The sequence below is a fragment of the Kitasatospora sp. NPDC058444 genome (genome assembly GCF_042721415.1).
GTDB lineage: Bacteria > Actinomycetota > Actinomycetes > Streptomycetales > Streptomycetaceae > Kitasatospora.
Genome location: NZ_JBHXLL010000003.1, coordinates 172,229 through 391,324, shown reverse-complemented (window position 1 = coordinate 391,324; position 219,096 = coordinate 172,229). Strand labels below are relative to the sequence as shown.

The 219,096-nt window shown below is 73.4% G+C and carries 183 protein-coding genes, 1 tRNA gene, 1 pseudogene and 1 riboswitch (1 of these 186 running past the window's edge); of the genes and pseudogenes, 112 read left to right on the top strand and 73 right to left on the bottom strand.

The genetic code is table 11. The annotated features are described in order from the left end of the window. Positions 1 to 502 precede the first annotated feature (502 nt). The 6 genes from ACFWP2_RS06240 to ACFWP2_RS06215 all read left to right on the top strand — a co-directional run bounded on the left by ACFWP2_RS06240 (position 503) and on the right by ACFWP2_RS06215 (position 9,712). A complete protein-coding gene (locus ACFWP2_RS06240; RefSeq protein WP_380448846.1) occupies positions 503 to 2,434 on the top strand; it encodes an FtsX-like permease family protein in 1,932 nt (643 codons plus the stop codon). Next, positions 2,431 to 3,702 carry an MFS transporter gene (locus ACFWP2_RS06235; protein ID WP_380448843.1) on the top strand — a complete coding sequence of 424 codons (1,272 nt, stop codon included), beginning with the start codon at positions 2,431 to 2,433 and terminating at the stop codon, positions 3,700 to 3,702. The genes ACFWP2_RS06240 and ACFWP2_RS06235 overlap by 4 nt, the downstream gene beginning before the upstream one ends. Continuing rightward, positions 3,695 to 5,821 (top strand): prolyl oligopeptidase family serine peptidase, encoded by a 2,127-nt coding sequence (locus ACFWP2_RS06230; protein WP_380448841.1) that lies wholly within the window; start codon positions 3,695 to 3,697, stop codon positions 5,819 to 5,821. Before ACFWP2_RS06235 ends, ACFWP2_RS06230 begins: the two co-directional genes overlap by 8 nt. Beyond that, positions 5,818 to 6,648: an ABC transporter ATP-binding protein gene (locus tag ACFWP2_RS06225; RefSeq protein WP_380448838.1), complete on the top strand. Its 831-nt coding sequence runs from the start codon at positions 5,818 to 5,820 to the stop codon at positions 6,646 to 6,648. Before ACFWP2_RS06230 ends, ACFWP2_RS06225 begins: the two co-directional genes overlap by 4 nt. A gap of 40 nt (positions 6,649 to 6,688) precedes the next feature. Next, a complete protein-coding gene (locus ACFWP2_RS06220) occupies positions 6,689 to 8,731 on the top strand; it encodes a thioredoxin domain-containing protein (RefSeq protein WP_380448836.1) in 2,043 nt (680 codons plus the stop codon). Between the two features lie 120 nt (positions 8,732 to 8,851). Next, positions 8,852 to 9,712, top strand: coding sequence for a GNAT family N-acetyltransferase (locus tag ACFWP2_RS06215; RefSeq protein WP_380448833.1), 861 nt, complete (start codon positions 8,852 to 8,854; stop codon positions 9,710 to 9,712). Positions 9,713 to 9,796: 84 nt separating this feature from the next. Here the strand turns inward: ACFWP2_RS06215 and ACFWP2_RS06210 are convergent, their stop codons facing one another. Beyond that, entirely contained in the window at positions 9,797 to 10,729 is a 933-nt protein-coding gene (locus ACFWP2_RS06210) for a hypothetical protein (RefSeq protein ID WP_380448960.1), read from the bottom strand. A gap of 280 nt (positions 10,730 to 11,009) precedes the next feature. On the opposite strand from ACFWP2_RS06210, the gene ACFWP2_RS06205 reads away from it, so the two are divergent. The 3 genes from ACFWP2_RS06205 to ACFWP2_RS06195 all read left to right on the top strand — a co-directional run bounded on the left by ACFWP2_RS06205 (position 11,010) and on the right by ACFWP2_RS06195 (position 13,781). Then, positions 11,010 to 11,708, top strand: a complete 699-nt coding sequence (locus tag ACFWP2_RS06205; protein ID WP_380448831.1) for a papain-like cysteine protease family protein — start codon at positions 11,010 to 11,012, stop codon at positions 11,706 to 11,708. An 8-nt stretch (positions 11,709 to 11,716) separates the two neighbouring features. Then, positions 11,717 to 12,643 (top strand): hypothetical protein, encoded by a 927-nt coding sequence (locus ACFWP2_RS06200; RefSeq protein ID WP_380448829.1) that lies wholly within the window; start codon positions 11,717 to 11,719, stop codon positions 12,641 to 12,643. Between the two features lie 436 nt (positions 12,644 to 13,079). Beyond that, on the top strand, positions 13,080 to 13,781 hold the full coding sequence (locus ACFWP2_RS06195; RefSeq protein WP_380448826.1) for a hypothetical protein: 702 nt from the start codon (positions 13,080 to 13,082) through the stop codon (positions 13,779 to 13,781). Here the strand turns inward: ACFWP2_RS06195 and ACFWP2_RS06190 are convergent. Beyond that, positions 13,752 to 14,426 (bottom strand): hemolysin III family protein, encoded by a 675-nt coding sequence (locus tag ACFWP2_RS06190; RefSeq protein WP_380448824.1) that lies wholly within the window; start codon positions 14,424 to 14,426, stop codon positions 13,752 to 13,754. The two genes, ACFWP2_RS06195 and ACFWP2_RS06190, sit on opposite strands and share 30 nt — an antisense overlap. Before the next feature lie 284 nt (positions 14,427 to 14,710). Between ACFWP2_RS06190 and ACFWP2_RS06185 the strand changes: the two genes are divergently transcribed. Continuing rightward, on the top strand, positions 14,711 to 16,537 hold the full coding sequence (locus ACFWP2_RS06185) for a phosphoenolpyruvate carboxykinase (GTP) (protein ID WP_380448822.1): 1,827 nt from the start codon (positions 14,711 to 14,713) through the stop codon (positions 16,535 to 16,537). 152 nt (positions 16,538 to 16,689) lie between these two features. Here the strand turns inward: ACFWP2_RS06185 and ACFWP2_RS06180 are convergent, their stop codons facing one another. Next, positions 16,690 to 17,904, bottom strand: coding sequence for a pyridoxal phosphate-dependent aminotransferase (locus ACFWP2_RS06180; RefSeq protein WP_380448820.1), 1,215 nt, complete (start codon positions 17,902 to 17,904; stop codon positions 16,690 to 16,692). 314 nt (positions 17,905 to 18,218) lie between these two features. Here ACFWP2_RS06180 and ACFWP2_RS06175 point away from each other — a divergent pair, with 314 nt between their 5' ends. Further along, entirely contained in the window at positions 18,219 to 18,935 is a 717-nt protein-coding gene (locus tag ACFWP2_RS06175) for a prepilin peptidase (protein ID WP_380448818.1), read from the top strand. A gap of 197 nt (positions 18,936 to 19,132) precedes the next feature. On the opposite strand, the gene ACFWP2_RS06170 is transcribed toward ACFWP2_RS06175, so the two are convergent. Further along, positions 19,133 to 20,752, bottom strand: coding sequence for a chitinase (locus ACFWP2_RS06170; RefSeq protein ID WP_380448816.1), 1,620 nt, complete (start codon positions 20,750 to 20,752; stop codon positions 19,133 to 19,135). A gap of 399 nt (positions 20,753 to 21,151) precedes the next feature. Between ACFWP2_RS06170 and ACFWP2_RS06165 the strand changes: the two genes are divergently transcribed. From ACFWP2_RS06165 to ACFWP2_RS06150, 4 genes are all read left to right on the top strand, one after another. After that, a complete protein-coding gene (locus tag ACFWP2_RS06165; RefSeq protein WP_380448814.1) occupies positions 21,152 to 21,946 on the top strand; it encodes an isoprenyl transferase in 795 nt (264 codons plus the stop codon). Positions 21,947 to 22,267: 321 nt separating this feature from the next. Next, positions 22,268 to 23,602, top strand: coding sequence for a PhoH family protein (locus tag ACFWP2_RS06160; RefSeq protein ID WP_380448811.1), 1,335 nt, complete (start codon positions 22,268 to 22,270; stop codon positions 23,600 to 23,602). Between the two features lie 433 nt (positions 23,603 to 24,035). Further along, positions 24,036 to 24,791 (top strand): transglycosylase SLT domain-containing protein, encoded by a 756-nt coding sequence (locus tag ACFWP2_RS06155; RefSeq protein ID WP_380448809.1) that lies wholly within the window; start codon positions 24,036 to 24,038, stop codon positions 24,789 to 24,791. A gap of 529 nt (positions 24,792 to 25,320) precedes the next feature. Further along, positions 25,321 to 26,883, top strand: a complete 1,563-nt coding sequence (locus ACFWP2_RS06150; RefSeq protein ID WP_380448806.1) for an AI-2E family transporter — start codon at positions 25,321 to 25,323, stop codon at positions 26,881 to 26,883. A 107-nt stretch (positions 26,884 to 26,990) separates the two neighbouring features. Here the strand turns inward: ACFWP2_RS06150 and ACFWP2_RS06145 are convergent, their stop codons facing one another. Both ACFWP2_RS06145 and ACFWP2_RS06140 read right to left on the bottom strand, forming a co-directional pair. After that, positions 26,991 to 27,533: an alkyl hydroperoxide reductase gene (locus ACFWP2_RS06145; protein ID WP_380448804.1), complete on the bottom strand. Its 543-nt coding sequence runs from the start codon at positions 27,531 to 27,533 to the stop codon at positions 26,991 to 26,993. A 3-nt stretch (positions 27,534 to 27,536) separates the two neighbouring features. Then, positions 27,537 to 28,088 (bottom strand): peroxiredoxin, encoded by a 552-nt coding sequence (locus tag ACFWP2_RS06140; RefSeq protein ID WP_030286645.1) that lies wholly within the window; start codon positions 28,086 to 28,088, stop codon positions 27,537 to 27,539. Positions 28,089 to 28,278: 190 nt separating this feature from the next. Between ACFWP2_RS06140 and ACFWP2_RS06135 the strand changes: the two genes are divergently transcribed. Continuing rightward, complete coding sequence (locus ACFWP2_RS06135) at positions 28,279 to 29,229, top strand: LysR substrate-binding domain-containing protein (protein ID WP_380448800.1); 951 nt, start codon at positions 28,279 to 28,281, stop codon at positions 29,227 to 29,229. A gap of 7 nt (positions 29,230 to 29,236) precedes the next feature. Here the strand turns inward: ACFWP2_RS06135 and ACFWP2_RS06130 are convergent, their stop codons facing one another. After that, positions 29,237 to 29,872, bottom strand: coding sequence for a TetR/AcrR family transcriptional regulator (locus ACFWP2_RS06130; protein WP_380448798.1), 636 nt, complete (start codon positions 29,870 to 29,872; stop codon positions 29,237 to 29,239). A 124-nt stretch (positions 29,873 to 29,996) separates the two neighbouring features. Between ACFWP2_RS06130 and ACFWP2_RS06125 the strand changes: the two genes are divergently transcribed. Beyond that, positions 29,997 to 32,183 (top strand): MMPL family transporter, encoded by a 2,187-nt coding sequence (locus tag ACFWP2_RS06125; protein ID WP_380448796.1) that lies wholly within the window; start codon positions 29,997 to 29,999, stop codon positions 32,181 to 32,183. Positions 32,184 to 32,231: 48 nt separating this feature from the next. Here the strand turns inward: ACFWP2_RS06125 and ACFWP2_RS06120 are convergent, their stop codons facing one another. The 3 genes from ACFWP2_RS06120 to ACFWP2_RS06110 form a co-directional block, all read right to left on the bottom strand. Then, entirely contained in the window at positions 32,232 to 34,115 is a 1,884-nt protein-coding gene (locus ACFWP2_RS06120; protein ID WP_380448793.1) for a SpoIIE family protein phosphatase, read from the bottom strand. Between the two features lie 83 nt (positions 34,116 to 34,198). After that, the gene (locus ACFWP2_RS06115) at positions 34,199 to 34,963 is read right to left on the bottom strand and encodes a methyltransferase domain-containing protein (RefSeq protein WP_380448791.1); all 765 of its coding nucleotides are present in this window, start codon (positions 34,961 to 34,963) and stop codon (positions 34,199 to 34,201) included. A gap of 480 nt (positions 34,964 to 35,443) precedes the next feature. Further along, positions 35,444 to 38,398 carry a BTAD domain-containing putative transcriptional regulator gene (locus tag ACFWP2_RS06110; protein ID WP_380448789.1) on the bottom strand — a complete coding sequence of 985 codons (2,955 nt, stop codon included), beginning with the start codon at positions 38,396 to 38,398 and terminating at the stop codon, positions 35,444 to 35,446. Positions 38,399 to 38,612: 214 nt separating this feature from the next. Here ACFWP2_RS06110 and ACFWP2_RS06105 point away from each other — a divergent pair, with 214 nt between their 5' ends. Continuing rightward, a complete protein-coding gene (locus ACFWP2_RS06105) occupies positions 38,613 to 38,891 on the top strand; it encodes a hypothetical protein (protein ID WP_380448787.1) in 279 nt (92 codons plus the stop codon). A 183-nt stretch (positions 38,892 to 39,074) separates the two neighbouring features. Here ACFWP2_RS06105 and ACFWP2_RS06100 read toward each other — a convergent pair whose 3' ends face one another. Further along, a complete protein-coding gene (locus ACFWP2_RS06100) occupies positions 39,075 to 39,350 on the bottom strand; it encodes a hypothetical protein (RefSeq protein ID WP_380448785.1) in 276 nt (91 codons plus the stop codon). 140 nt (positions 39,351 to 39,490) lie between these two features. Between ACFWP2_RS06100 and ACFWP2_RS06095 the strand changes: the two genes are divergently transcribed. After that, a complete protein-coding gene (locus ACFWP2_RS06095; RefSeq protein ID WP_380448782.1) occupies positions 39,491 to 40,249 on the top strand; it encodes a GntR family transcriptional regulator in 759 nt (252 codons plus the stop codon). A 127-nt stretch (positions 40,250 to 40,376) separates the two neighbouring features. On the opposite strand, the gene ACFWP2_RS06090 is transcribed toward ACFWP2_RS06095, so the two are convergent. Beyond that, the gene (locus ACFWP2_RS06090) at positions 40,377 to 42,044 is read right to left on the bottom strand and encodes a fumarate hydratase (RefSeq protein WP_380448780.1); all 1,668 of its coding nucleotides are present in this window, start codon (positions 42,042 to 42,044) and stop codon (positions 40,377 to 40,379) included. 207 nt (positions 42,045 to 42,251) lie between these two features. Here ACFWP2_RS06090 and ACFWP2_RS06085 point away from each other — a divergent pair, with 207 nt between their 5' ends. Together ACFWP2_RS06085 and ACFWP2_RS06080 are read left to right on the top strand one after the other, a co-directional pair. Continuing rightward, a complete protein-coding gene (locus tag ACFWP2_RS06085) occupies positions 42,252 to 42,962 on the top strand; it encodes a DUF1707 domain-containing protein (protein WP_380448958.1) in 711 nt (236 codons plus the stop codon). A 316-nt stretch (positions 42,963 to 43,278) separates the two neighbouring features. Continuing rightward, a complete protein-coding gene (locus ACFWP2_RS06080; protein ID WP_380448956.1) occupies positions 43,279 to 43,656 on the top strand; it encodes a WhiB family transcriptional regulator in 378 nt (125 codons plus the stop codon). 87 nt (positions 43,657 to 43,743) lie between these two features. Here the strand turns inward: ACFWP2_RS06080 and glpX are convergent, their stop codons facing one another. Beyond that, complete coding sequence (glpX, locus tag ACFWP2_RS06075; RefSeq protein WP_350631566.1) at positions 43,744 to 44,784, bottom strand: class II fructose-bisphosphatase; 1,041 nt, start codon at positions 44,782 to 44,784, stop codon at positions 43,744 to 43,746. 215 nt (positions 44,785 to 44,999) lie between these two features. Here glpX and ACFWP2_RS06070 point away from each other — a divergent pair, with 215 nt between their 5' ends. Beyond that, a complete protein-coding gene (locus ACFWP2_RS06070) occupies positions 45,000 to 45,536 on the top strand; it encodes a DUF4245 domain-containing protein (protein WP_380448777.1) in 537 nt (178 codons plus the stop codon). Positions 45,537 to 45,683: 147 nt separating this feature from the next. Here ACFWP2_RS06070 and ACFWP2_RS06065 read toward each other — a convergent pair whose 3' ends face one another. The 4 genes from ACFWP2_RS06065 to ACFWP2_RS06050 form a co-directional block, all read right to left on the bottom strand. Then, the gene (locus tag ACFWP2_RS06065) at positions 45,684 to 46,286 is read right to left on the bottom strand and encodes a malonic semialdehyde reductase (RefSeq protein ID WP_380448775.1); all 603 of its coding nucleotides are present in this window, start codon (positions 46,284 to 46,286) and stop codon (positions 45,684 to 45,686) included. A gap of 111 nt (positions 46,287 to 46,397) precedes the next feature. Next, positions 46,398 to 46,658, bottom strand: a complete 261-nt coding sequence (locus tag ACFWP2_RS06060; protein WP_380448772.1) for an exodeoxyribonuclease VII small subunit — start codon at positions 46,656 to 46,658, stop codon at positions 46,398 to 46,400. An 84-nt stretch (positions 46,659 to 46,742) separates the two neighbouring features. Further along, positions 46,743 to 47,954 carry an exodeoxyribonuclease VII large subunit gene (gene xseA / locus ACFWP2_RS06055; protein ID WP_380448770.1) on the bottom strand — a complete coding sequence of 404 codons (1,212 nt, stop codon included), beginning with the start codon at positions 47,952 to 47,954 and terminating at the stop codon, positions 46,743 to 46,745. Positions 47,955 to 48,103: 149 nt separating this feature from the next. Next, entirely contained in the window at positions 48,104 to 49,465 is a 1,362-nt protein-coding gene (locus ACFWP2_RS06050; RefSeq protein ID WP_380448768.1) for an APC family permease, read from the bottom strand. A gap of 143 nt (positions 49,466 to 49,608) precedes the next feature. Between ACFWP2_RS06050 and ACFWP2_RS06045 the strand changes: the two genes are divergently transcribed. Together ACFWP2_RS06045 and ppgK are read left to right on the top strand one after the other, a co-directional pair. Further along, complete coding sequence (locus ACFWP2_RS06045) at positions 49,609 to 50,583, top strand: 4-hydroxy-3-methylbut-2-enyl diphosphate reductase (protein ID WP_380448766.1); 975 nt, start codon at positions 49,609 to 49,611, stop codon at positions 50,581 to 50,583. 222 nt (positions 50,584 to 50,805) lie between these two features. Next, complete coding sequence (gene ppgK / locus ACFWP2_RS06040) at positions 50,806 to 51,552, top strand: polyphosphate--glucose phosphotransferase (RefSeq protein WP_380448764.1); 747 nt, start codon at positions 50,806 to 50,808, stop codon at positions 51,550 to 51,552. A 121-nt stretch (positions 51,553 to 51,673) separates the two neighbouring features. On the opposite strand, the gene ACFWP2_RS06035 is transcribed toward ppgK, so the two are convergent. Further along, positions 51,674 to 52,312 (bottom strand): DUF6542 domain-containing protein, encoded by a 639-nt coding sequence (locus ACFWP2_RS06035; RefSeq protein ID WP_380448762.1) that lies wholly within the window; start codon positions 52,310 to 52,312, stop codon positions 51,674 to 51,676. A gap of 176 nt (positions 52,313 to 52,488) precedes the next feature. Between ACFWP2_RS06035 and ACFWP2_RS06030 the strand changes: the two genes are divergently transcribed. The 4 genes from ACFWP2_RS06030 (at position 52,489) to ACFWP2_RS06015 (ending at position 54,746) form a co-directional block, all read left to right on the top strand. Beyond that, positions 52,489 to 52,878, top strand: coding sequence for a glyoxalase (locus tag ACFWP2_RS06030; protein WP_380448760.1), 390 nt, complete (start codon positions 52,489 to 52,491; stop codon positions 52,876 to 52,878). 84 nt (positions 52,879 to 52,962) lie between these two features. Next, entirely contained in the window at positions 52,963 to 54,036 is a 1,074-nt protein-coding gene (gene ychF, locus ACFWP2_RS06025) for a redox-regulated ATPase YchF (RefSeq protein ID WP_380448758.1), read from the top strand. Positions 54,037 to 54,213: 177 nt separating this feature from the next. Continuing rightward, entirely contained in the window at positions 54,214 to 54,495 is a 282-nt protein-coding gene (locus ACFWP2_RS06020) for a type II toxin-antitoxin system Phd/YefM family antitoxin (protein ID WP_380448755.1), read from the top strand. Next, positions 54,492 to 54,746: a Txe/YoeB family addiction module toxin gene (locus tag ACFWP2_RS06015; protein WP_380448752.1), complete on the top strand. Its 255-nt coding sequence runs from the start codon at positions 54,492 to 54,494 to the stop codon at positions 54,744 to 54,746. Before ACFWP2_RS06020 ends, ACFWP2_RS06015 begins: the two co-directional genes overlap by 4 nt. A gap of 290 nt (positions 54,747 to 55,036) precedes the next feature. Here the strand turns inward: ACFWP2_RS06015 and ACFWP2_RS06010 are convergent, their stop codons facing one another. After that, on the bottom strand, positions 55,037 to 55,699 hold the full coding sequence (locus ACFWP2_RS06010) for an HAD-IA family hydrolase (RefSeq protein WP_380448750.1): 663 nt from the start codon (positions 55,697 to 55,699) through the stop codon (positions 55,037 to 55,039). 57 nt (positions 55,700 to 55,756) lie between these two features. Further along, positions 55,757 to 56,904 (bottom strand): annotated as a pseudogene (locus ACFWP2_RS06005) (dihydrofolate reductase family protein). 176 nt (positions 56,905 to 57,080) lie between these two features. Here ACFWP2_RS06005 and ACFWP2_RS06000 point away from each other — a divergent pair. From ACFWP2_RS06000 to ACFWP2_RS05910, 19 genes are all read left to right on the top strand, one after another. Beyond that, positions 57,081 to 57,899: a methyltransferase domain-containing protein gene (locus tag ACFWP2_RS06000; protein ID WP_380448748.1), complete on the top strand. Its 819-nt coding sequence runs from the start codon at positions 57,081 to 57,083 to the stop codon at positions 57,897 to 57,899. A 186-nt stretch (positions 57,900 to 58,085) separates the two neighbouring features. Beyond that, positions 58,086 to 59,648 (top strand): DUF4190 domain-containing protein, encoded by a 1,563-nt coding sequence (locus ACFWP2_RS05995; RefSeq protein WP_380448746.1) that lies wholly within the window; start codon positions 58,086 to 58,088, stop codon positions 59,646 to 59,648. A gap of 204 nt (positions 59,649 to 59,852) precedes the next feature. Then, positions 59,853 to 60,044: an SPOR domain-containing protein gene (locus ACFWP2_RS05990; RefSeq protein WP_380448743.1), complete on the top strand. Its 192-nt coding sequence runs from the start codon at positions 59,853 to 59,855 to the stop codon at positions 60,042 to 60,044. An 18-nt stretch (positions 60,045 to 60,062) separates the two neighbouring features. Beyond that, on the top strand, positions 60,063 to 60,650 hold the full coding sequence (locus ACFWP2_RS05985) for an NUDIX domain-containing protein (RefSeq protein WP_380448740.1): 588 nt from the start codon (positions 60,063 to 60,065) through the stop codon (positions 60,648 to 60,650). A 139-nt stretch (positions 60,651 to 60,789) separates the two neighbouring features. Continuing rightward, entirely contained in the window at positions 60,790 to 63,609 is a 2,820-nt protein-coding gene (locus ACFWP2_RS05980; protein ID WP_380448738.1) for a SpoIIE family protein phosphatase, read from the top strand. 228 nt (positions 63,610 to 63,837) lie between these two features. Beyond that, entirely contained in the window at positions 63,838 to 66,438 is a 2,601-nt protein-coding gene (locus tag ACFWP2_RS05975; RefSeq protein ID WP_380448736.1) for a SpoIIE family protein phosphatase, read from the top strand. Between the two features lie 93 nt (positions 66,439 to 66,531). After that, positions 66,532 to 68,424, top strand: coding sequence for an ABC transporter family substrate-binding protein (locus tag ACFWP2_RS05970; RefSeq protein WP_380448733.1), 1,893 nt, complete (start codon positions 66,532 to 66,534; stop codon positions 68,422 to 68,424). A gap of 249 nt (positions 68,425 to 68,673) precedes the next feature. Beyond that, positions 68,674 to 70,578, top strand: a complete 1,905-nt coding sequence (gene typA / locus ACFWP2_RS05965; RefSeq protein ID WP_380448731.1) for a translational GTPase TypA — start codon at positions 68,674 to 68,676, stop codon at positions 70,576 to 70,578. Between the two features lie 432 nt (positions 70,579 to 71,010). Next, on the top strand, positions 71,011 to 72,651 hold the full coding sequence (locus ACFWP2_RS05960; RefSeq protein ID WP_380448728.1) for an ABC transporter substrate-binding protein: 1,641 nt from the start codon (positions 71,011 to 71,013) through the stop codon (positions 72,649 to 72,651). Between the two features lie 140 nt (positions 72,652 to 72,791). Beyond that, entirely contained in the window at positions 72,792 to 73,718 is a 927-nt protein-coding gene (locus ACFWP2_RS05955) for an ABC transporter permease (RefSeq protein WP_380448726.1), read from the top strand. Further along, on the top strand, positions 73,711 to 74,652 hold the full coding sequence (locus tag ACFWP2_RS05950; protein ID WP_380448724.1) for an ABC transporter permease: 942 nt from the start codon (positions 73,711 to 73,713) through the stop codon (positions 74,650 to 74,652). Before ACFWP2_RS05955 ends, ACFWP2_RS05950 begins: the two co-directional genes overlap by 8 nt. Positions 74,653 to 74,671: 19 nt before the next feature. Then, positions 74,672 to 75,721: an ABC transporter ATP-binding protein gene (locus tag ACFWP2_RS05945; protein WP_380448721.1), complete on the top strand. Its 1,050-nt coding sequence runs from the start codon at positions 74,672 to 74,674 to the stop codon at positions 75,719 to 75,721. After that, complete coding sequence (locus ACFWP2_RS05940) at positions 75,714 to 76,730, top strand: ABC transporter ATP-binding protein (protein ID WP_380448718.1); 1,017 nt, start codon at positions 75,714 to 75,716, stop codon at positions 76,728 to 76,730. The genes ACFWP2_RS05945 and ACFWP2_RS05940 overlap by 8 nt, the downstream gene beginning before the upstream one ends. A 237-nt stretch (positions 76,731 to 76,967) precedes the next feature. Then, a complete protein-coding gene (locus ACFWP2_RS05935) occupies positions 76,968 to 78,593 on the top strand; it encodes an ABC transporter substrate-binding protein (protein ID WP_380448716.1) in 1,626 nt (541 codons plus the stop codon). A gap of 111 nt (positions 78,594 to 78,704) precedes the next feature. Continuing rightward, a complete protein-coding gene (locus ACFWP2_RS05930; protein WP_360354337.1) occupies positions 78,705 to 79,631 on the top strand; it encodes an ABC transporter permease in 927 nt (308 codons plus the stop codon). Positions 79,632 to 79,707: 76 nt separating this feature from the next. After that, entirely contained in the window at positions 79,708 to 80,622 is a 915-nt protein-coding gene (locus ACFWP2_RS05925; RefSeq protein WP_380448954.1) for an ABC transporter permease, read from the top strand. A gap of 15 nt (positions 80,623 to 80,637) precedes the next feature. Then, complete coding sequence (locus ACFWP2_RS05920) at positions 80,638 to 81,690, top strand: ABC transporter ATP-binding protein (RefSeq protein WP_380448712.1); 1,053 nt, start codon at positions 80,638 to 80,640, stop codon at positions 81,688 to 81,690. A gap of 25 nt (positions 81,691 to 81,715) precedes the next feature. Next, on the top strand, positions 81,716 to 82,855 hold the full coding sequence (locus ACFWP2_RS05915; RefSeq protein WP_380448952.1) for an ABC transporter ATP-binding protein: 1,140 nt from the start codon (positions 81,716 to 81,718) through the stop codon (positions 82,853 to 82,855). Positions 82,856 to 83,012: 157 nt separating this feature from the next. Further along, positions 83,013 to 84,062 carry an ABC transporter ATP-binding protein gene (locus tag ACFWP2_RS05910; protein WP_380448710.1) on the top strand — a complete coding sequence of 350 codons (1,050 nt, stop codon included), beginning with the start codon at positions 83,013 to 83,015 and terminating at the stop codon, positions 84,060 to 84,062. 55 nt (positions 84,063 to 84,117) lie between these two features. Here the strand turns inward: ACFWP2_RS05910 and ACFWP2_RS05905 are convergent, their stop codons facing one another. The 5 genes from ACFWP2_RS05905 to ACFWP2_RS05885 form a co-directional block, all read right to left on the bottom strand. Then, positions 84,118 to 85,830 (bottom strand): ABC transporter family substrate-binding protein, encoded by a 1,713-nt coding sequence (locus tag ACFWP2_RS05905; RefSeq protein ID WP_380448708.1) that lies wholly within the window; start codon positions 85,828 to 85,830, stop codon positions 84,118 to 84,120. 147 nt (positions 85,831 to 85,977) lie between these two features. Continuing rightward, positions 85,978 to 88,401: a peptidoglycan binding domain-containing protein gene (locus ACFWP2_RS05900; protein WP_380448706.1), complete on the bottom strand. Its 2,424-nt coding sequence runs from the start codon at positions 88,399 to 88,401 to the stop codon at positions 85,978 to 85,980. A gap of 244 nt (positions 88,402 to 88,645) precedes the next feature. Beyond that, positions 88,646 to 89,104 (bottom strand): DUF6113 family protein, encoded by a 459-nt coding sequence (locus tag ACFWP2_RS05895; RefSeq protein WP_380448704.1) that lies wholly within the window; start codon positions 89,102 to 89,104, stop codon positions 88,646 to 88,648. Beyond that, entirely contained in the window at positions 89,101 to 90,009 is a 909-nt protein-coding gene (mshB, locus tag ACFWP2_RS05890) for an N-acetyl-1-D-myo-inositol-2-amino-2-deoxy-alpha-D-glucopyranoside deacetylase (RefSeq protein ID WP_380448701.1), read from the bottom strand. The genes ACFWP2_RS05895 and mshB overlap by 4 nt, the downstream gene beginning before the upstream one ends. Before the next feature lie 31 nt (positions 90,010 to 90,040). Further along, on the bottom strand, positions 90,041 to 90,235 hold the full coding sequence (locus ACFWP2_RS05885) for a DUF2304 family protein (RefSeq protein WP_049658010.1): 195 nt from the start codon (positions 90,233 to 90,235) through the stop codon (positions 90,041 to 90,043). A 312-nt stretch (positions 90,236 to 90,547) separates the two neighbouring features. On the opposite strand from ACFWP2_RS05885, the gene ACFWP2_RS05880 reads away from it, so the two are divergent. The 4 genes from ACFWP2_RS05880 (at position 90,548) to ACFWP2_RS05865 (ending at position 95,936) form a co-directional block, all read left to right on the top strand. After that, positions 90,548 to 92,746 (top strand): prolyl oligopeptidase family serine peptidase, encoded by a 2,199-nt coding sequence (locus tag ACFWP2_RS05880; RefSeq protein ID WP_380448699.1) that lies wholly within the window; start codon positions 90,548 to 90,550, stop codon positions 92,744 to 92,746. A gap of 195 nt (positions 92,747 to 92,941) precedes the next feature. Continuing rightward, on the top strand, positions 92,942 to 93,958 hold the full coding sequence (locus ACFWP2_RS05875) for an ABC transporter ATP-binding protein (protein WP_380448697.1): 1,017 nt from the start codon (positions 92,942 to 92,944) through the stop codon (positions 93,956 to 93,958). Continuing rightward, positions 93,955 to 94,677, top strand: coding sequence for an ABC transporter permease (locus tag ACFWP2_RS05870; RefSeq protein ID WP_380448695.1), 723 nt, complete (start codon positions 93,955 to 93,957; stop codon positions 94,675 to 94,677). Before ACFWP2_RS05875 ends, ACFWP2_RS05870 begins: the two co-directional genes overlap by 4 nt. 8 nt (positions 94,678 to 94,685) lie before the next feature. Beyond that, complete coding sequence (locus ACFWP2_RS05865) at positions 94,686 to 95,936, top strand: sensor histidine kinase (protein WP_380448691.1); 1,251 nt, start codon at positions 94,686 to 94,688, stop codon at positions 95,934 to 95,936. Positions 95,937 to 96,072: 136 nt separating this feature from the next. On the opposite strand, the gene ACFWP2_RS05860 is transcribed toward ACFWP2_RS05865, so the two are convergent. Continuing rightward, complete coding sequence (locus ACFWP2_RS05860) at positions 96,073 to 96,564, bottom strand: GNAT family N-acetyltransferase (protein ID WP_380448688.1); 492 nt, start codon at positions 96,562 to 96,564, stop codon at positions 96,073 to 96,075. Further along, positions 96,561 to 97,502 (bottom strand): MerR family transcriptional regulator, encoded by a 942-nt coding sequence (locus tag ACFWP2_RS05855; RefSeq protein ID WP_380448685.1) that lies wholly within the window; start codon positions 97,500 to 97,502, stop codon positions 96,561 to 96,563. The genes ACFWP2_RS05860 and ACFWP2_RS05855 overlap by 4 nt, the downstream gene beginning before the upstream one ends. A 60-nt stretch (positions 97,503 to 97,562) precedes the next feature. Between ACFWP2_RS05855 and ACFWP2_RS05850 the strand changes: the two genes are divergently transcribed. Continuing rightward, positions 97,563 to 98,192 (top strand): response regulator, encoded by a 630-nt coding sequence (locus ACFWP2_RS05850; RefSeq protein ID WP_380448683.1) that lies wholly within the window; start codon positions 97,563 to 97,565, stop codon positions 98,190 to 98,192. A 9-nt stretch (positions 98,193 to 98,201) separates the two neighbouring features. Here ACFWP2_RS05850 and ACFWP2_RS05845 read toward each other — a convergent pair whose 3' ends face one another. Together ACFWP2_RS05845 and ACFWP2_RS05840 are read right to left on the bottom strand one after the other, a co-directional pair. After that, the gene (locus ACFWP2_RS05845) at positions 98,202 to 99,110 is read right to left on the bottom strand and encodes a transglutaminase family protein (protein WP_380448681.1); all 909 of its coding nucleotides are present in this window, start codon (positions 99,108 to 99,110) and stop codon (positions 98,202 to 98,204) included. A gap of 100 nt (positions 99,111 to 99,210) precedes the next feature. Then, a complete protein-coding gene (locus ACFWP2_RS05840; protein WP_380448678.1) occupies positions 99,211 to 100,065 on the bottom strand; it encodes a GNAT family N-acetyltransferase in 855 nt (284 codons plus the stop codon). 291 nt (positions 100,066 to 100,356) lie between these two features. Between ACFWP2_RS05840 and fdxA the strand changes: the two genes are divergently transcribed. Both fdxA and dapC read left to right on the top strand, forming a co-directional pair. Continuing rightward, positions 100,357 to 100,683, top strand: a complete 327-nt coding sequence (gene fdxA, locus ACFWP2_RS05835) for a ferredoxin (protein ID WP_030061559.1) — start codon at positions 100,357 to 100,359, stop codon at positions 100,681 to 100,683. Positions 100,684 to 100,703: 20 nt separating this feature from the next. Next, on the top strand, positions 100,704 to 101,852 hold the full coding sequence (dapC, locus tag ACFWP2_RS05830) for a succinyldiaminopimelate transaminase (protein WP_380448675.1): 1,149 nt from the start codon (positions 100,704 to 100,706) through the stop codon (positions 101,850 to 101,852). An 81-nt stretch (positions 101,853 to 101,933) separates the two neighbouring features. Here the strand turns inward: dapC and ACFWP2_RS05825 are convergent, their stop codons facing one another. Both ACFWP2_RS05825 and ACFWP2_RS05820 read right to left on the bottom strand, forming a co-directional pair. After that, positions 101,934 to 102,737 (bottom strand): hypothetical protein, encoded by an 804-nt coding sequence (locus ACFWP2_RS05825; RefSeq protein ID WP_380448673.1) that lies wholly within the window; start codon positions 102,735 to 102,737, stop codon positions 101,934 to 101,936. Between the two features lie 302 nt (positions 102,738 to 103,039). Next, positions 103,040 to 104,104 carry a hypothetical protein gene (locus ACFWP2_RS05820; RefSeq protein WP_380448671.1) on the bottom strand — a complete coding sequence of 355 codons (1,065 nt, stop codon included), beginning with the start codon at positions 104,102 to 104,104 and terminating at the stop codon, positions 103,040 to 103,042. 180 nt (positions 104,105 to 104,284) lie between these two features. Between ACFWP2_RS05820 and dapE the strand changes: the two genes are divergently transcribed. Both dapE and ACFWP2_RS05810 read left to right on the top strand, forming a co-directional pair. Continuing rightward, positions 104,285 to 105,361: a succinyl-diaminopimelate desuccinylase gene (gene dapE, locus ACFWP2_RS05815; RefSeq protein WP_380448668.1), complete on the top strand. Its 1,077-nt coding sequence runs from the start codon at positions 104,285 to 104,287 to the stop codon at positions 105,359 to 105,361. Positions 105,362 to 105,472: 111 nt separating this feature from the next. Then, complete coding sequence (locus ACFWP2_RS05810; RefSeq protein ID WP_380448664.1) at positions 105,473 to 106,282, top strand: TIGR00730 family Rossman fold protein; 810 nt, start codon at positions 105,473 to 105,475, stop codon at positions 106,280 to 106,282. 22 nt (positions 106,283 to 106,304) lie between these two features. On the opposite strand, the gene folP is transcribed toward ACFWP2_RS05810, so the two are convergent. Further along, complete coding sequence (folP, locus tag ACFWP2_RS05805) at positions 106,305 to 107,117, bottom strand: dihydropteroate synthase (protein ID WP_360353529.1); 813 nt, start codon at positions 107,115 to 107,117, stop codon at positions 106,305 to 106,307. Positions 107,118 to 107,298: 181 nt separating this feature from the next. Between folP and ACFWP2_RS05800 the strand changes: the two genes are divergently transcribed. Both ACFWP2_RS05800 and ACFWP2_RS05795 read left to right on the top strand, forming a co-directional pair. Beyond that, positions 107,299 to 107,742, top strand: a complete 444-nt coding sequence (locus tag ACFWP2_RS05800) for a DivIVA domain-containing protein (RefSeq protein ID WP_380448662.1) — start codon at positions 107,299 to 107,301, stop codon at positions 107,740 to 107,742. Continuing rightward, complete coding sequence (locus ACFWP2_RS05795; RefSeq protein ID WP_380448660.1) at positions 107,739 to 108,332, top strand: DNA-3-methyladenine glycosylase I; 594 nt, start codon at positions 107,739 to 107,741, stop codon at positions 108,330 to 108,332. Before ACFWP2_RS05800 ends, ACFWP2_RS05795 begins: the two co-directional genes overlap by 4 nt. Before the next feature lie 73 nt (positions 108,333 to 108,405). On the opposite strand, the gene ACFWP2_RS05790 is transcribed toward ACFWP2_RS05795, so the two are convergent. Further along, positions 108,406 to 109,206: an enoyl-CoA hydratase-related protein gene (locus ACFWP2_RS05790; RefSeq protein WP_380448658.1), complete on the bottom strand. Its 801-nt coding sequence runs from the start codon at positions 109,204 to 109,206 to the stop codon at positions 108,406 to 108,408. Between the two features lie 297 nt (positions 109,207 to 109,503). Between ACFWP2_RS05790 and ACFWP2_RS05785 the strand changes: the two genes are divergently transcribed. Next, the gene (locus tag ACFWP2_RS05785) at positions 109,504 to 109,671 is read left to right on the top strand and encodes a DUF3117 domain-containing protein (protein ID WP_014137929.1); all 168 of its coding nucleotides are present in this window, start codon (positions 109,504 to 109,506) and stop codon (positions 109,669 to 109,671) included. Positions 109,672 to 109,788: 117 nt separating this feature from the next. Here the strand turns inward: ACFWP2_RS05785 and ACFWP2_RS05780 are convergent, their stop codons facing one another. Beyond that, positions 109,789 to 110,421 (bottom strand): O-methyltransferase, encoded by a 633-nt coding sequence (locus ACFWP2_RS05780; RefSeq protein WP_380448949.1) that lies wholly within the window; start codon positions 110,419 to 110,421, stop codon positions 109,789 to 109,791. Positions 110,422 to 110,709: 288 nt separating this feature from the next. On the opposite strand from ACFWP2_RS05780, the gene sigE reads away from it, so the two are divergent. The 4 genes from sigE (at position 110,710) to ACFWP2_RS05760 (ending at position 113,997) form a co-directional block, all read left to right on the top strand. Further along, positions 110,710 to 111,441 carry an RNA polymerase sigma factor SigE gene (gene sigE / locus ACFWP2_RS05775; protein ID WP_380448947.1) on the top strand — a complete coding sequence of 244 codons (732 nt, stop codon included), beginning with the start codon at positions 110,710 to 110,712 and terminating at the stop codon, positions 111,439 to 111,441. Positions 111,442 to 111,563: 122 nt separating this feature from the next. Further along, positions 111,564 to 112,448, top strand: a complete 885-nt coding sequence (locus ACFWP2_RS05770; RefSeq protein ID WP_380448655.1) for a zf-HC2 domain-containing protein — start codon at positions 111,564 to 111,566, stop codon at positions 112,446 to 112,448. Positions 112,449 to 112,606: 158 nt separating this feature from the next. After that, a complete protein-coding gene (locus tag ACFWP2_RS05765; RefSeq protein ID WP_380448653.1) occupies positions 112,607 to 113,041 on the top strand; it encodes a sec-independent translocase in 435 nt (144 codons plus the stop codon). Between the two features lie 287 nt (positions 113,042 to 113,328). Then, the gene (locus ACFWP2_RS05760; RefSeq protein ID WP_380448650.1) at positions 113,329 to 113,997 is read left to right on the top strand and encodes a hypothetical protein; all 669 of its coding nucleotides are present in this window, start codon (positions 113,329 to 113,331) and stop codon (positions 113,995 to 113,997) included. A gap of 75 nt (positions 113,998 to 114,072) precedes the next feature. On the opposite strand, the gene ACFWP2_RS05755 is transcribed toward ACFWP2_RS05760, so the two are convergent. From ACFWP2_RS05755 to ACFWP2_RS05740, 4 genes are all read right to left on the bottom strand, one after another. Then, on the bottom strand, positions 114,073 to 115,233 hold the full coding sequence (locus ACFWP2_RS05755; RefSeq protein WP_380448647.1) for an Mrp/NBP35 family ATP-binding protein: 1,161 nt from the start codon (positions 115,231 to 115,233) through the stop codon (positions 114,073 to 114,075). A 56-nt stretch (positions 115,234 to 115,289) separates the two neighbouring features. After that, positions 115,290 to 115,838 (bottom strand): DUF1003 domain-containing protein, encoded by a 549-nt coding sequence (locus tag ACFWP2_RS05750; RefSeq protein ID WP_380448945.1) that lies wholly within the window; start codon positions 115,836 to 115,838, stop codon positions 115,290 to 115,292. Positions 115,839 to 115,914: 76 nt separating this feature from the next. Beyond that, complete coding sequence (locus ACFWP2_RS05745) at positions 115,915 to 117,213, bottom strand: magnesium transporter MgtE N-terminal domain-containing protein (protein ID WP_380448644.1); 1,299 nt, start codon at positions 117,211 to 117,213, stop codon at positions 115,915 to 115,917. Between the two features lie 139 nt (positions 117,214 to 117,352). After that, on the bottom strand, positions 117,353 to 117,892 hold the full coding sequence (locus ACFWP2_RS05740) for a hypothetical protein (RefSeq protein WP_380448641.1): 540 nt from the start codon (positions 117,890 to 117,892) through the stop codon (positions 117,353 to 117,355). Between the two features lie 122 nt (positions 117,893 to 118,014). Here ACFWP2_RS05740 and ACFWP2_RS05735 point away from each other — a divergent pair, with 122 nt between their 5' ends. Next, positions 118,015 to 118,983, top strand: a complete 969-nt coding sequence (locus ACFWP2_RS05735; RefSeq protein ID WP_380448639.1) for a DMT family transporter — start codon at positions 118,015 to 118,017, stop codon at positions 118,981 to 118,983. 62 nt (positions 118,984 to 119,045) lie between these two features. Here ACFWP2_RS05735 and corA read toward each other — a convergent pair whose 3' ends face one another. Then, the gene (gene corA, locus ACFWP2_RS05730) at positions 119,046 to 120,167 is read right to left on the bottom strand and encodes a magnesium/cobalt transporter CorA (RefSeq protein ID WP_380448636.1); all 1,122 of its coding nucleotides are present in this window, start codon (positions 120,165 to 120,167) and stop codon (positions 119,046 to 119,048) included. Between the two features lie 479 nt (positions 120,168 to 120,646). Here corA and ACFWP2_RS05725 point away from each other — a divergent pair, with 479 nt between their 5' ends. Continuing rightward, a complete protein-coding gene (locus ACFWP2_RS05725) occupies positions 120,647 to 121,288 on the top strand; it encodes a suppressor of fused domain protein (protein ID WP_380448633.1) in 642 nt (213 codons plus the stop codon). Positions 121,289 to 121,411: 123 nt separating this feature from the next. Here the strand turns inward: ACFWP2_RS05725 and ACFWP2_RS05720 are convergent, their stop codons facing one another. The 5 genes from ACFWP2_RS05720 to ACFWP2_RS05700 all read right to left on the bottom strand — a co-directional run bounded on the left by ACFWP2_RS05720 (position 121,412) and on the right by ACFWP2_RS05700 (position 127,021). After that, positions 121,412 to 122,272 carry a PHP domain-containing protein gene (locus ACFWP2_RS05720; protein WP_380448630.1) on the bottom strand — a complete coding sequence of 287 codons (861 nt, stop codon included), beginning with the start codon at positions 122,270 to 122,272 and terminating at the stop codon, positions 121,412 to 121,414. Between the two features lie 49 nt (positions 122,273 to 122,321). Continuing rightward, on the bottom strand, positions 122,322 to 122,960 hold the full coding sequence (locus ACFWP2_RS05715; RefSeq protein ID WP_380448628.1) for a DUF6758 family protein: 639 nt from the start codon (positions 122,958 to 122,960) through the stop codon (positions 122,322 to 122,324). 308 nt (positions 122,961 to 123,268) lie between these two features. Then, positions 123,269 to 123,427, bottom strand: a complete 159-nt coding sequence (locus tag ACFWP2_RS05710) for a hypothetical protein (RefSeq protein WP_359903649.1) — start codon at positions 123,425 to 123,427, stop codon at positions 123,269 to 123,271. A 409-nt stretch (positions 123,428 to 123,836) separates the two neighbouring features. Then, positions 123,837 to 124,712, bottom strand: coding sequence for an alpha/beta fold hydrolase (locus ACFWP2_RS05705; protein WP_380448625.1), 876 nt, complete (start codon positions 124,710 to 124,712; stop codon positions 123,837 to 123,839). 200 nt (positions 124,713 to 124,912) lie between these two features. Beyond that, the gene (locus tag ACFWP2_RS05700) at positions 124,913 to 127,021 is read right to left on the bottom strand and encodes a DEAD/DEAH box helicase (RefSeq protein WP_380448622.1); all 2,109 of its coding nucleotides are present in this window, start codon (positions 127,019 to 127,021) and stop codon (positions 124,913 to 124,915) included. A 689-nt stretch (positions 127,022 to 127,710) separates the two neighbouring features. Here ACFWP2_RS05700 and ACFWP2_RS05695 point away from each other — a divergent pair. Further along, positions 127,711 to 128,439 (top strand): ferritin-like fold-containing protein, encoded by a 729-nt coding sequence (locus ACFWP2_RS05695; RefSeq protein ID WP_360357000.1) that lies wholly within the window; start codon positions 127,711 to 127,713, stop codon positions 128,437 to 128,439. Between the two features lie 40 nt (positions 128,440 to 128,479). Here the strand turns inward: ACFWP2_RS05695 and ACFWP2_RS05690 are convergent, their stop codons facing one another. From ACFWP2_RS05690 to ACFWP2_RS05680, 3 genes are all read right to left on the bottom strand, one after another. Next, positions 128,480 to 128,806 (bottom strand): hypothetical protein, encoded by a 327-nt coding sequence (locus tag ACFWP2_RS05690; protein ID WP_380448618.1) that lies wholly within the window; start codon positions 128,804 to 128,806, stop codon positions 128,480 to 128,482. A gap of 136 nt (positions 128,807 to 128,942) precedes the next feature. Then, complete coding sequence (locus tag ACFWP2_RS05685) at positions 128,943 to 129,170, bottom strand: DUF3107 domain-containing protein (protein WP_380448615.1); 228 nt, start codon at positions 129,168 to 129,170, stop codon at positions 128,943 to 128,945. Positions 129,171 to 129,301: 131 nt separating this feature from the next. After that, a complete protein-coding gene (locus tag ACFWP2_RS05680; protein ID WP_380448612.1) occupies positions 129,302 to 129,964 on the bottom strand; it encodes a TetR/AcrR family transcriptional regulator in 663 nt (220 codons plus the stop codon). Between the two features lie 129 nt (positions 129,965 to 130,093). Between ACFWP2_RS05680 and ACFWP2_RS05675 the strand changes: the two genes are divergently transcribed. The 5 genes from ACFWP2_RS05675 to moeZ all read left to right on the top strand — a co-directional run bounded on the left by ACFWP2_RS05675 (position 130,094) and on the right by moeZ (position 137,070). Beyond that, complete coding sequence (locus ACFWP2_RS05675; RefSeq protein ID WP_380448943.1) at positions 130,094 to 131,089, top strand: alpha/beta fold hydrolase; 996 nt, start codon at positions 130,094 to 130,096, stop codon at positions 131,087 to 131,089. 622 nt (positions 131,090 to 131,711) lie between these two features. Continuing rightward, positions 131,712 to 133,343 (top strand): DUF3492 domain-containing protein, encoded by a 1,632-nt coding sequence (locus tag ACFWP2_RS05670; RefSeq protein WP_380448609.1) that lies wholly within the window; start codon positions 131,712 to 131,714, stop codon positions 133,341 to 133,343. Beyond that, complete coding sequence (locus tag ACFWP2_RS05665; RefSeq protein WP_380448607.1) at positions 133,343 to 134,485, top strand: hypothetical protein; 1,143 nt, start codon at positions 133,343 to 133,345, stop codon at positions 134,483 to 134,485. Before ACFWP2_RS05670 ends, ACFWP2_RS05665 begins: the two co-directional genes overlap by 1 nt. A gap of 156 nt (positions 134,486 to 134,641) precedes the next feature. After that, complete coding sequence (locus ACFWP2_RS05660; RefSeq protein ID WP_380448605.1) at positions 134,642 to 135,661, top strand: NAD-dependent epimerase/dehydratase family protein; 1,020 nt, start codon at positions 134,642 to 134,644, stop codon at positions 135,659 to 135,661. A 230-nt stretch (positions 135,662 to 135,891) separates the two neighbouring features. Continuing rightward, positions 135,892 to 137,070, top strand: coding sequence for an adenylyltransferase/sulfurtransferase MoeZ (moeZ, locus tag ACFWP2_RS05655; protein WP_380448603.1), 1,179 nt, complete (start codon positions 135,892 to 135,894; stop codon positions 137,068 to 137,070). A 120-nt stretch (positions 137,071 to 137,190) separates the two neighbouring features. Here moeZ and ACFWP2_RS05650 read toward each other — a convergent pair whose 3' ends face one another. Continuing rightward, a complete protein-coding gene (locus ACFWP2_RS05650; RefSeq protein WP_380448601.1) occupies positions 137,191 to 139,998 on the bottom strand; it encodes a flippase-like domain-containing protein in 2,808 nt (935 codons plus the stop codon). Positions 139,999 to 140,132: 134 nt separating this feature from the next. Between ACFWP2_RS05650 and ACFWP2_RS05645 the strand changes: the two genes are divergently transcribed. From ACFWP2_RS05645 to ACFWP2_RS05630, 4 genes are all read left to right on the top strand, one after another. Next, entirely contained in the window at positions 140,133 to 140,483 is a 351-nt protein-coding gene (locus tag ACFWP2_RS05645) for an MGMT family protein (RefSeq protein WP_380448599.1), read from the top strand. Positions 140,484 to 140,605: 122 nt separating this feature from the next. After that, entirely contained in the window at positions 140,606 to 143,938 is a 3,333-nt protein-coding gene (locus ACFWP2_RS05640; RefSeq protein WP_380448597.1) for an ATP-dependent helicase, read from the top strand. Positions 143,939 to 144,031: 93 nt separating this feature from the next. Then, positions 144,032 to 147,307: a UvrD-helicase domain-containing protein gene (locus ACFWP2_RS05635; protein WP_380448595.1), complete on the top strand. Its 3,276-nt coding sequence runs from the start codon at positions 144,032 to 144,034 to the stop codon at positions 147,305 to 147,307. Between the two features lie 191 nt (positions 147,308 to 147,498). Next, complete coding sequence (locus ACFWP2_RS05630) at positions 147,499 to 148,710, top strand: PP2C family protein-serine/threonine phosphatase (RefSeq protein WP_380448593.1); 1,212 nt, start codon at positions 147,499 to 147,501, stop codon at positions 148,708 to 148,710. 23 nt (positions 148,711 to 148,733) lie between these two features. Here the strand turns inward: ACFWP2_RS05630 and ACFWP2_RS05625 are convergent, their stop codons facing one another. Continuing rightward, a complete protein-coding gene (locus ACFWP2_RS05625; RefSeq protein ID WP_380448591.1) occupies positions 148,734 to 149,705 on the bottom strand; it encodes an endonuclease/exonuclease/phosphatase family protein in 972 nt (323 codons plus the stop codon). Positions 149,706 to 149,784: 79 nt separating this feature from the next. Here ACFWP2_RS05625 and ACFWP2_RS05620 point away from each other — a divergent pair, with 79 nt between their 5' ends. From ACFWP2_RS05620 to ACFWP2_RS05595, 6 genes are all read left to right on the top strand, one after another. After that, entirely contained in the window at positions 149,785 to 150,429 is a 645-nt protein-coding gene (locus tag ACFWP2_RS05620; RefSeq protein ID WP_380448589.1) for a PadR family transcriptional regulator, read from the top strand. Positions 150,430 to 150,500: 71 nt separating this feature from the next. Continuing rightward, positions 150,501 to 151,265 carry an ABC transporter ATP-binding protein gene (locus ACFWP2_RS05615; protein WP_380448587.1) on the top strand — a complete coding sequence of 255 codons (765 nt, stop codon included), beginning with the start codon at positions 150,501 to 150,503 and terminating at the stop codon, positions 151,263 to 151,265. Then, complete coding sequence (locus tag ACFWP2_RS05610) at positions 151,262 to 154,129, top strand: FtsX-like permease family protein (protein WP_380448585.1); 2,868 nt, start codon at positions 151,262 to 151,264, stop codon at positions 154,127 to 154,129. The genes ACFWP2_RS05615 and ACFWP2_RS05610 overlap by 4 nt, the downstream gene beginning before the upstream one ends. Positions 154,130 to 154,299: 170 nt before the next feature. After that, positions 154,300 to 155,703 (top strand): dipeptidase, encoded by a 1,404-nt coding sequence (locus ACFWP2_RS05605; RefSeq protein WP_380448583.1) that lies wholly within the window; start codon positions 154,300 to 154,302, stop codon positions 155,701 to 155,703. A gap of 70 nt (positions 155,704 to 155,773) precedes the next feature. Continuing rightward, positions 155,774 to 156,715 (top strand): NAD(+) diphosphatase, encoded by a 942-nt coding sequence (gene nudC / locus ACFWP2_RS05600; protein WP_380448581.1) that lies wholly within the window; start codon positions 155,774 to 155,776, stop codon positions 156,713 to 156,715. Positions 156,716 to 157,072: 357 nt separating this feature from the next. After that, positions 157,073 to 157,912 (top strand): GntR family transcriptional regulator, encoded by an 840-nt coding sequence (locus ACFWP2_RS05595; protein ID WP_380448579.1) that lies wholly within the window; start codon positions 157,073 to 157,075, stop codon positions 157,910 to 157,912. A 57-nt stretch (positions 157,913 to 157,969) separates the two neighbouring features. Here ACFWP2_RS05595 and ACFWP2_RS05590 read toward each other — a convergent pair whose 3' ends face one another. After that, positions 157,970 to 158,227 (bottom strand): mycoredoxin, encoded by a 258-nt coding sequence (locus tag ACFWP2_RS05590; protein ID WP_224285395.1) that lies wholly within the window; start codon positions 158,225 to 158,227, stop codon positions 157,970 to 157,972. A gap of 164 nt (positions 158,228 to 158,391) precedes the next feature. Here ACFWP2_RS05590 and ACFWP2_RS05585 point away from each other — a divergent pair, with 164 nt between their 5' ends. The 4 genes from ACFWP2_RS05585 to ACFWP2_RS05570 all read left to right on the top strand — a co-directional run bounded on the left by ACFWP2_RS05585 (position 158,392) and on the right by ACFWP2_RS05570 (position 162,319). Then, positions 158,392 to 160,659, top strand: coding sequence for an ATP-dependent DNA helicase UvrD2 (locus tag ACFWP2_RS05585; RefSeq protein ID WP_380448576.1), 2,268 nt, complete (start codon positions 158,392 to 158,394; stop codon positions 160,657 to 160,659). Between the two features lie 269 nt (positions 160,660 to 160,928). Continuing rightward, positions 160,929 to 161,387 (top strand): hypothetical protein, encoded by a 459-nt coding sequence (locus tag ACFWP2_RS05580; RefSeq protein ID WP_380448574.1) that lies wholly within the window; start codon positions 160,929 to 160,931, stop codon positions 161,385 to 161,387. Positions 161,388 to 161,555: 168 nt separating this feature from the next. Continuing rightward, the gene (locus tag ACFWP2_RS05575) at positions 161,556 to 161,924 is read left to right on the top strand and encodes a WhiB family transcriptional regulator (RefSeq protein ID WP_380448572.1); all 369 of its coding nucleotides are present in this window, start codon (positions 161,556 to 161,558) and stop codon (positions 161,922 to 161,924) included. After that, the gene (locus ACFWP2_RS05570) at positions 161,921 to 162,319 is read left to right on the top strand and encodes a hypothetical protein (protein WP_380448570.1); all 399 of its coding nucleotides are present in this window, start codon (positions 161,921 to 161,923) and stop codon (positions 162,317 to 162,319) included. The genes ACFWP2_RS05575 and ACFWP2_RS05570 overlap by 4 nt, the downstream gene beginning before the upstream one ends. A 148-nt stretch (positions 162,320 to 162,467) precedes the next feature. Here ACFWP2_RS05570 and ACFWP2_RS05565 read toward each other — a convergent pair whose 3' ends face one another. Further along, a complete protein-coding gene (locus ACFWP2_RS05565; RefSeq protein ID WP_380448568.1) occupies positions 162,468 to 163,850 on the bottom strand; it encodes an ABC1 kinase family protein in 1,383 nt (460 codons plus the stop codon). Between the two features lie 616 nt (positions 163,851 to 164,466). Further along, on the bottom strand, positions 164,467 to 165,555 hold the full coding sequence (locus tag ACFWP2_RS05560) for a TOMM precursor leader peptide-binding protein (protein WP_380448566.1): 1,089 nt from the start codon (positions 165,553 to 165,555) through the stop codon (positions 164,467 to 164,469). 255 nt (positions 165,556 to 165,810) lie between these two features. On the opposite strand from ACFWP2_RS05560, the gene ACFWP2_RS05555 reads away from it, so the two are divergent. After that, positions 165,811 to 166,548 carry a M48 family metallopeptidase gene (locus tag ACFWP2_RS05555; RefSeq protein WP_380448564.1) on the top strand — a complete coding sequence of 246 codons (738 nt, stop codon included), beginning with the start codon at positions 165,811 to 165,813 and terminating at the stop codon, positions 166,546 to 166,548. 207 nt (positions 166,549 to 166,755) lie between these two features. On the opposite strand, the gene ACFWP2_RS05550 is transcribed toward ACFWP2_RS05555, so the two are convergent. Together ACFWP2_RS05550 and ACFWP2_RS05545 are read right to left on the bottom strand one after the other, a co-directional pair. Next, complete coding sequence (locus ACFWP2_RS05550) at positions 166,756 to 167,388, bottom strand: NUDIX hydrolase (protein WP_380448562.1); 633 nt, start codon at positions 167,386 to 167,388, stop codon at positions 166,756 to 166,758. Then, positions 167,385 to 168,908, bottom strand: a complete 1,524-nt coding sequence (locus ACFWP2_RS05545) for a zinc-dependent metalloprotease (protein ID WP_380448560.1) — start codon at positions 168,906 to 168,908, stop codon at positions 167,385 to 167,387. Before ACFWP2_RS05545 ends, ACFWP2_RS05550 begins: the two co-directional genes overlap by 4 nt. Positions 168,909 to 169,107: 199 nt before the next feature. Here ACFWP2_RS05545 and ACFWP2_RS05540 point away from each other — a divergent pair, with 199 nt between their 5' ends. The 4 genes from ACFWP2_RS05540 (at position 169,108) to ACFWP2_RS05525 (ending at position 172,435) form a co-directional block, all read left to right on the top strand. Then, positions 169,108 to 170,256, top strand: coding sequence for an NAD-dependent epimerase/dehydratase family protein (locus ACFWP2_RS05540; RefSeq protein ID WP_359825151.1), 1,149 nt, complete (start codon positions 169,108 to 169,110; stop codon positions 170,254 to 170,256). Between the two features lie 184 nt (positions 170,257 to 170,440). Continuing rightward, the gene (locus ACFWP2_RS05535; RefSeq protein ID WP_380448558.1) at positions 170,441 to 170,881 is read left to right on the top strand and encodes a molybdenum cofactor biosynthesis protein MoaE; all 441 of its coding nucleotides are present in this window, start codon (positions 170,441 to 170,443) and stop codon (positions 170,879 to 170,881) included. Between the two features lie 228 nt (positions 170,882 to 171,109). After that, complete coding sequence (locus tag ACFWP2_RS05530; protein ID WP_380448555.1) at positions 171,110 to 171,283, top strand: hypothetical protein; 174 nt, start codon at positions 171,110 to 171,112, stop codon at positions 171,281 to 171,283. 42 nt (positions 171,284 to 171,325) lie between these two features. After that, entirely contained in the window at positions 171,326 to 172,435 is a 1,110-nt protein-coding gene (locus ACFWP2_RS05525; RefSeq protein ID WP_380448553.1) for a PDZ domain-containing protein, read from the top strand. Positions 172,436 to 172,565: 130 nt separating this feature from the next. Here ACFWP2_RS05525 and ACFWP2_RS05520 read toward each other — a convergent pair whose 3' ends face one another. Further along, positions 172,566 to 173,138 carry a PPA1309 family protein gene (locus ACFWP2_RS05520; RefSeq protein WP_380448551.1) on the bottom strand — a complete coding sequence of 191 codons (573 nt, stop codon included), beginning with the start codon at positions 173,136 to 173,138 and terminating at the stop codon, positions 172,566 to 172,568. Between the two features lie 157 nt (positions 173,139 to 173,295). On the opposite strand from ACFWP2_RS05520, the gene ACFWP2_RS05515 reads away from it, so the two are divergent. The 3 genes from ACFWP2_RS05515 (at position 173,296) to ACFWP2_RS05505 (ending at position 178,820) form a co-directional block, all read left to right on the top strand. Next, positions 173,296 to 176,253, top strand: coding sequence for a UPF0182 family protein (locus ACFWP2_RS05515; protein ID WP_380448941.1), 2,958 nt, complete (start codon positions 173,296 to 173,298; stop codon positions 176,251 to 176,253). Positions 176,254 to 176,383: 130 nt separating this feature from the next. After that, positions 176,384 to 176,457 (top strand) — tRNA-Met (locus ACFWP2_RS05510). Positions 176,458 to 176,843: 386 nt separating this feature from the next. Further along, complete coding sequence (locus tag ACFWP2_RS05505) at positions 176,844 to 178,820, top strand: tetratricopeptide repeat protein (RefSeq protein WP_380448549.1); 1,977 nt, start codon at positions 176,844 to 176,846, stop codon at positions 178,818 to 178,820. Positions 178,821 to 178,860: 40 nt separating this feature from the next. On the opposite strand, the gene ACFWP2_RS05500 is transcribed toward ACFWP2_RS05505, so the two are convergent. Then, a complete protein-coding gene (locus tag ACFWP2_RS05500; RefSeq protein ID WP_380448547.1) occupies positions 178,861 to 179,274 on the bottom strand; it encodes a Fur family transcriptional regulator in 414 nt (137 codons plus the stop codon). A 104-nt stretch (positions 179,275 to 179,378) separates the two neighbouring features. On the opposite strand from ACFWP2_RS05500, the gene ACFWP2_RS05495 reads away from it, so the two are divergent. Continuing rightward, the gene (locus tag ACFWP2_RS05495) at positions 179,379 to 180,854 is read left to right on the top strand and encodes a catalase (protein ID WP_380448545.1); all 1,476 of its coding nucleotides are present in this window, start codon (positions 179,379 to 179,381) and stop codon (positions 180,852 to 180,854) included. 116 nt (positions 180,855 to 180,970) lie between these two features. Here ACFWP2_RS05495 and hisN read toward each other — a convergent pair whose 3' ends face one another. From hisN to ACFWP2_RS05470, 5 genes are all read right to left on the bottom strand, one after another. Continuing rightward, positions 180,971 to 181,768, bottom strand: a complete 798-nt coding sequence (hisN, locus tag ACFWP2_RS05490; RefSeq protein ID WP_380448543.1) for a histidinol-phosphatase — start codon at positions 181,766 to 181,768, stop codon at positions 180,971 to 180,973. Positions 181,769 to 181,894: 126 nt separating this feature from the next. Beyond that, a complete protein-coding gene (locus ACFWP2_RS05485; RefSeq protein ID WP_380448541.1) occupies positions 181,895 to 182,218 on the bottom strand; it encodes a DMT family transporter in 324 nt (107 codons plus the stop codon). A gap of 127 nt (positions 182,219 to 182,345) precedes the next feature. Further along, positions 182,346 to 183,398, bottom strand: coding sequence for a ribosome small subunit-dependent GTPase A (gene rsgA, locus ACFWP2_RS05480; RefSeq protein ID WP_380448539.1), 1,053 nt, complete (start codon positions 183,396 to 183,398; stop codon positions 182,346 to 182,348). A 15-nt stretch (positions 183,399 to 183,413) separates the two neighbouring features. Beyond that, positions 183,414 to 184,745 (bottom strand): 3-phosphoshikimate 1-carboxyvinyltransferase, encoded by a 1,332-nt coding sequence (gene aroA / locus ACFWP2_RS05475; protein WP_380448537.1) that lies wholly within the window; start codon positions 184,743 to 184,745, stop codon positions 183,414 to 183,416. A 79-nt stretch (positions 184,746 to 184,824) separates the two neighbouring features. After that, positions 184,825 to 185,550: a M50 family metallopeptidase gene (locus tag ACFWP2_RS05470; protein WP_380448535.1), complete on the bottom strand. Its 726-nt coding sequence runs from the start codon at positions 185,548 to 185,550 to the stop codon at positions 184,825 to 184,827. Between the two features lie 215 nt (positions 185,551 to 185,765). Here ACFWP2_RS05470 and ACFWP2_RS05465 point away from each other — a divergent pair, with 215 nt between their 5' ends. From ACFWP2_RS05465 to def, 8 genes are all read left to right on the top strand, one after another. Then, positions 185,766 to 186,518: an SOS response-associated peptidase gene (locus ACFWP2_RS05465; RefSeq protein WP_380448533.1), complete on the top strand. Its 753-nt coding sequence runs from the start codon at positions 185,766 to 185,768 to the stop codon at positions 186,516 to 186,518. Positions 186,519 to 186,538: 20 nt separating this feature from the next. After that, positions 186,539 to 187,213, top strand: a complete 675-nt coding sequence (locus tag ACFWP2_RS05460; protein ID WP_380448531.1) for an alpha/beta family hydrolase — start codon at positions 186,539 to 186,541, stop codon at positions 187,211 to 187,213. 467 nt (positions 187,214 to 187,680) lie between these two features. Further along, positions 187,681 to 188,331, top strand: a complete 651-nt coding sequence (locus tag ACFWP2_RS05455; RefSeq protein ID WP_380448939.1) for a sigma-70 family RNA polymerase sigma factor — start codon at positions 187,681 to 187,683, stop codon at positions 188,329 to 188,331. Then, complete coding sequence (gene rsrA, locus ACFWP2_RS05450; protein ID WP_380448529.1) at positions 188,328 to 188,738, top strand: mycothiol system anti-sigma-R factor; 411 nt, start codon at positions 188,328 to 188,330, stop codon at positions 188,736 to 188,738. Before ACFWP2_RS05455 ends, rsrA begins: the two co-directional genes overlap by 4 nt. Positions 188,739 to 189,106: 368 nt before the next feature. After that, a complete protein-coding gene (locus tag ACFWP2_RS05445; protein WP_380448527.1) occupies positions 189,107 to 190,540 on the top strand; it encodes an HD-GYP domain-containing protein in 1,434 nt (477 codons plus the stop codon). Between the two features lie 161 nt (positions 190,541 to 190,701). Beyond that, positions 190,702 to 192,051: an HD-GYP domain-containing protein gene (locus ACFWP2_RS05440; RefSeq protein WP_380448525.1), complete on the top strand. Its 1,350-nt coding sequence runs from the start codon at positions 190,702 to 190,704 to the stop codon at positions 192,049 to 192,051. Positions 192,052 to 192,460: 409 nt separating this feature from the next. Continuing rightward, positions 192,461 to 193,453, top strand: a complete 993-nt coding sequence (locus tag ACFWP2_RS05435; RefSeq protein ID WP_380448523.1) for a tetratricopeptide repeat protein — start codon at positions 192,461 to 192,463, stop codon at positions 193,451 to 193,453. A 43-nt stretch (positions 193,454 to 193,496) separates the two neighbouring features. Next, the gene (gene def, locus ACFWP2_RS05430; RefSeq protein ID WP_380448521.1) at positions 193,497 to 194,138 is read left to right on the top strand and encodes a peptide deformylase; all 642 of its coding nucleotides are present in this window, start codon (positions 193,497 to 193,499) and stop codon (positions 194,136 to 194,138) included. A 96-nt stretch (positions 194,139 to 194,234) separates the two neighbouring features. Here the strand turns inward: def and ACFWP2_RS05425 are convergent, their stop codons facing one another. The 4 genes from ACFWP2_RS05425 to ACFWP2_RS05410 all read right to left on the bottom strand — a co-directional run bounded on the left by ACFWP2_RS05425 (position 194,235) and on the right by ACFWP2_RS05410 (position 197,283). Next, positions 194,235 to 195,218 (bottom strand): NAD-dependent epimerase/dehydratase family protein, encoded by a 984-nt coding sequence (locus ACFWP2_RS05425; RefSeq protein ID WP_380448519.1) that lies wholly within the window; start codon positions 195,216 to 195,218, stop codon positions 194,235 to 194,237. Between the two features lie 139 nt (positions 195,219 to 195,357). Beyond that, entirely contained in the window at positions 195,358 to 196,416 is a 1,059-nt protein-coding gene (locus tag ACFWP2_RS05420) for a ferritin-like protein (protein ID WP_380448517.1), read from the bottom strand. 157 nt (positions 196,417 to 196,573) lie between these two features. Then, entirely contained in the window at positions 196,574 to 196,849 is a 276-nt protein-coding gene (locus tag ACFWP2_RS05415; RefSeq protein WP_380448515.1) for a hypothetical protein, read from the bottom strand. Next, positions 196,846 to 197,283, bottom strand: coding sequence for an ATP-binding protein (locus ACFWP2_RS05410; RefSeq protein ID WP_380448513.1), 438 nt, complete (start codon positions 197,281 to 197,283; stop codon positions 196,846 to 196,848). Before ACFWP2_RS05410 ends, ACFWP2_RS05415 begins: the two co-directional genes overlap by 4 nt. A gap of 233 nt (positions 197,284 to 197,516) precedes the next feature. On the opposite strand from ACFWP2_RS05410, the gene ACFWP2_RS05405 reads away from it, so the two are divergent. Continuing rightward, positions 197,517 to 198,371, top strand: a complete 855-nt coding sequence (locus ACFWP2_RS05405) for a helix-turn-helix domain-containing protein (RefSeq protein ID WP_380448511.1) — start codon at positions 197,517 to 197,519, stop codon at positions 198,369 to 198,371. Between the two features lie 27 nt (positions 198,372 to 198,398). Beyond that, the gene (locus ACFWP2_RS05400) at positions 198,399 to 198,608 is read left to right on the top strand and encodes a DUF397 domain-containing protein (protein ID WP_380448509.1); all 210 of its coding nucleotides are present in this window, start codon (positions 198,399 to 198,401) and stop codon (positions 198,606 to 198,608) included. A gap of 62 nt (positions 198,609 to 198,670) precedes the next feature. On the opposite strand, the gene ACFWP2_RS05395 is transcribed toward ACFWP2_RS05400, so the two are convergent. Both ACFWP2_RS05395 and ACFWP2_RS05390 read right to left on the bottom strand, forming a co-directional pair. After that, positions 198,671 to 199,687, bottom strand: a complete 1,017-nt coding sequence (locus ACFWP2_RS05395) for a ribonucleotide-diphosphate reductase subunit beta (protein WP_380448507.1) — start codon at positions 199,685 to 199,687, stop codon at positions 198,671 to 198,673. Continuing rightward, positions 199,687 to 202,098, bottom strand: a complete 2,412-nt coding sequence (locus tag ACFWP2_RS05390) for a ribonucleoside-diphosphate reductase subunit alpha (RefSeq protein ID WP_380448937.1) — start codon at positions 202,096 to 202,098, stop codon at positions 199,687 to 199,689. Before ACFWP2_RS05390 ends, ACFWP2_RS05395 begins: the two co-directional genes overlap by 1 nt. A 192-nt stretch (positions 202,099 to 202,290) precedes the next feature. Then, positions 202,291 to 202,423: riboswitch (cobalamin riboswitch) on the bottom strand. Positions 202,424 to 202,765: 342 nt separating this feature from the next. Between ACFWP2_RS05390 and ACFWP2_RS05385 the strand changes: the two genes are divergently transcribed. From ACFWP2_RS05385 to ACFWP2_RS05365, 5 genes are all read left to right on the top strand, one after another. Next, a complete protein-coding gene (locus tag ACFWP2_RS05385) occupies positions 202,766 to 203,716 on the top strand; it encodes a hypothetical protein (protein ID WP_380448505.1) in 951 nt (316 codons plus the stop codon). A gap of 181 nt (positions 203,717 to 203,897) precedes the next feature. Continuing rightward, entirely contained in the window at positions 203,898 to 205,352 is a 1,455-nt protein-coding gene (locus ACFWP2_RS05380; protein ID WP_380448503.1) for a glycoside hydrolase family 26 protein, read from the top strand. A gap of 168 nt (positions 205,353 to 205,520) precedes the next feature. Further along, positions 205,521 to 206,369 carry a hypothetical protein gene (locus ACFWP2_RS05375; protein ID WP_380448501.1) on the top strand — a complete coding sequence of 283 codons (849 nt, stop codon included), beginning with the start codon at positions 205,521 to 205,523 and terminating at the stop codon, positions 206,367 to 206,369. A gap of 77 nt (positions 206,370 to 206,446) precedes the next feature. Next, a complete protein-coding gene (locus tag ACFWP2_RS05370; RefSeq protein WP_380448499.1) occupies positions 206,447 to 207,898 on the top strand; it encodes a glycosyltransferase family 2 protein in 1,452 nt (483 codons plus the stop codon). 15 nt (positions 207,899 to 207,913) lie between these two features. Further along, positions 207,914 to 209,110 (top strand): glycoside hydrolase family 113, encoded by a 1,197-nt coding sequence (locus ACFWP2_RS05365; RefSeq protein ID WP_380448497.1) that lies wholly within the window; start codon positions 207,914 to 207,916, stop codon positions 209,108 to 209,110. Between the two features lie 76 nt (positions 209,111 to 209,186). On the opposite strand, the gene ACFWP2_RS05360 is transcribed toward ACFWP2_RS05365, so the two are convergent. The 6 genes from ACFWP2_RS05360 to ACFWP2_RS05335 form a co-directional block, all read right to left on the bottom strand. Beyond that, a complete protein-coding gene (locus ACFWP2_RS05360) occupies positions 209,187 to 211,421 on the bottom strand; it encodes an acyltransferase family protein (protein ID WP_380448494.1) in 2,235 nt (744 codons plus the stop codon). A gap of 96 nt (positions 211,422 to 211,517) precedes the next feature. Beyond that, positions 211,518 to 212,024 carry a GNAT family N-acetyltransferase gene (locus ACFWP2_RS05355; RefSeq protein WP_380448492.1) on the bottom strand — a complete coding sequence of 169 codons (507 nt, stop codon included), beginning with the start codon at positions 212,022 to 212,024 and terminating at the stop codon, positions 211,518 to 211,520. Between the two features lie 186 nt (positions 212,025 to 212,210). Continuing rightward, positions 212,211 to 213,110 (bottom strand): histidine phosphatase family protein, encoded by a 900-nt coding sequence (locus ACFWP2_RS05350; protein ID WP_380448490.1) that lies wholly within the window; start codon positions 213,108 to 213,110, stop codon positions 212,211 to 212,213. A gap of 154 nt (positions 213,111 to 213,264) precedes the next feature. Continuing rightward, entirely contained in the window at positions 213,265 to 214,875 is a 1,611-nt protein-coding gene (gene mctP, locus ACFWP2_RS05345; protein ID WP_380448488.1) for a monocarboxylate uptake permease MctP, read from the bottom strand. Continuing rightward, the gene (locus ACFWP2_RS05340) at positions 214,872 to 215,135 is read right to left on the bottom strand and encodes a DUF3311 domain-containing protein (protein ID WP_380448486.1); all 264 of its coding nucleotides are present in this window, start codon (positions 215,133 to 215,135) and stop codon (positions 214,872 to 214,874) included. The genes mctP and ACFWP2_RS05340 overlap by 4 nt, the downstream gene beginning before the upstream one ends. Positions 215,136 to 215,534: 399 nt before the next feature. Beyond that, a complete protein-coding gene (locus tag ACFWP2_RS05335; protein WP_380448484.1) occupies positions 215,535 to 216,326 on the bottom strand; it encodes a GntR family transcriptional regulator in 792 nt (263 codons plus the stop codon). Between the two features lie 337 nt (positions 216,327 to 216,663). Here ACFWP2_RS05335 and ACFWP2_RS05330 point away from each other — a divergent pair, with 337 nt between their 5' ends. The 3 genes from ACFWP2_RS05330 to ACFWP2_RS05320 form a co-directional block, all read left to right on the top strand. Beyond that, positions 216,664 to 217,938: an extracellular solute-binding protein gene (locus tag ACFWP2_RS05330; RefSeq protein ID WP_380448482.1), complete on the top strand. Its 1,275-nt coding sequence runs from the start codon at positions 216,664 to 216,666 to the stop codon at positions 217,936 to 217,938. A 91-nt stretch (positions 217,939 to 218,029) separates the two neighbouring features. Continuing rightward, positions 218,030 to 219,055, top strand: coding sequence for a carbohydrate ABC transporter permease (locus tag ACFWP2_RS05325; RefSeq protein ID WP_380448480.1), 1,026 nt, complete (start codon positions 218,030 to 218,032; stop codon positions 219,053 to 219,055). Continuing rightward, positions 219,052 to 219,096: the start of a carbohydrate ABC transporter permease gene (locus ACFWP2_RS05320; RefSeq protein WP_360345193.1), read on the top strand. 786 nt of this gene lie beyond the right edge of the window; the window shows 45 of its 831 coding nt (coding positions 1-45); the start codon lies at positions 219,052 to 219,054; its stop codon lies off the right edge, out of view. The genes ACFWP2_RS05325 and ACFWP2_RS05320 overlap by 4 nt, the downstream gene beginning before the upstream one ends.

The following is a 219,096-nucleotide window of genomic DNA, read 5'->3' as shown; positions in this document are numbered from 1 at the left end:
AGGTGATTGTGATGGCCGACATTCTGGCGCTGCAGGAGCTCGACGAGGAGATCGTCGTCGATGCCCCGTTCAGCTCGTACAGCCTGTTCAACTGCTGATCTCGGTGCTTCGGTGCCGTGTTCGGGCGGGAAGGCGGGGGGGAGGTGATTGTGATGGCCGACATTCTGGCGCTGCAGGAGCTCGACGAGGAGATCGTCGTCGATGCCCCGTTCAGCTCGTACAGCCTGTTCAACTGCTGATTCCGGTGCTTCGGTGCCGTGTTCTGGTGGGAAGGCCGGGGGAGGTGATTGTGATGGCCGACATTCTGGCGCTGCAGGAGCTCGACGAGGAGATCGTCGTCGACGCCCCGTTCAGCTCGTACAGCCTGTTCAGCTGCTGACCTTCGGGGTCCGGCAGTACCGGGTGACAGAGGGGGAAGGCCGCGGCACATGCGGCCTTCCCCAACTCTGCATCCTATTTACCGTTTTGGGGTGAGATAACCGTGACCGTGGCATCGGAACCGATGACCGTCCCCCGTGGACCGCTCGGCGGGCTGCGACTGTGCCTCGCCGAGGTGCGGGCGTACCCGGGGCGGGTCATAGGTGTCGCGGTCGCCTGCGCGCTCACCGCCACCGGGGTGGGCGCCTGCCTGGTGCTGCTCGCGGCGGTCAGCGGCCCGTCCTACCCGGAGGGTTCGGCGGCCCGAGCGGCGGCCATCGACGCGCAGAGCCTGCTCGGCCTGCTGCTGACGCTGCTGCTGATGTCGGCGGTGCTGGTGACGGGGTCGACGGTCGCACTCTGGACCAACCAGCGACTCGGGCAGTTCGCCGTGCTGCGCGCCCTCGGGGTGACGGCCGGCCGGCTGCGCGCCCTGGTCGCGACGGACGTCGCGCTGGTCGCGCTCGTCCCCTCCTTCGCCGCCGCGGTGGCCGGGACGGTCCCGGCGGCCGGCTTCGGCCGCCGGATGCTGATCGAGCGCGAGCTGTTCCCCGCCGCGGTCGGCCTGCCCCCCGCCGGGCAGTCCTGGGCGATCGCGATCGGCGCCTGCCTCGGCACCTGCGCGGTCGCGGTGCTGGCCGCGCTGGCCGGCGTGCTGGCGGCCGGCCGGGTCCAGCCGATCGACCTGCTCAAGGACGAGTCCCTGGCCCTGGCCCCACCCCGCCGCAACGCCGGCCGGCTGGTGGCGGGCATCGCCATGGCCCTCCTGCTCTGCGGGCCGGTCCTGGTCCTGATGCTCGTGCTGGACCTGCCGCCGGTGCTCCAGGGCGCGCTGGTACTGGCCCTGGCCATGTCCGTCATCCCCACGCTCGCGGTGCTCGCGCCCTGGTTCGTGCCGCTGCTCATCGGCCCCTGCTGCGTCCTGCTGCGGCTGCTGGACCGGAAGGCCGGCCGGATCGCCGCCGCCGGGCTGCGGGCCGCGCCCGCCCGGACGGCCGCGATCGCGGTGCCCGTCCTGCTGGCCGTCGGCACCGTGGTCTGCCTGCTCGGTTCGGGGGCGACCATCGGGGCCGCCGTGCAGCGGCAGACCGAACAGGCGCTGCGGGCCGACGCGGTGGTGACGGCCGAGCCGGGCAGCCGGCTGCCCGCCCGCCCCGCCGGCCTGCCCGGCGGCACCGCCGTCGCGCCGATCGCCACCGAGGTGACCGCGCCGCCCAGCTTCTTCGACGACAAGCCCAAGCCCACCCGCGCCTGGGGCGCCGACGGAGCGGCCCTGCGCAGCGTCCTGGACCTCGGCGAACAGCAGGGCCGGCTGGACGAGTTGGTGCCCGGCACGTTCGCCGCCGGCAGCACCGAGACCACCTCGCACCACTGGAGGCTCGGCCAGGACGTCACCTTCACGCTCGCCGACGGCCGGCAGGCGCAGCTGCGGCTCGTCGCCGTCTACCAGCGCGACCTGGCCTTCCCCTCGTACGTCCTCCCCGCGGAGCTCGCCCTCGCCCACACCCCGGCCCCGTACGCCGACCGGGTGCTGCTCAGCGGCGACCCGGGCGGCTGGGAGCTCCGGCCCGGCCAGCGGCTGGCCACGCGGGCCGACCACCTGGCCCACCTGCGGCCGCGCAGCGTGCAGGACGACATGGCTTCCCGGCTGATCGTCGCCGTGGTGGGCGGCTACGCCCTGCTCGCCGTCGCCAACACCTGCGCCATCGCCCAGCGGGACCGCCGGTCCCAGCGCGCCCACCTGCGGGCCCTCGGCCTGGGCCGCGGGCAGCTGCTGCGCTGCGTGGTGTACGAGGTGCTGGCCTCGGCGCTGGTCGGGACGGCCCTGGCGGTGGTGACGGCCGGGATCTGCCTGGTGCCGCTGGCCCAGGCGGTCGGCCAGGGGCTGCCCGCCCTGGACGTGCCGTGGACGGTCGGCGTCCTGTTCGGGGTGCTGGTCGCCACGGCCCTCCCGGCGGCGCTGGCGGCCCGTCCGCTGCGCGGCATCCGGCGCCAGTTCGCGACGGGGGCGGCGTGAGCGCGGCGGTCGGCGGGCGGCTGGGGCGGTCGTTCTGGCTGCTCTACTGCGGCGAGTCCGCCTCGGCCCTGGGGACGGCGGCCTCGGTGATCGCCCTCCCGGTGGTCGCGCTGCGGGCCGGAGGTGACATCCGGCAGGCCGGACTGGCCGGCACGGCGCTCTCGGTCGGGGTGCTGCTCGCCCGGCTGCCCGCCGGCGTCCTCGCCGACCGCCGCGAGCGGCGGACGATGCTGCTGCTCGGCAACGCGGCCGGCGCGGTCGTGCTGGCCGCGCTGGCCCTGTCGGCCTCCGGCGGCGCGCCACCGCTGTGGGCGGTGCTGGTCGCGGCCCTGCTGCTCGGCGCGGTCGGCAGCACCCTGGCGCCGGTCGAGAGCGTCGTGGTGCGCTCCTTCGTGCGGCCCGAGCAACTCCCGCGCGCGGTCGGCCTGTTGCAGAGCCGGGCGGCCGTCGCGGCGACCGCCGGCCCGCTGACCGGCGGTGCACTGCTGGCCGTCCACCCGTCCTGGGTGTTCGCCGTCGACGCCGGCAGCTACCTGGCGGCCGTCTGCTGCGTGGCGCTGCTGCCGAAGGGGCTGCGGCAGCACCCCGAGGGCGGTCCGGCCGGGCCCGGCGTCCGGGCCGCGCTGGCCGAAGGCGTCCGGTTCATCTGGCGGGTGCCCTTCCTGCGGTACGCGGTGGTCAACGCGGCCGTGCTCAACCTGGTGTTCAACGGCCTGCTGATCGTGGTGGTCGCCTCGGGCGGGGACGCCGTGGACATCGGGGTGCTGACGGCGGCCCTGGGCACCGGCGCGCTGGCCGGATCGCTGCTCGCCCCGGCCCTGGCCCGGCGGCTGCCGCCGTCCCGGGGCATCGCCCTCGGCACCGTCGTGGTCGCGCTCGCCCTGCCCGGCTACACCGCGGCCCAGGGCCACTGGGCGGCGGTCCTGCCGCTCGCCCTCGCCGCGGCCGCCGGGCCGGTGGTCACCGTGCTGATCGCGGTCACCCAGATGGAGGTGACCCCGCCGGACCTGCAGGGCCGGGTGCACAGCGGAATCGGCTTCCTCGCCCAGCTGGTCGCGCCGGCCGGGCCGACCCTGGCGGGCCTGTGCGCCCACGCCTTCGGACTGACCGGCACGGTGGCCGGCGCGTCGGTGCTCGTGGCGCTCCTCGCCGCCGTCGGGGTCGCCGCCACCGCGGGCCGCCCCGGCGGCGGTCCCCCCGGCCCGACCGGGGCCGGGGGCGCCCCGGAACGACGCGAAGACAACCCTGCGGAGGCCGTCCGTGGCTGACGTCGACCACCGGGCGGCTTACCTCGCACCGGCGGACCCGTACCGCTGGCTCGAGGACGTGGACGCCCCGCGCACCCGGGCCTGGCTCGCCGAGCAGCGGCGCCGGCTGTCCGTCCGCCCGCAGCGCTCCGACGAGCCCGCCTGGGCCGCCCTGCTCGACCAGGTGGAACGGGAGGCCCCCGACCGGACGCCCACCCCGCCGGCCGAGGCCGGCGGCCTGCTCTTCCGCCACGAACGCGGCCCGGACGGCGACCGCCTGACCGTCCGGCACCCAGACGGCACCCGCCGGACGCAGACCGAGGGCGTCCTCGGCCGCGGCGACCGGATCGCCGGCTGGCAGCCCGAGCCGCAGGGCAGGTTCGTCGCCGTCCAACTGCACCGGGACGGCGCGGAGAACGGCGGTCTGCACCTGCTCCCGACCGGTCCGGGCGAGCGGCCCCGCCACCTGCCCGACGCGGCCCCGTACGCGACCCTCGCCTTCACCGGCGAGGCGCTGGTGTACACCGCCGGCACCCGCACCGAGCACACCCTGGTGGCCCGTCACCCGGTCGACGGGCCCGCCCGTCGGCTCGCCCTGCCGGTGTCCGGCCCGGTCCGGCTCACCCTCCACGGCGGGCCCGGCGGGAACCTGCTGCTGCGCACCCGCCCGCAGCCGTCCGGCCCGGTGCGCTGGTGGGTCACCCGGTGGACGGGCGCGACGGTGCCCGACTGGCAGCCGCTCGACCTCGACGGCCGGCGGGTCACCGCCCTGGACCTGAACGAGACCGCCTGCTTCCTCGCCGCCGACGAACTGCTCGCGTTGGACCTGGACGGGCTCGCCCGGGGCACCGCCGTCCGTCCCGCCGTCGTCGCGCCGCCCGCCGCCGGCGGACCGTCAGGGGGCCCGGTCACCGTCCTGCGGGTGCTCGGCCCCGGCCGGACGCCCGCCCTGGCGCTGCTCCGCCGGCTCGGCACCACCCACCGGCTCGACGTGCACCGGCTCGACGTGCACCGGCCCGACGTGCACCGGCCCGACGGGGCACCGCACCGGGCGGCGGGCGCGGTGCCGGACGGCGTACCGGGCGAGGTGCCGGGCGGCGGCGCCACCGCACTGCACTGGTCCGCCCGGCTGCGCCTCGGCGCCACCCCGTACGACCGGCACGGACGGGTCGGCGGTTCGGTCTGGCTGCTCGCCGACGACCCTCGCTACGGCACCTGGACCAGGAGCCTGGACGGCTCCGGCCCGGTCGAGCCGCCCGAGCGCCGGGCCGCGCTGCGCACCCTCACCGCCGTCGGCCAGGACGGCACGCCCGTCCCGGTGACGGTCTGCGACCCCGGGCCGCAGGCCGACGGCCGCCCCGCACCCACCCTGCTCACCGTCTACGGGGGCTTCGGCATCCCGCTGGAGCCCAGCTGGGACCCGGCCCTGGAGGCCTGGCTGCGGGCCGGCGGCCGGATCGCCTGGGTGCACGCCCGCGGCGGCGGCGAACTCGGTCCCGCCTGGGCGGCCGCCGGCCGGGGCCCCGGCAAGAGCACCACCGTGGACGACTTCCGGGCCGCCGCCGCGATGCTGGTCGGACACGGCGAGGCCCCGGCCGGCGGGCTGGGCGCGCTGGCCGCCAGCAACGGAGCGTTGGTGGTCGCCGCCGCGCTCACCCGGGAGCCCGGTCTGCTGTCCGCCGCGGTGTGCGCGGCCCCGCTCACCGATCTGGCCCGCTACCAGGTCGGCGGCCTCGGCCGGCTCTGGACCGAGGAGTACGGCGACCCGGCCGACCCGGAGGCGCTGCGGGCGCTGCTCGACTACTCCCCGTACCACCGGGTGGTGCCCGGGACGGCGTACCCGGCGGTGCTGTTCGCCACCGGGGCGAACGACGCGCGGGTGCCGCCCTGGCACGCCTGGAAGCTCTGCGCGGCGCTCGCCGGGGCCGGCGCCGGGGCCGCGCCGGTCCTGCTCGACCACCACGACAGCGGCGGCCACCAGGGGCGCCCGGCCGCGGCCGGGCGCGAGCTCGCGGTCCGGTCCCTCGCCCTGCTGGGCGCCGCCACCGGCCTGGTGCCGCCCGCCGGTCCGCCCGCCGACCCACCCGGTCCCCAGTCCCGACCTTCGCCCGTGCCCAGCCGAGGAGAGCACCACCGATGACCGAACCCCACTCCCTCCCCGGAGGCCCGACCCACCCAGGAGGCCCGCCCCGCTTCGCCGCGCACCACGCCCCGGCCGCCGCGGCGGCCGTCGACCTGACCAAGGTGCACGGGTCGGGCGACGCCCGGGTGGTGGCGCTGGAGCGGGTCTCGGTGTCCTTCCGGGAGGGGGAGTTCGCGGCGATCATGGGCCCGTCCGGTTCCGGCAAGTCCACCCTGCTCCAGTGCCTCGCCGGGCTGGAGTCCTGCACCTCGGGCTCGGCCCGGATCGGCGACGCGGACCTCACCCGGATGAGCGACGGCCAGCTGACCAGGCTCCGCCGCGACCACGTGGGCTTCGTCTTCCAGGCCTTCCATCTGATCCCCACCCTGACGGTGTCGGAGAACATCACCCTGCCGCTGACCCTGGCCGGCCGCGCCCCCGACCGGCAGTGGCTGCGCACCCTGGTCGAGGCGGCCGGCCTCGGCGCCCGGCTCGGCCACCGCCCGGCCCAGCTCTCCGGCGGCCAGCAGCAGCGCGTCGCCTGCGTCCGGGCGCTGGCCGGCCGGCCGCGGATCGTCTTCGCCGACGAACCGACCGGAAACCTGGACTCCCGCTCCGCCGCCGAGATCCTCGCCCTGCTGCGCCGGTGCGTCCGGGAACTCGGCCAGACCGTCGTGATGGTCACCCACGACCCGGTGGCGGCCTCGTACGCCGACCGGGTCGTCTTCCTCGCCGACGGCCGTATCGTCGACGAGCTGCTGGGCCCGACCCCCGACCAGGTGCTCGGGCGGATGCGCACCTTCGACACCAATCTCGGGATCAGTTACTGGTCCGGACCGGCCTGACCTGCCGCGCACCGGCCGCCGGATGCGCGAGGATGGGGGCATGCCGAACCGTCTCGCGGACGCGACCTCGCCGTACCTGCTCCAGCACGCCGACAACCCGGTCGACTGGTGGCCCTGGGGGCCCGAGGCCTTCGCGGAGGCGCAGCGGCGCGGCGTCCCCGTCCTGCTGTCGGTCGGCTACGCCGCCTGCCACTGGTGCCACGTCATGGCGCACGAGAGCTTCGAGGACGCCGGGCTCGCCGAGTACCTCAACGAGCGGTTCGTCGCGGTCAAGGTGGACCGGGAGGAGCGGCCGGACGTCGACGCCGTGTACATGGAGGCCGTGCAGGCGGCGACCGGGCAGGGCGGGTGGCCGATGACGGTGTTCCTCACGCCCGACAAGGAGCCGTTCTACTTCGGCACCTACTTCCCGCCGCAGCCCCGGCACGGCATGCCGTCCTTCCGGCAGGTGCTGGAGGGTGTGGAGGCCGCCTGGCGGGACCGGCGGGAGGAGGTCGGGGAGGTCGCCGGGCGGATCCGGGCCGATCTGGCCGAGCGGGCCGCCGTCTACTCCGCCGGCGCCCACAACCCGCCCGGTGAGGCGGACCTGCACCAGGCGCTGGTGACCCTCAGCCGGGGCTTCGACCAGAACCGCGGCGGCTTCGGCGGCGCGCCCAAGTTCCCGCCGGCCATGGTGCTGGAGTTCCTGCTGCGACACCACGCCAGGACCGGTTCGGAGGCGGCGCTGGAGATGGCCGTCCGCACCGGTGAGGCGATGGCCCGCGGCGGCATCCACGACCAGCTCGGCGGCGGCTTCGCCCGGTACGCGGTGGACGCCGGCTGGGTGGTGCCGCACTTCGAGAAGATGCTGTACGACAACGCCCTGCTGCTGCGTGCCTACCTGCACCTGTGGCGGGCCACCGGTTCGGCCCTCGCCTGCCGGGTCGCGCTGTCCACCGCGGACTTCCTGCTGCGCGAACTCCGCACCCCCGAAGGCGCGTTCGCCTCCGCGCTGGACGCCGACAGCCTCGACGAGGAGACCGGTCAGTCCGCCGAGGGCGCCTACTACGTGTGGGAGCCCGGCCAGTTGGTCGACCTGCTCGGCCCCGCCGACGCGGCCACCGCCGCCCGGCTGTTCACCGTCACCGCCGAGGGCACCTTCGAACACGGCACCTCGGTGCTCCAATTCCTCGCCGACCCCGAGGACTTCGCCGAGTACGAGGCGATCCGGGCGCGGATGGCCGAGGCCCGGTCGTCCCGGCCCGCCCCGGCCCGGGACGACAAGGTGGTCGCCGCCTGGAACGGCCTGGCCGTCGCCGCGCTCGCCGAGACCGGCGCGCTGCTGGACCGCCCCGACCTGGTCGAGGCCGCCGAACGGGCCGCCGACCTGCTGCTCGCCGTCCACCTCACCCCGGACGGCCGGCTGCTGCGCACCTCCCGGGACGGCCGGGCCGGTGCCAACGCGGGCGTGCTGGAGGACTACGCGGACACCGCCGAGGGCTTCCTCGCGCTGTACGCCGTCACCGGCGAGTCCTCCTGGCTCCAGCTGGCGGGCGGCCTGCTCGACACCGTGCTCAAGCACTTCACCGACGAGACCTCCGGCGCGCTCTACGACACCGCCGACGACGCCGAGGAACTGATCCGCCGCCCCCAGGACCCGACCGACAACGCCACCCCGTCCGGTTGGACGGCCGCCGCCGGTGCCCTGCTCACCTACGCCGCGTACACCGGCTCCGACCGGCACCGTACGGCCGCCGAGCGGGCCCTCGGCGTGGTCGGCGCGCTGGCCGGGCGGGCGCCGCGGTTCATCGGCTGGGGGCTGGCCGTCGCGGAGGCGCTGCTCGACGGGCCGCGCGAGGTCGCCGTGATCGGCCCGGAGGGCGATCCGGCCACCGCGGCGCTGCGACGGACCGCGCTGCTGGGGACGGCGCCGGGCGCGGTGGTCGCGGTCGGCGCGCCCGGGGAGACCGAGGTGCCGCTGCTGGCCGACCGGCCGCTGGTCGGCGGGGCGCCCGCGGCGTACGTCTGCCGGCACTTCGCCTGTGACGCCCCGACCACCGATCCGGCGGCGCTGGCCGGGAAGCTGGGCGCGACGGTCGCGTAGCGGGCGCTCCGGCAGTCGGTGGACGCCCCCGGAGGCCGGGGGCGTCCTCGCGGTGGCCGGGCGCCCCGGCGGCCGGACACCTGGTTGGCGAAGGAGGCCGGGCCGGGTCCACCATGGGCCATGACCTGGACCCTCAGTACCTCCCTCGACGAGTTCCGCGACCAGGCCGGCGCCTTCCTGGCCGCCCGCCCCGCCGAGAACACCGTCCTGCTCACCATCACCCACCGGCTGGCCGAGTCCGGCCTGACGGTGTTCGGCGAGCCGCCGGTCTTCGGCTGGTGGCGGGCCGAGGAGGGCGGCCCGGTCGCGGGCGCCTTCCTCCAGACACCGCCGTTCGAGCCCCGGCTCTCCTTCATGCCGCCGGTCGCGGCCGCCGAGCTGGCGGGCGCCCTGGCCGCCGCCGGAGCCGGGTTCACCACGGTGACCGGGGTCGGCGGGGGAACGGAGGAGGTCCGCGCCTTCGCCGGGGCCTGGACGGCGGCGACCGGCACCGAGCAGTCCGTCCGCTTCGACGAACGGCTCTACCGGCTCGGCGAGTTGACCGACCCGCCGCGCCCGCCCGCGGGCCGCCACCGGCTGGCCGAACCGGCCGACCGCGAACTGGCGATCCGCTGGTACGGGGAGTTCCTGGTCGAGGCGGCGGTCGAGATCCCCGACGTCCCGCGGGCGGTGGACGAGCGGACGGCGGCCGGCTGCCTGCACCTGTGGGAGGACGACGGCCGCCCGGTCGCCCTGGCCGGCAGCAGCCCGGTCCTCGCCGGCATGTCCCGCATCGGCCCGGTCTACACCCCCGCCGAGAGCCGCGGCCGCGGCTACGGCACCGCCGTCACCGCCGCTGTCTCCGCCCACCTCCTGGCCCGGGGCGCCACCGAGGTCCTGCTCTACACCGACCTCGCCAACCCGACCAGCAACTCCATCTACCAGCAGATTGGCTACCTCCCGGTGGCGGACTGCCTGATCGTGGACTTCCGGCCGCGGTAGCGGAGTCGCCCGTCGCTGCCCGGGCGACCCGGCCACCCAGGCACCCGGCCACCCAGGCACCCGGGCACCCGGCCACCCGGGCCGTCACTCCCAGTCCCAGCGGATCCCCAGCAGGCACGGCCGCAGCGCCGTGGCGACCAGGTGGACGCAGTGGTGGCCGTCGAGGGTGAGTTCCTCGGTCTCGTACGGGGCGGCGCCGGGGGAGTGGAGGGCGAAGCGGTGGCAGCGGACGGGGAGGGCCGCGGGGTGGAAGGTGATCTGGAGGACGTACTGGCCGGCGCCGGAGTTGAAGCCGCGGACGTATTCGCAGCTGGGCTCGGGGGAGGGGGCTTCGTCGAAGCCGTAGCCGAGCAGGTGGGTGTCGCCGGTGCGCAGGCGGCGGTCGAGGAGGAGTTCGGCGGCGAGGAGGTGGTGGGCCTGGTCGCGGCGGATGCGGCCGGGGCGGCAGTTCTCCTCGGCGCGGACGCCGACGCGGCTGATGTCGCTGCCCGGGTCGCCCTGGTAGAGGGCGAGGTAGCGGTCGATGCCGTCGCGGTGGGCGCGCAGGGCGTGCTGGGAGTCGCGGCGGGCGAGCCGGCGGTCGGGGCCGACCCGGATGCGTTCGATGTGGGTGATGGTGTGCAGCCCGGTGTCGCGCGGGCCGGCGAGGGTGGCGAGCAGTCCGTCGACGGCCCCGGCCGGTGAGATGAGGTCGCGGTAGGGCCGCACGGGCGGGCCGGCCGGGGCGGGGTCGGCGGTGCGGCGGGGGCCGAGCAGCCGGGTCAGGGAGTGCTCGGGCAGGTCGAGGACCTCCTCCAGGGCGGCGACGGCGCGCAGTGACTCGGCGCGTTCCGGGCGGCGGCGGCCCTGCTGCCAGTAACTGAGGCTGGTCAGGCCGACGTTGACGCCGCGCAGGGCGAGGTGGCGGCGGACGCGGTGGAGGGCGAGGCCCCGGGCGGAGATCGCGGTGCGCAGGGCGAGGTGGAAGGGGCCGGTGCGCAGGGCGGCGGCGAGGTCGGCTGGGTCGCTCCTGTGGATGGCGGCCTCCTGGGGCGGGCGGTCCGGCGCGGGCGGGTCCGGGGGACCGCCGTTTGACCGTGAATATTCACATCGATGCGGCGGTTTGTCACCGGTCCGGGCCTGCTGCGCGGGGGTTTCCGGGGTGTCGTTCACATCCGCGTCCGCCCGTTCACACCTCGGTCCGGGCCCCGTCGAGGCCCGTTGACCGGTACCTGGCGAGGCGCGATGCTCGGGGCGCGATCCGGACCGCGCCCCCACACAGCACCTCGCTCCACTCGCGCAAGGAGGCACCTCCCCCATGCCAGTTCCACGGATACGGCTGCGCCGCGCGGTCTCGCTGCTCGCCCTCGGCGTGCTCGGCCCGGCGCTCACCGCCGCGGCGGCCGCGCCCGCGATCGCCGCCCCGGCCGGTCAGCCGGCCCGGTACGGCGCGCAGGCCCAGGGCCCGGCCCAGGACCGGGCCGCGCACCAGGTCCGCCAGGCCGCCGCGCCCGGCAGCACGGCCGATCTGGCCGGCACGTACAAGAAGCTCAACATCACCATGCAGCAGCAACAGCAGACCAACTGGTGCTGGGCGGCGAGCGGGAACACCATCGCCACCTGGTTCGGCTACACCTACAGCCAGAACGAGTTCTGCAACGCCGCGTTCGGTCGCGCCGCCAACTCCAGCTGCCCCAACAGCCAGGCCACGCTGGGCGATGTGCAGAACGGGCTGAACCGGGTCGGCATCAACCCGGGCTCGTACGTCAACGGGTACCTGAACTACGGCACCGTGCAGTCCGAGGTGAACGCCAACCGCCCGATCGAGACGCGCATCCAGTGGAGCTCGGGCGGCGGCCACATGCACGTCCTGTACGGCTACGACACCGGCAACAACTGGGTCTACTGGGGCGACCCGTGGCCCTCCAACTACCGCTACAACTGGGCGGATTACTGGTACTACGTGAACAACGACACGTTCTCGTGGACCCACTCCCTGTACCGGATCGGCGCGTGAGGACGACCATGACCGAGACCACGAGCCGCCGTCGGGCCGCCTCCGCCGCCCGCACGTCCGCCACCTCCGCCGTCACCGTCCTGCTCACCGCGGGCCTCGCGCTGGCGCTCGCCCCGGCCGCGCACGCGGACTCCCCGTCCGCCCCGGCCCCGGTGCCCGCCGCCGAACTGGCGCGGGCCCGCAGCGCGGTCCAGGACCCGGCCGTCCTCGACAAGGTCGGCCACTTCTTCGCCCGCAAGGGCGTCCCGCCGACGCAGCAGCTGACCATCGGCGCCGCCGAGGAGGCCCGGGCGGCGAGCGCGGCCGAGCCGCGACTGGCCGGCGACACCGTGCCGGTGTACCTGCTGGACCCCGGCTTCGTGGCCGGCACCCCGGGCGCACCGGTGGCGAAGGCCGAGTTCACCGCCAGCAAGGTGGTCGCGGCGGACGGGCAGAGCGCCTCGGTCTGGACCGTGCGGCAGGACGGGGCCTGGAAGGTGGTCAACATCGCCTCGGGCGGCGACGAGAGCGACTACGCGGCGAAGGCGGCGGGCAGCGGCGGCGGCACCGCCTTCCGTGAACCGCAGGTCAACGCCTGGTACGTGCTGCGCGACGGCCGGGTGCTGCCGCTGGACGACGAGGCCCGGCGCTCGGTGGGTGCGGGCGGGGTCACCCTGGCCGCGTACCAGCAGCTGGTGCACCAGCGGTACGGGGACAAGCTGCCCGGCTCGGCGTACGACCGGGTGGGCCGGGGCGGCGGCTACCAGGTGGACGCCGCGCCGCAGCTCGCGGCCGCGCCGGTCGCCGCGCCGGACACCGCGGCCGTGGCCGTGGCGCAAGCCCCGGGCGACGGTTCGGTGCTGCCGGCCGTGACGGCCGCGGCCGCCCTGGGGGCCACCGCGCTGGTGGGCGCGGGTGCCGTGCTGCGGCGGAGGGCGGGCGTCCGCCGCGGCTGACGGCGGGCGGGGCCCGGTCGGACCGGGCCCCGCCGCCTCCGTGCCTGGGGAACCCGCCCCCGGAACAGAACAGAGGGGAGCACGGCACCAACCGCAGCAACCGCACCAACCGCAGTAACCGCACCAACAGCAGCAGAGGGAATCACCCGAAGGGGCGCCGATCCGGCGCCCCTTCGTGCTGCCCCGGGCGATCCGGGACGCCGATCCGGGAGGCCGAGCGCCGGCTACGCTCCGTGATGTGTCCTGGAAGTGCTGCTTCCGCACGAGGAATTGACGCAACGTTGATCTGTCGTTCGCCGCCCCGGGGCAGTTGGCCATGACTGTCGGTAGATACCATGTGGCAATCGGTCAGTGCTGGCCGACGCGTGCCGAGAGCGGAGAAGAGGTGGGGCGGCGGGAGCCGACCACGAGCCCGGCACCGGGAAAGGGGACCGAAGTGGCCGACGCGGACGACAAGCAGATGAGCACCCAGGTGTGGGGTTCGGCGGTGGTGGTGGGCTCTGCGCTGGCCGTGGTCGCGGCCTATCTGATCAAGGGCGCCCCGCTGGTCCTGGCGGTCGCCGGGGCCGAGACCCTGCTGCTCATGGTCTACGTCGCCCGCCGCTGGCGCGCGCTGCACGGCGATCAGTCCCCGGTCCGGCACCGCCCGCGGCGCGGCATCCCGGACGCCGCGCACTGCGAGCGCTGCCGACGGGCCCGTGAGGCGCTCGACGCCCGGCAGGCGCGGGCCCGCTCGGCCGGTGCGTCGCGGTGGTCCGGGTCCGCGGCGTTCCCGACGACGCCCGACGCGTCGCGCGAGCCGTACCGGGAGTCGCGCGAGCCCCGCCGGGAGTCGCACGGGGGGCAGCACCACGCGCACGGGGGGCAGCACCACACGCAGGGGGAGCAGTACCTCGTGCACGGGTCCGAGCACCACGCCTACGGCGAGCACCACCACGCGTACGGGCCGCTGCAGGACCCGGGCCCGCAGTCGGAGTCCGGCGGGGCCGACCACCCGTCCTCTCCGCGCCGCCCCCAGCTGAGGGCCCCGTACGAGCGGCCCTGGACAGCGGAACGGGCGGCCGGCCGGTCCGTGGACCGTTCGACCGCCCGTCGGGGTGCGCCGGGATCAGCCGGTCGTGCTGTACGCCACCAGTGAGACGCCGACGTACTGGACGATGAACGCCCCCAGGGTGAAGGCGTGGAACACCTCGTGGAACCCGAACCAGCGCGGTGAGGGGTTGGGCTTCTTGAGCCCGTACACCACGCCGCCGACGCTGTAGAGCACTCCGCCGACGATCATCAGCACCAGGACGGCGACCCCGCCGGTGTGCAGGAAGTCCGGCAGGAAGAAGGCGGCGGCCCAGCCCAGCGCGAGGTACACCGGCGTGTACAGCCAGCGCGGCGCGCCGACCCAGAACACCCGGAACGCGATCCCGGCCAGCGCGCCGCCCCAGACCGCCCAGAGCAGCAGCTGCTGGTCGGCGCCCTTGAGCAGCAGCATCGTGAACGGCGTGTAGGTGCCCGCGATGATCAGGAAGATGTTCGCGTGGTCCAGCCGGCGCAGCACGGCGTCCCCGCGCGGGCCCCAGTCGAAGCGGTGGTACACCGCGCTGACCCCGAACAGCAGCCAGGCGCTGACCGAGTAGATCGCGCAGGCGATCCTGGCGGGCGTGGAGTCGGCCAGGCAGATCAGCACGATCCCGGCGGCCACCGTGGCGGGGAACATCCCGGCGTGCAGCCAGCCGCGCCACTTCGGCTTGCTCTCCGTGAGTGCACTCTCCGCGAGCGCAGCAGCAGTCATGCGCAGCATGCTACCCAATACCTACGGCTCCGTAGGTTACTGGCGCGTAGGAAGTGGCGATCGTCACTGTTGGACGTTTTGGAGTAATAGGAGTGTGGCGCCGCGCACTCCGTCGCGGGTTCTCCCGGCTTGTTACTGGTGGGTAATCATACTGGCTGGAGTAAAGGGTGCGTCAATTTCGACGCTTCGCCGCGTTCCGGCCTTGAGTCCGGAGCTACGCTGCAAGCACCCTCAGACCCCCGCGACGCCATCTCCTCGCCGAGATGGCGTGAAACGGAGCGATCGTGTCGTACGAGATCTCTGCTCTCAGCGCATCCGCGCCCACCCGCCACAAGCAGCTGCTCGCTTGGGTGAGCGAGATCGCCGAGCTCACCCAGCCGGACCGCATCGAGTGGTGCGACGGTTCCGACGAGGAGTACCAGCGCCTCGCGGACCTGCTGGTGGCGCAGGGCACCTTCAAGAAGCTCAACGAGGAGAAGCGCCCCAACTCCTACTACGCCGCCTCGGACCCCACGGACGTGGCGCGCGTGGAGGACCGCACCTTCATCTGCTCCGAGCAGGAGAAGGACGCCGGACCGACCAACAACTGGAAGGCCCCCGCCGAGATGCGGGAGCTCTTCCAGGGCGAGCAGGGTCTCTTCCGCGGCGCGATGAAGGGCCGCACGATGTACGTCGTGCCCTTCTCGATGGGCCCGGTCGGCTCCCCGCTGGCCGCGTACGGCGTCGAGATCACCGACTCCGCCTACGTCGCCGTCTCCATGCGCGTGATGACCCGCATGGGCCAGGCCGTGCTGGACCAGCTCGGCGAGGACGGCGACTTCGTCAAGGCCGTGCACACCGTCGGCGCCCCGCTCGCCGAGGGCCAGGCGGACGTGCCGTGGCCGTGCAACAGCACCAAGTACATCTCGCACTTCCCGGAGACCAAGGAGATCTGGTCCTTCGGTTCGGGCTACGGCGGCAACGCCCTGCTCGGCAAGAAGTGCTACGCGCTGCGCATCGCCTCGACCATGGCCCGCGACGAGGGCTGGCTGGCCGAGCACATGCTCATCCTGAAGCTCACCCCGCCGAACGGCGAGGCCAAGTACGTCGCGGCCGCCTTCCCCTCGGCCTGCGGCAAGACCAACCTGGCCATGCTCCAGCCGACGGTCCCGGGCTGGAAGGTCGAGACGATCGGCGACGACATCGCCTGGATGCGCTTCGGCGCCGACGGCCGCCTGTACGCCATCAACCCCGAGGCCGGCTTCTTCGGCGTCGCCCCCGGCACCGGCGTGGACACCAACGCCAACGCCATCGACACCCTCTGGGGCAACACCGTCTTCACCAACGTCGCCCTCACCGACGACGGCGACGTGTGGTGGGAGGGCCTCACCGAGGAGCCCCCGGCGCACCTGACCGACTGGCGCGGCAACGACTGGACCCCCGAGTCCGGCACCCCCGCCGCCCACCCGAACGCCCGCTTCGCCGTCCCGGCCGCGCAGTGCCCGACCATCGCCCCGGAGTGGGAGGACCAGGCGGGCGTGCCGATCTCGGCGATCCTGTTCGGCGGCCGCCGCGCCACCGCCGTCCCGCTGGTGACGGAGTCCTTCGACTGGCAGCACGGTGTCTTCCTCGGCGCCAACATCGCCTCCGAGAAGACCGCCGCCGCCGAGGGCACCGTCGGCGAGCTGCGCCGCGACCCGTTCGCGATGCTGCCGTTCTGCGGCTACAACATGGGCGACTACTTCGCCCACTGGCTGAAGGTCGGCGCCCAGGCGGACACCGCCAAGCTGCCGAAGATCTACTACGTCAACTGGTTCCGCAAGGACGCCGAGGGCAAGTTCGTCTGGCCCGGCTACGGCGAGAACAGCCGCGTGCTCAAGTGGATCGTCGAGCGCCTGGAGGGCACCGGCGAGGGCGTCGAGACCCCGATCGGCGTGCTGCCGACCGTCGAGGGCTTCGACCTCGGCGACCTGGACCTGTCCAAGGAGGACCTCGACCTGCTCTTCACCGTGGACGCCGACATCTGGCGCCAGGAGGCCGCCCTCGTGCCGGCCCACCTGGAGACCTTCGGCGACCACACCCCGAAGGAGCTGTGGGACGAGTACCGGAACCTCGTCGCGCGCCTCGGCTGAGCCTGAGCCTCAGCCGGGAGAGAGGCGGGCGCGCGGCACGAACCGCGCGCCCCGCCGAGCGGCAGGACGGCCGGAGTTCCGCCGGGCGATTTTCCCCCGACCAAGGAGATCGCCCGGGCCGGGACTCCGGCCGTAGTGTTTTCCCGCGGCGGCTACGGCTGGACGTAACCGCCGAGGAAGTCCCCGATCCGGGTCACCGCGTCGGTGATCTCCTCCGCCCGGGGCAGCGTGACCAGCCGGAAGTGGTCCGGCTCCGGCCAGTTGAAGCCGGTGCCCTGGACCAGCAGGATGCGCTGGGAGCGCAGCAGGTCCAGCACCATCCGGGCGTCGTCCTTGATCTTGTGGACCTTGGGGTCCAGCCGGGGGAAGGCGTACAGCGCGCCCTTGGGCTTGACGCAGCTGACCCCCGGGATCCGGTTCAGCAGCTCGTACGCGGCGTCCCGCGAGGCGTGCAGCCGGCCGCCGGGCAGCACCAGGTCGCGGATCGACTGCCGCCCGCCGAGCGCGGCGGCCACCGCGTGCTGCGCGGGCATGTTGGCGCACAGCCGCATCGAGGCGAGCACGGTCAGGCCCTCGATGTAGCTGCGGGCCCGGCGCCGGTCGCCGGAGAGCACCATCCAGCCGGAGCGGAAGCCGGCGACCCGGTACGCCTTGGACAGTCCGTTGAAGGTGACGCAGAAGAGGTCCGGGGCCAGGGTGGCCAGCGGGACGTGCTCGGCGTCGTCGTAGAGGATCTTGTCGTAGATCTCGTCCGCGTAGACCACCAGGTCGTGCCGGCGGGCGATCTCCGCGATGCCCTCCAGCACCTCGCGCGGGTAGACCGCGCCGGTCGGGTTGTTCGGGTTGATCACCACGATGGCCCTGGTCCGGTCGGTGACCTTGGCCTCGATGTCGGCGAGGTCCGGGTACCACTCGGACTGCTCGTCGCAGCGGTAGTGCACCGCGGTGCCGCCGGCCAGTGAGACCGAGGCGGTCCACAGCGGGTAGTCGGGGGCCGGGACGAGCACCTCGTCGCCGTCGTCCAGCAGCGCGGTCATGGCCAGCTGGATCAGCTCGGAGACGCCGTTGCCGAGGAAGACGTCGTCGACGGAGAGGCCGTGCAGCCCGCGCTCCTCGTAGTGCATGACCACCGCGCGGCGGGCGGAGAGCAGGCCCTTGGAGTCGCCGTAGCCGTGCGCGTCGGCGAGGTTGCGCAGGATGTCCTGGAGGATCTCCGGGGGCGCCTCGAAACCGAAGACGGCCGGGTTGCCGGTGTTGAGCTTGAGGATGCGGTGGCCCTGCGCCTCCAGCCGCATCGCCTCGTCGAGCACCGGGCCGCGGATGTCGTAGCAGACGTTGGCGAGCTTGCTGGACTGGATGACCTGCATGTCCGCCTACTTTAGGGGTACGGAGGGGCGGTGCGGCGGGTCTCCGTGGGGGTGCATGTCGGGTGCTCCCGCGCACCCTTGGATCGGCAGGCGGGGGTGGCGGGCGGCCTTCCGAACCGGTCGTCGAATGTCCGGAATGCCCGCGTACGCGAGGAGCGCCGCCGTGCTGCCGTACGGAACGAGACGGACGGCACACCGCCCGGCGCGGGAGGATGGGGCCGGTCGCGTCGGTTGCGCCGGATCGGTCGCGTCGACCGCGCCGGACCGGTCGCGCCGAACGCGTCGGTCTCGTCGGTCGAAGAGGGGGTGCGCCGGTGGTCCCGGTCGTGGTGGCGGCGGTGCTGGTCGGTCTCCTGGCGGCTGCGCCGCTGCGCGGGCTGATCGCCCGGTTCGCGGTGCCGGAGGGCGAGTCCTGGTGCGAGGCCTGCCCGTCCTGCGGGCGCCGGGTGCGCCTGCTGCCGCCGACCGGGCGCTGCCCGGGCTGCCGGGAGCGGCTGGGCGCCGGCCCCTGGGCGGTGGAGGCGGTCGCGGCGGCGGTCGCCGTCGCGGTGGCGTACGCGGCGGACCGGCTCGTGGTGGTGACCCTGGCGATGGGCTGGGCGGCGGCGCTCGGCGTGGCGCTCGGCTTCGTCGACGCGCGGGTGCGCCGGCTGCCGTACCGGCTGACCGTGCCCCTGCTCGGCGGGGTGGCGGCGCTGCTGCTGGCGGCGGTGCCGACCGCCGGGCCCGGGGTGGCGCTGCGCTGCCTGCTGGTCGCGCTCGCCGTCGGGGGACTGCTCGAACTGGCCGTCTGGCTGGGCGCGTTGGGCCCCGGGGACTCCCCGCTCGGGCTCGCCCTGGGCGGGCTGCTCGGCTGGTACGGCTGGTCGGTGGCGCTCGGCGGGGTGTTCGCCGCGATGGTGCTCGCCGGGCTGTGGGGCACCCTGCGGGCCGCCGCCGCGCTGGCCCGCCGCCGCCCGGTGCGCGGGCTGGACCTCCCGGTCGGCCCGTTCCTGCTGCTCGGCACGCTCACCGCGGTCCTGGCGCGGTGAGTCGGGGCAGCAGGTGACGGGCAGCCGGCGCCAGGCAGCAGGTAAGAGCGGCGGGTAGTAAGGGGACAGCCGACCAGGGGCGGGGAAGCGGAAGGGCCCGCCGCACCGGTCGGTGCGACGGGCCCCGCCGCCGGCGCGCGGGCTCCACCCTCAAGGAGCGGCGCGCCGGGGGAGTGACGTGCTGGTTCCCGGTGCCGTTACGGCATCTTGTGGACGAACGGGCCGACCGCGTTGGAGAACGCGTTGCCGTTGTTGACGTCCCAGTTGGTCGACCAGGTCATCGCGCCGCGGATGGTCGGCCACTTGGCCGGCGGCACGAAGCTGCCGCAGTTGTTGCCCGTGGCCAGGCAGTCCAGCGCGTTGTTCACCACGGTCGGCGAGACGTAGCCGCCGCCCGCCGCCCTGCTGGAGGCCGGGACGCCGATGCCCACCTGGTCCGGCCGCAGGCCGCCCTGGATGTGGGTGCAGACCTGCGAGGTGATGAAGTCGATGGTGCCCTGGTTGTAGACCTTGCCGTCGCAGCCGTTCATGCCGCCCGAGTTGTAGAACTGGGTGTTGACGACGGTGAGGATGTCCTTGGTCTTCAGCGCCAGCTGGAAGTAGGCGCCGGCGGTGCTGTACATCCCGATGGTCTCGGGGGCCATGGTCAGGACGAAGCCGCGGCCGACCTTGGCCTGCAGGGCGTGCAGCGCGTCGCCGAGCGGGCCGGCCTGGACGCCGTTCTCCAGGTCGACGTCGATGCCGTCGAAGCCGTAGTCCTTGATGATCGCGTAGGCGCTGTCGACGAAGTTGGCGCCGGCGGTGGCGTCCCCGACGGTGATCGCGCCGTTCTGGCCGCCGATGGAGAGGATGACCTTCTTGCCGGCCGCCTGCTTGGCCTTGATGTCGGCGCGGAACTGGGCGTCGGTGTAGCCGCCGAGCGCCTTGGACAGACCCGGGTCCAGGGTGAAGCTGATCGCGCCGGTCCTGGTCGGCACGGCGTCGGCGAAGGACACCGCGATGATGTCGTACGCGTTCTGGACGTCGCTCAGCCGCTGCACGGTCGAGTTGTTGTCGAAGTTCTGCCAGTAGCCGGTGACCACGTGGGCGGGCAGACCGGTGGCCGGCGGGGTGGTGCTGGTCGGCGTGGCGGTGGGGGTCGCCGTCGCGGTCTGGGTGGGCGTCGGGGTCTGGGTGGGCGTCGGGGTCGCCGTCCGGGTGGGCGTCGCGGTGGCCGTGGGGGAGGCGGTGGCCGTCGGCGTCGCGGTGGGGGTCGGCGTCGCGGTCGGCGACGGGGTGCCGGTGCCGCCGGGGCCGATCAGCGCGACGTCGTCGGCCAGGTAGGCGCTCTGGCCGTACCAGCCGTGCAGGTACACGGTGACGCTGGTGGAGTTCGCCCCGGTGGTGAAGGTGGTGGACAGCTGGTTCCAGCTGTTCTGGTTCGACCAGGCGGACGGGTCGGTGCCGCCGGTGCCGCGCGCACCGAGGTAGACGTACGGGCCCTGGACCCAGGCGCTCAGCGTGTAGCTGGTGTTGGGCAGCACGCTGATGGTCTGGGTGCACTCGGCGGTGTCACCGGCGCCCGGGGTCGCCTGGAGCGCGCCGGTGCCGGAGTGGACCGGGGCGGAGACCGCGGTCGCGGCGCCGGTGCAGGTCCAGCCCCCGAGCCCGCCGTCGAAGCCGCCGTTGTCGACCAGGTTGCCGACCGCCGCGCTGGCGCCGCCCGCGAAGAGGGCGAGGCCGCCGCCGGCCAGGGCGAGGGCGGTGGCACCGGCCGCGACGGCCGGGAGGGGGCTGCGCCGGCGCTTGTGCGTGGGCTGGTTCAGCGTACGGGCCATGGGGTGACGCTCCTGGGGGAGGAGCGGCCGCCGCGGTGGGGGGCGCGGCGGCCGCGTGTGGGGGAGGGGAGGTCCGAAGTGAGCCTGCGGGGCGGAGCAGGAGGATCGTTCCGTCCCGGATCAAAAGCTGGACTAGACCATTACCGGTCGTCAAGCATCGGACGGACGGCTTACGGTTCCGTTAAGGATTCGGAGACCGTTCCGTGTCCGCGTCCCAGGAGCCCCGCGAGGGGCCCGCGGCCCGTCCGGACGACCCCCGACACGCCCGTCGCGACAGACTTCGTACAGGACCGTGACCAGACCGCTACCTGCGGCTTTACCGCGCACCTGTGCGCCGGAGTAGGCTGCGCCGGGGGCGGAGACGCACCAGTTGCAACGAGCACGGAGGGGCCGGGAAACATGGGTCTGCGCGATGTCGCCGAACGGACGCCGGGGCTGCGCACCCTGCTCGGCGGGATGTACGGGCTCTACGGTCGACGGGTCGAGGTCCACCTCGCGAGCACCCCGCGGCACATCGGCGTGATCCTGGACGGCAACCGCCGCTGGGCCAAGGCGGCCGGCGGCTCCACCGCGTACGGTCACCGGCGCGGCGCCGACAAGATCAGCGAGTTCCTCGGCTGGTGCGACGAGACCCACGTCAAGGTCGTCACCCTCTGGATGCTCTCCACCGACAACCTGGACCGCCCGGCCGACGAGCTCGTCCCGCTGCTCGGCATCATCGAGGACGCCGTCACCGGCCTGGCCGCCGCCCGCCGCTGGCGGGTCAACCCGGTCGGCGCGCTGGACCTGCTGCCGCAGCACACCGCCGACGTGCTCAAGCGGGCCGCCGACCAGACCGCCGACATCGACGGCATAACGGTCAACGTCGCGGTCGGCTACGGCGGCCGGCACGAGATCGCCGACGCCGTCCGCTCGCTGCTCCAGGAGCAGGCCGGGCGCGGCACCTCGATCGAGGAACTGGCCGAGATCCTGACCGTCGAGCACATCGCCGAGCACCTGTACACCCGCAACCAGCCCGACCCGGACCTGATCATCCGCACCTCGGGCGAGCAGCGGCTGTCCGGCTTCCTGCTCTGGCAGAGCGCCCACAGCGAGTTCTACTTCTGCGAGGCGTACTGGCCGGCCTTCCGCAAGGTCGACTTCCTGCGCGCACTGCGCGCGTACGAGCAGCGCAACCGGCGGATGGGGCTGTAGCCCCGGCGGCTCCCGGCGGTTCCCACCGTTCCCGCAGTCCTGACGGGGCCGTGGTCCCGGCCGTTCCCACAGTCCTGTCCCACAGTCCTGGGCCGGTCGTCCCGGGCCCGAGCGTCCGGACGAAATGACCGCCGTAGGCCTGGCCTACCCGGCGCCCGCGCGAGGCCAAACGTTCACCGGCAATGATCCGTCAGTTCTCCGGGGGCGCGAATGCACCGCTCCCCGCCTGGGAATACTCCAGTCAGTCCGGGCCCGAGGCCATCGGGGCAGCGGGGGCCGGCTTGCCGCGGATGACGCAGGGTCATCCGCTCTGGAGGCCTAGTGGTCAGTTCCAAGAGCCGCCGGACACCAGACCGGCGCACGTACGTTCTCGACACCAGCGTGCTCCTGGCGGACCCGCTCGCCATGACCCGCTTCGAGGAGCACGAGGTCGTCCTCCCGGTGGTGGTCGTCACCGAGCTGGAGGCCAAGCGGCACCACCCGGAGCTGGGCTACTTCGCCCGCCAGGCGCTGCGGCTGCTCGACGACTACCGCATCCGGCACGGCCGGCTCGACGAGCCGATCCCGGTCGGCGAGCTCGGCGGCACCATCCGGGTCGAGCTCAACCACTCCGACGTGTCGATACTGCCGATCGGCTACCGGGCCGGCGGCGGTGAGGCGGACACCCGGATCCTCGCGGTCGCCCGCAACCTCCAGGCCGAGGGCTACGACGTGACAGTCGTGTCCAAGGACCTGCCGCTGCGGATCAAGGCCAGTTCGGTGGGCCTGCTCGCCGAGGAGTACCGGGCCGAGCTGGCGATCACCTCGGGCTGGACGGGCATGTCCGAGCTGCACGTCCCGGCCGACCAGGTGGACGCGCTGTTCTCGGCCGGCCACGACATTGGGGTGGACGTCGACGGGGCCACCGAGCTGCCCGTCCACACCGGACTGGTGCTGACCTCGGAGCGCGGCCGGGCGCTCGGCCGGGTCACCGGCGACGGCCGGGTGCGGCTGGTGCGCGGGGAGCGCGAGGCGTTCGGGCTGCGCGGGCGCAGCGCCGAACAGCGGGTGGCGCTGGACCTGCTGCTCGACCCGGAGATCGGGATCGTCTCGATGGGCGGCCGGGCCGGCACCGGGAAGTCGGCGCTGGCGCTGTGCGCGGGGCTGGAAGCGGTGCTGGAGCGGAGGCAGCACCGCAAGGTGATGGTCTTCCGGCCGCTGTACGCGGTCGGCGGCCAGGAGCTGGGCTACCTGCCCGGCTCCGAGGCGGAGAAGATGGGCCCCTGGGCGCAGGCGGTCTTCGACACCCTCTCCGCCGTCACCACCCCGGACGTGATCGAGGAGGTCATCTCCCGCGGGATGCTGGAGGTGCTGCCGCTGACCCACATCCGGGGGCGCTCGCTGCACGACGCCTTCGTGATCGTGGACGAGGCGCAGTCGCTGGAGCGGAACGTCCTGCTGACGGTGCTGTCCCGGATCGGCCAGGGCTCGCGGGTGGTGCTCACCCACGACGTGGCGCAGCGGGACAACCTCCGGGTGGGCCGCTACGACGGTGTGGTGGCGGTGGTGGAGAAGCTGAAGGGTCATCCACTCTTCGCCCACATCACGCTCACCCGCTCGGAGCGTTCGCCGATCGCGGCGCTGGTCACGGAGATGCTGGAGGACATCCACCCGTGATCCGCCCCTGATCGGGGCATAGTGGGACAATATGGTCAACTCATGACCTGGAGCCCGTTCCTGAGGGAGCGGGCTCCGCCCGTTTCATCACATCGAGTGCTTTCCGTCCGGGGAACTGCCGTACGGTGGATGTGACATGCGCCACGCGAACGGGAATTGCGTCGACAGTGCCCGGTGCGGCATGGTGAGGGTTCTGTCAGGCCCCGCGTACGGCGCGGCAGGGCTTCCGGGCTCCGGAAGTCAGGCCCCGGATGGTCCGCCAACTCCGGTCGGTGGACACACAATTGAAGACCGTTGAGCCGTACGCCGCCCGATCTCAACGCCTGGTCGCCTCACCTCGGCCGGACGCCGGGCCAGCACCTCCCGTGACCAGAGCACCATGCGGAGGTCCGTGCCAAGGGGCATGTTGCGCCCGCACGGTCACGCGTGGGCGATGCTGGAAGGAATCCATGTGACTCGGATCTCGGTCCGGGGAGTCGCTGTGGCCTCCGCCACCGCCGTCACCGCTGTCGGTGCCGTCGTGGGCATGGCCTCGGGCAGCGAGGGCAAGACGACGCAGACGGTCGACGTCGCCGGCGCGACCCTGCTTGCCGAAGTCCCCTCTGGCGCCCAGGCGCAGACCATCAGTGACAACATCGGCCAGCAGGCATCCGCCCAGCAGGCCTCCGCCGACGCCGCCGCCAAGGCCGCCGCGGAGCAGAAGGCCGCCGAGGAGGCCGCGCGCCAGCAGGCCGCCGCGGACGCCCAGGCGAAGGCCGATGCCCAGGCCAAGGCCGACGCGGAGAAGGCCGCCAAGGCCGCGGACGACAAGCGGAAGGCCGACGAGGCCGCCGCGAACCGGTCCAAGTCCCGTTCCGCGATGACCGCGGTCGACGACGCTCCGCCGGTCTCGGTCAGCCCCGGCTCGGTCCAGGACCTGGCCCGGCAGATCGTCGGCAACGACGCGCAGTTCCAGTGCTTCAGCCAGATCGTGAAGCGCGAGAGCGGCTGGGACTACACCGCGACCAACAAGAGCTCCGGTGCCTACGGTCTGGTCCAGGCGCTGCCCGGTACCAAGATGGCCTCGGCCGGTGCCGACTGGCGGACCAACCCGGCCACCCAGATCAAGTGGGGCGTCGGCTACATGAACTCCCGCTACGGCAGCCCCTGCGGTGCGTGGTCGTTCTGGCAGTCCCACAACTGGTACTAGGAACGGCTGCCGCCCCGGCGGCGCGGTTCCGCACGGCCCCCGGCCGCTCGCCCTCCTCGGGCGCGCGGCCGGGGGCCGTGGTGTTCCCGGGGTCGGGCGCAGTGCGGGGCGCGAGGGTGAGAGGCGCGGCGCGAGGGGCGCGGACGACAGGCGGACCGCGCCGCCCGGGCTGCGCTGACCATGGCGCCCTCGGGCGGTGCGGTCCCGGGTGCGGACGCGGGGCGCGGGAAGGGGTCCTGGTTGCTCCCCGCACCGGCCGGTCCGCCGACAGTTGGCCGCGGGGGACCTCGGTGGCTCGACTCCGGGGTCTCGTCCCGACTCCTCCCCAGCGAACCGCGTCCGAAACCGGATGGAACCTGGCGTTTTGTCCGATTCGTTGGGATGGGAGCTTCGAGTCGAACGCGGCTGCGACCGGACTGGCCGCACCCTCGCCGGGTAGCGTCATCCCTGACGGCCGCGGCGGGACCCGCGGCGTACCGCCGGGCACGGCGGGTTCGGCGGGTTCGGCAGTGGAGCGGTGGTAGCGAGGATGGCGCGGGGCGGAAAGGCCTTCAAGGCCGTGGCCAAGGGCGTGGCCGTGGTGGCGAGCGCGGCCGCCGTGATCGAACGGCGCCGGCGGGCCGCGATGGCGGCCGACCCGCACGAACCGGCCCTCCCGTCGTCGGCGGCCGGGCACGTTCCGGCGCTCGTGGACGCGCACGTCCCCGCGCTCGCCGAGGCGGCCGGACCGGTCCCCGTCCCGCGGGCCGACCCGGCCCCGGCGGCCGGGGCCGTCCCGGCGGTCGAGGCGGTCCCGCCGACCGCCGCGCCGGCCACCGCGCCCGCGCCGGTCGCGCACGCCCCGCACACCGGGCTCGGGCGGGAGTACCACCCGGGCCGCCCGGCCACCCCGGCCGAGGCGGTGCCGTGGGGGCTGCGGGTGGCAGCCGAGTCGACCTGGCGGCTGCTGCTGCTCGGGGCCGCGCTCTACGTCGTCTTCTACGTGGTCGACATGCTGCGGCTGGTCGCCTTCTCGGTGCTGGCCTCGCTGCTGATCACCGCGCTGCTGGAGCCGTCGGTCTCCTGGCTGCGCCGACGCGGGGTGCCGCGCTCGCTGGCGGCGGGCGGGGTGTTCCTCAGCGGCCTGGCCGGGATCGGACTGGTCGGCTGGTTCGTGGTCTGGCAGGTGTCGACCAACCTCTCGGACGTCACCACCCAGGTGAAGACCGGCGTCAACCAGATGCGGGACTGGCTGGTCACCGGGCCGCTGCACCTGACCCAGCAGCAGATCACCGACTTCGCCAACCAGATCACCAAGGCCATCACCACCAACACCGATCAGCTCACCTCGGCCTCGATCACCGGCGCGCAGATCGCCGTCGAGGTGCTGACCGCCCTGCTGATGACCTTCTTCACCACCTTCTTCTTCCTCTACGACGGCGCGAAGATCTGGAACTGGGCGCTGCGCGGACTGCCCCGGCACTCCCGCTTCGCGATGGCCGGGGCCGGCCCGAAGGCCTGGGCGACGCTCACCGCCTATGTGCGCGGCACGGTCTGCGTGGCCTTCATCGACGCGCTCTGCATCGGCATCGGCGTCGACCTGCTGGGCGTGCCGCTGGCCCTGCCGCTGGCCGTGATCATCTTCCTGGGCGCCTTCGTCCCGCTGGTCGGCGCACTGATCACCGGGACCGTCGCGGTGCTGATCGCGCTGGTCACCCAGGGGCCGTGGACGGCGCTGATGGTGCTGGTGGTGCTGGTGGCGGTGATGCAGGTGGAGAGCCACATCCTCCAGCCGCTGATCCTCGGCCGGGCCGTCCGGGTCCACCCGCTCGGCGTCGTGCTCGGCGTCGCGGCCGGCGGCATCATCGGGGGCATCGGCGGCGCGGTGGTCGCCGTCCCGCTGATCGCCGTCACCAACACCGTGGTCACCCACCTGCGCCGCCGCAACGAGGCGGGCCAGGCCGTCTTCACCGCGCTCGAAGCCGCCCGCGAGGCCGCCGAACGGACGGCCGGACGGTCGGCCGGACAGGCGACCGGCCAGGCCGCCGAGCGCACCGCCGAGCGCACCGCGGCCGTGCAGCCCGCCGCCCCGGCCGCGCCCGCCACCGACTGACCCGCGCCGGGCCGGGCCACCGGTTCGGCGGGAGGGACGACGACGGGCCCCTCTCCTCGCGGACGTGATGTCCGCGAGGAGAGGGGCCCGTCGGGGTGCCGGGTGCGTCAGGCGTTGACGTCGGCCAGGGCGGCCTCGGCGTCGAGGACGCCGGCCACGGCCTGGAGGACGGCGGCGATCTTCATCGAGGCCTGGACGACCTCGCGCTCCACGCCGGCCTTGCGCAGCACGGCCTCGTGCGAGTCGAGGCACTGGCCGCAGCCGTTGATGGCGGAGACCGCGAAGCACCAGAGCTCGAAGTCGACCTTCTCGACGCCCGGGGTGCCGATGATGTTCATCCGCAGACCGGCCCGCATCGTGCTGTACTCCTTGTCGGAGAGCAGGTGCAGCGTCCGGTAGTAGACGTTGTTCATCCCCATGATCGCGGCCGCGCCCTTGGCGGCGGTGTACGCCTCCGGGGACAGGTTGGCCTTGGCCTCGGGCTCCAGCTCGCGCAGCAGGCCGGGGCTGCGGGTGGCCATCGCGCAGGACAGCACGGTGCCCCAGAGCTGCTGGGCGGGGAGGTCGGAGTTGCCGATGACCGAGCCCAGGTTGAGCTTGAGGTCCTTGGCGTAGTCCGGGAGGGCGGCCTTCAGGTCGTCGAGAGCCATGGGTCAGCCCGCCAGCAGGGCCTGGGCGTCGAGGGTGTCCTCGCCCTTGTTCCAGTTGCACGGGCACAGCTCGTCGGTCTGCAGGGCGTCCAGCACCCGCAGGACCTCCTTGGGGTTACGGCCGACGGAGCCGGCGGTCACCATGACGAACTGGATCTCGTTGTTCGGGTCGACGATGAAGACGGCGCGCTGGGCGGTGCCGTCCTCGCCCTCGACGCCGCAGGCGCGCATCAGGTCGTGCTTGATGTCGGCCAGCATCGGGAAGGGCAGGTCGCGCAGGTCCTTGTGGTCCTTGCGCCAGGCGTGGTGCACGAACTCGGAGTCGCCGGAGACGCCGAGGATCTGGGCGTCACGGTCGGCGAACTCGTCGTTCAGCTTGCCGAACGCGGCGATCTCGGTCGGGCAGACGAAGGTGAAGTCCATCGGCCAGAAGAAGACGATCTTCCACTTGCCCTCGTAGGTCTTGTGGTCGATGTCGGCGAAGGCGCTCGCGGCGTCCAGGTCGACACAGGCCTTGAGGTCGAACTCGGGGAACTTGTCACCGATCGTGAGCACGTTCGCTTCTCCTGAAGTGTTTGAGGGGAGCTTTGTCCGGAATCCGGACGCCACTCACAGTTCCACATCGTGGACTGATCAGGGAAATAGCTACACTGGATGTGTCTGATCGGAGATTGTTATCAGTACTGAATCCCCCACGTCGCGGCCGGGCTCTCGCAGGAAGGGCGGCGCCAAGGGCGACCCGACTGTGGCGAGTGCCACAGTCCGTGCCCCGCGCACCCCGACCGTCGCCCAGCTGCGCGCCTTCGTCGCGGTGGCCGAGCACCGGCACTTCCGGGAGGCCGCCGCGGCCACCGGGACCAGCCAGCCCGCGCTCTCCGGTGCGGTCGCGGCGCTGGAGGAGTCGCTGGGCGCGCAGCTGGTCGAGCGTACGACGCGCAAGGTGATCGTGACTCCACTGGGGGAGCGGGTGCACGCGCACGCCCGGCGGGTGCTCGCCTCGCTCCAGGCCCTCACCGAGGAGGTCGAGGCCGCCCGCCGCCCGTTCACCGGGCCACTGCACCTGGGTGTCATCCCGACCGTCGCGCCCTACCTGCTGCCCACCGTGCTGAGGCTGGTCCGCGACCGCTTCCCGGACCTGGAGCTGCACGTCCATGAGGAGCGCACCCCCTCGCTGCTGGAGGGCCTGGCCGCCGGGCGGCTGGACGTCCTGCTGCTCGCGCTGCCGGCCGGCGGGGCCTCGCCGACCAGGGACATCCCGCTGTTCGACGAGGACTTCGTCCTGCTCACCCCGCCCGGCCACCCGCTCGCCGGGCGGATCGACGTGCCGCGCGACGTGCTGCTCGACCTGGACGTGCTGCTGCTGGAGGAGGGCCACTGCCTGCGCGACCAGGCGCTGGACATCTGCCGCGAGGTCGGCGCCGACCCGACCGGCTCGACCACCCGCGCGGCCGGCCTGTCCACCCTGGTCCAGCTGGTCGCCGGCGGCCTCGGGGTGACCCTGCTGCCCGCCACCGCGCTGGACGTCGAGGCCGGGCGCACCGACCGGCTGGCCGCCGTCCGCTTCGCCGCCCCGCCCCCCGGCCGCCGGATCGGGCTGGCCTTCCGGCCGGGCTCGGCCCGCAGCGCCGAGTACGAGCGCTTCGCGGCCGCGCTGCGCGAGGTGCTGGTCGAGCTGCCGGTCCGGATCGTCTCCTGAAGCGGCCCTAGAGCGCGTCCCGGATCTCCGCCGGGGTGCCCAGGCAGAGCCCGACCGTCGTGGCGACCAGGAGGTCCAGTGCGGCCAGGGTCTCCCGGTCGGGCCGGTCGCCGGGCCGGTGCAGGGTGAGGTGGCGGGCCGTCAGGCCGTCGAAGCCGTTGAGGAAGTGGACGGCGATCCGGCGGGCGGGCAGCGCCAGGGTCAGCCCGTGGGCGGCCGCGAGGGCGCCGAGCATCTCGGTGGCGGTGCCCTCGACGTCGTGCTGGAGCCCGAGCATGATCTCCCGCATGTCCGGGTCGCGCATGGCCAGCGCCCCGAACTCGCTCAGCAGCACGCAGCGCCCGTGCTCGCCGGTGGCCGCCTCCCAGAGCGCGTGCACCAGGGTGCCGACCTGTTCGCCGAACGCGCCGTCGCCGGGGGAGGCGGCGCGCACCTCGCCGACGAAGTCGGACTTCAGCTGCTCGACGACCGCCCGGTAGAGGTCCTTCTTGGTGCCGAAGGTGTAGTGCACCGTCGCCTGCGCCACGCCCAGCTCGGCCGCGATCGCGCGGGTGCTGCCGGCGGCGATTCCCTCCCTGGTCATCAGGTCGATGGCGGCCTGGACCAGTTGCGGTCGGCGTTCGGAGGCGGGGACGTGGGCCATCCAGTCAGGGTAGCGCCACGAGCGGGCAACTGTGTCGCTCGATCTTGTCGGCCAACTTTGTCACCCGACAAAGTTCGGTCTACGGTGGGACGCGACCTGCCCTGACCGAACCGAGGGACCGCCGATGGCCACGTACCTGTACCGACTGGGCCGATACTGCTTCCGGAGACGCCGGGCCGTCCTCGCCGTCTGGATCGCCGTGCTCATCGCCATCGGCGGGGCCGCGGGCGCCTTCGCCGGCAAGACCACCGACGAGTTCAAGGTCCCGGGCACCGAGGCGCAGGCCACCCTGGACCGGATCAAGGACACCTTCCCGGCGCAGGGCCACGGCTCCGCGCAGGTCGTCTTCGCCGCGGGTGCGCCCGGCGGCATCGGGACGCCCGAGGCGAACAAGGCGGTCGGCGAGGCCGTCGCCCGGATCGCCCAGGTGCCGGGCGTGGCCGCGGTGCCGGACCCGTACGCCACCGGCGCGCTCTCCCCGGACGGGAAGGTCGCGCTCGCGCTGGTCTCCTTCGACCACAAGCTCGCCGACGTCACCGACCGGCAGCGCGACGCCGTGAAGGCCGCCGCCGAGCCGGCCCGCGCGGCCGGTCTCGACGTGGCCTACGGCGGCGACGCGTACAACACCATGGCCCAGATCGAAGGCGGCAGCGAGGCGGTCGGCCTGGTGGTGGCCGGGCTGGTCCTGGTGGTCACCCTCGGCACGCTGGTCGCCGCCGGGCTGCCGCTGCTGACCGCGCTGGCCGGCGTCGGCGTGACGATGGCCGGCCTGCTGGCGCTCACCGGCTCCTTCGAGATCATCACCACCGCGCCGGTGCTGGCCCTGATGGTCGGCCTCGCGGTCGGCATCGACTACGCGCTGTTCATCCTCTTCCGGCACCGCCGCCACCTGGACGAGGGCCTGGAGCCGGAGGAGGCCGCCGCCCGGGCCACCGCCACCGCCGGCAGCGCCGTCGTCTTCGCCGGCCTGACCGTGGTCGTCGCGCTCGCCGGACTCGCCGTCGCGGGCGTCCCCTTCCTCACCGTGATGGGCCTGGCCGCCTCCGGGGCCGTCGTGGTGGCCGTCCTGGTCGCGATCACGCTGCTGCCCGCCGTCCTGGGCTTCACCGGGCGGGCCATCGACCGGCTGCCGATCTGGAAGCGGGCCCTGACCGCCAACGGCCGCACCACCATGGGCGAGCGCTGGGGCCGCTTCGTGGTCCGCCGCCCGCTGCCCGTCCTGCTGGTCGGACTGGCCGCTCTGGGCGCCCTGGCGGTGCCCGCCGCGAGCCTGAACCTCGGCCTGCCGAGCGCCGGTTCGCAGGCCGCCGGGACGGACGCGCGCAAGGCGTACGACCTGGTCGGCGAGAGCTTCGGGCCGGGCTTCAACGCTCCGCTGGTGGTCGTGGTGGACGCCCACGACGCGCCGCGGCCCGAGCAGGCGGTGCAGGGCGTGGCCGCCAGGCTCCAGACCCTCGACGGCGTCGGGACGCTGCTGCCGCCGACCGTCGACCAGGCGAGCCGCACCGCGCTGGTGACCGTCATCCCGCGGACCGGCCCGGACCACGCGGACACCAAGGCGCTGGTCAACGAGATCCGCGACCGGAAGGCGGAGTTGAAGGCGGCGACCGGCGCGGACATCGCCGTCACCGGCACCACGGCCGCCAACATCGACGTCTCCACCAAGCTCGGCCAGGCGCTGCCGCCCTTCCTCGCGGTGATCGTCGGGATCGCGGTGGTGCTGCTGGCCCTGGCGTTCCGCTCGGTGCTCGTCCCGCTCAAGGCGGTGGCCGGGTTCCTGCTCAGTGTCACCGCCTCGCTCGGCGCGGTGGTCGCGGTCTACCAGTGGGGCTGGCTGGACGGGCTGATCGACGTGCCCAAGGTCGGGCCGGTGGTGAGCTTCGTGCCGATCCTGCTGATCGGCGTGCTGTTCGGGCTGGCGATGGACTACGAGCTCTTCCTGGTCTCCGGGATGAAGGAGCAGCACGTCCACGGCGCGGCGCCGCGCGAGGCCGTGGTGGCCGGGGTGCGCAACGGGGCCCGGGTGGTCACGGCGGCCGCGCTGATCATGGTGGCGGTGTTCGGCTCGTTCGTCTTCGGCCACGACCCGATCGTCCAGCCGATCGGCTTCGCCCTCGCGGTGGGCGTGCTGGTGGACGCCTTCGTGGTGCGGATGGCGCTGGTGCCGGCCGCGATGGCGCTGTTCGGCAAGGCCGCCTGGTGGTTCCCGAAGCGGCTGGAGAAGGTCGTGCCGCGGGTGGACATGGAGGGCGAGCAGCTGATCGCCGAGCTGGAGGAGCGGTCGGCCCGGAAGGATCCGGTCGGGGTCTGACGGTCCGTACCGGGTGCCCGGCGGGATCCGCTCCCGCCGGGCACCCGCTCACATCCCGGCGGGCAGCCGCTGCTCGAACCAGACCACCTTGCCGGTGCCCAGCCTGGTCGCGCCCCAGCGGTCCGCGCACCGGGCCACTATCTGCAGCCCGCGCCCGCGTTCGTCCTCCGGCCCGGTACGGCGCGGGCGCGGCAGCAGCGGACTGTCGTCGCCGACCTCGCAGCGCAGCCGGGTGGTGCGCACCAGGCTCAGGGTGACCGGCCGGGTCGCGTGCTGGACGGCGTTGGTGACCAGCTCGCTGACCATCAGCTCGGTCGCCTCGCTGAGCTCGTCCAGCCCCCAGCGGCGCAGCGTGTGCGCGGCCAGCCGGCGGGCCCGGCCCGGAGTCTCGTTGCGCGGCTGGAGGTACCAGTGCGCGACGTCCCCGGCCGGGATGCCGTCGAAGCAGGCGCCGAGCAGGGCGATGTCGTCGCCGCGGTCGCCGGGCGGCAGGATCCGCAGCGCCTCCTGGCACAGCTGCTCGGGGGACTGCCAGCGGGCGGCGGCGATCCGGGCGCGCAGCAGCTCCAGGCCGTCGCTGATCGGGCGGGTGCGGGTCTCCACCAGACCGTCGGTGAACAGCAGCAGGGCCGAGCCGGGCGGCGCGGGCAGTTCGACGGAGTTGAAGTCCACCCCGCCGACGCCGATCGGCGCCCCGGAGTCCAGTTCGACCAGCTCGGCGGTGCCGTCCGGGCGGACCAGCACCGGTGGGACGTGCCCGGCGTTGGCCATCACCACCCGGTTGGCGATCGGGTCGTACACCGCGTAGACGCAGGTGGCCAGGTGCTGTTCCCGGCCGAGCCGTTGGGCCTGTTCGTCCAGGTGGTACAGCACCTCGTGCGGCGGCAGGTCGAGGGCGGCCAGGGTCTGGGCGCTGGTGCGCAGCTGGCCCATGATGGCGGCCGAGGTGAGCGAGTGGCCCATCACGTCGCCGACGATCAGGGCGACCCGGTTGCCTGGCAGCGGGACGGCGTCGTACCAGTCCCCGCCGACCTGCGCGCCGCGCTCACCGGGCAGGTAGCGCTGGGCGATCCGGACGCCGTGCGACTGCGGCAGGCGCAGCGGCAGCATGCTGCGCTGGAGCTCGTTGGCGATCTCCCACTCGCGGGCGTAGCGCAGCGCGGTGTCCACGGCCAGCCCGGCCTGGGTGGCGAGGTGCGCCGCGGTCGCGGTGTCCGCGGCGTCGAAGACCGGGCGGCCGGTGCGTTCGGGAGGGCGGCGGATCAGTATCAGCAGCCCGAGCACGGCCTTGCGCCCGCGCAACGGCAGGGCGAGGACGGAGGTGCCGGCGGCCAGCCGGGCCACCCCGCGGGTGCCGTACAGCTCGCGCAGCAGCGTCTCGGCGCGTTCGGCGGCGGGGGTGCCGAGGACGGCGGCCTCGGCGGGGCGGCGGCTCAGCAGGGCGTGGGCGAGCGCTCCGCCGCGGGTCACCGGGGTGGCCGGGCCGCCGTCGGCGGTCGAGCGGGCGCCGTAGCGGGAGCGGCGCCGGTCGTCCATGCCGCTCGGGCGGCCGCGGCGGCCGATCCGGGTGCCGGTGCTGTGGTGTATCCGCAGCTCCTCCGGGAATCCGGGCTCGCGCTCGACGTTGGGCAGCGGGTCGCGCAGGTGGACGACGGCGGCGTCGGCGAGCGTCGGGACCAGCACCCGGCCGATGTTGCGCAGCGTCGCGGCGAGGTCGAGGGCGCTGTTGATCCGCCGGGTCGCCGAGTCGAGGTACGCCAGGCGGTCCGCCATCTCGGTGCGTTCCGGCCGTGCGCCCGCCCGTCGCACCGGGGCCGACGTCAGGGCTGTCGCCGGGGCCGTCGCCTGGGCCGGTGTCGCGGCCGGGACCTGGCGGCGCTGGCCCGGGACGGCGGGCGGCTGCTCCGCCTCGGTCTTGAGCTGGTCGCGCACGGCTGCCTGTCCTGGATTCGGTGTGGTCGGTGAGCTGTTCTGTTGCCCCGGCCGCGGGTGCGGCCGGTCCTGTCCCGGTTCGATCAGCCGACGCGTCGACAGCACAGGAACAGCTGTTCCTCCGGCGGCAGCGAGGTACTGGCCGGTGCGTACGGATGCCCCGAGCACTCCTCGACGGCGAAGCCGGCCGAGACCAGAACCCGCTCCAGATCCTCCCTCAGATACCCACTGATCCGCAGCTCTCTGCCAAGGAACGGAAGCGGAACGTGATCCAGGTCCGCCTCGACCATACCGAGCGCCAGCAGTCCGCCGGGCCGCAGGAGTTCGCGCAGCTGCCCCAGCACGGTCGGGATCTCGTCCTGCGGCAGCAGGATCAGCGAGAAGAACGCGGTGACCGCGGCGAAGCGGCCCCGGCCGTCCCGTCCCAGTCCGGGGGCGTTCCAGACCAGGTCCGCACGTTCGGTGGCCAGATCGTACAGGTCGATCCGATGGAACTCCGGTGCGTGCACACCCGGGAAGGCCGTCCGCCGGGCCAGGGCGAGCATCCCGTCGGAGAGGTCCGCGCCGGTGACCCGCAGACCGCCGGCGGCCAGCTGGCGGACGGTCGGCTCACCGGTGCCGCAGCCCACGTCCAGGACCCGGGCGCCGGGTTCGAGCTCGGCGAGCAGCAGCCGGCCGCAGGCCAGCTGCCCGGCCTTGGCGGGGAACGCCTCGCCGTACCCCGTGCCGATGGTGTCGAAGGCGACCGCCTGCAGTGCCCGGGCCGCCCGCCGCCGCCGTACCTCGGATTCCCCGTCGTCGGAGTCCTCGCCGACGGGGAACGGGTCCGATATCTGTCCGGTCGTCACGTTGCGAGGCACCCTTCCACCCGTGGCCTCCGGTGGCTCCTCCGCGGCCCCGCGGGCCGCTGCCGGTGGCGGTACGTCACGCTCTCCGCACCACACGGACGGACCGCGCCCCGATGCTCATCCGAGCAGACACTCGTGTGCGTACTGGCATCTGAGAATATGCGTGATCACGGTGCCGTGGGGTCCCTTTCCGGCCAACTCGCCGTGCTTGGGCGGTTGTGGCCGGAGTTGCGGAAGCACGGGGGTGCGGGAGGGGTTGTGCGCGCGGCGCCGCACGCCGGACGGTGCGCCAGGAGAACGTCGATGACCTGCGGTTTTGTCGATCGGCGGGCTGACTATCTGACGTTTATTGAACGTCAATCGCCCCGGTGCACAGTGGAGTCCAGCGCCGGGGAAGCGTTGAGGGCGCTCCCGCAGCCGGGGGGCTGCGGGAGCGCCGACGCGCGGAACGGGGGAAGGTCTCCGTGGGGGAGCGGAGGCCTACGGCGCGGGGGGAGAGAGGGGCTCGGTGTGCTGCTGGGAGATGAGGTCCGCCACGGGGGAGGCCTCAGGCACACCGAGCCGCGTGAAGATCGCGTGCGCCTCCTGGAGGCAGGCGAGTCCACGGGCCGGCTGGGCGAGCGTCAACAGGGCCTCGCCCAGCGCGGCGTTCGCCAGGCCCTGGCAGTAGGCGGAGCCCAGCTCCTGGCCGATCGCCAGCGACTCGCCGGCCGCCGAGGCCGCCTCGGCGGGCTGCTCGGCGCGGAACAGGGCGGAGGCGAGCCGGGCCAGGGTGTAGCCCTCCCACAGGGGGTTCTGCTGCGACTGGTAGAGCCGGTGCGCCTCGCGCAGGTGCGGGACGGCGTCGCCGCCGGAGAGCACCACGCCCAGCTGGTAGAGGGTCTGGGCGAGCAGCGGGCCGTTCTTGGACTCCCGGGCGGCCGCGACGCCGTCACCGGCGGACCGGACGGCCGTCTCGGTCATCCCGAGCCGGTGCTGCGCCCGGGCCATGTTGCTGACGATGCGGGCCTCGGCGGTCGGCGCGCCGACGGCCTGGCTGGTGGCCCGGGCCCGCTCCATGAACGGCAGGGCCTCGGCCGGGCGGTTGCCCAGGCTCAGGATCACGCCCAGCATGTTGGCGGTGGCCAGCAGCTGGACGGTCGGGTCGTCCGGGGACTGGTGGTCCAGGCTGCGGCGCAGCGAGTGCTCGGCGCCCTGGAAGTCGCTGGTGACGTAGTTCAGGGCCCCCAGGGCGAAGTGCACCCGGGCGAGCGCGGCGGAGTCCTCGCGGAGCTCCGCGTGGCGTCCGAGGGCCTCCAGGACGGGCCGCACCTGGGGGCCGTGGGTCGGGTCCGGGCCCAGGCCGTACAGCAGGATCAGCAGGTCGATCGCCCCGTGCTGGGAGAGCCGCGGGCCGTTCGCCGCCGCGGCCACGGAGTTGAGCAGCAGGGCGCTCTCGGCGCGGAGCCAGGACTGGGCGGAGCCGCTGGTCGCCAGGCCGATCCCGGACGAGGAGGGCGTGGTGAGCAGTTCGGGCTCGGTGTCGTCCGGTTCGATGGCCCGGGCCGCGTTGCGGACGGTCGGGATCAGCAGGTCGAGCAGCCGCTGGACGGCCCGCTCCTGCTCCCCGGTGTCGCCCAGCCGGTCGTTCTGCCGCTGGGCGTAGAGCCGGAGCAGGTCGTGGTAGCGGTAGCGGCCGGGGGTGAAGCACTCCAGCATGTTCGCCTCGACCAGGGCCTCGGCGAGGTCCTCGGCGGTGTACTCGTCCACCCCGAGCAGTGCCGCGGCGGCCGCGAGCGGGACGTCGGGGGAGTCGATCAGGGCGAGCAGCCGAAAGGCGCGGGCCTCGGCCGTGGACAGCTGTCCGTAGCCGAGCCCGATGGTGGTCTCCACGGCGAGGTTGCCGAGCTGGAGCTCGTCCAGGCGGTGGCGCTGGTCGGCTAACCGACGGGCCAGGTCGGAGACGCTCCACCGCGGCCGGCTGGCCAGCCGGGCGGCGGCGATGCGAACGGCCAGCGGCAGGAACCCGCAGGCGGTGACCACCGCCATGGCGGCCTCCGGTTCGGCGGCGACCCGTTGCTCCCCGACGATGGCCGAGAACAGCGCCAGCGCCTCCTTCGGCGTCAACTCCTCGACGTCGAACAGCTGTGCGCCGGGGATGCCGGCGAGCCGGGAGCGGCTGGTGGCGAGCACCGCGCAGCCGGAGACGCCCGGGATCAGCGGCCGGATCTGGTCGGCGTCCCGTGCGTTGTCCAGCAGGATGAGCATCCGCCGGTTGGCGAGCAGCGAGCGGTAGAGGGCAGCGCGCTGCTCCATCGACTCCGGGTTCTCGGTGACACCGAGGGCGTGCAGGAAGTCGCCGAGGACGACGACCGGGTCGGCCGGTGCGGCGCCGGCGCCGCGCAGGTCCACGTACAGCTGCCCGTCCGGGAACTCGGCCCGGACGCGGTGGGCGACGTGGACCGCGAGGGTGGTCTTCCCGACGCCGCCGATGCCGGCCAGCGAGGTGACCACCACGGCCTGGCCGGTGGCGTTCATCAGGACCGTGGAGAGGTCGCTCACCAGCTCGGTGCGACCGCTGAAGTCCAGGACGTCGGCCGGGAGTTGGGCGGGCGGTGGGGCGGCGGGACGGTCCTTCGCCGCCGCCTCGGGCATGGCCGGGAGGGTGAGCGCCGGGTCGGCCGCGAGGATGCGGGTGTGCATCGTGGACAGGCCGACACCCGGCTCCACGCCGAGTTCCTCGATCAGCAGCTTGCGGGTGTCCGTGTAGACGCCGAGCGCCTCGGCCTGGCGGCCGCAGCGGTACAGCGCCAGCATCAGCAGCTCCCGCAGCCGTTCGCGCAGCGGGTGCTCCGTCGTCAGGTTGTTGAGCTCTCCGACGATCTCCGCGTGCCGGCCGGTGTCCAGGGCGGCGGCGCACAGGTCCTCGGCGGCGGCCACCCGGCGCTCGGCCAGCCGCTGCCGCTGGATGTCGGCGTACGGGCCGGGGATGCCGGTGAGCGGGCGGCCGCTGAACAGGCCCAGCGCCTCGGCCAGCAGCCGGTGGGCCTCCTGCTTGTCGCCGTTCGCCCGGGCGGCCGCGGCCTCGGCGCAGAGCCGCTCGAAGACCGCCAGGTCGAGGGCCTCGCCCGGGATGCGCAGGGCGTAGCCGTCGGCGACCGAGACCAGCAGTTCGGAGGGCCGGCGAACCTCCCGGCGGGGCTCGATGACGGAGCGCAGCCGGGAGACGTAGGTGCGCAGGGCGGCGACGGCCTGGGTCGGGGGCCGGTCGCCCCAGAGGGCGTCGACCAGGTCCTGGGTGGTGACCGGGCGTCCGGCGTGCAGCAGGAGGGTGGTCAGGACGGCCTGCTGCTGGGGGGAGCCGAGCGGGACGGGCGCACCGTCGAGCCAGGCCTGGACCGGACCGAGGACCTGGAAGCGCAGCGCAGGTGGTCGCGGCGTCTCCCGAAACTCCATGAAGTCCCCCGATGGCCTGTGGTGTCGATTTCGTGAAAGGGCGCTCGGCGGTCCGCCGCGGTGCTTCAGCTTAGGCGGACGCCCGACTCTGCCGGACGGCACCGCAAGCCGCACGGTGTTTATCGGACATTTAATCAACCCTACGATACTGTCCCCGCGCCCGCGCCATGGAGGTCGGGCTGAACACAATTGATGACCGAAAGGCGGCCGCCCAATGGCCAACGACCAGAGCGAGACCCCGGTGCCGTCGACGCCCGAGAGCGGGACGAAGATCGAGGCCCCGGCCGCCGCTGTGGAGGCGGGCACGGCTGTCGAGGGCGCGGTGGCCGCGACCTCGAACCCGACCGAGTACGCCGTGCCGACCGACGCGCAGAAGAGCGCGATCGAGAGCGAACTGTTCGGCGACGAGCACCTGGAGAGCCCCGCCACGCCGGAGAGCGGCGAGCCGGGAAAGAAGTACGAGCCGGAGAACATCGTCTTCGGCCACGCGTAAGCGGCCGCACCCCGGTGCCCCCGTCGCCCCCGTCCGGGCGCGGGGGCACCGGCGGTTATGGGCACGCCAATTCCCCGTAGGTGTCAACCGGGTGGCCGAAACGTGCCCGTGGTGCACTCATGGTGACCGGCGATATCCGTAACGTGCCCGACGGCGGACGCGGGGCGTTCCGGAATTCCGGATTCATCCGGGACTATTGCGGTGGTCGGAATGTTGCCGTTTGCCCGCGTTCCGCCGAAATTGCCGAGGAAGATCGTATTCGGCTGAATCGCCGGCCCCGGGGGCGGGAGCGACCTGGTGCGGGTCGGCCGTCCATTCCCGGCCGCCGGGCTCGGGGCGCAGGTAGTGCTCGCCGCCGATGGTGTCCATGTAGATGCCGGTGCGTCCGGTCCTCCGGTCGAGGACGAGTTCACCCACGTGGGGCCGGTAGGCCGGGGCGTTGCGCTGTCGGGTGCTCACCGTGCTGCTCCTCGCTCTGGTCGGCGACTGGTCAGCATCTCTAGAGAAGCTAATATCTCTAGAGATGTCAACGGTCGTATCTCCTTACCGGCGACCGCGGGCACGCCTACGATTTGTCCGAGGCAGAGGGAGAAGCGGCGATGACCGGCAGCAGTGGCGACAAGCAGCCCAAGTACCAGCGGATCGCCGACGCGCTGAAGGCGGCCATCGACGCCGGCCGGTACCGCGCGGGCGACCGCCTGCCGGGCGAGAACGACCTCATGGACGAGTACGGCGTGGCCCGGATGACCGCCCGCCAGGCGCTGGGCGTGCTGCAGAGCGAGGGCCTCGCCGAGGCGCGCCGCGGCGCCGGGGTGTTCGTCCGGGACTTCCGGCCGCTGCGCCGGCGCGGCATCCAGCGGCTGGCCCAGGGGCAGTGGGGGACCGGCCGGTCGATATGGTCGGCGGACATCGACAACCGCAGCCTGGTGGTCGACCAGGTGTCCGTCACCGAGCAGGGCGCGCCCGAACACGTGGCCCGGGTGCTCGGGGTCGACCCGGGCGCCCCGATGTGCGTGCGGCACCGCCGCTTCGTCCTCGACGGCAAGCCGGTGCTGCTCTCGACCTCCTACCTGCCCGCCCTCCTGGTCGCGGGCACCGCGATCACCCGCGAGGACACCGGCCCCGGCGGCACCTACGCCCGGCTCGCCGAGATCGGCGCCAAGCCCGTGCACTTCCGCGAGGAGGTCCGCTCCCGGATGCCCGGCGCGGACGAGGCCGCCCGCCTGGAGCTGTCCGCCGGCACCCCCGTCATCCTGATCTGCCGCACCGCCTTCGCCGACGAGGGCCAGGTCGTCGAGCTCAACGAGATGACCCTGGACGCCGCCTCCTACGTCCTGGAGTACGACTTCGACGCCTGAGCGCCGTCCGGGCGCGGCCCCGGCGCCGCCGGGTGCGACGCCCGGAACGCGCCGGAACGCACAACCGCCCCGGGCGCGGGGCGGCCGGGGCGGTTCGGGGGTGTTGCGGGGCTGGTCCCCGGCGGGACTACTCCTTGGAGCGGACGCGCAGGTTGGTGATCAGCGGGCCCTCGGTGGTCTCGCGGAAGAAGTCGTTGCCCTTGTCGTCGACGACGATGAAGGCCGGGAAGTCCTCGACCTCGATGCGCCAGACGGCCTCCATGCCGAGCTCGGCGTACTCCAGCACCTCGACCTTCTTGATGCAGTCCTGGGCGAGGCGGGCGGCCGGGCCGCCGATCGAGCCGAGGTAGAAGCCGCCGTGCGCGGCGCAGGCGTCGGTGACCTGCTTGCTGCGGTTGCCCTTGGCGAGCATGACCATCGAGCCGCCGGCGGCCTGGAACTGGTCGACGTAGGAGTCCATCCGGCCGGCCGTGGTCGGGCCGAAGGAGCCGGAGGCGTAGCCCTCGGGGGTCTTGGCCGGGCCCGCGTAGTAGACCGGGTGGTCCTGGAGGTACTTGGGCATGCCCTCGCCGGCGTCCAGGCGCTCCTTGATCTTGGCGTGGGCGATGTCGCGGGCGACGACCAGGGTGCCGGTGAGCGAGAGCCGGGTCTTCACCGGGTACTTGGACAGCTCGGCGCGGATCGCGGACATCGGCTGGTCGAGGTCGACGCGCACCACGTCGTCGTCCAGGTGCTCGTCGGTGGTGTCCGGCAGGTACTTCGCCGGGTCGGTCTCCAGCTGCTCCAGGAACACGCCCTCGGCGGTGATCTTGCCGAGCGCCTGGCGGTCGGCGGAGCAGGAGACGGCCATCGCGACCGGGAGCGAGGCGCCGTGGCGCGGCAGGCGCACCACGCGCACGTCGTGGCAGAAGTACTTGCCGCCGAACTGGGCGCCGATGCCGATCTTCTGGGTCAGCTCGGTGACCTTGGCCTCCAGCTCCAGGTCGCGGAAGCCGTGGCCGGTCTTGGCGTCGCCCGAGGTCGGCAGGTTGTCCAGGTAGTGCGCAGAGGCGTACTTGGCGGTCTTCAGCGCGAACTCGGCGCTGGTGCCGCCGATCACGATGGCCAGGTGGTACGGCGGGCAGGCCGCGGTGCCCAGCGAGCGGATCTTCTGCTCCAGGAACGAGAGCATGCTCGCCTCGTTCAGGATGGCCTTGGTCTCCTGGTACAGGTACGACTTGTTGGCGGAGCCGCCGCCCTTGGCCATGAACAGGAACTTGTAGGCGTCGCCGTCGGTGGCGTACAGCTCGATCTGGGCCGGCAGGTTGTTGCCGGTGTTCTTCTCGTCCCACATGGTCACCGGGGCCATCTGGGAGTAGCGCAGGTTGAGCCTGGTGTACGCGTCGTACACGCCGCGCGCGATGGCGGACTCGTCGCCGCCCTCGGTCAGCACGTTCTGGCCGCGCTTGCCCATGACGATCGCGGTGCCGGTGTCCTGGCACATCGGGAGGATGCCGCCGGCCGAGATGTTGACGTTCTTCAGCAGGTCGAGCGCCACGAAGCGGTCGTTGGGGCTGGCCTCCGGGTCGTCCAGGATGCGGCGCAGCTGGGCGAGGTGGGCGGGGCGCAGGTAGTGCGAGATGTCGTGCATCGCCTCGGCCGTCAGCAGCCGCAGCGCCTCGGGCTCGACCTGGAGGAAGGTGCGACCGCCCGCCTCGAAGGTGGAGACACCCTCGGAGGTGAGCTTGCGGTACGGGGTCGGGTCAGCGCCCAGGGGGAGCAGGTCGCTGTACTCGAAGTCTGGCGTGGGAGCCATGGGGGCGGTCCTTAGCTGTCCAGTTGGTCCGGCTGCGTCGGCGAAGCAGCATCCAGGGTAGGACCCGGCGGGAGCCGGCATGAGGACAGGGCAGCCTTGCGTGACCGGGCTCACTCGCGCAGGAGTGCGAGCGACTAGGCTGACCCCGTGGACAACTCGCCGTCGCACGACGACTCGGGGCAGCCGCCGGTGCCGGCGCCCGTACCGATGACCAAGCCCGAATCCAAGCCGGAACCCAGGCCCGGGGCGCAGGCCGCGGCGCGGCCGCACGCGCCCGTCGCGGAGGCGGACCTGCGGGTGTCCGACGCCGACCGCGAGAAGGTCGCGGAGCTGCTGCGGGACGCCTACGCCGAGGGCCGTCTGGACGCGGAGGAGCACGCGGAGCGGATCGAGGCCGCCTACGCCGCGAAGACCTTCGGGGACCTCGCGCCGCTGACCCGGGACCTGCCGGCCCGTCCGCTGTCCTTCGAGAAGCAGCCGCTGAGCGCCCCGCTGAGCACCCCGCAGGGGCCGCCGCCGCTGCCGCCCGCGCGCCAGGAGTCCCCGACGATGGTGGCGATCTTCGGCGGCGCGTCCCGCAAGGGCCGCTGGCGGGTGGGCTCGCACCTGAGCGCCTTCGCCGCGTTCGGCGGGGTGGACATCGACCTGACCGACGCCGTGTTCGAGTCTCCCGAGGTGGAGATCACGGTGACGGCGATCTTCGGCGGGGTCCAGGTGAGGGTCCCGGAGAACGTGAGCCTGCAGGGGTCCGGCATCGGCATCTTCGGCGGCTTCGACGTCCGGGAGACGACCGCGGCGGACCCGTACGCTCCGGTTGTCCGGATCAAGGGCCTTGCGCTGTTCGGCGGTTGCGAGGCGAAGCCGCGCCGGGGCAAGAAGCTGAAGGAATGGGTGCGCCGCCAACTCGGCACCGACTGACCTTCGTTGACCTGCGCAGCGCCCGGCCGGGGACCAACTCCCGGTCGGGCGCTCGGCGTTGTGGCCGGGTGCTCTGCGTAGTCGATTGCGTGCAGTGTGCATGAATCGCGGCCGGGTGGGTAGTTCCTTCCGCACATCGCTTCTTGGACGGCTGCGCACCGGAGGCGGCCGAGCGGCCGTGCCGGAGTTGGACAGCGGGGGCTCGCGGCCGGCGGGGGAGCGAGGGATCCCCGTGTCCGAGAGCCTCGTCAGGAGTACGGCCGTGCTGCATCCGATCGAGTCCCGCACCACCTCGCCAGTCGCCGCTGCGCAGGTCTTGGAGCGCCGTCCCGGCGTCCGGCCGCGGCCGGAGCCCCCGGTCGGCCAGGCGGGTTCCCCCGCGGGCGAGGACAATCCCTGGCACACCGGTGCCGCGTGCCGCCGGGACGAGGTGGGGCTGTTCTTCGCGCCCTCCAAGGAGCCGACGGCGGCCCGGCTGTCGCGCGAGGAGCAGGCCAAGCAGGTGTGCGCCCGCTGTCCGGTGCTGCTGGAGTGCCGCGAGCACGCGCTGGCCCAGCCGGAGCCGTACGGGGTCTGGGGCGGGCTGACGGCCGCCGAGCGGCGGGTGGTGCTGACCCGGCGGCGGCGCCGGGAGGCGGAGCTGCGCGAGACGGCCCGGGTGACGACGGTCGCGCGGCGCCGGATAGCCGGGTGACGGCGGGTCCGAGAGCGGGACGGCGGAGCACCGCGGCCCCGGCGGAGGGGGATTCCGCCGGGGCCGCGAAGTGCGTTCCGCTGGACCTCAGTTGGCGCGGTCGAAGTCGATCGCGCTGTACGCCCGCAGCTTCGAGAGCTTGTGGGTGGAGTGGATCTCCCGGATGGTGCCGCTCTTGGAGCGCATCACCAGCGAGCTGGTGGTGGCGGTCTCCGAGCGGTAGTGGACACCGCGCAGCAGTTCGCCGTCGGTGATGCCGGTGGCGACGAAGAACACGTTCTCGCCGCTGACCAGGTCGTCCGTGGTGAGCACCCGGTCCAGGTCGTGGCCGGCGTCCAGGGCCTTCTGCCGCTCGGCGTCGTCCTTGGGCCACAGCCGGCCCTGGATCACGCCGCCCATGCACTTCATCGCGCAGGCCGCGATGATGCCCTCCGGGGTGCCGCCGACGCCCATCAGCAGGTCGACGCCGGTGCCCTCGCGGGCGGCCATGATCGCGCCGGCCACGTCGCCGTCCGAGATGAACTTGATCCGGGCGCCCGCCTCGCGGATCTCCCGGACCAGGCCGTCGTGGCGCGGGCGGTCGAGCACGACGACGGTGACGTCCTCGACGGCGCTGCCCTTGGCCTTGGCGACCCGGCGGATGTTGACCGCCGCCGGGGCGGTGATGTCGACGAACTCGGCGGCCTCCGGGCCGGCCACCAGCTTGTCCATGTAGAACACGGCGCTGGGGTCGAACATGGTGCCGCGGTCGGCGACGGCCAGCACGGCCACCGCGTTGTTCATGCCCTTGGCGGTCAGCGTGGTGCCGTCCACCGGGTCGACCGCGACATCGCACTCGGCGCCGGTGCCGTCGCCGACCCGCTCGCCGTTGTAGAGCATCGGGGCTTCGTCCTTCTCGCCCTCGCCGATGACGACGACGCCGTTCATCGAGACGGTCGAGACGAGCGTGCGCATCGCCTTCACGGCGGCGCCGTCCGCGCCGTTCTTGTCGCCACGTCCGACCCACCGGCCGGCGGCCATCGCGGCCGCCTCGGTGACCCGGACGAGTTCGAGCGCGAGGTTCCGGTCGGGAGCCTCGGGCGCGACCTCCAGGGCACTGGGAAGGTGGTGCGGGTACTGCGTGGTCATCGTCGTTACCTCTCTGTACGCGACGGCCAGTGAGCGCCCGACTACTGCCAGGTCGAACGCCGTGGTGAGGGTATTGCGATCGTATCTGCCCACGAGATGACTGTCTGTGGCGCGGGTCGCTGCTCTATGGCGGAAACCGCCGATTCGTCCGGTATCACCCGTCCGTGGACACCCCTGGTGACCGTCCCGGGATGTGGATGAGTCACCATGTGGGGGTGGCAGCAGACAGCAAGGGCATGAGGGGCCGGCAGACCGTACGGGACATGGTCCTGTCGATGCTGGCGGTCGGAATCGTCGTCTGGATCGGGTACCTGTTCCTCCCGCACGACGCCAACGGCGACCCCGTGCACGTGGTCGAGTACAAGGTGGCGGCGGCCTCCGCCAAGCGCGCCGCGCCGTACCCGCTGCTCTCCCCGGAGGGGCTGCCGGAGAAGTGGCGGGCCACCTCGGTCGGCTACCGGCCGGCCGACCAGAACAACGGCAAGGGCAACGCCTGGCACCTGGGCTTCGTGACCCCCTCCGGCCAGTACGCGGCGATCGAGCAGAGCGACGTGTCGCGCGACTCCCTGCTGGCCGACTACGTCAAGGGCGCCAAGCCGGACGGCACCTCCGAGGCGGCCGGCCGCACCTGGGACCGGCTGCAGGGCGAGAAGGACCGCGCGCTGGTCGTGCAGACCGGCCCCGGGACCACGCTGCTCACCGGCACCGCCTCCTACGAGGAGCTGGCCGAGCTGGCGCAGGCGCTCAAGTAGCCCGCTCGCGCCCCGCGGTCCGGGTCCTCCCGGGCTGTCCCGTTCCGGGCCCTCCCGGGCTTCCCGGGGCTTCCCGCGTACGCCGAAGGGCCCCGCACCGGACGAACCGTGGTTCGTCCGGTGCGGGGCCCTCGCGCGCGGGGCGGATCAGACGGTGGTGACGACCTCGTCGTAGGCCAGGCGCGGCGAACGCGGGAACCAGGCGTCCTCGCCCGGCTTGCCGATGTTGACCACGGCCAGCACCGAGTGGTCGCCGTCGCCGAAGAACTCCTTGTTGACGCCCTCGGCGTCGTAGCCGGTCATCGGGCCGGCGGCCAGGCCGGCGGCGCGCACGCCGATGATGAAGTAGGCGGCCTGCAGGGCGCCGTTCAGCGCGGCGGACTGCTCACGGGTGCTGCGCTCCGAGAAGAACACGTCCTTGGCCTGCGGGAAGTGCGGGAACTGGGTCGGCAGCTCCTCGTGGAACTCGTTGTCCACGGCCAGGATGGCGACCAGCGGGGCGGTGGCGGTCTTGTTCTTGTTGCCGTCGCCCATCTGCCGGACGAGGCGCTCGCGGGCCTCCTCCGAGCGGACCAGGACGACGCGCAGCGGCTGCTGGTTGAAGGCGGTCGGGCCGTACTTGACCAGCTCGTAGATGGCCTGGACCTGCTCCTCGGAGACCGGCTCGTCGGTGAAGGTGTTGGCGGTGCGGGCCTCGCGGAACAGCAGGTCCTGAGCGGCGGCGTCGAGTACCAGGGCGTCGGTGGTCATGCTTCTGCACCTCATGCGGAAAAGGAGTTCGTCGGTGTGATCGGCCGCAGCCGGTCACTGGCTCCAACATAGGTGAAGTTTCAACTATTCCTCAAGGGAAAGTGACCTGCCTCACTTCTCGCCGGGGGGCGCGCCCTCCTCGGCGGCCAGCGCCGCGTCCAGCCGGGCCCGGGCACCGTCCAGCCAGCGCTGGCACACCTTCGCCAGCTGCTCGCCGCGCTCCCACAGGGCCAGCGACTCCTCCAGCGAAGTCCCGCCGTTCTCCAGCTGCCGGACGACGTCCAGCAGCGCGTCCCGGGCGTGCTCGTAGCCCAGCGCGTCGTCCGGGTTCGGCGCCGCCGCCGCGTCCTGCTGTTCCTGCTGCTCTGCCATGCGTGCCAGCGTAGGGGCTCGGGCCGACACTCCCCAGCCCCCGGCCGCCCGGCAGCCGCGGTGGCGGCAGGCGGTGGCGGCCGGCTACTCGGCGGCCGCGGTGACGTCGAAGCCGCCACCCGCCACCCGTGCGTGCAGCCCCTCGCCGGGCGAGACCTGCGCCGGGTCGGTCACCACCGTGCCGTCCGCACGTTGGAGCACCGCGTAGCCGCGCTCCAGGGTGGCCGCCGGGGAGAGCGCCACCACCCGGGCCAGGGTGTGCCCGAGGTCGCTCTGCGCGTGGTCCAGCCGGTGCCGCAGGGTGCGCCGGGCCCGCTCCAGCAGGCCGTCCACCTCCTGCCCCCGCCCGTCCAGCATCCGGTGCGGGGCGGCCAGCGCCGGACGGCTGCGCACCCCGTCCAGCCCGTGCTGCTCGCGGTCGACCCGGGACAGCACGTGCCGGCGGGCGCGGTCGCGCAGCTGGCGGACCTTGGCCAGCTCCTCGCCGACGTCCGGAACCACCCGTTTGGCCGCATCGGTCGGGGTCGAGGCGCGCAGGTCGGCCACGAAGTCCAGCAGCGGCTGGTCCGGCTCGTGCCCGATCGCGCTCACCACCGGCGTACGGGCGGCCGCGACCAGCCGCACCAGGCCCTCGTCCGAGAACGGCAGCAGGTCCTCCACGCTGCCGCCGCCGCGGGCCACGATGATCACGTCCACCTCGGGGTGCTCGTCCAGCTCCCGCACGGCCGCGCTCACCCGCTCCACCGCGCTGACCCCCTGCACCGGGACGTTGCGCACCTCGAAGCGCACGGCCGGCCAGCGCCGCCGGGCGTTCTCCAGGACGTCCCGCTCGGCCGCCGAGCCGCGCCCGGTGACCAGCCCGACGCACTGCGGCAGGAACGGCAGCGGCTTCTTGCGCTCGGCCGCGAACAGGCCCTCCCCGGCGAGCCGCCGCTTCAGCTGCTCCAGTCGGGCCAGCAGCTCGCCGAGGCCCACCGGGCGGATCTCCGAGGCGCGCAGGGACAGCTGCCCGCGCGCCGCGTACCACTCCGGCTTGGCGTGCACGACGACCCGCGAGCCCTCCTGCACCACGTCCGCGACCTGGTCGAACACCGAGCGGAAGCAGGTCACCGTGAGCGACACGTCGGCCTGCGGGTCGCGCAGGGTCAGGAACACCACGCCCGCGCCGGGGCGGCGGCTGAGCTGGGTGATCTGCCCCTCCACCCAGACCGCGCCGAGCCGGTCGATCCAGCCGCCGATCAGCGCGGAGACCTTGCCGACCGGGAGCGGCGCTTCGGGGGAGCTGGTGTTGGCCATGCGTACGAGGCTAGCGGCGTCCGCCGACACGGCCGAGACCGCCGACACGGCCGACCGCCGACACCGCCGTCCGTCGACTCGGCCGACCTCCGACGTGGGCGTGGCCGTCGGCGCGGCGCGGCGCGGTCCCGGTCCCGGTCGTCGCCCGGCTACGGCTGTCGCCGCCCGCCGCCCCGGCCGGTGGCCCCCTGGGCGGCGAGCACCGCCAGGCCGACCGCCAGCCAGACCAGCCCGACGAGCTGCGCGGTGCCCGAGGCCTCGTACACCACCGCCACGATCACCGCGATCCCCAGCGCCGGGACGACCACGTGCCGCAGCCACCGCCGCGAGCCGTGCCGCACCGCGTACCAGCCGATCACCGAGGCGTGCAGCAGCGCGAAGGCGGTCAGCGCGCCCACGTTCACCACCGAGGTGAGCTGGTCCAGCCCGTCGTCCCGGTTGGCCGCCCAGACCGCCGCCGCCATGGTGATCACCGCGGCCGTCAGCAGCGCCCGGCGCGGCACCGCGCTGGCCGGGTCGACCGAACCGAGCACCCGCGGCAGCCGGCCGTCCCGGGCCATCGCGAAGACCAGCCGCCCGGCCGCGGCCTGCCCGGCCAGGGCCGCGAAGGCCGCGCCGATCGCCTTGCTCGCCGCCACCAGCACGTGCAGCCAGTGCCCGACGCCGCTCTCCACGGTGTCGTAGAAGGCCGAGCCCTGCGCCGCCGGGTCGGCGGCCAGCTGCTGCGGTCCGGTCGGCTCCAGCAGCGCCGCCAGGTAGCTCTGGACGACGAACAGCACCCCGGCCAGCGCCAGGCACCAGAGCACCGCCCGGGCCACCGCCGCCGAGGCGCCGACCGCCTCCTCCACGAAGGTGGCGATCGCGTCGAAGCCCAGGTAGGAGAGCACCGCGACGGACACCGCCGAGATCACCGCGGCCAGCGAGAAGTCCCCGACGGCGGTGAACGGGGTGTCCCAGCCGCGCCGGGCGCCGTCCTGGGCCAGGGCCACCGCGGCGGCGGCCACGAACACCACCAGCACCGCGATCTCCATCGCGAGCACCGCGAAGCCGACCGCCGCGGCCGTCCGCACCCCGGCCAGGTTGAGCGCGGTGGTCAGCACCACCGCGAGCGCCGTCCAGACCCAGCGCGAGACGCCCGGCACCAGGGAGTTCAGCGCGATCCCGGAGAACAGGTAGGCCACCGCGGGGATCAGCAGGTAGTCGAGCATCGCCATCCACCCGGCGATGAAGCCCGGGCCCTCGCCCAGTCCGGCCCGCGCGTAGGCGAACACCGAGCCGGTCTGCGGCACCGCGCGCACCATCTGGGCGTACGAGAAGGCGGTGAAGCCCATCGCCACCGTCGCGGCCAGGTACACGGTGGCGACGGCGCCGTGGCTCTTGGCGTCCAGCACGCCGAACACGCCGACCGGGGCCATCGGGGCGATGAACAGCAGTCCGTAGACCATCAGATCGCGGACGCCCAGGCTGCGGCGCAGGCCGCTCGGCGTCGCCTGCTCGCTCACAGAGCTCATAGACACCATATTTTGAGCGCTGTTGACCGGATCTGCACGGAAAGCGCCCGTTGAGTGCCTGCCGAGTGCCCGCTGTTGGCGCGGCTTTCCAGCGAGGGGCCGGGAGGGCGGGCGTGGGGCGCGGCCGCCCGTACGATGGAGCCATGTCCAAGACCGCGCAGCGCCGTGTCCTGCTCGCCGCCCCCCGGGGCTACTGCGCGGGAGTCGACCGCGCCGTGATCGCCGTGGAGAAGGCCCTGGAGCAGTACGGGGCGCCCATCTACGTCCGCAAGCAGATCGTCCACAACAAGTACGTGGTGCAGACCCTGGAGAAGAAGGGCGCGATCTTCGTCGACGAGACGGAGGAGGTGCCGGAGGGCTCGATCGTCGTCTTCTCCGCGCACGGCGTCGCCCCGTCCGTCCACGACGAGGCGCGGGCCGGGAAGCTCGCCACCATCGACGCGACCTGCCCGCTGGTCACCAAGGTGCACAAGGAGGCCGTCCGCTTCGCCGACGAGGGCTTCGACATCCTGCTGGTGGGCCACGAGGGCCACGAGGAGGTCATCGGCACCATGGGCGAGGCCCCGGACCGGATCCACCTGGTGGACGGCGCCGAGGACGTCGCCAACGTGCGGGTCCGGGACGAGTCCAAGGTCGTCTGGCTGTCCCAGACCACCCTGTCGGTGGACGAGACCATGGCCACCGTCGGCGAGCTGAAGAACCGCTTCCCGCAGCTGGTCAGCCCGCCCAGCGACGACATCTGCTACGCCACCCAGAACCGCCAGGTCGCCGTCAAGCAGCTGGCCCCCGAGACCGACCTGCTGATCGTCGTCGGCTCCAAGAACTCCTCCAACTCCGTCCGCCTGGTCGAGGTCGGCCTGGAGTACGGCGCCAAGGCCGCCCACCTGGTCGACTTCGCCGAGGAGATCCGCGAGGAGTGGCTGGAGGGCGTCACCACGGTCGGCCTGACCAGCGGCGCCTCGGTGCCGGAGATCCTGGTCGAGGGCGTGCTGGAGCTGCTGGCCGCGCGCGGTTACGACACGGTCGAGACGGTCAAGACCGCCGAGGAGCACCTGACCTTCTCGCTGCCCAAGGAGCTGCGCCGTGACCTGCGCGCCGAGGCGGCGGGCAAGCTCTGACCCCACCCGGAAGGGCCGGCACCCCGTTGCGGGGCGCCGGCCCCTCCGCTGTGCGCGTCCTCCTGTGCGCGTCCGAGGTGCGTGTCCGCTGCGCGGCTCCTGTGGCGCGGCATTTCTGCTGTGCGCGTCCGGGCGCGCTCTCGTAGCTTTGTGCACAGGCTGTGGACAACTCACCGGCCGCGGACCGGCCGGGTCCACGGCCGACGGCGGAGGGCGGACGTGATGACGGCGGTATTCGGCGTGGACATCGGCGGCTCGGGGATCAAGGGCGCGCCCGTCGACCTCGCCCGGGGCGTGCTCGCCGAGGAACGCCACAAGGTGCTCACCCCGCAGCCGTCCGCCCCCGAGGCCGTGGTCGCCGCCGTCTGCGAGGTGGTCCGCCACTTCGGCCACCAGGGCCCGGTCGGGCTGACCTTCCCCGGCGTGGTCGTCGACGGCCGCACCCGGACGGCGGCCAATGTGGACAAGGGCTGGATCGGCCTGGACGCGGCCGGCCTCTTCCGCGAGGCGCTGGGGATGCCCGCGACCGTCCTGAACGACGCGGACGCGGCCGGGCTGGCCGAGCTCACGCACGGCGCGGGACGGGCCGAGCCCGGCGTCGTCCTGGTGCTCACCTTCGGCACCGGCATCGGCAGCGCCCTGTTCGTGGACGGCATGCTGGTGCCCAACACCGAGCTGGGCCACCTGGAGCTGCGCGGCAAGGACGCCGAGCGCCGGGCCTCCTCGGCCGCCAAGGACCGGCACGGGCTGACCTGGGAGCAGTGGGCCGGGCGGGTCGACGAGTACCTGGACCTGGTGGAGGGACTGTTCTCGCCGGGGCTGATCGTGATCGGCGGCGGGGTGAGCCGCAAGCACGAGAAGTTCCTGCCGCTGCTGAAGCGGCGCGAGGCGCGGGTGGTGCCGGCGGAGCTGCGCAACGACGCGGGGATCGTCGGCGCCGCCATGGCGGCGGCCCGGGCGGAGGGCTGACGGGCCGGTCCCCGTGCCCTTCCCTTCCCTTCCCTTCCCTTCCCTTCCCTTCGCCGGCCCCCGGCCCCTTCCTCGGCCCCGGCCCGTTCGCCGGCCCGTTCGCCGGCCCCGGGGAAGGGGCTCAGCGGGCGCGCTGGATCCGGCGCTGGGCGACGAACCGGGCGAGCACGATCAGCGCGGCCAGCCCGGTGCCGGAGAACAGCCAGCCGGCCCGCAGCGCCAGCCCGGTCGCCAGTGAGACCACCTGGGCGGTGACGCCGGGGGAGCTCACCGGTTCGAGCAGCAGCAGGGCGAGCGCGAAGGCGATCGGCCCGCTGATCGGCGCGGCCAGCAGATCGGCGTAGCGCACCCGGACGGCCAGCTGGAAGCAGACCAGCAGGTAGCCGAGGCCGAACAGCCAGCCCAGGTCGTCGAACAGCAGCCGGTCCAGGCCCGCCACCGCGAGTGTCGCCAGCACGGCGACCACCCCGGTGCCGACGGCGGTCAGCCGGGCCGGCCGGCCGGTGCGGCGCCGCCCGTACAGCTGGTCGCCGCCGCGTCCGCGCCCGCGCAGCGGCAGGCGCAGGCGCAGCCGTGGGGCGGCCGGGCGGGCGGCGGCGGACGGGCCGGCCGCCGGGCGCAGCCGGGAGGCGGGGGCGGGTTCGGAGGGGGCTCCGGCGGTCTCGGGGGCCCGGCCCGGACCGGGGACGGCGGCTGCCGCCGCCCGGGTCGGCGGACGGCGTCTGGGCCCTGGCGGCTGGGTACGGATGCTCTGCTCCACCCGCCCAACGTACGGTCGGATCATCGCCACACTGTGTAATGGACCGTTCAGGTCTTGCCCCGTGTCTCCGGACGGAGTAGTGATGTGATCGTCATTCAGGTCGGCTGACCTGCACGGCCGAGCCGACACACGATGATCACGGGTTCCGTTCACGGGTCTCTATCACGGGGGGCAACATGACCGATTTCACGTTCGAACAGCTCGACCACGTCCAGATCGACATCCCGGCCGGCGCCGAGGACGAGTGCCGCGCGTTCTGGTCCGGCGTGCTCGGCATGACCGAGCTGCCGAAGCCGCCGGTGCTCGCCGCCCGCGGCGGCTGCTGGTTCCGCAGCGGCGGCGTCGAGGTGCACCTCGGCGTGACCCCGGACTTCCGCCCGTCCCGCAAGGGGCACCCGGGCATCGTCGTCGACTCGCTGGACGCGCTCGCCGACCACCTCACCGCCCACGGTCACCCGGTGACCTGGGACGACAACCTGCCCGGCCGCCGGCGCTTCAACGCCCACGACAAGCTGGGCAACCGGCTGGAGTTCCTGGAGCCCCGGGCGGCGGCGACCGAGGAGTGAGGCAGGGCGGGGGCTGCCCGTAGACTTGGGGGTCGGCCCGTACGGTGCCGACCCAACTCCTCCAAGCCCACGGGACTGCGCTTCATGTCGCTCACGATCGGAATCGTCGGCCTGCCGAACGTCGGCAAGTCGACCCTGTTCAACGCCCTGACCAAGAACGACGTGCTGGCGGCCAACTACCCGTTCGCCACCATCGAGCCGAACGTCGGCGTGGTGGGCGTCCCGGACGAGCGGCTGGCCAAGCTCGCCGAGATCTTCGGCTCCCAGCGCATCCTCCCGGCCACCGTCGACTTCGTCGACATCGCCGGCATCGTGCGCGGCGCCAGCGAGGGCGAGGGTCTGGGCAACAAGTTCCTCGCCAACATCCGCGAGTCCGACGCGATCTGCCAGGTCGTGCGCGCCTTCACCGACCCGGACGTGGTGCACGTGGACGGCAAGGTGTCGCCCAAGGACGACATCGAGACCATCCACACCGAGCTGATCCTGGCCGACCTCCAGACCATCGAGAAGGTCCTGCCGCGGCTCCAGAAGGAGGCGCGCCTCAAGAAGGACACCGCCCCCGTGCTGGCCGCCGCCGAGGCCGCGCAGGCGATCCTGGAGACCGGCAAGACCCTCTTCGAGGCCGGCTTCGACACCGCCCCGATCCGCGAGCTCCACCTGCTGACCGCCAAGCCCTTCCTCTACGTCTTCAACGTGGACGAGGACGAGCTGGCCGACGAGGACTTCAAGAACGCCCAGCGCGAGCTGGTGGCCCCGGCCGAGGCGATCTTCCTGAACGCCAAGATCGAGTCCGAGCTGATCGAGCTGGACGACGCCGAGGCCCTGGAGCTCCTCCAGTCCATGGGCCAGGAGGAGCCCGGCCTCGCCACCCTCGCCCGGGTCGGCTTCGACACCCTCGGCCTCCAGACCTACCTGACGGCCGGCCCCAAGGAAGCCCGCGCCTGGACCATCAAGAAGGGCGCCACCGCCCCCGAGGCCGCCGGAGTCATCCACACCGACTTCCAGAAGGGCTTCATCAAGGCCGAGGTGATCTCCTTCGCCGACCTGGTCGAGACCGGCTCCATCGCCGAAGCCCGCGCCAAGGGCAAGGCCCGCATCGAGGGCAAGGAGTACGTCATGCAGGACGGCGACGTGGTGGAGTTCCGCTTCAACGTGTGAGCTCATAATTGCTTTGAGCTAGCTTGATCTGTCAAATGCGCAGGTCGGATGGGGCCCGCCTCCCTTGAGGCGGGCCCCGATCTCTTTTCCGTGCTGACTTGGTGCTGACTTCTTCGGCCCGCCGCGTCTGCTTGAGTGGTACGTTATGTGGTACCAGTCATGGAGGGAGTTCAGTCGATGTCGATCACTGCCAGCGAGGCGCGCAAGGCTCTCTTCCCGTTGATCAAGAAGGTCAACGACGATCACGAGGCCATTGAGATCGTCTCCAAGCACGGAAATGCCGTACTCGTCTCGGCCGAGGACTATGCCGCCTTGCGTGAAGGCTCCTACCTGTTGCGCTCGCCGGTGAACGCCCGCCGCTTGCTCAAGGCGTATGAGAACGCCCTTGGTGGCATACGGCTTTCCGAGCGGGAGCTCATCGACCCTGATGCGGCGGATGGCGAGAAGGGTGCCGCGTGAGGCTCGTCTTCGAGGAGGCCGGCTGGGAGGACTACACCTCCTGGCTCAAGAGCGACCGCAAGATGCTCGCCCGGATCAACAAGCTCATCGAGGACGTGTTGCGCGACCCGTTCACTGGCATCGGCAAGCCCGAGCCACTGAAGTACCACTTGCCCGGGGCCTGGTCGCGGAGGATCGACGATGAGCACCGCCTCGTCTACTTGGTGACGGACCGGGAGATCATCGTTCTGGCCGCCCGCTACCACTACTGACGGCTGGCCGCGAGTTCGATTCACCGTGCTGATTCCGTGCTGACTTGGGCCGCCAGGGTCAACGTTTCCGCAGGTCACAGCGACGTGGTGGAGTTCCGCTTCAACGTCTGATCGGCTCACGCCCCGCGTCGACAGCCGCACAGTGCGCACCCCGGGTCGGGGCTCGCCTCCCCGGAGGCGGGCCCCGACCGCTTTCCGCCCTTCCGGCTTCCGCCCTTCCGTGTCGACGTGGCGCCGGGACCTGCCGCCCGCTGCCGCTACTGATGGCGGCGGGCTCCGTCGGTGCGGGGTCAGGCGACGGTGACGGTGAGGAGGCCGTCGGGGGCGGCGGTGACGGTGACGGTGGTGAGGGTGGCGGCGTGGGCGTCCGGGTGGTGGGGGAGGGCGCGCGGGCCGATGCCGATGACGCGGGTGCCGGCGGCCCTGGCGGCGGCGATGCCGGCGCCGGAGTCCTCGAAGGCGAGGCAGTCGGCGGGGGCGAAGCCGAGGGCGGCGGCGCCCTTGAGGAAGCCCTCGGGGTCGGGCTTGCTGGCGCCGACGGATTCGGCGGTGATCAGGACGGGCGGCAGCGGCAGGCCTGCGGCGGTCATCCGGACCCGGGCGAGCGGCTGGTCGGCGGAGGTGACCAGGGCGTGCGGGAGGCCGGCCAGCGAGGCGAGGAAGGCGGCGGCGCCGGGCACCGGGACGACGCCCTCGGTGTCGGCGCGCTCCTCGTCGAGGATCCGCGCGTTGTCGGCCAGGTTGAGCTCGGCCGGGCGGTCCGGCAGGAAGTGGGCCATGGTCGCGTGGCCCTGGCGGCCGTGCGCGAAGGCGAGCACCTCGGCGGGATCCAGGCCGTTCCGCTCGGCCCAGCGGGTGAAGCACCGCTCGACCACGGCGTCGGAGTTGACCAGGGTGCCGTCCATGTCCAGGAGGACGGCTCGGGCGGTCAGCCGGACGGGGGTGGCGGGCATGGGGCGGCTCCTCGGGGAACGGGACGGCGAGCTTTTGTTCCTTGATGATACAAAAGATCACTCGCGCCCGAGCAGGTGGGCGTTGACCGCGCGGGCCTCCTCGGCCAGTTCCGGCAGCTCCACCACCTCGATGCCGGCCGCCGTCAGCAGCGCGGTGCCCTGGCAGTCGGTGACGAACAGGTCCGGCTCGCGCCAGGCGACCACCACCCGCGGCACGCCCGCCGCGACGAGCAGCCGGGCGCACGGCACCGGCCGGGAGGCGCGCTGCCCGCAGGGCTCCAGCGAGCTGTAGACGGTCGCCCCGCGCAGCCGCGGGTCGCCCGCCGGAAGCTTGGCCAGCGCCGCCTCCTCGGCGTGGTCGTGCGGGTCCGTCTCCCGGCTGTAGCCCTCCGCCAGCACCGCGCCGTCGGCGCCGACGATCACCGCGCCGACCGAGAAGGCCGTCGCGGACGGCGGGCAGTGGCGGGAGAGCTCGACGGCCCGGCGCAGGTGAGCGAGGTCGGTGGACGCGGACGGGGTCACGGTGCGGGCTCCTTCGGGGCGTACCTGAGCAGGACGACGTCGCCCACGGTACGTGCCTCCAGTAGTCGCATCCGCCGGGCCGGCCCGCCGGGGAACGCGGCCGGGCGGACGAACCTGGGCGCCTCGGCCTGGCCGACCAGCAGCGGGGCGACGGCCAGCTGGAGCTCGTCCGCCAGCCCCCCGGCCAGGAACTGGGTGTGCACGCCCCCGCCGCCCTCGACCATCAGCCGGCGCACCCCGCGGGCGCCCAGGTCGTCCAGCACCGCGCCGAGGTCCACCGCCTCGCCCAGCGCGACCACCTCGGCCAGCCCGTCCAGCCGGGGGCGCAGCACCGCCGCCCCGGCGTCCGTGGTGTAGGCGAGCTTGGCGCCGCCGGTGTGCCAGAACCGCAGGTCGGCGTCGAGTTCGCCGCTCGCGCTGAGCGTCACCTTCAGCGGGTGCTCGGGCCGGCCGGCCGCCAGTCGGGCGGCCCGGCGTCCGGGGTCGTTGACCAGCAGCCGGGGATTGTCGGCGCGCAGGGTGTTGCCGCCCACGAGGATCGCGTCGGCGGCGGCGCGCTCCTCGTCGACCCGGTCGAAGTCGGCGGCGTTGGAGAGCAGCAGCCGGTCGGGGGAGGCGTCGTCGAGGTGGCCGTCGAGCGAGACGGCGGCGCTCAGCAGGACGTAGGGGCGCGGGCCGGGCATGGGCGGGGACCGTTCTGTCGGGGGCGCCTCCACGGTACGGCGGCCGGATGCCGCCCGGGCCCGCCCCGACCGGCATGCGAGACGGTTCTTCTCGGCATGCGGAACGGCGAGTAGCGTCGGGGGTGCCGTGGAGCACCGCGGCCGACCGCATCCAGTCGACCGCCCAGGGGGACCCCATGACCGGACCGCAGCCCGCCGCCGTCTACACCCACGGCCACCAGGAGGCCGTGCTGCGCTCGCACCGCTCCCGCACCGCCGCCGACTCGGCCGGCTACCTGCTGCCCGAACTGCGGCCCGGGCAGGCCCTGCTGGACGTCGGCTGCGGGCCCGGCACGATCACCGCGGACCTGGCCGGACTGGTCGGCCCGCGGGGACGGGTGGTCGCGGTGGACGCCTCCGCCGAGGTGCTGGACCAGGCCGCCGGGCACATCGCCGGGCGGGGTCTGTCCAACGTCGCCTTCGAATGCGCCGACATTCACCGACTGCCGTACCGGGACGGCGAGTTCGACGTGGTGCACGCCCACCAGGTGCTCCAGCACGTGGCCGACCCGGTGGCCGCGCTGCGCGAGCTGCGGCGGGTGACGGCGCCGGGCGGCGTGGTCGCGGTCCGCGACGTCGACTACGCCTCGATGACCTGGTTCCCGGAGGTGCCCGCGCTGGACCGGTGGCTGGAGCTGTACCGGCGGACCGCCCGGGCCAACGGCGGCGAGCCGGACGCCGGCCGGCGGCTGCTGTCCTGGGCCCGTGCGGCCGGCTTCACCGAGGTCACCGCGAGCGCCGGCACCTGGACGTACGCGACGCCCGAGCAGCGCGCCTGGTGGGGCGGGATGTGGGCGGACCGGGTGACGGGCACCGCGCTGGGCCGGACGGCGGTCGAGCGGGGCCTCGCGGACCAGGACGAGCTGGGCCGGATCGCGGACGGCTGGCGGGAGTGGAGCGCCGCCGGGGACGGCTGGTTCTCGATGCTGCACGGCGAGATCCTGGCCCGCGGCTGAGTCGGCTGAGTCGGCTGAGTCGGCTGAGGCGGTGGAGGGCGGGCCCGGCGGGCGGGCCGGGAATGGCGGGCAGGTGTTCGGAAAGATCGGGTAAAGTCGCGCGACCGTTCAGATCGGGCCCGTTCGGGTCCGAGCCATGGTGCCGAGTGCCGAGCCGATGCCGTTGCGGTGGTTGGGGGAGTCCACGTGTCCAAGCCTGAGTCCGAGCCGCTCGTTCCGGGGCCGGAGTCGCCCGCGGCCACGGGGGCCGACGCGGACGCGGGCACCGGCACGGGGACGGGGACCGGGACGGCCGCGGACCAGGCGGAAGCGCCGACGGCCGGTCAGGACCCCCGGGTGGACTTCCGCAAGGACACCGCGCGGCCCGCCGCAGCCGACGAGCCGGAACAGGCCGAGCCGGAGCCCGCCCCGCGCGCCCCCGCCGACCCCTGGGCCGCACCCGACCTCTCCGCCGGCCCGCCCGCCGCCCGCCCCGCCGCCCCGCCCCCGCAGGCCGCGCCGCCGCAGGCCGTCCCGCCGTCGGCCGCCCCGCCCCAGCCGCCGTACCCGCTGCCCGCCGGTGGCTGGGCCTCCGTCACGCCGCCCGCCCAGTCCGGCTTCCCGCCCGGCCACCCGTACGCCCAGGCCCCCGACCCGGGGCAGGGTCCGGCCGCCCCCGTGCCCGGGTACGTCCCCGGCCCCGAGTACGGCCCCGGGTACGTCCCCGCGCGCGTCCCCGCCCCCACCAACGGCTTCGCCGTCGGCTCCCTGGTCACCGGCCTGCTCCTGGTGGCCCCGCTGGCCCTGGTGTTCGGCATCCTCGCGCTGGTGCAGATCAACCGCCGCAAGGAGCGCGGCTCCGGCATGGCGGTGACCGGCCTGGTGCTCGGCACGATCGGCACGGTGCTGCTGGCCATCGGGCTCGGCGCGGCCGACTTCAGCTCGGCGCGGGCCGGCCGTTTCGGCCAGGCCCCGAAGGCGCCGGCCGGCTCGGTGCACTGGTCCGACCTCAAGGTCGGCGACTGCTACGACTCCCCCGACGGGGGTTCGACGGAGGACGGGAGCGGCGACGAGACGGTGTACTGGGTGCACCGGGTGGCCTGCGCCGAGCCGCACCACGGCGAGGTGGCGGGCACCGCCATGATCCCGAGCGGCAACGGCCTCTACCCGGGCGAGAGCGCGGCCCGCGAGGAGGCCGGCCGGCTGTGCCGCGGGGTGCTGGGCGGCTACGCGCTCGACCAGTGGGCCGTCCCGGACGGCATGGACGACGTCTACCTCTACCCGACCGCGAAGAACTGGGCGTCCGGCGCACGGTACGTCACCTGCGCCTACGAGGACCGCGAGGACCGGCACCGGGGAACGGTCCGCACCGACCGGAGCCGTCTGACGGCACCCCAGCTGGCCTACCTGGAGGCCGCCCGGAGCTTCAACGACGACTACCTGGAGCAGCCGGACGGGGACGTCTCCGAGGCCGAGGCCGACTACCGGGCCTGGGCCCGGCGGGTGGCCTCCGCCTCCCGGACCGAGGCGGCGGTGCTGGGCAGGGCGGGGGTGCCCTGGCCGGCCGACGTCCAGCCGAAGATCGCCAAGCTGGCCGAGGCCAAGGCGCAGGCCGCCGCCGCCTGGGACGCCGCGGCCTCCGGCACCGACCTGGCGGGAGACCTCCGCAAGGCCAGGGCGATGGAGGCCAGGACGACGCCGACGATCCTGGAGATCCGCCGCGGGCTGAACCTGTCCACCGGCGAGCAGGCGCCCGACCTGCGGGTCTGAGCGGCCCGCGCCCGCCCCGGTTACCGGCCGTTGACCGCGACCGTACCTGCCGGTAACGCGCCGGCCGTACCGTCGTGGTCGCGTCCCCGGCCCGACCCCCACGCGAGCCGGGGACTCGACCTCCCCGGCCCGGAGCGCGGCCCGGAGCGGCCCAGGGGACCCGGAGCGGCCCTCGGCGGGAGGCCCCGGGTACCCTCCCGTGCCATGGGCACCTACCGGGTGATGCGGCAGGACGACAACGGCAACCGCTTCCTGGTCGCCGAGGACCTCGACCGGGCCGAGGCCCGGCGGCTGGCCGCCGAGTTCGAGGCCCGCGGCCACAAGCAGATGTACTGGGTCGAGGCGGACGGGCCGGACCGGCCGGAACCGGCGGACGGAACGGTCCGCAACGCCTGAACCCGTAGGGTCGGCCCCATGGACGCCACGACGGGAACGCCCGACTCCGACACCGCCGCCGCCCCGGACACCCGCGCCACTCCCGACGCCCCCCGGATCGTGGTCGGCGGCGCGCTGGTCCGCGACGGCCGGGTGCTCGCCGCCCGGCGCAGCGCGCCCGAGGCGGTGGCCGGCCGCTGGGAGTTCCCCGGGGGGAAGGCCGAGCCCGGGGAGACGGAGGCGCAGGCGCTGGAGCGGGAGCTGCTGGAGGAGCTCGGCGTACGGGCGCGCGCGCTGACCCGGCTGCCGGGCGCGTGGGCCGTGCGCCCCGGCCTGGAGCTGCGCTTCTGGGCCGCCGAATTGCTGGAGGGCGAGCCCCGCGCGCTGGAGGACCACGACGCGCTGCGCTGGCTGGGCCCGGACGAGCTGGACACCGTGGACTGGATCGACCACGACCGTGAGGTGCTGCCGCACGTCGCCCGGCTGCTCACGGAACGCGGGACGGAACGCCGGACGGAGGGCGGGACGGAACGCCGGACGGAACGTGGCACGGAGCGCGGGACGGAGGACGGGACGGCGGCCGCGGAGGGCGTCCCGCCGGCGGGCGACGCGCAGTCCGCCGGGTAGGTCAATCGGACAAGACGACCCAGGGGCCGGGATAGCCTGGAGGCTGCTGGGTATGTCACTTTTCGGCACTATTCGTCACCATCGGTGAGCCGTCCCCAGCCGGCGACGCCGATCCCGACCAGAGCCGGAGGCCCCGTCGGTGTCGACTACCGGGAACGGCGGCGGGGGAGAGCGGCGGGCAGGCTCCACGGGGAGCGCCGCCGCCCGCGCCCGACTGCGCCGCGCCGCCCGTCCGGCCGCCTCCCAGCCACCGGTCGGCCGTCGTCGCGGCGGCACCGGCGCGCACCCCGACGCCACGCACCCCGACGCCGCGCGCCCCGACACTGCGCATCCCGACGCCGCGCGCCCCGACCGGTCGGCGCCCGCCCCGGGGGTGCCCGGTCCCGGCACCCGGTCCGACCTGCGCGGCCGCCCCGGCCGTCCGTTCCCCGGTGGACCCGCCGACACCCCGGGCGGCCCCGGCCGTCCCGGTGGCCCCGGCAGCCCGGGCGCGCCCGCCGAGGGCAGCCTGCTGGACATGCTCAAGGTCGCCATCGCGATCCTGGACACCGCGGGCCGGGTGGTGCTCTGGAGCCCGGCCGCCGAGGAGCTGCTCGGCTGGCCGAACGAGCTGCTGGTCGGCCGCCGGATCGACGAGATGATCCCCGACCGGGAGCAGATCGCCCGGATCCGGGGCGCGATCCAGGACACCCTGCGGCACGGCCGCTGGACCGGCCGCGCCGAGCTGCGCGACCGGGACGGCTCCCCGGTCGCCGTGGACGCCCGGATCTCCCTCCTGGTGGACGGCGACGGCACCCCGTTCCTCCAGGTCAGCATGGCCGAGGCGGCCGCCGTCCAGGCCGTCGAGCGGGACCTCGCGGTGCGCGACGCGCTGTTCGAGCAGTCGCCGCTGGGCATCGCCATCATGGACACCGACCTGCGCTACACCGCGGTCAACCAGACCCTCGCCGAGATGAACGGCGTCGCCCTGGACGACCACGTCGGCCGCACCACCGGCGAGACCCTGCCGGAGCGGGCCGCCGACGAGATCACCGCCATCCAGCGCCAGGTGCTCGCCACCGGCGAGCCGGTCATCGACGTCACCCTGGCCTCCCCGGTCACCACCCGGGCCGGCTACCGCTCGATCTCCTACAGCCGGATGACCGACCGCTCCGGCCGGGTGCTTGGCATCTCCGGCACCGTGATGGACGTGACCGAGCGCTACCGGGCGGTCGCCAAGGTCGAGCACGCCCGGCGCCGGTTGTCGCTGCTCAACGAGTTCGGCTCCCGGGTCGGCGACCTGCTGGACGCCTCCCGGATCGCCCAGGAGCTGGCCGGGTCCGTCGTCCCCCGGCTGACCGACCACTCGGCGGTGATCCTGCTCCAGGCCGTCGCGCACGGCGACGACCTGCCCCGGCACGGCCACGACCGGCGCACCTCGCTGCTCCAGCTCGGCACGGCCTCCGTCCAGGACGGCCCCGAGGTGGACGTGATGCTGCGCCGCGGCGCCCGGATCACCTTCGCCGAGGACTCCGTCTGCGGCCGGGTGCTGCGCACCGGCGTGCCCGAGCTGCTGTCCGGCGCCGACCAGCTGGACGAGGTGACCTACCCCGGGGACCCCAAGATGCAGGCCGCCCGGGACCTCGGCGTGCACTCGATGCTGGTCGTGCCGCTGCGCGCCCGCGGCATCGTGATCGGCCTGCTGCTGGTCAGCCGGGCCGGCTACCGCGAGGGCTTCGACCGGGACGACCTGGCCTTCACCGTCGAGCTGGCCGACCGGGCCGGCAGCTCGCTGGACAACGCCCGCCTCTACGCCCGCGAACGCACCGCCGCGCTCACCCTCCAGCGGACCCTGCTCCCGCAGCAGGTCCCGCAGCCCACCGGCGTCGAGGTCGCCTACCGGTACGTGCCCGGCAGCAGCGGCACCGAGGTCGGCGGCGACTGGTTCGACGTCATCCCGCTGCCCGGCGACCGCACCGCGCTGGTGGTCGGCGACGTGATGGGCCACGGCCTGCGGGCCGCCGCCACCATGGGACGGCTGCGCACCGCCGTCCGGGTGCTGGCCGCCCTCGACCTGCCGCCGGACGTCCTGCTGCGGCACGTCCACGAGCTGGCCGACGACCTCGCCCAGGGGCCGGACGAGGCCCTACTGGCCACCTGCGTCTACGCGGTCTTCGACCCGACGACGGCCCGGCTCACCGTCGCCAAGGCCGGGCACATCCCGCCGGTGCTGGTGGTGCCGGGACAGGCCGGCGCGGAGCCGACCCGCGACGGCGGCCCGCTGCCCGGCGGCGCCGGCCGCATCCTCGACCTGCCCTCGGGCACCCCGCTCGGGGTGGGCGGAGTTCCGTTCGAATCGGTCGAACTGAAGATCCCCGAGGGCAGCCTGCTGGCGCTGTGCACCGACGGCCTGGTCGAGTCCCGGGACAAGGACCTGGACGTCGGCCTCGGCCGGCTGATCACCGTGCTCCAGGAGTCGCACGCCTCCATCCAGGCCGCCTGCGAGGCGGTGCTGGACACCATGGAGCAGGGCCGGGAGCCGGACGACGTGGCGCTGCTGCTGGCCCGGCTCGGCCACGGCCAGGCCGGCACCCCGACGGCAGGCTGGACCCTGCCGGCCGAGCCCACCGCCGTCTCCCGGGCGCGCCGGCTGGTCCGCGCCACGCTCGCCGAGTGGGGCGTCGAGGAGCTCACCGACATCGCCGAGCTGCTGGTCAGCGAGCTGGTCACGAACGCCATCCGGTACGCCAGCGCCCCCATCGGGGTACGGCTGACGCTCGGCGAGACGCTGCTGGTCGAGATCTCAGACCCGCTGCCCGACCCGCCCCGGGAGCGGCACGCCGCCGAGGCCGACGAGGGCGGGCGCGGCCTGGAGCTGGTCCACCGGCTGGCGCTGCGCTGGGGCGCCCGGGCCGAGGGGATCGGCAAGGTGGTCTGGTTCGAGCAGGCGCTGCCGGGTCATGAGCCGGACGGATCGTGAGCGGAGCACACAGCGAGGGAGCGGTGCCGCATATGCCATCGGGCGCTCAGGGGGAGCGCGCGCTCCGGAAGGGGGCGCGAGCGTGGCATTGTGGTTGCGCGGGCGGTAGGACAAAAACCTTCGCCCGATCTGATGTTGTGATGTTGAGGGCGTGTGAACGTACCCCTCGATGATGAATACTCGGTCTTCTCGACATCCGGACGGTCGCGGGTTGGAGGGGTCGGTCCGTTGAACAGCACTCCGGCGCGGAGCGTGTCGCCGAGGAGCAGCGGTCATGCCGCTGTACCCGGGCAGGCCGGCTCCTCGCACCTTCCCGTACCGGACGGCGCGGTCGCCGGCCGCGGCCACCACCCCGCCGCCGAGGACCGGCCCTGGGGCGCCGGCGATCCCGGCTCGATCTACGACTACATCCGGGTCGCCACCTTCGCGATCGGCCCCGACGGGCGGATCAGCCAGTGGAGCGAGCGCGCCGCCGAGTTCTTCGGGGTCCCGGCCGCCGAGGCCGTCGGCGCCGACCCGATCGCCACCTTCGTCCCCCGCGAGCTCTGGCAGCGCGGCCGGGCCCGGCTGGAACGCACCCTGGCGGGCGAGGAATGGGTCGGCACCACCCCGTACCGGGACGCCGACGGCGGCGAGGGCCTCGCCGAGCTCTACCTGATGCCCGACAGCTCCCTGCCCACCGCGGGCGCCACCTGCCTGGCCGTCGACCTCGGCCGGCTGCGCCGGATCGAGACCGACCTGGCCGCCTCCGAGGCCGTCTTCGGGCAGACGCCCACCGGCTTCGTGCTGTTCGACGACCGGCTGCGGCTGCAGCGGGTCAACGACGCCTTCGCCTCCGGCATGGGCCTGGTCCCCACCGACCTGGAGGGCCTCACCCCGCACGACCTCTTCCCGCCGTCCGAGGCCGACCGGCTCAGCGCCGCCCTGCGCAAGGTCCTGGCCACCGGCGAGCCCGTCTTCGACCTGCGCTTCCACGGCGCCGTCCCGACCCGCGAGGGCAACCGGCTCTGGGCCGTGTCGCTGTACCGCCTGAACGGTTCCGCCGGGCAGACCATGGGCGTCGCCGGGCAGGTCTCCGACGTCACCAGCCGGCACGTCGCCGAGCGCGAGGCCGACGGCGTGCGCCGCAACCTGGCCCTGCTCAACGAGGCCAGCGCCCACATCGGCTCCACGCTCGACCTGGAGACCACCGCCAAGGAACTGCTGGACGTCGTCGTCCCGCCGTTCTGCGACCTCGCCACCGTCGACCTGTACACCGCGCTGCTCTCCGGCGAGACCGTGCCCAGCGCCGGCCGGCTCGGCGACACCGTGCTCACCGACGGCAGCGGCGAACTGCGCCGGGTCGCCGTCTCCAGCGTGGTCGGCGGCGCCTCCTCGGTGCTCGGCTCGGTCACCGGCCTGCCGATCGCCGAGGCCGGCGGCACCCTCTGCTTCCCGCGCCGCTCCCCGCACGCCCGGGCGCTGCGCACCGGCCGCAGCGTCGTCCCCGAGCCCGGGCGCGACCCGCTGCTGCGCTCCACCCTGATCGTCCCGCTGGTCGCCCGCGACCAGGTGCTCGGCCTGGTCCAGCTCTCCCGGGCGATCGGCAGCGAGCCCTTCGACGCCCGCGACGTCGCGATCGCCGAGGAGCTCGTCGCCCGCGCCGCCGTCTGCATCGACAACGCCCGGCTCTACCGGCGCGAGCACGAGCGGGCGCTGATCCTCCAGCGCAGCCTGCTGCCCCCGGGCAACCCGGCCGCCAGCGGCCTGGAGATCGCCTGCCGCTACCTGCCCAGCAACAACAACACCGAGGTCGGCGGCGACTGGTTCGACGTCATCCCGCTGCCCGGCAACCGCACCGCCCTGGTCATCGGCGACGTGATGGGCCGCGGTCTGCGCGCCGCCGTCGCGATGGGCCAGCTGCGCACCGCCGTCCGCACCCTGGCGATGCTCGACCTGGAGCCGGGCGAGGTGCTCACCGCCCTCGACGAGATCGCCCGCGGCCTCGGCGACGACTCCGTGCCCGCCGGACCGCCCACCCCGTACGGGCGGCTCACCTCGACCGCCGACGAGGAGGCCCGCGAGGTCTACCTGGCGACCTGCGTCTACGCGGTCTACGACGCCGTCACCCGGCGCTGCTGGATCGCCAACGCCGGCCACCTGCCGCCCGTCCTGCTCAGCCCCGGCGAGGGCGCCCGGATGCTCGACGTGCCGCCCGGCCTGCCGCTCGGCGTCGGCGGCGAGCCCTTCGAGGAGGTCGAGCTGACCCTCCCGGACGGCGCCGTGCTCGCCCTCTACACCGACGGCCTGGTGGAGAGCCGCAAGCACCAGCTGGACGAGGGCCTGCGGGCCTTCCGCGTCGCGCTCTCCGACGAGGGCAAGGGGCTGGAGGACCTCTGCGACCACGTCCTCGGCGAGCTCAACCCGCACCACGGCGAGGACGACATCGCCCTGCTGATGGCCAAGGTGCACGCCTTCCCCGACGACGCCATCGGCAACTGGTTCCTGCCGCCCGAGCCCACCTCGGTGGCCAAGGCCCGGGAGCTGGCGTGCAGCTGGCTGCTCTCCCGGGGGCTGGAGGAGCTGGTCGACACCACCGAGCTGCTGGTCAGCGAGCTGGTCACCAACGCGCTCAAGCACGGGCGGGGCGAGATCCGGCTGCGGCTGCTGCGTGAGCGCAGCCTGGTCTGCGAGGTCTGGGACGACGGCTACGCGCAGCCCCGGCAGCGGCGCGCGCAGGAGACCGACGAGGGCGGGCGCGGCCTGCAGCTGGTCAGTCTGCTGGCCGAGCGCTGGGGCAGCCGGCGCACCCCCAAGGGCAAGATCGTCTGGTTCGAGCTGGCCCTGTAGCCGCTCGCGGCGGTGGGCCGGACGGGTGCAGTCGCCCGGCGGCCCGCCGTGTCGGAGCGGGCCGGGCGCCCGCGGCGGCGTTCGATGGCGGCCATGCGCGTCCGCCAGCTCACCGCCGCAGCCGCCGCGCTGCTGCTCGCCGCCGGCCTCGGCGGCTGCTCCGACGACCCGGGCCCCGCCCGCACCCCCGCCCCCGTGCCGGTCCCGGCCGCGCCCACCGCCACCACCGGGGACGTCGGGCCCGCCGACCGTGCCGCCGTGCGGGACGGCGGCACGCTGCGCTGGGCGCTGGACGGCGTCCCGGCCACGCTGAACGTCTACCAGGGCGCGGCGAGCGCCGACTCGGCGCTGCTCGCCCACGCGCTGTACCCCTCGCTGTTCCGGCCCGACGAGCACGACCGGCTCCTCCCCGACCCCGACTACCTGGCGGGCGTCGAGTCCTCCCCGCCCGGGCAGCAGCCGCAGGTGGTGACGTACCGGCTCAACCCGCGCGCCGTCTGGAGCGACGGCACCCCGATCTCGGCCGCCGACCTCGACGCCCAGCGGATCGCGCTGTCCGGCCCGGACCAGGCCCACCGGAGCGGGAAGGCGGCCGGGTACGACGCCATCGACTCGGTCGCCCCGGGCGCCGACCCGCACGAGGTCCGGGTGACCTTCCGGCGGCCGTACGCCGAGTGGCGCTCCCTGTTCGGCCCGCTCTACCCGGCCGCCGAGACCGCCGACCCGGCCGTGTTCGGCCGGCCGCTGACCGATGGCGGCCGTCCGAGCGCCGGGCCGTACGCCCTCTCCCGGTACGACGCCGCGGGCGGGGAGGTCACCCTGGTGCGCAGTCCGCTCTGGTGGGGCGACCGGCCGAAGGCCGACCGGATCGACTTCCTCGCCACGCCGCCCGAGCGCCGGCTGGACGCGCTGGACCAGGACCGGCTGGACATCGCCCCGCTCACCGCGGCGGTGGACCAGGCCGTGCCGGCCGCTCCCGCCGGGGCCTCCGCCTCCGCCTCCGCGTCCGCCTCCGCCTCCGCCTCTGCCTCCGCGTCCGCCACCGCCTCCGCCACCGCCACCGCCTCCGCCTCTGCCTCCGCCTCCGCGTCTGCCGACGCCGCGCCGCCGCCCGCGGCCGCGCCCGAGGCGGCGGCACTGGCGCTGCGGCGGGCCGAGTCGCTGCCCGGCGTCACCGTGCACCGGGCCGCCGCGGCCTCGCTCACCCAGCTCACCCTCAACGCCGCGCGCGGCCCGCTGACCGACCCGCTGGTGCGCCGGGCCCTCGTCCGGGCCGTCGACCGGCGGCGGATCGCCGACGCCGCGCTCACCCCGCTCGGCCTGCCCGCCGCTCCGCTGGGCAGCCACCTGTTCGCGGGCGACCAGGAGGGCTACCGGGACAACAGCGCCGCGGCCGGACCGGCCGACCCGGGCCGACTGCTGGACGAGGCGGGCTGGATGCGGCCCACCGGCGGGGGAACCCGGACCAAGGGCGGCGAGCCGCTCGCCCTCTCGCTGCTCGTCCCGGCTGGCTCGGCGACCGCCGAGCGCACCGCCGAGGCGCTCGCCGCGGGCTTCGCGGAGTCCGGGATCGCGGTGCGGCGGGTGCCCGCGGCCGCCGGGTCCTTCGTCGGGGAACACCTGGCGGCCGGGGACTACGACCTCGTGCTGCTCTCCTGGCCGGCCGGCCCCGGCCCGGCGGTCGAACAGCGCTCCGCCTACGCCAAGCCCCGGCCGGACCCGGACGGCGTGCCCGAGCCGGGCGGCAACTTCGCCCGCGTCGGCACCGAGGAGATCGACCGGCTGTTCGATCGCGCGGCCGCCGAACCGGACCGGGCGGCTCGGCTGGGCCTGCTCCAGGACGCGGACGCACGGCTCTGGCAGCTCGGCCACTCGGTGCCGCTCTACCAGCGGCCGGAGCTGGTCGGCGTCCGGACCGGAGTGCTCGGCGCCGGCGCGTACGGCTTCGGCTGGCCCCGCTTCCAGGACGTCGGCTGGAGTCGCTAGCGGTACCGGAAGGCGGCCGCAGGGTGAAGAGTGTGTGACCCACCTGTGATCTTGATCCCGTGCGACCAGCTCGTTTCTGCTCCCCTGGGCGCTTCCCCGTACGATAGGAGGAAGCCGAGGCATGTCCATATGCCCGGCGGGTGGACCGGTAGTAGCAGGCGGAACGGGCGGCGGCGATCAACAGGGATCGCCGGCCGGCGTCTCGCGGCCGGGCGCCGCAACCCACGATTCCGGGAGAATCAGCTAGGCATGCCCACGCGCAACGACATCCGTAACGTCGCCATCGTCGCCCACGTCGACCACGGCAAGACCACCCTCGTCGACGCCATGCTGAAGCAGGCCGGCGCCTTCGCCGCCCACCAGCACCTCGACGACCGGATGATGGACTCCAACGACCTGGAGCGCGAGAAGGGCATCACCATTCTCGCGAAGAACACCGCGGTCAAGTACCACCCCAAGGACGGTGGCGCGCCGATCACCATCAACATCATCGACACCCCGGGCCACGCCGACTTCGGTGGCGAGGTCGAGCGCGGTCTGTCGATGGTGGACGCGGTCGTCCTGCTGGTCGACGCCTCCGAGGGCCCGCTGCCGCAGACCCGCTTCGTGCTCCGCAAGGCGCTCACGGCCCGGCTGCCCGTCATCCTCTGCATCAACAAGACGGACCGCCCGGACTCCCGGATCGACGAGGTCATCAACGAGACCTACGACCTGTTCCTGGACCTGGACGCGGACGAGGACCAGATCGAGTTCCCGATCGTCTACGCCTGTGCCCGTGACGGCGTCGCCTCGCTGACCAAGCCGGAGAACGGCACCGTCCCGGCCGACAGCACCAGCCTGGAGCCGTTCTTCTCCACCCTGCTGGAGCACGTCCCGGCCCCGAGCTACGACGAGGACGCTCCGCTCCAGGCCCACGTCACCAACCTGGACGCCGACAACTTCCTCGGCCGCATCGCGCTGCTGCGCGTCGAGCAGGGCGAGCTGCGCAAGGGCCAGACCGTGGCCTGGATCAAGCGCGACGGCTCGATCCAGAACGTCCGCATCTCCGAGCTGCTGATGACCGAGGCGCTCACCCGCAAGCCGGCCGAGGTGGCGGGCCCCGGTGACATCTGCGCCGTCGCCGGCATCGGCGAGATCATGATCGGCGAGACCCTGGCCGACCCGGAGAACCCGGTCGCGCTGCCGCTGATCACGGTGGACGAGCCGGCCATCTCGATGACCATCGGCACCAACACCTCCCCGCTGGTCGGCCGTGGTGGCAGCGGCAAGGGCGCGGACGCCAAGGCCGCCGGCAAGGTGGACCGCAAGGTCACCGCCCGCCAGGTGAAGGACCGCCTGGACCGCGAGCTGATCGGTAACGTCTCGCTGCGCGTGCTGGACACCGAGCGTCCGGACGCCTGGGAGGTGCAGGGCCGCGGTGAGCTGGCGCTGGCCATCCTGATCGAGACCATGCGCCGCGAGGGCTTCGAGCTGACCGTCGGCAAGCCGCAGGTGGTCACCAAGGAGGTCAACGGCAAGACCCACGAGCCGGTCGAGCGCCTCACCGTGGACGTGCCGGAGGAGCACATGGGCGCGGTCACGCAGCTCATGGGCATCCGCAAGGGCCGGATGGACAACATGTCCAACCACGGCTCGGGCTGGGTCCGGATGGAGTTCGTCGTGCCGTCCCGCGGCCTGATCGGCTTCCGGACCGAGTTCCTCACCAACACCCGCGGCACCGGCATCGCCCACTCGATCCACGAGGGCCACGAGCCGTGGTTCGGCAACCTGACCACCCGCAACAACGGCTCCCTGGTCGCCGACCGGGCCGGCGTGGTGACCGCCTTCGCGATGACCAACCTCCAGGAGCGCGGCGTGCTCTTCTGCGAGCCGGGCACCGAGGTGTACGAGGGCATGATCGTCGGTGAGAACTCGCGCGCCGACGACATGGACGTGAACATCACCAAGGAGAAGAAGCTCACCAACATGCGGTCCGCGAACGCCGACGTGGCCGAGTCGATCGTCCCGCCGCGCAAGCTCTCGCTGGAGCAGTCGCTGGAGTTCTGCCGCGAGGACGAGTGCATCGAGGTGACCCCGGAGACGGTTCGCATCCGTAAGGTCGTCCTTGACCAGAAGGACCGCGGACGCACCGCCTCGCGCGCCAAGAAGGCGTGATCCGGACGCACTGAACGGCCATTGGCCGGAATGATTCGCCCCCCTTTCCCATGGAGAGGGGGGCGAACTTTTTCAACTACTCCAAGTTGTCGGGGCCGCTATTCACGGAATAGCGCTCATCACACCCAGGTGTCCGCTGAGCGGACGTGACAGTTCGTCATCCGTGACGACTGTCCGTTTGGTGCCTGTCTGGCTATGTCTCAAATGTCCGGTTTTCGAAACTTACCGACTGTTCATGTGACCTAATTGAGATCGTCACTGGTCACTTTCGTGTCCGTGCGTGACGGATAGTGGGTGCAGTCAGGCTCGGGTCAAGGGTGAACGCGCAGGGGTGCGCGCCGAAACCACGAGCGCGGACGGCACGGCGGGTCCGGTGAACAACCGTTCCGCAGTGCCCTCCTCGTTGCAACGTCGAATTCAGGAGGCACACCGATGCGCGGTGCGAGCCAGGCCAAGTGGGTTGTCGCAGCTGTTGCTGTCGCCCTCGCCGCGACTGCGTGCGGCAGCAGCGACTCCTCCGGGGGTAGCTCCGACAGCGCTGCGGTCGACCCGCAGGGCAAGTTCAGCTACCAGAGCGCGGAGCCGCAGCGCCCGCTCCAGCCGGCGAACGCCATGGAGAACCAGGGCGGCCGTATCGTCAAGCAGCTCTTCAAGGGCCTCGTCGACTACGACCCCGCGACCGGTGCCCTGCGCAACCAGGTGGCCGAGAAGATCGAGACCACCGACGCCAAGAACTACACCGTCACGCTGAAGTCCGGCTGGACCTTCCACGACGGCACCCCGGTCACCGCCAAGTCCTTCGTGAGCTCCTGGAACTGGTCGGCCAACCCGAAGAACAACCAGATCAACTCGGACTGGTTCTCGGACATCGTCGGCTACGACGCCGTCCACCCGGACAAGGACAAGGGCGACCCGACCGCCACCGAGATGTCCGGTCTGAAGGTCGTCGACGACACCCACTTCACGATCGAACTCTCCAGCCCCGTCTCGTACTTCACGTACAAGCTCGGCTACTCGGCCTTCTTCCCGCTGCCCGAGGGCTTCTTCGCCGACCCGGCCGGCTACGGCCAGAAGCCGGTCGGCAACGGCCCCTACAAGTTCGTCTCGTGGGAGCACAACAAGGCCATCACCCTGGCCGCCTACGACAAGTACACGGGCATCGACAAGCCGAAGAACGGCGGCGTCGTCTTCCGCAACTACACCGCCGGCGAGGCCGCGTACAAGGACCTGATGTCCGACACGCTGGACGTGCTGGACCAGGTCGACCCGACCGACCTGCCGAAGTACAAGGACGACCTGGGCAAGCGCGCGGTCGACCAGCCGCAGGGCGCCATCCAGAACATCTCCTTCGCGCTGTACCAGGCCGGCTGGGACGCCCCGGGCAAGGAGAAGGTCCGTCAGGGCCTCTCGATGGCGATCGACCGCGAGACCATCACCAAGACCGTGCTGAACGGCAACCGCATCCCCGCCGACTCGTTCGTGGCGCCCGGCGTCATGGGCTACAAGGCCGGCACCTGCGGCGACGCCTGCAAGTTCAACCCGGAGAAGGCCAAGCAGCTGATCACCGAGGGCGGCGGCGTCCCCGGCGGCAAGGTCCTCATCCAGTACAACTCCGACGGTGGCCACAAGGAGTGGGTGGACGCGGTCTGCAACTCGATCCGCCAGTCGACCGGCGTCGAGTGCCTCGGTGACCCGAAGCCGGACTTCAAGACCTCGCGTGACCTGGTCACCAACAAGCAGGTCCAGAGCATGATGCGTACCGGCTGGGTCCAGGACTACCCGCTGAACGCCAACTTCCTGCGCGACGTCTACGGCACCGGTGCCGCCGCCAACGACGGCAGCTACTCCAGCCCCGAGTTCGACAAGCTGTCGAAGGAGGCGGACGCCGCCACCACGGTCGAGAAGACCGCGGAGCTCTACCAGCAGGCCGAGACCGTGCTGGCCAAGGACATGCCGGCCATCCCGCTCTGGTACTACAAGACCAGCTCCGGCTACTCCAAGAACGTCCAGAACGTGAAGTTCAACTCCTTCGGCGACCCGGTCTACACCGACGTCGAGGTCAAGAAGAAGTAATCGGTCGGCACCGCCTGACCCGGTGACAACGGCCGGTGCCCGTCCATCCCCACAAGGGCGAGGACTGGCACCGGCCGTTGGCACGCCGACTTATCTCTTGCCGGGTTGACGGGCCCGGCAGAGCCATACATGGAGGCACGATGGGGCGCTTTGTCGCGAGGCGACTGCTCCAGATGATTCCGGTGTTCTTCGGAACGACCGCACTCATCTTTTTCATGGTGCACGCGCTGCCGGGTGACCCGGTGGCAGCGATGTGGGGCGACAAGGCACCGGACCCGGTGCAGGTCGCAGCCCTGAGGCACCAGATGGGCTTCGACAAGCCGATGGTCCAGCAGTACTTCGACTACATGGGGAAGCTGCTCACCGGCGACTTCGGGACCGGCCTGGACCAGCGCCCGGTCATCGACAAGATCACCGAGGCTCTGCCGGTCACCATCCGGCTCGCGCTGTTCGCGTTCGCCATCGAGATCGTGCTCGGCGTCGCCATCGGCCTGTTCGCCGGTCTGCGTCGTGGCAAGGCGTTCGACAAGGGCGCCCTGGTCATGACCCTGCTGCTGATCTCGATCCCGGTCCCGGTGCTCGGCTTCATCTTCCAGACGGTCTTCGGGCAGAACCTGAAGTGGGTCACCCCGACCGTCCAGGACAGCAACGACATCACCCAGCTGGTGCTGCCGGCCATCGTGCTCGGCTCGCTCTCGCTGGCCTACGTCGCGCGCCTCACCCGTACCTCCATAGCCGAGAACATCAAGGCGGACTACGTCCGCACCGCGGTGGCCAAGGGCCTGCCGCGGCGCAAGGTGATCGGCACCCACCTGCTCCGCAACTCGATGATCCCGGTCGTCACCTTCCTCGGTACCGACCTCGGTGCCCTGATGGGCGGCGCGATCGTCACCGAAGGCATCTTCAACGTCACGGGTGTCGGCAACGCGCTGTTCAAAGCGATCAACATGAAGGAGGGCTCGACGGTCTCCGGCTTCGTCGCCTTCCTGGTGCTCGTGTACCTGGCCGCCGGCCTGATCGTCGACCTGCTTTACGCGGTCCTGGACCCGAGGATCCGTTATGCCTGACCTGACCGAGAAGAAGACCACCGCGGAGATCCCGGAGCAGCGCACCGCCACCGCGGCCGCCAAGCCCGAGAAGCCCCGCAGCCTCGGCTCCGACGCCTGGCACGACCTGCGCCGCAAGCCGATCTTCGTGATCTCCGCGCTGCTGATCCTGCTGTTGGTCGTCATCGCGATCGCCCCCGGGCTGTTCACCTCGGTGGACCCGCGGGCCGGCGACCTGCGCAACCACTACCTGACGAAGCCGAACTACAGCCACCTCTTCCAGGCGGACTGGTTCGGCTACGACCTCCAGGGCCGCAGCATCTACGCCCGCGTCGTCTACGGCGCCCGCGCCTCGATCATCGTCGGCATCTGCGTCACCGTCGGCGTGACCGTCCTCGGCGGCATCGCCGGCATGGTGGCCGGCTACTTCGGCGGCTGGGTCGACACGATCATCTCCCGCATCACCGACATCTTCTTCGGCATCCCGCTGCTGCTCGGCTCGCTGGTGGTCCTGAACGCCTTCACCTCGCGCACCGTGTGGAGCGTGGTCTTCGCGCTGGTCGCCCTGGGCTGGACCCAGATGACCCGTGTCATGCGCGGCTCGGTGATCACGGTCAAGCAGGCCGACTTCGTGACGGCCGCCAAGGCGCTCGGCGCCGGCACCGGCCGGATCATGTTCAAGCACATCCTGCCGAACGCGATCGCCCCGGTGATCGTCGTCGCCACCATCGCGCTCGGCGGCTACATCGCCACCGAGGCGACGCTGAGCTTCCTCGGCATCGGTCTGCAGGACCCGACCATCTCCTGGGGCATCGACATCAACTCGGCCCAGAAGGTGATCCGTACGGCTCCGTTCGCCCTGTTCTTCCCCGCCGGAATGCTGAGCCTTACCGTGCTCGCGTTCATCATGCTCGGCGACGCGGTGCGCGACGCCCTCGACCCGAAGCTCCGCTGAGAGAAGAGGTGACGACCCGATGACCACCGTGATCGAGAACAACCAGAAGAACGAGCGGCTCGAAGTCGGAACCCCGCTCCTGGAGGTCAAGGACCTCCACGTGGAGTTCCACACCCGGGACGGCGTCGCCAAGGCCGTGAACGGCGTCAACTACTCCGTCGCGGCCGGCGAGACCCTCGCCGTGCTCGGCGAGTCCGGCTCCGGCAAGTCCGTGACGGCACAGACCATCATGGGCATCCTGGACATGCCCCCGGGCAAGGTGACCCAGGGCGAGATCCTGTACCGCGGCCAGGACATGCTCAAGATGAGCAACGAGGAGCGGCGGCGGATCCGCGGCCGGAAGATCGCGATGATCTTCCAGGACGCGCTGTCCGCCCTGAACCCGGTGCTCAGCGTCGGCTACCAGCTCGGCGAGATGTTCCGCGTGCACCAGGGCGCCTCCAAGAAGGAGGCGAAGGAGAAGGCCATCGAGCTGATGGACCGGGTGCGCATCCCCGCCGCCCGGCAGCGGGTGAACGACTACCCGCACCAGTTCTCCGGCGGCATGCGCCAGCGCATCATGATCGCCATGGCGCTGTCGCTCGAGCCCGACCTGATCATCGCGGACGAGCCCACCACCGCCCTGGACGTCACCGTCCAGGCCCAGGTGATGGACCTGCTGGCCGAGCTCCAGGCCGAGTACAACATGGGCCTGATCCTGATCACCCACGACCTCGGCGTGGTCGCCGACGTCGCGGACAAGATCGCCGTGATGTACGCGGGCCGGATCGTGGAGACCGCCCCGGTGCACGACCTGTACGCGAACCCCGCGCACCCGTACACCAAGGGCCTGCTCCGCTCCATCCCGCGCCTGGACCAGAAGGGCCAGGAGCTGTACGCGATCAAGGGCCTGCCCCCGAACCTGCTCAAGGTTCCGGCCGGCTGCGCGTTCAACCCCCGCTGCGACGTCGCCACCGACCTGTGCCGCACCGAGATCCCGGCGCTGCACCACGTGACGGACAAGGACGGCAAGGAGCTCACCGGCCGCCGCAGCGCGTGCCACCTCTGGAAGGAGACCCTCCATGGCTGAGAACATCCTGGAGGTCAAGGACCTGGTCAAGCACTACCCGCTGAGCCAGGGCATCCTCTTCAAGAAGCAGGTCGGCGCCGTCAAGGCGGTCGACGGCATCTCCTTCGAGCTGAAGAAGGGCGAGACGCTCGGGATCGTCGGCGAGTCCGGCTGTGGCAAGTCCACGCTGGCCAAGGTGCTGATGAACCTGGAGCGGGCCACCTCCGGCCAGGTGCTGTTCAAGGGCGAGGACATCTCCACGCTCCAGGGCGCGGCCCTCAAGGCCGTCCGCCGGAACATCCAGATGGTGTTCCAGGACCCGTACACCTCGCTCAACCCGCGCATGACGGTCGGCGACATCATCGGCGAGCCGTTCGAGATCCACCCCGAGGTGGCGCCCAAGGGCGACCGCCGCAAGGCCGTCCAGGACCTGCTGGACGTCGTGGGTCTGAACCCGGAGTACATCAACCGGTACCCGCACCAGTTCTCCGGCGGCCAGCGCCAGCGCATCGGCATCGCCCGCGGTCTCGCGCTCAAGCCCGAGATCATCATCTGCGACGAGCCGGTCTCCGCGCTGGACGTGTCCGTCCAGGCGCAGGTGATCAACCTGCTGGAGCAGCTGCAGGGCGAGTTCGGCCTCTCCTACATGTTCATCGCCCACGACCTCTCCATCGTCCGGCACATCTCCGACCGCGTCGGCGTGATGTACCTGGGCAAGATGGTCGAGATCGGCTCGGACGAGGAGATCTACGAGAACGCCACCCACCCGTACACCCAGGCGCTGCTCTCCGCGGTGCCGGTGCCGGACCCGGCGGCGCGCGAGTCCCGCGAGCGGATCATCCTGACCGGTGACATCCCCTCGCCGGCCAACCCGCCGTCCGGCTGCCGCTTCCGCACCCGCTGCTGGAAGGCGGAGGAGCGGTGCTCCGAGGAGATCCCGCTGCTCGCGGTCCCCTCGCTGCTGGAGGGCCCGGCCGCGCACGAGTCGGCCTGCCACTTCCCCGAGGTCCGGGAGCAGGCCGCGGCCTGATCCCCTGCTGGTTCCCGGAAGGGCCCGTGGCGTTCGCGCCGCGGGCCCTTCCGCCGTTCCGGCCGAGCGGGCACCGCGCGGATCCGGCACCGTGCCGGTCCGGTGCTGCGTCAACTCGGTGCCGCGTCAACCCGGCAGGGGGTCACCGCACCCGTCCGGGTGCACCTGACTCGCGCCGTCGCCGGGGCGCGCTTCTCATGGGGTGTGATGCGACACACACCCTGAGGAGGGACCTCCATGCCCGTAGCCGCCCGTGCTCGTTGGGTCCTCGCCGTTGCGACGTCCGTGGCCCTGGTGGCCACCGGGTGCAGCAGCAACGGCAGCGGAGGAAGCAGCGGCTCGTCGGACGCCAGCAAGACCTTCAGCTACCAGAGCAACGAGCCGCAGAACCCGTTGCAGCCCGCCAACGCGAACGAGACCGGCGGCGGTCGCATCATCCAGAACCTCTTCAAAGGGCTGGTCGACTACGACCCCAGCAACGCCAGCATCCGGATGCAGGTCGCCGAGAAGATCGACACCAGTGACTCGCAGACCTTCACCGTCACGCTGAAGGACGGCTGGAAGTTCCACGACGGCACCCCGGTGCACGCCCAGAACTTCGTCGACGCCTGGAACTGGGGCGCCAGCCCGGCCAACAACCAGATCAACAGCTCCTGGTTCTCCGACATCGAGGGCTACGAGGACGTCCACCCGGCCACCGGCCAGCCGACCGCGGACAAGATGTCCGGACTGACCGTCACCGACGACCTGCACTTCACCGTCAAGCTGAACCACAAGGTCTCGTACTTCGAGTACAAGCTCGGCTACATCGCCTTCTCGCCGCTGCCCGAGGGCTTCTTCAAGGATCCGGCCGGGTACGGGCAGAAGCCGGTGGGCAACGGCCCGTACCAGTTCGTCAGCTGGGCGCACAACAGCCAGGTGGTCACCAAGGCCTTCCCGGACTACCAGGGCGTGGACAAGCCGAAGAACGGCGGCGTCGTCTTCAAGATGTACACCACCTCCGAGGCCGCCTACGCCGACCTCCAGTCCAACAACCTCGACGTGATGGACCAGGTGCCGCCGTCCGCCCTGGCCACGTACAAGAGCGACCTCGGCGACCGCGCGGTGGACGCGCCGCAGGGCGCCATCCAGAACATCGGCTTCACGCTCTACCAGGCCGACTGGGCCGCCCCGGAGAAGGCCCAGGTGCGCCAGGGCCTGTCGATGGCGATCGACCGCGACACCATCACCAAGACGGTGCTGCAGGGTTCCCGCGCGCCGGCCAGCGCCTGGGTGGCGGAGGGCGTCCAGGGCTACAAGGCCGGCGCCTGCGGGCAGTTCTGCACCTTCGACCCCGCCAAGGCCAAGCAGCTGATCCAGCAGGGCGGCGGCGTCCCCGGCAACAAGGTGCTGATCACCTACAACGCGGACGGCGGCCACAAGGAGTGGGTCGACGCGGTCTGCAACTCGATCCGGCAGAACACCGGCGTCGACTGTCTCGGCGACCCGAAGCCCGACTTCAAGACCGCCCGCCAGGCCATCACCACCCACCAGCTCAACGGCGCCTTCCGGACCGGCTGGGTGCAGGACTACCCGCTGAACGCCAACTTCCTGGCCGACGTCTACCGCACCGGTGCCGCCTCCAACGACACCGGGTACAGCAGCCCGCAGTTCGACCAGGCGGCGACCCAGGCCGACGAGGCCCCCAGCGTCGCCGACACGGTGACCGGCTACCAGCAGGCCGAGACGGTGCTGGTGAGCGGCATGCCGGCCATCCCGCTCTGGTACTACCGCACCAACTCGGGCTACTCGACCAAGGTGCAGAACGTGAAGTTCGACTCCTTCGGCAACCCGGCCTGGACGCAGGTCGAGGTCAAGGGCTGATCCCCGGACCCTGATCCCCGCGCGCCGGCCCCGCCCTCCCCGCACGGAGGGCGGGGCGCGGTCTCCCACCCGACCGGCCCGGCCGGTCGGGCCCACAGGAAGGAGGCTCGGATGGGCAGTTACGTGCTGCGGCGGGTGCTGCAGATGATCCCGGTGTTCTTCGGCACCACGCTGCTGATCTTCGTGATGGTCTACACGCTGCCGGGCGACCCGGTGGTCGCGCTGTTCGGCGAGAAGGCCGCCGACCCGTCGGTGGTCGCGAGCATCAAGCACACGTACTACCTGGACCAGCCGCTGTGGAAGCAGTACCTGCACTACATGGGGAACCTCTTCCAGGGGGACTTCGGGACCAGCTTCACCGGCCGCCCGGTCTCCGACATCATGGCGGACGCCTTCCCGGTCACCATCCGGCTGGCGCTGATGGCCTTCGTCTTCGAGATGGTCGTGGGCCTCGCCTTCGGCGTGCTCTCCGGACTGAAGCGCGGCAGCATCGCGGACACCCTGGTACTGGTCCTGACCCTGGTGGTGATCTCGATCCCGGTCTTCGTGCTGGCGTACATCGCGCAGACCGTGTTCGCCACCAACCTCGGCTGGGTCACGCCGACGGTGCAGGACAGCTACGACCTCTCCCAGCTGATCCTGCCGGCGATCGTCCTGGGCTCGCTCTCGCTCGCGTACGTCGCCCGGCTCACCCGGACGTCCATCGGCGAGAACCTGCGGGCCGACTACATCCGGACCGCGACCGCCAAGGGCCTGCCCCGGCGCACCATCATCCCCCGCCACCTGCTGCGCAACTCGCTCATCCCGGTGGTCACCTTCCTCGGCACCGACCTCGGCGCCCTGATGGGAGGGGCGATCGTCACCGAGGGCATCTTCAACGTCCAGGGCATCGGCAACGTCCTGTACCGGGCGATCAACCAGAAGGAAGGCCCGACCGTGGTCGGCATCGTGACCGTCCTGGTGATCATCTACCTGGTCGCCAGCCTGCTCGTCGACCTGCTCTACGCGGTCCTGGACCCGAGGATCCGCTATGCCTGACATCCACGACGAGGACTCGTTCGAACCCCACCCCAAGCCGGGCGTCGCCCGTCTCGACTACGCGGGGGAACAGGGCATGGCGGTGGAGCAGGAGACCCTGGTCGAACCCGACGTGCAGAAGCGGGAGGAGGCCCGCAGCCTCTGGGGCGACGCCTGGCGGGACCTGCGCCGGCGGCCGATCTTCCTGATCTCGGTCGTGCTGATCGTGCTGCTGGTGCTCGTCGCGATCTTCCCCTGGGCCTTCACCGACGCCAACCCGCGCAAGGCCGACCTGGTGCACGACTACCTCAGGCGGCCGGACTGGACGGACTTCTTCGGCGCCGGCTGGTTCGGCTACGACGCGCAGGGCCGCTCCATCTACGCCCGGGTCATCTACGGCGCCCGGGCCTCGATCACCGTCGGCATCTTCGTGACCGCCGCGGTCACCCTGCTCGGCGGGCTGACCGGGATGGTGGCCGGATACTACGGAGGGGCCGTCGACGCGGTGATCTCCCGGATCGTCGACATCTTCTTCGGCATCCCGCTGCTGCTCGGCGCCCTGGTGCTGCTGAACGCGTTCACCGTCCGCACGGTGTGGACCGTGGTGGTCGCGCTGGCCGTCCTCGGCTGGACCCAGATCGCCCGCGTCATGCGCGGCGCGGTGCTGACCGTCAAACAGTCCGACTTCGTGGTGGCGGGCCGGGCCCTGGGGGCCGGGACCGGACGGCTGATGTTCCGGCACATCCTGCCGAACGCCCTCGCGCCGGTGATCGTGGTGGCGACCATCGCGCTCGGCGGCTACATCGCGACCGAGGCGACGCTGAGCTTCCTCGGCATCGGCCTCCAGGAGCCGACCATCTCCTGGGGCATCGACATCTCCTCGGCCCAGAAGGTGATCCGGACCGCGCCGTACGTGATGTTCTTCCCGGCCGCCGCCCTGTCCATCACCGTGCTGGCCTTCATCATGATGGGCGACGCGGTCCGCGACGCCCTCGATCCGAAGCTTCGCTGAGCGAGGGAGCGCATCGTGAGTACAGCGGTGACAGCCACCGGGCGCGAGCAGGAGGCGCCCTACCAGGGGCCGCTGCTCGACGTCCGGGACCTGCACGTCGAGTTCGTCACCCGGGACGGCGTCGCCCGGGCCGTGAACGGCGTCAACTACTCCGTCGCGGCGGGGGAGACGCTGGCGGTGCTGGGGGAGTCCGGTTCGGGCAAGTCGGTGACGGCGCAGGCGATCATGGGCATCCTGGACATGCCGCCGGCCCGGATCCCGCGCGGCGAGATCCTGTACCGGGGCCGGGACATGCTCAGGTTGAGCAAGGAGGAGCGGCGGAAGATCCGCGGCCGGAAGATCGCGATGATCTTCCAGGACGCGCTGTCCGCGCTGAACCCGGTGCTCAGCGTCGGCTACCAGCTGGGCGAGATGTTCCGGGCGCACCGGGGGGTCTCCCGGAAGGAGGCCCGGGAGAAGGCCATCGAGCTGATGGAGCGGGTGCGCATCCCGGCCGCCCGGCAGCGGGTGAACGACTACCCGCACCAGTTCTCCGGCGGCATGCGCCAGCGGATCATGATCGCGATGGCGCTGGCCCTGGAGCCGGACCTGATCATCGCGGACGAGCCCACCACCGCCCTGGACGTGACGGTGCAGGCCCAGGTGATGGACCTGCTGGCCGAGCTCCAGGCCGAGTACAACATGGGCCTGATCCTGATCACCCACGACCTCGGCGTGGTCGCCGACGTCGCGGACAAGATCGCCGTGATGTACGCGGGCCGGATCGTCGAGACCGCCCCCGTGCACGAGCTGTACGCCCGGCCCGCGCACCCGTACACCAGGGGACTGCTGGACTCCATCCCCCGCCTCGACCAGAAGGGCCAGGAGCTCTACGCGATCAAGGGCCTGCCGCCCAACCTCCTGCGCATCCCCGAGGGCTGCGCCTTCAACCCGCGCTGCCCGCGCGCCCAGGACGTCTGCCGGAGCGAGGTGCCGGAGCTGTTCCCGGTCACCGAGGAGGACGGGACGCCGCTGGAAGGCCGCGGCAGCGCCTGCTTCTTCTGGAAGGAGACCCTCCATGACCGTTGACGGGGCCAGTGCGCTGGGCGCGGTGATGCCGGAGGAGGTCGCCTTCGAACAGGAGGTGCCGCGCGGCGAACCGATCCTCGAAGTCCGGGAGCTGGTCAAGCACTTCCCGCTCACCAAGGGCGTCCTGTTCAAGAAGCAGGTCGGCGCGGTGAAGGCGGTCGACGGGGTCAGCTTCGACCTGATGCAGGGTGAGACGCTCGGGATCGTCGGCGAGTCCGGCTGCGGGAAGTCCACGCTGGCCAAGGTGCTGATGAACCTGGAGCCGGCCACCTCGGGATCGGTCCGGTACAAGGGGGAGGAGATCTCCCGGCTCTCCGGGGCGGGGCTGAAGGCCGTCCGCCGGAACATCCAGATGGTGTTCCAGGACCCGTACACCTCGCTCAACCCGCGCATGACGGTCGGCGACATCATCGGCGAGCCGTTCGAGATCCACCCCGAGGTGGCGCCCAGGGGGGACCGGCGCAAGGCGGTCCGGGACCTGCTGGACGTGGTCGGGCTCAACCCGGAGTACATCAACCGGTACCCGCACCAGTTCTCCGGCGGCCAGCGCCAGCGCATCGGCATCGCCCGCGGTCTCGCGCTCAAGCCCGAGATCATCATCTGCGACGAGCCGGTCTCCGCGCTGGACGTGTCCGTCCAGGCGCAGGTGATCAACCTGCTGGAGCAGCTGCAGGGCGAGTTCAACCTGTCGTACATGTTCATCGCGCACGACCTCTCCATCGTCCGGCACATCTCCGACCGGGTCGGGGTGATGTACCTGGGGAAGCTGGTCGAGATCGGCAGCGACGCGGAGATCTACGACCACGCCACGCACCCGTACACCCAGGCGCTGCTCTCCGCGGTGCCGGTGCCGGACCCGAGGGCGCGGGAGACCCGGGACCGGATCGTGCTCACCGGCGACGTGCCCTCGCCGGCCAACCCGCCGTCCGGCTGCCGCTTCCGCACCCGCTGCTGGAAGGCGCAGCACCGGTGCGAGGTCGAGGAGCCGCTGCTGGCCCCGCCGTCCTGGCTGGGCGGGGCGGCGCGGCACGACTCGGCGTGCCACTTCGCGGCGGAGCGCGAGATCGAGCAGAGCGCGGCGGAGCGCGAGATCGAGCAGAGCGCGGCGGAGCGCGAGAACGGGCCGGGCGCGCCGGAGCGCGAGAACGAGCAGGACTCCGGCTGAGGCGGGTCCGGCACCAGGGCGCGTCCCCGCAGGTGGGGGCGCGCCCTGTGCCGTGACGGAAAAGAGATCTGCCGCGGGCTCGCCAAGTGCCCTCCGCTCCTTGATAGTTGCTCTGCGCCCTGCGGTGGGTGCCGCGGCGCCGAGGAGGGCTGCTCTGATGGACGCGGTGGAGGTGATCGGCGGCGGCCGGGGGAACGTGGAGCCCGGGACGCCGCTGCTGGAGGTCGACGACCTGCACGTGGAGTTCCACACCCGGGACGGTGTCGCCCGGGCCGTCAACGGGGTGAGCTACTCCGTCGCGGCGGGGGAGACGCTGGCGGTGCTGGGGGAGTCCGGTTCGGGCAAGTCGGTGACGGCGCAGGCGATCATGGGCATCCTGGACATGCAGCCGGGGCGGATCACCTCGGGGCGGATCCTGTTCCGCGGCGAGGACCTGCTGACGATGAGGGCCGACGCGCGGCGCTCCATCCGGGGCGGGCACATCGCGATGATCTTCCAGGACGCGCTGTCCGCGCTGAACCCGGTGCTCAGCGTGGGCTACCAGCTGGGGGAGATGTTCCGGGCGCACCGGGGGGTCTCCCGCAAGGAGGCCCGGGAGAAGGCCATCGAGCTGATGGAGCGGGTGCGCATCCCGGCCGCCCGGCAGCGGGTGAACGACTACCCGCACCAGTTCTCCGGCGGCATGCGCCAGCGGATCATGATCGCGATGGCGCTGGCCCTGGAGCCGGACCTGATCATCGCGGACGAGCCCACCACCGCTCTGGACGTGACGGTGCAGGCCCAGGTGATGGACCTGCTGGCCGACTTGCAGGCCGAGTACAACATGGGCCTGATCCTGATCACCCACGACCTCGGCGTGGTCGCCGACGTCGCGGACAAGATCGCCGTGATGTACGCGGGCCGGATCGTCGAGACCGCCCCCGTGCACGAGCTGTACGCCCGGCCCGCGCACCCGTACACCAGGGGACTGCTGGACTCCATCCCCCGCCTCGACCAGAAGGGCCGGAACCTGCACGCCATCAGGGGCCTGCCGCCGAGCCTGCTGAGCCTTCCGCAGGGCTGCGCCTTCAGCCCCCGCTGCGACCGCGCGCAGGACCGCTGCCGTACCGAACTCCCGCCGCTGGCACCGGTGACCAGCGAGTACGGGACGGAGCTGGCGGGCCGCCGCAGTGCCTGCCACTACTGGCGCGAGACGCTGCACGGCTGAGGCTGAGGCTGAGGCTGAGGCCGGGCCCGGCCCCGGTCGCAGCCTCGGCGGGCGGCTACTTCACGAAGCCGACGTTCTCCCAGACGATGTCGGACAGGCCCTGCGCGCCGATGTTGGCGAGTTCGGCGCGGGCCCCGTACAGCTGCGGGCGCTGGTAGAGCGGCAGGACGCCGGCCACCTTCCAGAGCTCGCCGTCGGCCTGGTTGATCGCCTCGGAGGCGGTGGCGGCGTCGGCCGCGGCGGCCGCCCGGTCGAGCGCGGCGTCCACCGCGGGGCTGCCCGCGCCGACGTGGTTGGTGCCGCCGCTCTGGACGAAGTTGGCGCGGTTGCCGCTGGCCGGGAAGGGGGTGCCGATCAGCGAGTAGGCGGCGATGTCGAAGTCGTTGCGGTTGACGTACTTGTCGAAGAACTCGTTGGCGGGGGCGGTCACGGTGGTGACCTTGATGCCGACGTCCTTGAGCATCCTGGTGGTGTTGGCGGCCTCGGCCTGGGCCGGGGTGACGCCGGCCGGGACGACCATCCGCAGGTTCAGCTCGCGGCCGTCCTTCTTCCGGACGTCGCCGTCCGGCTTCCAGCCGGCCGCGTCCAGCTTGCGGGCGGCCTCGGCGGGGTCGTAGCGGGCCAGGCCCAGGGAGTTGTCGCGGTAGCCGTTCTGGTTGGTGACCAGCAGGTGGTTGTTGAGCGGGACGGCCGGCCAGTCCAGGCCGCTGAGGTCGGAGCGGATCACCACGTCCCGGTTGATCGCCTGGAAGACGGCCTGGCGCACGGTCGCGTCGGCGAGCGCGGGGGTGCGGGCGTTCAGGGTGAGCTGGCGGAAGTCGGGCCCGCCGGCCCGGCGCACCACGGCGCCCTTGGTGTTCTTGACGACCTGGTAACCGGCCACGTCCGGGCCGATGTTGACGAGGTCGAGCTGCCCCTTGGCGAAGGCCGCGGGCATCGCGTCGGGCAGCATCGCGTGGAAGACGATCCGGTCCAGCATCGGCTTGTCGCCCCACCAGGAGGGGTCGGCGACGAGCGTGACGGTCTGGGCGGCGCGGTCCAGCTGCTCGACCTTGAACGGGCCGGCGGTGACCGGGAAGCCGTCCAGGTAGGAGGAGTTGAACAGCTCGGGGGTGGAGATCCTGCCGGCGGGCAGCAGCGGGGCGTTGCCGGCGCTGTTGAACATCGACTGCCACTCGGAGAACGGGTGGTCGAAGGTCATCACGGCCTGGAAGTCGTCCTTGCCGCGCTCCACCGCGGAGACCAGCTCGAAGCCGGTGCTGCTGGAGGACTTGTAGGCCGGGTCCTTCCCGTTCAGGGCACGCCAGTTGGCCTCGATGTCGCGCCAGGTGATCGGGGTGCCGTCGGACCAGTGGGCCTTCGGGTTGAGCGTCCAGGTGACCACCTGCCGGCCGTCCCTGAGTTCGGCGTGCGCCTCCTGGAGGTAGGCCGGGTTGGGGGTCTGGGTGCCGGCCGCGTCCGAGCGGAAGAAGGTCGGCAGCAGCGACTTGCTGACCATGACGGTCGAGGACTCGCTGCCGTCGGTGTGGATCGGCGACCACTGGCGGGAGAACTGGGCGATCGCCAGGTTCACGGTGCCGCCCTGGCGCAGCTGGGCCCGGTCGCGCGGGTTGATGTCGACGGAGGTGAGCTTGGGCGTCGCGAGGGCGGACGGCGCGGCGTCGGCGCCGCCCTGGCCGGCGGTGCAGGAGCAGAGCGCCAGCGAGAGGGTGAGGGCGGTGAGACCGGCGAGCAGGGCCGTCCCGTGGTGCTGGAGGCGGCGGCGCATCGGCGGGCTCCCGGGGTGGATGTGGCGGGTGGTGTGGCGTCACATCTTGCTGACCGGGACGGGTGTTGTCGAGGGGCGGGCCCGGATGGGCCCGCCCCTCGTGCGGCGCGGGTTCGGCGGAGGCGAACGCGCCGGACGCCGGCGGCCTCAGACCGCGAACTTGAAGGTGCGGTCCTTGTCGCCGGTCTTGTCGAACACCGAGGTGATGCCGTCCGCGACGTCCTGCGGGGTGATCGCGGCGACCTGGCCGTTCTTCTTGACCTTCACCTTGTCGAACACGGTGCCCAGCTGGGCGGCGAGCGCGTCGACGTCCCACTTGGGCACGATCTTGCCGGAGGCGTCCGGAACCAGGGTGAGCACCTTGGCGGCCGTCTTCGGGCCGAAGTCCCAGGACTTGGTACCGGCGACGACGTGCACCTTGCCGGAGGCCACCTGCTTGCCGAGGGTGTCGGCGGCGCCCTGGAGGGCCTGGGTGGAGATCTTCGGCTGGGCGGCCGTGACGGCCAGGGCGATCGGCTGCTCCGGCTTGCCGTCGGCGCGGTCGCGGTAGGCCTGCGCGATCACGTCCAGGGCGCTCGCCGAGTCCACCGCCTGGCCGGCCCGGCCGGGGACGACGATCGGCTCGCCGTTGTCGCCGAACTTGACGTAGCCCTCCTGGAGGCCCTGGCCGGAGCCGGCCGCGAGGGTGTCGAGAGCGGCCTTGAGCTTGGCCTTGTCGACCTTGACCTCGGGGGCGACGGTCTTGGTGCCGCCCTTGAGCGACTTGAAGACGTCCATCGGGTTGTAGCTGTGCTGGGCCAGGCCGTCCACGGTGGCGGTGGTGTCGAAGCTCAGGCCGGCGACCGCCGGGTCGAGGTCCACGGCCTGGTCGCCGATCTTCAGCTTGAGCGGCTGCTGGCCGGCCTTGCCGACCGACTCGTCCAGCTGGTGGATCGCCTGGTCGCGGCTGCTGCCGCCGATCTCGGTGCCGAGCACCACGGTGCCCTTGGGGACGTCGGACTGGTTGAGCATCAGGCCGGTGCCGTACGCGGCGGCGCCGAGGAACAGCACCGCGCCGATGCCGTAGACGCCCAGCTTGACCAGCTTCTTGCCGGCCCCGCCGCGCTTGGCCTTGGCGGGGGCGGCCGGCTCGGTCTTCGTCTCGGCGGGGGCCGGGGACGGCGCCGGGGCGGGGGCGGGCTTGGCGGCGGCCTTGCCGCCCTTCTCGCCCTTGGCACCCTTGCCGCCCTTGGGGCTTTTGGTGGTCTCGGCGCCGTCGGGCCGGGGGCCGGGGGCCGGGGCCGGCAGCGGGGTGACGGCGGTGGCCTCCGGGTCGCCGCCGGGCAGCGGGGCGGTGCCGGGCGCGCCCGGGAAGAGGGCGCCGGGGCCCGCCGGAGCGGCGGGGACGTCCTGGCCGTGGCCGGGAGCGGCCGGGCGCTGGGCGGCGAACGGGTCGGTGCCGGTCGGGGCCGAGGCGAACAGGCCCGGCTGCGGACGGCCGTCGGCGCCGTGCGGAGCGCCGTTCCGGGGCAGGCCGGGTATCGCGGCGGGCGGCGGGGTGGTGTCGCGGATCGGCGCGAAGCCGTCGACGGAGGTGTCCTCCGGGTTCGGCTCGGCGACCGGGACGGCCTGCGGGTGCGGTGCGGGCACCGGGTGGCCGTTCGGCTGGAAGCCGTTCTGCGGGCCGGGCTGCTGCGGCCCGCCCGGCCGGTTCCCGCGCTGCCGGCCGTTCTGCTGCTGCCCGTCCTGCTGTCCGCCGTTGCGCTGTCCGCCGTTGCGCTGCCCGCCGTTGCGCCGGGGCAGGCCCTGGGCGCCGGCGTCGGGCACGGAGGTGCCGAACGGGTCGGTGACCGGCGCGAACGGGTCCGCGGCCTCGTACACGCCGGGCTCCTCCACCGGGGCCTCGACGTGCGGCGGCGCGGCGGCCGGGTTCGGCTGCTTGCCCTGGGCGGGCACCGGACGGCCGTTCGGGGCGGCGCCGTCGGCACGGGCGCCCCGGCCCGCGGCCGGACGGGCACCCTGCGGGCGCGGCTCGGCGGCGGTGACGGGTGCGGCCGAGGCCTCCGTCGCGCCCACGGCGCCGACCGGCACGGCGGCCGGCACGGGCTCGGCGGTCGCGGCCTTCTTCTGGCGCGGACGGAACCAGGCGCCGGTGGACTCCGACTCCGAGGTCGCCGGCGGGATCGGCGGGATCTGCCACTCCGGCGGGAGGTGCGGCGGGGCGGCCTGGCGGCCGCCGTCGTCCATCACGCCGAGGACGGGCGAGGCCGGCGCGGAGCGGTGCCGCGGGGCGCCCGGGTCGGCGGCGGCGGCCGGGGCGTCATCGCCCGGGCCGTCCTCGTTCTTGACGGTGCTGCGGACGACGACCGGCGGGATCGGACGCGAGCCGGGGATGTTGATCCGGACCCGGGTGGTCAGGGTGGTCTCGGTCTTCGGACCGTCGTCCTCGCCGCCCGACGCGGTGCCCGGTCCGGCGTCGGCCCGGTCGCCGCCGGGGCCCGGCGTGCCGTAGGGCGGAGTGCCCGACGGGTAGGCGTCCGGACCCGTGCGCCGCGGCGTCGGGTGGGCGTTGTCAGATTCGCGGCTGCTCAATGCTGCTCTGCTCCGGGTTCGCGGGCGGGCCGTGCGGCGCGACCGCGGTTCGTGGTCGCCGGGCCTTGACTGGGGCGGGCGGCGGTCGGGTACGGCGTTCTGCGGGACCACCATACTGGGAAGAACTGAGCGGCGAACGGCTTCGGACAGATCCTGATACGTCCGGTTCCTCCGGTATGAGAGTAAGGCCGTACGCTCCTGACTGCTCGTCGTACGCGGTACCGTACGCCGTGCGCGACCCCGGTCAGCGCGGAGGGCCGGGCACCCCGGGGAACCAGCCGGTACGGGTGGGCAGGGTGGCGCAGATCACGCCCAGCACCGAGCCGCCGAACAGCCACGCCAGCGAGGTGGCGTTGGACCACAGCACGTTGTCGCCCTCGGGCCGGGGCACGATCAGCAGCAGCATCGCCAGGAACCAGCCGGCCGCGGGTACGCCCGCGCCGAGCCGGGTGCCGGTGACCCGCAGGCCGCCGTAGAAGGTGGCGGCGGTCGCGGCGAGCGCCAGCAGGACCCCCACCGGCGGCCACAGGGCCTGCACAAAGGATCCGCAGACCGACACCGCGGCACCCAGCAGGAAGAACAGGACATAGGTCGCGATCCGGGCGGCGCGCGGGGGCTGGGACTCCGCCAGCCGCTCCTCGCGGGTGCCGAGGACGGCGGCGGCGAGGGTGCGGCGCGGCGGCGCGGCGACGGGCTTGCTCATCGGGTGCCCTCCTCGGCGTGGGCGGCGTCGAGCGGAAGGCCGGCGAACAGGTCGTCCTCCGGCTCGCCAGGCCCGGCCTGGCCGTGCGCCAACTGGTAGTACTCGGTGGTGAACAGCGGCTGGGCGAGGTCGTTGGACAGCGCGAAGAAGGCGCCGTCCACGGTGATCTGGGTGGCGTGGGCGGCCATCGCGTCGGCCTTGCGCCCCGCGTGCGCGGCGCCGTCCAGCACGGTGGTGACCACCCCGTCGTCGACCACGCCGGGGACGTCGGAGGGCTGCGCGACACCCGGGAAGGACGCCTTGGCGGCGGCCTCGGCGAGCCCGGCCTCGATCACCGAGCGGGGCATCCGGTTCCAGTACACCTTGGCGATCCGCCAGGCCGCGCCCAGCTCCGGCCGGTGCGCCGGGTCGGCGGCCAGCTCGTACGCCCGGGTCGCGACCCGGTGCGCCTGGATGTGGTCCGGGTGTCCGTAGCCGCCGTCCGGGTCGTACGTGACCAGGACCTGCGGGCGCACCTCGCGGATCACCGCGACCAGATGACCGGCCGCCTCCTCGACGTCCGCCCGCCAGAAGCAGCCGGGCACGTCGTTCTCGGGCACGCCCATCATCCCGGAGTCGCGGTAGCGCCCCGGGCCGCCGAGGAAGCGGAAGTCGCTCACGCCGAGGGCGCGCATCGCCTCGGTCAGCTCGCCGACCCGGTACGCGCCGAGGGTGTCGTCCCGATCGGCCGTCAGGTGGGCCAGCTCCGGGGGGATCACCTCGCCGCCCTCGCCGAGGGTGCAGGTCACCAGCGTGACCCGGGCGCCCTCGGCGGCGTACCGGGCCATGGTGGCGCCGTTGCCGATCGACTCGTCGTCGGGGTGCGCGTGCACCAGGAGGAGGCGGCGGCCGGTAGTCGCGGTCATGGGAGGAAGCCTAACCACCGGCCGGATGGCGTCAGAGCCTCAGGCCGTTGATCATTCCGGCGAGGTTGCTGGTGACCTGGCTGATCGACGGGGCGATCGAGCTGGACGCCAGGTAGAAGCCCAGCAGCGCGCAGACGATCGCGTGGGCCAGCTTCAGGCCGGACCGGCGGATCAGGATCACCACGATGACCAGCATCAGCACGGCGGCGGAGATGTTCATGGCCATGTCGGCTCACACCCCTTCTCGGGCACGCCGCCCGCGGAGGGCGGCGAGGGACGGTGCGGGACTGGGGGCTGCGGGCGACCGCGGTCCGGGACGGGGCCGGGCGACCGCTCGCGCGACAAGTCATACCCGATGGGTGAGGGGGGCATTACCCTCGGTGAGTCCCCGCGCGCCGGGGCATCGTGGCATTCGAGGGGCGCGTGGGCCGGTCGGAGGCGGTTTGGACCTCTTTGGGGCGTACTTGGTGACGATGCTCCGAACGAGTGATCAACGGACGCCCGGGGGTGGTGGTCCGGCGTCATAAGGTCTGGTGCCATGACCTCCCACACCTCTGCGGACACCTTCCCGAGGCAGTACGCGCGGACCCTGCGCTACACCGTCGGCGCGCCCCGCTCCTTCTCCGTCGCGCCGGACGGCTCGCGGGTCGTCTTCCTCCGCTCGCGATCCGGCCGCGACCGGGCCAACCTGCTCTGGACCCTCGACACCGCCACCGGCGAGGAGCGGATCGCCGCCGACCCGGCCGCGCTGCTCGGCGGCGACGAGGAGGACCTCTCGCCCGCCGAGAAGGCCCGCCGCGAGCGCAGCCGCGAGGGCTCGGCCGGCATCGTCGGCTACGCCCTGGACGCGGCCGGGAAGCTGGCCGCCTTCGCGCTCTCCGGCCGCCTGTTCACCGCGGACCTGGCCACCGGCGCCACCGCCGAACTGCCCGCCGAAGGACCGCTGCTGGACCCGCGCCCGTCCCCGGACGGCGCCCACGTCGCGTACGCCAACACCGCCGGCGAGCTGCGGCTGACCCGCACCGACGGCGGCGGCGACCGGGTGCTCGCCGAGCCGGACGGCCCGAACGTCACCTGGGGCCAGGCCGAGTTCATCGCGCAGGAGGAGATGGACCGCGACCGCGGCTTCTGGTGGTCCCCGGACGGCGACCGGCTGCTGGTCGAGCGCGCCGACGACAGCCCGGTGCGCCGCTGGTGGATCGCCGACCCGGCGAACCCGGACCGCGAGCCCGCCGAGGTCGCCTACCCGGCGGCCGGCGGCGCCAACGCCGAGGTCGGCCTCTGGCTGCTCGACCTGCACGGCGGACGCACCGAGGTGGTCTGGGACCGCGAGGCCTACCCGTACCTGGGCCGGGTGCACTGGTCGAAGGGCGGCGTGCCGCTGCTCCTGGTCCAGAGCCGCGACCAGCGCGCCCAGCGGATCCTCGCACTGGACGCCGCCACCGGCGCCACCGAGGTGCTGCACGAGGAGAAGGACGGCGTCTGGCTGGAGCTGTTCCCGGGCGCACCGGCCTGGACCCCGGACGGCAAGCTGGTCCGGATCTCCGACATCGAGGAGGTGGGCGAAGCCCCTCAGAAGGGTGGTGGCGGGCGACGGGAGGGCGTGCGGGCACTGGTGATCGGCGACCGCGCCGTGACCGGGGCCGACCTGCACGTCCGCTCGGTCGTCGCGGTCACCGAGCGGGAGGTGTTCTTCAGCGCCTCCGGCGGTGCCGAGGAGACCGACCCCGAGCCGGGCTGGATCGGCGTCGGCCGGATCAGCCACGACGGCACCCGCCTGGGCTGGGAGTCGGCCAACGGGCGGCCGTTCACCTCCGTCACCAGCGCGGTGCACGGCGGCGGGATCACCGTCCGGGCCACCGCCGAGCCCGACCTGCCCGGCGCCCTGGTCCAGGTCGCCCGGGACCTGCCCGAGGGCCTGGCGGTCGACGACGTCGCCACCATCGCCTCGTACGCCGAGACCCCGGTCATCACCGCCCGCCCGGTCTTCCGCTTCGCCGGCGAGCGCCGCATCCCGGCCGCCGTCTTCCTGCCCACCGGCTACGACCGCGAGCGGGACGGCCTGCTGCCCGTCCTGATGGACCCGTACGGCGGCCCGCACGGCCAGCGCGTCGTCCAGGCGCACAACCCGCACCTCAACTCGCAGTGGTTCGCCGACCAGGGCTTCGCGGTGGTCGTCGCCGACGGGCGCGGCACCCCCGGGCGCGGGCCGGCCTGGGAGAAGTCGATCGCCTTCGACTTCGCCGGGGCCACCCTGGACGACCAGGTGGAGGCCGTGCGGGCGCTCGCCGACGAGTTCCCGCTGGACCTCGACCGGGTGGCCATCCGCGGCTGGTCGTACGGCGGCTACCTCGCCGCGCTCGCCGTGCTGCGCCGCCCGGACGTCTTCCACGCGGCGGTGGCCGGTGCGCCGGTGACCGACTGGGAGCTGTACGACACCCACTACGCCGAGCGCTACCTGGGCGACCCGGCCGAGCGGCCCGAGGTGTACGCCGCCAACTCGCTGAGCGGGTACGCGGCCGGCCTGGAGCGCCCGCTGATGATCATCCACGGGCTGGCGGACGACAACGTGGTGGCCGCCCACACCCTGCGGCTGTCCTCGGCGCTGCTCGCCGCCGGGCGCCCGCACACCGTGCTGCCGCTGTCCGGCGTCACCCACATGACCCCGCAGGAGGAGGTCGCGGAGAACCTGCTGCTGCTCCAGGTCGACTTCGTGAAGCGCTCGCTGGGGCTGTGACGACCGTCTGACCAGCCCCTTCCGGGCCGGTACCCGGTGACACGGGTACCGGCCCGCGGCATGACATCCGTCATGCCGAAGGCACGACGGCGGACACTGCCGCCGCCACCCGCCCGCGCGGGACTCTGAGGTGGTGCGAACAGCACCGACCGTGACACCACGGGCGTGACACCATCAGAGGAGAGGAGCGGGGCGATGGCAACCGAGGTGGCCGCCTTCCGCGGCGTGGGCAAGAGCTACGGGCGGGTGCGCGCCGTGGACGGACTGGACCTCGTGCTCCGGCCGGGCGAGACCGTCGCCCTGCTCGGGCCGAACGGCGCCGGGAAGTCCACCAGCCTGGACCTGCTGCTCGGCCTGCGCGAGCCCGACCGGGGCAGCGTGACCCTGTTCGGCGGCGCCCCGCGGGCGGCGATCGAGGCCGGCCGGGTCGGCGCGATGCTGCAGAGCGGCGGGCTGATGACCGACGTCAAGGTGCGCGAACTGGTGCGGCTGGCCTGTGACGTGCATCCGCGCGGTCGGCCGGTCACGGGGGTGCTGGCCGACGCGGGGATCACCGAACTGGCGGAGCGGCGGGTCGACAAGCTGTCCGGAGGCCAGGAGCAGCGGGTCCGCTTCGCCCTGGCCATCGCCGGCGACAACGACCTGATCGTGCTGGACGAGCCCACCACCGGCATGGACGTCGGCGTGCGGCAGTCGTTCTGGGCGAGCATGCGCGCCCAGGCCGACGCCGGGCGCACGGTGCTGTTCGCCACCCACTACCTGGAGGAGGCCGACTCGATCGCCGACCGCGTCCTGGTGCTGCACCGGGGCCGGCTGATCGCCGACGGCACCTCGGCGGAGATCAAGGCGCGGGCCGGCGCCCGCCGGATCGCCTTCGAACTCCACGACGCGGACGGCGGGTTCGAGGACTCCGTGCTGCGCACCCTGCCGGGGGTGTCCTCGCTGGACGTCACCGCGAGGGTCCCGGGGGCGCGGACGGTGCGGATCCGCACCGCGGACGCCGACGCCACCGTGGCCGGGATCTACCGGGCGGGGCTGTACCCGCGCGGGCTGGAGGTCACCGGCGTGGGCCTGGAGCAGGCCTTCCTGACCATCACCGGCGAGCTGGACCGCGAGGACGGCAACGAGAGCGCCGGCACCGAGACCGGCACCGAGAGCGCCGACGTCGCGGGCACGTACGTCGCGGGCGCGGAGAAGGAGAGCGTGCGATGACCACCCTGATCAGGCTGGAGATCCTGCGGACCCTGCGCAACCGGCGCTACCTGCTCTTCACCATCGCCTACCCGGCGCTGATGTACGTCTTCTTCATCAACGCCTACGGCACCACCGGCCTCGCCGGCGGCCTGCCGGTGAAGACCTACTTCATGGTCTCGATGGCCACCTTCGGCGCGGTCGGCGCGGTGCTGACCGGCAGCGCGCAGCGGATCTCGCTGGAGCGCAAGAGCGGCTGGGTGCGCCAGCTGCGGCTGACCGCGCTGCCCGGCCGGGCGTACACCGTCGGCAAGATCGCGGCGACCGCCGTCACCACGCTGCCGGCGATCCTGGTGGTCTTCGCGGTCGGCGCGAGCCAGGGCGTCTCGCTGAGCGCGCCGCAGTGGCTCGGGCTGGCGGCCGCGCTCTGGCTGGGCAGCTTCGTCTTCGCCGCGCTCGGGGTGGCGCTCGGGTACGCGGCGGCGCCGGACGCGGTGCAGCCGATCGTGATGATCACCTACATGGCGATGGCCCTGCTCGGCGGCACCTGGTTCCCGGTGAGCGGCTCGCTGGAGAGGTTCGCCCGCTTCAACCCGGTGTACCTGTACAACGAGCTGGCCACCTTCACCCGGCCCGGGCACTCCCTGGACACCGTCGCGGTCGCCGGGCTGGCCGCCTTCCTCGTGGTGTTCACCGCCGCCGCGGCGGCCCTGTACCGCCGCGACACCCGCCAGGCATGATGATCGACATGAGCGACGCGCGCCAGGCCCACCGCACCGACGAACAGCCGGAGGTGGGCGTGGCGCGCACGTCCTTCATGAACGTGCCCGGCTCCCCGGTGGAGAGCAGGCGCCAGCTGCTGGTCAAGGTCGCCTGGATGATGCTGTGGATGCTCTACCTGGCCTACCCGGCGGGCGACCTGCTGAACGGCGGCCACACCACGGCCGGGACGGTGCTCGGCTGGTGCTGCCTGGCCGGGTTCATGGCCGCCTACGTGCTGCTGGTGGTCTTCCGCTCGCAGGCCGGGATGCGGCCGCGGGCCTGCCTGGTGATCGTCACGACGATGATCGGGCTCGCCGTCGCCGCCTCGGCCGTCCTCGGCGCCGCGTTCCTGACCCTGTTCATCTACGCCTCGGTCTGCGTCGCGATCATCGTGCCGGCCCGGTACGCGCTGCGCGCCCTGGTCGCCATGGCCCTGCTCACCGCCGCCGTCGGGGTGGGCGTCGGGGCCGGGGTCGACAACGTCTCCACCTTCGCGCTCAGCGCCTTCCTCTCCGGCGTCGCGATGACCGGTCTGCAGCGGCTGGTCGCCACCATGAAGGAGCTGCGCGAGGCCCGGGCCGCGGTCGCCCACCTGGCCGCCTCCGAGGAGCGGCTGCGGCTGGCCCGCGACCTGCACGACCTGCTCGGGCACTCGCTGTCCCTGATCACCCTGAAGAGCGAGCTGGCCGGACGGTTCATGGACGCCGGCAAGGACGAGGCGGCGCGGGCGCAGGTCGCCGACATCGAGCAGGTCGCCCGGCAGTCGCTGATCGACGTCCGGGAGGCGGTGACCGGCTTCCGCCGCCCGACCCTGCCGGTCGAACTGGCCGCCGCCCGTACCGCGCTGGCCGCCGCGCAGGTCCGGCTGGAGGCCGCGCCGGAACTGGTGGACGCCTGGCCGTCGCTGGCCGGCGAGGAGACCGGCGCGCTGGCCTGGGCGCTGCGCGAGGCCGTCACCAACGTGGTCCGGCACGGCGAGGGGGCCACCGTCTGCACCGTGACGGCGGACGAGAGCTGGGAGGCGAGCGGCGAGCGCTACGCCGTCCTGGAGATCACCGACGACGGGCGCGGGCCGGGCAAGTCCCAGCCGGGCAACGGCCTGTCCGGGCTGGAGGAGCGGCTGGCCCTGGTCGGCGGGCGGCTGGAGACCGGGCCGGGGGAGCGGGGGAGGGGCTTTCGGCTGCGGGCCTCGGTGCCCCTGCGGACGGTGTCCGCCGGAGCTTCGAACTCCCGCTAGGCAGGCGGCGGTTCCGGCACGAAGCGGGCGCCGCCCGCTTCCTCCGCGGGGAACCCGGGCGGCCGAAGCGGGACGTCGGTTCGGCCGACGTCCCGTGCGCGAGGAGCGGCGCATTGCCTGCTCCCGGGGCGTGCTGTCAGCGGAGGTCGGCCAGGTCGCGGCGGTAGGCGAGGGCGGGGCGGTCGTCGAGGAGGAACTCGTGGTCGAGCCCGAAGCCGTTGCGCAGCAGGACGGCCTGGGAGGCGGGGTTGTCGACGGTGGTGACGGCGGTGAGGGCGGTCAGGCCGTAGACGGTGGCGGCGAGGCGGCAGGCCTCGGCCACGGCGGCCCTGGCGACGCCCCGGCCGGCGGCGGACTCGGCCACCCGGTAGCCGAGTTCGGCGCCGCCGCCGGCGAGGTCGACCAGGTTGACGCGGCCGACCAGCAGGCCGGCCGCGTCGAGCACCACGTGGAACCGGCAGGTGCCCTCGGCCTGTTCGGCGAGGAGGGCGGCGTGGCGGTCCGCGAAGGCGGCGAAGTAGGCGTCGCCGCGGTCCGGGACGGTGCGGGCGAAGTAGGCGCGGTTGGCGCGTTCGAAGGCCAGCACGGCCTCGGCGTGGTCGGGGCGCAGCGGCTCCAGGGTGATCATCCCGACAGTCTGGCCCGCAGGGCCTCGGTGAACCACTGGAATACCTCCCGCAGGCTCTGCGGTACGGGCCAGCCGTTGACGACCGCCAGCAGGTGCCAGTAGCGCTCGGCGCGCGGGTCGGCGGCGGTCTCCAGGCGGGCGAGGAGCCAGCGGCGCAGGGCCTCGTCGTCGGGGCGGCCGTAGGCCTCGGCGTAGGCGGCGGTGAGGCTGTCGAGGACCGGCTCCGCCTCGGCGGAGGCGGGGTCGGTGCCCGCCGAGACGGCGCCGCCGACCAGCGATCGCACGGCCTCGGTGAGTGCGTGCTGAAGCCCGCCGCGGTCGCCTTCGGCCCGTTCGGCGGCCTGCTGTTCGGCCATCCTCCGCACCGCCGCGCGGAAGTCCGGGTCCTGGACGAGTTCGCCCAGTTCGACCCAGGCCTCGACCTGCTCCGCCCGCGGCTCGTCGGGCAGTTCGGGCATGGCCGAGCGCATCATGGCGACGAACTCCGGGTCGGCGTCCAGGCCGCCGAAGGCCTCGTCGATGAAGTCGTGGACCAGGCGCCGGCGTTCGGCGTCGGAGAGCTTGGCGAGCTTGTGCATCAGTCTCATCTCCTCGGGTGTGGAACCGCGTTGGGCGACGGCGAGCAGCACCGCCCGTCGCAGCCGGAGCGTGCGGATCTGCACCTCCAGCGCCTCGGCGTGCGCGGCGGCGACCTCCCGCAACGGGGCCTCCCGCTCCAGCACCCGGCGGATCGCGGGCAGGTCGAGCCCGAGCTCGCGCAGGGTGCGGACGAGGTCCAGCCGGGCGAGCGCGTGGACGTCGTAGCGCCGGTAGCCGGCGGCGGTGCGGTCGGTGGGCGGCACCAGGCCGGTGTCGGCGTAGAACCGGATGGCCTTGACGGTGAGTCCGGTGCGCCGGGCGAGGTCGCCGATCGAGTAGAGGGGGTCGCTGCCGTCCATGCGGTCCACTGTGGCGTCTCCCCCGGGGGGAGACTCAACCCCGCCCTCTAAGGTCGTGCCATGAACGACACTGACAGCGGGGCCTCGATCCGCGTGCTGCTCGCCGAGGACCAGGGGATGGTCCGGGAGGCGCTGGCCGCGCTGCTCGGGCTGGAGGGGGACATCGACGTCGTCGCGCAGGTCGGCCGCGGGGACGAGGTGGTGGCGGCGGTGCTCGCGAACGACGTGCAGGTCGCCGTGCTGGACATCGAGATGCCGGGGATGACGGGCATCGAGGCGGCCGCCGAGCTGCGCGGCCGGGCGCCCGGGACGAAGGTGGTGATCGCGACGACCTTCGGCCGGCCCGGTTACCTGCGCCGGGCGATGGAGTCGGGCGCGGACGCCTTCCTGGTGAAGGACGCGCCGGCCGCCGAGCTGGCGGAGGCGATCCGCCGGGTGTTGCGCGGCGAGCGGGTGATCGACCCGGCGCTGGCCGCCGCCGCGCTGGCCGAGGGCGCCGACCCGCTGACCCCGCGCGAGCGGGACGTGCTGGGCGCGGCCGCCGACGGCGCGGTGAACGCGGACATCGCCCGGCGGCTGCACCTGTCCGAGGGGACGGTGCGCAACTACCTGTCGATGGCGATCCAGAAGACCGGGGCCCGCAACCGCACCGAGGCGGTCCGGATCGCCCGCGAGAAGGGCTGGCTGTAGCCGGCCGGGTCAGTTGAGCCGGTGCCGGGCGGCCCGGGCCTCCTGGCGGACCTTGGCGGCGGTGTCCGGGTCGAAGGTGTCCAGGATCCGCGCGTAGGCGTCCATCTCCGCCGAGCCGCCGAGGAAGTCCCCGGTGCGGACGAGGAGTTCGGCCCGTTCCAGGCGCAGCTGGGCCGGGTGCCGGGGCAGCAGCAGGGCGAGCTCGGTGGCCCACAGCTGGGTGCGGGCGTGCTCGGGTCGGTCGGCGGCCCAGACCCGGATGTTGCCGAGCACCCGCAGCACGATGTCCAGCGGCTGGGCCGGGGTGAGCATGGCGGGGGTGAACTCCTGCCCGGCGGCGGCGACCAGCCGTTCGACGTCCTCCGGGTCGAGCAGCCGCCCGCCGTGGAAGGGGTCTGCCAGAACGTACTCGTCGCCACCGGCCGGGCCGCCCACCGCGACGATGAAGTGGCCGGGCAGCGCGACGCCGTGGACGGTCAGCCCGGCCCGCCGCCCGACCGCCGTCCACACCAGGGAGAGCATGATCGGCAGTCCGCGCCGCCGCCGCAGCACCTCGGGCAGCAGCGAGGACTCCAGGCGCCGGTAGTCCGACTGCCGCCCGTGGAAGCGCTCCCGCCCGCCGAGCACCGCGGCGAGCAGGGCGGCGGTCTCCTCCGGCCCGGTGGGCGCCCGCTCGGCGACGGCCTGCCGGACGGCCGCCGCGTGCCGTTCCAGCGCGGCCTCGCAGGCGGCGAGCAGCGCGTCCACGCCGGGCGGTTCACCGGGGTCGCCGGGGTCGGGCACCATGCCGTGCTCGGCGGCGGCGAGCAGGCACAGCAGCACCGGGTCGGGGTGCTCGGCGCGGGCGGCGGTCCGGAAGCGGTCTCTGCTCTGCTCGGTCACGGTGACGGCGACGGCTTTCGTACGGCGGACGGACAAGGCGGCGGACGGACAAGGCGGCGGACGAACGGGCGGACGGAGGGCGGGCGGACGGGAGGGCGGACGGACGGGCGAATGCACGGACGGTACGCCCTGGCGGCTACCCCTGGGGAAGAAGCGCGTAGTGGTAAGTGTGACTGGTCGTGAAGCCGAGTCCGTCATAGAGCGCGATCGCCCCCGCGTTCTCCGCCTCGACCTGGAGGTACCCGCCGCTCGCCCCCTCCTCGGCCGCGCGCGAGGCGAGCACCGCCATGACCGCCGTCGCCAGCCCGGCCCGCCGCGCGTACGGCTGGACCTCGATCGCGCCGAAGCAGGCCCAGTCCCCCTCGATGACGCAGCGTCCGATCGCCGCCGGCGGCTGCCCGGGGGCGCCCGGCACGGTGGCGAACCAGACGGAGGGCCCGCCGTGCAGCACCCGCCGGGCCGCCTCCTCCACCGCCGGGTCGTCGCCCACCCGCCGGTACACCGACAGCCACCCGTCGTCCGCGCTCCGCGCGAGCCGCACCCTCTCCGTTCCGGTGCCGGCCCGGGCGAGTCCGGCCAGCGGGGCGGTGCGGACCAGGGTGGGCGCGTACCCGGCCCCGAGCCGGTCGAGTTCGGCGACCAGCGCCGCCGGGGAGCCGGGGGAGATCACCTCGACGAACGCGGGCAGCCCGCGCGCCGCGTACCAGGTCCGGACGGCCGCCAGCGCCTCGGGCAGCGGCAGCCCCGGGTCCCCGAGCGCCTGGACGGAGTTGGCCCGCCGGGTGAACCCGGCCGAGGCACGCAGCGTCCACCCGCCGAGCGGCTCCTGTTCGACGGCCGGCCAGCCGCGCCCCGCGATCCGCTGGAGCTCGACCGGCGCGGTGACCGGCAACGGGGCGCGCCGGGCCGGAAACAGCGGCACGACCTTGCCCGCGACCAGCAACTTCTCCGGCAGGACCACCGGATCGCCGGATCGCGGGACGACCGTCAATCCATGATCGTCCCACGATGTGAGCACGCCGATCGAATCCCGGAACACCGGCCGCTCGTCCACGAACTCCGCAAGGCGCCGGACGGACACACGTCGTCCCACGTCAGAGCGGTCTATCCGGACCTCCGGACGGTCGCCGACCGGGTTGACCGTCGCCATCTGGCCACCTCCTGTGCATTTGCGGTCTCCGACCCGCGATACTAGGGGCGGGCATCGACGACGCCGCGCTCACACCGCGCACGGCAGCAGAACAGAACGGGCCACCAGGCCCTTCCGAGGAGGAACGACAGCGTGACCTACGTCATCGCGCAGCCTTGTGTCGACGTGAAGGACAAGGCGTGCATCGAAGAGTGCCCGGTTGACTGCATCTACGAGGGCGAGCGATCGCTCTACATCCACCCGGATGAGTGTGTCGACTGTGGCGCGTGCGAGCCGGTCTGCCCGGTCGAGGCGATCTTCTACGAGGACGACACTCCGGAGGAGTGGAAGGACTACTACAAGGCGAACGTCGAGTTCTTCGACGACCTTGGTTCGCCCGGTGGCGCCTCGAAGCTGGGCCTGATCGAGCGTGACCACCCGTTCATCGCCGCTCTGCCGCCGCAGAACGCCGACCACTGACGATCGGTGGAAGAACAGCTGTGAGCACCAACAGCACGCGCGCGCCGTTCCCGGGTCACCCGGGGGCGGCGCGTCGCGTTTCGGACAAGCTTCCCGTCTTCCCCTGGGACAAGCTGGAGCCTTACAAGGCGACCGCGCTCGCCCACCCGGGCGGGCTCTGCGACTTCTCCGTCGGCACCCCGGTGGACCCGGTCCCCGAGGTGATCCAGAAGGCGCTGGCCGCGCACACCGACACGCCCGGCTACCCGACCGTCTGGGGCCCGCTGGAGCTGCGCGAGGCGATCGCCGGCTGGCTGCACCGCCGGCTCGGCGCGCGGATCGGCGCGCAGGCCGTGCTGCCGACCGTCGGCTCCAAGGAGCTGGTGGCCTGGCTGCCGACCCAGCTCGGCCTCGGCCCCGGCGACCAGGTCGCCTACCCGCGCCTGGCCTACCCGACCTACGAGGTCGGCGCCCGGCTGTGCGGCGCCGAGCCGGTCGAGTACGACTCGGTGGACGAGCTGGACGGTTCCCGGGTGCGCCTGCTCTGGGTGAACTCGCCGTCCAACCCGACCGGCCGGGTGCTGGGCGCGGACGAGCTGCGCCGCGCCGTCGAGTGGGCCCGGGAGCACCGGGCCCTGCTGGTCAGCGACGAGTGCTACCTGGAGCTGGGCTGGGAGGCCGACCCGGTCTCCGTCCTGCACCCGGACGTCTGCGGCGACGGCCACGAGGGCCTGCTGGCCGTCCACTCGCTCTCCAAGCGCTCCAACCTGGCCGGCTACCGCGCCTCCTTCGTGGCGGGCGACCCGGTGGTGGTCAAGGAGCTGCTGGAGGTGCGCAAGCACGGCGGCATGATCGTGCCGGCGCCGGTCCAGGCGGCCACGGTCGCCGCGCTCGCGGACGACGCGCACGTGGCCGAGCAGCGCGAGCGGTACGCGGCCCGGCGCTCGGCGCTGCGGGCGGCGCTGGAGGCGTACGGCTTCCGGATCGAGCACTCCGAGGCGAGCCTCTACCTGTGGGCGACCCAGGACCGCCCGTGCTGGGAGACGGTGGCCGAACTGGCGGGGCTGGGCATCCTGGTGGCGCCCGGCGACTTCTACGGGCCGGCCGGCGACCGCTTCGTGCGGGTCGCGTTCACGGCGACCGACGAGCGGGTCGCCGCGGCCGTGGAGCGGCTGGGCGCGGCGCGCTGACCGCACCCGCAGGACGGTACGGCGAAGGGGGCCGGTGTCACGGACACCGGCCCCCTTCGGGTTCCTCCGCGCGGACGGCGGTTACAGCGGCAGGCCGTTGAGGTTGCCGCCGTTGAGGCCGCCCAGCAGGCCGCCGAGCGGGCCGAGCGCGCCGGTCAGGCCGGACAGCGGGCTGTTCGAGCCGAGGTCGGCACCGCCGAGGCGGTTGGCCGAGCCGTGCTCGGCCAGGCCGAGGACGTCGGTGGCGGGCAGGTCGGCCGGCAGGGCGCGCTCGACCGAGCCGAGCGGCAGCGCGCGCTGCACCGCGCCCACGGGCAGCGCGTCGGCGACGGCGGTGCCGCCGGGGACGGCGCCGGTGACCGTCTCGGCGCCCGGCAGGGCCTGGGTGACGGAGCCGGTCTGGGTGAGTCCGTCGAGCGGGCCGGTGCCGGCGGTGGCGCTGCGGGTCTCCGCGCTCTTGCCGGTGACGGCCTCGCCGAGCTTGCCGGCCAGGGACGAGGCGACCTTCGGGGTGACCGAGGAGAGCTGGCCGGCCGTCGCCGCGGTCTGGTCGACCGGGGCGGTCAGCGAGCCCGCCTTCTCGTTGGCCTCGGGCAGCTGCTGGGCGACGATGTTCCCGGCGGCGTCGGCGGAGGCCGGTACGCCCGCGGCGACGGTGGCCGCGCCGGTGGAGCCGGCGGCCTGGCCGAGCTGGTGGGTGGTGTGCTGGAGGGTGGAACCGGTGTCGGTGTTGGTCAGCTGGCCCAGCGGTGCCGCGAGGTCGCTCTTGGGCAGCAGGGCGTCCCCGCCCAGGGCGGACGCGGAGCCGGCGGCGAGCAGCGGGGTCGCTCCTGCGGCCACGACGAGCGCGGCCTGGGCGATCCGGCGCGTGAGGGGGTGAGACATGGGGCTCCTCGAAGGGGTCTGGGTCCGTCCCGTCCGCCCAGGGACCGGGCGTGGCCGACCGGGCGGACGACGTTGTTACCGCTTGAGAAGCCAGAAGGTTTCGGCCGGTGCAAGGAAGCTTCCTGACCGACCATCGGATCGTAGGACCGCAAGAGGGTGTCCGCCGGGCCCGGTAGGACGCCGTCGAACCGGCCCCGGCCAAGGGGAGTGACGGTTCTCCAGCCCGGGTCGCCGGAACGGGGGGCCGGTCCACCGGGGTTGACCCGATTCACCCGTCCGGCGGCAACCCGAACGTCTGTGCGTCAGCCCTTGTCGGCCGGGGCCAGAGTGACCTGGACGAGCTTGGTCGAGGTGCCCGAGGTCTGGGTCTGCCAGCCGTCCTCGGACTTGGACTTGCGCCAGATCTTCCCGTCGTAGGCGACCGTCGCGATGCCCAGCTGCTGGGCCTGGGCGACCGCCCAGTGGGCGACCTCCCAGCCGCTCGCCCGCTCGGCGCCCACCCCGCCGTCCGCCCCCGGGTCCGAGGAGGAGGTCAGCGCGGCGGTGGCCGGGTCCGGGGTCAGCGAGACCGCGTTCTCGGCGCCCTTGATGGTCGAGGTGTAGCCGGTCGCCGGGGACACCGTGCGGCCGAACTCCCGGCGCACCCGGTCGGACAGCACCTGGGCCCGGTCCGCGGCCGGAGCGGCGGTGGCGCCCGGGGTCGCACCGGCGGAGGCGGAGGGGGAGTCCGCCGGGTCCGGCTTGGCGTAGTCGTGCACCACGCAGGAGAACGAGGCGGGCTCCCGGCCCGCCAGCGCCGAGGTGAGCAGCGTCGCCTTGGTCTCGTGCTTGGCGTAGGCCTGCGGGTAGCCGCTCTTCTGCACCGTCTGCGCGGCGTCGGTCAGCGGCATCCGGGTGTAGCCGGGGACCTTGACCAGACCGTCCAGGAACTTGTTGGTCGCGTACACCGGGTCCGAGATCTGCGCCGGGGTGCCCCAGCCCATCGACGGCCGCTGCTGGAAGAGGCCGATCGAATCCCGGTCGCCGCCCGCCAGGTTGCGCAGCTTGGACTCCTGCATGGCGGTCGCCAGCGAGATCGTGGTGGCCCGGTCCGGCAGCCCGCGCGAGCGCGCCACCGCGGCGATCGTCGCGGCGTTGGCGGCCTGCGGCAGCTCCAGCGTGCCGCTGCCGGCCGCGGTCTTCACCGAGCACTCCTCGGAGACGCCCGGCTTGAAGCCGAACCACCAGATCCCGACCACGGCCAGACCGGCGACCAGGGCCAGCCCGAGCAGCCCGACGATCACCATCAGCAGGGCGCGCAGCGGCCCGCGGCGGCGAGTGGGCTCCTCTTCGTCGCCCAGCTCCTCGCTGCTCCTTCTCCTGGCCACCGTCGCCCCTCTCGCGCCTGCTCCTTGATCCGACACCGTACCCACTCGGACGGATGTGCGGCGCCCCCCGGTTGCCGAACCGAGCCGGATCCGTGTCCCGGACCACCGCCCGGACCACCGCCCGGACCACCGCCCGGGCGGACCGGGCCGCCGACCGGGCCGCGCACTACGCTGGCGTCCATGAGCAGCCCGAACCCGACGCCCCTGGACCTCACTCTCGACGGCGGCACGCTGACCGCCCGCCTCGTCGACTTCCCCTCGGTGAGCGGCGACGAGCAGGCGCTCGCCGACGCCGTGGAGGCCGCGCTGCGCGGCTACCCGCACCTCACCGTGGACCGCCAAGGCAACAACGTGGTCGCCCGGACGAACCTGGGCCGGGCCGAGCGCGTCGTCCTGGCCGGCCACCTGGACACCGTGCCGATCGCCGACAACGTCCCCTCGTACGTCGAGGGCGACCTGCTCTACGGCTGCGGCACCTCGGACATGAAGTCCGGCGTGGCCGTCCAGCTGCGCCTGGCCGCCACGCTCACCGAGCCCAACCGCGACCTCACCTTCGTCTTCTACGACTGCGAGGAGGTGGAGGCCCACCGCAACGGCCTCGGCCACCTCGCCAAGGACCACCCGCAGTGGCTGGCCGGCGACTTCGCGGTGCTGATGGAGCCCAGCGGCGGCGTGGTCGAGGGCGGCTGCCAGGGCACCCTGCGGGCGCAGGTGCGGCTCACCGGCGTGCGCGCCCACGCGGCCCGCAGCTGGCTCGGCGACAACGCCATCCACCACGCCGCGGAGGTGCTCACCCGGCTCGCGAACTACGAGGCGCGCAAGGTGGAGATCGACGGCCTGGAGTACCGCGAGGGCCTGAACGCCGTCCGGATCGACGGCGGCGTGGCCGGCAACGTGATCCCGGACGAGTGCGTCGTCACGGTCAACTTCCGCTACGCGCCGGACCGCAGCGAGGCCGACGCGGAGAAGCACGTGCGCGAGGTCTTCGACGGCTTCGAGCTGACCGTCACCGACTTCGCCGCGGGCGCCCTGCCCGGACTCTCCCAGCCGGCCGCCCAGGCCTTCCTGGCGGCCACCGGCGGCCAGGCCCGGGCCAAGTTCGGCTGGACCGACGTCGCCCGGTTCAGCGCCCTCGGCGTCCCGGCCGTCAACTACGGCCCCGGGGACCCGAACCTGGCGCACAAGCGCGAGGAGCACTGCTCGCTGAGCGTCATCGCCGAGGTCGAGGAACGGCTGCGCGCCTGGCTGACCAGCTGAGCCGTGCGCGGCGCCGCCCGTACGTCCGGCGGCCGAACGCCATCTTCCGGATGCTCAACCGACCTTCCCCCGTTGCCTGAAAACGGGGGAGGGCGGGCGTAGGGTTTCGTCATGACAGGCACAGGAGACGAGAAGCACTACGGTCACGGCCCCGAGCAGGTCGGGGTGCCGCGGAAGAAGAAGGCCTGGCCCGAGAAGCAGAAGGGCCCGGTGCTGGTGCGCCGGGACCAGGTCGGCACGAGCACCACGGACCAGCGCCTGCTGGACACCACCGGTCCCACCGACTGGCTGCACACCGACCCGTGGCGGGTGCTGCGGATCACCTCCGAGTTCGTCGAGGGCTTCGGCGCGCTCGCCGAACTCCCGCCCGCGATCAGCGTCTTCGGCTCCGCGCGGACCCCGGTCGACTCGCCCGAGTACCAGGCGGGCGTGGACATCGGCCGGGCCCTCGCCGAGGCCGGCTACGCGGTGATCACCGGCGGCGGCCCGGGCGCGATGGAGGCCGCCAACCGCGGCGCCTCGGAGGCCGGCGGCCTCAGCGTCGGGCTCGGCATCGAGCTGCCCTTCGAGCAGGGCCTCAACGAGTTCGTCGACCTCGGACTGAACTTCCGCTACTTCTTCGTCCGCAAGACGATGTTCGTGAAGTACGCGCAGGGTTTCGTGGTCCTCCCCGGCGGCCTCGGCACGCTGGACGAGCTGTTCGAGGCGCTCACCCTGGTGCAGACGAAGAAGGTCACCCGCTTCCCGGTGATCCTCTACGGCAGCGCCTACTGGGGCGGCCTCTACGAGTGGCTGAAGAACACCCTGGTCGAGCAGGGCAAGGCGGCCCCGCACGACCTGGAGCTGTTCCACATCACCGACGAGATCGACGAGGTCATGAAGATCCTCGCCGACGCCCGCCGGCCCGCCGGCGAGATCTGATCCCGGCCGGACGGCGGCGGGGTCACGCCAGCCCCCGGCGGGCGACCGCCGGGGCGCGGGTGCCCCGGATCGAGGCGACCATGTCCAGCACCTGGCGGGTCTCCTCGACCTGGTGCACCCGGTAGACCCGCGCGCCCAGCCAGGCCGAGACCGCGGTGGTGGCCAGGGTGCCGAGCAGCCGCTCGTTCACCGGCTTGTCCAGGGTCTCGCCGACGAAGTCCTTGTTGGAGAGCGAGACCAGCACCGGGAAGCCGGTCGCGGTCATCTCCGGCAGCCGCCGGGTGGCCTCCAGCGAGTGCCGGGTGTTCTTGCCGAAGTCGTGCCCCGGGTCGATGATCACCGCGTCCCGCCGCACGCCCAGCTCCACCGCGCGCTCGGCCAGTCCCACGGTCACCCGCAGGATGTCCGCCATCACGTCCTCGTACCCGATCCGGTGCGGCCGGGTACGGGGCTCGGCGCCGCCGGCGTGGGTGCAGACCAGCCCCGCGTCGTACCGGGCGGCCACCTCGGCGAGCTTCGGGTCCACCCCGCCCCAGGCGTCGTTCAGCAGGTCCGCGCCCACCTCGCAGACCGCCTCGCCGACCTCGTGCCGCCAGGTGTCCACGCTGATCACCGCCTCGGGGTGGCGCTTGCGCAGCTCGGCCACGAAGGGCACGGTGCGCCGCAGCTCCTCCTCGACCGTGACCTCGTCGCCCGGCCCGGCCTTCACCCCGCCGATGTCCAGGATCGCCGCGCCCTCGGCCATCGCCCGGTCGGCGGCGGCGAAGGCGGCCTCGTCGGCGAAGGTCGCGCCCTTGTCGAAGAACGAGTCCGGCGTCCGGTTGACGATCGCCATGATCACCAGCTCGTCGTCACCGAATTCCCGCGGTCCCAGGCGCAGTGCCACCGATGTCTCCTCCACAGCTCCTGCGGGTGCGATGATGGCCCCCGGCCTCACTAAGGGACCATGCTGTCATGATCAGTGTGGTTACCTGCCACCACTTAGCGGACCGGCCGGGAGTTCGGGAGGACAGCTCGTGTTCTGGGTGATCGTGGTCGCCATGGCCGTGGTGGTCGGTGGTGCCGCCCTGGTGGCGCTCGGCGGGGGCGGATCGATGCCGGAGGCGGTACCGGACCGGATCTCCGCGCGACTGCCGCAGGACCGCCCGCTGGGCAAGGCGGACGTGGACGAGCTGCGCCTGCCGATGGCCCTGCGCGGCTACCGGATGGACGAGGTCGACGACGTCCTGGACCGCCTCGGCGCCGAACTCGCCTACCGCGACGCGCGGATCGCCGAGCTGGAGGCCGCCACCCACCTGCGCGGCACGGTCGAGGCGACCACCGCCCCCGACCCGGCGGCCGAACCGCTGCCCGGCCTGGAGGAGTTCGCCCAGGTGGTCGAGCCGGCCGTGGTGCTCGCCAAGCAGCCGGCGGCCGGGGACCGGGCCCCCGAGGACGCGAAGCCGGGGACGGACGCGTGACGGAGCCGGTCGAGGGCGCGGTGCTCGGCGCGGACGGGCTGCGCCGCTGCGGCTGGGGCGACTCCACCGACGACTACCGGGTCTACCACGACACCGAGTGGGGCCGCCCGGTGCACGGCGACGACGCGCTGTTCGAGCGGGTCTGCCTGGAGGCCTTCCAGTCCGGCCTGTCCTGGCTGACCATCCTGCGCCGCCGCGAGGGCTTCCGGGCCGCGTTCGCGGGCTTCGAGATCGCCAGGGTCGCCGAGTTCGGCGAGGCGGACAAGGAGCGGCTGCTCGCCGACGCCGGCATCATCCGCAACCGGGCCAAGATCGAGGCGGCGATCGCCAACGCGCGGGTCGCCCGCGGTCTGGAGGGCGGCCTGGACGCGCTGATCTGGCGGTTCGCCGCCGATCCGGACCGGCCGGCCCCCCGCACGATGAGCGAGGTGCCGGCCGTCACGCCGGAGTCGACGGCGCTGGCGAAGGAGCTGAAGAAGGCGGGCTTCCGCTTCGTCGGCCCGACCACCGCCTACGCCCTGATGCAGGCCTGCGGACTGGTCGACGACCACCTGGCGGACTGCCACGTCCGCACCGGCGCCAAGGGCTGACCGCCGGCGCCGAAGGCATCCGACGGCCCGCCCCCGACCGCCCGCGGGCGGGTCCGGCCCGCCCTGGCCACGCCTAGCGGCCCAGGTACTTCGGCTTCTCCTTGGCGATGAAGGCGCGCACCGCGATCCGGTGGTCCTCGCTCTCACCCGCCAGCGTCTGCAACTCGTCCTCCTTGTCGAGGAGTTCGTCCAGCGAGTGGGAGGCGCCGTACGCCAGCGACTCCTTGATGGCGCCGTAGGCGACGGTCGGGCCCTCGGCCAGCTCGCGGGCGAAGGCCCGGGCGGTGGCGGCGAGTTCCCCGGCCGGCACCACCTTGGTGGCCAGGCCCAGCTCCATCGCCTCGGCGGCCTTGACCGTCCGGGGGAGCATCAGCAGCTCGGTGGCCCTGGCGTGCCCGACCAGCCGGGGCAGCGTCCAGGAGGCGCCCGAGTCGGCGGTCAGCCCGATCCCGGCGAAGGCGGTGTTGAAGCCGGCCCGCTCGGACAGGAAGCGGAAGTCGCAGGCGAAGGCGAGCGAGGCGCCGGCGCCGGCCGCCACCCCGCCGACCGCGGCGACGGTCGGCTTGCGCATCCCGGCCAGCGCCCGCACCAGCGGGTTGTAGTGCTCGGCGACGGTCCGCAGCGCGCCCTCGCCGGTCTCCTCCGCCCGCTTCAGCATGGCCAGGTGCTCGTTCAGGTCCTGGCCGACGCAGAAGGCCCGCTCGCCCGCCCCGGTCAGCAGGACGGCCCGCACGGCCGGGTCCGCGGCCGCGGCGGTCACGGCGTCGCGCAGCGCGATCTTGGTGGCGACGTCGAGCGCGTTCATCGCCTCCGGACGGTTGACGGTGATGACGGCCAGGCCGCCGTCCAGCTCGTACAGCACGGAATCGGACATGGGTGAGGGCTCCCGGGGTCGTGGCGGTGTCAGTCGTGTGTGTCAGGATGCCGGAGCACGCGGGGGCCTGGGGAGTGTGAGGTATCGCACCTTCCGGTGGCGTCCGTGCCGCCGCCACGCCGGGGCTTATGACGCGGTTTGCGGCGGTTGGGGGCGGTCCGGCCGTGGTTGCACCGAGAGTGATGTTGGTCATCAGCCCGTGGCATGCGGGATAATGGCTTCCGATCAATGCGTTCGATACCGGCGGTGGACGGACTGCCGGTGCGTAGCTGAGCGGTTGCAGGAAGGGGAACGAGCATGGCGGCCATGAAGCCGCGGACGGGTGACGGCCCGCTCGAAGTCACCAAAGAGGGGCGGGGCATCATCATGCGCGTTCCGCTCGAAGGCGGCGGACGCCTTGTGGTGGAGCTCACGCCTGACGAGGCCGACGCCCTCGGCGAGGCCCTGAAGAAGGCCTGCGGCTGACCGCAGCAGGTGCTCGCCATCTCCTGGAGATGTGCTGCCGGGCCCGGGTACGACGTCATGTCGGCCCGGGTCCGCACGTTTTCCGGGCCCCGGGCCCCGGCCTGACGGGCGCCGGGCTCAGCGCTTGATGGCGCAGAGCAGCCCGTCCGACACCGGCAGCAGCGCCGGCAGCAGGGCATCGCTCTCCCGCACGTCCCGGACCAGGTCCCGGACGGCCCCGGTCTGCGGGTCCTGGAGGTCCGGCTCGGCCAGCCTGCCCTCCTGGAAGACCCCCTCGAAGCAGACCATCCCGCCCGGCCGCAGCAGCCGGAGCGCCTCCAGCAGGTACTCGCAGGACTCGGCCGGATCGCCGTCGCAGAACACCAGGTCGTACTGGCCGTCGGCGAGCCGGGGCAGCACCTCCAGCGCCCGGCCCGGTATGAACCGGGAGCGGTTGGCCGCGAACCCGGCCGCCTGGTACGCCTCGCGGGCCAGCTGCTGGCGCACCGGCTCCGAGTCGACCGTGGTGAGCACGCCGTCCGGCCGCATCCCGCGCAGCAGGTAGACCCCGGACACCCCGGTGCCGGTGCCGATCTCGGCCACCGCCTTGGCGTCCAGCGCGGCCGCCAGCAGCCGCAGGCAGGCCCCGCCGCTCGGCCCGATCGCCCGTATCCCGGTCCGCGCGGACTGTGCCCGGGCGTAGGTCAGCACCGCGTCCTCGCCCACGTAGGTGTCGGCGAGGGCCGCACGTGCGGGCCCGAACTCGCTGATGGCTGCCTCTTTCGGAGCCCCGGGCGGCGGCCCGGTGCCGGAGGATGTCGATATTTCCTGGCACAGATTACTGGCCGACCGGGAACCGCGTACGGCGGCGGGCCGTTGTCGGGACAGACCGGGTGCGGAAGACCTCCCGGGCACTTTTATCCGGGCTTGACGGGTGAGGTGGATATGGTGGTGGCCCTGCTGGGCAGAAGAGCCGACCGAGGAGGTGTGGCCGAGGGCGACGTCCCTGTGCGGCGGCACTCCCGCGGCACCGCGTCGACCCGTACGCCGAAGCCCGTGATGAACCAGCCTGCGCACTCCGACCTGGACCAGCCCGTGGCCGCCACGCCGGCCGCCGGTGCCACCGAGGCCCCCGCCCTCGCGACCTTCACCGAGGGTCCCGACGCGCAGACCTGGACTCCGCCCACGTGGGAGGAGATCGTCGAGGCGCACAGCGCCCGCGTCTACCGGCTGGCCTACCGTCTGACGGGCAACCAGCACGACGCCGAGGACCTCACCCAGGAGGTCTTCGTCCGGGTGTTCCGTTCGCTGTCGACCTACACCCCCGGCACGTTCGAGGGCTGGCTGCACCGGATCACCACCAACCTCTTCCTGGACATGGTCCGCCGCCGCCAGCGCATCCGCTTCGACGCGCTCGGCGAGGACGCGGCCGAGCGGCTCGCCTCCCGCGAGCCCAGCCCGGCCCAGCACTTCAGCGACACCCACTTCGACGCCGACGTGCAGCACGCCCTGGACACCCTCGCGCCGGAGTTCCGCGCCGCCGTGGTGCTCTGCGACATCGAGGGCCTGTCCTACGAGGAGATCGCCGCCACGCTGGGCGTCAAGCTCGGCACCGTCCGCAGCCGCATCCACCGCGGCCGCTCGCACCTGCGCGCCGCGCTCAAGCACCGCGCCCCCGGCTCGGCCCCCGGCCGTGAGCGCCGCGGCGGCTCGGAGGAGCCGGTGGCGGTCGGCGTCGGCGCGGTCGAGGCCGCGGTCGCGCCCGGTGGGCGCGGACGGAGGCGATCGTGAGCGGAACCAGCCGGTCCGGCTCGGACCGTTCGGATGCGTCCGACCGGTCCCTGAGCCGACGGGGCTGGGCCCTGCCGGGCCGTCGCGGAGGCGACGAACCCGGTGAGCCCGTGCTGCCCGCGGTGGCACTGCCCGCGGACACGGCGCTGCACGCGCTTCCCGTCCGCCCCGCCGCACCCGCCGCCGAGGAGCACCACCTCGGCGAGCGCCTCTCCGCCTTCCTGGACGGCGAACTCGGCCACGACGCGCGCGACCGCGTCCAGGCCCACCTGGCGACCTGCCCGCAGTGCCTCGCCGAGGCCGACGAGGGCCGCGCCGTCAAGCACATGCTGACCCGCACCGGCACGCCCGGCCCCTCGTCCGCGCTGATGGCCCGCCTGATGGCGGTCGGCAACCTCCCCGAGGACGCCCCGGCGGACCGCGACTGGCCGGCCGGGCGCGGGCGCCGCGATGACGACGACGACCTGCCCGGTGGCGGGGTCGCGGCCACCGGCACGCTCGGCGGCAGCCGGCTCGACGGCGGCTCCTTCGGCCGCGGCGCCGGGGCCTCCTTCGGCGCGGGCGCGCTCGGCGCCGACTCCCCGCTGCCCGGGGTGGACCCGCGCGCCTTCGGGCGCGGCGCGGGGCTGCGGCCGCTGATGGGCCGGCGCTCCGCCCGGCCCGAGCCCGCCGCCGCCCCGGCCCGTCCGCAGTCCTCCGCGGGCATCGTGCGCCCCGCCGCGCGGGGCCGCCGGCTGGTGTTCGCCGCCGCGGGCGCCTTCTCCGTCGCCGCGGTGACGCTCGGCGGCGTCGGCGGGCTCAGCACCCAGGGCGAGGAGCGCCACGGCACCACCGTCAGCCCGCCCGGCGCCGGCACCGGCCGGGGCGGCGGACTCGTCCCGATGAACGCGCAGGTCCCGGTGGACTTCCCGGCCCGCCCGGTCGCCGCGACCCGCGACGCGACCCCGCCGGGCTCCCCGGACCGCTACCCCGGGGGCGCCGCCGCACTGCGCCAGCAGACCCGCTAGGCCCCGCCGGCGACGCCCTCGACGGACACCGGTGCTCCGGTCCGGACGGCCTCGGCCACCGGCAGGTCTTTACCACGGCTTCATCCCAGCGTGGACCAGGGACTCGCCGGTGGCCATTACCCTGTAGGAACCGTCGTCCGACGAGCTAGGGAGCAAAGGTGTTCAGCGACGTGAGTGGGCTGGAAGTCCTGACCCTGGTCGTGATGGCGATCATCATCTTCGGTCCGGACAAGCTGCCGAAGCTGATCCAGGACACCATGGGCTTCATCCGGAAGATCCGTTCCTTCGCCGACAACGCGAAGGAGGACATCCGCACCGAGCTGGGCCCCGAGTTCCAGGACTTCGAGTTCGAGGACCTGAACCCCAAGAACTTCGTGCGCAAGCAGCTCATGGGCGGCCAGGACGACCCGCTGGGCCTCAAGGAGATGAAGGACACGCTGGACATCCGCTCCGTCCTGGACGACAAGCCCTCGGCGCCGGTCAACGGCCGCAGCGGCGGCGTCAGCTTCGAGAAGTCCGCGCCGGCCGCCGCCTCCACCGGCGCCCCGCTGGCGCCCGGCGAGCGCCCCCCGTTCGACCCCGACGCCACCTGAGCACACCGCGTACGCCCGCCGGCAACGCCGCGTACGCCCCCCGATGACGCCGCGTACGCCCGCCGCCGCGCACCGCGTACGGCACCCCCGGCTGCGCGCCACCGCCCCGCCCGGCCACCGGCTGAGCGGGGCGGCGGCGTGTGCGCCGCTATTGTGCTGATTGTTCCCGTGAGCCGTCCGTCACAACGCGCCCCGTCGCGGACCCGGAACGGCCCCGGCGAGCGCCGCGGTACGCCACCATGGGAGCGCGCCACGGCAGGCAAACGTGTGTTTGAGGAGGCCCGGGGATGGACGCGACGAGTCAGGCGGGAGGGGCGACGGTCACGGCCGGCGGCCCGGTGGTCGGCGGACAGGCCGGCCCGGCGGACCCGCTGGTGCCCTACCTGTCCGCCGACTTCCCCTGGTACGGGCTGGACGAGGGCTGGACCGGCCGTCGCTTCCTGCTGCAGGCCGGCGCCGGCCCCCGCACCGCGGGCAGCGTCGACTACGGCTCGCTCGGCCACGGGGACGAGCCGGCCAAGCAGTACGAGCCGCGCGACGTGCGGAAGTTCGCCGTCGTGGTCACCATGGCCCGCCGGGACAGCCGGCGCAGCGCCGACAACACCGGCACCCTGGAGGCGACCTCCGCCTCCTCCGCCGCCTGGCTGGCCGGCTCCGGCCTGCTCGCCGCGACCTGGCCCGGGCAGCTGGACCGGGCGCTGCGCCAGGACTGGCTGGACCAGCAGAGCAGCCTCGCCTGGGACCTCGCCGACGATCTGGCGGGCCAGGGCTGGTCCACCCTCAGCCTGCCGGTCAACGGCCTGCCGCAGCCCTTCCGCTACCGCGAGTCCGAGTACGGCTGGGTGCTGGCCGGCGAGGCCCCCGGCGTCCTGCTCGGCGCCTATGGCCGCGGCGTCAGCGCGTACGGCGTCGGCTTCTCCAGCGTCCCGGACCTGACCGCCTACACCCGGCCGTAGGGCCCGCGGCGGTACCGCGACGGCACGACGAAGGGGCGGGTGGTCCGGCCACCCGGCCCTTCGTCCGTCACGGTGTCAGAACTTGTTCTTCGGCGTCAGACCCAGCGACATGCCGGACAGGCCGCGCTGGCGGCCGCCGAGCTTGCCGGCCACGGCGCGCAGGGCGGCGCCGGCCGGGGAGTCGGGCGCGGCGAGCACGACCGGGCGGCCGTCGTCGCCGCCCTCGCGCAGGCGCACGTCGATCGGGATCGAGCCGAGCACCGGGACGGTCGCGCCGACGGTGCGGGTGAGCGCGTCCGCGACGGTCTGGCCGCCGCCGGTGCCGAAGACGTCGATCATCTCGTCGCAGTGCGGGCACGGCATGCCGGACATGTTCTCGATCACGCCGACGATCTTCTGGTGGGTCTGCACCGCGATGGTGCCGGCCCGCTCGGCCACCTCGGCGGCGGCCATCTGCGGGGTGGTGACGATCAGGATCTCCGCGTTGGGGACCAGCTGGGCCACCGAGATCGCGATGTCGCCGGTGCCGGGCGGCAGGTCCAGCAGCAGCACGTCCAGGTCGCCCCAGTACACGTCGGCGAGGAACTGCTGGAGCGCGCGGTGCAGCATCGGGCCGCGCCAGACCACCGGGGCGTTGCCCGGGGTGAACATGCCGATCGAGATGACCTTCACGCCGTTCGCCTGCGGCGGCATGATCATGTCCTGGACCTGGGTCGGCCGGCCCTCGACGCCCAGCATGCGCGGCACGCTGTGGCCGTAGATGTCGGCGTCCACCACCGCGACCTTCAGGCCGTCGGCGGCCATCGCGGCCGCCAGGTTGACGGTCACCGAGGACTTGCCGACGCCGCCCTTGCCGGAGGCGACCGCGTAGACGCGGGTCAGCGTGCCCGGCTTGGCGAACGGGATCTCCCGCTCGGGGGCGCCACCGCGCAGCAGCTGGGACAGCTCCTTGCGCTGCTCGTCGCTCATCACGTCGAGCTCGACCTCGACGCCGGTCACACCGGGGACCTTCCCGACCGCCTCGCGCACCCGGGTGACGATGGTGTCGCGCATCGGACAGCCGGAGACCGTCAGGTAGACCGCGACGCTCACCGCGCCGCCCTCGGCGATCCCGACCGATTTCACCATGCCGATCTCGGTGATCGGGCGGTTGATCTCCGGGTCGTTGACGGTCGCCAGCGCCTGGCGTACGGACTCCTCCGTGACGCCGGCCGCGACCTCTGTCTCGTTGGCCATGCCTTGATGGTACGGCGCCGACGGATGCCCTTGACCCGCCGGTAACGTGCCACGGGTCACAGCGACCCGCCGGCCTCCCGGCGCTCGTCGATCTCCTTGAGCAGGGACTGGAGTTCGGACCGGACGAAGTCGCGGGTGGCGACCTCGCCGAGCCCGTGCCGCAGGGCGGCGACCTCGCGGGTCAGGTACTCGGTGTCGGCGATGTTGCGGTCGCTGCGGGAGCGGTCCTGCTCCATGTTGACCCGGTCCCGGTTGTCCTGGCGGTTCTGCGCCAGCAGGATCAGCGGGGCCGCGTACGAGGCCTGCAGGGACAGCGCCAGGGTCAGGAAGATGAACGGGTACTCGTCGAAGCGCGCGCTCGCCGGCAGCAGGGTGTTCCACGCTATCCAGACGACCACCACCACCGTCATCCAGACGATGAACCGCCCGGTGCCGAGGAAGCGGGCGATCCGTTCGGACAGGACGCCGAAGGCCTCCGGGTCGTAGGAGGGCAGCGAGAGCAGGCCGGGCCGCGCGGTGCGCGGCTGGTCGAGCCGGACGCGGCCGGTGCCGGTGATCGGGACGGTGTCCGAGCGCCGGTCCCGGCCGCCCTCGCGGGTGCGCAGCTCGCGCAGCTGACGCAGCTGGCGCAGCTCGCCCTGGAGGCGTCGGCGCGCGGAGTCGTCCGGCCGTCCGCCGCGGTCACCGTCCACCGGTCACCCCTTCGTTCTCGTCGTCGCGGTCCTCGTCGTGGGCGTGCAGTGCGGCGTCGCGCCAGTCGTCCGGGAGCAGGTGGTCGAGCACGTCGTCGACGGTCACCGCGCCGAGCAGGTGGTCCGCCTCGTCGACGACCGGTGCGGCGACCAGGTTGTAGGTCGCCAGGTAGCTGGTGATCAGCGACAGCGGGGTGTCCGGCGGCAGCGGGTCCAGGTCGTCGTCCACCAGCGAGCCGACCAGGACGTACGGGGGTTCGCGCAGCAGCCGCTGGAAGTGCACCGTGCCCAGGTAGCGGCCGGTCGGGGTCTCGTTCGGCGGGCGGCAGACGAAGACCTGCGCGGCCAGCGCGGGCTTGTGGTCGCTGACCCGGATCCTGGCCAGCGCCTCGGCGACCGTCGCGTCCGGCTCCAGCACGACCGGCTCGGTGGTCATCAGACCGCCGGCGGTGTCCTCCTCGTAGGTCAGCAGGCGGCGCACCGGCGCGGCCTCGTCCGGCTCCATCAGCTGGAGCAGCCGCTCGGCCTCGTCACCGGGCAGCTCGGAGAGCAGGTCGGCGGCGTCGTCCGGGTCCATCGCCTCCAGGACGTCCGCGGCGCGCTCCTCCTGGAGCTTGCCGATGATCTCGACCTGGTCGTCCTCGGGCAGCTCCTCCAGGACGTCGGCCAGCCGCTCGTCGTCGAGGGCGGCGGCGACCTCGGCCCGGCGCTTGGCGGACAGGTGGTGCAGCACGCTGGCGAGGTCGGCGGGGCGCAGCTGCTCGAAGGTGGCGAGCAGGTTGGCCGCGCCCTGGTCCTGCTCGGGCAGCGAGAAGCCGGTGACGTCCTGCCAGTCCAGGGTGAGCCGTTCGCCCTTGCCCTTGCGCAGCCGGCCGGCCCGGCCGACCTGGACGAAGACCTTGCTGATCTCCCACTCGCGCAGCCGGGTCTGCACCATGCCGACGTCCAGCACGGTGACCTCCTCACCGGTCTTGGACCAGGTGACGGTGCGGTCCAGCAGCTCGGCGAGCACCAGGGTCTCGGAGGGGCGCTGCTCGAAGCGGCGCAGGTTGATCACGCCGGTGGTGAGCACCTGGCCGGACTCCAGGCTGGTCACCCGGGTCATCGGCAGGAAGATCCGGCGCCGGCCGACCACCTCGACCACCAGGCCGAGCACGCGCGGCGGGCGGCCGCCGAGCCGCAGCGACACGACCACGTCCCGGACCCGCCCGACCTGGTCGCCGTTCGGGTCGAAGACCGCGATGGCGGACAGATGGGAGATGAAGACCCGGGTGCCTGGCCCTGCCATGGACTCCCTCGACTCGCTCGACGCCGTACCGGGTGCGCCGGGGGCGCACTCGCGGCCAAGGCTACCCGCGTGTCCGGGGCCCGGCCGGGAGGCACGGTAGCCGTCGGACGAGTCCTGGGCGCAAATGTTTGGGGGGGCTTTAACGGCGCTTGAACAGCAGCTTGGGCAGGCCGGCCGGGATCGGGCGGCGGGTGGTGGCCGGGGTGGGGAGGGGCTCGGCGGCGTGCGAGCCGTCCGGCATCGCCCCGGGGCGCTCGGTGAGCGGGCCGGCCGGCTCCAGCCGCAGCACCCGGCACTCGCGGGCCCAGCGGTCGGTGATGGCGTCGGTGTCGGGCGCGTTCAGCCGCTTCCCCTTGAGCTCCTCGACGGCGCCCAGCCAGGCCTCGCTGCCCGGGGCCGGTTCGACCACCCGGGCGATCCAGCCGGTCAGCCGGCCGCCCTTGTCCTTGCTGCGGACGGTGACCACGGCCCCGGCGCCGGGCTCCAGGCCGTGCAGCGGCTGCTCGCCGCCCCCGCCGACCACCACGACCGCGCCGTCGTGCCAGGCGTGCCACAGCGGCCGGGCGTGCTCCTGGCCGTCCGCGCGCACCCAGAGCAGGCCGGACTTCTTCGCGGCCTCCTCCAGCAGGGCCTGGTCGAGGAAGTCGTCGGCGGTCGAGGCGGCGGGCGTACGGTCCATGGCGGACAGCGTACGGCTTTCGGCGTCCAGCGGGTGTCTCAGTCTCCGGGCGACAGTTCCATTACGCCGCCACGGGCCTTACCGTATGACCGCCCCACCCCCGCGAACCAGCAAGGAGCGCCGTGTCCGCCGCCCGGCCCGCGACCGCCCCCGCCGCCACGTCCCCCGCCACCCCCGCCCCTGCCGCCGCCGTCGCTCCCGGGACCGCCGGCCACGGACCGGCGCACCCGCTCCCCACCCTCGACCTGCTGCTGCTCGCCGTCTCGATCGGCGGCATCTCGCTGTCAGGCCCACTCATCAGCGCCACCGCCGCGCCCGCGCTGGCGATCGCCCTCTGGCGCAACGTCATGTCGGTCGGCGTCCTCGGCCCCTACGCGCTGCTGCGCCACCGCGCCGAGCTGCGCGGGATCGGCCGGCGGGCGCTGCTGCTCGCGGTGGCCGCCGGGGCGCTGCTCGCCGTGCACTTCGCGCTCTGGATGCCCAGCCTGCGGATGACCTCGGTGGCCTCGGCCACCGCCCTGGTCACCACCACCCCGCTGTGGACCATCCTGCTGATGCGGCTGATGGGCGTCCGAGCACCGAGGCTGGTCTGGCTCGGCACGGTCGTCGCCTTCGCCGGCGTGCTGGTGCTGACCGGCGTCGACCTCTCGCTCTCCCCGCGCGCGCTGCTCGGCGACGCGCTCGCGCTCGGCGCCGGCCTGGCCGGGGCCGGGTACATGCTGCTGGGCGCCGAGGTCCGCAAGACCGTCAGCACCACCGCGTACACCCTGGTCTGCTACGCCACCACGGCGGCGGCGCTGCTGGGGATCTGCCTGGTCGCCGGGACGCCGCTGACCGGCTGGCCGGCCGGGGTGTGGTGGCAGATCGTGCTGCTGATGGTCGTCGCCCAGCTGCTCGGCCACTCGCTGAGCAACCGGGTGGTGCGCAACCTCGGGCCGTCGATCACCTCCACCGCGATCCTGCTGGAGACCCCGGGCGCGGCGCTGATCGCCGCCGTCTGGCTCGGCCAGTGGCCCCCGGCGGCCGCCTACCCGGCGGTGGTGCTGATCCTGCTCGGCCTGGTCCTGGTCGCCCGCGGCGGGCGGCGCTGACCGACGGCGCGGACGCTGACCGGCGCTGACCGGCGGCGCGGACGGAGCCGTCCCCGCCGCCGTCAGAGCCAGCCGTTGCGGCGGAAGCCCCGGTACATCCCGACGCAGATCAGCACGATCGCGCCGAGCACCATCGGATAGCCGTACTCGTGGTGCAGCTCGGGCATGTAGTCGAAGTTCATGCCGTACACGCCGGTGATCATGGTGGGCACCGCGAAGATCGCCGCCCAGGCGGTGATCTTGCGCATGTCCTCGTTCTGCGCCACCGAGACCTGCGCCAGGTTCGCCTGCAGCAGCGAGTTCAGCAGCTCGTCGAAGCCCTGCACCTGCTCGGCGACCCGGGCCAGGTGGTCGGCGACGTCCCGGAAGTACTTCTGGATGTCCGGGTCGACCAGCCGCTGGAGCGGCTCGGACAGCTGCTGCATCGGGCGCAGCAGCGGCACCACGGCGCGCTTGAACTCCAGCACCTCGCGCTTGAGTTGGTAGACCCGGCCGACGTCGGCGCTGCGCCCGCCCTTGGCCGAGAAGACGCCGTACTCGATCTCCTCCACGTCGCTCTGGAGCCGCTCGGCGACCAGCAGGTAGTTGTCCACCACGTGGTCGGCGATCGCGTGCAGCACCGCCGCCGGGCCCTTGGCGAGCAGCCCGGCCTCGTCCGCGTCGGCCTCCAGCCGGTGGCGCAGCTCCTGCAGCGAGCCGTGGCCGCCGTGCCGGACGGTGATCACGAAGTCCCGGCCGGCGAAGACCATCAGCTCACCGGTCTCCACCACCTCGCTGGTGGGCGTCAGCTGGTCGTGCTCCACGTAGCGGATGGTCTTGAAGACGGCGAACAGCACGTCGTCGTAGCGCTCGACCTTGGGCCGCTGGTGCGCGTGCACCGCGTCCTCCACCGCGAGCGGGTGCAGACCGAAGCGCTGGGCGATCCCCTCGAACTCGGCCTCGGTCGGCTCGTGCAGCCCGATCCAGCTGAACGAGCCCTCGCCCTCGGGGAGTTGGTGGGCGGCCTTGACCCGCCGGGCGGCCTCGCGCGGGCTGCACGTCTCGCCCCTGCGCTTGCCCTGCTGGTAGACCGCGCAGTCCACGACCGCCGAACCGGCGTCCTCGGGCAGGACGGCGAAGACACCGGACGCACCGCGGCGGCGGTTGGTGCGGACGGCGGCGCGCAGGGTGTTGATCATCGACATGGCAGGCTCCCAGAGGCAGGAACCGTCGCGCGGCGGCGCGGAAGCGAGAACGTTCGGCCGCGGTACGACGGCGGAGAACACCGGTGAAACGGGGGATGAAAGTGCTCTCCCGGCCGGTCCGTCCGCCGTGGGGTCCGCGCCCGGGGCTACCGCGGCTGATTCAGCCGATTGGGCCTGCGGGGCGCGGGGTACGGGGGAGTCGGGGCCGGGCAGAGCTGCCGGTACTGCATGGTCGGCCGGTATCCACCGCAACCACCTCCTTCGCGCCGCCGCCCCGGGACGAAACGATCCCGGTGGCCAGTCGCTCACCCTAACATCTGACCGGGCGTCGAAGCCGGGGGGTTTCCCGGAGGTTTCCGAAGCCTTTACGGGATCCTTGTGCGGCCCCCGCCGTGGCCCCCCGCCGTGGCCCCCGCGGCGACCGCCTCCGCACCCGCCCGCACGCGGCCCGCGAACCCCCGGGGGTTACGCTCACCGGCATGGCGCACGACTTCCCGCCCTTCGGCGACCCCCACGGCGGCACCTCCCCGGAGCTCTCCCGGGAGGCGGTGCTGGCAGCCGTCGAGGCCCGGCTGATCTCCACCTTCGGCGAGCCGGGCGGCCGCGCCGCGGTCACCTTCCTCGGCGCCGACCGGATCGAGGTGCTGCGCTTCGGCCCCGACGCCGAGGGCCTCGTCCGGTACGCCACGCTCGGCATGTCGGCCGCGCCGATGGCCGACCCGACCGCGCCGGTCGCCGACCAGGTGCGCGGCCCGCGCGCCGAACTGGTGCTGACCGTCCGGGGCGGGCGCGACAGCGTGCTGCGCACCCTGGCCACCTTCGCCGCCACCCCGCAGGTCGAGGGCCTGGTGGTGGCCCCGGGCGGCTCGCTGGACCTCGGCTCCCCGCTCTGGGACGGCGCGCCCTTCACCTCGGTGCTCGCGGCCGAACCGGGCGGCCTGGTCGAGGACCTGGAGCTGGCCGAACCGGCCGATCCGGTCCGCTTCCTGCCGCTGCTGCCGATGACGCCCAACGAGGCGGGCTGGAAGCGGGTGCACGGCGCGGCCGCGCTCCAGGAGCGCTGGCTCGACCAGGGCGCCGACCTGCGCGACCCGGGCCGGCGCGGCGTCCGGCTGGACTGACCGACGCGCGGTCAGGCGCGGCGTGCACCCGGGCCCGTGAGCCCGCCGCGCGCTCCGGAGCGCCGGAGCGCCGGAGCGCGGACCAGGGGACTCACGATCTCCTGGTCCGGGCCGCGGCTCGGTTCAGCGTCCGATCGGCTTCGCGCCGGTGGCCTGCGCCAGCAGCGCCTCGTACACCTCCGGGTCGGTGGTGTGCTCGCCGAGCCGGACGGTCTTGCGGGTGCCGTGGTAGTCGCTGGAGCCCGTGACCAGCAGGCCGAGCTCGCCGGCCAGGCCGCGCAGCCGCACCCTGGTCTCCTCGTCGTGGTCGGTGTGGTCGACCTCCAGCCCGGCCAGCCCGGCCGCCGCGAGCTCGGCGATCACCTGGTCGGAGACCGTCCGGCCGCGCTTGACCGCGCCCGGGTGGGCGAACACCGGCACCCCGCCGGCCGCCCGGACCAACCGCACCGCGACGACCGGGTCGGTCTCGTGCTTGCGGACGTCCGCCCGCCCGCCGTTGGCCAGCCAGTCGGCGGTGAAGGCGTCCGAGACGGTGGCCACCACGCCCGCCTCGACCAGCGCGCTGGCGATGTGCGGCCGGCCGACCGAGCCGGCCCCGGCGATCCGCTGCACCTGCTCCCAGCTGATGTCCGCGCCGAGCTCCCGGCAGCGCTCCACGATCGCCCGCCCGCGCCGGAACCGGTCGGTGCGCACCAGGTCCCGCTCGCGCGCGAACTCCGGCTCCTGAGGGTCGAACAGGTAGGCCAGCAGGTGCATGCTGATGCCGTCCACGGCGCAGGACAGCTCGGCGCCCGGGACGACGGTCAGCCGGCTGCCGGCGGGCAGCGCGGCCACCGCCTCGGCGGCCGCGGCGTGGCCGGACACGGTGTCGTGGTCGGTCAGCGCCACCACGTCGAGGTCCGCGGCGACGGCCGCCGCGACCAGCTCGGCCGGGCTGTCGGTGCCGTCGGAGGCGTTGCTGTGGGCGTGCAGGTCGATGCGCACGGATCGGACTCCCGGGGGCTCGTGGATGCCGCCCAGGATAGGCCAGTTGTCAGCCGAGCAGCCGGGGGGAGAGCGCCCCGCAGGGCAGCAGGTCCAGTTCGGCGCCCGCCTCGCGCAGGTCGGTCAGCACCAGCTCGTCGTACATCACCAGCGCGGACTGCTCGGGCCAGGCGACCGCCCAGAGCCAGAGCCCGCGGGCCTCGCCGGCGAACACCGCGCGGTCGGCCGGGGCGTCCGGGACGTGGAACATCGGGGTGGGGCGTCCGGCGGCCAGCAGCTTGGCGTCGGCGGGCTTGTAGAGGCCGACGGAGTCGCCCGGGTCCGGCCCGGGCAGGCCCGCGTAGCGGGCACCGAGGCCGACGCCCAGCTCCTCGGCGATCAGCACCAGCTCGCCGAAGCCGCCGAGCGGGGCCGGGCCGGAGCAGGCGACGGCGGTGGCGCGGGCGCCCGAGACGTCGTCGCCGACGTGGGCGATGCCGGTGTAGAGCCAGCCGACCGGGAGCGGCCAGGGCAGCCAGACCGGGACCTGGGAGCGGGCGACGGCGACGCCGAGGGCCTCCACACTCGGCGGCAGCACGGGCTGCATCGGGTGCACGGCTCCGTGCCGGTCGCACTGCCAGGTGTCTGAGAACAGACCGGGGGCGCGGACCCGACCGGCGCACCTCGGGCAGCTTGGCTCGCCCCTCATAGCCGTCAACGCTCCTCCCTCCGGACCGCCGCGTCAAGGACGATCACCCGTACGGAGGGCTCGGCGGTACCTGTCGGTGGCGGACGCCCGAACCGGCGCCGGGTGGGCGCGGCGCGGGCGGTTCCCGTTGGGGGATGTCCCGTCCCGGGTGGCGGCAAACGTCCGGTGCTCCGGCCCCTGACACACTGACGCCCCGTCATCGGCGAATGCGGTGACGGGGCGTCAGTCGGGTATCGGAACGTCCGGATCGGACGCTCCCGGCTCGTCGGCGGCGGGTGAGGGCTCCGGTGCGGAGGCGCCGCGCAGGGTCAGACGGTCGGGCACGGGCGGATGAGCAGGCGCTCGCCGGTGCGGGCGGCGGCGTCGACGACCTCGCGCACGGTGGCGGCGTCGGCGATCAGGCGGTCGGCGGCGGAGCCGTTGGTGTCGTCGAGCCGGACGATCTCGAAGCGCATGGTCTTCGTCATGGGCGTCTCCTTTCCTGGCCCCGCGGGGCGGGGCGGTCGCGGCTGAGTCGGTATCAGCCCTTTCGGGGTCCTGCGGATCCGGCGGTGAGACCGGACCGGGCGGTTCGTAGTCGCGGATGCGGCGGTCTGCTGCGGCAAGGGCCCCCCTTGCTTGCCTGGTGCGTCCAGTGCCTCGTGAACCACGGTGAGGTGGCGGTGCTACCGGGCCGTTGCCCGCCCGTGAAGTCCAGGTTTCGGGTGATCGGGGCCGAGCGGAGGCCGGCGATGATTCCCGGACAGAATCAAAGATTACCGTAACTAACGAATTTTGTCCTGTGTTGAAGCCGATCGAAGTCCGAGAAGTGGTACAGACCACTTTCGGCGGACCGGGGGAACCGGACCGGACCGGCGGGCGTCGGCGCCGGCCGCGTCAGCCCCAGAACGCGGTCAGCGCCTCCGCCGTGGCGGCCGGCCGCTCGGCGTTGGGGGAGTGGCCGGCGTCCGCGACCACCACCCGGCGGGCACCCAGCCGCTCGGCCATCGCGGTCTGCTCCGGCACCGGCCAGGCGTAGTCCTGAACCCCGGACAGCACCAGCAGCGGCAGCCCGGCGGTGGCGGCGGCCAGCTCCGCCACCCGGTCCGGCGCGGCCACCAGGTGGCCGCCGGTGACGGACAGCGACCGCGGCACGTTGGCCAGCCAGCGCCGGTGCAGGAACTCCGCGACGGCCGGCTCCAGGCTCGGCCGCGGCTGCCCGCTCTCCGCCTCCAGCTGCCGCATGACCTGCCAGATCTGCTCCAGGTCCATGCCCTGCAGGGCGTCCAGCAGCAGCTTGGTGCGGGCCGCCTCGGCCGGGTCGATCGCGCCCGGTCCGGTGGACATCAGGGTCAGCGACCGCCAGGGCAGCGGGCCCTCGGCGGCCGCGGCGAGCACCGCCTCGCGCACCACCTGGCCGCCGAAGGAGTGCCCCAGCAGGTGCAGGGGGGCGCCGTCGACGGCCAACGCCTCGGTCAGCGCCCGTACGTCGGCGCCGAGCGCCCCGACGCCGTACGCCGCCGGGTCGTCCGGGCCGCCGGTCTCGTACTGCCCGCGCTGGTCCGCGGCCGTCACCCGGTACCCGGCGGACGCCAGCGGCTCCAGCAGCGCGATGAAGTCCTCCTTGCTGCCGGTGAACCCCGGGACCAGCAGCGCCGAGCCGCGCACCGGCCCGGCCGGTTCCGCCCGCAGCGCCGCGAACTCCCCGCGCCCGGTCACCACCCGCTCGGCCCGCGCGCACGTGGGAAGCGTCAGGAACGGCGGCGTGCTCATCGGCTGTTCTCCCTGCTGTCCTACCGGCGGCCTGCCGGCCCGTCGGTGACTCCTCGACGCCCCGAGCCTAGGGCGTGTCCCGTCGCACGGTCCCGGCGAGGTCGCGGCGAGGTCCCGGCGAGGTCGCGGCGTCGGGAAACGCCGAGGGGGCGGGCCCGGCCGGGTGGCCAGGCCCGCCCCCTCGGGGGAGACACGGGGTGTCAGCTCTCCGGGGTGGCCTCCACCGGCGCGGCGACCTTGCGGGCGCGGGTGCGCTTGCGCGGAGCCGGGACCTCGCCGGCGGCCTCGGCGGCCGGGGCCTCCGGGGCGGTCTCGGCGACGGCCTTCGGCTTGCGGGCCCGGGTGGCCTTCTTGGCCGGGGCCGGGGCCTCGGTGGCGACGGCCTCGGCGGCCGGAGCCGCCTCGACGGCCTCCGCCTTCGGCTTGCGGGCCCGGGTGGCCTTCTTCACCGGGGCCGGGGCCTCGGCGACCGCCTCGACGGCGGCCTCGACGACCGCGACGGCCTCGGCGGCGGCCTCGGTGGTCTCGGCCTTGGGCTTGCGGGTCCGGGTGCGGGTGGCCTTCTTGGCCGGAGCCGGGGCCTCGGCGACCGCCTCGACGGCGGCCTCGACGACCGCGACGGCCTCGGTGGCCGCCTCGGTGGTCTCGGCCTTGGGCTTGCGGGTCCGGGTGCGGGTGGCCTTCTTGGCCGGAGCCGGAGCCTCGGCGACCGCCTCGACGGCGGCCTCGACCACCGCGACGGCCTCGGCCACGACGGCCTCGGCGGCCGGAGTCGCCTCGACCGCCGTCTCGACCGCGGCCACGGCCTCGGCGGCACCGCCGCGCGAGCGGCGGCGACGACGGCGCGGCGCGGCCTCGCCCTCGGCACCCTCGACGGCCGGGGCAGCCGCGGCGGCCTCGGTCACGACGACGCCGGCCTCGCCCTCGGCGCCGACCACCGAGCCCCGACGGGTGCGGCGGCGCTCACGGGTGCGGCGCGGCTTCTGCTCCTCGGTCTCGGCCGTGGCGGCGCCGGCGCCCGGACGGCCGGGGCCGCCCTGGCCACCGCGACCGCCGCGCTCACTGCGCTCAGTGCGCTCACCGCGACCGCCGCGGCCCGAGCGGGAGCCGCGTCCACCGGTCTCGCCGAGGTCCTCGACCTCCTCCGCGCCCAGCCCGGCACGGGTCCGCTCCGAGCGCGGCAGGATGCCCTTGGTGCCCGGCGCGATCTTCAGCAGCTCGTACAGGTGCGCCGAGGTGGAGTAGGTCTCCTCCGGGTCGTTGAACGGCAGGTCCAGCGCCTTGTTGATCAGCTGCCAGCGCGGGATGTCGTCCCAGTCGACCAGGGTGACGGCGGTGCCGGAGGCGCCGGCCCGGCCGGTGCGGCCGATCCGGTGCAGGTAGGTCTTCTCGTCCTCGGGGCACTGGTAGTTGATGACGTGCGTCACGCCCTCGACGTCGATGCCGCGGGCCGCGACGTCGGTGCAGACCAGCACGTCGACCTTGCCGTTGCGGAAGGCCCGCAGGGCCTGCTCGCGGGCGCCCTGGCCGAGGTCGCCGTGGACCGCGCCGGCCGCGAAGCCGCGCTGGGTCAGCTGGTCGGAGACGTCGGCGGCGGTGCGCTTGGTGCGGCAGAAGATCATCGCCAGCCCGCGGCCGTCGGCCTGCAGGATGCGCGAGACCATCTCGACCTTGTCCAGCGAGTGCGCACGGAAGATGTGCTGCTCGATGTTGGCGACGGTCGCGCCGGTGTCGTCCGGGGCGGCGGCCCGGATGTGGGTCGGCTGGCTCATGTACCGGCGGGCGAGGCTGATCACCTGGCCCGGCATGGTGGCCGAGAACAGCAGGGTCTGCCGCTTGGCCGGCAGCATGGTGATGATCTTCTCGACGTCGGGCAGGAAGCCCAGGTCGAGCATCTCGTCGGCCTCGTCCAGGACCAGCGCGCGGACCTTGGACAGGTTCAGCTTCTTCTGCCCGGCCAGGTCCAGCAGGCGGCCCGGGGTGCCGACCACGATGTCGACGCCCTTGGTGAGCGCCTCGACCTGCGGCTCGTACGCCCGGCCGCCGTAGACGGCGAGGACGCGCACGTTCCGCACCTTGCCGGCGGTCTGGAGGTCGTTGGTGACCTGGGTGCACAGCTCGCGGGTCGGGACGACGATCAGCGCCTGCGGGAAGTCGGAGAGCTGGTCCTCGGTGGCCCGGCCGGCGTCCACGTCGGCGCGCACGACGGCCCGCTCGATCAGCGGGAGGCCGAAGCCGAGGGTCTTGCCGGTGCCGGTCTTGGCCTGGCCGATGACGTCGTGGCCGGTCAGCGCGACCGGGAGGGTCATCTCCTGGATGGGGAAGGGGTGGACGATGCCGACGGACTCGAGCGCCTCGGCGGTCTCCGGGAGGATCCCCAGGTCCCGGAAGGTCGTCTTGATGGGTTCAGCGGTGGTGGACAGGGTGCTGCCTCTTCCGTTTTCGAAAGGGCCGAGAGCGAGCGGCGGGCGGGCAGCCGCGCGGCTGCCTACGGGCCTGGGCGGCCCTGATACAGCTGCGCGGACGCACAACCGCGCCGGTCCCTGCGGCCGGCCGGTGCGCGCTGCCCTGGTGCGGGGCGCGTCGCCGGCGGCGTCGGGGAGGATTCCCGTGAGGGACCTGCGCGGGACCTCCGCCTCGGGGCGTGGTCTCGGCGGCCCTCGCTCGGCCACTGATGCGGTGCCAAGGCTTGAAGTCCAAGCCATGGTCGGAGCCGATCGGCTCTCCGACCGGGCATCCGCGTACGTGAGTACCCGTGCCTCCGGTGCGGACACGTCCGGCTGGACGGTGCCGCTACGGAGGGTTCGCGCGGGTACCGAGACGGCGGTGACACCATGCGAACACGACGGGCTCCGTACCACCATACAGTCAGGCGACGACTCGAACACGTGACGCGTCTGACATTGCCCCCGGCAACTGCCACCGGAGCGGCCCGCCCGGCCGGTCACCCGGGCGCGCCCGGGCACGCGGAGGCGGGGCGGGACTAAGGTTGCGGGTCATGGAGACCCATGGTGAGACGCAGGACGCGGCGGCCGGCTCGATCGGGGACTGGGCCGCGTGCTCGGCCGACCCCGGCTACCGGGCGGCCGTGCTGGACCTGCTCGGCGCGCTCGCCTACGGCGAGCTGAGCGCCTTCGAGCGGCTCGCCGAGGACGCCAAGCTGGCGCCCGACCTCGCCGACAAGGCGGCGCTGGCCCGGATGGCCTCCGCCGAGTTCCAGCACTACCAGCGGCTGCACGACCGGCTCGCCGAGGTCGGCGCCGACCCGCAGGAGGCGATGCGCCCCTTCGTCGAGCCGCTGGAGCTGTTCCACCGGATGACGGCGCCCTCGGACTGGCTGGAGGGCCTGGTCAAGGCCTACGTCGGCGACGCCATCGCGACCGACTTCTACCGCGAGGTGGCCGTCCGGCTGGACGACGACACCCGCGACCTGGTGCTGAGCGTCATGTCCGACACCGGTCACGCCCAGTTCGCCGTGGACAAGGTCCGCCAGGCCATCGAGGCCGACCCGCGGGCCGGCGGCCGGCTCGCCCTGTGGGGCCGGCGGCTGATGGGCGAGGCGCTCAGCCAGGCCCAGCGGGTGGTCGCCGAGCGCGACGCGCTGTCCAACCTGCTGGTCGGCGGCGTCCGGGTACAGGGCTTCGACCTGGTCGAGGTCGGCAAGATGTTCAACCGCATCACCGAGGCGCACACCAAGCGGATGGCCGCCCTCGGCCTGGCGTCCTAGCCCGGCGTCCCGGGCGCACCCGGGCCGCCCGGCGGGGCCCTCAGGCCGCCCGGTGCCGCCGCGACGCGCGGTGGGCGCCGGGCCGGTGCGGGTGGTGCCGGTGCGCCGGGGCACGCCCGGCGGCGAGGTCGGGCCGGGCCAGCAGCGAGGTGAGCACGCCCGAGGCCACCGCCGCGGCCGCGACGGACACCGCGGGCTGGCGACCGTCCACGCCGAAGTGCGCGACCACCCCGCCGACCAGCGCCGCCGCCAGCGCGGTGCCCAGGGTCAGGGCCGGGGCGACCCGGAAGTACGCGGGCAGGGCCAGCAGGGCGGCGCCGCCCGTGACCAGGCCGACGAGGGCGAAGGCGATCGTCTCGACCAGCAAGGCTGCCTCCCGGGGGAACGGGCGTGCGGCACCGGCACCGCAACCTCGCCGTACCCCGCCCCACCCGGCCGTACACACGACGGTGCCCCGCTCCCTCGCGGGAACGGGGCACCGGACGATGCTGTGCGGCGGCGCCTCAGACGGTGCCGAAGCCGACCTTGCGGGCGGCCGACTCGCCGATCTCCACGTACGCCAGGCGCTCGGCCGGGACGATGATGCGACGGCCGTGCTCGTCGGACAGTGCGAAGATCTTCTCCGAGCCCTCCAGCGCCTTCGCGACCGCGCTCTGGACCTCATCGGCAGTCTGCGAGCTCTCGATCACGATCTCGCGCGGCGCGTTCTGCACGCCGATCTTGACCTCCACGGCTTCCGTCCCTCCGGGGTTGCAGCCTCCACGCACGGGCACCGGACCGCCTGGGACAAGCGTTCGCGGCGACCGTGCCGTACGGCTTCACCATAGAGCACCGGATCCCCGGCCCGACGAAGGTCCGCGGATCAGCCCTGGTGGGCGGTGCCCTCCCCGGACAGCTCGGCCGGGTGCATCGGGAAGCCCTTCAGGCCGCGCCAGGACAGGCTGGCGACCAGCCGCACCGCCTCGTCGCGGGGGATCTCCAGGCCCTGCGAGAGCCAGTACCGGGCGGTGATCTGGGCCAGGCCGCAGACCCCGGCGGCGAGCAGCTTGGACTCCGCCTCGGGCAGGTCGGTGTCCTCCTGGATCACCTTGCTGACCAGCGTCGCGCTCGCCTCGGAGGCCCGCTCGACCCGCTCGCGCACGGCCGGCTCGTTGGTCAGGTCCGACTCGAAGACCAGCCGGAAGGCGCCGGACTCGCTGGAGACGTAGTTGAAGTACGCCTCCATGGTGTTGGCCACCCGCTGCTTGTTGTCGTTGGTCGTCGACAACGCCTCGCGGGTCGACTCGACCAGGGCGTCGCAGTGCTTGTCCAGCAGCGCCAGGTAGAGCTCCAGCTTCCCGGGGAAGTGCTGGTAGAGCACCGGCTTGCTCACGCCGGCGCGGTCGGCGATGTCGTCCATGGCGGCCGAGTGGTAGCCCTGGGCGACGAACACCTCCTGGGCGGCACCGAGCAGTTGTTCACGGCGGGCGCTTCGCGGCAGGCGGGCACCGCGCGGGCGCTCCTGCGCCTCCTGGATGGCCGTCACGGCGCTCCTCACTTCGGGTCTCTTCGCGGCTGGCGAGATGGCCGATTCTACTTTTCGGTAACCGCGCCGGCGTTCGGCGAAGGCGAGTAAAGACGATCGGCCTGGTTGTCAGGAGCCCACAATACGGCGCTGACCTCGGCCTCGGCAGTGGCAGGACGGACGCGGTCGGCGGCCCGACCACCCCGGTGCTCCCGGGGCCGGGGCTCACTACCATCGTCCACCATGAGCAGCGCTGAGCAGCAGGTACGTACGGTCGAGGTCCCCGGCGCGGTGCTCGCGGTGCACCGGCCCGCCGACGACGGCGCCGCCGACGGGCGCGAGCCCGGGCTCTTCGTGCACGGCCTCGGCGGCTCGGCCGCCAACTGGCAGGCCCTGATGGACCGGCTCGGCGGTCACGTCGACGGCGAGGCCGTGGACCTGCCCGGGTTCGGCCGCTCCCACCCGCCCACCGACGGCAACCTCACCGTCTCCGGCCACGTCCGCGCGGTGATCGGCTACCTGGAGGCCTCCGGCCGCGGCCCCGTCCACCTGTTCGGCAACTCGCTGGGCGGTGCGGTCGCCGTCCGGCTGGCGGCCGTGCGCCCGGACCTGGTGCGCAGCCTCACCCTGGTCTCCCCGGCGCTGCCCGAGCTGCCCCCGCAGCACTCCGCCTGGCCGACCGGTCTGCTCGCGGTGCCCGGCGTGCCCGCGGTGCTGCGCCGGCTGTCCGCGGGCGGACGCGACGCCGAGGCGGCCACCGAAGACCTGCTGCGGCTGGTCTACGGCCACCCGGACAGCCTGAGCCCGGAGACCCGGGCCCAGGCGGTGGCCGAGTACCGGCACCGGCTGGAGGTGCCGCACGCGATGCAGGCGCTGGTCGGCTCGGCCCGCGGCATCGTCTCGGCGTACACCGAGCGCGGCGACCAGGCGCTGTGGCGGCAGGCCGAGCGGGTCGAGGCGCCGGTGCTGCTGGTGTACGGGCTGCGCGACAAGCTGGTCTCCTACCGCTCGGCCCGGCGCGCCTGCGCGGCCTTCGCGGACGCCCGGCTGCTGGTGCTGCCGGAATCCGGGCACGTGGCGATGCTGGAGCACCCCGACGAGGTCGCCCGGGCCGTCCGGGAGCTGATCGCGCACACCACCGGCTGAGCGGACCCCACCGGCCGAGCGCGCACCACCGTCCGAGCGCGCACCACCGTCCGAGCGCGCAGCCGGGCGGGGCGCGCGCGGCGAGGGCTGAGCACGCGCCCTGGGTGGGGCGCGCATCGCACGGGTGGGGCGCACACCGCGCGGGACGGGCGCGCCAGGGCGGGGTCGCGCGGGCGGCCGCGCATACCGCCCGGTAACGGCCCGGGCCCGGTCGAGGTCACGGCGGTTCACTCGATCAGGTGGCAGGCAGGCAGGTGACCGATGGATCGGCCCGGGCCGGTCCTACCTTTCTGCTGTCGGACCGAACAGGTGTGGGGGAGTCGCGGCCGCCGGAGGAACCGGAGGGCGGCCGCGGCCGAGGGTTCCGGCGGGCCGGGCCCGACCGCCGAAGCGGGCGGGAGCCCGGGGGAACGGAACGCGGCGCGTCCGCGACCGGGCCGCCGGCGGGCCGCACGGAGACACCGCGGCGCCGACCCGGGCCGACCGGACCTCCCCTCCCCGACCGTTCCCGCCGCCGTGCGGGGGCGCCCCGGGCGACTGCCCGGGCCGCCCGGAGATCCGTCGATCCGCCGATCCGTCCGCGATCCCGCCCAGCGAATCCGCTCTGCCCTGGAGGTCTCCCGTGCGCGTTGCCCTGCTCACCGAGGGTGCCCGTCCGCATGCCCGGCGTGGCGCCGGAGGCTGGTGCGAGCGGCTGGCCGAGGGCCTGCCGGAGCACGGGTTCGAGCTGTACCTGCTCACCGGACCGGAGGCGGGGCGGGCGCCCGGCGGCGCGGAGCGGCCCTCGTCCGTCTGGCGCGGCACCCACGAGCTGGCGCTGTGGGGGCGCCGGCCGGGCGGCCGGGCACCGGGCGCGGTGCGCAGACGCCGGTACGCCGGGGCGTACGAGCAGCTGGTGCGGGCCCTGGTGCTGCCCGCGGAGAGAGCCGGCTTCGGGCCCGGGCTGTACCGGCTGGCGGCGCTCGCCCGGGAGGACGGCACGCTTCCCGCCTTCCTGGCCTCCGCGCACGCCCGCCGGCTGCTGGAACGGACCTGGCGGCTGCCCGGCGCGGACACCTCGGCCGGGCAGCCGCTGGTGTGCGACGTGCTGGTCGCGGCGGACCTGCTGGAGCAGTGCCTGCGCCCGCTGTCCGCGCCCTGGTACGGCACCGGCCCCGGCGGCCTCGGCGCGGCCGACCTGTGCCACGTGGTCGGCGGCGGCCCGGCCGCGCTGCCCGCCCTGGTGGCCCGGCAGCTGCACGGGGTGCCGTTCGTGGTCACCGAGCACGGCCTGCACCTGCGCGAGCAGTACCTCGGCTACCGGGAGGCGCCGTACCGGTGGCCGGTGCGCGCGCTGCTGCTGTCCTTCTTCCGGGCGCTCACCGGGGAGACCTACCGGCAGGCCGCGATACTCACCCCCGGCAGTGCCCACGACCAGCAGTGGCAGCGCCACTGCGGGGCCGACCCGGCCCGCACCCGGGTGGTGTACGAGGGCATGCCGGCGGTGGACCGCCCGGCGGCCGGGCCAGAGCCCGCGGCGCCGACCCTGGTGTGGGCGGGCGCGCTGGAGCCGGGCCGGGACCTGGACCTCGCGCTGCACGCCCTCGCCCGGGTCCGCGCCGAACTGCCCGGCGCCCGGCTGGTGGTGTACGGCGAGGAGGCGGCGCCCGGCTACCGGGCGCACTGCGCGGAGGTGGCCGAACGGCTGGGGGTGGCCCCGGCGGTGGACTTCGCCGGGCGGCCCGACGACCTCCACAGGGCCTGGGAGTCGGGCACGGTGGCGGTCTTCTCGGGGCTCTCCCAGCGCAGCCCCCGGCTGCTCGCGGACGCGATGCTCAGCGGCCGGGCGGTGGTCTCCACCGACGTCGGGGTGGCCCGTGAGGTGGTCGGGCCGACCGGGCTGCTGGTGCCCGCCCGCGACCCGCGCGCCCTGGCGGGCGCCTGCCTGGCGCTGCTGCGCGACGAGGAGCGGCGGGCCAGGCTCGGGCTGGCCGGGCGGCTGCGGGCGCAGGAACGCTTCGCCGTGGAGCCGGTGACCGGCGCCTTCCGGGAGATCTACCTGGAGCTGGTCTCGCAGTACCCGGCCTTCCCCGGCGGCGGGGGCGGCGGCGAGGGCGGGCCCGCGCCCCGCCCGTTCGCCCGCCCCGCCGAGTACTGGCTGGCCGACGGCCCGCGCGGCGGCGGGGGCGACACCCCGCCGGAGGGGACCGCGGACCCGGACGGTGTGCGGGAGCCGGCCGGACGGCGGCGCGCCGAACTCGCGGAGGCCCTCTGATGCCGGGCGGGGCCCTGCTGGGCGCCGGCGCGGACCCGGTGCGCGAGGTGATGGCGGAGCACCGCGAGCTGTGCGAGCGCGCCGTCGACCCGCTGGAGATCGCCGCCGGGCTGGAGGAGGCCGGGCTCGGCCCGGACACCGCCGCCCGCTGCCGGCACGCCGACCTGTTCTCGCTGGCCGAGGAGCTGTACGCCCGGGTGCCCCGTCGCCCGTCGGCCCTCCGCCCGTCGGCCCTCCGACCGCCGGCTCTCCGACCGCCGGTGCCCCGACCGCCGGTGCCCGGCCCGGGCGGGGCGGCCGCCCGGGCCGCGCTGACCGCCGCCGCGCTGGCCGCCGCGCCCTGCGCGGGCGTGGCCGCGCTCGGCGCGCGCTGGCCGGTGCTGCTGTGCGCCGCCGTCCCGCTGGTGCTGCTGCCCGCGTTGACCGCGCCGCCCCCGGCCGAGCCCGGCCCGCCGTGCGCCGGGCCGGTCCGCCCGCCGGACGCCCTGGGGCCGGTGCCCGCACCGGCGCCGCGGCCGCCGGCCGGCTTCCGGCCGCGCCCGGCGGCGCTGGGCCACGGGCTGGGCCTGGCCGCCCTGCTGCTGCTCCCGCCGGCCGTGCCGGGCGGGGACCGCCCGCTGACCGTCGCGCTGGTGCTGGCGGCGGCGGTGTCGGCCGGATCGGCCGAGCGGACGGCCCGCTGGTACCGGCGGGTCGGCCGCGGTCACCTGGGCGCGGCGGACACCCTGGCCGGGTTCCGGGCCCGGATGCGTCCGGTGCTCCCGGTCGCGCTGGCCCTGCACCTGGCGGTGCTCGGGGTGCTGAGCTTCGCCGCGCTGGCCGTGCTGGCCGTCGTCGCGCCGCGCCCCGGGCCGGTCCACGGCGGCGGGCTGCTGCACCTGGCGGCCGAGCGGGCCGGGCCCGCCCAGTGGGCGGCGCAGGGCGTGCTGGGTCTGCTGCTGGTGCTGCCGGTGCTGCTGGCGCGGTGCGGCAGGACGGCGGCCGCCGCGGCGGGGGCGTCGGCCGGGGCCGCCGCGGTGTTCGGGCCGCTCGCCCTGGGGCGCGGTGCCCCGGAGGCCTGGCTGGTCGGCGGCGGCACCGTCGCGGTGGCGCTGCTGGCGTACGCCGGGTCGGTGCTCGGCCGGGCCGGCTCGCACCGCTGAGCGCCGTCCGTCGTCCGCCGGACGCCGTCCGCCCGCTCCGTCGTTCCGCTCCGTCGATCCACCGGGGGACCGGCCGCGTGTTCCCCGCTTTCGTCCCGTTCGTTGAACTCAGTCCGCCAGGTCGTCCCGAGCTGGCTTCGTGGAAGGACACCCCCGATGAGGGTGCTGCTGCTGGGCGCCGACGGCTTCATCGGCCGCCGGGTCACCGATCGTCTGCTGATGGACCAGGAGTTGCAGGTGACGGTGCTCGGCCGGCGCGACTCGGCCGACATCCGCTTCGACCTGACCACGGGGAGCCCGGGCGCGCTGGCCCGGTTCCTGGACGCGGTCGCGCCGCAGGTGGTGATCAACTGCGCGGGCGCCACCTACGGCAGCTCGCGCACCCTGATCCGGTCGAACACGCTGGCCGTCGCGACCGTCTGCGAGGCCATCCGGCGCAGCCGGGAGCCGGCCCGGCTGGTGCACGTCGGCTCGGCCGCCGAGTACGGGCCGGTGCCCGGCGGGGTGCCGGTGTCCGAGCAGGCCGAGCCGAGGCCGGTCGGCCCGTACGGGGTGTCCAAGCTGGCCGGGACGGAGCTGGTGCTGGCCTCCGGGCTGGACGCGGCGGTGCTGCGGGTGTTCGACGTGGTGGGCCCGGGGGCGCCGACCGCCTCGCTGTTCGGGCGGCTGGCCGAGGGCCTGCGGCGGGCGCTGGAGCGGGACGAGCACCAGGTGCGGATGCCGGACCTGTCCGGATACCGGGATTTCGTGGACGTGCGGGACGTCGCGCGGGCCATCCAGGCGGCCGCGGTGTCGGCCGCCACGGGGGTGATCAACGTCGGCAGCGGGCACGCCGTGCGGGCCCGGGACGCGGCCCAGCTGCTGGTGCGGGCCTCGGGCTTCGAGGGTCAGATCGTCGAGGAGAACCGGCAGGTCCTGCTGCCCGCGCAGGTCACCGGGGCGGGCGGCGACCACCTGCCCGGCCACCACCTGCCGGGCCACCACGGGTCCGGCCACCACCTGCCGGGGCACCGTCCGGAGGGGCACCGGCCGGAGGGCCGGGCGGTGCCGGGCGAGCCGGTGCCGTGGCGGCAGGCGGACGTGCGCACCGCGCGGGACCGTCTCGGATGGCGGACGCAGGTGCCGCTGGAGGAGTCGCTGGGCGACGTGTGGCTGGAGACGGCCTGCCGGGTGTGAGCGCGCCGCGGGGTGCCCCGGGCCCGTCAACCACGGGCCCGGGGCACCGTCCGGGGGCCCGCCGCCGGTTCCACGATCCGGCGCGGCCCGTCTCGCCCATCGGACGGGCTGTCTCGGAATACCGAGGGGGCGTGACACTGTTGGCCTGGACAGCCACCCGAGTGGCGGAGCGACAACCCCGCATCGCGGCTGGCCATGGCCATCCGAACAAGACACCCATCGGAGTCCCCGTGTCGTTGCCACCCCTGGTCGAGCCGGCCGACGAGCTCACCGTCGATGAGGTCCGCCGGTACTCCCGCCACCTGATCATCCCCGACGTGGGCATGGCCGGGCAGAAGCGGCTGAAGAACGCCAAGGTGCTGTGCGTCGGCGCCGGCGGTCTCGGTTCGCCCGCCCTGCTGTACCTGGCCGCGGCCGGTGTCGGCACGCTGGGCATCGTCGAGTTCGACGTGGTCGACGAGTCCAACCTCCAGCGCCAGATCATCCACGGGCAGTCGGACGTCGGCCGTTCCAAGGCGGAGTCGGCGCGCGACTCGGTCAAGGAGATCAACCCGTACGTCGACGTGGTGCTGCACGAGGAGCGCCTCGACAACTCCAACGTCATGGAGATCTTCTCCGGCTACGACCTGATCGTGGACGGCACCGACAACTTCGCCACCCGCTACCTGGTGAACGACGCCGCGGTGCTGCTCGGCAAGCCGTACGTGTGGGGCTCGATCTACCGCTTCGACGGCCAGGCCAGCGTGTTCTGGGCCGAGCACGGCCCCTGCTACCGCTGCCTCTACCCGGAGGCCCCGCCGCCGGGCATGGTCCCCTCCTGCGCCGAGGGCGGCGTGCTGGGCGTGCTGTGCGCGTCCATCGGCTCGATCCAGGTCAACGAGGCGATCAAGCTGCTGGCCGGCATCGGGGACCCGCTGGTCGGCCGGCTGATGATCTACGACGCCCTGGAGATGAACTACCGCCAGGTGAAGGTCCGCAAGGACCCGAACTGCGCCGTCTGCGGTGAGAACCCGACGGTCACCGAGCTGATCGACTACGAGGCCTTCTGCGGCGTCGTGTCGGAGGAGGCGCAGGCCGCCGCCGCCGGTTCGACCATCACCTCGCAGCAGCTCAAGCAGTGGCAGGACGACGAGGAGGAGATCTACCTCATCGACGTCCGCGAGCCCGGCGAGTACGAGATCGTCAACATCCCCGGCGCGGTGCTGATCCCGAAGAACGAGTTCCTGATGGGCGACGCGCTGGAGAAGCTGCCGCAGGACAGGAAGATCGTGCTGCACTGCAAGTCGGGCGTGCGCTCGGCCGAGGTGCTGGCCGTGGTGAAGGCCGCGGGCTTCGCCAACGCGGTGCACCTGGGCGGCGGCGTGCTCGGCTGGGTGAACCAGATCGAGCCGCACAAGCCGGTCTACTGACCGACGCCCCACCTGGAAGGGCCCGCCGTCCGGCGGGCCCTTTTCCGTGCGCGCGGGGAGGTCCGTGGTGCCCGGGGAGGTCCGTGGTGCCCGGGGCCGTGTCGTGCCCGGGGCGCGGGCTCAGAGCGCGTTCCTGCGCTGGAGCACGTTGTAGGCGATCCAGCCCGGCAGCACCGGCAGCCAGAAGGTGAGCGCCCGGTAGAGGAAGACCGCCGGGGTCGCGATGGTGGGGGAGACGTCGGCGACGGTCAGGGCGCCGATCAGGGCGACCTCGACCGGGCCGATACCGCCGGGGGTGGGGATCGCCGAGCCGGCCGCGTTGGCGGTCAGGAAGACCACCGCGACGGCCGAGAAGCTGACGTCGCCGCCGAAGGCCTGCACCGAGAAGTCCAGGCAGGCGGTGAAGGAGAGGGTCAGCAGCAGGATGCCGCCGAAGCCGGTGACCAGCTTGCTGGGCGTCTGCATCAGGTCGAGCATCCGCGGCACCACGCCGAAGAACAGCGAGCGCAGCCGGCCCAGCACGAACCGGCGCAGCGGCGCGACGGCGGCCACCACCAGGGCGAGCACGGCGGCGCTCAGCACGCCGATGATCACCGCGCGGGAGGCGGAGAGGTCGCCGTTGGTCTGGCTGCCGGTGATCAGGCCGAAGCTGAACAGCAGCAGCAGGTGTCCGGCCAGGCCCGCCAGCTGGGAGGCGCCGACCGAGGCCACCGCCTGGCCGGAGCGGATGCCGGCCTTCTGCAGGTAGCGGGTGTTGAGGGCGATGCCGCCGATCGCGGCGGGGGCGACCAGCTTGACGAAGGAGCCGGCCAGCTGGGCGGCCACCGTGCGCCGGAACGGCAGCCGCTCGGGGACGAAGCCGGTCAGGCTCATCGCGGCGGCGACGTAGCTGAAGGCGGCGGCGACCAGGGCGGCCGCGGCCCAGGCCCAGTTCATCTGGGAGAGCTTCAGCTGGGCCGGCTTGATGGTGGTCAGCGCCAGGTAGGCCGCGAAGGTCAGCGCGATCACCATGATCAGGCTCTTCGGCTTCAGCCGTTCCAGCTTGACCGGGGCCATCGGGGCCTCGGGGGCGATCTGGAGGATCTGGCCGCGGATGCGGCTCAGCAGGTCCTCGCCGGCCACCGCGATGTCCTCCTCGGCCTGCTGCTGGGTGCGCTCGCCGGCCGCGACCTGCTCCAGCGCCCTGGCCCGGGCGGCGGCCTTGCGCTCCTTGGTGAGCTTGGCGAGGTCGACCCGGGTGGAGCGGCTCATCCCGACCGGCTGGAGCAGCGGCAGCGCCTGGGCGACCCGCTCGGCGCCGAGCACCGCGTTGGCGGTGGCGACGGCGCGCTCCGGGCCGATCCGCAGCGCGAAGGTGGTGAGCAGCTGGGCGACGTCGATGCGCAGCGTCAGGTCGGTGGCGGCGATGTCGCCGCCGGAGAGGTTGACCAGGCAGCCGGTGCGCCCTTCCACCACCAGCAGCGACTCGCCGGTGAGCCGGCGGTGGGCGATCCGGCGCTCGTGCAGGGCGGCCACCGACTGCCAGATCGAGGCCATCACCCGGTCGCTGACCTCCTCGTCGGCCAGCTCGTCCAGGGTGCGGCCCTCGACGTTCTCGTACACCAGGATCGCGGCGTCCGGGCCGAGCTCGGAGGTGGCGACCAGCTGCGGCGCGCGGGCGCCCGAGGCGGCCGCCGCGTACGCGATCAGGGCCTCCTGCTCCAGTGCCTGGCGCAGCGACTGGGGGCTGCGGCGCACCGCGACCGAGCGCAGCCGCAGCCGCCGCCAGGCCCGGTAGAAGAAGCCGGAGGCCTGCTGCTCGCGGTCGATGATGTGCACGTCCAGCGGGGGCCCGCCCTGCTGGGTGACGTGGTAGCGGCGGGTGCCGCCGGGGGCGTCGGGGGCGCGCACGGCGCCGGCCGGGGTGAAGCCGACCTTGCGCAGGCCGATCAGCAGGTGCTGGCCGGTGGGCCGGATGTTGGGGGAGCCGATCGCGTACAGCGTGCCGTAGGCGACGGACCAGCCGATCAGCACGGTGAGCATCAGCGACAGCGGGGTGGTGTAGCCGCCGAGCAGCTCGGTGACCCCGCTGAAGATCACCACCACCCACAGGGCGACCCGCCAGCGCGGTCTGCTCGACATGCCGACGGCCGTCATGTAGGCGATCACCGGGGCGAGGTAGCCGTGCACCGGGTCGGTGAGGGTGCCGTTGCTGTCCATGGGCAGCCTGGTCAGCGCGTCCCGGATGTGCTCGGAGGCGCCCTCGGCGACCCACCAGTCGATGCCGAGCGAGACGCCGTACGCCAGCACCGAGGCGAGCACGCCGTCCGCGACCCGCAGGCCGTCGCGTTTGATCAGCCGCTCGACGGCGAAGGCCAGCGGCACGGCGAGCACCGCGACGCTGGAGAGCAGGCCGGTGATGGTGGAGAACACCGCGGAGAAGTGCGGCGCGTTGGAGGCGATGTCCTGTTCGATGCCGGTGGTGGTCGAGGTGGCGATGCCGCCCAGCACGAAGACGGCGACTATGCCGAGGACGCCGGCCACGAAGCGGATCAGGTCGGACGGGCGGTGCGCGCGGGCGGCGAGCAGCGGCTCGTCGACGTCCAGGTGCGGGGCCTCGTCCAGCGGGTCGTGGTCCCCGGGCAGGGCGGCGGGGGCCGCCGGGGCCTTCGGGTGGCCGTTCGCCGGCTCGGGGGCCGCCGGCTCGGCGGCCGTGGGCTCGGGGATGGCCGGCTCCCGGGCCGCGGTGGTCTCGGCCGGGGGCGGGCCGGGCTGTTCGGGGGCCTTCGCGGGTGCGGGGGTCTTGATCGTCCGGTCCTTGATCAGGGAGACTTCCGGCGTCGGCCCCGGTTCGGGCCGGCCCTCACTCTCGTTCCCGGGCGCCGACGGCACGGCGGCGGCGGACTCGTCGGAGTCCTCGTCCACGCCCACGTCAGCCGTCCCGGTCATCTGGTCTTGTCCTCGTATCACCACTCACCGCCCCGAAGATGGTGGCATGCCCCGGCGCCCCGTGCGGGACAGGGGGCGGATCGGGCGCGGCGGATCGTACGCACCGGGCCACGCGAGCGGCCCAGTAGGGAAGAATGCCGCAGGTGACGGACGCAACACACGACGGTCTTCCGGACGCCCTGCCGCCGTTCGCCGAACTGGTGCTCGACCTGACCGAGCGGATTCCACCCGGCCGGGTGATGACCTACGGCGACGTCGCCGAATACCTCGGCCAGGGCGGCCCCCGGCAGGTCGGCCGGGTGATGGCACTGTACGGCGGATCGGTGCCCTGGTGGCGGGTCATCCGCGCCGACGGCCGCCTGCTGCCCGGCCACGAACAGCGCGCCCTCGCCCACTACGGCGACGAGGGCACCCCGCTGCGCGAACTCGCCGACCCGCCCCGGGTCGACCTCGGGCGGGCCCGCTGGGACGGCGAGGAAGGCTAGGGCCGGTCTTCCCGAAAACGCCGCGCGGACGGGAATGACGGGGCAGGATCGTAGGCTCGGTACGGGCGGGCCCGCCGGGCCCGCCCCCGCCGTGCCCCACCGTTCGACCCCAGGACCAGTTCGTGAGCTCCCCCTACCGGCTCGTGCGCAGCCCGCTCGTCCAGCCCGACCCACCCGTGCTGGACGCCTACCAGCGCGCCGTGGTCGAGCACGCCGGCGGGCCGCTGCTGGTGCTGGCCGGACCGGGCACGGGCAAGACCACCACCCTCGTCGAAGCGGTCGCCCGCCGGATCGAGGACGGCACCGACCCCGAGCGGATCCTCGTCCTCACCTTCAGCCGCAAGGCCGCGACCGAACTGCGCGACCGGATGTCCGGCCGCCTCGGCGGCTCGGCCGCCGCCCCGCAGGCCACCACCTTCCACTCCTTCTGCTACGCCCTGCTGCGCGCCCACCAGGACCCGGAGGACTACGCCGAGCCGCTGCGACTGCTCTCCGGCCCCGAGCAGGACGTCATGGTCCGCGAACTGCTCGCCGGCGGCGCCGAGGACGCCAAGCACGGCAGCACCCGCATCGAGTGGCCACTGGACCTGCGGGCCTGCCTGACCACCCGCGGCTTCGCCGACGAGGTCCGCGCCGTCCTCGCCCGCAGCCGCGAACTCGGCCTCGGCGAAGCCGAACTCGAACGCTTCGCCCAGGGCGTCCAGCGCCCCGACTGGGCCGCCGCCGCGCACTTCCTGGCCGACTACCTCGACGTCCTCGACCTGCGCGGCGTCCTCGACTACGCCGAACTCGTCCACCGCGCCGTCCTGCTCGCCGAACGCCCCGACGTCGGCGAGCAGCTGCGCCGGCGCTACGAGGTCGTATTCGTCGACGAGTACCAGGACACCGACCCCTCCCAGGTCCGACTGCTGCGCCAGCTGGCCGGCGGCGGGCGCGACCTCGTCGCCGTCGGCGACCCCGACCAGTCGATCTACGCCTTCCGCGGCGCCGACATCAACGGCATCCTCGACTTCCCGCAGACCTTCCGGCAGGCCGACGGCAGCCCCGCCGAGGTCAAGGTGCTGCGGGTCTCCCGCCGCTCCGGCGCCGTCCTGCTCGCCGCCTCCCGGGAAGTCGCCCGCCGGATGCCGATGGGCCGGCTGCCCGCCGACAAACTCGCCCAGCACCGCGCCCTGCTGCCCTCCCGCGAGGGCGGCAGGGTCGAGGTCTACACCTACCCGACCCCCGGCGCCGAACTCGACTCGATCGCCGACCTGCTGCGCCGCGCCCACTTGGAGGACGGCGTGCCCTGGGGCGAGATGGCCGTGCTGGTGCGGGCCGGCGCCCGCTCCATCCCCGGCGTGCGGCGGGCGCTCGGCGCGGCCGGCGTCCCCCTGGAGATCGACGGCGACGACCTGCCGCTGCGCGAGGAACCGGCCGTCGCCCAGCTGCTGCTCGCCCTGCGGGCCTGCGCCGAACAGGCCGCCCGGGACAAGCAGGGCGACCCGGACGCCCCCGACCCGCTCACCACCGACCTGGCGCACGCCCTGCTCACCGGCCCGCTCGGCGGCCTCGACGGCTCCGACCTGCGCCGGCTCGGCCGCGCCCTGCGCGAGGAGGAACGCGCCGCGCTGCGCGCCGACGCCAGGGCCGGTCTCGGCCCCGCCGCCGTCCCGCGACCGGCCGGCGAACTGATCCGCGAGGCCCTCGCCGAACCCGAGCGCCTCGTCGCCCTCGACCCCGCGCACGCCCGCCGCGCCCGCGACCTCGGCACCCTGTTGCGCAAGGTCCGCGAACAGCTGGCCGGCGGCTGCACCGCCGAGGAGGCGCTCTGGGAGCTGTGGGACGGCAGCCGCCGCTGGCGCGAGCGACTGGAACGGGCCGCCCTGCGCGGCGGCGCGGCCGGCCGCAACGCCGACCGCGACCTGGACGCCCTGTGCGCCCTGTTCGAGACCGCCGCCCGGGCCGAGGAGCAGGTCACCGGCCACCGCAGCGCCCTGGACCTGCTCGCCGAACTCGAAGCCCAGGACATCGCCGCCGACACCCTCACCGTCCGGGCCGTGCGCCCCGAGGCGGTGCGCCTGATGACCGCCCACCGCTCCAAGGGCCTGGAGTGGCGCCTGGTCGTGGTGGCCGGCGTCCAGGACGGCCTCTGGCCCGACCTGCGCCGCCGCGGCTCCCTGCTGGAAGCCGACCGGATCGGCCGCGACGGCCTCGCCGAACCGCTCTCCCCGGGCGCCCTGCTCGGCGAGGAGCGCCGGCTCTTCTACGTCGCCGCGACCCGCGCCAGGGAACGGCTGATCGTCACCGCCGTCAAGGCCCCCGCCGACGACGGCGACGAACCGTCCCGGTTCCTGCGCGAGCTCTACCGCGAGGACGTCGACCCCAGGACCGGCAGGACGGTCCGCCGCACCCCGCCGGTCACCGTCGAGGACGTCACCCACCGCCCGCGCCGCCCGCTGTCCGTCGCCGCGCTGGTCGCCGAACTGCGCGCCGTCACCGTCGACCCCGCCCGCTCGCCCGAACTGCGCCGCGCCGCCGCCGAACGCCTCGCCACCCTCGCCGCCGCCACCGACGAGGACGGCCAGCCGCTGGTCCCCGTCGCCCGGCCCGAACGCTGGTGGGGCCTGGACGACCCCACCGCCGCCCCCGAGCCGCTGCGCAGCGCCGATCTGCCCGTCCGGTTGTCCGGCAGCGGGCTGGAACAGCTGGAGAGCTGCTCCCTCCAGTGGTTCCTGGACAAGGAGGTCAAGGCCCGCGGCGCCGGCTCGGCCGCCCAGGGCTTCGGCAACGTGGTGCACGCCCTCGCCGACGAGGTCGGCTCCGGCCGCACCCCCGCCGACCTCGCCGTGCTCATGGAACGGCTGGACACCGTCTGGGACGCGCTGGCCTTCGACGCGCCCTGGAAGTCCCAGCAGGAGAAGACCGAGGCCCGCGCCGCCCTGGAGCGCTTCCTCAACTGGCACGTCCTGGAGCGCGGCCGGGACCTCGTCGCCACCGAGCACGGCTTCGACGTCACCCTCGACGTCGGCGGCGTCGCGGTGCGCATCCGCGGCTCGATGGACCGGGTGGAGAAGGACGCGGCCGGGCGCGCCTACGTGGTCGACTTCAAGACCGGCAAGCAGATACCCACCGACAAGTCGCTGCCCGAGCACAAGCAGCTCGCCGTCTACCAGCTCGCCGTCCGGGCCGGCGCCCTCAACGAGCTGCCCGGCTTCCCCGGCCACCCGCCGGACACCGGCGGCGCCGAACTGGTCCACCTGCGCGAACCCGCCGCCAAGGCCGCCCAGGACGCCCCCAAGGTGCAGCGGCAGGAACCGCCCGAGGGCGAGCCCTGGATCGAGAACCTGCTCGCCGAGGCCGCCGGCAAGGTCCTCGCCGAGCGCTTCGTCCCGCAGACCGGCGGCGGCTGCGACCGCTGCGCCTTCCGCGCCAGCTGCTCCGCCCAGCGCGACGGCGCCCAGCTCGTCGAGTAGGGCCCGTCCGGCGCGGCCCGCCCGACGGGCCCTCGGAGTCGGGCGGGCAACGGCCGGGCGAGGTTTGTCCGCCGCTCCGGTTACGGTTGCGGGGTGACCGCCGTGCTCAGCCATCCCGACCAGCTCAAGGAGCTGCTGGGGATCCCGTTCAACCGGGAGCAGATGGCGGCCATCGGCGCCCCCCTGGAACCGGCCGTGATCGTGGCCGGCGCCGGCTCCGGCAAGACCACCGTGATGGCCGCCCGCGTGGTCTGGCTGGTCGGCTCCGGCGCCGTACGGCCCGAGGAGGTGCTCGGCCTCACCTTCACCAACAAGGCCGCCGGCGAGCTCTCCGAACGCGTGCGCGCCTCCCTGCTGAGGGCCGGGGTGGCCGACCGGGACACAGCCGAGCCGCTCGGCGACCCGGAGATCTCCACCTACCACGCCTTCGCCGGCCGGCTGCTCAAGGAGCACGGCCTGCGGATCGGCATCGAGCCGGACGTCCGGCTGCTCGCCGACGCCACCCGCTTCCAGCTCGCCGCCAAGGTGCTGCGCACCGCCCGCGGCCCGTTCCCCGCCCTCACCGGCACCTTCGCCAACCTGGTCGCCGACCTGACCGCGCTGGACGGCGAACTCGCCGAGCACCTGGTCGAGCCGCGGGCGCTGCGCGAGTTCGACGAGCGGCTGCTGGACACCCTCGCCACCGTCAAGCTGACCAACGACGACCTGCGGGCCGTCCCCGCCACCGCCCGGGCCCGGCTGGAACTGCTGCGCCTCGTCGAGGACTACCGGCGCCGCAAGCGCTCCGCCGGGCTGATGGACTTCGGCGACCAGATCGCCGCCGCCGCCCGCCTGGCCCAGCAGCGCCCGGAGGTCGGCGAGCTGCTGCGCGGCCAGTTCAAGGTGGTGCTGCTGGACGAGTACCAGGACACCTCGGTCGCCCAGCGGCTGATGCTCGCCGGACTCTTCGGCGCCGGGCCCGACGGCGCCTCCGCGGACGGCGCCGCTACGGACGGCACCTCCGTGAAGGGCACCGGCAGCGGACACCCGGTGACCGCCGTCGGCGACCCCTGCCAGGCGATCTACGGCTGGCGCGGCGCCTCCGTGGCCAACCTCGACGAGTTCCCCCGGCACTTCCCGAAGGCCGACGGCCGCCCCGCCACCCGCTACGCGCTCAGCGAGAACCGCCGCAGCGGCGGCCGGCTGCTCGCCTTCGCCAACGAACTCGCCGCCCCGCTGCGGGAGATGCACGAGGGCGTGGAGGCGCTGCGCCCGGCCCCCGGCGCCGAGCTGGACGGCTACGTGCGGGCGGCGCTGCTGCCCACCCACACCGAGGAGATCGACTGGCTGGCCGACTCGATCGCGCACCTGGTGCGCACCGGGACCGCGCCCGGCCGGATCGCCGTGCTGTGCCGCGGCGGCGCGGCCTTCCCGGACGTCCACGCCGCGCTGGTCGCCCGTCAGGTGCCGGTCGAGGTGGTGGGCCTCGGCGGACTGCTGCAGCTGCCCGAGGTGGCCGACCTGGTGGCGGTCTGCGAGGTGCTGCAGGACCCGACCGCCAACGCCGCGCTGGTGCGCCTGCTGATCGGCCCGCGCTGGCGGATCGGCCCGCGCGACCTCGCGCTGCTCGGCCGCCGGGCCGCCGACCTGGTGCGCACCGACCGGCCCGAGGGCGTCGAGGCGCTGGCCGCGGCGGTCGCCGAGACGGACCCGACCGAGGTGGTGTCGCTGGCCGACGCGCTGGAGACCTTCCTCACCGCCCCGACCGGCGAGGAGGGCGACCGGTCGGACGAGCTGCCGTTCTCCGCCGAGGCGCGGGTGCGCTTCGCCCGCCTCGCCCAGGAGTTGCGCGACCTGCGCCGCTCGCTCGCCGACCCGCTGATGGACGTGCTGCACCGGGTGCTGTCCGTCACCGGTCTCGAGGTCGAACTCGCCGCCTCCCCGCAGGCCCTGGCCGCCCGGCGGCGGGAGACCCTGCACGCCTTCCTGGACGTCGCCGCCTCCTTCGCCGACCTCGACGGCGACCCGGGCCTCGCCGCCTTCCTCGGCTTCCTGCGCGCCGCCCAGGAGTACGAGCGCGGCCTGGACAGCAGCCTGCCCGGCGGGGAGGACACCGTGAAGGTGCTCACCGCGCACAAGTCCAAGGGTCTGGAGTGGGACGTGGTGGCCGTCCCCGGCCTGGTGCGGGGCGCGTTCCCCTCGTCGAGCCCGCGCGAACGCTGGACGAGCACCAAGCGGGTGCTCCCGCACGCCCTGCGCGGCGACGCCGGAACTCTGCCCGACGTGCGCGGCGGGTGGAACGGGAAGTCGATGACGGCGTTCAAGAAGGAGCTGGCCGAGCACTCCGGAGTCGAGGAACTGCGCCTGGGCTACGTGGCGTTCACCCGGCCCCGGTCGCTGCTGCTGGCCTCCGGGCACTGGTGGGGGCCGAGCCAGAAGACCGTCCGCGGCCCGTCCGCCTTCCTGGAGCGGCTGCGCGAGCACTGCGAGCGGCCCGGCGCGGGCGAGGTCGAGCACTGGGCCGAGCAGCCGGAGAAGGGCGCCGAGAACCCGGCGCTGGCCGCCCCCGTCGAGCGCCCCTGGCCGCTGCCGCTGGACCCGGCCGCCCAGCACGCCCGCCGCCGGGTCGCCGAGGTGGTGCGCGGGCGGATCGCCGGGGCGCCCGCCGCCGAGGCCGAGGAGCTGGCCCCCGAGGACCAGCGCCAGGTCGCCTCCTGGGACCGCGATCTGACCGCGCTGCTCGGCGAGTTGGAGCGCTCCCGGCGCACCGCGCGGGACGTTCCGCTGCCCGCCGCGCTGTCCGCCACCCAGCTGCTGCGGCTGGCCGCCGACCCGGACGGCTTCGCGCACGAGCTGGCCCGTCCGATGCCGCGCCCCCCGCAGCCGGCGGCCCGGCGCGGCACCCGCTTCCACGCCTGGGTGCAGTCCCGGATCGAGCCGCTGCTGCTGGTCGAGCCCGGCGCGCTGCCCGGGGCCGACGACGACGGCATCGAGGACGAGCAGGACCTGGAGCGGCTCAAGGAGGCGTTCCTGCGCACCCCGTACGCCCAGCGCAAGCCCCACCGGGTGGAGGCGCCGTTCCAGCTGGTGCTGGCGGGACGGGTGGTGCGGGGCCGGATCGACGCGGTCTACCGGGAGGATGACGCGTTGTCGGAATCCGGTGGTGCGTCACGCTACGAAGTGGTGGACTGGAAGACCCACCGGGAGGAGACCGCCGACCCGTTGCAGCTCGCGGTCTACCGGCTGGCCTGGGCCGAGCACGCGGGCGTCGATCCCGAGCAGGTCACGGCTTCCTTCCTGTACGTCCGCAGCGGCCGGATCGTCCGTCCGGCAGGACTTCCCGACCGAAAAGAGTTGGAACGGCTCCTGATCGGGAACAGTGACTATTGAGTCACGCAGAGCGTCCAAGTCATCACGCCAGTGCCCGAAACCTGTGCGTCGTGCACGTTTCGCGCCTATTGTGGGGTCGGTAACCGGTCAACCCCCGAGCTCCGGCCGCCAGCGAGGCCAGCATTCCCTAACCCTCAGTCATCACCGCAGGTGCCCTCGGGCATCGGCGTCTTCTGCTGGAGAGACCGAAGTTGAGCGCGACCGGATGGATCAGAGAGCGGTTCACCGGGCCGACACCGGGGCCCGCTCCGCGCGCGACCGGCACCTGGCCGAGGACGGCGCTGGCGCTGCCGTTCCTCGGCATGGTGCTGATCGTGGCCCTCGACTACCTCAGCGGCACCGAGGTGACGGTCGAACCGGCCCTCACCGCCGTACCCGCGCTGGCCGCCGTGGTCAGCCGCCGAACCTGGTACCCGCTCGCCATCGGTCTGGGCACCGAGGCGGCGGCCTTCCTGATGGCCTTCCGCAGTGACACGCTCGGCGAGTCCGTGCACGCCGCCAGCGTCGTCGCGATCCTGCTCGTCGCCGCGATCGGCTGGGTCAGCGCCACCCTGAGACTGCGCCAGGAACGGGCGCTGGCCGACGCCCAGCTGGTCGCCTCGATCGCCCGCCGGGTACTGCTGCGGCCCGTCCCCGAGCGGGTCGGCACCGTCCGGGCGGCCGTCCACTACGAGGCCGCCGCCGCGCACGCCCGGATCGGCGGCGACCTCTACGAGGTGGTCAACACCCGGCACGGGGTGCGGGCCGTGGTCGGGGACGTGCGCGGCAAGGGTCTCGGCGCGGTGGAGACGGCCGCCGCCGTGCTCGGCGCCTTCCGCGAGGCCGCCCACCAGGAGGCCGCCCTGGACCGGGTGGCGGGCTGGCTGGCCGTCAGCCTCGACCGCTCCCTGCACGAGAACGACCACCCCGGCGTGGAGGAGGAGTTCGTCACCCTGGTGCTGATCGGCGTCGGGCCCGACGGCGCCGCCGAGATCGTCAACTGCGGCCACCCCGCCCCGCTGCTGCTGCGCGGCGGGGAGGTCCGCCCGCTCGAACTCGCCGAGACCGTACCGCCGCTGGGCGTCCTCGACCCGGCCGACGTCCGCCCGCCGGTGCACCGGCTGCCGCTCCAGGGCGACGACCGGGTCCTGCTGTTCACCGACGGGGTGATCGAGGCCCGCGACCGCGCGGGCGTCTTCTACCCGCTCGCCGAACGGCTCCCGCACTGCGCCGACGGCCGCCCGGCCGACGTCCTGCGGCGCCTGCACGAGGACGTGGTGCGCCACGTCGGGCGCCAGCTCGGCGACGACGCGGCCATGCTGCTGCTCCAGTTCGAACCCCCGCCCGCGGTCGGGCCGGGGCAGCCGCCGGCCGCCGCCACCGTCCACCTCCCGCAGCAGGCCGGGGTCCTGACGCGCCCGTAGGGCCGGTCCGCCCGCGGCCCGTCCTACAGCGACACCTCGACCAGCAGCGGACGGTGGTCCGACACCGCCGCGCGCGGCGCCGCCGCCGGGCCGACCGCCGTACGCGGCACACCGATCGCCAGCACGTGGTCGAACTGCACCGCGGGCCGGTGCGAGGGGTAGGTCGGCGTGCGCGCCAGGTCGTACCAGCCCTGCAGGCGGGGGCGCGGCTCGCGCACCCGGCGCCGGCGCGACTCGGCCAGGGCCGGCCGGGCCCGCCGCGCCGCCCGCAGCTCGCGCACCCGCGCCCGCGGCGCGGTGCGCTCCAGTGCCGTCGCCCCGCCGAGCACCGTGCGGGGCACGGCCCCGATCAGGTTGAAGTCGCCCAGCACCAGGTACGGCCGCGGCAGGTCGGCGATCCAGCGCCGGATGCCGGCCAGCTGCGCCATGTTCCAGCCGGGGACGAAGGACAGGTGCGTCGCCACCACGGTGAACGGCCCGCGGTCGCCCTCCAGGACGGCCGCCAGCGCCGCCCGCGGCTCGTCCGGCACCTGGGTCAGCCCGCGCCGCCCGGCCACCCGCAGCGGCAGCCCGAACGGCGCCGGGGCGAACCGCCGGGCCCGCCAGTGCCGCACCGGAAGCCGCGTCAGCAGCGCCGTCCCGTACGAGGGCGGGGCGTCGTCGCCCACCTCGCCCGGCCCGTACACCCGCAGTCCGTTCGGGGCGGCCGGCTCCGGCACCCAGCCCGCGACCTGCGCCGGGCGGCCGTGCAGCGCGGCGGCGAAGCGCCAGTCCTTGGCGCCCATCGCCGCGGCCGCCACCGCCGCCTGGTCGGTGCCGCCGGAGCGCGACTGGTGGCGGTCCACCTCCTGGAGCGCCAGCACGTCGGCGTCCAGCGCGGCCACCGCCTCGGCCAAGGGCCCGCCGGCGTCGGACGGGTAGGGCCGCGGGGCGCCGTCCGGGGCGAGCGGCTGGCCGTGCAACAGGTTGAAGGTGGCGATGCGCAAGTGGCTCACACCGCATGACGGTACCCGCTCCTCCGGCCGGGTGGGCGCGGCTTGAGACGGTGGAGCATACCGGGTATACATACTCGGTATGTCCATCCGTCACGGTCTGCTCGCCCTGCTCGACCAGGGCCCGCGCTACGGCTACCAGCTGCGCACCGAGTTCGAGGCGCGCACCGGCGCCACCTGGCCGCTCAACGTCGGGCAGGTCTACACCACACTGTCGAGACTGGAACGCGACGGGCTGGTCGAGCCCGCCGGGGAGGACGACGAGGGCCACCAGTTCTACGCCGCCACCGACGCCGGCCGGGACGAGCTGCGGACCTGGTTCGACACCCCGGTGCCGCGGACCAACCCCCCGCGCGACGAACTGGCGATCAAGCTCGCCATGGCGGTGACCGTCCCGGGGGTGGACGTCTCCGCCGTCGTCCAGGGCCAGCGCCGGCACAGCATCAAGGCGCTCCAGGACTACACCCGGCTCAAGGGCCGCGCCCTCGCGGGGGAGAAGCGCCCCGGCGTGATGCCCTCCGACAGCAACGACCTGGCCTGGCTGCTCGTCCTCGACCAGCTCATCTTCCAGACCGAAGCGGAGATCCGCTGGCTAGACCACTGCGAGACCCGCCTCGCCCAGCAGGCCGAACTCCTGCAGGCCCGCACCGCCGAGGCCACCCGCACCGCCGAGGCCGCCCGCGGCGGCGCCGCGCCCGTCAAGCGCGGCCGCCGCCTGCGCGCCTGAGCCCCCGCGGCACCCGAACCACCAGGCTCGGCCCCGACGCCGAGCGCACACCCAGCACAAGGGGGGAATCCATGTCCCACACCCAAGACGCCCGGCAGACACCGGTGCTCCACCTGGAGAACGTCACCCGCGTCCACGGCCACGGCGCCGCCGAGGTCCAGGCCCTGCGCGGCGTCGACCTCAAGGTCCACCCCGGCGAGTTCGTCGCCGTCATGGGCCCCTCCGGCTCCGGCAAGTCGACCCTGCTCACCCTGGCCGGCGGCCTCGACACCCCCAGCGGCGGCCGGGTCCTGGTCGAGGGCGTCGCGCTGGGCGAACTCAACCGCAAGAAGCTCGCCCAGGTCCGCCGCCGCTCCGTCGGCTACGTCTTCCAGGACTACAACCTGATCCCCGCGCTCACCGCCGCGGAGAACATCTCGCTGCCGCGCGAACTCGACGGGCTGTCCACCCGCGCCGCCCGCCGCGAGGCCCTCGCCGCCCTGGAGGAACTCGGCATCCCCGAGCTCGCCGACCGCTTCCCCGACGACATGTCCGGCGGCCAGCAGCAGCGCGTCGCCATCGCCCGCGCCCTGATCGGCGACCGCCGCCTCGTCCTCGCCGACGAACCCACCGGCGCCCTCGACTCCACCACCGGCGAGGCCGTCCTCGCCGTCCTGCGCGCCCGCTGCGACGCCGGCGCCGCCGCCATGATGGTCACCCACGAGGCCCGGCACGCCGCCTGGGCCGACCGGGTCGTCTTCCTGCGCGACGGCCGGATGGTCGACGAGTCCGCCAGCCAGGACGCCGCCAGCCTGCTCGTCAGCGCCGCCACCAACAGCCTGAAGGTGGACGAGTGAACCTCAGCGCCTGGCGGGTGGCCCTGCGCATCGCCCGCCGCGACGCCCTGCGCGCCAAGGGCCGCAGCGCCCTCGTCATCGCCATGGTCGCCCTGCCCGTCCTCGGCGTCACCGGCGCCGACGTGGTCTTCCGCAGCGCCGAACTCACCCCCGCCGAACACGCGACGCGGGTCATGGGCCAGACCGCGGGCGAACTCCAGATGGTCGACCGCGGCTCCTCCGTCAAGCAGGCGCCCGACCCCGACAAGGGCTTCACCATCCACGACCCCAAGGACGAGGCCAAGGAGGGCCAAGCCCCCGTCCACACCCCCGCACAGCAGCGCGCCCTGGACACCCACCCCGCCGAACTGGGCCGCCAACTGCTCCCGCCCGGCGCCGTCCTGGTGCCCGAACGCTCCGGCCCGTACACCGCGGCGAGCAGCACCGAAGGCCTGCTCAGCACCCGGGTCAGCGAGGCCGACCTGGCCGACCCGGCCTGGCGCGGCCGGATCGATCTGATCAAGGGCCGCGCCCCCGCGAACGACACCGAGGCCGCCGTCACCTCGGACTTCCTCAAGCGCTCCGGCCTCAGGATCGGCGACAAGACCGCCGTGCGCGGACTGGAGTCCATCCCCTTCACCATCACCGGCGTCTACGAGTACCCCGGCGAACTGCGGGCCACCGAACTCACCGCCCGCCCCGGCGCCGTCCTGGAGCAACTCTCCAAGACCCCCGGCGCCGCGACCGGCCGCGACGCCGGCACCGACCCCAGCCGCTGGCTGGTCAAGCTCCCGGACGGCGCCGCGCTCGACTGGAACAAGGTCAAGGAGCTCAACCAGTACGGCTTCGCCGTGACCTCCCGAGCCGTGCTGCTCGACCCGCCGGCCCGCGCCGACGTCCCCTACTACGTCGACGCCAAGACCGACGACGGCGCACAGACCAGCTACTTCAACCGCACCGACGTCGTCATCCTCGCCACCGTCGCCGGCATGGCCCTGCTGGAGATCGTCCTCCTCGCCGGCCCCGCCTTCGCCGTCGGCGCCCGGCGCTCCCGGCGCCAGCTCGGGCTGCTCGCCGCCGCCGGCGGCGAGCGCGCCAACGTCCGTGCGGTCGTCCTCGGCGGCGGCGTCGTCCTCGGCCTCACCGGCGCCCTGATCGGCCTCGGCCTCGGCGTCGTCCTGGTGGTCCTGCTGCGCACCCGGGCCGAGGAGTACTCCGGCCAGCGCTTCGCCCACTTCGCCGTGACACCGCTCGACCTGCTCGGCATCCTCCTGGTCGGCCTCGTCACCGGCCTGCTGGCCGCCGTGGTGCCCGCCGTCCAGGCCTCCCGCCAGGACGTCGTCGCCGCGCTCACCGGCCGCGACACGCTCAAGCCGCCGAGCCCCAAGCTCGCCGTCCTGGGCCTGCTGATGCTCGCCGGCGGCGCGGCCCTGGCCCTGTTCGGCGCCACCCGCGGCGTCGGCAACCGCAGCTTCTCCGTCCTCGCCGGCTCGGCCCTCGCCGAACTCGGCATGGTCGCCCTCGTGCCGTACCTGGTCGGCCTCTTCGGCCGGCTCGGCCGCTGGCTCCCGCTCGGCCCCCGGCTCGCCCTGCGCGACTCGGTGCGCCACCGCGGCCGCACCGCGCCCGCCGTGGCCGCCGTGATGGCCGCCGTCGCCGGCTCCGTCGCGGTCAGCGTCTACATCGCCAGCTACGAGGAGCAGTACCGGCGCGAGTACGTCGCCTCCGGCCCCAACGGCGCCGTCATCCTCGGCAGCGGCTGGATGATCGGCGCCGACGGCAAGCTGCTGCCGCAGATGCGCGAGACCGTCGAACGCAGCATCCCCGACCTCGGCCCGCGCGCCGACGTCCAGCGCGTCCAGCCCAGGACCGACTGCGGCGAGGGCACCTTCTGCGGCTCCCTCAGCGTCCAACCGCCCAAGGAGGACCGCTGCCCCGCCTACCTCCCGGACAGCGGACTCTCCTCCCAGGAGTACGACCGGGTCGTCGGCAGCGACAAGCGCTGCCAGACCAACCACCGCCAGGGCAGCACCTACAGCCCGGTGACGGCCGGCGACGCCACCCTGCTGCGCAACCTCTACGGCGTCACCGACCAGCGCGCCGCCCAGGCCCTCGCGGCCGGCAAGGCCGTGGTCTTCGACACCCGCTACCTCAAGGACGGCAAGGTCGCCCTCCAGCAGACCACCGCGGCCGCCGACGAGGGCGCCATCGGCGCCCGCAGCAAGCCGGTCGTCACCGAGATCGCCGTGGACGCCGTCTACGCCGAGCCCGCCGTGGCCGCCCCGGCCCAGGCCGTGATCAGCCCCGCCACCGCCGCCCGGCTCGGCTTCTCGACCGCCCCGGCCGGCTCGGTCTGGCTGCCCGCCGCGATGCCCACCGACGCCGCCCAGCAGAAGGTCGACGGCGCGCTGGCCAAGCTCACCGACCACGAGGTGCTCAAGATCGAACGCGGCTACGAGTCCCCGGCCGGACTCATCCAGTTCGGCCTGAACGTCTTCGCCGCCATCGTCGCCCTCGGCGCGGCCGGCATCGCCACCGGACTGGCCGCCGCCGACTCCCAGCGCGACCTCTCCACCCTCGCGGCGGTCGGCGCCGAACCCCGCATCCGGCGCTCGCTGTCCGGCTTCCAGTGCGGCGTGATCGCCGCCATGGGCGCCCTGCTCGGCGCGGTCTGCGGCGTGGTGCCCGGGGTGGCGCTGCGCAAGGTCGAGGCCGCGGCCGGCATCTACCCCGGGATGAGCCCCGAGGAGATCGCCAGCAAGAGCGCCCTGGTCTTCCCGTGGCCGACCATCGCCGCCACCGTGCTGCTGCTGCCACTGCTCGCGGCCGGCCTCGCGGCCCTGATGACCCGTTCGCGGATCACCCTGCTGCGCCGCTCCGGCTGAGCCCGGCGGACCCGTCCGTCACCTCCGCCGTCACCCGGGTCGTCACCCCGTCCGTCACCCCCGTCGCGCGCCTCGTCCGCGGCGGGGGTGACGCATGTTACAGGGCCGGGGGCGCCCGGCAGCCGGACGGCCGGGGCGGGCACCCGCACGGGCGAACTACAGTCGTCGGTATGACGAGAACCCCGGACAGCGTCGTCCGCTCCTACATCGACCGGCACCAGGCCGCCTTCCTCGCCGACCTCTCCGAGTGGCTGGCCATCCCCTCGGTCTCCGCCGAACCGGACCGGGCCGGCGACGTGCGGCGCTCGGCCGAGTGGCTGGCCGCCAAGCTGGGCGAGACCGGCTTCCCGGTGGCCGAGGTGTGGGAGACCGACGGACTGCCGGCGGTGTTCGCCGAGTGGCCCTCCGGGGACCCGGCCGCGCCGACCGTCCTGGTCTACGGGCACCACGACGTGCAGCCCGCGGCGCGGGAGGACGGCTGGGAGACCGAGCCGTTCACCCCGACCGTGGTCGACGGCCGGCTGTACGCGCGCGGCGCCGCCGACGACAAGGGCCAGGTGTTCTTCCACACCCTGGGCGTGCGCGCCCACCTGGCCGCCACCGGCCGCACCGCGCCGGCCGTCAACCTCAAGCTGCTGATCGAGGGCGAGGAGGAGTCCGGCTCGCCGAACTTCGCCGAGCTGGTCCGGCGCGAGGCCGGTCGGCTGGCCGCCGACGTGGTCGTCATCTCGGACACCGGCATGTGGTCCGCGACCACGCCGACCGTCTGCACCGGCATGCGCGGCCTGGCCGACGCCCAGATCGACCTGTACGGGCCGGACACCGACATCCACTCCGGCTCCTTCGGCGGCGCCGTCCCCAACCCGGCCCAGGTCGCGGCCGAGCTGGCCGCCGCCCTGCACGACGCCGACCGCAAGGTCGCGATCCCGGGCTTCTACGAGGGCGTCGTCGAGCTGACCGAGACCGAGCGCGAGCTGTTCGCCGAGCTGCCCTTCGACGAGGAGCAGTGGCTGAGGGTCGCCAAGTCGTACGGCACCCGCGGCGAGGCCGGCTACTCCACCCTGGAGCGGATCTGGGCCCGCCCGACCGCCGAGGTCAACGGCATCTGGGGCGGCTACACCGGCCCCGGCGGCAAGACCATCGTCCCCGCCTCCGCGCACCTCAAGCTGTCCTTCCGGCTGGTCGCCGGACAGGAGGTGGAGAAGGTCCGCGAGGCGGTGTCGGCCTGGGTGGCCGAGCGGGTGCCCGCGGGTATCCGGTACGAACTGGTCTTCCCGGGCGCGACCCGGCCCTGCCTGACCCCGCTGGACCACCCGGCGCTCCAGTCCACCGTCCGGGCGATGGGGCGGGCCTTCGAACAGAAGATCCTGTTCACCCGCGAGGGTGGCTCCGGCCCCGCCGCCGACCTCCAGGACGTGCTGGGCGCGCCGGTGCTGTTCCTCGGCATCTCGGTTCCCTCGGACGGCTGGCACTCGGTCAACGAGAAGGTCGAGCTGGACCTGCTGGCCAAGGGCGTGGAGACCGCCGCGTACCTCTGGGGCGACCTGGCCGAGAACTTCCGGCCGGGGGCATGACCCCCGCCGCCCGCACCATGCCAGCCAGATCACTCATCCGGATGATTCACCACGTGGGGATGGAACAGACGTGAGCACCGTGCCTGAGACCGAGCGCCCGCTGCCCCTGGCTCTGGCCCGGTCCGGGGTGGACCGGGCGGCCGAACACCGCCTCGACGAGCCCTGGCTGGCGGCGGCCTGGAGCCACCCGAGCACCCGGGTCCTGCCGATCGCCGGCGGCGAGGCGTTCGTGGTCGACACCGCGCAGGGCACCGAACTCGTTCTGATGCCCTCCTTCGAGGCGCCGCAGACCGGCGACCGGTACTTCCTCGGCACCGACGAGCAGGGCGTCTCGTACTTCGCGCTGGCCGGCGAGAGCCTGCCCGGGCGCCTGGACGGCGACGCCCGCCCGGCCGGGCTGCGCGAGGTCGGCGGGCTGCTGTCCGACCGGGACGCCGGGCTGCTGGTGCACGCGGTGGCGCTGGAGCACTGGCACCGGCTGCACAGCTTCTGCTCGCGCTGCGGGCACCCGACCGAGAAGGCCGGCGCCGGGCACGTGCGGCGCTGCACCTCCTGCGCGGCCGAGCACTACCCGCGCACCGACCCGGCGGTGATCATGGTGATCACCGACGAGCAGGACCGCTGCCTGCTCGGCCGCCAGGCCCTGTGGCCGGAGGGCCGCTGGTCCACGCTGGCCGGCTTCGTCGAGCCGGGGGAGTCGATCGAGCAGGCGGTGGCCCGCGAGGTGCACGAGGAGGCGGGCGTGCGGGTCGGCGAGGTGCGCTACGTCGCCAGCCAGCCCTGGCCGTTCCCGTCCAGCCTGATGCTCGGTTTCCTGGGCAAGGCGCTGCCCGGCGGCACCGAGATCACCGTGGACGGCGAGGAGCTGGCCGAGGCGCGCTGGTTCTCCCGCGAGGAGCTGCGGGCCGGGATGGAGGCGGGCGAGATCCTGCCGCCGTCCGGGATCTCGATCGCCCGGCACCTGGTCGAGCTCTGGTACGGCGAACCGCTGCCCTCGGCGGCGCGCTGGTAGGTCCGCGGGCGCGGGTGGGTCCGCGTGCGCCGCGGCTGACCGGGGCATCGGCGGCTGCGCGGGGCGTCGGCGGGCTGCGCGGTGCGCCGGCAGCCCGCCGGAAATGGCCGGTACGAAACGCGTCGTAGGAAACGGATCGTAGGAAACGGCTCGGGTGAAAGGGGGCGCGTGGCAAATTCAACGCGCCCCCCTTTTTCTCTCCGATCCCATCCCGCATTCGCCACGACCCGCTGTTCGTATCCGGACGGGCCAGTTCTGCTACCAGGAGGGGCCTGTGCGGGCCCGTTGTCAACCCGCACGGACGATATTGCCGGAAACCGCTGAAACCGGCTCGCCGTGCTCGCTACATTCACGAGGGTGACAATCCCCCGGGGCACCGCCCAATCCCCCAAATACCAGCGCCTCGCCGCCGACCTGCGCCGCAGGATCGCCGAGGGCGAGTTCACCGCCGACGCCGCCCTGCCGGTCGAGAGCGAACTGGAGCGCCAGTACGGCGTCGCCCGCAACACCGTCCGGCTCGCCGTCGACGTCCTGGTCAACGAGGGCCGCCTGGTCCGCCTCCAGGGCAAGGGCACCTACCTGCGCGAACACCCCGTCCTGGACCACCGCGCCTACGGGCCCGGCCTCACCCCCGCGCCGCGCGACTGCCTCGCCGCGCCCTCCGCCGTCTACCTCGGCGAAGCCGCCGAGGCCGGACGGGAACTCGGCACCGACTTCGAGATGATGATCGTCCGGGCCCGGGTGGACATCGCCGAACGGCTCGGACTGCGCCCCGGCGAGGCCATCGTGGTCCGCCGCCAGCTGCGGCTGCTCGACCGCGAGCCGTACTCCATCGAGGAGAGCCACTACCGGGCCGGCCTCGCCGCCGGCACCCCGCTGATGGAACCCGACCCCGTCGAGGGCGGCGACGAGGCCGTGCTCGCCACCCTCGGACGCGTCGAGATCGGAGCCGTCGACCACCTGGTCGCGCGGATGCCCGGCCCCGAGGAGGCCCAGTGGTTCCAGGGCGGCCCCGGTGTGCCGCTGATGGTGCAGACCCGCGTCACCTACGACCGGCGCGGGCCCGTCAGGGTCATCGAGACCCGCTACTCGGCCGACCGCAGCCGGCTCGTCTACGGGGTCGGCGACCTCGGCGCCCGCACCACCCTGCCCGCCCCCGCCACGCCCGTCGACCCGGCCCGGGCCGACGCGCCGTGACGCGCGGCGGCCCTCGGCGGCCCGGGCCCGGTGCGCGCGGGCCCGGGCCCGGCGGACTCAGGCCGCCAGGGCCTTCTTGACCTGCAGCAGGCTCGGGTTCGTCATCACGACCTGCTCGCCGCCGCCGGCCGGCGTCACCAGCACCGTCGGAACGGTCTGGTTGCCGTTGTTCACCGACTCGACGAAGGACGCCGACGCCGGGTCCTCCTCGATGTTGATCTCGGTGTAGCCGATGCCTTCACGCTCCAGCTGGCTCTTGAGTCGGTTGCAGTACCCACACCAGGTCGTGCTGTACATCGTCACGGTGCCGGACATCGAGGGGGCTCCTTCGAAAGAGAGGTGCGTACGGTCTCCGGAGGCAACGTCCACCGTGCGGCGGGCATTCCGGCACCCCGTCGACCGTCGTGCGGAGCGATCATCCTGCGATCGCACCGGGCCTGTGGACAACCCCGTCCGCGATGTCCCACCGGGCTGAGAGGATGGAACGCATGCAGGAAGACCTCTTGAGCGGCAGCCCCTACGACGGCCCCCACGGCTCCCCCTGGGCCGACCCCGGCGCCGCCACGGGCCCGGACGCCGTGCTCGCCGGGCTCGACCCCGAGCAGCGCGCCGTCGCCACCGCCCTGCAGGGCCCCGTCTGCGTCCTGGCCGGCGCCGGAACCGGCAAGACCCGCGCCATCACCCACCGGATCGCCTACGGCGTGCGCAGCGGCGTCTACCACCCCCAGCAGGTCCTCGCCGTCACCTTCACCGCCCGCGCCGCCGGCGAGATGCGCGGCCGGCTGCGCCAGCTCGGCGCCGACGGCGTCCAGGCCCGCACCTTCCACGCCGCCGCGCTGCGCCAGCTCCAGTACTTCTGGCCGCGCGCCGTCGGCGGCCCCGTCCCCCAGCTCCTGGAACGCAAGGTCCAACTGGTCGCCGAGGCGGCCGGCCGCTGCGGCCTGCGCGTCCAGCGCACCGAACTGCGCGACCTCACCGCCGAGATCGAATGGGCCAAGGTCACCCAGATCGCCCCCGAGGACTACCCGGTGGCCGTCGCCAAGTCCGGCCGCGAGGCCCCCCGCGACCCGGCCGAGACCGCCCAGGTCTACCGCGTCTACGAGGAGACCAAGAGCCGCCGCGGCAGCATCGACTTCGAGGACGTCCTGCTGCTCACCGCCGCCATCCTGGAGGACCGCCCGGACATCGCCGACCAGGTCCGCTCCCAGTACCGGCACTTCACCGTCGACGAGTACCAGGACGTCTCCCCGCTCCAGCAGCGCCTGCTCGACCAGTGGACCGGCCCCGACGGCGGCGCCAGCCTCTGCGTCGTCGGCGACGCCAGCCAGACCATCTACTCCTTCACCGGCGCCACCCCCGACTACCTGCTCAACTTCCGCAACCGGCACCCCGGGGCCACCGTGGTCAAGCTGGTCCGCGACTACCGCTCCACCCCCCAGGTCGTCCACCTCGCCAACGGGCTGCTCGCCCAGGCCCGCGGCGAGGCCGCCCGCCACCGCCTGGAGCTGGTCTCCCAGCGCGAGGCCGGCCCCGAACCCGTCTACACCGAGTACGAGGACGAGCCCACCGAGGCCGAGACCACCGCCCGCCGGATCAGGGAACTCCTCGCCGCCGGCGTGCGCGCCAGCGAGATCGCGGTGCTGTTCCGCACCAACGGGCAGTCCGAGGTCTACGAGCAGGCCCTCGCCGACCTCGACATCCCCTACCAGCTCAAGGGCGCCGAACGGTTCTTCGAACGCCCCGAGGTCCGGGACGCCGGCGTACTGCTGCGCGGCGCCGCCCGGGCCGCCTCCGACCCGCTCACCGACGGCGCCCCCGACCTGGCCGGTCAGGTTCGCGCGGTCCTGGCCACCCGCGGCTTCACCGCCGAGCCCCCGGCCGGCTCCGGCGCCGTCCGCGACCGCTGGGAGTCGCTGGCCGCCCTCGTCCGGCTGGCCGAGGAGTTCGAACGCACCCGCACCGCGGCCGGCCAGGACACCGACCTCGCCGCCTACGTCACCGAACTGGACGCCCGCGCCGCGGCCCAGCACGCCCCGGCCGTCGAGGGCGTCACGCTCGCCTCGCTGCACGCCGCCAAGGGCCTCGAATGGGACGCCGTCTTCCTGGTCGGCCTCACCGAGGGCACCCTGCCGATCATCTACGCCAAGACCGACGAACAGGTCGAGGAGGAACGCCGCCTCCTCTACGTCGGCGTCACCCGCGCCCGCAAGCACCTCACCCTCTCCTGGGCACTCTCCCGCTCCCCGGGCGGCCGGGCCAGCCGCAAGCCCAGCCGCTTCCTGGACGGGCTGCGCCCCGGCTCCGCCGCCCCCGGCGCGCGCACCGGCGCGCGCGGCGGGCGAGGGGGCGTCGAGCCCGGCGAGCGCTCCGCCGCGCGGCGGGTCCGCGGACCGGTCAAGTGCCGGGTCTGCGACAAGGCGCTCACCGACGCCGTCGAGCGCAAGCTGCGCCGCTGCGAGAGCTGCCCGTCCACGATGGACGAGGGGCTGTACGAGCGGCTGCGCGAGTGGCGGGCCCGGCAGGCGAAGAAGCAGGGCGCGCCGGCCTACGTGGTGTTCACCGACGCCACGCTGATGGCGATCGCCGAGGACGTGCCCGCGGACCGCGGGGAGCTGGCCGCGATCTCCGGGGTCGGCGCCATGAAGCTGGACAAGTACGGGGCGGCCGTGCTCTCGTTGTGTGCGGGGGAGGAGCCCGAGGAGGATCCGGACGACGTCGAGGACGGCGGTTCGGCCGATCCGGCGTGAGCCGGTCCGGGCGCGGTCCAGGGGGCCGCTTCGAGGGTTTCGGAACCCGTTGTGTGACGCGCCGAAGAACTCGCGTGAAAAATAGTTTGCGCCGCGTACCGGGAGCGCAATAGCCTGCCGGAGCGGTCAAGGGGACGCGGTCGCACGGGGTGAAACCTGTGCTGACGCCCCTCGCCCGAGAGCTTCACCCAGTTTTACCGAGACAGACATCCGAACATTCGGAGCCAGGGAGACCAGGCTCCGCGAGACGCCGAGAGGAGGCGAAGACAGTGGGAAACATCATGATCACCAAAATGACTGGCCAGACCGTTGTCGCTGCCTCCCTGCGTGCCGCCCGTCTGCGGGCGCTCGCCGAGCTCGGTGGAACCGGTCTGGGTCTCGACACCACCGGTGTCTCCGTCGCCCCCGTTGTCAGTGCTCCTGGACACACTGAGCTGTGCCTCACGGGCAGCAGGAGCGTCGACGGCACCTTTGTCGAGACCGGTCTGTCCCGTGACTGGGCGTCGTTCGGCACGTCGTGCTCCCTGCGCGATGAGCGACCGACCCAGGCACCGAAGGCGGCCGTAGCCGCCGCCATGCATGGCGGCTATGCGCAGGTCATCGGTGCCGGAAACACCCAGAAGCAGAACGAGCAGCTGATTAACCAGGCCATGGCCGCCTTCACGGGCGCCAAGGCCTTCCGGATGCAGGCCTTCCGCGGCCCTGAACCCTGGAGAGAACGAACCTGAGCCAGCCTCAGGTCGGCACCTCCAGGGCCGCGGAACCCGTCACACCGGGATCCGCGGCCCTTCTGTTTTGTCCGGTACGCAAGACCACCCAGGCCCCCCGGGGCCTCCGGCCCAGCACCACCAGTCACCTGGGCCGGAACCACTGAGAAGACGAGGAAGACGCCCACAGTGTCCACGGTCATCACACCGCCCACCCCGTCCGTACCGCCGACAAGCCAGATCACCAAGGCCGACCAGGCCGACCCCCCGGAGGTTCTTTCCATGCAGCTCAGCTCGATCGAGCAGGCCGAGTCCCTCGGTCTCCCCATCCCCTGCCGCGCCTTCGACCCCGAGGTCTTCTTCGCCGAGACGCCGGCCGACGTCGAGTACGCGAAGTCCCTCTGCGGCACCTGCCCGGTGAAGGAGTCCTGCCTGGCCGGCGCCCTGGAGCGGCGCGAGCCGTGGGGCGTCTGGGGTGGCGAGCTGTTCGTCCAGGGCGTCGTCGTGGCCCGCAAGCGTCCCCGTGGCCGTCCGCGCAAGACCGAGGTCATGGCGTGAACCCCGCCCACGAGCCCAGGGTCGTCCGCCGGGGAGAGCAGCCCCCGCTGGACAGCGCCCTCCGCCGATCCGTGCGGATCGCCGCCGCCAAGGCCGACGCCGCAGCCCGCATTCCGTTCCCGAACAAGCACCACGAGCAGGACCACCACATGAACCCCGCCGCCGTCGATCCCACCGCCCGCGCCGAGCAGGCCACCGAACGTCAGACCCAGAACAGGATCCTCGAGATGCAACTCCTCCACGAATCCCTGGCCCGTGCCCATATGCAAGACAGGATGCACGAGGCCGAGAACCAACGGCTCGTCAGCCGGGTCGCCCGGGCCCGCAGGCTCAAGCAGCGGGCCGAGCGGGCCTCGATGCGGGCCCGCAAGGCGCTCGCCGTGGCGCTGATGTAGCGCCGTCCTCCGGGGCCTCGACAGGCCCTCCCGGACTCCGGTCCACCCCCGTCGTGCCGCAGGCCGCCCCCCGTCGCCGGGGAGCGGCCTGCGGCCGTTGTCGTGGTGCCGGGGTCAGCCCTTGTGAGCCCGGGCCGCGGTGCCGGGGTCAGTCCTTGCGGGCCCGGGCGGGCTCGGTGGGCTGCGCCGGCCTCGCCGACGGGTGCTCGGCGAACTCGGGCAGCCACTCCAGCATCTCGGCCCGGAACGGGGCCTTGGCACCCAGCTGGCAGAGCACCCCGATGGTGCTCAGCGTCACCCGGTGGATCAGCAGGTACGCGGGCGGCAGGTTCAGCTGCTTGCCCAGGTTGTAGGCGGGCGAGCGCGGATCGGCGATCCGGGCCGCCTGGGCGCGCATCCAGGTCCGGGTGAAGTGGAAGTTCTCCACCGCGGCCGGCTCGATGATCGGCAGCAGGTAGTCCAGCACCGCGTCCGGATCCAGCCGGATCGAGGGCTTCACGAAGCCCTCCTCGCGCAGCATCCGGAGCACACCCGCCGCGTCCCCGGCCAGCGCCATCCGCAGCGAGGCCCCGATCGGCGAGGGCAGCCCGCCGGGCAGCCGGTCCACGGTGCCGAAGTCCAGCACCCCCAGCCGCCAGCCCGCCACCGGGCCGTCGTCCTTCAGCAGCCGGAAGTTGCCCGGGTGCGGGTCCGCGTGCAGCAGACCCGTCCGGGACGGGCCCGCGAACAGGAACCGGGCCAGCAGCTGCCCGGCGCGGTCGCGCTCCTCCTGGGTGCCACCCGCGATCACCTCGGCCAGCGGGGTACCGGCCATCCACTCGGTGACCAGCACCTGGTCGGCCTGGGCCACCACGCCCGGCACCACGATGTCCGGGTCGTCGGTGAACTCCTCGGCGTGCCGGCGCTGGGCCTGCGCCTCCAGCTCGTAGTCCAGCTCCTCCGAGACGCGCTCGCGCAGCTCGGTGATCAGCGGCTTGATGTCCAGCCCCGGGATCAGCGGGCCCAGCAGCCAGGCCACCCGGCTCAGCTGCGAGAGGTCCGCGAGCAGCGCGTCGCCCGCGCCCGGGTACTGCACCTTGACGGCGACCTCACGGCCGTCGTGCCAGACCGCCTTGTGCACCTGGCCGATCGAGGCGGCGGCCGCGGGCCGGTCGTCGAACTCCCGGAACAGCCCGCGCCAGTCGTCGCCGAGCCGCTGGGCGAGCGCGGTGTGCACCTTGGCGGCGGGCATCGGGGGAGCGGCGTCCTGGAGCTTGGTGAGTGCCGCCCGGTACGGACCGGCCACTTCCTCGGGCAGCGCGGCCTCGAAGACGGACAGCACCTGCCCGAACTTCATCGCCCCGCCCTTGAGTTCGCCGAGGACCTTGAACAGCTGGTCCGCGGTGGCCTGTTGGAGCTCGGCGGTGACCACCTCGGCGGAGCGGCCGCCGATCCGCTTGCCCAGGCCGAGCGTGGCGCGTCCGGCTATCCCCAGCGGCAGGGCGGCGAGCCGTGCCGTGCGGGTCATTGCCTTGCGCGGAAGATCGCTCACCCCGGGCCTCCAATCCCTGGCCCCCCGGTTCCGGACGGCCGACCATCTCTACGCCATTGTGCCCGCTCCCCGCTGCGTGCCCCCCGGAATTCCGTGGGGCGGGCCGGGAGCGGCCTCGCTTTGCGGGGAGTTGGGCGGCTTGGTCCGGTGAGTGGGTGGCGCGGGTGGGGTCTGGGGGGTGTGCGCAGGAAGTCGGCTGGGCCGACTTCCTGCGTGGGGTTGCGTTGCTTCCTGTTCTCCGGGGCCCCTCCCCCCTCCCCCCCACCCCACCCGCGCCACCCACCACCGCCCACCACCCACCACCGCCCACCGCCCACCACACCCACCACACCCACCACCCGCGCACCTCGTACCCCGAGGGGTGGCTCCCCGTTCCCTGTCGGCTCGCGCCCTGCCCAGGGCAGGGCGCGAGCCAGCAGAGACCTCGGGCCTGCCCGTGGGGCGTCGACCCCGGTCGGGGGTTCGTCGGGACCGCGGGCTCACCTGGCCATCGGCTCGTATGGCCGGGTGGGTGCCCGTGGTGCCGTGGGGAGGCCGGAGGCTGCCGAGCCGTGCAGCCGCCGGGCCCGCTCCCGTCGGACTCGTTCTCCTCTCCTCTCCTCGCTCCCTCCGCTCCTCAGCCCGGCGGCAGCGGCTGCCACAGGCAGCCGCAGTCCGGGTGCCCGCGCAGCCGCAGGCGCCTTGGCATGCCGTCCCCGGCCGAGACCTCGCACCAGCCGTCCACGCTCGGCGGCCGGCCGCCGTCCAGGTACACCTGGACGTGCAGTGCCGCCAGTCCGGCGACCGCCGTCGCCAGCGCCGTGTCACAGGCCGGGTTCCGGGCTCGTCCGGGTCCTCCGTCGGCGAGCTGGGCCAGGACCCGCGGCCAGGCGGCGTCCTCGTCCTCCCGCCGCAGTACCAGGCAGTGCCCGCAGGCCGACATCCCGGGGATCACCAGCGGCCCGATGACGCCGAACTCCTCGACCACGCCCACGTAGAGGTGCGGCACCCCGGCCCGCAGCAGCAGCCGGGCCTCGTACGTCCCGCCGGCGAAGGCGGCGCTGCCGTCCCGCGGCGCGAGGACCACGAAGTCCGGTGGCGGGTCCCCTGGGCGGCGCCGGGGCACGGGCACCGGAGGCCGTCCCGTGGCGCGCTGCACCGTCTCCCTGGCCGCCGTCGAGCGCAGCCGTCCGACGTCTCCGGGTGGCAGCCCGGCGGGGGAGCAGTCACCGGGTTTCACCCGGCCGCAGTCCGCGACCGTGACCGTGCCGGTGCCGCCCGCCGCGAGCACCGCCGCCACGGCGGCGCCGACCCGGCCCGCGCCCCGCACCTCGATCCGCGCGTCGGCCCGGCGGCCGAGGACCGCCGGAGCGGCGCCCGGCCCGGAGTGGACCAGGGAGAGCGAGGCGAGGTCGGGTTCGAGCAGGTCCCGCTGCTGCGGGGGGAAGCGGGCCAGCGCACGGCGGCCGGCCTCCGCGTCGTCCAGCAGACCGGTCTCCTCCAGGCCGGTGAGCAGGGTGTCGGCCGGTTCGCGGCCGAGCCCGATGCGTTCGCCCTCGTCGAGGAGCTCCGGTCGGTCCCGCGTTCCGTCGAGCAGCGCGAGGAAGTCGCAGAGGGTCTTGTCGGCGTTGCCGAGCACCCCGGCGAACCGGGTGACGGTGCCGAACTGCAGGGTCTCCGAGTCCCGCCAGCTGCGGGACAGCGCGGGCTTGATGGCGAGGCGCACGACGATCTCCCTTCCGATCGTTTCCGGACGGCTGACCGCAGCTTGCCCTATCGCGCCGGCCTCGTGCAGAAAGTTATCCACAGGTCCGTGCTCATGATCACAAGATCCGTTCGCACGCCCTGTGGATAACTGGCCATCCCCTTCGGCGTCGGTTTCCGGACACCCCCCGTCGACTTTTCGTTCGCGATCACTCCATGAAAGATTCCGGCCATGGCAGCGGACTTCTGTCCGTGGTACCGGGTAACGTCGTGTGCCATGGCAGCCGAGCGGGACTCCCATCCACCGGCGTCGCGTCGGCGTGCCCGTGCGGCGTCCGGGTCGCAGGTCGCGGCGCCGAACACGCGCGGGCGCCCCGACCAGCGGCAGCAGCCGAGGCCGGGCCCACCGCAGCCGCCGCCCGCCGGTGCCACGGCCCCCGAGGCGCACGACCGCGGCCGGGTCGAGGTGCGCCGCAGCGCCCGCCGCAGCCGTACGGTCTCCGCCTACCGCGAGGGCGACCGCACCGTCGTGCTGATCCCGGCCCGGATGTCGCACGCCGAGGAGCAGCGCTGGGTCGCGCAGATGCTGGAGAAGCTCGCCGCCCAGGAGTCCCGGCGGATCCCCGGTGACGAGGCCCTGATGACCCGGGCCCGCGAGCTGTCGGCCGACTATCTGGACGATCGCGCCCGGCCCAGCCAGGTCCGCTGGGTCACCAACCAGAATTCCCGCTGGGGCTCCTGCACCCCCAGCGAGGGGACGATCCGGCTCTCCCACCGTCTTCAAGGCATGCCGGAGTACGTGCTGGACTACGTGCTGCTGCACGAGCTGGCGCACCTGCTGGTGCCGGACCACGGCCCGGCGTTCTGGGCCCTGCTGGAGGCCTATCCGCGGACCGAGCGGGCCCGCGGCTACCTGGAGGGCGTGGTCTCCGCCGCCCGGCTGCCGCACATCCCCGGCGCGCGGCACGCGGACCCGGCGCCGACCGGGTCGGACCCGGCCGCCTCGTGCGGCTGAGGCCGCTGCGGCGCGAGCGGCGGGTGGTGCGAGAGGTCGTGGCGCGGGAGGCCGACGGAGCGAGAGGCCGGCGGCACGAGTGGCCGGTGACGCGAGTGGGCCCGGTGGTACGAGTCCGGGCTCGGCGCGCACCCGGCCGGTCCGACCGGGAGGAACGACGGAAGGGGGCGCGGCCAACAGGTCCGCGCCCCCTTCCGGTGTCACACCTCAGCCGGTCAGCTGCCGCGCCCGGGCCACCAGGTCGCGCACCGAGTGGTCGGTGAGCTCCGGCAGCCGGTCGTAGTCGAACCAGCGCAGGTCCAGCGACTCCTCGCTGATCAGTGCCTGGGCGCCGGCCGGGGCCAGCGCGATGTACTGGACGTCCAGGTGGGTGTTCTCCGGCCGGTCCTTGCCGGTGCAGCGGACCAGGTGCCGGTCCAGCTTGGCCGGCACCGGGGCGCCGTCGCTCTCCAGCAGCACCAGGTCGGGGATGCCGGACTCCTCGACGGCCTCGCGCAGCGCGGCCTCGGCGAGGCCGCGGTCACCGGGCTCGCAGTGCCCGCCCATCTGGAGCCACATGCCGACCTTGGGGTGCAGGGTGAGCAGCACCCGCCCGGCCTCCGGGTCGACGACGGCCGCGCTCGCGGTGATGTGCGCGGGCAGGCAGGAGCGGTACAGGCCCTCGGGCTGTGCGGCCAGGTGCTCCAGGTAGTCCAGCCGCAGCTGCTCCTGGTCCGGGTCGGCCGGCCGCCACCCGCTCAGCGTGCGGACGGCGTCCGCGTGCAGGCCGGTGGTGGAGGCCCCGGCGCCGGAGGTTCCGGTGGAGGGCGTCCCGGTGGCGGGCGTCTCGCTCGTCGTCATGCGGTGGGCTCGCCCTTTCCGTCGGTGCCGTCCTCGTCGGTCCCCGGCTGCTCGTCCTTCTTGGTGAGGTCGGGCTTGCCGGCCGCGGCCTCGCCGAGCAGCTTGTCGAACGCGTCGAAGTCGATGCCGCCCTCCAGGTCGTCGCCGGAGCCCCGGTGCACGAAGGCGTCCGGGTCGTCCAGGTCGGCGGCGGTGGGCAGCATGTCCGGGTGCTCCCAGAGCGCGTCGCGGCCCTCGATGCCGCGGGCGTCGGCGAGCAGCGCCCAGAGGCGGGAGGCGTCGCGCAGCCGGCGCGGGCGCAGCTCCAGGCCGACCAGGGTGGCGAAGGTCTGCTCGGCGGGCCCGCCGGCCGCGCGGCGGCGGCGGACGGTCTCGCGCAGCGCGCCGGACTGCGGCAGGTGCGGCGCGGCGGCGGCGTGCACGACGGCGTCGACCCAGCCCTCGACCAGCGCGAGCGCGGTCTCCAGGCGGGCGAGTGCGGCCTTCTGCTCGGGGGTGTCCTCGGGCTGGAGCAGGCCGCCGGCCAGCGCCTCCTGGAGCGCCTCCGGGTTGCTCGGGTCGAGCTGGCCGACGAGCTCCTCCATCCGGGAGGTGTCGACCTTGATGCCGCGTGCGTAGGCCTCGACGGCGCCCAGCAGGTGGGCCCGCAGCCACGGCACGTGGGCGAAGAGCCGCTGGTGGGCGGCCTCGCGCAGGGCGAGGTAGAGCCGGACCTCGTCGGCGGGCACGTTCAGGCCCTCGCCGAACTCGGCGACGTTCTGCGGCAGCAGCGCGGCCTTGCCGGCCGGGGCGAGCGGCAGGCCGACGTCGGTGGAGCCGACCACCTCGGCGGCGAGCGCGCCGAGCGCCTGGCCGATCTGGGTGCCGAACATGGCGCCGCCCATCGAGCGCATCACGCCCATCAGCGGGCCGGCCATGGCCTGCATCTCCTCGGGCAGGACGCCGCCCATGGCGTTGCCGACCCGCTCGGCGACCGGGTCCACCAGGTCCTTCCAGACCGGCAGGGTGGCCTCGATCCACTCGGCGCGGCTCCAGGCGACGGCGGTGCCGGCCCCGGAGGGGAACTCGGTGGAGCCGTCGAGCCAGAGGTCGGCCAGGCGGACGGCCTCGGCGACGGCGGAGCGCTCGGCCGCGCTGACCGAGCGGTCCTTGCTCTTGCCCTCGGCGGGCTCGGCGACCACGCTCTGGCGGGCGATGTTCTTGGCGAGGTCCCAGTTCACCGGGCCGCCCTCGAAGGAGAGCATCTGGCCGAGCTGCTGGAAGGCGGCGCCGAGGTCGCCCGGGTTCATGCCGCCGAACATCGCGGCGAAGGGGTTGTCGGAACCGGCGCCGCCGGGGCCGCCCGGGGCGCCGGGCATGCCGAAGATCGCGCCGAAGGGGTTGCCGCCGCCGAAGCCGAACGGCTGCGGGCCGCCGCCGGACTGCTCCTGGTCCTTCTTCTTCTGCGCGTCGTCGGGCTTGGCCTTGCCGTCCTCGGGCTCCTCGGGCGGAACGCCGAATCCGAAGGGAAGGTCGCTCACGGGGTCCTCGATCCGGTCGGCCGTCATGCGGGTGTGGCGGAAAAGTCTGCGCCCGGGACGGCGGCGGAGTGGGGGACTCGGGGGCGGCTCCCGCGCGGCAGGCCCGCGCCGGGTGCACCGCCGGGCCTTCGCCTCGGGCAGGATGGACGTACGTGACACACGTCCGTACGCACATAAAGCTAACCGTGGAGGATGGCCGGTGAGTTCCCCGCCCTCGGACGTTCGCTCTGGGCTGACCGGAGGAGAGGACGCGTCGGACACCACGGCGTCGCCGCCTCCAGCCTACGGCGGACGGCCGCTGACCGTGGCGGTCACGGGTGCCGCGGGGGTGCTGGGCGAGCGGGTGGCCGCCCGGCTGGTGGCCTCGCCGCACGTGCGCAAGGTCCTCGCGGTGGACGACCGGCGCGGTGACGTGCCCGGTGTGCAGTGGCGGGTGCTCGACGTGCGCGACCCGGCGGTGGCCGAACGGCTGGCCGGCGTGGACGTGGTGGTGCACCTGGCGATGGACTTCGGCATGGAGTCCGACGCCCGGGCCCGCAGCGCCTACAACGTGCGCGGCGCCCAGACCGTGCTGACGGCGGCCGCGGCCGCCGGGGTGCACCGGGTGGTGCTGTGCACCTCGGCGATGGTCTACGGCGCGCTGGCCGACAACGAGGTGCCGCTGGCGGAGGACTCCGAGCTGCGGGCCACCGAGGAGGCCTCGCTGGTCGGGGACCTGCTGGAGATCGAGCGGCTGGCCCGCCGGGCGCCGCGCGCCCACCCGGGCCTCCAGGTGACGGTGCTGCGCCCGGCCGTGGTGGTGGGCCCCGGCGTGGACACCGTGCTGACCCGGCACTTCGAGGCGCCCCGGCTGCTGGTGGTGGCGGGCTCCCGGCCGTGCTGGCAGTTCTGCCACGTGGACGACCTGGCGGCGGCGCTGGAGTACGCGGCGCTGGGCCTGGTCGAGGGCGAGGTGACGGTCGGCTGCGACGGCTGGCTGGAGCAGGAGGACGTGGAGCGGCTGTCCGGGATCCGCCGGATGGAGCTGCCCGCCTCGCTGGCGCTCGGCACGGCGGCGCGGCTGCACCGGCTGGGCCTGACCCCGGCCCCGGCCGGGGACCTGGCGTACACGATGTACCCGTGGGTGGTGTCGGGCAGCCGGCTGCACGAGGCGGGCTGGCGCCCGGCGCACACCAACGAGCAGGTGCTGGCCGAGCTGCTGGAGCAGGTGTCCGGCAAGCACGCGGTGGCCGGGCGGCGGCTGGGCGGCAAGGAGGCGGCGACCAGTCTGGGGGCGGCCGGGGCGACGGTGGCGCTGGTCGGTACGGCGGCGCTGGTGCGCCGGGCCCGCAAGCGGCGGCGGTTCTGACCGGCCGGTCCTGACCGGTCCCCGTCCGGTCGGGCGGTCGGTCGGGCAGTCGGTCGGGGCAGTCGGGGCAGTCGGTCGGGCGGGCAGTCGGGCGGGGGGCAGTGATTCTCACGATGCGAAATTTTGCCGTCGTGATGCGGAAAGTGCTTGCCCCGCAGCGTCCCGGATGGGGAATCATGGGGTCATGTCCGAGAACCACGACCCCATCCGCCTGATCGCCGTCCGCGACACCCCGCTCTCGCTGGACGAGGTGTACGAGGCGGTCGGCGACGACGCGGCCGGCGGCACCACCGTCTTCGTCGGGACGGTCCGGGACCACGACGGCGGCAAGTCGGTCTCCGCGCTGGAGTACAGCTGCCACCCGACCGCCGAGCAGGAGATGCGCCGGATCGCCGAGAAGGTGGTCGCCGACTTCCCGGTCCGGGCGCTCGCCGCGGTCCACCGGGTGGGCCGGCTGGAGATCACCGACAAGGCCGTGATCGTCGCCGTCTCCTGCGCCCACCGCGGCGAGGCCTTCGCGGCCGCCCGTCGGCTGATCGACGACCTCAAGCACGAGGTGCCGATCTGGAAGCACCAGGTCTTCTCCGACGGCGGGGAGGAGTGGGTGGGCGCCGGTGGCTGCTGAGGGCGGTCCGTACGGCGGAACCGATCGGCACATCCGGCGCGTCCGTCGGGTCAGGCGCGCCGTGGTCTCACTCCAACGGGTCCCTGGCGGCGCTCCGAATACTCCCTGGAAGTGAGCCGATCGGCCGTCCCGTAACCCGGATGGCGCCGGCCGCGTTGTCCGCCGGAGTGGTTAATCTGCTCATAGACACGACGAGCTGGGAGTACTGGTATGGGTGTGCTCGCCTGGTTGATCATTCCGGTTGTCGCCGTCCTGGTCGCGGCCCTCTGGGCGGTGTGGGCCCAGCGGGAGCCGCGGGCCACCGGGGATCCGGCCTCACTCGCCGAACACCGGCGCTTCATGGCCGCCATGGAGCGCACCACCGCGGGCGCGGCCGCCCCCGGTGAGGGCTCCGGCAGGTAGCCCGGCGGGCGTCGCCGCGGGCGCGTCCCGTACTGTCGAGGCATGCCACGCCGCTCCGCGACGATGCTCGCTGCCACCCTGCTGCTCATAGCGCTGCTCTGCGTCTCGGTGCTGATGAAGGTGCCGTACACGGAGATGAGCCCGGGCCCGACGTACAACACGCTCGGCAACCAGGGCGGCAAGCCGGTGATCAGCATCAGCGGGCACGAGTCGTACCCGACGAGCGGTCACCTCAACATGACCACCGTCCAGGTCACCGGGGCCAAGTACGAGCCCAGCCTGGTCAACGCGGTGGTCGGCTGGCTGCGGGACGACGTGCTGGTGGTGCCGCACGACAACGTCTACCCCAAGGGGCAGTCGGACGCGGAGGCCAAGAAGCAGAACGCCGAGGAGTTCGCCTCCTCCGAGGACAGCGCGCGCACCGCGGCGCTCAAGCAGCTGGGCATCCCGGTCGGCAGCGAGCTGATCGTCAAGTCGGTCACCGCGGGCGCCCCGGCCGAGGGCCGGCTGCACGCGGGCGACCAGATCGTGGCGGTGGACGGCACGCCGGCCGGCTCGGTCGACCAGGTGGTCGCGGCCGTCACCAAGCACAAGCCGGGCGAGTCGGCGGTCTTCACCGTCGTGCCGCGGGTCAAGGACGCGAACGGCGCCGCCGCGCCGGGCGGGAAGACCGACGTCACCGTCCCGACCGTACGGGCCAAGGACCTCGACCCGAACGCCCCCGCCGAGCGGGCGGAGCTCGCGGTGGTGGGCATCGGCACCGGGATCCGGCACACCTACCCGTTCCAGATCGACATCGGCCTGCAGGACGTGGGCGGCCCGAGCGCCGGCCTGATGTTCTCGCTCGGCATCATCGACAAGCTCACCCCGGGCGGCGGCCTCACCGGCGGCAAGTTCGTGGCCGGCACCGGGACCATCGACGACGACGGCAAGGTCGGCCCGATCGGCGGCATCTCCATGAAGCTGATCGCGGCCCGGGACGCCGGGGCCGAGTACTTCTTCACGCCGTCCTCGAACTGCGCCGAGGCGACCAAGAACGTCCCGTCCGGGCTGACCCTGATCAAGGCGGAGACGCTGGACGGCGCGCTGAAGTCGCTGGAGCAGGTCCGCTCCGGGCAGACCTCCGCGCTGCCGTCCTGCGCCGCCGGCTAGCCGCCCGGCGGGCGCCGAACCGTCGCCCGGCCGACGCCGGCCGGCCGATGTCGCCCGGCCGCCCCGGCAGCCACCGGGTGAGCGGCCGCCGGGGGAGCCGGCCCCCGAAAGGGGAGCCGGCCGGAGGGCGTCAGGAGAAGGTCGCCAGCAGCGCGTCGGTCAGGCCGGGCACCAGGTCGGGGCCGGTCAGCACCTCGCGGGCGACGTCCTTGGAACGCAGCCGCAGGGCGATCTCCTTCTTGCCGTCGCGCAGCACCGCGGCGGTGATCCGCACCTCCTCGCGCTTGGGGTGGTTGGCCACCCACTCGGCGAGCTGGGCGTCGGAGGCGCCCCGCGGGCGGGACTGCTCGGCGCCCGGCGGCAGCATCAGGCGCTCGACGACCAGGGCGCAGCCGGCCACGGAGTCAGGCCAGGCGATGGTGCCGAGGAACTTGTCGAGCTCCATGCCGGCCGGCAGTTCGTCCTGCTCGATCGGGGTCAGGCCGGCCTCGTCGCCCTCGGCGAGGCCGAGCTGCTTGGCGATCTTCGGGTTGGCCTTGCGCAGGGCGGCGCTGTCCACCAGGGCGAACAGCCGGGCCGGGAGGTCCCAGCCGAGGGTGGCGGCGTACTCGTCGATCTCCAGCGCGGCCCGGGTCAGCGGGGTGGCGGCCGGGAGCTTGGAGACGTCGTCGGGGGAGTTGTTCAGTTCAGACGCGTCGGACATGCCCCAATCCTCACACGTCGGGCGGGGCCCGCTCGCCGGGCGGGCGACCGTCGTAACCGTCTGCTAACGGTGGGAACTCGGCCAAAGCCTGGTTAAGTTTCTCTGACGACCGACCCCATTCAGCCGACACTGCCGAGGTGCCACCGTGGTCTTCCAGATGCCCGAACGCTCAGGGCCGGGTTTCCGGCGCAGGGTAGGCCCGCCCTCCAGGCGGGCGCGGGTGGCCCTGCTGACCGTGGGCGTGCTCGCGGTGCTCTTCCTGCTGTTCGTCATGTTCGCGGGCTTCTGGACGGACTGGCTGTGGTTCAAGTCGGTCCACTTCTCCTCGGTGTTCACCACCCAGCTGTGGACGAAGATCGGCCTGTTCGCGGTGTTCGGGCTGCTGATGGCGATGATCGTCGGCTTCAACATCTGGCTGGCGCACCGGCTGCGGCCGCCGCTGTCGGCGATGTCGGTGGAGCAGCAGAGCCTGGACCGCTACCGGGCGGGCCTGGCGCCGTTCAAGCGCTGGGCGCTGATCGGCATCTCGCTGGTGATCGGCCTGGTGGCCGGCGCCGCGGCCTCCGGGCAGTGGCGGACCTGGCTGATGTGGACGAACTCGACCTCCTTCGGTGAGAAGGACGCCCAGTTCGGCATGGACGTCTCGTTCTACGCCTTCGACCTGCCGTTCTACGAGTTCGTGCTGGGCTTCGCGTTCAGCGCGGTGATCGTCTCGCTGCTGACCTCGGCGCTGGTGCACTACCTGTACGGCGGGCTGCGGCTGCAGGGCCCGGGCCGCCGGGCGAGCGTGGGCGCGCAGGGGCACCTGGCGGTGCTGCTGGGCGTGTTCGTGCTGCTGAAGGCCGTCGCGTACTGGCTGGACCGGTACGCGCTGGCGGTGAAGACCGGTTCGTACAAGGGCGTTTCCGGGTGGACGGGCCTGCGGTACGTGGACGCCAACGCGTTCCTGCCGGCCAAGACCATCCTGTTCTTCGTCGCGATCATCTGCGCGGTGCTGTTCTTCCTGACCCCGATCCGCCGCACCTGGGCCCCGGCCCTGATCGGTCTGGGGCTGATGGTGCTGTCGGCGGTGCTGATCGGCGGGCTGTACCCGGCGATCGTGCAGCAGTTCCAGGTCAAGCCGAACGAGCAGGCCAAGGAGACGCCGTACATCCAGAAGAACATCGACGCCACCCGCCAGGCGTACGGGATCGCGGACGCGCAGACCACCCCGTACACCCCGCAGGGCACCACCAACGCGGAGGCGCTCAAGCCGGACGCGCAGACCGTCGGGGACATCCGGCTGCTGGACCCGAACGTCGTCTCGCCGGCGTTCCAGTCGCTGGAGCAGCAGCGCAACTACTACGCCTTCCCGAACACGCTGGACGTGGACCGCTACGGCACCGGGCAGGACAAGCAGGACAGCGTGATCGGCCTGCGCGAGCTCGACCTCAACGGCGTGCAGCGCAACTGGATCAACGACCACTTCAAGTACACCCACGGCTACGGCGCGGTGGCGGCCAAGGGCAACCAGGTCGACGACAAGGGCCAGCCGGTGTTCACCGAGTCGGGCCTGCCGGCCACCGGCACGCTGGGCGACTACCAGCAGCGGATCTACTACGGCGAGAAGACCACCACGTACTCGATCGTCGGCGGCGCGAACAAGGAGATCGACTACACCGATCCCAAGACCGGCCAGAACGCCGAGTACACCTACACCGGTGGCAGCGGGGTCTCGCTGGACAACCCGCTGACCCGGGCCGCGTACGCGGTGCGCTTCGCCGAGCCGCAGATCCTCTACGCGGGGGCGATCACCGACGGCGCGAAGGTGATCTACAACCGGACGCCCAAGGAGCGGGTGGAGAAGGTCGCGCCGTGGCTGTCGATCGACGCCGACCCGTACCCGGTGGTGGAGGACGGCCGGGTGCTGTGGGTGCTGGACGGCTACACCACCTCGGACGGCTTCCCGTTCTCCTCGAAGACGACGCTGGGCGCCGCCACCAAGGACTCGCTGACCAACCAGCGCGGTGAGCTGCTGAGCGCCGCCAACCAGGTCAACTACATCCGCAACTCGGTCAAGGCCACGGTGGACGCCTACACCGGCGAGGTGAAGCTCTACCAGTGGGACGACAAGGACCCGGTCCTGAAGACCTGGATGAAGGCCTTCCCCGGCACCGTCGAGTCCAAGGCGGACATCCCGCAGAGCCTGCTGCCGCACCTGCGCTACCCGCAGGACATGTTCAAGGTGCAGCGCGACCTGCTCGGCCAGTACCACGTCACCGACGCCAACTCCTTCTTCAACGGCAGTGACATCTGGCAGGTCCCGGTGGACCCGACCAGCGACACCAAGCAGGTCCAGCCGCCGTACTACGTGACGGTGCGGATGCCGGACACCACCACCGCGAGCTTCTCGCTCACCAGCACCTTCGTGCCCAACCAGCGGCCCAACCTGGCGGCCTTCATGGCCGTCAACGCGGACCCGGGCGAGGACTACGGGAAGATCCGCATCCTGAAGATGACGGGCGAGAGCGGCGCCCCCGGCCCCGGCCTGGTGCAGTCGAAGTTCAACTCCCGCCAGGAGGTGGCCTCGCAGATCTTCGCCCTGAAGAGCGGCGGGGACGCGGAGCTGGAGTACGGCAACCTGCTGACCCTGCCGGTCGGCGGCGGACTGCTCAACATCGAGCCGGTGTACGTGCGCGGCCGCGGCGCCAAGTACCCGACGATGCAGAAGGTCCTGGCGGTGTACGGGGACGACAACGTGGCGTTCGAGGACACCCTGGAGGCCGCGCTGAAGAAGGTGTTCGGCGGGGCGCCCCCGTCGACCACCCCGACCGCGCCGTCCAACCCGGGCACCGGGACGGCCCCGAACACCCCGACGACGCCCACCACGCCGGCACCGGGCGGGACGGTCTCGCCGGAGCTCCAGAAGGCGATCTCGGACGCGCAGAAGGCGTACAACGACAGCCAGGTCGCGATCAAGAACGGCGACTGGGCGGCCTACGGCACCGCCCAGAAGGCGCTCGGCGACGCCCTGAAGGCCATCGCGGCGGCCGGCGGCGGCACCCCGGCGCCCGCCCCGGGCGGCACTCCGGCCCCGGGTGCCACGAGCGGCGGCTCGCCCAGCCCGCAGCCGTAGCCAGGGCCCTGGCTACGGCCCTGGCCCTGGCCCTGGCCCTGGCCAAGGCCGTGGCCCGCAGCCCGGCCCGCTGAGCTGCGGCAACCGTTTTCCGTTCCACCCCGCGTCCGTGCTATGGTTCAACCACCGACGCGGGGTGGAGCAGCTCGGTAGCTCGCTGGGCTCATAACCCAGAGGTCGCAGGTTCAAATCCTGTCCCCGCTACAAAGGCCAGAGGCCCGGAGGATCCTTCCTCCGGGCCTCTGGTGTTTCCCGTCCCGCCCGCCCGGAGGCGCGCCGTTCTCGCCCGGAAGCGGCGGGAACCGCTCCGGTACTATCGACCGTCGCCAAGGACGACGGCAGCGGGGTTTGTGGGGTTGAAGTGTCGGGAAATCGACAAAGCGCCGAAGCAATTTCGTCGGCTTCGGGTCAGCCCCGCCGGAATTCGGCCGGGGCAGGTGTACGCGGGTACTGGGTGATGCGACGATGGGACACATGGGGGACGGTGCACGGCCGCTGACCGGCCGTCGGGTCCGGCGCCTTCCCCAGGAGTCCTCCCGGCCGCACGCCGGGGCGCGATGCCGCGACACTCTGGGGGAGCGGGAGTCGGCATGAGGCTGATCGGCAAGTCAGGCGCCAAGTCCGCAGCGGCCGTCGAGGCGGACACCGATGCCTGGGCGGAGAGCCCCGAGAGCACCGCCGCCCACCCCGGAGCCCTGCCCGCCCAGCGCACCAGCGGACTGTCCGAACGCCCCCCGACCGCGGGCTACGGGCCCGACAGCCTGGTCCACGTGTCGACCCGTCAGTTCGCCGCCGCCGTCGGCGCGTACGGCGGGCCCTCCGGCGGGGAGCCGGCCGCCGGCGCCGCGCTCGACCCGGCCGGCCTCGACCCGACCAGCTTCGAGACCGCCCTCGCCGCCCGCGAGTCCGCCGCGCTGGAGGCCCGCCACCGGCAGGCCGCCGACGGCGGCGACCCGGACGCCGCCTGCCGGCTCGGCACCCTGCTGCTGCGCCGCGGCGAACTGGAGGACGCCGAGCCCTACCTGCGCGCGGCCGCGGCCGCCGGGGTGCGCGCCGCCGCCAACAACCTCGGCGTGCTGCTGCACCAGCAGGGCCACCGGGCCGAGGCCGGCCAGTGGTGGCGCCAGGCCGCCGTGGCCGGCAGCGCGCCGGCCGCGCACGCGCTCGGGCTGCAACTGCGCGACCAGGGCGAGGAGGAGGCCGCCGAGTACTGGCTGCACTACGCCGCCGACCACGGCCACCCGCTGGGCGCGTACGCCCTGGGCGACCTGATGGAGCACCGGCGGGACGTGCGCGCCGAGCGCTGGTTCAAGGTCTCCGCCGACGCCGGGCACCGGGAGGCCTCCTACCGGCTGGCCCGGATGCGCGAGGCCGCCGGGGACAAGGAGACCGCCGAGACCTGGTACCGCACCGCCGCCGCGCGCAGCCACGCCCGCGCCGCGCTGCGCCTGGGCGTGCTGCTGGAGGAGCGCTCCCGCACCGACCAGTCGCTGCTGGAGGAGGCGGCCCGCTGGTACCGGCAGGCCGCGCAGAACGGGGAACCGCGCGCGGCCTGCGCGCTGGGCTTCCTGCTGCGCGACTCCGGGGACCTGGCGGCCGCCGCCGAGTGGTGGCAGGAGGCCGCCGAGGCCGGGGACGGCAACGCCGCCAACGCACTGGGCGCGCTGCACGCGAGCCGCGGCGAGGCCGCCGCGGCCGAACGCTGGTACCGCGCCGCCCTGGACGCGGGCGACCAGAACGGCGCCTTCAACCTCGGCCTGCTCTGCGCCGGGACGGGCCGTGAGCAGCAGGCCGAGCAGTGGTACCGCCGGGCCGCGTACGCCGGGCACCGGGAGGCCTGCAACGCGCTGGCGGTGGTGCTGCTGCAGCGCGGCGACGAGTCCGGCGCCCAGCCCTGGTTCTCCAAGGCGGCCGAGGCCGGCAGCGTGGACGGCGCGTTCAACCTCGGCGTGCTGCACGCCGGTCGCGGTGAGCAGCGGCAGGCCCAGGAGTGGTACGCGCGGGCCGCGGCCGAGGGGCACGGCGAGGCGGCCCTGCAGCTCGCGGTCGTCCAGGAGCAGCGCGGCAACCTGGCCGGGGCGCTGGAGCGCTACCGGCAGGCGGCGGCCGGCGGTTCGGCCGAGGGCGCGTTCCGGCTGGCCTCGCTGCTGGACCGGCGCGGGGACGCGGACGCCGAGGCCGAGCACTGGTACGCGGTGGCCGCCGACGCCGGGCACCGCCGGGCGCAGGTGCGGATGGGCGTGCGGGCGGCCGAGCGCGGGGCGCTGGAGATCGCGGAGAGCTGGTACCGGCGGGCCGCCGAGGCGGGCAGCCGCAGCGCCGCGTTCAACCTGGGGCTGCTGCTGGCCCGGCAGGACAGCGAGGCCGAGGCGATGCTCTGGTACACCCGGGCCGCCGATGCCGGGCACGGCCGGGCGGCGCTGCGCCTGGCGCTGCTGGCGCTGCGCCGGGGGGAGCCGATGCAGGCGGAGAACTGGTGCCGGCGGGCGATCGACTCCGGGCCGGCCGAGGTGGCCGAGCGGGCCGGGCGGCTGCTGGGCGCGCTGAGCGCCGAGTTGAGCGCGTAGCCCCGATCAGTGCGACTCCCTGATCGGTGTGAATCCCTGGTCAGGGGCGGCAGTTCGGGCACAGGCCGCGGTAGGTGACCTCGGCGGCGGTGACGGCGAAGCCGAAGCGTTCGGCGGCGGGGAGGGCGGCGAGCGGGTCGCCCTGCGGGTGGACGTCGCGGATCGCGCCGCAGCCCGAGCAGATCAGGTGCTGGTGGGCGCGGTGCGCGTTGGGGTCGTAGCGCTTGGCGCGGCCGTCGGTGGCGACCTCCAGGACCTCGCCGAGGGTGACGAGTTCGCCGAGCGTGTTGTAGACGGTGGCGCGGCTGATCTCCGGCAGCCGGGCCGCCGCGCGGGCGTGCACCTCGTCGGCGGTGAGGTGCACGTGCTCGCCGTCCAGGACCTCGGCCACGACCCGGCGTTGCGAGGTCAGCCGCCAGCCCCGTGCGCGCAGTCTCTCCAGCAGGTCGCTCATGGCATCCAGAGTAGGTCAAGCTCCGAGATTGGTTCCAGTGTTGACTTGGACAAAGTCCAAGTTAGGATCGTGTCATCACGACCGGACACCGCGGAGGCACTCCCATGACGACCCAGGACGAGCAGCGCCCGACCCTGACCACGGAGGCGGGTGCCCCCGTCGCCGACAACCAGAACACCGAGACGGCGGGCCTCGGAGGCCCGGCGCTCATCCAGGACCAGCTGCTGTTCGAGAAGCTCGCGCACTTCAACCGCGAGCGCATCCCGGAGCGCGTGGTGCACGCCCGCGGCGCCGGCGCGTACGGTACCTTCACCGTGACCGCCGACGTGACGCCCTGGACCCGGGCGGCCTTCCTGTCCGGGATCGGCAAGCAGACCGAGGTCTTCCTGCGCTTCTCCACCGTGGCGGGCAACCTCGGCGCCGCCGACGCGGTGCGCGACCCGCGCGGCTTCGCGCTGAAGTTCTACACCGAGGACGGCAACTACGACCTCGTCGGCAACAACACCCCGGTGTTCTTCATCAAGGACGCCCTCAAGTTCCCCGACTTCATCCACACCCAGAAGCGCGACCCGTACACCGGCTCGCAGGAGGCGGACAACGTCTGGGACTTCTGGGGCCTGTCGCCCGAGGCCACCCACCAGGTGACCTGGCTGTTCGGCGACCGCGGCATCCCGGCCTCGTACCGGCACATGAACGGCTACGGCTCGCACACCTACCAGTGGCAGAACGAGGCCGGCGAGCACTTCTGGGTCAAGTACCACTTCAAGACCGACCAGGGCATCCGCAGCCTCACCCAGGCCGAGGCCAACACCCTCGCCGGCGAGGACCCGGACAGCCACCAGCGCGACCTGCGCCAGTCGATCGAGCGCGGCGAGTTCCCCAGCTGGACGGTGCAGGTCCAGATCATGCCGGCGGCCGACGCGGCGAACTACCGCTTCAACCCCTTCGACCTCACCAAGGTCTGGCCGCACGCCGACTACCCGCCGATCGAGATCGGGAAGCTGGAGCTCAACCGCAACCCCGACAACGTCTTCGCCGAGGTCGAGCAGTCGGTGTTCTCCCCGTCGCACTTCGTGCCCGGCATCGGCCCGTCCCCGGACAAGATGCTCCAGGGCCGCCTGTTCGCGTACGCCGACGCCCACCGCTACCGGGTCGGCATCAACGCCGACCACCTGCCGGTGAACCGTCCGCACGCCACCGAGGCCCGCACCAACAGCCGGGACGGCCACCTTTACGACGGCCGCCACGGCCGGCAGAAGAACTACGAGCCGAACAGCTTCGGCGGCCCGGTGCAGACCGGCCGCCCGCTGTGGGCCGCGACCGCCGTCGACGGCCTCACCGGCACCCACGCCGCGCCCTCGCACGCCGAGGACGACGACTTCGTGCAGGCCGGCAACCTGTACCGGCTGCTCTCCGAGGATGAGAAGCAGCGCCTGATCGGCAACCTGTCGGGCTTCATCGCCAAGGTCTCCGCCGACCGCGAGGACATCGTGGAGCGGGCGGTCGACAACTTCCGCAAGGCCGACGCCGACTTCGGGCAGCGGCTGGACGCGGCCGTCCGGGAGCTGCGCAAGCAGTAGCCGCGGACCGGGCAGGACGGCGGCCCCTTGACCAGCTCCCACTGGTCAAGGGGCCGCGACCACGTTCGGATGGCGACGCTGCTCAGGCCGCGACCACGTTCGGGCCGCGACCGCGCTCAGACGGAGAGCCGGCGCAGGGCCTCCTCGTGCAGCAGGCCGTTGGAGGCGACGGCGTCGGCGCCGCCGGGGCCGGGGACGCCGTCCAGGCCGGTGAAGCGCCCGCCCGCCTCCTCGACGATGATGCAGTTGGCCGCCATGTCCCACAGCGACAGCTCGGGCTCGGCGGCGATGTCGACGGCGCCCTCGGCGATCATCATGTAGGACCAGAAGTCGCCGTACGCGCGGGTGCGCCAGCAGGCGCGGGTGAGGTCCAGGAACGGGTCGAGGCGGCCGCGCTCCTCCCAGCCGCTGAGCGAGGAGTAGGAGAAGGACGCGTCCTCGATCCGGGAGACCCCGGAGACCCGCAGCCGGGAGGCCTTGGACAGGCTGCGGCCGCCGAACGCGCCCAGGCCCTTGGCCGCCCACCAGCGGCGCTGCAACGCGGGGGCGGAGACGATGCCGACCACCGGGCGCTCGACGCCGTCCGGGCCGTCCTCCAGCAGGGCGATCAGGGTGGCCCAGACCGGGACGCCCCGGATGTAGTTCTTGGTGCCGTCGATCGGGTCGATCACCCAGCGGCGCGGGCCCGAGCCCTGGAGGCCGAACTCCTCGCCGAGGACGGCGTCGCGCGGACGGGCGCGCTGGAGCACGCTGCGCACGAGCTCCTCGGCGGCCTTGTCGGCGTCGCTCACCGGGGTCAGGTCGGGCTTGGTCTCGATCTTCAGGTCGAGCGCGCGGAAGCGCTCCAGGGTGACCGAGTCGGCCGAGTCGGCGAGGACATGGGCGAGTCGGAGGTCGTCGTGGTAATCGGCCATGTCCGAAACCCTAGCGAGCCCGCCCCGATCGGCACAGCCGGGCTCGCGGAGCGGACGCAGCGGACGGAGGCGGACGGAGCGGACGCAGCGGGGACGGGCGCGCGCCCGCCCGGTGTGCGGTGCCGCTCAGTGGCTCGTGCCGCTGAGCTGGAGGCCGATGACGCCGGCGATCACCAGCGAGATCGAGACCAGCTTGAGCACCGAGGTGCTCTCGCCCAGGAAGAGCATGCCGTAGATCGCGGTGCCGGCCGCGCCGATGCCCGTCCACACCGCGTAGGCGGGGCCGACCGGCAGGGTCTTCAGCGAGAGGGTGAGCAGGCCGAAGCTGCCGAGGGCGAACACGCAGAAGCTGATGGTGGGCCAGAGCTTCGTGAAGCCCTCGCTGAGCTTGAGGTTGATCGCGAAGCCGGTCTCCAGCAGGCCGGCCAGGACCACCAGGGCCCATGCCATCCGTGCCCTCCCTGTCGATCGACGGTCGGACCGCGTATGGGCCGACTTTCCTATGATCGCCAGGTGGGCCCGCTCCGACACCTCGAACGGGCCACCAACCCCGGGCCGGGGCGGACGGCGGCCGGTTTCAGTCGGCCTCGCCCTCCTTGCTGGCCAGCAGACGGCGCAGCGAGTAGAGCCGGGCCGCCTCGGCGTGGCCCTCGGCGACCCAGGCGTCCAGCGCGCAGTCCTGCTCGTCGTGGCTGCACGCGCGCGGGCAGTCGACGGTGCCGGGCTCCAGGTCGGGGAAGGCGTGGATGACCCGGGACGGGTCGATGTGCGAGAGGCCGAAGGAGCGGAAGCCGGGGGTGTCGATCACCCAGCCGGGGTTCAGCGCCTTCTTCGAGCCCGCCTTGGCGCCGGGCGGCGGGGGCAGCCGCAGCGCCAGCGCGGAGACGGTGGTGTGCCGGCCGCGGCCGGTGACGGCGTTGACCCGGCCGGTCTGCCGCTGGCGGTCCGGGACGAGCGCGTTGACCAGGGTGGTCTTGCCGACGCCGGAGTGGCCGATGAACACCGTGGACAGGCCGCGCAGGTGCTCCCGGACGGCCTCGGCGCCGGTGGTCTCCAGCTCGTCGCGGCGGGTGACCACGTACGTGATGCCCAGCGGGGCGTAGGAGTCCAGCAGGGTCGCGGCCGGGGCGAGGTCCGACTTGGTGAGCACCAGCAGCGGCTCCATGCCCGCGTCGTAGGCCGCCACCAGGCAGCGGTCGATCAGCCGGGGGCGCGGCTCCGGGTCGGCCAGGGCGGTGACGATGGCCAGCTGCTCGGCGTTGGCGACCACGATCCGCTCGTACGGGTCGTCGTCGTCCGCGGTGCGTCGCAGCACCGAGGTGCGCTCCTCGACCCGGACGATCCGGGCGAGGGTGTCGGCGTCCCCGGAGAGGTCGCCGACCAGGTTGACCACGTCGCCGACGACGACGCCCTTGCGGCCCAGCTCGCGGGCCTTCATGGCGACGACCTCGCGCTCCTGCTTCGTCCCCGGGTCGATCAGACAGGTGATCCGGCCGCGGTCGACGGTCAGCACCATCGCCTCGGCGGCGTCCTCGTGCTTGGGCCGGATCCGGGTCCGCGGCCGGGAACCCCGGCGGGCGGGGCGGTTGCGGATGTCGTCCTCGTCGGCGTCCTTGCCGTAGCGGCGCATGTGCTCAGTCTCCGCTCAGACGCCCGCCGCCGCGTCGCCGAGCAGCTCGGACCACATCCCGGGGAAGTCGGGCAGGGTCTTGGCGGTGGTGGCGACGTTCTCGACCTCGACGCCGGGCACGGCGAGGCCGAGCACGGCGGCGGCGGTGGCGAGGCGGTGGTCCTCGTAGGTGTGGAAGATGCCGCCGTGCAGCGGGCGCGGGCGGATCCGCAGGCCGTCCTCGGTCTCGGTGACGTCCCCGCCCAGGTCGTTGATCTCCTTGACGAGCGCGGCGAGCCGGTCGGTCTCGTGCAGGCGCAGGTGGGCGATGCCGTACAGGTGGGACTCGGAGTCGGCCAGCGCGGCGACGGCGGCGATCACCGGGGTGAGCTCGCCGACGTCGTGCAGGTCGGCCTCGATGCCGTGGATCCGGCCGGTGCCGGTGAACTGCAGGCCCTCGTCGGTGAACTCGCAGGAGCCACCCATCCGGGTGTAGATCTCGCGCAGCTGGTCGCCGGGCTGGGTGGTCTGCTTGGGCCAGTCCCGCACGGTGACCCGGCCGCCGGTGACCAGGGCGGCGGCGAAGAACGGCGCGGCGTTGGAGAGGTCCGGCTCGACCACCAGGTCGCGGCCGAGCAGGGCGCCGGGGGTGACCCGCCAGACGTCCTTCTCGCCGCCGTCCTCGGGGGCGTCGACCTGGGCGCCGGCCAGGCGCAGCATCGCCACGGTCATCCGGATGTGCGGCAGCGACGGGACCGGGCCGCCGACGTGGCGGACCTCGATGCCGTGGTTGTAGCGGGCCCCGGAGAGCAGCAGGGCGGAGATGAACTGGGACGAGGAGGAGGCGTCCAGCTCGACCGGGCCGCCGTCCAGCGAGCCGGTGCCGTGCACGGTGAGCGGGAAGGCGCCGCGCCCGCCGTCCTCGATCCGGGCGCCGAGCGCGCGCAGGGCGTTGATCACGCCGTGCTGGGGGCGCTCGTGGCAGCGCGGGTCGCCGTCGAAGTGCACCGGGCCGTCGGCGAGGACGGCGAGCGGGGGCAGGAAGCGCATGACCGTGCCGGCGTTGCCGACGTCGACGGAGGCGGGGCCGAGCAGCGCGGGGGCGGGGATGACCCGCCAGGCCTCGCCGCCGCCGATGCCGCCGGAGTCGTTGTTGACCGTCTCCTCGATGGTGACCCCGAGGGCGCGCAGGCCGTCGGCCATCAGCTGGGAGTCGCGGCTGCGCAGCGGGCGCCGCACCCAGCCCGGCCCGTCGGCGAGTGCCGCCAGCACCAGGGCCCGGTTGGTGACCGACTTGGAGCCGGGGATGGTGATGGTGGCGTCGACGGGGCTGGTCGCGACGGGGGCGGGCCACAGGGTCTCGGTCATGGGGCAAGTCTAGGGGCCGTGGACGAACCCCCCGCGTCGGTCGCGGCGGCGGGACGGTCCGGACGCGGGCGCCGGCCGGCTAGGAGAGCGGCTGGAGCAGCCAGGCGGCGCCGAGGGCGAGGCAGGCGAGGGCGACGAGCAGGAAGACGGTGACCCAGGCGAGGGCGGGGACGTGGGTGAGCCGGGCGAGCTGGTCGGCGTCGGAGTCGCGGGCCCAGCCGGTCCGGCGCTGGTGCTGGAGCTCCAGGACGGGGCGGACGGCGCCGAAGAGCAGGAACCAGCAGCCGAGGTAGGCGAAGCCGGCCTGGACCGCGGCGCTGCCGAACCAGGAGACCAGGAAGAAGGCGCCGCCGGCGACCAGCACGCTGAGGAAGCCGAAGGCGTTGCGGATGCGCAGCAGCAGGGCGAGCAGCAGCACGATCGCCAGCCAGAGCAGCAGGGTGATCCGGTCGGCGGCGAGCAGGGCGGCGCAGCCGAGGCCGAGCAGGGCGGGGGCGGTGTAGCCGGCGGCGGTGGTGAGGACCATGCCGGGGCCGGTGGGGCGGCCGTAGGAGAGGGTGAGTCCGGAGGTGTCCGAGTGCAGCCGGATGCCGGTCAGTTTGCGGCGGGTGGCGAGGGCGGCGAGGCCGTGGCCGCCCTCGTGGGCGATGGTCACGGCGTTGCGGGCGACGTGCCAGAGCGGGCGGGCCAGGACGGTGAGCAGGGCGGCGGCCGCGGTGGCCAGGACCAGCCAGCCGGGTGGGGCGCTCTGGGTGCCGGTCACCTGGTTCCACAGGTCGCCGAGGGTGTGGTGGTTCGCGTTCATCGGGGTCTCTCCGCCTCCGTCCGCCGCGCTGGGGGGTCGCACTGGGTCGTCGTGTCGGGCCGGTGTGTCGGGTCGTCGCACTGGGGCGTCGCGCCGGGTCGTCGCGTTGGGCCGTTCGGGGCAGCCTCCCATGCGGGGACGGGTGCCGGGCCGCGGGCGGTTCTGGTCCGGGGATGAAGAGGTCCTGAGGACCGGTGGCATGGCAAGCTGGCCGCATGTGCGGTCGGTTCGCAGCCAGCAGCAAGCCCGAGGACGTCGTCGAGCTGTTCGGCGTCGAGCACTGGGATCCCGAGGAGACCCTGGACCCGAACTGGAACGTCGCGCCGACCAACAGCGCCTTCGTGGTGCTGGAGCGGCTGGGCAAGGAGCGGCCGGGGCGGGTGCGGCAGCTGCGGGTGCTGCGCTGGGGTCTGGTGCCGCAGTGGTCGAACTCGCCGGAGACGGCGGTGAAGATGATCAACGCCCGGTCGGACACGGTGCACGAGAAGCCCTCGTACCGGCAGGCCTTCGCCGCGCGCCGGTGCATCCTGCCGGTGGACGGCTACTACGAGTGGCAGACGGTGCCGGGGGAGCGCGGCAAGGCCCGCAAGAAGCCGTACTTCGTCTCCCGGGCCGACGGCACCCCGCTGGCGCTGGCCGGGCTGTACGAGTTCTGGCGCGACCGGGCGGTGCCGCCCGGGCACCCGGAGGCCTGGCTGGTCACGTTCACGATCGTCACCACGGACGCCGAGGAGGCGCTGGCGCCGATCCACGAGCGGATGCCGCTGTTCCTGGACCCGGCGGACTGGGACGAGTGGCTGGACCCGCGGCTGACCGATCCGGACGGGCTGCGCCGGCTGCTGATACCCCCGCCGCCGGGCGCGCTGCTGGCCACCCCGGTGTCGCCGGCGGTCGGCAGCATCCGCAACAACGGTCCGGAGCTCAAGGAGCCGTGGACCGAGGTCGAGTACGAGACCACCCTGTTCTGACCATGCTTGGAGTCACCGCGATGAGCACCACCGAACCGGTCCCCATCGAACCGGTCCCCACCGAAACCGAACTGGTCGTCACCGAGGCCGGGGAGGCCCGGATCAGCTACCACCGCGCCGCGAGGCCCAGGGCGGTGCTGGCGCTCGGCCACGGTGCGGGCGGCGGGATCGGGGCCCGGGACCTGGTGGCGCTGGCCGGGAGGCTGCCGGCCCGGGGGATCACCGTGGCGCTGGTCGAGCAGCCCTGGCGGGTGGCGGGCAAGCGGCTCGGCCCGGCGCCGAGGACGCTGGACCTCGGCTGGCGGCCGGTGGCCGAGCGGCTGGCCGGGCAGGGGGTGCCGCTGGTGGTGGGCGGGCGCAGCGCGGGGGCGCGGGTGGCCTGCCGGACGGGCGCGGAGACCGTGGCGGTCGGGGTGGTGGCGCTGGCGTTCCCGCTGCACCCGCCGGGCAAGCCGGAGAAGAGCCGGGCCGAGGAGCTGCTGGAGTCCGGGCTGCCGACGCTGGTGGTGCAGAGCGCGGCGGATCCGTTCGGCGGGCCGGCGGAGTTCCCGGAGCTGCCGGCGGGGCACGAGCTGGTGGCGGTGCCGTACGGCAGCCACGGGTTCGAGGTGCCCAAGCGGGCGCCGGTGGGGCAGGACGAGGTGCTGGACCTGATCTGTTCGGCGGTGGGGGACTGGGTGCTGCGGCTGGTGTGAGTCCGTGCTGCTGCTGCGAGTGCGGGAGGCAGGGAGGCTGCGAGGCAGGGAGGCTGCGAGGCCGTGGGTTCGGGCGGCCGTGCAGCCGTGAGCAGGGAGTTTCCGTTCGCTCACTCGTGCGAGTGAATGGGGCCCGGGAGCGGGAATGCGGGCGGGGCCGGTGTGGTTGTCGTGTCCGTCAGCACGAGTCACCGGTGTGAGAGGCAGGGCAGATGGGTTCGATCGCGTGCCCCGAGCGGCCTGAGGAGCGCGAGGCCACCACGGCGTTCGCTCCCTCGTGGTCGGAGTGGCTCGACGCGGGCGAGAAGCCCGTCAGCCCGATATCCTCCATTTCTGGGCGGCCCGCCGTGGGCCGTGCCCGTCATGCCGAGGAGGTGGGTCCGGTCGTCGGGACCGAGCACGAGGCCGATCCGGGCCGTGGCCCGGGCGACGCCCTGCCCGCGGGCGAGGCGCTCACCGGTGAGGAGCTGGCCGAGGCGATCGGTGAGGACACCTACCGGGTGTCGGCGGAGGAGAGCGAGGCGGCCCGGCGGGAGCGCTTCGAGCGCGATGCCCTGGGCTACCTGGATCCGATGTACTCGGCGGCGCTGCGCATGACGCGCAACCCGGCCGACGCGGAGGACCTGCTCCAGGAGGCGTTCGCCAAGGCGTACGCGTCCTTCCACCAGTTCCGCGAGGGCACCAACCTCAAGGCCTGGCTGTACCGCATCCTCACCAACACGTTCATCAACTCGTACCGCAAGAAGCAGCGGGAGCCCCAGCGCACCGCGGCGGAGGAGATCGAGGACTGGCAGCTGGCCCGGGCCGAGTCGCACATGTCGACCGGTCTGCGCTCGGCCGAGACCCAGGCGCTCGACCACCTTCCCGACAGCGATGTGAAGGACGCGCTCCAGGCCATCCCGGAGGAATTCAGGATCGCCGTCTACCTCGCGGACGTAGAAGGCTTTGCGTACAAGGAGATCGCGGACATCATGGGTACTCCCATCGGTACGGTGATGTCCCGGCTGCACCGCGGCCGCCGTCAGCTGCGCGGCATGCTGGAGGATTACGCCCGTGAGCGCGGGCTCGTCCCGGCCGGCAGCGGGGCAGGGCAGGAAGCGAAGGGCTCGGGCTCATGAGCTGCGGCGATCCGCACGAAACCGAGTGTGGCGAGGTCCTCGACCACCTCTATGAATTCCTCGACAACGAGATGCCCGAGGGCGACTGCGCAAAGTTGCGCGTCCACTTCGAGGAGTGCTCGCCCTGCCTGAAGCAGTACGGGCTGGAGCAGGCGATCAAGGCGCTGATCAAGCGCTCCTGCGGGTGCGACGACACCCCGACCGACCTGCGCAGCAAGGTGCTGGCCAGGATCGACTCGATCCGGGCCGGGCAGCGCTCGGGCGAGCAGGTGGTGGTCGCGGTGGAGACCACCGTCGAGCTGCACGCCGAGTCGGCCCGTCCGGCGCCCAGGCCGGGCGGGACGGCCGAGCAGGAGCCGACGGAGCGCCCCGGCGCGCCGGTCGAGGCCGGAGCACAGGCGGAGTAGACGACTCCTCAGGCGAACGCCTGTGCGGCGAACGTCCGTACGGCGGCCGGCCGGGCCGGTCGGCGCCGCCAGGGCGGTTCCGGCAGTTCGGGCAAGGAACACAGCGGCCCCGGGAGTACGCGCTCCCGGGGCCGCTCCCGTTCTGCTCGCGTGCGCCCTCACTCGTTCGAGTGAGTTGGCGGTGCGCCAACTGCGCCGTTGCGGCATCATGCGTCCCCATGTCCGGACGGCGGCCTATTCTCCTGACGGACACTCACCGTCGGTCCGCCCGACGCGTTGAGGCAACACGGGGTCCGTACGGCGGGGAGGTCGAGATCGCTACCGACTGTGGAGGACCGACCCTGCCGCGAGGGGCGACGCGCTACCTGGTGGCCGTCCCGGTGGTGGCGCTGTGCTGCCTGGTGCCGCTGCTGCCCGCCGCGGTCACCCCCCGGCTGCCGCACTGGCTCGGCGCGCCGGTGGACTGGCCCAAGGTCGGGCTGCTGGCCTTCCTGCACGGCTGCTGGGAGTCCCTGGCCCAGGGCCTGCCCACACCCTGCCTGGTGCTGGTGCGCCGGCTGCTGCGCCGGCCGGCGCTGCCCGAGCGGACGCCCGCCCGGCCCGGGGTGAACGCCTTCTTCCCGGTGCTGTTCGCCGGGGTGCTGATGCTCGCGCCGTCCGCCTCCGCGCTGGTCGCCGCCCCGGCCGCGCTGCTCGGCGGACCGAGCGGGCGCGGCTGCCGCCCGCGCCAGCTGTTCAACGGCTCCCAGCTCGCGCTGTGCGCCTTCGCCTCCTCGGCCGCCTTCCACCTGCTGCGCGGCCCGCAGCTGCTGCTCGGCTCCCGCTTCCCGGCCGCACTGCTGCCGGGATTCGCCGCCGTCGCGGTGTTCTGCCTGGTCAACGGGGTGGTGGTCGGCGTCATGCTGATGCTCAGCGAGGGCCGCCGCCCCGGGGTGCTGCTGCGCGGAGCGCACTCGGTGTGCGGGCTGCCGGTGCTGGTGCACGCGGCCGGCGGGCTGATGGTCGCGGTGCTCTGGCAGGGCCCGTACGGCGCGTTCGCGGCGCTGCTCGCGCTGCTGCCGCTGTCCATCTCGGCCTGGGTGTTCGCCCAGGGCCAGCGCGAGCGCGACGCCCACCAGGCCACCGTGCAGTCGCTGGTGCAGGCCGTGGAGATCAAGGACTCCTACACCCGGGGCCACAGCGAACGGGTCGGCCGGGCCTCGGTGCTGATCGCCACCCAGCTCGGCATGGAGGCCGAACGGCTGCGCACCCTGCGCTTCGCCGGCATCCTGCACGACGTCGGCAAGCTCGGGGTGGCCACCGAGCTGCTGCGCAGAAACGGTCCCCTCACCGAGGAGGAGCGCCGGGCGGTGGAGATCCACCCGGTGTACGGGTACGAGCTGGTGCGCGGGATCGACTTCCTCCGCGAGGCGCACGCCGGAATCCTGCACCACCACGAGCGGATGGACGGCCGGGGCTACCCGAGCGGGCTGGCCGGCGAGCAGATCCCCGAGTTCGCCCGGATCATCTCGGTCGCCGACGCCTTCGACTCGATGACCTCCACCCGCTCCTACCGGCGCGGCCGCCCGGTCGGCGAGGCGGTCACGGAGCTGGAGCGCTGCTCGGGCAGCCAGTTCGACCCGGTGATGGTGCGGGCGCTGATCGGCGCGCTGGCCGAGCACGACTGGCAGCCGGTGGTGCACCCGGAGGACTGCATCGAGGCGGTGCCGGACATCCCGCTCGGGGTGCCCGAGCCCGCCCGGGCGGCGCCGGGCCGGGTACCGCCCCAGGGCGAGGGCGTCCCCGCGGCCGGGCAGCCGTGAGGGCCACCGGGCGCGGGGCCCGGGGGCGGGCGGCCGGCGGTGCGGGCGGTGGCGTCGACGGGGCCGGTCGGGCCGGTGCCGGGCGAGGGTTCTCCGGGCGTGCGGTGTTCGGGCGTGCGGTGTTCGGGCCGGGGGCGTTCGGCCCCCGGACGCTGCGGCGCGTGCTCCTCGGCCGTACGCCCTGCGGGCGCACCGCGCGCGCGGTGCACGCGGCGGCCGCCGCCCTGCTGGTGCTCGCGCTGGGCGCCGTCGCGGTGCGCGGGATCGCGGAGCCCGGCGTCGTCCTGGCGTTCACCGCGCTGATCGCGCTCGGCGAGTGCGTCCGCATCACCCTTCCGGGGGATCGGGAACAGGCGCCCATCGGGGCGGCCGGCGCGCTGGCGTACGCCCTGCTCGGGCCGCTGCGCGGAGTGCCGACCGCGCACGGGACGCTCCAGGTGGTCGCGGTGACCGGGGCCGGCCTGCTGCTGGGCTGGCTGGGCTGCCTCGTGCTGCCGCGCCTCGTCCTGCCGCGCCGGGTCCCGCCGGGCGGCCCCGGCCGTCCGTACGACCGCCCGCCCTGGGCCGACCCGGCCCGCCGCGACGGCGCCGCCCGCCGACTGCTCGCCGTCGGCTTCGCGGCCGCCGTCTTCCAGCCGCTCTACAACGGCGGCACCGTCGACCGCTTCTCGCCCGAGGGCCCGGCGTACGGGGCGTTCCTGACCGCCGTCGCCGCGCTGGCCGCGCTCTGCGACGCGACCCTGGCGGCCCTGCTGCGCCGCTCCGGCGGCGGGCTGCGGTTCCCGGCCGCGCTGGAGGACGAGCTGCGCTCGCTGTTCGGCATCGGCTCGGCGATCGTCGCCACCGGGATGCTGGTCAGCCTCGCGGCCGGCGAGGTCGGGCTGTGGGCCCTGCCGCTGTTCTGCACCCCGTTGCTGCTCGCCCAGGTGTCCTTCCGGCGCGCCGCCGCCGTGCGGGCCACCACCGGGCAGACCATCGCCAGCCTCGCCCGGGCCACCGAGGTGGCCGGCTACACCCCGCACGGGCACGCGCGCAGGGTCGCGGACACGGCGTGCGCGCTCGGCCGCGAGCTGGGTATGGGCACCCGCGAGCTCGCCCTGTTGGAGTACGCCGCGCTGATGCACGACGTCGGCCAGCTCTCCCTGGTCGAACCGGTGCCGGACGGCGCCACCGCCCTGCTGCCCGGTGCCGAGCAGCAGCGGATCGCCCGCCTCGGCAGCGAGGTGATCAGCCGCACCGGGGTGCCCCGGCAGGTCGCCGAGCAGGTCGCCCGGCTGGCCGACCCCCACCCCGGACCCGCCACCGGCGAGGGGCCGGTGCCGCTCGCCTCCCGGATCATCCGGGTCGCCAACGCCCACGACGACCTGCTCACGGCGGCCCGCGGCCGCGGCGTCGGCGAGGCCGTCGGGCGGCTGGAGGCCCTGGAGGCGCTGCGGCTGGGCCGCGGCCGGGTCTACGACGCCCGCGTGGTGGACGCCCTCGCCAGGGTGGGCGGTCAGGCCCGCCGCTGAGGGGCCGGCCGGGGCGGCCGGCGGGCGGTGGGCCGGGGGCGGCCGGGGGGCGGTGGGCCGGGGGCGGCCGGGGGGGCGGTGGGCCGGGGGCGGCCGGGGGCGGCCGGGGGCGGCCGGAGGGCGGTGGGCCGGGGGTGCGCGGGGCTCGCACGGCAGGGGCCGTCCGCCACCGCCGCGGGCCCCGGGAACCGGGTGCAGGGCGTCAGGGGTTGAGCGGGTGGGATCGGACGGGCAGGCTGGGGAGGGGCGGACCCCAACCTCGGCGGTGGGGAGCGCGGGCGGGGGCGGGCGTGGTTGGATGCGGTCGTAGCGTGGAACACCGACCCGGGACACCGGGCCCGGAACGCCGTCCGAGGCGGTAGGGCACGGTGGCACGGGACTTGAGCGGACGACGACGGCAGGGACGAACGTGAGGATCTTCCACCGGGCACGGCACCGGCCGTCCGCCACCTGGCGGCAGACGACCGACCGGGCCTTCACGCTGATCGGCGACGGCCGCTACGAGGACGCCGGCGCGCTGCTGGTGATGGCCGCCGACCTGGAGCCGTGGCTCTCCGACTCCTGGTTCAACCTCGCCCTGCTGCACAAGTTCCGCCGGGACTGGGAGCAGGCCCGCTCGGCCGGCCTGCGTGCCGTCGCCCTGCTGGACCGCGAGCACGGCGCCCCGGACTGGTGGAACCTCGGCATCACCGCCACCGCCCTCCAGGACTGGCCGCTGGCCCGCCGCGCCTGGCAGGCGTACGGGCTGAAGCTGCCCGGTGGCCCCGGCGGGCAGCAGGACGGCCCGGTCAGCCTGGACCTCGGCACCACCCCGGTGCGGCTCTCCCCGGACGGCGAGTCCGAGGTGGTCTGGGGCCGCCGGCTGGACCCGGCCCGGATCGAGGTGCTGTCCATCCCGCTGCCCTCCTCCGGCCGCCGCTGGGGCGAGGTGGTGCTGCACGACGGCGCCCCGCACGGCGAGCGGGTCACCGACGGCGTCGCCTACCCGGTGTTCGACGAGATCGAGCTGTGGGCGCCCTCCCCGGTGCCGACCTACGTGGTGCTGCTCCAGGCCGCCACCGCCGGGGACCGGGACGCGCTGGAGCGGCTGGTCGCCGACGCCGGCTACGCGGCCGAGGACTGGACCTCCTCGGTGCGGCTGCTGTGCCGCGCCTGCTCGGAGAGCCGGATGGCCTCCGACGACGGCGTCGCCGCCCACCACGACCCGCACGACGACGGCGACGCCGCCCACCCCGGCCACCTCAGCCACCTCAGCCAGGGCGGCGCCGCCGGGATGTCCTGGCTGGTCGAGCGCGAGTGCGGGATCGCCGCCCCGGCCCACCTGGTGCGCGTCCTGCTGGACCGCTGGGTCGCGGCCGCCCCGGGAAGCCGGGCTTACCGGGACCTCGAAGAAGTGTGCTGAGTACCCTGGTGAGGTAACGCGTAGACCTATGGAAGCGGAAGACATGGCGGAGCAGGCCGAGCAGCACGAGCACGAGCACGACGTGGAGGGGACGGCGCCCGAGACGCCCGTGAAGGTGATCGGTGAGGAGCCCGACCTCAGCAAGGGCACCGCACGCCCGATCACCGTCGTCGGCAACCCGGTGCTGCACCGCGAGGTCAAGGACGTCACCGCCTTCGACGGCGAGCTGTCCGCGCTGATCGACGACATGTTCCAGTCGATGTACGCCGCCGAGGGCGTCGGCCTCGCCGCCAACCAGATCGGCGTCGACCTCAAGGTCTTCGTCTACGACTGCCCGGACGACGAGGGCGTGCGCCACATCGGCCACGTGATCAACCCCGTGCTGGAGGAGTACCCGGCCGACCGCCGCCGCGTCCTGGACGACAGCAACGAGGGCTGCCTCTCCGTCCCCACCGCCTACGCCGAGCTGGCCCGCCCGGACTACGCCGCCGTCACCGGCGTCGACAAGGACGGCACGCCGATCCGCGTCGAGGGCACCGGCTTCTTCGCCCGCTGCCTCCTGCACGAGACCGACCACCTCTACGGCACCCTCTACATCGACAAGCTGTCGAAGCGGGACCGCAAGGACGCCCTGAAGCAGATGGCCGAGGGCACCCCGAAGTACGCGACCGTGCCGAACGCGTAGTCGCACGTCGCACCGAACGCCGCCGCCCCGTACGGGAGTTCCGTACGGGGCGGCGGCGTTCCCGTGTGCGGGCCCGCCGCGGACCCGGCTCGTGGGTCAGGACTCGCCGTGCTGGCCGCGGGAGAAGATGGTCGGGCTGCCGGGGAGCTCCGGATTCGCGCCGAGGTGGTCGGCCAGGTCGCGCACCCCCTCGACCAGCGAGACCGACGGCCGGTATCCCAGGCCCTGGAGCTTGGAGATGTCGCCGACCAGCCGGTAGGTGTCGTCCTCGATCTCCGGGATCACGCTGACCTCCGGCGTCTTGCCGGTGGCCTCCCCGATCGTGTCGACGAGCTCGCGCATCGACACCTCCGTGCCGGAGCCGATGTTGAACACCTCGCCCAGGTCGGCCCGGTCGGCGATCGTCAGCAACCCCTGGACCAGGTCGGTGACATGGACGAAGTCGCGGGTCTTCCGGTCGATGTCGCCCACGATCTGGATGGGTCGGTGGTTGAGGTGCCAGCGCAGGAAACGGCCGACCTCGACCATCGCCTCGTGCGGGTTCTCCCCCGGTCCGTAGACGCAGAAGGGGCGGCCGACCACCACCGGGAGGCCGCAGGCGCGGTGGAGTGCCAGGCAGGTGATCTCGCCGCTGAGTTTGGACGCGCCGTACGGCACGAAGGGGCGGGTCGGGTGGTCCTCGTCCATGGGGAATTTCCGGGGCGTTCCGTAGACGGACGCGGACGAGACGTAGACGACCCGACGGACGGGCGCCTTGAGGAGGGCCTCGGCGAAGATCAGCGTGCCGAGTGCGTTGATCTCGAAGTCGAGGCGCGGTTGCGTCACCGACAACGTGCCGTTCGCGTTCGCGGCGACGTGGAAGACCAGGTCCGCGTCGTCCACGGCCTCGGCGACGGCGTCGACCTCGCGGATGTCCAGCAGGTGCAGGGTGGTCCCGGACGGCGCCGAGATGCTCGTGGCCGTCCGGGCGTTGTCGATGATCGACACCTCTTTCCCCAGGAAGAGAAGAGCGCTGGTCAGGTGCCTTCCGACGAAACCCAATCCGCCCGACACCAATACCTTGTCGTATTCTTCGAGCATATATTCGATATATCAGGCCTCGAACACATTCGCGATCCGGGTATTCGGAACCGCGTCCGTTCGGGTGAAATATCGGGCGGACAGGTGTGGGGCCGGCGTGGACCTGTCCGCACCGGCCCTCGGCCTCGGTGAAGGACTCCTACTGGACGAAGAGCCACTCCGGGCCGTAGGTGAGGTGGGGGTCGCCGGGGAGTCTGATGGCGTTCAACTCCTGCGCCATGCCGCCCAGATCGGTCATGTTCCCGATCGCGGTGAACAGCCGGTCCCTGTCGCCGCCCCAGGCCTTCTGGAGATTGTCCAACATGGCGCTGTACGTGGTGTTGAAGTCGCGCAGCCGGTCGGCGGTGGCCTGGTCGGGCACGTTGGCGGGGTCGTTGGCCCAGCCGCCGGCGGGGACGCGGGCGACGGGCGCGGTGACCGGGAGCGGGACGTCGGGGCCGGTGAACTCGAACCGTCCCGTCGTGGGGTTCTTCACGAGCTTCTTGCCGACGGCGATCTCCTTGAAGGCGTAGTAGTGGGCGAGCTCGCCCGGCTCGCCGAAGAACGGGTTGTCCGGGGAGGCGTCGGTGCCCTCGCCCTGGGTCTGGATGATGTTGATCGCCTTCAGGACGTCGTCGATGGTGTTCATCGCCACGACGTCGTTGCCGGCGCCGTGGCCGATCGCCCCGAGCGGGAAGGTCACCTGGTTGTGCCCGGTCAGCAGGTGCGCGTACCTCGGGAAGACGTCGGCGATGCGCTGGTAGAACCTGCCGATCGTGTTGCCGTCGGCCGCGAAGGCGAGCGGGTTCTCGGGCTTCTCGATGTCCGCGAAGAGCGCGGCCGAGTCGCGGGTCAGCCCGCTGAGGAAGACCTCCAGCCCCGGGTTGACGCCACCCGGCAGCTCTCCGGGGTACTTGGGGACGGTGAGCGGGTCCGTGAGGACGACGGTGCCACCGATGCTGGTGAGCATGTTGCAGACCAGGCCGAAGTGCGACATCTCGTCGAAGACGATCTCGCGGATCGCGCTGCGGACCGGGTTGCCGTCGTCCGGATCGGTGATCGACCAGAGGGCGGTCGCGTAGGGCGGGATGGTGGAGAGCTCCAGCATGATCGCCCGCTGGAGCGCCTCCCTGAGCTCCTGCTCGGTCCAGTCCTCCTCGGCGATGCCCATGAGCTGGACGATCGCGTCGCTCTCGTAGTCCAGGATGCCGGTCGTCACGACGTACCCCTTTCGTTCGGCTGTGCGCCGGACCGTAGTCGGGGGTCGGTCGTCCGTCTGCGTGGAATGCCGGTGCGGCCCGGGAGTTCATCCGGACGGGCGCGCGTGGACCTGCGGCCGCCCCGCCCGGCGTGAAAGCCGGGCGGGGCGGGGGAGTTCAGGGCCGGGCGGTGGTGGTGATGGTGATCAGGTGGGCGGTCCAGTCGGTCATGCCGCCGACGTAGAGGGTGACGCTCCAGCTGTCGTTGCGGGCGAGGCAGTTGGCGACGCCCTCGCCGCCGCCGGGCCCGATGCAGAGCCGGATGAAGTCGCGGTGGGCTTCGCGGATCGGGAGGGCGCGGACGCTCTCCCAGAGGACGGGCAGGGCGTGGTCGAGGCTGGGGAAGTCGGCGGGGAGCATGATGCCGGCGATCCCGGCCCGGACGGTGCTCACGCGGCGGCCCGCTCGGGGGAGGCGTGGCACCAGACGAACTTGCCGATGCCGCCCTCGCGCGGGCAGCAGCCCCACTGGGTGGCCAGCTGCTGGACGAGCCGCAGGCCCCGGCCGGTCTCGGTGGAGGTGGAGGCGGGCCGGAGGGAGGGCTTCTCACTGTCGGCGTCGTGCACCTCGATGCGGAGGGTGTCGTCCGGGGAGAGCCGGAAGCGGACGAAGATCAGCCGGTCACGCGGGGCGCGGGCGTGCTGGACGGCGTTGGTGACCAGCTCGCTGACCAGCAACTCCCCGGTGAAGACGAGGAGTTCGCCGGAGGGGTGGGGGAGGAGGAAGTCGTGGAGCTCCCAGCGGGCCGCGCGGGGGGCCTTGCGGTGCCGGGGCAGCCAGCAGGTCCGCTCGGCGGGGAGGGGGGAGGGGGAGAGGTCTTCAGGCATGGCGGGGCCACCTATGGAGTGTGCAGGTGAGAGTGGCTGAAGAAGGCATGGGGATGCCCGGTGGTGAGCCCCACCGAAATCACGCTGTGTGGCAGTGCTCACTACTCCAGGTAGCATGCACCCGAGTTGGTGCAACCTGCAAGCGAAACAACTGCAACGATGCAGATCTGGTTACGCTGGATTGACGAACCGTCACAAGGCACACTGTGGCCGTAAGGTGAGAGGACTTCTGCATGGCTGATGAATCGAAGCCGACTGTCCGTGCCCGGCGACTCGGCTCGGAGCTTCGCCGCCTTCGTGAGATTGCGGGCAAGGGGACGGAGGATGCGGCGAAGGCCCTCGCTTGTTCCCGCGCCAAGATCAGCCGCATAGAGACCGGGGTCTCGGGCGTTCGTCGGCTGGACCTCGGGATCCTGCTGGATCTATACGGGGTGGGCGTCAAGGAGCGTGAAGCTCTGGAGAAGTTGGCGCGGGAGAGCAGGAAGCGCGGCTGGTGGCACGACTACGGCGACACCATCCCGTCGGCGTATGTCGATGTTCTCGGGCTGGAAGATGACGCTCGCTACATCCGTATGTGGCAGACCATGGTTGTGCCGGGCTTGTTGCAGACGAAGCGCTACGCTCGCGCCCTGCTCGAAGCCAACCCCGCTGCGGTTCGACCGGAGCGCATCGACCAGCTGGTCGAGATCCGTATGGAGCGGAAGGAAGTTCTCGCGAAGCCGGATCCGGCCCGATTCTGGGCGATCATCTGGGAGCCTGCGCTCAGGTGCCCGGTGGGAGGGGTGAAGGTCCACAAGGAGCAGTTGGAACATCTCGCGGAGATGGCGCAGCTCCCCAACGTCACCTTGCAAGTGGTGCCGCTGGAGGTCGGTGCGACTGCCGGCGCATGTGGCGCCTTCGTGATGTACGGCTTCTCTGACTCACCTACTCCCGGCGCGGTGTTCCTGGAAACCCTGACAAGCAGCCACTATCTGGAGCAGCAGGGCGAACTGGATGGCTATGGGCTGGTCTTCGAATACTTGCGATCGGCTGCTCTGAACCCCAAGGAGTCGCTGGATATGATCGCGGCCATCGCCGCGGCGACATGACGATGAGATCAGAAGAGGTGTGAGCGCGTGACTGTGCCGGACAGTGCCACTCAGGGGTGGCGCAAGAGCAGCTATAGCGCCCAGGCGAACGAGTGTGTGGAGACCCGGCCGTTGATGGTGGGTGGGATGGCTGTCCGGGACTCGAAGGACTCAGGTGGGCCAGCTCTGGCGTTCGCTTCCGATGCCTGGTCGTCCTTCCTCGCCGGGGTCAAGTCCGGGGAGTTTTCGACCGACTGAAACAACAGCGGTGCCCCGCACGGGCTGTGGCCGTGCGGGGCACCTCTGTCGTTTCGTGCCTTTTAGAAGTCGTCGTCGAAGGCGACGGTGCCCTCGACGGCCACCTGGTACGCCGACACCCGGCGCTCGAAGAAGTTGGTCAGCTCCTGGACGTTCTGGAGCTCCATGAAGCCGAACGGGTTCGTCGACCCGTAGCGGATCGGCAGACCCAGGCGTGCGAGGCGCTGATCCGCCACGGCCTCCAGGTACTCCCGCATCGAGGCGGTGTTCATGCCGGGCAGGCCGTCACCGCACAGGTCCTGGGCGAACTGGAGCTCGGCCTCGACGGCTTCCTCCAGCATCTCCGTGACCTGCTTGGCCATCTCGTCGTCGAAGAGGTCGGGCTCCTCCTCGCGGACGGTGTCCACCACCGACATCGCGAAGTCCATGTGCATGGACTCGTCGCGGAACACCCAGTTCGTACCGGTCGCGAGGCCGTGCAGCAGGCCCCGGCTCCGGAACCAGTACACGTAGGCGAAGGCGCCGTAGAAGAACAGGCCCTCGACGCACGCGGCGAAGCAGATCAGGTTCAGGAGGAACGCGCGGCGGTCCTCCTTGGTCTGCAGCGACTCGATGTGGTCGACCGCGTTCATGTACTTGAAGCAGAACTGCGCCTTCTGGCGGATGGAGGGGATGTTCTCCACCGCGGCGAAGGCCGCGTTGCGGTCCTCCGGGTCGGGCAGGTAGGTGTCGAGCAGCGTCAGGTAGAACTGGACGTGCACGGCCTCCTCGAACAGCTGCCGCGAGAGGTACAGCCGCGCCTCGGGCGAGTTGATGTGCTTGTAGAGGCTCAGCACCACGTTGTTGGAGACGATCGAGTCGCCCGTCGCGAAGAACGCGACCAGCCGGCCGATCAGGTGGCGCTCGCCCTCGCTGAGCTTCGCCAGGTCGGCGACGTCGGAGTGCAGGTCCACCTCCTCGACGGTCCAGGTGTTCTTGATGGCGTCCCGGTACCGGTCGTAGAACGACGGGTAGCGCATCGGGCGCAGGGTCAGCTCGAAGCCGGGGTCGAGCAGCATCTTCTGGCGGTCGTCGGACATTACTGGCAGGCCTCGCAGGACTCGGGGTTCTCCAGGGAGCAGGCGAGGGCGGCTTCCTGCTCCGGGGTGAGGGTCGGGGTGTTCACGGGCACGGGCGCCGGCGCGGCGGCGCGGGCGGTGCCGGACGCGGCCTGGGCGATGCGGGTGGCCGGGCGCGAACGCAGGTAGTAGGTGGTCTTCAGACCGACCTTCCACGCGTAGGCGTACATCGAGCTGAGCTTGCCGATGGTCGGCGCCGCCATGAACAGGTTCAGGGACTGGCTCTGGTCCAGGTACGGCATGCGGGCCGCGGCCAGGTCGATCAGCGCGCGCTGCGGCAGCTCCCAGGCCGTCCGGTACAGCGAACGCACCTCGGCGGGCAGCCAGTTCAGCTCCTGCACCGAGCCGTTGGCGTCGCGCAGGGCGTCGCGGGTCTGCTGGTCCCAGACGCCGAGCTCCTTGAGCTCGCGCACCAGGTACGGGTTGACCTGGAGGAACTCGCCGGACAGCGTCTCGCGCTTGAACAGGTTGGACACCTGCGGCTCGATGCACTCGTACACGCCGGCGATGGAGGCGATGGTCGCGGTCGGCGCGATCGCCAGCAGCAGCGAGTTGCGCAGGCCGGTCTCGGCGATCCGGGCGCGCAGCGCCGTCCAGCGGTCGGCCCACTGCGGGGCGGCCGTCGGGAAGTGGTCGATGTGCAGCTCGCCGCGGGCGGCGCGGGTCTCGCCGTACGCCTCGTGGCGGCCCAGCTGCTCGGCCAGGTCGGCGGAGCGCTCGTACGCGGTGAGCATGATGCGCTCGGCGATCAGCGTCGACAGGACCTTCGCCTCGGCCGAGTCGAAGTCGATCCGCAGCTTGAAGAAGACGTCCTGCAGGCCCATCACGCCGAGGCCGACCGGCCGCCAGCGGGAGTTGGAGGTGCCGGCCTCGGTGGTCGGGTAGAAGTTGATGTCCACCACGCGGTCGAGGAACGTCACGGCCGTACGGACGGTGGCGTCGAGGCGCTCCCAGTCCATCGCGCCGATCAGATCACCGGCCGAAGCCCCGGCGGCGACGTGGGCGCCCAGGTTGACCGAGCCCAGGTTGCAGACGGCGGTCTCGGAGTCGTCCGTGACCTCCAGGATCTCGGTGCACAGGTTGGAGGAGTGCACCGTGCGGCCCGGCAGCGCGGTCTGGTTGGCGGCGCGGTTGGAGGCGTCCTTGAAGGTCATCCAGCCGTTGCCGGTCTGCGCGAGGGTGCGCATCATGCGGGCGTACAGGGTCTGCGCCGGGATGGTGCGCACGGCCTTGCCGGCCAGCTCGGCCTTGCGGTAGGCCTCGTCGAACTCCTCGCCCCACAGGTCGACCAGCTCGGGCACGTCGGCCGGGGAGAACAGCGACCAGTCGGCGTTGGCGTTGACCCGGCGCATGAACTCGTCCGGGATCCAGTGCGCCAGGTTGAGGTTGTGGGTGCGGCGGGCCTCTTCGCCGGTGTTGTCGCGGAGCTCCAGGAACTCCTCGATGTCGGCGTGCCAGGTCTCCAGGTAGACGCAGGCCGCGCCCTTGCGGCGGCCGCCCTGGTTGACGGCGGCGACCGAGGAGTCGAGGGTGCGCAGGAACGGCACGATGCCGTTGGACTTGCCGTTGGTGCCGCGGATCAGGCTGCCGCGCGAGCGGATGCGCGAGTAGGACAGGCCGATGCCGCCGGCGTGCTTGGACAGGCGGGCGATCTGCGCGTAGCGGTTGTAGATCGAGTCCAGGTTGTCCAGCGGCGAGTCGAGCAGGTAGCAGCTCGACATCTGCGGGTGGCGGGTGCCGGAGTTGAAGAGCGTCGGCGAGGACGTCAGGTACTCCAGGCGGCTCATCAGGCCGTACAGCTCGGCCACCTCGCGCACCGACTGCTCGCTGTCGCCGACCGCCAGGCCACAGGCGACGCGGAGCAGGAAGTGCTGCGGGGTCTCGATCACCTTGCGGGTGATCGGGTGGCGCAGCAGGTAGCGGGACTGCACGGTGCGCAGGCCGAAGTACTCGAAGCGGTCGTCGCCCGCGGTGTCGATCAGCGCGTCCAGGGCGGCGGCGTGCTTGGCGACGAAGTCCGCGGTGGTGTCGCCGATCAGGCCCTCGGCGTGGCCGACGGCGATCGAGGCGGAGAAGGACACCGAGCCCTGGCTGTTCGCCTCGTCGACGATCTCCAGGGCGAGCAGGCGGGCGGCGAGCTTCGAGTACTGGGGGTCCTCGGCGATCATCGACGCGGCGGCGTCCACGGCCAGCCCGCGCAGCTCGGCGAAGTCCGAGCCGGCGTGGCGGCCGCGCAGCGCGGCGGCGGCGACATGGCCGGGGTCGACCTCGGTGAGGTCGGTGCTGCGGTCGGTGAGCAGCCGCAGCAGGGCGCCGCCGGGGTCGGAGACCGTCGGGTCGGTGAAGGCGGTACCGGAGCCCTGAGTGGGCAGGGTGGCTGAGGCGGCGGTGGTCAAGGCGCTCTCTCCTGGCGGCGATCGGCGGCGGTGATCGGGGGCCACCGGGCCGATCGGGGCAGGGGAGCACGGCACGAACGCAGACGGCGTCGCGCGACGGTGACTCCCCGGCCCGCCCGCGAGGCCCGGAGGGGTACTGCTCGTGCCGGCGCGGCCTCTGCGGGAGGGCCGTGGCGCACACTGTTCGGCAGGTCATCGGACTCGCGGTACGGCTGCTGGAGCCGCCCGCACACCGCTGCGGGGCAGTCCCGGATTCGCACCGGGTTCCCCTGCATCGACAGCAGTAGCGAGCATACATGTAGTGGTGTCTCCCTGAAGCGACCCCAGATGTAGTACGGCGTCGCGTGTCGGAGTGATGACCGGTGGTACCAGAAATGTGGCGGGTGGCGGCTGTCACAGGCCCCGGAACCGGGCCGCGGCGTCCTGGTTTCGATACGGAATGGTCACCGGGAGGACCGGCCGTCACGGGGATGCCCTACGATCTGGGCGCATGAGCGACGGAACTGGCGTACCTGGGCAGGGGCCGCAGGGAACGCCTCCCGCCGGGCCGGGGGGCGCACAGAGTCAGCAGCCGGTGGCACCTGGTCCGGTGCCGCCGCCGAGCGGGGGTTTCGGGCCGCCTCCGGCCTCGTACGGGCCGGTCGTGCCGTCGGCGCAGCCGGTCCCGCAGCCCATCCCGCCGGTGCCGCACCCGGCCGCGCCGCCGCAGCCGGGCCCGCCGGTCGGGCAGCCGCAGCCGAACCCCCAGCCCCAGTGGCACCTCCAGCAGCAGCCCCAGCAGCCGGGCCCGCCGCAGCGGGTCGAGCCGGACTGGGACGCGCTGGCGGACCGCAACGAGGCCGACGGCAAGCGCCGTCGCCGGATGAAGGTCATCGGCGTGGTGGCCGCGGTCGCCGTGGTGGGCAGCCTGGTCGCCGGCGGTGTGGTGCTGTTCAAGGGCAAGAAGGACAACGGCTCCGCGACGGTCACCAAGACCACCCCGCCGACCGCCCCGCCGAGCACCTCCGGCACCCCGAGCGGCCAGCCGGACGACCCGGCGAAGCCGATCTGGGAGGCCACCACCGATCCGGCGCCGCAGGACGCGGGAGCGCTGTTCTCCGCGCTCCAGGTGACGATCAACGGCGCCACCTGGAACCGGACCGTGGTGTCGCTGGACTCGCCGTGCTGGGACGGGAACTCGACGACCGGCGGGCTGGGCAAGGTGCTCGGCGACCAGGGGTGCCAGCAGGTGCTCCGGGCGACGTACGTCTCCGGTGACAGCGCGGTCACCGTCGGGGTGGCGGTCTTCGACCACAGGATCCAGGCCGAGACCGCGCTGAAGAACTTCACCGGACAGCTCAAGGGCGCGCCCGCGGCCGGAGCCCCGGCCTTCTGCGCCGCCGCCGGCTGCACGGGTACGCACAACAGCCTGGGCCGGTACGGCTACTTCACGGTCGAGGGCTCGGCGAAGGGCGGCAACGGCCCGGACGCCACGGCCACCGCGGCGGCTCCCGGGTTCGCCGAGCACGTGAAGGGGCAACTGCTCAGGCGCGCCAAGGCGGCGTCCTCGGCCGCGCCCGGCGTCCAGGGCACCCCGCCGGCCACGGCGGGCTGACCCGCCGTGACGTCCCCGCCGGCGAGGCCGGCGGGCTGACCCGCCGTGACCCCGCGGTCCCGGCGGGTCCGTTCACGGGGGGCCGGGGGAATGTGGCAGGCTCTCGGAACAGTCATTTCGCATGCGTGTTCCGGTTGCGTCCGTGGGGGGCGGCGCCGGCGAGCAACCGGAGGAGCGGTCCGTGGCCCTGCCCAGAGCCCTGCGCGGCAAGCCCGCCGTCCTGGCCGCGGCCGGGATCGTGGTCGCCGCGGGAGCGGTCGTCCTGCTGGACCACGACGGCAGGGCCGACGTCGAACAGCCCCCGCGGGTCCCGGTCTCGGTCGGCGCGCCCGGGCGCACCCTGCCGCCGGAGGTGGGCCGGGACCTGCTCGCCCGGGATCCGCAGGCCTCGTCGAACGCCCGCGCCGTCCAGCAGTTCCTCGCCGACCTGGAGGCCCAGGCCCGGACCGGGCAGAGCGGCGGCACGGTGATCGGCCAGCACGTCGAGGCGCACAACGAACGCAACAACCCGGAGTACGGGGACTACCGGGGCACCAAGCAGGTCGGCTACTACTACAAGAAGGCCGCCGACATCACCGGCAAGCTGCCCGGTTTCGTGGAGACCGACCTCGGCCCCGGCTACGGCCAGAACGGCTGGGGCGTCGGCAATCCGCGCTCCTACTCGGCCGGCCGCTGGCCCTCCTGCCGGGCCGGCTGGCAGTACACCGACGACGCCGTCGACCTGCTCTCCGCCGTCTGGAACGGCCACCCGCGCGCCGACGACGGCGGCTACGGCGCGGCGGGCGTGCAGCAGAACTGCGACGGCAGCAGCACCGAACTGCCGGACAACGGCGGCGGCCCGGCCGGGATCGTCGGCATGTCCTTCCACCAGCCCTACCCCGGCTCGGACGTCAAGTCCTTCGACCGGGTGCTCTGTTCGAACTCGCCGGCGGCCAAGGACCCCGACTGGTTCGGCCGGGTCGTGGACGGCGCGCACGACACCCCCGAGTACCGCGCGCTGATCACCGACCTGTCCTACCTGGCCGACCACCTGGAGTACCTGGCCGCCCACGACGTGCCGGTGCTGCTGCGCCCGTACCACGAGATGAACGTGCTGGACTGCTCCCGCCGGTTCTGGTGGGCGGGCCAGAAGCCGGCCGACTACCAGGCCCTGTGGAAGATCACCTACAGGTACCTGGTGGAGACCCGGGGGCTGCACAACCTGCTGTTCGTCTGGACGCCGGTGTCCTGGGACGGCGCCCCGGGGGTGGACCCGTGGGACTACTACCCGGGCGCCCAGTTCGTCGACGTGGTCGGGGTGGACGACTACAGCGGCAGCCCGGCGCACCCGATCGGCACCGGCGAGGTGTGGACCAAGCGGTACTACGACGGGCTGTCCGGCTACGGCAAGCCGCGGATGCTGGCCGAGTCCTTCGCCGTCCCGGTCAACTCCCGCCAGCCGGAGACCCTGCGGCGCACCCCCTGGACGATCTGGACGGTCTGGGGGCAGTCGCTCACCGCGAACAACCTGACCCCGGAGCAGCCGCGCAACTCGGCCGCGGACGTCAACGCCACGTACCGCAGTCCGCTGGCGCTCACCGGCGGTTCCGGTTCGTTCGGCGCGAACGTCGACTGGGGCGGCCTGCACGTGCGCTGAGCCGACGCCACCTGAGGCGCGGCGGTCGGCACTGTGAGATCAGCCGCACCCGGGGGCTCGGCCGAACGGGTGGAATTCCGGCTCCGTTGCGCCGTGTGGCATCCTGTGGCGGCGAAGCCGAGGGCGGGCGAACGGCCGGGACGGGCCCGGAGGGGCGGGGGATACGGGATGACACGGACGGGTCCGATGCGCGCGGCCGGCAGCGTGGCCGCCGGCTGGGGCGTGGTGCTGCTCGGCTGGGCCGGGTACAACTGCTTCGGCCAGGTCGGCTTCGCCACCTACGTCAAGGGGATCTTCTACTACGGCGGCACCTCGGTGTTCGCCGAGACCGGAAGCCTCAACTACGGCCTGCTGTACCTGGTTTCGGGCATCCTCCTGCTGCGCGGACGCAACTGGGCGCTCGGCGTCGCGGCGGGTGTCGCGCTGGTCGAGGGGTACAACCGGGTGCGCAGCCTGGTCGGCGCGCTGCTGGACAAGCCGCAGCGGGAGTGGTTCACCGGCACCACCGAGGGCTGGCTCAAGCTCGCGACCTTCGGGCTCGGGGTGGTCGTCACCGCGGCGCTGATCGTGCTGCTGGCCCGGTCGGTCTGGCGGGAGCAGCCGGTGCCGGCGGTGGGGCCGGTGTCGGCCGCGCAGCCGCAGCCCGCGTGGGCCCAGCCCGCCGCGTGGCCGCAGCCCCAGCCGCTTCCCGGGCAGCCGCAGCTCCAGCCGCAGCCCCAGCCGCAGCCCGTGTGGCCCCAGCCGCTTCCCGGGCAGCCCCAGCCCCAGCCTCAGCCCCAGCCCGGTTGGGGGCAGCCCCTGCCGGGCCAGCCGATGCCGTACCCGCCGCAGCCCGCCCAGCCGGGCGCGTACCCGCCGGCCGTCGCCCAGCCGTGGCCCACCACTCCGCCGCAGTCCGGCGCACCGCTCCCCGGCCCGGTGAGTCCCGGCCCGGTGAGCCCCGGCCAGCTGCCGCCCGGCCCGGTCGCGCCGCCGCCGGTCGCGCCGCCGCCCGCGGACCGTCCGCCCCAGGGCTGACCCTCGGGGCCGACCGTCCGAACGACCCTCGCCCCGTCCGGGGCCGAGACGACACCAGACGAGGAACTGCTTTCGCCATGTCATCGACAACCGCCGAGCGGACGGTGCTGACCACGTCCCGCGAGGCCGCCCGGCTCGCCGAGCGACAGATGTCGTGGAAGCCCCGGGTGACGCCGTTCTACGTCTCCTTCGTGATCATCTTCGCGTTCTCGGTGTGGGCCTACGTGCCCAACCCCACCGCGCTCGGCTGGGCGATCACCATCCTGTGGGGCATGCCGGTCTTCGGCGTGCTGATCGGCTTCCAGGGCGTGCTGATGGTCCGGCGGCGGCTGCGCCAGGTCAGCCGGATGACCCCGGCCGCGCCCGTCGAGGACGACTTCCTGATCGTGCTGGTGCCGACCATCGGCCGCCACGACACCTACCCGGCGCTGGAGCGCTCGGTGCTCTCGTACGTCGAGCACCTGCCGCCGTACTTCCCGTGGATGCGCGTGGACATCCTCACCGAGGAGGGCTGCGCCGCCGCGGAGAAGATCGACGAGCTGGCGGAGCGCAACCCGCTGATCCGCGTGGTGACCGTGCCGAAGGCGTACGAGACGCCCAACGGGACCAAGTTCAAGGCCCGCGCCAACCACTACTCGCACGAGCTGCGGATCGAGGAGGGCGAGGCCGAGGACGACGTCTGGGTGCTGCACATGGACGACGACACCGGTGTCGGCCCGGACACCGCCGCCGCCGTCGCCCAGTTCGTCAACCGGCAGCGCCGGGCCGGGGACGACGCCAAGCACATGGCGCAGGGCATCCTGACGTACCCGCGCGAGAACGCCGTCTCCACCTTCACCTGGCTCGCCGACGCGATCCGCCCCGCCGACGACATCGCCCGCTTCCGCGCGATGACCGGCACCGGCACGCCGATCGCGGGCGTACACGGCGAGCTGCTGATCGTGCGCTCCTCGGTGGAGGCCACCATCGGCTGGGACTTCGGACCGAAGACCATCGTCGAGGACGCCCAGATGGCGCTGAACTTCTGCCAGCGCTACCCCGGCCGCAGCGACTGGTTCAACGGCCGCTGCTACGGCGCCTCGCCGGCCGGCGTCAAGGACTTCCTCAAGCAGCGCGAGCGCTGGGCCTGGGGCCTGGTCGCGCTCTGCTTCAACAAGACGATCCCGCTGCGGTACCGGCTGTTCATCGGGATGGGCATGGTCAGCTGGGTGCTCGGCCCGCTGCAGCACGTCGGCCTGGTGCTGCTGGTGGCGTGGTTCACCGGCACCTGGAACACCTCGCCGGTCACCCAGTCCGTGGTGCTGGTCTGGTCGATCAACTTCGCCTACGTCATCTGGACGTACTGGGAGGGCCTGCGGCTGAACGTGGTGGCCTCGGCCAACCACCGGCGCAAGTGGTGGGAGCCGATCGTGGTGGTGGCGGCCATTCCGCTGTTCTCGTTCCTGGAGGGCTGGGGCGGGCTGAGGGGACTGATCAAGTACCTGAAGCGCGAGGAGAACAAGTTCGTCGTCATCGCCAAGCCGGCCTGATCGGAGGTCACGATCGTGAAGCGTCCCGTCATCTTCATCCTCCCGACCGTGGTCGTCGCCCTCACCGTCGGCATCCCGATGGTCTGGGGGGACCACCCGGTCAAGTTCGACCACCAGCGCCCCACCACGGTGCACTGGGCCGGCGCGCCGACCGAGCAGGGCCGGGTCTGGGGCTTCGGCAAGGACGCCCCCGTGGTGGAGGACACCGGACCCAAGGTGGCCCGCCCGTGGACCAAGGGCAGCCCCGAGTGGGGCGTGCAGGTGTACTGGCTGGACGACCCGGCGGACCCGGACAGCTTCGTCCAGGGCAAGGTCGACCGCATCGTCGAGTACGTGGTCGGGCTGAACGCCAACTCGCTGTCGGTGACGTTCCCGTACTACACGACGGGACCCAAGTCGAACGCCGTCGCCGCCCGTTCGACCACGCCGACCCCGGAGCGGCTGGCCCTGCTGCTGGACGCCGCCCACCGGGCCGGTCTGCGGACCACCGTACGGCCGATCCTGGACGAGGAGGTGTTCAACTACGCCGGCACCGGCGTGTGGCGCGGCAACATCGCGCCCGCCGACAAGGACGCCTGGTTCGCCAGCTACGCCACGTTCCTGACGCCGTACCTGAAGACCGCCCAGGAGCACGCCGCGACCGAGTTCACCGTCGGCACCGAGTTCAACTCGCTGGAGGCCGACCCGCACTGGGCCGGCCTGATCGAGCAGGCCCGGAAGACCTTCCAGGGCCAGATCGTGTACGACGCCAACTGGGACAACTGGTCGAAGGGGCCGCTGTCGCTGCCGACCGACGGAACCGGTGTGGACGCCTACTTCCCCGCCAAGTCGGCGGGTGACGACGCCCCGGTGGCCGACCTGGTGTCCAGCTGGAACGGCTGGCTCGACAAGCGGGGCGCGGGGCCGCAGCCGGCCACCAAGCTCACCGAGGTGGGCATCCCGGCGCAGAAGGGCGCCTACAAGACGCCCGGCGACTTCTACACCAAGCGGGAGCTGAACGAGGCCGTCCAGGCCGCCTGGTTCACCGCGGTGTGCCAGGTGGCGCAGGAGCGCAGGCTGGGCGGCGTGTACTTCTGGTCGCTCTACTTCGGCATCGACCCGACCCTGCCGACCAACCAGGACACCCCGCGGATGGACTTCGCCGGGCGCCCGGCCTCCGAGCAGGCGATCCGCAGCTGCTTCGCGCAGTCCTACGAACTGCCGCCCTCCTGAGGCGCCTTGCCGCCTTGCCGCCACGGCGCCTTGCCGCCACGGCGCCATGCCGCCGTGGCGCCGGCGCCCCTCGCGGCTAGCGCCCGTCGCCCTGGGGCCCGGTCGCCTTGGCGGTCGGGGTCCGGGGGGCGGACTTCGTCGGGGTGTGGCCGGGCGACGACTTGCCGGTCGAGGTCGGCGTCGGCGTCGGCGTGGGGGTCGGTGTGGGAGTGGGGGTCGGCGTGGGGGTCGGGGTCGGCACCGCGGCGGGCCGGCCCGGCGTCGCGCCGCTCAGCGCGCCCGCGATCTCCTTCTCCAGCCACGGGGTGACGAACCGCATGCCGGCCGCGGTGAGGTGCACCCCGTCGTTGGCCGGGGAGACCAGGTGGCCCTCCTTGTCCTTCCATGCGCAGGTCTCGTACGGGCAGTAGAAGGTGTTGAGGTCGAGCAGCCGGACGGCGCCGCCGGAGGCCTTCACGAAGTCGCCGACCTGCTGGTTGTAGCAGGTGCCCCAGGTCTTGTTGATGGCGCCGTTCTCGACCCGCTCGTTCATCAGCAGCACCTGGGCGTCCTGGGCGCGGCGGCGGACCTGGTCCACGGCCTGCGAGAGCCGGGTGCCGTAACGGGTCCGGTAGTCCTCGTCGCAGGGGTTGAGCCAACTGCCGTCGAGGTACTGCTCGGCGGCGTCCCAGCCGAGGTGGAGCACCACGGCCTGGGGCCCGGAGCCGAGCTGCCGGTCCCAGGCGGCGGCCCGGTCGCGGCACTCCTGGCTGGTCTCGAACTCCTCCTGGGAGGTGGTGCGCACCTTCTCCGGGTCGAACACCCCGCACCCGCTGATCCCGCCGTCGACGACACGGTAGCGGTCGCCGTGCCGGTACAGGCCGGTGGAGAGGTCCTGGGAGAAGGAGTCGCCGAGGAGGAGGACCATCGGCTTGCCGCTCGGCCCGGACTTCATGTCGTGCGTGACCCAGGCGGGCAGGTACCAGGCGCCCGTGGTCGCCACCGCGGCGGTGACGGCCACCAGCGGGACGGCCGGGAGGGCCCGCCAGCGCAGCACCCGCAGCTTCTCGGTGCCGGTGTGCAGCAGCCAGGCCAGGACCCAGGACACCGGCGCGCCGATGACCAGCAGCTTCTTGGGCGAGATGTCGTCGACGTAGTGCTGGAGCAGCCAGTACACCGGCAGGTGGAGCAGGTAGAGGCTGTAGGAGATGGTGCCGGTGAGCCGCAGCGGGGGCAGCGACATCAGCCACACCAGCGGTCCCCGCTCCTGGCACAGCGAGACGGTGAGCACGGCGGCGAGGGCCGCGACCACGGCCAGCCCGCCCCGGTAGAGCCACGGTTCGTGGTAGGTGTCGACGGCGAGGCTGGCCCAGACCAGGCCGCCGAGGGCCGCGGTGCCGACCAGGGTGGGCAGGACGGGCCCGGCCGGCCCGCGCGGGCGGGAGCGCGGCCCGCCGGTGTCGTCGGCGGACCCGGCGCGGACCTTGCGGCGCAGCCACAGGTACACCCCGAAGGCGGCGGTGGCGCCGGCCGCGAAGCCGACCGCACGGGTCTCGGTGCCCAGGTAGAGGCGGTCGCTGTTGTGCCCGTTCCACATCAGCGGGGCGACCAGCGCGGCGGCGACGAACAGTCCGGCGGTGACGAAGCCGGCCGCGCGGACGGAGCGGCGGCAGACCCCGTAGACCATGAGCAGCAGCAGCGGCCAGAGCGCGTAGAACTGCTCGGTGATGCTGAGCGACCACATGGCCGCGAGCGGGTCGATCGAGGCGAAGTGCTGCCAGTAGGCGTCACCGCGCGACAGCTGGGCCCAGTTGGCGATCTGGGCGAGCGCGGCCAGCGCCTGCGGGCGGAGGTCCCTGACGTCCCGTAGCGGACTGACCAGGGCGGACAGCCCGACCACCAGGATGATGGTGGCGAACAGTCCGGGCAGCAGCCGCTTGGCCCGGCGGCGGTAGAAGAGGCCGAGCCGGATGCCGTCGGTGCGGTCCAGCTCGCGGACCAGCACCAGGGTGACCAGGAAGCCGGACAGGACGAAGAAGACGTCCACCCCGAACAGGCCGTTCTGGAACCAGTCGGTGTGGTAGAGCAACACCGACGCGATGGCCAGGCCGCGCAGACCGTCGACCGCCTTGAAGCGGACGGAGGGCGGCAGCGGACCGCGGGGCTCCGGGGTCGGAGCGGGGATCGCGTAACGGCTGGTGGCGGGGGCTTCGACGCCCCTGCTCCTGCGCATGTCCTGGAGCGTGGGCCCGCTCGCGGGCGCGCCGAGGCCGGGCCCGTCGTCCATGTGGTCTGTTCCCCCGCGGTCGATCGACTGTCGCGACGTGTCCATGGGACAAGTCTTGATCTGTGGTTTATATCAAAAGACGTCTGTTGATCGTCTGTCGGTCACCGGCCAGGGGAAGGGCCGGTGGCGTCCCACGGGTGCTCAGGCCGGCTGCGGGAACGCCATGGTGTAGACCATCAGGTCCATGCCCGGGTACGGGGCCCAGTCGCGTTCGGGGGTGCGGAGGAAGCCGACGCGTTCGTAGATCCGGTGGGCGGTGGTCATCTCCGGGCGGGTGGAGAAGGCCATGCCGGCCAGGCCGAGTTCGCGGCTGCGGGTGACGGCGGCGCGGACCAGGGCCTCGCCGACGCCGCGGCCGCGGGAGGCGGGGGAGGTGGCGAGCATCCGGATCTCGCCCTCCCGGGGGGAGGCGATGTCCGCCCACTCGGTGCCGCCGACGGCGAAGGTCACGCAGCCGAGGACCCCGGCTCCGGAGGAGTCGACGGCGACCAGGAGTTCGGCCTCCCGGGCCCGTCGCCCGGCGTCGCGCAGCAGGTCGACGTAGCCGCTCGTGGGCTTGGTGAAGCCGTCGCCGACGAAGGCGTCGACGGTGATCCGGCCGGCGTCGGCGAGGTCCTCGGGAAGGGCCTGGCGGATGAGGAAGTCCATCGGGCCAGTGTGCCGGAGCGCTGCGCGGGGCGGTGCTCCGGGGTCGAACGGACCGGGAGGAAGCGCACCGGGGGGAGGCGGGAGGACGCGCACCGGGAGGACGGTCGGTGGCAGGACGGTCGGCGGGGGACGCCGGCGGGAGAGGCGGCGAGCCGGCCCGGACCCCGCGGGCGGGCCGGCCGGCCGTCAGTCCTCCCCGACCGCCAGGTGCCCGACCCCGTTCCAGCCGTCCGGCCGCAGCCGCCCGTCCTGGGCCCGCCAGAGGCTGGTGGAGCAGTTGTGCACCGGCCCGAGCGCGGTGAGCTGCTCCTCGGTGAGCCGGTCCAGCGCGTAGCGGAGCATCAGCACCGTGCAGTCGTGCGCGACCAGCAGGACGGGCCGCCCGGCCTCCTCCTCGCAGAGGTCCCGCAGCAGACTGCGCACCCGCAGCGCGACGTCGGCCCAGGACTCGCCGCCCGGCGGGCGGTAGTACAGCTCGCCCATCTTGCGCCGCCGGGCCGCCTCCTCCGGGTGCTTGGCCTCGATCGCGGCCTTCGGCAGCATCTCCAGGACGCCGAGTTCGCGGTCGCGCAGCCGCTCGTCGTAGCGGACGGCCAGGGTGACCGGGACGGCGCCGAGCCCGGCGGCCTGGGCGAGCGCGATCCGGGCGGTCTCGGCGGTGCGCACGTACGGCGAGCACCAGACGCTGCGCGGGCGGTCCGCGCTGGGCAGGGCGGCCCACCAGTGGCCGAGCGCCTGGGCCTGCCGCCGGCCGTGCAGGGACAGCGGGATGTCGGCGTCGCGGCAGCTGATCGGGACGCTGAGCGCTCCGGCGGCCTCGGCCAGCTGGAACTCGACGTTGGCGGTGGACTCCCCGTGCCGGGTGGCGATCAGCAGGGACGGCAGCCGGCCGGCCGCCGCCGGGCGGTGGGCGCCGCCGTGCTGGCCGTGGCCGCCGGGGTGCTGCCCGTGACCGGCGGGGTGCTGGGCCTGGCCGCCGGCGTGCTGACTCTGGGCGGTGCCGTGCTGGCCCTGGGTGGTGTGGTGGTGGTGCTGGCTCTGGGTGGACTGGTGCTGGCCGTTGAGGGTGGTGCCGAGTTCTGCCATGGCCGCGAGCTCCCCGTGGTCGATCAGGTTCCGGCCGGTTGCCGGTCCGGTCTGGTGGTGCCCGGCGTGCACGCCTGTTCATACATATGATCGCGCCGCCTTCTCCAGTGTTCACGGAGAAGGCGGCGCGATCACAGGGCGCGTACCGCGCGAATCAGTGCGCCGCTACGGGCTCCGGCGCGTTCTTCAGCTCTTCGTCACCGGCTTCGGCGCTGTAGTCGGACGGCTTGGTCTCGTCCGGGAGCACCGGCGCCTTGACCGCCCGCAGCACCAGGGTGAGCGCCACCGCGACGATCAGGTTGAGCGCGAAGGCGGTCACCCCGATGTAGCCGATCTCGCCGATGCCGGGGATCTCGGCCGCGTTGCCGCCGAAGTGCTTGGTGGCCTTGCTGGAGATCCCGTATGCCTCCCAGGTGCCGTAGACCATGCCGGCCGCCCAGCCGGCAAACAGCGCCCAGTGGTGGAACCAGCGGGTGAACAGGCCGCCGACGATCGCCACGAAGGTCTGCAGGATCCACAGGCCGCCCAGCAGCTGGAGGTTGATCGCGGCCTGCTTGTCCATGCCGAGCACGAAGACGAGGGCTCCGACCTTCACCAGCAGCGAGACCAGCTTGGCGACCCGGGTCTCGTCGGCGGGGGTGGCGGCGGGCTTGAGCCAGTCCTTGTAGACGTTGCGGGTGAACAGGTTGGCCGCCGCGATGGACATGATGGCGGCCGGCACCAGCGCGCCGATCCCGATCGCGGCGAAGGCCACGCCGGTGAACCAGTCCGGGAACATGTCCGCGAACAGCTGCGGCACCGACAGCTGGGCGTTGTAGCCCTTGACGCCCTCGCCGACGCCCGCCGCGAGGGCCATGAAGCCGAGCAGCGCGAGCAGGCCCAGCATCAGCGAGTAGGCGGGCATGATCGCCATGTTGCGGCGCACGGTCTTGCGGGACTTGGAGGCCAGCACGCCGGTCACCGAGTGCGGGTACATGAACAGCGCCATCGCCGAGCCGATGGCGAGCGTGGCGTACGTCCACTGCTTGTTCTCGGGGACGGTCAGCGAGCCGGCCTTGGCCTGCTTGAAGTGCTGCGCGGCCGTGTCGAAGATGTGCCCGTAGCCGCCGAGCCGGATCGGGATGTAGATCACCGCGACGATGATCACGATGTAGACCAGGGCGTCCTTGACGAAGGCGATCAGCGCCGGGGCGCGCAGGCCGGAGGAGTAGGTGTAGGCGGCCAGCACGCCGAAGGCGATGAACAGCGGCAGGTCCTTGACGAACCAGTTGGCGTTCTCCCCGCCGCCGACCCCCAGCACGTCCAACACGGCCTGGATGCCGACGAGTTGCAGGGCGATGTACGGCATGGTGGCCAGGATGCCGGTGAGCGCGACCACCAGCGACAGCGGCCGCGAGCCGTACCGGCCGCGCACGAAGTCGGCCGGGGTGACGTAGCCGTGCACCCGGGAGACCGACCAGAGCCGGGGCAGGAAGAGGAAGACCAGCGGGTAGGCGATGATCGTGTACGGCACCGCGAAGAAGCCCGCCGCGCCGGTCGCGTACACCGCCGCGGGGACGGCGACGAAGGTGTACGCGGTGTAGAGGTCGCCGCCGAGCAGGAACCAGGTCACCCAGGTCCCGAAGCTGCGCCCGCCCAGGCCCCACTCGTCCAGGTGCGCGGCGTCGTCCGCGCGGCGCCAGCGCGAGGCGAGGAAGCCCATCACGGTGACCAGGGCGAAGAACAGCACGAAGACCACGAGGGCCGGCACGTTGACGTCCTTCATCGCGCATCGCCCTTCCGGGCCGCCTGGCGGGCCTTCTCGTCCCGGGTGATCAGCAGGTAGGCGGCGACGGTGAACACGGCCGACACCGGCACCCAGAGCAGCTGGTACCAGTAGAAGAACGGCATCCCGGCCACCGCCGGGTCGTTCTTGTCGTACGAGGACACCCAGAGCATCGCGACGATCGGCACGAGCAGGGCGAGGCCGGCCAGCACCCGTTCGGGCGTCACGGCCGGGACGGGACTCCCGGCTGGCTCGGGCATGACATCTTCGAAGGTGGGGGGATCAGACGGCATCTTCGGCTCCGCTCCGGAGGGGTTCCCCGTCGGCGCCGCAGCCCGCCCGGCGCGGAGCGCCGCACGGGCCCGCCGAGCAGCACCATCGGTGATCGGCAGTCAGGTCGTACGGCTGCGCAATCTAGAGCATGGGGTGATCCATGTCACCGGAATTGGCGCAACTTCCCACCTGCCGGACGCAACCGACCGATCCTCACCCCCCGGGCGACGGAAACGCGGCGCCGCCCGCCCGGGAGAGGAGTCGCGGAACGGAGAGGAGTCGCAGAACGGAGAGGGGTCACAGAACGGAGAAGAGGCGCAGAACGCAAAAGGCACCGGCGCGCGGGTCGCGCGCGCCGGTGCCCGAAGTGCGGTGGGGGAGTGCGGCTACTCCGGACGCTTCAGCCGGGTGATGAACTTGTAGCGGTCACCGCGGTAGATCGAGCGGACCCATTCCACCGGATCGCCCTCGGCGTCGAAGGAGTGCCGGGAGAGCTGGAGCATCGGCAGGCCGAGGTCGGAGCCGAGCAGGCCGGCCTCGCGCGGGTCGGCCAGGGTGGTCTCGATGGTCTCCTCGGCCTCGGCCACGGTGACCCCGTACACCTCGCGCAGCGCCGCGTACAGCGAGTTGTGCTTGGCCAGGTTGCGGCGCAGGGCCGGGAAGCGCTTGGCGGACAGGTGGGCGACCTCGATGGCCATCGGGTCGCCGTTGGCCAGCCGCAGGCGCTCGATCCGCAGCACCCGGCCGCCGGGCTTGATGTCGAGCAGCGGGGCGAGCCGGTCGTCGGCGGTGATGTAGCCGATCTCGATCAGCCGGGAGGTGGGCTCCAGGCCCTGGGCCCGCATGTCCTCGGTGTAGGAGGTCAGCTGGAGGGCCTGGGCGACCTTGGGCTTGGCGACGAAGGTGCCCTTGCCCTGGATGCGCTCCAGCCGGCCCTCGACGACCAGCTCCTGGAGGGCCTGGCGGACGGTGGTGCGCGAGGTGTCGAACTGGGCGGCCAGCGCGCGCTCGGGCGGGACCGGGGTGCCGGCGGGCTGGGTCTCGGTGAGCTGCAGCAGGTGCCGCTTCAGTCCGTAGTACTTGGGGACGCGCGCGGTCGGATCGGTGCCGGCCTGCGTCGGGAGGCTGTTCACCTCGGGGTCGTTGACCTGGGCCGTGGATCCCCCGTCGCTGCTCATCGGACCTGTTCTCCCGCTTCTCGCGGGGCCTTCAGCGACCCCGCCACATCGTTAACGGCTCACATCGTTGCATGTATGGCTACGGAACGAATACCTCATCACGCGATGAACGATGTGCGGTGTCGGCTTGATAACGGGTGGTCGAGATCGGTCGAACAGCCGTTGACAGGCCCATTGGTCTAGGCCAAGCTCCAGGCAGCTGGTCTACACCACTAGGCCGGTCACTATGAATCCCCCCACCCGTTCGAAGGGGTCCGCGGCACCTTTCCCCCCGCTTTGTGTGGGTCTGCCGCTGCCGCCCGACGGGGGCAACCCAGGCATCCCTCAGGAGGATGGCGTGAAGCGTCAGCTCATCGCGGCGGTCGGCGTCGCAGCAATGGTCGTCGGCCTGGCGGCTTGTGGCTCGGACGGCAAGAAGAGCGAGGGCGGCTCGTCCTCCGCGGCCAAGAACTACGACGGCAAGACCCTGACCGTGTGGCTGATGGACGGCTCCGCCCCCAAGGGCTGGGAGGACGGCGTCAAGGCCGACTTCGCCGCCGCCTACCCGGGTGCCAAGCTCGAGATCCAGACCCAGAAGTGGAACGGCATCGGCCAGAAGGTCACCGCCGCCCTCTCCGAGGGTTCGGTGGACGTCCTGGAGATCGGCAACACCCAGACCGCGGGCTACGCGGCCACCGGTGGTCTGCTCGACATCACCAAGGACAAGGCCGAGCTGGGCGGCGCCGACTGGGCCGCCAACCTGAGCGAGTCCTCGATCATCGACGGCAAGCAGTACGCCGCCCCGTGGTACTTCACCAACCGCGTGGTGACCTACAACAAGGACATCTGGACCAAGGCCGGCGTCACCACCCCGCCGAAGACCCTGGAGGAGTTCTACACCGACCTGGACAAGGTCAAGGCCGTCCCGGGCGTCAACGACGCGCTCTACATGCCCGGCCAGGAGTGGTACGTCTACTTCGGCCTGCTGACCAGCGAGGGCGGCAAGCTCGCCAAGAAGGACGGCGACAAGTGGGTCGGCGGCCTGTCGTCCCCCGAGGCCCAGAAGGCGTTCGAGACCTACAAGAAGCTGCAGAGCCACTCGACCTCCGCGCCGAAGGACAAGGACGAGGCCACCCCGCAGCAGAAGGACGTCTTCGCCAAGGGCGACATCGGCACCATCATCGGCCTCGGCTGGGAGGTCCCGAAGCCCGAGGAGCTGGCGGCCGACAAGATCGGCTACTTCCCGCTCCCCGGCGCCACCGCGGACAAGCCGTCCAGCGTCTTCCTCGGCGGCTCGAACCTGGCGATCGCCCAGCAGAGCAAGAACCCCGAGCTCGCCAAGGGCTTCCTGAAGATCGCCCTGAACGACAAGAACGAGGGCCTGGTCGCCTCCTCCGGCCTCATCCCGAACAAGGTCTCGCTCAACAGCAAGGTCACCGGCGACTTCGCCAAGGCCGCCCTGCCGGCCTCGGCCAACGGCGCGACCACCCCGAACGTTCCGACCTGGACCAACGTCGAGAACGAGCCGAACCCGATCAAGGACTTCCTGACCTCCGCGCTGAACGGCGACTACGCCGCCGCGGCCAAGAAGGCCGACGACGAGATCGCGAAGCGTCTCAACCAGAAGCAGTAAGGCAGTCGAGCGGCGTCGCTCACCGGCTCCCGGCGGGGGGCCGGTGGGCGACGCCTTCCGTCGTGGTCGGGTTTGCAAGGAAGAGAGAACGATGGCTGCGCAGTCGGAACGGGTGCAGACACAGTCCCCGGAGTCAACGAATTCCGTGGTGGCGTCGACAGACAGCTCCACCACCCCCGGTGCCGAGCGCACCCCGAGGAGGAGCGGCAGACCGTCGGACGGGCCGAGCGTCGCGTCCAGGTTCGCCCCCTACCTGCTGCTGCTGCCGGCCATCGCGGCGACCCTCGTCCTGCTGCTCTGGCCGTTGGTCGAGACGGCCGTGGTGTCGTTCCAGAACCTCAACAAGCGGCAGTTCATCCAGCACCTGACCGAGTGGACGGGCTTCAGCAACTACACCGACCAGCTCGGCAGTTCGGAGTTCTGGACGATCACCCTGCGCACGGTGGTCTTCACGGCGGTCAACGTCGTGCTGATCATGGTGTTCGGCACGCTGGTCGGCCTGCTGCTCAACATCCTCGGCAAGGGGATGCGGCTGCTGCTCTCGGTCGGCCTGCTGCTGGCCTGGGCGATGCCGGTGGTCGCCGCGACCACCGTCTACACCTGGCTCTTCGACCAGAACTTCGGCGTCGTCAACTGGTTCCTGGACAAGCTGGGCTGGCACTCCATGGCCCACTTCAACTGGACCAGCGGCCAGTACTCCACCTTCTTCGTGATCATCCTGCTGATCGTGTGGCAGTCGGTCCCGTTCGTGGCGTTCAACATGTACGCGGGCCTCACCACGATCCCCAAGGAGCTCTACGAGGCCGCCCGGATGGACGGCGCCGGCTCGGCCAAGATCTGGACCTCGGTGATCTACCCGATCATGAAGCCGTTCCTCCTGGCCACGACCTTCCTCGAAGTCATCTGGGTGTTCAAGGCCTTCACCCAGGTCTACCTGATCAACAAGGGCGGACCGGACGGCCTGACCCGCACCCTGCCGGTGCACGCCTTCCTCGAAGGCATCGGGTCCCAGCACTTCGGCGTCGGCTCCGCCATCGCCGTGCTCACCATCCTGATGCTGGCCGCGCTGATGGCCTACTACTTCCGCATCATTCTCAAGCAGGAGGACGAGCTGTGAGGCGCTCGCTTTTCGGACGCACCTGGCCGAACCTGATCGCG

What these genes read in the sequence shown, in the direction of transcription:
- ACFWP2_RS06240 (WP_380448846.1), top strand. Translation starts at nt 503, where the DNA reads ATGACCGTCCCCCGTGGACCGCTCGGCGGGCTGCGACTGTGCCTCGCC.
- ACFWP2_RS06225 (WP_380448838.1), top strand. Translation starts at nt 5,818, where the DNA reads ATGACCGAACCCCACTCCCTCCCCGGAGGCCCGACCCACCCAGGAGGC.
- ACFWP2_RS06220 (WP_380448836.1), top strand. Translation starts at nt 6,689, where the DNA reads ATGCCGAACCGTCTCGCGGACGCGACCTCGCCGTACCTGCTCCAGCAC.
- ACFWP2_RS06215 (WP_380448833.1), top strand. Translation starts at nt 8,852, where the DNA reads ATGACCTGGACCCTCAGTACCTCCCTCGACGAGTTCCGCGACCAGGCC.
- ACFWP2_RS06205 (WP_380448831.1), top strand. Translation starts at nt 11,010, where the DNA reads ATGCCAGTTCCACGGATACGGCTGCGCCGCGCGGTCTCGCTGCTCGCC.
- ACFWP2_RS06200 (WP_380448829.1), top strand. Translation starts at nt 11,717, where the DNA reads ATGACCGAGACCACGAGCCGCCGTCGGGCCGCCTCCGCCGCCCGCACG.
- ACFWP2_RS06190 (WP_380448824.1), bottom strand. Translation starts at nt 14,426, where the DNA reads ATGACTGCTGCTGCGCTCGCGGAGAGTGCACTCACGGAGAGCAAGCCG.
- ACFWP2_RS06180 (WP_380448820.1), bottom strand. Translation starts at nt 17,904, where the DNA reads ATGCAGGTCATCCAGTCCAGCAAGCTCGCCAACGTCTGCTACGACATC.
- ACFWP2_RS06170 (WP_380448816.1), bottom strand. Translation starts at nt 20,752, where the DNA reads ATGGCCCGTACGCTGAACCAGCCCACGCACAAGCGCCGGCGCAGCCCC.
- ACFWP2_RS06165 (WP_380448814.1), top strand. Translation starts at nt 21,152, where the DNA reads ATGGGTCTGCGCGATGTCGCCGAACGGACGCCGGGGCTGCGCACCCTG.
- ACFWP2_RS06155 (WP_380448809.1), top strand. Translation starts at nt 24,036, where the DNA reads ATGCTGGAAGGAATCCATGTGACTCGGATCTCGGTCCGGGGAGTCGCT.
- ACFWP2_RS06150 (WP_380448806.1), top strand. Translation starts at nt 25,321, where the DNA reads ATGGCGCGGGGCGGAAAGGCCTTCAAGGCCGTGGCCAAGGGCGTGGCC.
- ACFWP2_RS06145 (WP_380448804.1), bottom strand. Translation starts at nt 27,533, where the DNA reads ATGGCTCTCGACGACCTGAAGGCCGCCCTCCCGGACTACGCCAAGGAC.
- ACFWP2_RS06130 (WP_380448798.1), bottom strand. Translation starts at nt 29,872, where the DNA reads ATGGCCCACGTCCCCGCCTCCGAACGCCGACCGCAACTGGTCCAGGCC.
- ACFWP2_RS06125 (WP_380448796.1), top strand. Translation starts at nt 29,997, where the DNA reads ATGGCCACGTACCTGTACCGACTGGGCCGATACTGCTTCCGGAGACGC.
- ACFWP2_RS06110 (WP_380448789.1), bottom strand. Translation starts at nt 38,398, where the DNA reads ATGGAGTTTCGGGAGACGCCGCGACCACCTGCGCTGCGCTTCCAGGTC.
- ACFWP2_RS06105 (WP_380448787.1), top strand. Translation starts at nt 38,613, where the DNA reads ATGGCCAACGACCAGAGCGAGACCCCGGTGCCGTCGACGCCCGAGAGC.
- ACFWP2_RS06095 (WP_380448782.1), top strand. Translation starts at nt 39,491, where the DNA reads ATGACCGGCAGCAGTGGCGACAAGCAGCCCAAGTACCAGCGGATCGCC.
- ACFWP2_RS06090 (WP_380448780.1), bottom strand. Translation starts at nt 42,044, where the DNA reads ATGGCTCCCACGCCAGACTTCGAGTACAGCGACCTGCTCCCCCTGGGC.
- ACFWP2_RS06085 (WP_380448958.1), top strand. Translation starts at nt 42,252, where the DNA reads ATGACCAAGCCCGAATCCAAGCCGGAACCCAGGCCCGGGGCGCAGGCC.
- glpX (WP_350631566.1), bottom strand. Translation starts at nt 44,784, where the DNA reads ATGACCACGCAGTACCCGCACCACCTTCCCAGTGCCCTGGAGGTCGCG.
- ACFWP2_RS06065 (WP_380448775.1), bottom strand. Translation starts at nt 46,286, where the DNA reads ATGACCACCGACGCCCTGGTACTCGACGCCGCCGCTCAGGACCTGCTG.
- ACFWP2_RS06060 (WP_380448772.1), bottom strand. Translation starts at nt 46,658, where the DNA reads ATGGCAGAGCAGCAGGAACAGCAGGACGCGGCGGCGGCGCCGAACCCG.
- xseA (WP_380448770.1), bottom strand. Translation starts at nt 47,954, where the DNA reads ATGGCCAACACCAGCTCCCCCGAAGCGCCGCTCCCGGTCGGCAAGGTC.
- ACFWP2_RS06050 (WP_380448768.1), bottom strand. Translation starts at nt 49,465, where the DNA reads ATGAGCTCTGTGAGCGAGCAGGCGACGCCGAGCGGCCTGCGCCGCAGC.
- ACFWP2_RS06045 (WP_380448766.1), top strand. Translation starts at nt 49,609, where the DNA reads ATGTCCAAGACCGCGCAGCGCCGTGTCCTGCTCGCCGCCCCCCGGGGC.
- ppgK (WP_380448764.1), top strand. Translation starts at nt 50,806, where the DNA reads ATGACGGCGGTATTCGGCGTGGACATCGGCGGCTCGGGGATCAAGGGC.
- ACFWP2_RS06030 (WP_380448760.1), top strand. Translation starts at nt 52,489, where the DNA reads ATGACCGATTTCACGTTCGAACAGCTCGACCACGTCCAGATCGACATC.
- ychF (WP_380448758.1), top strand. Translation starts at nt 52,963, where the DNA reads ATGTCGCTCACGATCGGAATCGTCGGCCTGCCGAACGTCGGCAAGTCG.
- ACFWP2_RS06020 (WP_380448755.1), top strand. Translation starts at nt 54,214, where the DNA reads ATGTCGATCACTGCCAGCGAGGCGCGCAAGGCTCTCTTCCCGTTGATC.
- ACFWP2_RS06010 (WP_380448750.1), bottom strand. Translation starts at nt 55,699, where the DNA reads ATGCCCGCCACCCCCGTCCGGCTGACCGCCCGAGCCGTCCTCCTGGAC.
- ACFWP2_RS06000 (WP_380448748.1), top strand. Translation starts at nt 57,081, where the DNA reads ATGACCGGACCGCAGCCCGCCGCCGTCTACACCCACGGCCACCAGGAG.
- ACFWP2_RS05990 (WP_380448743.1), top strand. Translation starts at nt 59,853, where the DNA reads ATGGGCACCTACCGGGTGATGCGGCAGGACGACAACGGCAACCGCTTC.
- ACFWP2_RS05985 (WP_380448740.1), top strand. Translation starts at nt 60,063, where the DNA reads ATGGACGCCACGACGGGAACGCCCGACTCCGACACCGCCGCCGCCCCG.
- ACFWP2_RS05970 (WP_380448733.1), top strand. Translation starts at nt 66,532, where the DNA reads ATGCGCGTCCGCCAGCTCACCGCCGCAGCCGCCGCGCTGCTGCTCGCC.
- typA (WP_380448731.1), top strand. Translation starts at nt 68,674, where the DNA reads ATGCCCACGCGCAACGACATCCGTAACGTCGCCATCGTCGCCCACGTC.
- ACFWP2_RS05960 (WP_380448728.1), top strand. Translation starts at nt 71,011, where the DNA reads ATGCGCGGTGCGAGCCAGGCCAAGTGGGTTGTCGCAGCTGTTGCTGTC.
- ACFWP2_RS05955 (WP_380448726.1), top strand. Translation starts at nt 72,792, where the DNA reads ATGGGGCGCTTTGTCGCGAGGCGACTGCTCCAGATGATTCCGGTGTTC.
- ACFWP2_RS05950 (WP_380448724.1), top strand. Translation starts at nt 73,711, where the DNA reads ATGCCTGACCTGACCGAGAAGAAGACCACCGCGGAGATCCCGGAGCAG.
- ACFWP2_RS05945 (WP_380448721.1), top strand. Translation starts at nt 74,672, where the DNA reads ATGACCACCGTGATCGAGAACAACCAGAAGAACGAGCGGCTCGAAGTC.
- ACFWP2_RS05940 (WP_380448718.1), top strand. Translation starts at nt 75,714, where the DNA reads ATGGCTGAGAACATCCTGGAGGTCAAGGACCTGGTCAAGCACTACCCG.
- ACFWP2_RS05935 (WP_380448716.1), top strand. Translation starts at nt 76,968, where the DNA reads ATGCCCGTAGCCGCCCGTGCTCGTTGGGTCCTCGCCGTTGCGACGTCC.
- ACFWP2_RS05930 (WP_360354337.1), top strand. Translation starts at nt 78,705, where the DNA reads ATGGGCAGTTACGTGCTGCGGCGGGTGCTGCAGATGATCCCGGTGTTC.
- ACFWP2_RS05925 (WP_380448954.1), top strand. Translation starts at nt 79,708, where the DNA reads ATGGCGGTGGAGCAGGAGACCCTGGTCGAACCCGACGTGCAGAAGCGG.
- ACFWP2_RS05915 (WP_380448952.1), top strand. Translation starts at nt 81,716, where the DNA reads ATGCCGGAGGAGGTCGCCTTCGAACAGGAGGTGCCGCGCGGCGAACCG.
- ACFWP2_RS05910 (WP_380448710.1), top strand. Translation starts at nt 83,013, where the DNA reads ATGGACGCGGTGGAGGTGATCGGCGGCGGCCGGGGGAACGTGGAGCCC.
- ACFWP2_RS05905 (WP_380448708.1), bottom strand. Translation starts at nt 85,830, where the DNA reads ATGCGCCGCCGCCTCCAGCACCACGGGACGGCCCTGCTCGCCGGTCTC.
- ACFWP2_RS05895 (WP_380448704.1), bottom strand. Translation starts at nt 89,104, where the DNA reads ATGAGCAAGCCCGTCGCCGCGCCGCCGCGCCGCACCCTCGCCGCCGCC.
- mshB (WP_380448701.1), bottom strand. Translation starts at nt 90,009, where the DNA reads ATGACCGCGACTACCGGCCGCCGCCTCCTCCTGGTGCACGCGCACCCC.
- ACFWP2_RS05885 (WP_049658010.1), bottom strand. Translation starts at nt 90,235, where the DNA reads ATGGCCATGAACATCTCCGCCGCCGTGCTGATGCTGGTCATCGTGGTG.
- ACFWP2_RS05880 (WP_380448699.1), top strand. Translation starts at nt 90,548, where the DNA reads ATGACCTCCCACACCTCTGCGGACACCTTCCCGAGGCAGTACGCGCGG.
- ACFWP2_RS05875 (WP_380448697.1), top strand. Translation starts at nt 92,942, where the DNA reads ATGGCAACCGAGGTGGCCGCCTTCCGCGGCGTGGGCAAGAGCTACGGG.
- ACFWP2_RS05870 (WP_380448695.1), top strand. Translation starts at nt 93,955, where the DNA reads ATGACCACCCTGATCAGGCTGGAGATCCTGCGGACCCTGCGCAACCGG.
- ACFWP2_RS05865 (WP_380448691.1), top strand. Translation starts at nt 94,686, where the DNA reads ATGAGCGACGCGCGCCAGGCCCACCGCACCGACGAACAGCCGGAGGTG.
- ACFWP2_RS05860 (WP_380448688.1), bottom strand. Translation starts at nt 96,564, where the DNA reads ATGATCACCCTGGAGCCGCTGCGCCCCGACCACGCCGAGGCCGTGCTG.
- ACFWP2_RS05855 (WP_380448685.1), bottom strand. Translation starts at nt 97,502, where the DNA reads ATGGACGGCAGCGACCCCCTCTACTCGATCGGCGACCTCGCCCGGCGC.
- ACFWP2_RS05850 (WP_380448683.1), top strand. Translation starts at nt 97,563, where the DNA reads ATGAACGACACTGACAGCGGGGCCTCGATCCGCGTGCTGCTCGCCGAG.
- ACFWP2_RS05825 (WP_380448673.1), bottom strand. Translation starts at nt 102,737, where the DNA reads ATGTCTCACCCCCTCACGCGCCGGATCGCCCAGGCCGCGCTCGTCGTG.
- dapE (WP_380448668.1), top strand. Translation starts at nt 104,285, where the DNA reads ATGAGCAGCCCGAACCCGACGCCCCTGGACCTCACTCTCGACGGCGGC.
- ACFWP2_RS05810 (WP_380448664.1), top strand. Translation starts at nt 105,473, where the DNA reads ATGACAGGCACAGGAGACGAGAAGCACTACGGTCACGGCCCCGAGCAG.
- folP (WP_360353529.1), bottom strand. Translation starts at nt 107,117, where the DNA reads ATGGCGATCGTCAACCGGACGCCGGACTCGTTCTTCGACAAGGGCGCG.
- ACFWP2_RS05790 (WP_380448658.1), bottom strand. Translation starts at nt 109,206, where the DNA reads ATGTCCGATTCCGTGCTGTACGAGCTGGACGGCGGCCTGGCCGTCATC.
- ACFWP2_RS05785 (WP_014137929.1), top strand. Translation starts at nt 109,504, where the DNA reads ATGGCGGCCATGAAGCCGCGGACGGGTGACGGCCCGCTCGAAGTCACC.
- sigE (WP_380448947.1), top strand. Translation starts at nt 110,710, where the DNA reads ATGAACCAGCCTGCGCACTCCGACCTGGACCAGCCCGTGGCCGCCACG.
- ACFWP2_RS05760 (WP_380448650.1), top strand. Translation starts at nt 113,329, where the DNA reads ATGGACGCGACGAGTCAGGCGGGAGGGGCGACGGTCACGGCCGGCGGC.
- ACFWP2_RS05755 (WP_380448647.1), bottom strand. Translation starts at nt 115,233, where the DNA reads ATGGCCAACGAGACAGAGGTCGCGGCCGGCGTCACGGAGGAGTCCGTA.
- ACFWP2_RS05745 (WP_380448644.1), bottom strand. Translation starts at nt 117,213, where the DNA reads ATGGCAGGGCCAGGCACCCGGGTCTTCATCTCCCATCTGTCCGCCATC.
- ACFWP2_RS05740 (WP_380448641.1), bottom strand. Translation starts at nt 117,892, where the DNA reads ATGGACCGTACGCCCGCCGCCTCGACCGCCGACGACTTCCTCGACCAG.
- corA (WP_380448636.1), bottom strand. Translation starts at nt 120,167, where the DNA reads ATGTCGATGATCAACACCCTGCGCGCCGCCGTCCGCACCAACCGCCGC.
- ACFWP2_RS05725 (WP_380448633.1), top strand. Translation starts at nt 120,647, where the DNA reads ATGGCGCACGACTTCCCGCCCTTCGGCGACCCCCACGGCGGCACCTCC.
- ACFWP2_RS05715 (WP_380448628.1), bottom strand. Translation starts at nt 122,960, where the DNA reads ATGAGGGGCGAGCCAAGCTGCCCGAGGTGCGCCGGTCGGGTCCGCGCC.
- ACFWP2_RS05710 (WP_359903649.1), bottom strand. Translation starts at nt 123,427, where the DNA reads ATGACGAAGACCATGCGCTTCGAGATCGTCCGGCTCGACGACACCAAC.
- ACFWP2_RS05705 (WP_380448625.1), bottom strand. Translation starts at nt 124,712, where the DNA reads ATGAGCACGCCGCCGTTCCTGACGCTTCCCACGTGCGCGCGGGCCGAG.
- ACFWP2_RS05700 (WP_380448622.1), bottom strand. Translation starts at nt 127,021, where the DNA reads ATGACCCTCCCGGTCGCGCTGACCGGCCACGACGTCATCGGCCAGGCC.
- ACFWP2_RS05695 (WP_360357000.1), top strand. Translation starts at nt 127,711, where the DNA reads ATGGAGACCCATGGTGAGACGCAGGACGCGGCGGCCGGCTCGATCGGG.
- ACFWP2_RS05665 (WP_380448607.1), top strand. Translation starts at nt 133,343, where the DNA reads ATGCCGGGCGGGGCCCTGCTGGGCGCCGGCGCGGACCCGGTGCGCGAG.
- ACFWP2_RS05660 (WP_380448605.1), top strand. Translation starts at nt 134,642, where the DNA reads ATGAGGGTGCTGCTGCTGGGCGCCGACGGCTTCATCGGCCGCCGGGTC.
- ACFWP2_RS05650 (WP_380448601.1), bottom strand. Translation starts at nt 139,998, where the DNA reads ATGACCGGGACGGCTGACGTGGGCGTGGACGAGGACTCCGACGAGTCC.
- ACFWP2_RS05645 (WP_380448599.1), top strand. Translation starts at nt 140,133, where the DNA reads ATGCCGCAGGTGACGGACGCAACACACGACGGTCTTCCGGACGCCCTG.
- ACFWP2_RS05620 (WP_380448589.1), top strand. Translation starts at nt 149,785, where the DNA reads ATGTCCATCCGTCACGGTCTGCTCGCCCTGCTCGACCAGGGCCCGCGC.
- ACFWP2_RS05615 (WP_380448587.1), top strand. Translation starts at nt 150,501, where the DNA reads ATGTCCCACACCCAAGACGCCCGGCAGACACCGGTGCTCCACCTGGAG.
- ACFWP2_RS05605 (WP_380448583.1), top strand. Translation starts at nt 154,300, where the DNA reads ATGACGAGAACCCCGGACAGCGTCGTCCGCTCCTACATCGACCGGCAC.
- ACFWP2_RS05590 (WP_224285395.1), bottom strand. Translation starts at nt 158,227, where the DNA reads ATGTCCGGCACCGTGACGATGTACAGCACGACCTGGTGTGGGTACTGC.
- ACFWP2_RS05585 (WP_380448576.1), top strand. Translation starts at nt 158,392, where the DNA reads ATGGAACGCATGCAGGAAGACCTCTTGAGCGGCAGCCCCTACGACGGC.
- ACFWP2_RS05555 (WP_380448564.1), top strand. Translation starts at nt 165,811, where the DNA reads ATGGCAGCCGAGCGGGACTCCCATCCACCGGCGTCGCGTCGGCGTGCC.
- ACFWP2_RS05550 (WP_380448562.1), bottom strand. Translation starts at nt 167,388, where the DNA reads ATGACGACGAGCGAGACGCCCGCCACCGGGACGCCCTCCACCGGAACC.
- ACFWP2_RS05535 (WP_380448558.1), top strand. Translation starts at nt 170,441, where the DNA reads ATGTCCGAGAACCACGACCCCATCCGCCTGATCGCCGTCCGCGACACC.
- ACFWP2_RS05525 (WP_380448553.1), top strand. Translation starts at nt 171,326, where the DNA reads ATGCCACGCCGCTCCGCGACGATGCTCGCTGCCACCCTGCTGCTCATA.
- ACFWP2_RS05520 (WP_380448551.1), bottom strand. Translation starts at nt 173,138, where the DNA reads ATGTCCGACGCGTCTGAACTGAACAACTCCCCCGACGACGTCTCCAAG.
- ACFWP2_RS05515 (WP_380448941.1), top strand. Translation starts at nt 173,296, where the DNA reads ATGCCCGAACGCTCAGGGCCGGGTTTCCGGCGCAGGGTAGGCCCGCCC.
- ACFWP2_RS05505 (WP_380448549.1), top strand. Translation starts at nt 176,844, where the DNA reads ATGAGGCTGATCGGCAAGTCAGGCGCCAAGTCCGCAGCGGCCGTCGAG.
- ACFWP2_RS05500 (WP_380448547.1), bottom strand. Translation starts at nt 179,274, where the DNA reads ATGAGCGACCTGCTGGAGAGACTGCGCGCACGGGGCTGGCGGCTGACC.
- ACFWP2_RS05495 (WP_380448545.1), top strand. Translation starts at nt 179,379, where the DNA reads ATGACGACCCAGGACGAGCAGCGCCCGACCCTGACCACGGAGGCGGGT.
- hisN (WP_380448543.1), bottom strand. Translation starts at nt 181,768, where the DNA reads ATGGCCGATTACCACGACGACCTCCGACTCGCCCATGTCCTCGCCGAC.
- ACFWP2_RS05485 (WP_380448541.1), bottom strand. Translation starts at nt 182,218, where the DNA reads ATGGCATGGGCCCTGGTGGTCCTGGCCGGCCTGCTGGAGACCGGCTTC.
- rsgA (WP_380448539.1), bottom strand. Translation starts at nt 183,398, where the DNA reads ATGCGCCGCTACGGCAAGGACGCCGACGAGGACGACATCCGCAACCGC.
- aroA (WP_380448537.1), bottom strand. Translation starts at nt 184,745, where the DNA reads ATGACCGAGACCCTGTGGCCCGCCCCCGTCGCGACCAGCCCCGTCGAC.
- ACFWP2_RS05470 (WP_380448535.1), bottom strand. Translation starts at nt 185,550, where the DNA reads ATGAACGCGAACCACCACACCCTCGGCGACCTGTGGAACCAGGTGACC.
- ACFWP2_RS05465 (WP_380448533.1), top strand. Translation starts at nt 185,766, where the DNA reads ATGTGCGGTCGGTTCGCAGCCAGCAGCAAGCCCGAGGACGTCGTCGAG.
- ACFWP2_RS05460 (WP_380448531.1), top strand. Translation starts at nt 186,539, where the DNA reads ATGAGCACCACCGAACCGGTCCCCATCGAACCGGTCCCCACCGAAACC.
- rsrA (WP_380448529.1), top strand. Translation starts at nt 188,328, where the DNA reads ATGAGCTGCGGCGATCCGCACGAAACCGAGTGTGGCGAGGTCCTCGAC.
- def (WP_380448521.1), top strand. Translation starts at nt 193,497, where the DNA reads ATGGCGGAGCAGGCCGAGCAGCACGAGCACGAGCACGACGTGGAGGGG.
- ACFWP2_RS05425 (WP_380448519.1), bottom strand. Translation starts at nt 195,218, where the DNA reads ATGCTCGAAGAATACGACAAGGTATTGGTGTCGGGCGGATTGGGTTTC.
- ACFWP2_RS05410 (WP_380448513.1), bottom strand. Translation starts at nt 197,283, where the DNA reads ATGCCTGAAGACCTCTCCCCCTCCCCCCTCCCCGCCGAGCGGACCTGC.
- ACFWP2_RS05405 (WP_380448511.1), top strand. Translation starts at nt 197,517, where the DNA reads ATGGCTGATGAATCGAAGCCGACTGTCCGTGCCCGGCGACTCGGCTCG.
- ACFWP2_RS05395 (WP_380448507.1), bottom strand. Translation starts at nt 199,687, where the DNA reads ATGTCCGACGACCGCCAGAAGATGCTGCTCGACCCCGGCTTCGAGCTG.
- ACFWP2_RS05375 (WP_380448501.1), top strand. Translation starts at nt 205,521, where the DNA reads ATGACACGGACGGGTCCGATGCGCGCGGCCGGCAGCGTGGCCGCCGGC.
- ACFWP2_RS05370 (WP_380448499.1), top strand. Translation starts at nt 206,447, where the DNA reads ATGTCATCGACAACCGCCGAGCGGACGGTGCTGACCACGTCCCGCGAG.
- ACFWP2_RS05360 (WP_380448494.1), bottom strand. Translation starts at nt 211,421, where the DNA reads ATGGACACGTCGCGACAGTCGATCGACCGCGGGGGAACAGACCACATG.
- ACFWP2_RS05355 (WP_380448492.1), bottom strand. Translation starts at nt 212,024, where the DNA reads ATGGACTTCCTCATCCGCCAGGCCCTTCCCGAGGACCTCGCCGACGCC.
- ACFWP2_RS05350 (WP_380448490.1), bottom strand. Translation starts at nt 213,110, where the DNA reads ATGGCAGAACTCGGCACCACCCTCAACGGCCAGCACCAGTCCACCCAG.
- mctP (WP_380448488.1), bottom strand. Translation starts at nt 214,875, where the DNA reads ATGAAGGACGTCAACGTGCCGGCCCTCGTGGTCTTCGTGCTGTTCTTC.
- ACFWP2_RS05340 (WP_380448486.1), bottom strand. Translation starts at nt 215,135, where the DNA reads ATGCCCGAGCCAGCCGGGAGTCCCGTCCCGGCCGTGACGCCCGAACGG.
- ACFWP2_RS05335 (WP_380448484.1), bottom strand. Translation starts at nt 216,326, where the DNA reads ATGAGCAGCGACGGGGGATCCACGGCCCAGGTCAACGACCCCGAGGTG.
- ACFWP2_RS05325 (WP_380448480.1), top strand. Translation starts at nt 218,030, where the DNA reads ATGGCTGCGCAGTCGGAACGGGTGCAGACACAGTCCCCGGAGTCAACG.